This window comes from Rhizobium sp. NLR22b (genome assembly GCF_019685295.1).
Taxonomy (GTDB): domain Bacteria; phylum Pseudomonadota; class Alphaproteobacteria; order Rhizobiales; family Rhizobiaceae; genus Rhizobium.
This window is the reverse complement of sequence record NZ_JABDWM010000002.1, coordinates 1-230,686: the sequence shown is the minus strand read 5'-3', so window position 1 is coordinate 230,686 and position 230,686 is coordinate 1. Positions and strand designations below refer to the sequence as shown.

Genomic DNA, 230,686 nt, shown 5'->3' with positions numbered 1-230,686 from the left:
CTCGCCATTGTCCGAGCTGCTTTCATTCAAGAGCATTTCTCAAATCGCGCCAAGCCGGAACGCGGCATATCTGTCATGAACATGCACAAGGCGAAAGGAAAGCAGTTCGACGAGGTAATTATCTACGAAGGTTTCCCGCGCCGAATACGTGGTGGTGAGATTGTAAGCAACACTGACCGCATCGTCAGAAGCAATTCCCGTCAGCATGCAGGTGCTGAGGCGAGACAGAATTTCAGAGTGAGCATCACGCGGGCGAAGCGGATGACTACGATCTTAACGCCCGCCGACGACATCTGCGTGCTCTTGGTTCCTGAGGAAGAAGCTTAATCCGTACGCTTCGTCCTGATGGCCGCGATGGGCCGATTCAAAACCTTGGCAGTAAGAACCCTGATGTCCGCATTTCGTGTCGGCTGTCGAAGCAGCGGACGGTCGGCCATCGGCCCCAAATCGGTCGTTCCTTCACGCAAACCTGACGAAAGCGGATACTCGCCTAAAGGAAAGCCTATATTCGCATCGTCGGGGAAACGCCCGGCAGTCGCTCACTCATTCCCTGCGGAACCAGCGATAGAGTACGGATGCCCGCCTCGTCGGCAGCACGCAGAAGCACTTCGCGGAATTGTTCTGGGGCAATTTTGCCGGTGATGGCGTCGACGCAGGCTTTGACGGCAGCCATATATTCCTCGCCGTCGTCGCACGGCCAATCGTTCATCAGGAGGCGCGCCGCGTCGCCCAATGTCCACACGATCCTGCGAGATTTCGGACCTCGCAAAGCAAACCCGACAGGCGTGAATGCTGATGATGTATTCCAGCACATTATCCCCGACCCTCAACGCACGGATACTGCAGTCCCCAGTTCAATGTACGCGCGTATTTAGAAATTTGGAATTGAAATTTTTGGGCGGACGCTGCTTAAACGGGAGTGCTCCGAATGACGAAGAAAAAGGACGTTCAAACCTTTTCAGAGCGCCCTGCGTTGCGGTGCCAAGCGTTGCACTGTTGGACCAATTTCGGCTTTTCGCCAGCTGGCGGCACTGCCTCAGCCGCGCACGTTTCGCTTTGCGGTTCCGCCCCTTCGCCTCACCGCAACTCAGCGCTCACCCGAAAAATCCCGCCGGCCGAAGCATCCGAGCAGACGACGAAAGTGGAGCCCTCCTGGGCCATGAAGGCGACGTTGCCGCCGGCTTCGCAGGGGGTGGCGCTCCATTGCAGGATGATGTCGCCGTTGTCGGGCAGTTTTTCCGTCGTCAGCTTGACGGCGCTCGCCATCCATTCGGTCGCCGACGGCAGGTGGACGGGGGCGTTCAGCTGTTTCGACAGCCAGGCGGTATAGTTCTGTGCCTCGGCGAGCGGCACGTCGTCGGCCGGCTGCTCGGGATTGCCGGCATAGGCCTGGGCGGAGGCCGGGTCTGAGTTGGCGGTGTAATACTCGGCCATCTCGGCGCGGGTGACCGCCTTGGCCTGCATGCAGAAGGACTTTTCGACCTTCACGGCGCCATTGGCGACGCCGAGCATGCCGCCGAGCTCCTTCAGCGACGAGGTCATCAGCCGGACGTTGTCGAGCGGATAGCTGCCGGCAGGGATGGTCTCGAAGGCGACATTGGGTGCAACCGGGCAGAAGCCGCGCGCCGAGAGCGCTTGGAGATCGGCCAGGATCGGCTGATAGGCTGCGATGGCGAGCTTGTAGGCCTCGGCGGTGTAGCGGCCATCGGCCTCGGTGAGCTTCGGCGCCAGCGCGGCAAGTGTCGGATCAGTGGGGCCGGCGCGCGTCGTCAGCGAGGCGTGGAGATCGGTGACTTTCTGCCTCAGCGCCGTCGCCTCGTCCTTGGCCGCCATCACATCCGATATCAGTGCGGCGAAGAGCTTGGCGGCGTCGCCGTAGCCGGAGGTCGCGGCCGGCAGCTGCCATTGCTCGGCCTTGGCCTTGGCCTCGGTCATCAGGCCGCTCGCCTTGGCGACGTCGGGGCTGTCGCCGGCGCCGATGCGGGTGACGGTTTCGCGTTTTGCCGTGGCGTCCTTTTCGGCTGCCGACAGCGCGGTCAGCCCCTTGGCGAGATCGTCGTAAGCCGTTTTCGCTGCTTCATAGTTGTCGACCGCGCCATGCATCTGCTGGGCGGCGGCGCTGTCGGCGGCGGCCTTCATCTTGCTGTCGGCCTCGGCAAAACTCGGGGCCTTGTCGCCGCCGGCGGCGGCAGCGGCCGATTTGGCCTTTTCAGCGTTTTCTTTCGAGATTGAGATCAGCGATTTGCCAAGGCTGATGGCGGCCTTCTGGTAGCCCGGAAGCGCCTTCTTGTAGTCCTCATCCTTGAGGGCGGCATTAGCCTCGGTCAGTGCGGCGGCGCCGGCATCATAGGAGAGCTTCGCTTCGTCGCCGGAGGGGCGTTCCGGCGCCTTGGCGGCGACGGCTTTGTCCCTGCGGCTTTCGGCCTCCTTCTTCCAGGTGCCGACATCGGCGACGAGCTTGGGATCGGGGCGCAGCAGCTTCGGGATCGTGACGACGCCGACACCGATGCAGATCAGGAGCAGAGCACCGATCATCGAGAAATGCGCCAGCGTCCATTTCTTCCGCTTCGGCGCTTCCGGCTGTTGCGGCATGCCGCCGCGCGGGTCCCAGGCCATCGGCTGGATGCCCGTGGTGACGCGGCTGAATTCGCCGAGCGCATCGGCGCCCATGCGCGGTCGCTGGGCCGGATCGCGGCTCAGCATTCTCTCGATCAGGCTGGCCAGGCCCTCGGGAAATCCGGGGATCAGCACGTCGAGGCGCGGGAAGATGTTGGAGGGGTCGAGATGGATGTTCTTCCAGCTCTGCTCGCGCTGGTGCTCGTCCTCCCAGACCATGACGCTGTCGAAGACGCTGGCATAGGTCTGCCGCGGCAGGAAGAGCTTGTAGGCGATCATGCCCATCGCATAGATGTCGAGTGCGGCGGAGGCCGAGAATGTGCCGCTGGCATAGATCTCCGGCGCGCCGAATTCCGGCGCATAGGGCGGGATGATGTGCTCGCCGATCCTGGAGATCAGGTGCAGGTTGCCGATCCGGACCGAGAGGCCGGAATAATCCTCCGACACGTAGATGCACTGGTCGGTCAGGGCATTGTGGGCGTAACCGGCCCCGTGCAGCGTCGCCAGCCCTTCGAGGATATGGCGGCCGATCTCGATGGCGCGGTCATAGGCGACCATCTCGGTTTCCTCGAGATACTGGTGCAGCGTCTTCGACGGCCGCTTCTCGACGATATAGAAGTTGTCGTCTTCCGGCGATGGCGGGATCAGATCCTCGATCTCGACGAAGCGCCGCGCCGTCAGCGATTTGGCCTCGTTGACCGAGGTCCAGACCCGCTCGAAGCGGGCCTTGTCCAGTTTCAGCGCCACATCGGGCGCGACGATGAAGACCGAACGATCCATCCGCTTGTCCTGAGCCGGATAGACGATGAACTCGTTTTCATAGACCGGCTCGCCGATCGTGTAGCGGGCGATCAGATCACTTCTCATGCACGTGTCCCCCTGCCATTTTGTCTTCATCAAAGCGCATGTCATTCACCCGCCAGAAGCGGATCGCCGATCAGGCCGGCGGCGAGAAACAGGCCGGTCTTCGTATCGCGAAGCGCGAAGGCGAAACGGGCGTCGGCGCTCACCCGCACCAGTTTCGGATCGATGCTGCGCTCGGTGACCACGGCCGTTGCCGCCGCCGCTTCCGTGCCATTCTCATCGACCTTGATCATCGTCTTCTGCAGAACGCGCGACAAGCTGATGTTTTCCGTGGTGAACCTGGGAAAAGCCGCATCGCTCGCCTTATCAGGCGAAAGGCCCATGGCATGGAGTGTCGGCATCAAATCACGCCCGTCATTGAGGGAAAAGCGGGGCAGGAAGATTTCCCCCTTGGCGGCTTCGAATTTCTCGCCCTGGAGCCAGGAGGCAAGGGTTTTGAGATCGGAACCGCCGACACCCTTTTCCGAGCGCGCCGCGATCACCACCATGCGGTAGGTTTCACCAGAATAGGCGAGGTCGACGGCTGCGAAACGATCGTCGACGCGGAATTTCTGGCCGTCGCCGGCAAGATGCATCATCGGCACCGAGACCGTCGAGCCGTCCGGCCGCCGAAACGGGGCGGCCGGGCTCTGAGCCTCGAAGGCGGTTTTCCAGCGCGCCTTGAAGGAGAGCGCGCCGAGGCTGATGAAGCCGCCGCCGGGCGGCGTTTCCAGGATCGCCGGAATGGCGTCGCGCGTCGCCTGCCTGACCCAGCCGTTGATGTGCTCGACGGATTGGGGCTGATCGAGATCCTCGATCGACGGCTTGATACGGTGACCGGCCAGCATGGGGAGGGCATCGGGGAGGAGCGCCAGCTTGTCGTCGAAGACGATCGCAACACCTGAGGCCAGCGGCGCATCCGCCGCCGGCGGCGTCTTCGGGTTCATCTCGTCGAGCACCTTCTCCGGCCCCTTGACCGCATCGCCGAAACCCAGCCCCCGTGCGATGGCCGCCTTGCCCGCATCCGAGGCGCCGAGGCTCGCGAGACCCAGCGCGGCGGCAAGGCTTGCCGGCGACACCATGATGTTGGCCGCCCCCTCTTTCGCCAGCGTGCGGTCGATCAGGTCGACGGCAAGCCCGGCCTGGGCGGCAAGGACCGCCCTGGTGTCGGTGGCATCGCCCGCATGGGCGGGCGCCAGCGCCATCAGGGAAGCGGAAAGGCCCGCCAGCAGAATGGATCTCGACATCATTCGCCTCCCTTTCAGCGGATGCGATAGAATTTGGAATCGAACGACCATTTGCCCTGGACGCCGGTCTCGTCGTCGCCGACGATCCTGAGGCTGCGGGCGAGGTCGTAGACATAGTTGAAGGCGGCGCGCTGGCCGACGAGCGGTGTCGGCACGTCAGGCAGGTCGAGCACTTCGATCGGCTTGTCGCTGAGAATGGCGACGACCATGCCGACGCCGGCCGGCCCCTCCACCACATATTCGAAACCGATATAGGGATTGCGGGCATCCGGCACGACCACCGGCCGGGCCGGATCGAGCCGGTTGTCGCCGCCCTTCGCCGTCGGCTTCAGGCCCATCGAGCGCTTGTTGGGATAGAGCTGCGTCAGCTTGCCGGCGGCGTCGATATCGACGAGGATCAGGTAGCCTGATTTCTTGGTGGAGACGCGCATCGCCACCTTGTCGCCGATGCTGACCGAGGTGCCGGGCAGCACGTCGACGGCCACGCCCGCCTCATTGTCGGTCTTCAGCGTGTTTTCGACGGCGGCGACCGGGGTCTTCGCCTCCTCTCCGGTGACGACGTCGCGGCCAAGCGCATCCGGGAGGCCGTAGAATTGCGGCACCGGCGTGAAGCGGCAGTCCTCGGAATGGGCCCGGCAATATTCGTCCGATTTGCGCCTGACATAATCAAGCAGGGCGGCGTTGCTGACGTCAGGCTTGTCGGAAGCGCGCGCCACCCCTTCCTGCACGCCTTCGATGAAGCGGCGGGTGAAGACGCCGAGCGGCGGTTTGGCCTCGGTATCGACCAGCGCCCATTGCCCGGCATTGACCGCCGACCAGACCATCGCCGTTTCGCCGCCGAAGGAGAATTTCGCCTCCTTGCCGGAGCGGTTCGGCGGCTGCAGCGACGCCAGAGCGGGCCCGAGGCAGCGCACCGTGCCGCCGGCGGGCGCGGCCACCGCGCTGCGGCTGCCGGGGCCGACATGGCAGGCATCGATCAGCAGCGTGACGCGGCGGTCCCTGAGGCTGTTCAGCCGGGCGGCGATTTCGGTCTCGCGGATCTGATTGGTGACGGTCACCTTGGCCCCCTCGCGCACCAGCCTGGCATCGGCGGCGACCAGCGTCGGGCTCGTCGTCGCCTCGGCGCCCATTTCCTCGGAGCCCTGGCCGCTGAAATAGAGGAAGACGCGGCTGCCGGCCTCAGACTGACGCACCAGCCAGTCGTCGATTTCGGCAAGGATCGCAGCGCGGGTGGCCTTGCGATTGGTGAGCGTGTGGATCTGTTCCGGACGGTAGCCGACCGTCTTGACGAGGAAGAGCTGCATCGCCTTCACATCGTCGACCGAGCCGGTCAGCTTCGCCTCGCGCATCTCATAGTCGTCGATGCCGATCAGAAGCGCGCGGTCGCCGGGAGAACGCACAGCCATGGGCAGCTCGGCGGCCGGCGCCTGAACCTCGGGCTGGCTGCCTTCGGGCGAAGGCGATGCTGGAGTCTCCGTCGTTTCCGCAGGCGCGGTCGTGCTGCCGGGCGGCGTCGTAATTGCAAGGTTGGCCTCGAGCTGTGCAGCCGGCGTCTGCTTCTGCTTGGTGCCGGCCGTCGTCTCGCTTGCAGCAGGCCGGCGCTTGGTGTCGATTGCCGCCACCTGATCCTCGGCGGCAGCAGCCGAAGTGTCGGGCGCATTCGGCACGTCACCGTCCGTCCTGGCGGCGATCCAGTCGCGGAAGGCGGCGACGCGGGTATAGACCCCGTAATGTTCGGCCTCGGCGCAGCCGGCGCCCCAGCTGACGATGCCGAGCTGGATCCAGCGCTTGTCGGGGCGCTGCGCGACCAGCGGCCCGCCGCTGTCGCCCTGGCAGGCATCCTTGCCGCCCTCGGCATAACCGGCGCAGACATTGCGCTCGTCGATCGGGTTCATGCGCATCGAGCTCTCGCGATAGGCGGCGCGGCAATCCTCGCGCGAGACGAGCGGCAGCTCGACCTCCTGCAGTTCGGTCGGCAGGTATTTGTCATCCCAGCCGTGATCGGCCTTGGTGTAACCCCAGCCGGTGACGACGGCGGTGTGGCCGGGGCTTTCCACGGCCTCGTCGGCGGCGGAGGCGAGGATTGCCGGCTTCGAGACGGCAGGTTCGGCAAGCTTGATGAGGGCGATGTCGTTGGCGAAGACCTTGCGGTCGAAATCCTCGTGAATGATCACGTCCTCGACGGACAGCCCCGGCTTATCAGGGCCGTCAACCGAGATCACCTTGTCGATCTTCTGCTTTCCCTCGACGATCAGGAGGTCGCGGGCGAAGAGATCCTGCTTGCCGGAACGGCCGCTGGTGACGCAATGGGCGGCGGTCAGGATCCAGCGCGGCGAAATCAGCGAGCCGCCGCAATGGCCGCCGAAGCGGCCGCGCTGCTCGGGATCGGGCGCCAGGATCTTCACCTGCCAGGGCCATTCGCCCTTCTTCGCCGCCTGGCCGCCGATCACCCGCCCGCCATCCTCACCGGCAAAATCGGTATCCTGCTGCGCAAACGTCGGCGCGGCCAGCAGCAGAAGGACGGCCGCAATGTTGAAGACCTTGCTGATCGACGTGCTCATAGCCTGGCTCCGGCGGAGGTATAGAGGACCGTAAATCCGACGCGCGCGCCCTCGGGCAGAAGCTCGCCGAGCTGTCTGGCGATGTTGCCGGCGGTGCGGCGCCGGTCGTTCTGTTTCAGGAATTCCACCAAACCAGGCATCGCCTGATCGGAGGTGACCGCGACGAGCAGGTCCGTGCCGAAGGGAGCGACGACGGAAAGATCGAGATCGAAGGTCGCAGACATCTCGGCATCGGCTTCCCTGTCGCCGGGATAGAGAAACTGCACCGTGCCATCGCCGGTGACGTCGAACAGCACGAGCTTGCGCCCGGCAAGCTCGGACACCGTGACGCCGACGCGCTCGCCGTCGCGATGAACCTTGTCGGATGGTGTCACCCGCACGGTTTGCGGGTTGATCTCCGACAGCCGCTTCAGCGTGTCGAGCGCGGCCATCCGGTCGACGACGAAGGGCATGTCGCCGGCGCCGACTTCGGAGGCGACGACATCGCCGCCGGCGATCGCCTCGCGCTTTTGCGGATCGAAGACGAGTTCGGCATTGGCATCGTCCGTCAGCTTGAACGGCGTGACGGCGGGAGCGACAGCCTCCAGCACCGGCTCCGAACCGAGGGCGGCAAGGGTGATCGGGGCGGGTTCGGGCGGGGGGGGCGGCACATTCGATTTCTGCCCTTCCGCCGGGCCGGCTTTGTCATAGGCATAGACGACGGCGCGGTCGAGATCCGCCCCGGGCGGGCTTTGCGTGAAGATGTTCTGCCGCTGGTCGGTGAACTGATAGACCGACTGGCGCACATATTCGAACAGCTCGCGGCGGGTCACAGTGCCGTCGCCGTTGCGGTCGGCCGCCCCTTCGAAGGCGCGGGCGGTGGCATAACTCAGCGCCCCGCGCTTCTGAGCTATGCCGGGAATCGATATTTCCGGCGATTTGGTATGGTCGTCGACGGCGGCAAGAAAGGTCAACCGCTTGTAATCGAAGCCGGTGGAGAGGGCATCGGCCGTGGTCGAAATCGGCGCCAGGTCATCCTCCTCGATCGTATAGGACGGCGCCTGGCGCCAGGTGATCTCGGCGCCGCGCGGGTCGACATCGCGAGTGAGGCCGCCGGCATGGCAGGTGTCGGCGATAAACAGCACCTCGGCGCCTTTTTCCTCCAGCTTGTGGATCAGCACCTTGAATTCGTCGCCGAAGATGCGCTCGCGCGATCCCGGCAGCCTCGTATCGAAGCCGGCCAGCACATAGACCTCGTCGCGGCCGCTGGGTTTCGAGCCCTTGACGCGCTCCGGCTCGCTCGATCCGTGGCCGGCGATGCCGAGCACGACGAGATCGCCCTCGCCTGCCCTTTGCGTGACGGCGCCGATCGCATCGAAGATGCCCTGGCGGTCGGCCGCGCCGTTCTTCAAGAGCGTCATGTCCTCGACCCCGAGCGAGCGCAGCGACAGGGAAAGATCCTCGGCATCGGCGACGGCGCCGTGCAGCGGCGGGACATTGCGATAGAGATCGATGCCGATCAGAACGGCTCTGACCGTGCCGCGCTCGGGAGCTTCGATCGTCCTGGCGAGGCTGTTCGTGCCCGCCAGAACAAGAAGGGCGAGTGCGGCGGCCATGGGAGCGAATGTGGACATGGCCGGTTCCCCCTCGCCCCTCTATTCGCGGCGCCATTCGACGCGGCGGTTGAGCGCGTCGATATCGTCTTCGGTGAGGTTGGCGGTGGCGGTCACGTCAACCGGTTCGGAGGCGCCGCGGCCTTCCGCGTCGATCGTGGCGTCGATGCCGTTTTTCTTCAGGAAATCGGCAACGGCCTGGGCGCGGCGCTCGGAGAGCTTCTTATTGTAATCGTCGCCGCCTTTGCGATCGGTATGGCCGATCAGGATGACGCGGCCGGGCTTCTGCTCCTTCAGCGCTTGCAGCAATTCCTGGGCAGCCTCGGTGCCAATCGAGGTGAAGGTCGACTTGTCGAAATCGAAGGTGATCGGCACCGGGATGGAGACCGGCACGATGCCGCGCACATTTTCTGAATAGATGCCGCCGAGCACGCCGCTGCGGTGATCCTTCTCGGCCGGCACGAAACTGCCCTGCGGGTTGTCGCTGGTGGGATTGGCGGCCAGAATGCGGGCCTGGGCGGCGCGCTGGATGAGATCGGAGATGGTCTCGGCCGGCGGCGCCTTCGGCGTGCGGGTCTCGTTCTTGATGATCTCGATCGCCTGTTGGTAATCGGCGGCGGCATCGGCGAAGCGGCGGGCGGAGAAATAGATCTCGCCGAGCGTGGCGGAGGCCTGCCAGAGCACCTGCGGGCTGTCGGCGGCGACGAGCAGCGGTTCATACTCGGCGACCGGCTTGTCGGCGGCCATCATTTCCTGGGCGGCGGCGAGCCTCAGGGCTGCGACGCGGCGTTGGGCGTTGATCTGGAACTGTCCGCATTCGGCGCTGACGGCAATGGCATCAGCCTCGGAGGCGGCAGCCGTGATATCCTTGGCGGCAACGGCGGTGTTCAGCTTGTCGAGCAGGGCGTTGCAGGCCGGGCTATCGGCATTGGCGACCTCGATCTCCTCGCCGGACTGGCCGGGTTCGGCCGACCGGCCAAAGCTCATCGGCGGCATCTTGATGCTGAAACCGCCGGGAAGCTTGAATTGCGGCATCTTGATCTGCGGCATCGGCAGTTTCGGCATCTTGGTCTGGGCAGACTGGGACGGCTGCTGATATTGGCTCGGTTGTTTATATTGGCTGGGCCGGGTGGAGGCGGTGGTGTCGGCGGGGCCGATCAGCTGCAGCTCATCGGCGGCAAGCTGCTGGCCGGGCGCCAGGTTGGTGACGATCTTGTATTTCTTCGGCGGCTGCGTCACGGCCTGTTCGACCGGTTTGGGCGCGGGCTTCGGCTTTTCGATCGCCTCGGGCTTCTTGGCGACTTCAGGTTTGACAACCGGTTTCGGCTTCGGGGCAGCCGGCGGTTTCGGCGCAACCGGCGGCTTTGCCGCCTGCTCGACCGGCGCGGGTTTTGCGGCGGGAACGGCGGCGACGGGCGGAACGACGGAAGGCGGCAGGGCGGCCGTGCTGTCGACAGTGGTCAGCGTCAGCGTCTTGCTGCTGATCTTGGTGCCGAGGCTGCGGGCTTCTTCGAGGCTGCGGGAGACGGCCTCCATGCCGCCGTCGATGGAGCGGAACATGCCGCTGCCGCTGCCGCCGAGATCGGCGAAGATGGTCAGCGGCTTGGAGGAATAGAAGACCTTGATCTGCTCCTGCCCGACCGGGCCCGAAACCTGCAGCCTGGCGCCGCTCGCCGGATCCGGCACCTGCACGCGCTTGCCGGCGGCAACGAGGGCATCGGTCTGGTACTTGTTCGGGAAGAGCTTGGTGACGGAGCCGTTCGGCGAAACGTTCAGCACCGTGACATAGGCGTTCTCGCTCGACTGGATGAAGAGGCCGACGACTTCGCCGACGGCATATCTCGCCTCGGCGCGATCGAAGGTGATGCTGACAGGCCCGCTCTGAGCCGGCGCTTCCGTCAGCGTGCGTTCGTTCTGCGCCCCGACCTCGGGGATCGGCGAGAAAAGCGAAAGACATGTGGCTGCGGCCAGGATGGCTTTGCGGCTGAGCATCGGAACCTCCCCCTTCGAAACAATCTCACACTGTGCTGAAGATGAGAATAGCACCGACCGGTGAAATTGGGATGGCTTTGGCTGTCTTGCTTGAGGGAGGGTTACAAATTATTTGGAGCCGGAAAGATTGCGCGAAGGCAGAGGCGCGGCAAGACCCACGGCCGGCAATATCCGCCGTCCGTTTATAGTCGGACTGGATTGGAGAAAGACGGTTAGTTCTTCGGCTTCTGGCCGGCGGATTTCAGAATCGAGATCAGGTCGCTCATTCCCTCCGGCGAGGAATTGTAGAGCCAGAGAATATCCGGATTGTCCGATGTGAATTCCTTGCCGGAGCCCGAGCCCATGTCGCGGCCGGGCGAGGTCGTCTCCGGCAGCTTGCCCTGGCCCGGCGTCAGCCCCTCGGCGCGTTCATGGTCGGCGATAACAGCAACGGCGGCGGCAAAAGCCTTTTCATCGTGCCGGCGCAGCGCCGCAAGCGCGGGGTTTCGCGCCGCCAGCGCATCCTCGACCGATCCGGCATAGCCGATGCCGGCCATCCCAAGCGAAAGCAGCAGGCCGATCGACACGCTTATGAGCCGGGATTTCTTCATCGTCGTCACATCCGTCCAAGGGGCGCCATAACGCAACCGCTGCACACTTTTGCTGGAATTGCTCCAGAACGACAATAGGGAGAGCCCGAATGGAAGGCAACGGCGCTCGGCGCCAATCGATTGGGAGGGGTGAAATCGGCTGGAGAGAGGTCAGAGGATCTTCAGCTGCTGCAGGGCGAGGCGGAGATTGCGCAGCATTTCGCCGAAGATTTCCTCGATCCTGCCGGTCGACCAGACCACCATCGTGCCATAGGGCGAGCGCCTGCGCTGCATGAAGCCGGCTGTCTCGAAATCGATCAGCGTCTTGCGGCAGGTCTCGCTCGACATGACGGCGACCAGGAAACGGGCGAGATTGGACTGATCGATGGCGCCTGATTTTTCAGCCCAGTTCTGGATCAGCCGCGGCTTGGTGTCGGCGGTGAACATCGAAGCGAGCGCCCGCTCCTGCGAAAGCCCGAGGCGTTGCAGCTTCGCCGGATCGCGGGTGAGCGACACCACGTAATCATTGTGCAGATCGGCGAAGCGCTCGACATCTTCAGCCGTGTTGATGCCGAACACCTTCATCGAATAAAGAAACTCGGCCATCAGATAGGTCGGCTCGGAGCGCAACTGCGCCAGATGTTTTTCGTCCTTGCTGGCCGAGGCGGCGCAGACCCGATCGGAAAAGCCGATCCTTGCCGCGCGCACCTGCTCCAGCAGGCTGACGTCGAGCGCCACTTCGTCACCGTTCCAGTCCAGCATCGGCTTCCCTGCCAGTAAAACTCCAAGACGATGAAGTTGTACTATTGTCGACGCCGATCTCCAAATCGTTTGGAAAGCAACGCCTTGCTGACGAGCCGCTTCTATCCTAACATTTTAAGGACTTGGGGCATGATGCCGAAAGTTGTGAACGGTTTTCGGGCGACATCATTCTCTCACTCTTTAATTGTGAACAGGCTTCAGACCGAGGCCCCCAGGGCCAAGATGATCCTGTTCCGGGGTTCACGGCAATGCGCAGTTTCAGCTCGCATATTCTCATGGCCGCGGCGATCGCAATCGCCTGGCCTGTGCTCGCAAAAGATACGGTGATGATCGAGCTTCCGAGCGGCGACGGCGCCCGTTCGGTCGGCATCATCTCCGCCAATGAGGAGGTCGAGGCATCCGGACCGGCGGCGATCACCGTCGGCGACGACGGCACCGTCTACATCCTCGACCAGAACAATGGCCGCGTGCTCGCCGTCGACGGCGAACGCTCGCAGGCCGATCCGGAGATCCTGCCGCTGCCCGAAAATGCGGCGCCGGAGGATCTCGCCGTCGTTCATAACGAACTCTACCTCTGGTCTGACGGCATCGTGCCGCTCGAGCGCTCCCCCGGCGCCGATGGCCGCTCGCAGACCCTGCGCGCCATCGACGGCGGCGATGCCGACGACTACACCCGCTCGGTCTTCGCCTCGATGGGCTCGGTGCCGCCCGGTCCGCTGAACAGCATCATCGACGAGATCGGCCGCAGCACCAGCCGGCCGCAAGCCCGCCCGCCGGTTGTTCAATACGTGCCGAGCCGCGGCCTCGGCGATATCGTTGCAGAAGTTTCGGCGGCAAACGACAAGGCGGAAATCCTGCTGCGGCGCGCGAGCTCGGAGGAGAATTTCCTCTCGCTTCAGCTCACCGGGGAAAACCGGATCGGCACCGTCGAACTGCTCGACATCGACACGACGGGCAGGCCCTATGCGCTGGTCGAACTCGTGCCCGCCGACCGGCCGGAACGGACCGGCATGCTGGTGGTGCGCTTCACGCCGAACGGCGTGCTGGAGCGCGTCTACGACCTGCCGATCGAACCCGGCACGGTCTTCTCCAGGCGGTTCGTGGCGATCGGCCCGCGCGGCGACGTGCTTTTTCTGCGCTCCGGGGAGAGCCGGGCGCAGGTGCTGAAACTCGAGGGGCGCGAACCCGGCCGCAAGCTCGCCGTCGCCAGGCCGGCAAAGCCATCGATGGCGGCCAAGCCCGGAAAGGGGCCGAAGGTCGCCATCCTGCCGAAATCGCGCGGCGACGTCATCGAGCGGGCGATCGGCTTCGAGACGCTGAACTGGCTGGTGACGCCGGCGGCCTACGGCAAGGATCCGGGGCCGGCTTGCGACAACATGAACCGGCTGCGCCGGCCGTTCTACCTGTTCGGCAAACGCGGCCAGACGGTGAAGGGCGTGCCCTATTGCTGGGGCTGCAAGACGCCGCTCGAGGACTTCACCGAGGGTGTCGTCGACGGCCAGACGGCCGGCAATGTCTGCACCAAGAGCGCGCCGCAAACCAATATTCTCGGCGTCGACTGCTCCGGCTTCGTCAGCGAAGCCTGGGGTCTGAAGATGCATGTCTCGACCCGGGCGATCCCGAGCATTACCAGGCGGCTTGTCGATCCCTGGTCGCTGCAGCCGGGCGACGCGCTGAACCGCCCGGGTTCGCATGTGATGCTGTTCATGCGCTTCACCGACGACCGCAAGGTGGAGGTGATGGAGGCAACGCCCAATGCCTGCAAGGGCCGCGTCTGCCGCAACACCTATTCACTCGGAATCCTGCTGCTGCGCGGCTATCAGCCGGTGCGCTTCAAGGGGCTGGATGGCTGAACGCGGGAGCGTCACTGGCCGCACGTTATTGTTTGATGGGGCGGACTTCCTTCCTGACGCGGGTGTCCGCGCCGTGATTTGCCTCTTCCGTCACTCCGTTCTCCGTCATCCCAGACCTTGAGCCGAGCATCCATACCGGACCCACCGGCAGCCGTGGCATGGGTCCTCGGCTCAAGGCCCGGGATGACGGAGATTAGGGATGCGTTCCGGTCGAATTCGCCTGGTCAAAGTCTTTGCGCGATTTTCAAACACGCGGCGCGGTCGGCGCCAGACGCCGCTTCGCCATCGCCAGAAGACCGTGCGCTGCGACGCGCTCGGCATAGTCCCGATAGGCTGGATCCAGGCTCAGCATGCGTTCTTCGGCGCGGGCGCGCATGATGTAGATGAGAGTGACGATCGCCAGCATGCCGGCCCGGGCAAGTCCTTCCGCAAACCCGCTTGCGATAAAGCTCGGGGCCGCAAACAGCCACCAGGCGATGTTCTTTGAGACATAGGCCGGATGTTTGATGAAGCGGTAGGGGCCTGAGGTGATGATGCCGCGATGGGTGAGGTTGGAGAAACGCGGCCCGAAGGCGATGGTCGCCCAGACATAGATCAGGGCGCAGAACAGCATCGCGGCACTCCAGAGGATGAAGACTGTCGACCCCTCCCGGATGACGCTCTCCCAGCCCGGCCCGTCGCCATAAGGCACGAAGGCCTGCGAGATCGCAGGAAAGAACGGCTCGTAACAGATGAGGCAGACGAGCCAGCCGAGTGCCGTCGTCTCCGTCGCCCTGACATGCCAGCCGAAAAGCTTAAGGGTGGCGATGTAGCCGCCGGCTGCAAGGATGACATCGAGGAGAAAGACAAGCCGCGTCCAGCCTTCGAACCAGGCCGCTGACAGTGGAGGAAAGGCCCAGGCCGGCTTGTCGGCCAGATCGGAAAGAGCGGCCATGCCGCTTGAAAACATCAGCACGAGAAAGAAGCATTTGATCGCGAGCAGGCGCAATGCGAAGAGCACGTCCTCTTCGCGAAAATCCTGCATCAGCACCGCCCGTCCGGCCTGATGGAGATAATCATCGGGCTGCTTGGCGATCAGATCGGTGACCGCGACGTAGAGAATTGTGGCAATCGCCAGCACGATGGAAAGGGGAATGGTCGTATGGCTGGCTTCGACAACCCATTGGACCGCCGACGACTGCGTGAAAAACGGAAAGACCGCACAGGCAATGACGACCGCGCCGAGGAGCGCGGCGAGGCCGACGAGCTTGGTTCCGATGCGCCGCCAGAAGATGGCAGGAGCCTCGTTGCGTCTTTCCCGTGATGCCCAGGCTTGACGCGCGGCCGGTATGCCTTCGACAAGCATCCACGCCAGGAGAAGGCAGATGACGGCAAGCGCCATCGCCATGCCGGGCTCAAGCTGCAGATAGTCCGACAGCGCGATGCCGACGAGAACGCCGGCAAGGGTCGCAGCCTGACTGACGAGAGGGCTGCCGGCCACGATATCCCTGTCCTGCGATATCGGCACGCGCTCAGCTTTCTCGATCAGATTGCCGGCTGGACGGAGACCGGAGAGCCTATCCGTGCCGCCCGCGCCGCAAGCGCCATTGCTGCTGCAGCCGTCAGGGACGGCATATCCTCCGGCAGCGAGGTCATCGCAATATCGAGCTTGTCGTAGTCGACCATGTAGTAGCCCGACCTTGTCGCGATGACAGCTTCAGGCCGGATCGCCAATAGATCCTGCGCCATCGTGCCGACGAAGAGCGGGCCGCCCCAGATGTAGCGGAAGGCATAGATCGGGATGCCCTCAGCCGAGGTGCCGAGCCGACGGATATCGGTCTTCAGGCGGCGGTCGGACCAGGAAGGGCTACCGGAAGAGCTCGATGAACTGCTCGAGCTGGACGAACTGGAAGAGCTGCTGGAACTGGAGCCGCCGCCCATGCCGCCACCGCCAGAGCTGGAATTGCCGCCGGAACTATTCTCAGAGCGGGCGAAAGCCGATTGACTGGTATTTGCGACCACTCTTTTCTTAGCGGCGGGCGTGGTTTGCTTCGCAGGGGTGACGGCTCTCGCCGGCTCTTCACTGGCAAACAGCGTCTTGGCGCCAGGATCGAAGATACAGCTCTGCAGGATTGCGCCTGAACCGGCGAGGAAAGTCGAGCAAAGCAGAACACGAATGATGAGCTTTCTGGTCATGTGGGGCGCCCCCGGATCGCCGTTTTAGAAGAGATCGTACCTCGGATTTCGCTTGACCCATGTCGCCTTTGCGAGCTGAACGAGCCTGTCATCGAGCGACTTGGTTTTCGGAAGCGCCTTTTTCTCCTGAGCGGTCAGCTCGGCGGCAAGGGTCTCTTCCGCTTTCTTCTTTGCATCATTGGGCAAGGTCTTGAGTGCCGCCTTTGCCTGGTTCTTCGGATCGCCGCTGCCCGGCATGTTGATGGCTGTGGCCAGCGCGAAATAACGCGCCGCAGTTTCAAGGCTGTCGTCGGTACCGTCTTCCCTGGCCAGTATCGCGCGGTCGAGCGCGCCCCAATAGTCGCCGCGTTCGGCGCCCATCTCCAGCCACTTCACCGCTTCGGTCTTGTCCGCGGCAACGCCGACGCCGTCCCGGTACATGCGCCCGAGATTGGTCGGAGCATAGGGCTGGCCGCCCTCCGACGCCCGGGTGAAAAGCTCGAGCGCTTTCGGCAGATCTTCCGGGGCGCCTTTTCCGAAACGGTAGACCAGCGCAAGATTGTTCAGCGAATAGATGTCGTTGCGCTGGACACCGGCCTCGTAGAAGCGGATGCCGCGCTCCGGATCGGCCGGAACGTTGACGCCGTTCAGGAAGATATAGCCGAGTTCATTCATTGCATAGGTATGGCCGAGATCGGCGGCCTGCAGCATCAGGCGCAAGCCAAGCTGCTGATCGGCCTTGGTGCCGCGGCCGTAGTAGAGCGCCTTGCCGTAGCTGTGCAGGGCAAAGGGATCGCCCTTGGCCGCTCCGTCCTTGGCGATCTGGCTTGCCTTGGCGGCGTCGCGCGGAACGGAGGCACCGAACTCGTAAAGGCTCGACAGTTCGTAGATCGCCCGGATATGCCCGGCATCCATCGCCTTTTTGATCGTCCCGAAGGCCGTCTTGGTGTCGCGGTTGGCAAGCTGGGCGCGGCCGAGCTGGTAGACGAAGCGCGCCACCTGAGGATAGGTCTTTATTGCGTCCGTGCAGGCTGGCACCGCGATGGCTGGATCGATTTCATTCGGCAGCTTGCCGGCGGTGACGCCCTGCAGGTCGAGCGGTGCGGCGGCGGCGGTATCGCAGGCGTCAAGCGTCGGCTTGAAGGTGACGGTGGCGGGCGGCAGGTCGTCGTTGGCGGCTTGCAGCGTCAGGGCGAAAGGCTGGTTTTCGGTGCCGATCTGCGGCTCGTAGGATAGCGCCGGAATATCGGCTGCCTCAAGCACGTGGCCGGGCCCGATCACCCGGTCGCCGGCCCGCAGCGTGCCCTTGTCGGGGAGGGCGGCGACCTTGAAGGTCATGTCCGCGGCCGATACCGGTACTTCAGGCAGACGGGCTTCGATGGGACCGACGCCGATCGTCGCATCGACGTCGCGCGGCAGCGCCTTCAGATAGGCGCCGGCATCGGCAAGCCGCGCTTGCTTATCCTGTTCGAGCTGGGCGAGCTTGGCGCCGGCATCGGCCGAGACGGTGATGGCGACGACGCCCTGCGTCGCCTGGCCATAGGGATCGCTGACCGTATAGCCGATCAGGCCGATCGTTCCGGCGGCAACGCCCGATGAATCATAGCTCAGCGCCGTCAGCGCCGCGGCCGGCAGCTTGGCGCCCTGCTCCACCGGCTTGCCGTCGAAACTGAGCTTGCCGGTCTGGGGCAGCTGGTTGAGCGTGACGAGCAGCGCCGCGCCGGTTTCGTCATGCGGCGGAGCGATCGGCAGCTGGGTCGCGGAGGCGCCTTCCGGTACGCTCACCTGCTGCATCGGCTCGACGCTCGGCGGCGGTGGGGCGGGGATGAAATAGAAGCTGTCCATCAGCGAGGAGTTTTCCCATGGGACCTGCTTGCCATTGGTCATGGCGATCACATCGCGGCGCACATCGGTCAGGACCTGACGGATTTCCTTGTTCGGCTCGCTGGCGCGCTTGATGAAGGATTCGGAATAGGGGCTGAGCGCCCCCTCGCCATCGAGCGCCACCTGGCCCGGCTCGGTCGAGAAGGCGATCAGGCTGCCGAGATCGCTGTCGATGCGCGCCAGCCCGCGCGTCGCGCCGACCGGCTCCAGCTTTTCCGCCATCCAGAATTTCTGCGCATTGAACGGGTTGTTGCGGCAGGCATCGAGGAAGATCAGCTGCACGCGCGAATTCTGCTTGAGATGGTTCAGGATCAGGTCGAGCGGCATGGTCTGCGTCTCGACGTCATAGGGCGTTTCCAGCGTCGCATCGACCGGCACGAGGAAATTCTGTCCGCCGACCTGGATGCCGTGGCCGGAATAATAGATGAGACCGGCCTCGGCATTGTTCGCCGAGCGCAGGAAGCTGCGCACCGTATTCTCAAGTCCGATGCGGTCGACATTGATGCCGATCGTCACGTCGAAGCCGGCCCTGCGCAGCGTGTTTGCGACTTCCTGGACGTCGTTTGCAGGATTGGGCAATGAGGGCAGCGTCTTATAAACGGAGTTGCCGACGATCAAGGCAACCCGCCGGCCATCCTGTTCAGCGGATGCGGCGGCAGCGGGCTGGTCAAGCCCGAGAAAGACCAATGCCGTCAGGAAGATCAGCAATATAGCCGCAAGGCGGTTCTTTCCGTGAAACTCGGGCATAGCTCCACCGCACACAGTACTGGTTGGACGATTTATTGACCGACCAAATAAAAGTATTCCTGCGACTGTAAAAAAGCAAGTTTGGTTACTTCCAAGGCAATTGGAGGGCTTCCAAAAAATGTGTCGTCAAGGATCCATAGGTACGGTGCCGGCGCACCGGATGTGCCGGTCGATCGAAAGGACGAGGTCGATTGGATGGCTGCGCCGATCGCTGCTCAAAAATTTAGCAAATGCCGCAAAGTGTACACAGTAACAGGCAACCAAGGAACGGGCGCTAGAAAAATCAAAGATTTGTAAGCTGGCACACCTCTTGCAAAGAATGTGCTGAGTTGGTGGCTAGGGTTCCGGCACTTTTCTGAAGCGCGACTGGTCCGAGAGCCACCACCGGCGGAGGAGAAATCCCGCCGGGTGCACGGCGGGACAAAAGCCCGGGAGACCTCGTAAGCCAAGGGATTGGTGGCACGATGGTCTTTGCCGATCCCTTTTGAAGAAAAGCAGAAGGGGAATTTCAATGCAGACTTTTTCGAAGATTGTTTCCACCACAGCGCTGGCGCTATCGCTGATGCTTGGCCTTGCTTCCGTCGCAGAGGCGGAACAGAAGACGGAATTCAAGGTGGCCTGGTCCATCTATGTCGGCTGGATGCCCTGGGGCTACGCGGCCGACCACGGCATCGTCAAGAAATGGGCCGACAAATACGGCATCAAGATCGAGGTCACCCAATTCAACGACTATGTGGAATCGATGAACCAGTACACGGCCGGCGCCTTCGATGCAGTGACGCTGACCAATATGGATGGGCTGTCGATCCCGGCCGCCGGCGGCGTCGATACGACCGCCGTGATCGTCGGCGACTTTTCCAACGGCAATGACGCCGTGATCCTGAAGGACAAGGCGAGCCTTGCCGATATCAAGGGCCAGAACGTCAATCTCGTCGAATTCTCCGTATCGCACTATCTGCTCGCCCGCGCGCTCGAAAGCATCAAGCTGACGGAACGCGACGTGAAGGTCGTCAACACCTCCGACGCCGACATGGTCGCGGCCTATAAGACGCCTGACGTCACCGCCGTCGTCACCTGGAACCCGCTGGTCTCCACCATCCTCGAAGATCCCTCGGCCAAGAAGGTTTTCGACAGCTCGCAAGTGCCGGGCGAAATCATCGACCTGATGGTCGCCAATAGCGGCGTGCTGAAGGACAATCCGAACTTCGGCAAGGCGCTTGCCGGCATCTGGTACGAGACGGCCGTACTGCTGCGCGCCGACACCGCCGAGGGTAAGGCCGCCCGCGAGGCCATGGGCTCGGCTTCGGGCACCGATCTTTCCGGCTTCGAAGCCCAGCTTGCCGCCACCAAGCTCTTCGACAAGCCGGCTGATGCCGTTGCCTTCACCGCTTCGCCCAGCCTGCCGAAGACCATGGATCTGGTGCGCAACTTCCTCTTCGAGAAGGGTCTGCTCGGCAACGGCGCGCCGTCCGCCGACGTCATCGGCATCGAAATGCCTGACGGCAAGGTGCTGGGCGACGCCGGCAATGTGAAGCTGCGCTTCACCGATGCCTATATGAAGGCCGCCGCCGACGGTTCGCTCTGATCGCAATGGGGCGCGGTCTGCCCGCGCTCCCTCCCCTTCATCAGCGGAGCATTTCCCATGCGTTGGATCAACACGAGGCCGAGCCGGGGCGCCCAGTTCGCCTTGACGATGCTGCCCTTCGTGCTGCTCGCCCTTGCCTATGCCTTCGGCTCGGCCGCGCGACTGGCTGATAACGCCAACGACAAGCTTCTGCCGAGCCTTGCCGGCTTTGCCGATGCGATCAACCGTCTGGCCTTCGTCGCCGACCCGCGCACCGGCGAGTTTCTGCTCTGGTCGGACACGGGCGCGAGCCTCATCCGCCTGCTCTCCGGCCTCGGCATCTCGACGGCGACAGCGCTCATCATCGGCATGCTGATCGGCATGCTGCCCTATCTCAGAGCGCTGCTTTCCCCCTTCGTCGCCGTCATCTCCATGGTGCCACCACTGGCGCTGCTGCCGATCCTGTTCATCGTCATGGGTCTCGGAGAGACGTCAAAAATCGCCCTTATCGTCATCGGCGTCGCGCCGACGATGATCCGCGATCTGGCGCTGAAGGCGCTGGAATTGCCGCGCGAACAGATCGTCAAGGCCGAGACGCTCGGCGGCTCCTCCTGGCAGATCGGTCTGCGTGTCGTGCTGCCGCAAATCCTGCCGCGGTTGATCACTTGCCTCCGACTGCAGCTCGGCCCGGCCTGGCTGTTCCTGATCGCGGCCGAGGCGATCTCGTCGGACTCCGGTCTCGGCTACCGCATCTTCCTCGTCCGCCGCTATCTCTCGATGGATGTCATCTTTCCCTATGTCGTCTGGATCACCCTGCTTGCGGTGGTCATGAACGCCCTGCTCGATCGCTTGCGCATCGCCGTCTTCCCCTGGTCCGAACTGGAGAAGCAGGCATGAGCGAGTTGAAGATCGAAAGGGTCTGGAAGGAATATGGCGACCAGATCGTCCTCGAGGATGTGTCACTGACAGTCGCTTCGCGTGCCTTCGTTGCGCTTGTCGGCCCATCAGGCTGCGGCAAGACCACTTTCCTGCGCATGCTGCTCGGCCAGGAGCAACCGACGAAGGGCAAGATCCTGCTCGACGGCGAAGCTCTGCCGGCGGAGCCGGGACCGGATCGCGGGGTCGTCTTCCAGCGTTATTCCGTCTTTCCACACCTGACGGTGCTCGCCAACGTGCTGCTCGGCAGGGAATTTTCCGCCGCGCGCTACAAGGCCAGGCTCTTCGGCGCCGCACGCCGCAGCGCCATCGAGGAAGCACGCCAACTGATTGCCGAAGTCGGGCTCGCCGGTTCGGAGAACAAATATCCGGCCCAGCTTTCCGGCGGCATGCAGCAGCGACTGGCGCTCGCCCAGGCGCTCATCATGAAGCCGAAAGTGCTGCTGCTCGATGAACCCTTCGGCGCGCTCGATCCCGGCATCCGCGCCGAGATCCACACGCTGATGAAGCGGCTCTGGCATGAAACGCAGATGACCGTCGTCATGGTCACGCATGACATGCGCGAGGCTTTCACGCTGGCCAACCGCGTCGTCGCCTTCGAACGCCGCCGCGACCGGCCTGAGGAAAGGGAGCGCTACGGCGCCACCATCACCAAGGATATTGCCATCTGGCCGCCGCGCCTTGCCGGCCAGCCATCGATCTTCAGCCCTGACCGGGACGGCCCGGTCGCTTCCCTGGGGCATGGCCGGGACGACCTGGCATCATCAGGAGAGACGCTATGATGCATGTGAGACGCGCCCCCGAAGAAATTGCCTCCAATCGCGCGCGTTACGAGGAGCACCAGAAGAAGGGGCTGGAATTCGCGCCCAAGGTCCTGCCCGGCCCCAGCCCGCTGCCGGCGCCGGCAATCGATGCCGCCGCCGTCATCCACCAGGAGACCATTCCCGGCGGCTGGTACTGGTCGACGAAGCTCTTGCGCGGCGAGGCGATCCGCATTGATCAGGCAGAGGGAAATTCCACGGTGGCGCTCATTGCCTGGAATGCCGGCGATACGAGCGAGCGGATCAATCTCGTCGATACCGCCAAGGTCCAGTGGACGACGGCACTCGGCAAGGGGCGGGTGATTTTTTCCGATATGGGCCGCGTCATGTTCTCGATGATCGAGGATAGTTCCGGCGCCCATGACTGTCTGATGGGCGGCTCGACGGCCGCCTCGAATGCCGCGAAATATCCGAGTGAGAAGACGCGCAATACCCGTGACAATCTGATCCTCGTCGCCGTCAAGCTCGGCCTCGACAGGCGCGATATTCCCGGCACCCTCAATCTTTTCGCGCCCGTCCGCCTGGCCGAGAGTGGTGGGTTCGGCTGGCAAGGCAAACGCTCCAACAGCGGCGACTATGTCGAACTGCGTGCCGAGATGGACATGCTGGTCGGCTTTTCCACCTGCCCGCATCCGCTCGATCCTGATCCCACCTATCAGCCGAAGCCTGTCGTCATCACGCGCTACAAGGCGGCAATCCCTGCTGCTGACGATCTCTGCCGCACGGCGACGGCCGAAGCCGCGCGCGGTTTCGAAAACAACACCCTGATGCAGGCCTGAGGAGATGACGATGTCCGATTTCATTCAGACCTCCCCTGCCCGCACCCTGCAGAATGTCGCGCAGGATCATTTCATTCCGGCCGAAGCTCCGTGGTCCGGCCTTGTGCGCAAGGGCCAGACGATCCGCATCGAAGACAGTCTTGGCCAGCAGGCGATCGACACGCTCTTCTACCGTGCCGATGATTTCTCCGAGCGCTATTCCAATCAGGATACGATGCGCATGCAGCGTGCTGCCTATATCGGCATCGGCACCAAGATCATGTCGAACGAAGGCAATGTCATGCTGACCATGACGGCCGACAGCTGCGGCCGCCATGACACCTCCGCCGGCGCCTGCTCCTGCGAGAGCAATACGGTGCGCTTCGGTCATGGCACGAAATACCTGCATGCCTGCCGCGACAACTTTGTGCTCGAAGTTTCGAAACACGGCATGGGCAAACGCGACATCGTGCCGAACATCAATTTCTTCATGAACGTGCCGATCAAGCCGAATGGCGAGATGACGATCGTCGACGGCATTTCCGCACCCGGCGACTATGTCGAACTCGTCGCGGAGATGGACGTGCTCTGCGTCATCTCCAACTGCCCGCAGATCAACAATCCCTGCAATGGCTTCGATCCGACGCCGATCCGGGTGCTGATCTGGGACGGCGAGGACTGAGCATGTTCAAGAAAGTCCTGATCGCCAACCGGGGCGAAATCGCCATCCGGGTCATCAAGACGCTGCGACGGATGGGTATTGCCTCTGTCGCCGTCTATTCCGATGCCGACCGCTTCGCCAAGCCTGCGTTGATGGCGGATGAAGCGGTGCGCCTCGGGCCGGCGCCCGCCGGCGAAAGCTACCTCAATGTCGATGCCGTCATTGCCGCCTGCAAGGCGACGGGGGCCGAGGCCGTTCATCCCGGCTACGGCTTCCTGTCGGAAAACATCGGTTTTGCCGAGCGCCTCGCCGCCGAAGGCATCGCCTTCATCGGGCCACGGCCCGAGCACCTCTCTGCCTTCGGGCTGAAGCATACGGCGCGGGAACTCGCGAGGACGAGCGGCGTGCCGCTGCTGCCTGGCACCGGCCTGCTGTCGAGCGCCGATGAAGCGCTCGCTGCGGCAGAAACGATCGGCTATCCCGTCATGCTGAAAAGCACGGCCGGCGGCGGCGGCATCGGCATGCAGCTCTGCGCCGATGCCGAAAGCCTGAAGGCATCCTTCGAAAGCGTGCAGCGCACCGCACGGGCAAGCTTCGGCGATGCGCGCGTCTATATCGAGCGTTTCGTGGCAGAGGCACGGCACGTCGAAGTGCAGATCTTCGGCAACGGCCAAGGCAAGGTCATCGCGCTCGGCGAGCGCGACTGCTCGCTGCAGCGGCGAAACCAGAAGGTGGTCGAGGAGACCCCGGCCCCCGGACTTTCTGCCGCGACCCGCGCCCGCCTGCACAAGGCCGCCATCGACCTTGGTGCTGCCGTCTCCTATGAGTCCGCCGGCACCGTGGAATTCATCTACGATCCCCTGCGCGAGGAATTCTACTTCCTTGAGGTCAATACCCGCCTGCAGGTCGAACATCCCGTCACCGAAGCCGTCTTCGGGATAGATCTGGTCGAATGGATGATCCGTCAGGCGGCGGGCGAGGACGTGCTCTCGAGCGCCGAGGCCCTGCAGCCGAAGGGAGCGGCGATTGAAGTGCGCATCTATGCAGAAATGCCGCATGCCGATTTCCGCCCGAGCGCCGGCCTCCTGACGGAAGTGGCGTTCCCCAGGGACGCGCGCATCGACGGCTGGATCGAGACCGGCACGGAGGTCACACCCTTCTACGATCCGATGCTCGCCAAGGTGATTGTGTCAGCCGAGGATCGCCCGGCTGCGATCGAAAAGCTGAAGGCGGCACTTACGGAAACATCGATATCGGGCATCGAAACCAATCTCGACTATCTCAGGGCCATCGCCGGCTCCGAACTTCTGGCGAGCGGCAAGGTGGCGACGACGGCGCTGCGCGATTTTTCCTTCGTAGCCGATGTCATCGAGGTGATCGCGCCGGGCGCGCAATCGAGCATCCAGGAACTGCCGGGCCGGCTTGGTCTCTGGCATGTCGGCGTGCCGCCGAGCGGGCCGATGGACGAACGTTCCTTCCGCCATGCCAACCGCCTCGTCGGCAATGGCGACATGGTTGCGGCGCTGGAGCTGACGGTCTCCGGTCCGATGCTGAAATTCCATACCGATACGACAGTTGCCCTTGCCGGCGCCGGGATGGCGATGAGCGTCGACGGCGTGAAATTGCCGCATGGCGAGGCCGTCACCATCCGCGCCGGCCAGATCCTCGTCGTCGGCAGCATCGATGGACCGGGGCAGCGGGCTTACCTCGCCGTGGCGGGCGGTTTTGCCGCTCCGGTCGTGCTCGGCTCACGCGCCACCTTCGGGCTCGGGCAGTTCGGCGGCAACGCCACCGGGACGTTGAAGACCGGCCATGTGCTGCATCTTGCCCGTCAGGCGACCGCCGATGCCGCAAAGCCGGCGACCGAGCCTGCGGAACTGACGCGCGAGTGGGATGTCGGCGTTGTCTATGGTCCACATGGCGCGCCTGATTTCTTCCAGCACGGCGATATCGAGACGCTGTTCTCGACAAATTACGAGGTGCATTTCAACAGCGCCCGCACCGGCGTTCGTCTCATCGGCCCGGCACCGAAATGGGCGCGCAGCGATGGCGGCGAGGCTGGTCTCCATCCCTCGAACCTGCATGACAATGCCTATGCAATCGGCGCGATCGATTTCACCGGCGACATGCCGATCATTCTCGGGCCTGACGGCCCGAGCCTCGGCGGCTTCGTCTGCCCGGCGGTCATTGCGCGCGACGAACAGTGGAAAATGGGCCAGTTCAAGCCGGGCGATCGCATCCGCTTTCATCCCGTCACGCGATCGGATGATCCGATTGCCGGCCCGGTCGTGCATCGGGCGAAGGAAGAAATGGGCTCACCTGTGATCGGCAAGAGTGACGACGGGCCTGTCTCCGTCGTCTATCGCCGCCAGGGCGATGACAATCTGCTGGTTGAGTACGGACCGATGACGCTCGATATCGCTCTGCGGCTGAGAGTGCACCTGCTGATGCAGGCCGTTTCGCAGGCCCGTCTGCCCGGCATCGTCGATCTCACACCCGGCATCCGTTCGCTACAGATCCATTATGACGGCACGACGCTGACCCGCAAACGCCTGCTTGGCCTGCTGGCCGAAATCGAAGCAAGTCTGCCGGCGGCCCAGGACGTCACCGTGCCGAGCCGCATCGTGCATCTGCCGCTTTCCTGGAACGATCCGGATGCGGAACTTGCCATGCGCAAATATCAGGAACTCGTACGGCCGAATGCGCCCTGGTGCCCTGACAACATCGAGTTCATCCGCCGCATCAACGGGCTGGCCGACGAACAGGCCGTGCGCGACATCGTCTTCGACGCCAGCTATCTTGTGCTCGGTCTCGGCGACGTCTATCTCGGCGCGCCGGTGGCGACCCCCGTCGATCCGCGCCACCGGCTGGTGACGACGAAGTACAATCCGGCCCGTACATGGACGCCGGAAAATGCCGTCGGCATCGGCGGGGCCTATATGTGCATCTACGGCATGGAAGGTCCTGGCGGCTATCAGCTGTTCGGTCGCACAATCCAGGTGTGGAACACCTGGCGGCAGACGCCGGTCTTTGCCAGGGGCAAGCCGTGGCTGCTCGATTTCTTCGATCAGATCCGCTTCTTTCCGGCCAGCCATCAGGAATTGGCGGAGGCCCGCAGCGCCTTTCCGCATGGCGGTTATCCCGTCAAGATCGAGGAGACGGAATTTTCCTACGCCGCCTATGAGCAGGAATTGCAGGCAAATGCCGCCTCGATTGCGACCTTCAAGATGCGCCAGCAGGCCGCCTTCGACGCCGAACGCCAGCGCTGGAAGGCGGCGGGTCTCGACAGCTTCGTTACCGACGAAGGCGCCGGCGAAAGCCCGGATGGGGACATTCCCCAAGGCTGCTTCGGTGTCGCCAGCGCCGTGCCCGGCAATATCTGGAAACTGCTGGTCGAGCCGGGCGCACCGGTCGCGACCGGCGACACGCTTGCCATCATCGAATCCATGAAAATGGAAATCAACGTCACCGCACATGCGCCAGGCCGTGTCCGCGACCTGCGCGCCGGGCCCGGACGAAACGTCAAAGCGGGCGATATCATTGTTGTTCTGGAGGAGTGCTGACCCATGCTGCCGACCATTCTTGATCTGACCAGCCTTCGCGCAGCCTATGAGGCAGGCAAAAGCCCGCTCGATATTATCGAGATCGTCATTGCCCGTCGCAATGACGCGACGGATCCCGCTATCTTCATCACCCCGACGCCTGACGAAGCGCTGCGCGCCGAAGCACGCGCTCTGATGGAACGGGCGCCTGAGCCGAACAGCCTGCCGCTCTGGGGCATTCCCTTCGCGGTAAAGGACAATATCGACGTGACGGGCCTGCCGACGACAGCTGCCTGCCCTGCCTTTTCCTACCGGCCGGAGACGGACGCTACCGTCGTTGCGCGGCTGCGGGCCGCAGGCGCAATCGTCATCGGCAAGACCAATCTCGACCAGTTTGCCACCGGCCTCAACGGCACGCGTTCGCCCTATGGAGCGCCGCGCTCGGTCTTCGACGAGGACTATGTGTCGGGCGGCTCGAGCTCCGGCTCGGCGGTTGCCGTCGCCTCGGGCCTGGCGAGCTTCGCGCTCGGCACGGACACGGCCGGCTCCGGGCGTGTGCCCGCGGCCTTCAACAATCTGGTCGGCATCAAACCGACGCCGGGACTGGTGCCGAATGTCGGCGTCGTGCCTGCCTGCCGCAGCGTCGATGTCGTCACCGTCTTTGCTGCAACGGTCGGCGACGGCGTCGCGATCCGCAAGGTGATGGAGGGCTACGATGCCGCCGATCCGTTCTCGCGCAAGGCCGTTCCAGCCAGCTTGCCCACCTCCGGGTTGCGGATCGGTGTGCTCGACGGAGCCGAGCGGGAATTCTTCGGCAACAGCCACGTCGAGGCTCTCTATGACGCCGCAATCGAACGAGCACGCGCCCTCGGCGCCACCATCGTTGCCTTCGACTACGCGCCGTTCCGGCAGGCAGCCGAACTGCTCTATAACGGCCCCTGGGTCGCCGAACGGCTGGCGGCGGTGAAGGATTTTCTTGCCACCAATGCCGCCGACTTCGACCCGACGGTTCGCACCATCATCGAGGGCGCGAAAGCCTATGACGCGGTCGCCGCCTTCGAAGGCCGGTACAAGCTCGAAGCGCTGCGACAGAAGACCGGGAAGGAATGGGAAAAGGCTGATATCCTGATGCTGCCGACTTCGCCGACGACCTACACGGTCGAAGAAATGATGGCGGATCCGATTGTGAAAAACGGCCATTTCGGCCGTTACACCAATTTCGTCAATCTGCTCGATTGCGCGGCGATTGCCGTTCCAGCCGGCTTCGACGCCGACGGTCATCTCCCCGCCGGCGTGACTCTGATCGGCCCCGCCTTCACCGATGACGCAGTGGCCTCCTTCGCCGACGCCATGCACCGGGCGGCGAACGCGGGAATGGGCATGGACCGTCTGTCGGCGATTCCCGAGGCGAGCCGCGTGGCGCCGGCCGATGACGGCTTGGTGCCGATCGTCGTCGTCGGGGCACATTTGACCGGCATGCCTCTCAACCATGAACTGACGCGACCGGGCGGCAGGCGCATCAAATCCTGCCGTACTGCACCGGATTATCGCCTCTTCGTTCTGCCCGGTACCGTCCCGCCGAAGCCAGGCCTGGTCCGCGAACCCGGTTTCGACGGCAAGGGCCTCGAAGTCGAGGTTTGGAAGGTCACTCCGGAAACTTTCGGGCGCTTTGTGCAGAACATCCCGGCCCCGCTCGGAATCGGCAAGGTAGCGCTCGATGACGGTTCCCAAATTTCCGGTTTTCTCTGCGAGGCTCACGCCATCGAAGGCGCGCGCGAAATCACCGAATTGGGAGGCTGGCGCGCCTACGTCGCAGATCAAATGACAAGAGCATGAAGCATTGTCTCAAAAAAATCCTGCTGGCGATACTTGCTGGCCTTGAGGCACGAAGCGCCTCAAGGCGGCTCGGCCACCACAGGATTACCGGACGAGGTGAGACCGAGACGATATAGGACCTGTCATATTTGCGTCGACGCCTGAGGACGATCGTAAACAAGAAGTTCGCTGCGTTGCGGACAAAGGGCGGCTGCCGCAGTTGCGGCCGCCATGGCTTGAGCCTAGTCGCAGATGCCCCTGCAAGACTTCAGGTGCCGCGCGCGCTCGGCTCCTCGGTTGTTGCAAACACCGCGCTCGCATCGCTGACCATCTCCACATGGGAATAGGCTGCCTGTGCGGCAGCGATGCCGTCCGCTCGCATGACTGCCATCACGATCCGACCGTGTTCCTCGTAGGACTTTGCCAAGCGACCGGGCAGCCGAAACTGCGCCCGTCGAAATGGGGCGAGCCGTGCGCGTGTCTGCGTCACCATTTCAAAGATATGATCATTATGCGCCCCGCGGTAAAGGCGGGTGTGGAATTCCGTGTTATGCGCCGAATATTCCTCTTGCGCGCCGGCATGCACGAGCCTCATTGAGGCCTTATGCTCCAACTCCAGCGTGCGCCGCTCGTCGACTGTCATACGTTCGGCCGAGAGCCTGGCGCAGATCGCTTCGAGTTCCGCCATCGCCTCGAACATGGAATGAAGATAGGTTTCGGTCACCGTGGTGACGACGGCGCTGCGGTTCGGCTCGCGGTCGACAAGCCCCATCGCCCCGAGTTCACGGAGCGCCTCGCGCACCGGAGTGCGCGACACTTCAAAACGAGCAGCAAGCGAGACTTCATCAAGCTTCTCGCCCGGCAGCATCTGCCCGGTCACGATCATGTCGGCAATCGCCCGCACCATCTGCTCGACGGTCGTCCCTGCCCTGATGATTTCTCTGCGCCTGACTTGCTTCAAGGACCGATTCTGCATTGTTGAGGTTGCATACACATGCCCGCTCAAGCCGGCAAAGTCAAACAGCAGTATATATTATTGATGTAACTGGAAAAAATGCATTTTGCCCTGCCGGCTTAGTCAGCTCTTGAAGTCCAACGGTACGGACATCGGACGATTTTATAGGCCCTGCATATTTTTCATCCAATTTCGAGATGAAATTGCATGCACTTCTCCGACGTTAGTCGGCGAAAGAAGAATTTCGATCATAAAATCAATGCGATAAAATCTGGCATGACCATTGCATACACTTTTCTGTAACCAATTTTGAAAACGGCAGAACCGCCGTCAGGGGAGCATTCCGATGACCAGACTCCTTTCCATGAAACGCCGCCACTTCCTTCAGGCTTCCGCTGCCGCCACCCTCGTCGGCGCGGCGCCCGGTCTCCTCTCGTCGCGCGCATTTGCGCAGACGGCTCTCACCGTCGGCTTCGTCTATGTCGGTCCCAAGGATGACTATGGCTACAATCAGGCGCATGCCGAGGGTGCTGCGGCCGTCAAGGCGTTGCCTGGGATGACCGTCGTCGAAGAAGAGAACGTGCCCGAGACGGTCGACGTTCAGAAGACGATGGAATCGATGATCAATCTCGATGGCGCCACCCTGCTCTTCCCGACCTCCTTCGGCTATTTCGATCCGCATATGCTGGCGATGGCCGCCAAATATCCCGATATCCAGTTCCGCCATTGCGGCGGGTTATGGCAGGAGGGCAAGCACCCGGCCAATACCGGCTCCTATTTCGGTTATATTTTCCAGGGGCAGTATCTGAATGGCATCGCTGCCGGCCATGCGACGAAGAGCAAGAAGATCGGCTTCGTCGCGGCCAAGCCGATCCCACAGGTGCTGCAGAACATCAACGCCTTCCTGCTCGGCGCACGCGCAGTCGATCCGACCATCACCTGCCAGGTGATCTTCACCGGCGAATGGTCGCTTGCGGTCAAGGAGGCGGAAGCCACCAACGCTCTGGTCGATCAGGGCGCGGACGTCATCACCTGCCATGTCGACAGTCCGAAGGTGGTCGTCGAAACCGCCGCCGGCCGCGGCGCCTTCGTCTGCGGCTACCACGCCAATCAGAGCCCGCTTGCGCCCGAGAAATACCTCACGGGCGCTGAATGGGCCTGGGGCAATGTCTATAGCGATTTCGTCAAGAAGGCGCAGGCCGGCGAAAAGCTCGGCAACTTCGTGCGTGGTGGCCTGAAGGATGGTTTCGTCAAGATGAGCGCGCTCGGCCCCGGCGTTTCCGAGGCGGGCCGCAAGGCATTCGAGGCAACGCATGCCGACATGATGAAGGGCGGCTTCTCGGTCTTCAAGGGGCCGCTGAAGGATAACAAGGGCAACACCGTCGTGACGGCCGACAAGAGCTACGCGGAAGACGCGATCGAGCTCGAAAGCATGAACTATCTGGTCGAGGGTGTCGTCGGGTCCACCGCGTAGACCGCGTGAGGGAGAAGCGCCATGACCGTTCAGGCCAATGATCCCGCAATATCAGTCGCGTCCGGTGAACCAGCCGCGCTGCGTCCCCTGCTCGAATGGACCGCGCGCAGGGCCGAACCTGTGGTCATCGGCCTTGCGGCCATCCTGATCGGGCTCGGGCTCTTCTCCCTCTTCATCCTGGCGATCGGCAAATCGCCGGCCATGCTCTTCCAGCTCATGTATACCGGCGGCTTCGGCAGCTGGTTTTCGGTGCAGAACAGCTTAAGCCGTGCCGCACCCCTTCTCCTGACGGCACTCTGCGTCGCCCTGCCCGCCCGCCTCGGCCTCGTCATCATCGGCGGGGAAGGAGCGGTCGTGCTGGGCGGCGTTGCCGCCGCAGCCATGGCCATGCCGCTTGTCGGCGCGGCCCCCGTGTTTCCCGCTCTTGTTCTGATGGCGATTGCCGCCATGGTCGTCGGCGGCATCTGGATCGGCCTTGCCGGCTTCCTGCGCCATTACCGCGGCGTCAACGAGACCATTTCCTCCTTGCTGCTTTCCTATATCGCCATCGCCCTGATGAATCAGTTCGTCGAGGGGCCGCTCCGCGATCCGGCCAGTCTCAACAAGCCCTCGACCAAGCCGCTGCCGCCCGAATACATGCTCGGCAACATTCCTGGCATGGATGTGCATTGGGGCCTTGTGATCGGCGTCCTCGCCTGCATCCTCTCCTGGATCCTGATCGAGGTGACGAGCTTCGGTTTCGCCGCCCGCATCGCCGGCGGCAATGTGCGCGCCGCCCAGATCCAAGGTTTGCCGGTCGGAAGGCTGATCGCCGGCTTCACCGCGATCGCCGGCAGCTTCGCAGGTCTTGCCGGCATGATCGAGGTCGTGGCCGTCCAGGGTAGCGCCAATGCCTCGCTCGCCGCGGGCTATGGCTTTACCGGCATCCTCGTCGCCTTCCTCGCCCGCCACAATCCGCTGGCGATCATCCCTGTTGCGATCCTGCTCGGGGGCATCGATGCTTCCGGCGGCCTCATCCAGCGCCGCATGGGCCTGCCTGATGCCACGGTGCTGGTGCTGCAGGGCACACTCTTCATCGTCATCCTCTTCTGCGAGACCTTCTACGGGCGCTTCAAGATCTTCAATCCCGACCTCTGGAAAAGGAGCCCATGATGGAAGAGACAGGCATCGGCATCTGGGGCGTGCCGCTCGCGATCCTGGCGGGCGCCATCCGCGTATCAACCCCCTTCATCTTCGTCAGCCTCGGCGAGACGATTACCGAGCGCTCCGGCCGCATCAATCTCGGCCTGGAAGGTACGCTCGTCTTCGGTGCGATGACAGCCTACGCCGTCGCCGTCATGACCAATTCGCCCTGGCTCGGCGTGCTCGCGGCCATGGCGACCGGCGCCATCTTCGGTCTCGTTCACGGCTGGATCTGCAAGTGGCCGAAGGTGAACGACATCGCAATCGGCATCGCTATGATGCAGTTCGGCCTGGGCCTCGCCTTCTTCCTCGGCAAGTCCTTCATTCAGCCTGCAGCGCCGCATCTGCCGTCGATTCCCTTCGGTTTCTGGTCGAGCCTGCCGCAGATTCAGGCAGCGCTGAACATCAACGTGCTCTTCATCCTCGGCGCCTTGCTGGCCTTCACCCTCTGGTGGGCCTTCGGCAATACGCGGCTGGGCCTCATCCTGCGCGTCGTCGGCGACAGCACCGATGCGGCGCGCGCCATGGGCATCAAACCGGATCGGGTGCGCCTGCTGGCCACCGCCGTCGGCGGGTCGCTGGCGGCCATCGGCGGCGCCTATCTCTCGCTTTACTATCCGGGATCGTGGAACGAGGGCATTTCTTCAGGCCAAGGCCTGATGGCCGTCGCACTCGTCATCTTCGCCCGCTGGAACCCGATCGGGTGCTTCCTCGCCGCCCTGCTCTTCGGCGGCGCCGGCGCACTTGGGCCGGCGTTGCAATCGATCGGCGTGACCCAGGGCTACTACCTCTTCTACGCCGCGCCCTACGTGCTCACCCTCGTCATCATGATCGCGACCTCCTCACCGACACGCTCGCTTGCCGGTGCGCCGGGCGCGCTCTCGCTGACGAAGTGAGGAGGGAGCATCTGATGTCCAACCGCGGCATCAAAACATTCAAACTTGCGGGTGAATAGGAGAAGAAGACGATGGACGCCATGGTCGAGACCAAAGGACATTATATCGACGCTGATCCCTATCCCTGGCCCTATAACGGCGCCCTGCGCCCGGACAATACGGCCCTCATCATCATCGACATGCAGACCGATTTCTGCGGCAAGGGCGGCTATGTCGACCACATGGGTTACGACCTGTCGCTGGTTCAGGCGCCCATCGAGCCGATCAGACGGGTTTTGGCCGCCATGCGCGCCAAGGGCTATCACATCATCCACACCCGCGAGGGCCATCGCCCTGATCTCGCCGATCTGCCGGCCAACAAGCGCTGGCGCTCACAACGCATCGGCGCAGGCATCGGCGATCCAGGCCCGTGCGGGCGCATCCTCACACGCGGCGAACCCGGCTGGGACATCATCCCGGAACTCTACCCGATCGAAGGCGAGACGATCATCGACAAGCCCGGCAAGGGCTCGTTTTGCGCCACCGACCTGGAGCTGATCCTCAACCAGAAGCGCGTCGAGAACATCATCCTGACCGGGATCACGACCGACGTCTGCGTTTCCACGACGATGCGCGAGGCGAACGACCGCGGCTTCGAATGCCTGCTGCTGGAAGACTGCTGCGGGGCGACCGATTACGGCAATCATCTCGCCGCCATCAAGATGGTGAAGATGCAGGGCGGCGTCTTCGGCTCCGTCTCCAATTCCGAAACGTTCGTGAGCCAGCAGCCATGAGCACAATCCGCGACACGCCCCTTCCGCAGGCCGGCAAGGCCGTCGGCATCGACACCATGGATATGACGATGCGCTTCGGCAGCTTCACCGCGCTTGACCATGTCTCGATCAAGGTCCCCGCCGGCAGCTTCCATGCCCTGCTCGGCGAGAACGGCGCCGGCAAGTCGACGCTCGTCAAATGCATCATGGGTTTCTATCATGCAACATCGGGTTCGCTCTCCGTTGATGGTCGCGAAGTGGCGATTGCCTCGCCCAGGGATGCGGCGACCTATGGGCTCGGCATGGTCTATCAGCACTTCACGCTGGTCCCCTCGCTGACGGGTGCCGAAAACCTCGTCATCAGCCGCGCTGAAGTCCCTGCCATCCTCAACTGGGCGAAGGAGCGGGAGGATCTCGCCGCCTTCATGGAGCGCATGCCCTTCCAGATCCCGCTCGACCGGCCGGTGAGCGAACTGGCCGCCGGCGAGAAGCAGAAGCTCGAAATCGTCAAGCAGCTCTATCTCGGCCGCTCCTTTCTCGTCCTCGACGAGCCGACCTCGGTGCTGACGCCCGCGGAAGCCGACGAGATGCTCGGCCTCGTGCGCGGGATGACGGAGCGAGGCGAACTGACCGTGCTGATGATCTCCCACAAGTTCCACGAGGTGACGAAATTTGCCGATGCCGTCTCGATCCTGCGGCGCGGCAAGCTGGTCGGCACAGGCATGGTCGGCGAACTCTCCACGGCCGAGATGGCGACGATGATGATCGGCGACGTCAAGCTCGCCGAGCTCGACAGCCGCGTTCCCACCCCGCAGGGCGCCAAGCCGGTCCTCAAGCTCGAGCAGGTCAAGGCGGCCGACCGCTCGGGGCACAAGACCATCGAAATCGACGAACTCATGGTCCGCTCCGGCGAGATCGTCGGAATCGCCGGAATATCAGGCAATGGCCAAAAGGAATTGACCGAAATCCTCGCCGGCCAGCGCCCGACGGAGACCGGCCGCGTTATCGTCAACGGCGACGCCTACCGCGCGTCACGGCCGGAGACGCGCAAGAACAATGTCCGTTTTATTCCCGAGGAGCCGCTGCAGAACGCCTGCGCGCCGCGCATGACGGTCAGCGAAAATCTCGCCTTTCGGACCTTCGATCTCAAGACCGACGGCAAGGACGCGGTCTGGCTGAACAAGGGCAAGATGAGGAAGCGCGCCGCGGCGCTGATTTCCGACTTTAAGGTGAAGACAGCCTCGTCTGCCTCGCCGATCGCGGCACTTTCCGGCGGCAATGTGCAGCGCGCCGTGCTTGCCCGCGAACTCACAGGCAAGGTGGATCTGCTGATCGTCTCGAACCCGTGTTTCGGCCTCGATTTCTCCGCCGTCGCCGAAATCCGCGCCCGCATCATGAAGGCGCGAAATTCGGGCGCGGCCGTGTTGCTGCTCTCCGAGGACCTCGACGAGCTGCTCGAGATGTCCGATCGCATCATGGTGATTTCGGAAGGCAAGCTGGTCTACGAAACGCCGGCCCGCTCAGCCGATATCGGCATGATCGGCGCCCACATGGCGGGGCATCACTGATGGCTGAGATCAAGGCAGAACCCTTCGCCTTTCCGGTGAAGCACGACCAGCTCGCGCTTATTGTCATCGACATGCAGCGAGACTTCGCCGAGCCCGGCGGCTTCGGCGCAAGCCTCGGCAACGACGTCAGTCGCATCACCAGGATCGTGCCCGATGTCAAACGACTCATCCAGGGCTTTCGTTATGCCGGGCTGCCGGTCATTCACACGATGGAATGCCATAGGCCGGATCTTTCGGATCTGCCGCCGGCCAAACGCGACCGCGGCAATCCCACACTCAGGATCGGCGACGAAGGCCCCATGGGCCGCATTTTGATCTCCGGCGAGCCCGGCACAGCAATTCTGCCGGAGCTTGCTCCGATCAAAGGCGAGGTCGTCATCGAAAAACCGGGCAAGGGCGCCTTCTATGCGACCGAGCTCGACGAAGTGCTGCAGCAGAAGGGTATCAAACAGCTGGTTTTCGCAGGTGTGACGACCGAAGTCTGCGTGCAGACCACCATGCGCGAGGCGAACGACCGCGGCTATGAATGCCTGCTCGCCGAGCAGGCTACGGAAAGCTATTTTCCGGAGTTCAAGGCCGCAGCCATCGCCATGATCCGCGCCCAGGGTGCAATCGTCGGCTGGACGGCCCATGTCGACGCCATTTTGGAAAGCATCGCCCATGCCTGAAACCACCCGCGAATTGCTGACCTCGGGCGGTTGGAGGGATCTGGAGTTCGGACCCTTCCGCGATCAGGTGACGATCCACTGGATCCGACCCTTTGAGGACGATCAGCCAGGAGTAGCGCTCCTGAAATATGAAGCCGGCGCCGGCGTTCCCCGCCATCGGCATGAGGGGCTGGAAACCATTCTCGTGCTCGACGGAGTGCAATCGGATGAAGCAGGCGACTACGGCCGCGGCAGCTACATCGTCAACGCCCCCGGCACCGAGCATTCGGTCTGGAGCGAAACCGGCTGCGTCGTCCTCATCCAGTGGGACCGGCCCGTCAGAATACTGGAATAGAAAACAGTATGAGGCAACCGATACCGCCGCGACGTTGAGTCGATCGAACTGTCGTTAAACGGACATCTCGCATCATCAAAGCGTTAGGGCATTCCAAGCGACATAATACGGTTATCGGCGCCGGTTACGCCTATTTCTGCTCCGCCTTTCCCGACGGCTTCGTGGCGGCCTCTACAGCGCCGCCCTGCAAATCCGCCTCGTCCCCGACAATGGCGGCGGCTTCGTCGAGCAGGACGTCCTTCGCCTTCTTGCGGGCGTTTTCCATGGCGATATCGGCGCTCAGGCTGCGCTCGTCCGCCTGCAGGCCGTCGTCGCCGGCAAGATCTTCGCCATCACCGGCTTCGGCCCGCGCCTTGAACCGCGCCTCCCGGGCCGCCGCTTCCTTGCGGCGCTCGGCTTCGTTCAGGGAAACGACGCCCTTCTCGCGCTGCGCCTTCAGATCGGCGATGTCCTGCAGCAGACGCTGGAAATCCTGATCGCCCTTGACCCGCGCATCATGGCGGCTCTGCAAGGCCGGCAGCAATGCCGTAACATCGCCTTCCGGCGCATATTTCGCCGGCTTGATCTCCGCCCACGGCAGGGCATTGTCATAACTGGTCTCGCCGAAGCTCGCGGGATCGGACAATGCGGGCAGGCTGATATCGGGGGTGACACCGCGCAGCTGCGTCGTGCCGCCGTTGATCCGGAAAAACTGGGCGATCGTCACCTTCAGCTCTCCGAATTCGGGTTTGCTGTTGTGAACCACCTGGTCGAGATCGACGACCGTCTGAACCGTGCCCTTGCCGAAACTGGGCTCGCCGATGATCACGCCGCGGCCGTAATCCTGGATCGCCGCGGCAAAGATCTCCGAAGCCGAGGCCGAGCCGCGGTTGATCAGAACCCCCAAGGGACCTGTCCAGGCCGGCGTTGTCAGGTCGGCGCTCTTGACCTCGATCTTGCCGTTGCCGGCGCGCTGCTGAACGACCGGCCCCTTGCCGATGAAGAGGCCGGTGAGATCGATCGCCTCGTCAAGCGAACCGCCGCCATTGTTGCGCAGATCGATGAGAACGCCGTCGACCTTTTCCTGGTTCAGTTCCTCAAGAAGCTTGGCGACATCGCGACTGGCGCTCTTGTAGTCCTTGTCGCCCTTGTTCTTGGCTTCGAAATCCTCATAGAAGACCGGCAGGGTGATGATGCCGATCTTGCGCGTGGTCTCGCCCGCCTTCACCGACAGCACGGCTTTCCTGGCCGCCTGCTTGTCGAGGCTGATCTTGTCGCGCACCAGGTTGACGACACGATGCACGCCATCGGCGCCGGCATCGGCCGGCAGGATGTCGAGCCGCACCACCGAACCTTTCTTGCCGCGGATCATCTGCACGACTTCATCGAGGCGTGTACCCACCACTTCCTTGATCGGCCCGTCCTTGCCCTGGCCGACGCCGGTGATGCGGTCGCCGACGGCGAGCTTGCCGGAGAGTTGCGCCGGCCCGCCGGGCACGAGTTCGCGGATCGTCGTGTAATCGTCGCGCTCCTGCAGCACCGCGCCGATGCCGAACAGCGAAAGCTTCATCGAGACATTGAAGTCGGCGGAAGCCGCCGCGCCGAAATAATCCGTATGCGGGTCGATCGAGTTCGAATAGGCATCCATGAACGACTGGAAGACGTCGTCGCTCTTGAACTTGTAAGCGCGCTCGAGCGTGTTTTCATAGCGTTTGTCGAGGGTTTCGCGAATCGCCGCGTCGTCCTTGCCGCCGAGCTTCAGCCGCAGCCAGTCGTTCTTGACGCGCTTGCGCCAGAGATCGTTGCTCTCGGCTTCCGACTGCGGCCAGGGTGCCTTGTCGCGCAGCACCGCATAATCTTCCTTGCCGCTGAAATCGAAGCCCTGCTTGAGCAAGCTGCGCGCATAGGTCATGCGGTCGACGACGCGCTGTTGATAGGCGTTGAAGATCGCAAACGGGATCTTCAGGTCCTGTCGTTCGATGGCGTCGTCGATCTCGCTGCGGTCGGACATGAACTTGTCGACGTCGGCCTGCAGGAAGAGCATGCGGTCGGGATCAAGCGATTTGACGAACTGATCCATCACCCTGCCCGACAAGGCATCGTCGAGCGGAACCGGCTTGTAGCTGTATCGCGAGAGAAATTGCGCGCTGAGCTCAGCCGCCTGCGCCTGCCGCGTCAACGGCTTCAAAACCGGCGGCGCTGCGACCTCGGCATAGGCGGACGGGGCGAGTGCAAGAAATGCACCGAGAAAAACATAGGCTATGCGCATTCAGTCTTGATCCAATTCTTAATGCCGAGGGCGGATGTGTGAACTAAGTGAGGCAATTGTGGTTTTTTGGCAAGCACGTGGGAAAATTGGGAAGAGATGAAAAAGTATCCGGCGTGATCGACCCGGGACTTCGCGGCAGCAGACTGCTGCGGCGGCGGCGCCAGCGATCATCGATCTCGCGTATATTGTCAGTTACGGAGCTACGGCTGGCGCTTTAGTGCGCTAGCAGTTGCTCATACGTGTTTCGTAGGCGTTCAAAATAATCGTTGTCGGTCAGAAAACGCTCGCTAGGGCTACGGCTCGGACCCTGGGGATGCTCTGCCAGATTATTTCCGTCCGGCAGCATGGCCTGCGCCGTGAGCGTAGCTTCAATCCATTCGGCTATCATGATGTCGTCGTACATTTCTGTCACCCGTGAAATCTTGTTCCAGGCGGCAGAATCCGACAAAGCGTCCTGATGGTGAAGACGTTATCCAGGCAAGACATCATTTCGTTGCGCGATCGAAATGCAATGGCCGCGCCGCTGAACAAAGTTCTTAACGCACGCAGCACGCCTGGATCACACAACGCAAAGGGCTCCGAAGCTCGGGGGTCATAATCAATAGGAAGTCGTGGCCCTGCAGTTTACGTCAGGTCGCGTCGATCCCGCCGGCAGCTTTTCGGAATTATTGCGTCATCTGTAATTATGAACTGCGCAACGCGGCCGTTCTCATTGACGGCCGCCTATCGCACCTTCGGCATGCGGATCGGGAATGGACCCGGCCGGAAGAGTTCGCAGGAGCGCATCATGAAACTTTATCATCACCCTCTTTCGGGTCACTCGCATCGGGCACGTCTGTTCGTCTCGCTGCTTGGCCTGCCTCACGAGCTGGTCGAAGTCGACCTGAAGTCCGGCGCACACAAGAAGCCCGAATTTCTCAAGCTCAACCCGTTCGGCCAGGTGCCGGTGCTCGAGGATGGTGACGTCGTGATCGCCGACTCCAACGCCATCCTGGTCTACCTCGCAAAGAAAGCGACCCGCACGGACTGGCTTCCCGAAGACGCCAAAGGCTCCGCCGCCGTCCAGCGCTGGCTGTCGGTTGCCGCCGGTGAAGTGGCTTATGGTCCGGCAGCGGCACGGCTGATCACCGTCTTCGGCGCCAAGTATAATCCCGAAGAGGTTATCGCTCGCGCCCATGCCCTGCTCCGCAACCTCGAAAGCCAGCTTACCGATCACAACTGGCTCGTCGGCAATGGGCCGACGATCGCTGACGTGGCGATCTACAGCTATGTGGCCCGTGCACCGGAAGGCAACGTCGATCTCTCCACCTACCCCGCCGTCAACGCGTTCCTTCGTCGTATCGAAGCGCTGCCGGGCTTCGTCCCGTTCGTTCAAACACCGGTTGGCCTAGCCGCCTGACGCCAGCACACGGGCGTGCGGCTGCATGCGCCCGATCTTCATTTTCGAGGAGAGACGGACATGAATGAGACCTTGAAGACGCTGCCGGTCTGGCATGAAGGCGAGACCTATATTCAGCAGAAGGTGGGCGTCGCCGAACGCATGGCGGCCGTCGGCCAACGTGTCATTCGCGATTACATGCCGGACCAGCACCGCGACTTCTACGCTCAGCTGCCGTTCATCGTGCTCGGCAGCGTCGATAGCCGCGGCGACGTCTGGGCGACCTTCCTTGAAGGGCGTCCGGGCTTCATGTCCTCTCCATCGCCGACGACCCTGGATATTGCGGCCAGGAGAGATGCCAGAGACCCGGCAAGCGAGGGTTTGGCGGAGGGCCTGCCCATTGGCCTGCTTGGCATCGAGATGCACACAAGGCGGCGCAACCGCATGAACGGCTTCGTCTCCAATTTGCCCGATGGCTTCCGTGTCGATGTCGACCAAAGTTTTGGAAACTGCCCGCGCTACATTCAGCTCCGGGATTTCGAATTCGTTCGAAATCCCGGCGAAGATTTTGCCGGCACCGTTGAAGACCTGCCTGACCTCGATGATGCTGCGCGCGCCATGATCGCGGCAGCGGATGCATTCTTCGTCGCCTCTTATGCCGATCGCGAAGATCGCCGTCAGGTCGACGTGTCGCATCGCGGCGGCAAGGCCGGCTTCGTTCGCGTTGCCGACGACGGGTCAATGACGATCCCGGACTTCGACGGCAACCTCTTTTTCGCAACGCTCGGCAACATCCTGTTGAACGGCAAGGCCGGGCTTGTCTTCGTTGATTATACCAGCGGCGACATGCTGCAGATGACCGGCGACGCCGAGCTTATCCTCGATTCACCGGAGATAGCTGCCTTCCAGGGCGCCGAGCGACTGTGGACGTTCAAGGCACGCCGCATCGTCCGCCGGAGGAACGCGTTGGCCCTGCGCTGGTCCTTCCGCGACGAGGGCTGGTCCGCCAATTCGCTGATGACCGGCGATTGGGCGCAGGCGGCCGACCGGCTGCGCGCTGCCGAACTCGCCACCCGCTGGCGCCCGCTCACCGTGACCAGGATCGTGGAGGAAAGCGCTTCCATCCGTTCGTTTCACCTTCAGCCGAGCGATGGGGCAGGTTTGCTGCCCCATGTCGCCGGCCAGCATCTGCCGATCCGCATCAGCCTTCCCGGCGCGGACAAGCCTGTCATCAGAACCTACACCCTGTCGGTGGCACCCTCGGACGGCCTTTATCGTATCAGTGTCAAGCGCGATGGCGCAGTATCGGGCTATCTCCACGATCATATCAGCGTCGGCGACACGATCGAGGCGCGCGCGCCGGCCGGCGGCTTTACCGTTGACGTCCGCGTGACCCGTCCGGCGGTGCTGCTTGCCGGCGGCGTGGGGATCACGCCCCTGCTCGCCATGCTGCGCCACGTTGTCTACGAGGGGCTGCGCAAGCATCGCATTCGCCCGATCATTCTCTTTCACGCGGCGCGTTCCAGACAGGAGCGTCCCTTCGACCGGGAAATCGCCGAGCTTGTCGACGCCGCGCGAGGCGCCGTGAGGCTGATCCGGGTCTTGAGCGATGTCACAGGCGCCGAAGAAGGCGCCGACTACGACGCCACCGGGCGGATCGATATGTCACTCCTCACCCGCCATCTGCCATTCAACGATTATGACTTCTATCTCTGCGGCCCGCCGCAATTCACGCAGTCACTCTACGATGGCCTGCGCAACTACAATATTGCCGATGGGCGCATTCACGCGGAGGCTTTCGGCCCGTCATCCCTGAAGCGGACGCTGGACGTCGGGGTGGCCGCGCCAGCCCGTCGACCGCCATCCACACAGCCCGTACCGGTCGCCTTCATGGGATCGTTGAAGGAAGCCCGCTGGACACCCGAGGCTGGCACATTGCTGGAGCTGGCGGAAGCGCGCGGCCTCAGCCCGGAATTCAGTTGTCGGGAAGGCAATTGCGGCACATGCCGGACCAAGCTCATCAAGGGTGCGGTGACCTACATCAAGGAGCCGACGGCAGCGATTGGCGAAGGCGAAGTGCTGCTGTGCTGCTCGGTTCCTGCCGAACAGGAGAGTGATGAGGAAAACCAGATCCAGCTCGAACTCTGACGGCTCCCATTGATGCATCCGACGCAACAGCATCTTGCTCTTTTTCAACCTTCATCGTCCTTGCAACATGAATAACGGACGGTGGTCGCCGCGTGGCGACCACCGCCGCACTCTCCATTCCAGCCCATAAAGGAACCGACCATGTCTCGTCCGCCACTTCCCCCTTTCAATGAACAGAGCGCCATCGAAAAGGTCCGCCTTGCCGAAGATGGCTGGAACAGCCGCGATGCCGCCAAGGTGGCGCTCGCCTATACACTCGATACGCGCTGGCGCAACCGCGTCGAATTCGCGACCAATCGCGCCGAGGCCGAAGCTTTCCTCAGGCGCAAATGGAACCGCGAGCTCGATTACCGGTTGATCAAGGAGCTGTGGGCTTTCCAGGGCAACCGCATCGCCGTTCGCTATGCCTATGAGTATCACGATGACAGCGGTCAGTGGTTTCGTGCCTATGGCAACGAGAACTGGGAATTCGCCGAGGACGGCCTGATGCGGACGCGCCATGCCAGCATCAACGAGCACCCGATCTCCGAGGCCGAGCGCAAGTTCCGATGGCCACTCGGCCGCCGGCCGGACGATCACCCCGGCTTGAGTGACTTCGGCTTCTAACGCCAGGTCCAGATCAAGGAGGTCGCCACCATGGCAGGGTTCAAGCTCGATGCGCGCGCACGGCTGTCGATCGAGCTCGCGCTTACCGCCGGACGTGGCGATCCCGATATCGCTCATCAGCAGGAAAAAGACGCTAAGGCACTCGGCATGTCCGGGGCTGAAATCGATATGGCCCGCAAGGGCTCGAGCTTCGACTTCCAACTGTCCAAGGCGATAGCCGTGGCGCTCGCACCCGACGCCGAACACCGCGAGCGCGCCATGAAAGCCGGCATAGATGGGCAAACCTGTGCCGACATCGAAAAACTGGCGGCGTCCTATATCGACCCATCTCTGTTGCGATCGGCATAGCCACCGCCATCCTTTCGTGACGCTTCCAGTCATGTCATTGGTATCAGTCTCGAAATGGCCTTGCTCGATCTCTTTCTCGATTGATACATATCTGGCCGATGGTCACGTGAGAGCAACACAAGCAATCTTTGAGGGGCGAATGGATCGATGGCAGGCAATGCGGATTTTTGCCAGGGTTGCAGAAACCGGAAGTTTTGCAGATGCCGCGCGCCACATGCATATGAGTGCACCGGCTGTCACCCGCGCCGTCGCGGCGCTTGAAGATCTGATTGGCGCCCGCCTCTTCGTTCGCACGACACGCTCCGTCAAGATGACGGAGGCAGGCACACGATATTTCGAGGATTGCCGCCGCATATTGGCGGATATCGCCGAAGCAGAGGCTGCGGCGGGTGGCTCCTACGCCACTCCGACGGGGACGCTGGCGATCACGGCTTCAGCATTGTTCGGGCAGATGTATGTGCTGCCCATCGTGACCGAGTTCCTGAACACCTTCCCGACCATGCACGCACGGACCCTCTTCATCGATCGCCCGGTCAATATTGTCGAAGAAGGGGTCGACGTCGCCGTTCGTATCGGCCACCTGCGGGATTCAGGCTTCTCGGCGATAAAGGTCGGAACTGTTCGGCATGTGATCTGCGGCTCTCCAAGCTACCTCGAGACGCACGGCGTTCCCATCACGCCGGCCGACCTCAAGAACCATCGCATCGCGGCCTCCACAAGCGCCTGGGCATCGCCGGAATGGCGTTTTGCAAACGATCAGCGGGTGACGATCGACCCGCTTCTACAATGCAACACCAACGACGCCGTCATCACAGCCGCCCGCGCAGGTTGGGGACTGACCCGAGTCCTGCACTACCAGATCGGCCCGGCGCTGCTGGCGGGGGAGCTGCAGATCGTCCTCAGCGACTTTGAAGAGCCGCCAATGCCCATCCACATCCTTCATCCGGAAGGGCGGCACGCGCCTGCCAAGGTACGGGCCTTCGTGGATATGGCAACGGCCCGCCTGCGCGAAAACCGGTTGTTGAACTAGCGCCACCGCCGCAATCGCCAGCCGCCTTGAGCGCCAGATCTCAGCATTGCGGGCCGGAATGTTGGGACACAGCTCCTGAATCAAGCAGGGGCCGTACCTCCGATTATTACACACACCGTAATTATCAGTTCCGCATTGAGCGGATTATCGTTTTTTCGTGGAAGGCTATGTTGATCTCCAAGGCAGCCGCAGCTGCCGCCTCAAACCCGAAGGAGACCGCCATGAAACGCCTGATCATGACCCTGATGCTGGCAACCGTCAGCTTTGCCCCGATGTCTTTTGCGGCATCGCCCACGCCCGCCCAAGCCGCCATTGTCCAGCGGGCTGCCATCACGGTCAACTATCGGACCGCAACGGTCGATGGTGTGAACATCTTCTACCGCGAAGCAGGCCCAAAGGACGGCCCGGTCGTCGTTCTGCTGCATGGCTTCCCGACGTCTTCGCATATGTTCCGCAATCTGATGCCGCTTCTCGCCGATCGCTATCGGGTCATCGCACCGGACTATCCTGGCTTCGGGCAGAGTGACGCTCCGGACCACACCAAATTCGCCTACACCTTTGGTCATTATGCCGACCTTGTTGACGGTTTGCTCGATCAGCTTGGTGCAAGAAAATATGCGATGTACGTCATGGATTATGGTGCGCCGGTGGGTTATCGCCTCGCCTTGAAGCATCCGGATCGCGTGACGGCTCTCATCGTACAGAACGGCAACGCCTATGATGAGGGCCTTCGCGAATTCTGGGACCCAATCAAAAAATATTGGGCTGACGGCTCGAAGGAAAGCCGCGACGGGCTCTCTGGCCTGGTCACCCTCGAGACCACGAAATTCCAGTACACGGACGGCATGAGCGATCTGAGCCGCATCAGCCCCGACAACTGGGTTCATGACCAGGCGCTGCTCGATCGACCCGGCAACAAGGACATTCAGCTGGATCTCTTCTATGACTATCGCACCAATGTGCCGCTTTACCCGCAATTCCAGGCCTTCTTCCGCGATCACAAGCCGCCGACGCTGATCGTGTGGGGCAAGAACGACAAGATCTTCCCGGCCGAAGGCGCGCATCCCTATCTCCGTGATCTCCCGGATGCCGAACTGCATCTTCTCGATACCGGCCATTTCGCGCTGGAGGACAAGTTGGACGTAATGGCGCCGCTCATTCACGACTTTCTTGACCGAAAACTCGGCGAGAAGAACTGAGGACAGTGCCGCGCAGCTCCACGGGGCTGCGCGGCACATCGGATTCCTACGCTTCGGATGCATTCCCTCTGGCTTCGATAAAGAAGCGTCAACGCCGCTCAGGCGACGGGGATGCCCATCTCTTCGGCCGCCTCCAACGCTTGGGCTTCGGTCATCTCCGTCACGCAGCCGCGGTTGTCGATCAACGGGCGATGGTTTTCCCAAAGTTTGAGTTGACCGTTTTCGTTGGCGAAGCAACACTTGCACTGCAGCAAGGCAGGAGGAACATGATGGACGAGCAAGACCGCTGGCGCCAGATGGCAAGCGCACCGAGAGACGGCAGCCGCATCCTGGTGACGATCCGTGCGTCCGAACAGGGGCCGGCGGAAGTCGATCTCGCCTACTGGTCGCATGGCGATCAGTTCGGTGGAGAAGGCTGGCGCGCCTCGGATTCCTCGCCCGGGCACATCATCGAATATGCCGAGCCGGAGTTGAAGTGCTGGATGCCGATGCCCTCGGCCAATCGCACCTCGATGCCCTCGCCCTGGGAAGGCGAGGACGACGAGGAACTGGACGGGTCGGGCATTTAAGGACTGGCGCAAGCCCTGTTTCCTGGCGCCCGACAGGAGGCACGGCAGGTGGAGCAAGGTTCAGTCGAAAAAGCCCGCATCCTCTTCCCGGAGAAATCTCCTTGCCGCTTCAGCGTCGATATCGAGGCCCAGCCCCGGCGCTTCCAGTAGATCCACCATACTGTCCTTGACGATCTCAGGTGGCAAGCCGATGACCAGATCCTCCCACCAGGGGTCCGAAGCAGTCGGATATTCGAAGGCGACATAATTTGCCGGCAACGTGGCGCAGACATTGATCAGCGCGCCGAGACCGAGCAGCCCGTTGGCAGTGCCGTGCGGTGCCATCAGGATCGAGTGCATGTAGGCATGCTCGGCGACCCATTTGAGCTCGGCGATGCCGCCAATATCGGCTGGATCGGGGCCGATAACGCGGACTGCCTGCGTCTCGATCAGTTCCTTGAAATTGTGCCGGAGGTAGATCTGCTCACCAGTGTGGATCGGTGTCGAAGTGGAGGTTGTCAGTTCCCGGTAGGCCTGCGGATTGACCCACGGCACGTAGTCGCCGGTCAGCATGTCCTCGAGCCACATCAAATTGTACTTCTCGACCGCGCGAGCGAACCTGATCGCATCTGGCAGCATCCAGCCCGGGCCGCAGTCGAGCGCCAGGCTGACCTTATCGCCCAGCACTTCCTTCATCGCGATCACGCAGTCGAGCATGTGATTGAAACCCCGCTCACTGATTGCGCCCTGATCCATGGCACCGTGATAGCCGGCCTTCCTCTGCGTCACCCCGTAGTGGAAGCCCTCGATGGTGTCCTTCATGTTGGAGTGGAAGGAGATTCCTTGCTTGATCATGAAGAAGTTCTGCGGCTGCTCCATCATCCATTTGACGTCAGCGGCGTAATCCTCCGGCCGGTCGCCGGAGCGTTTCCGGCGGACCGAGCCGTTGTAGACCCGCACCTTGTCCCGCACCTTGCCGCCGAGCAGCTTATAGGCCGGCACGCCCGCGGCCTTGCCGGCAATATCCCACAGCGCATGCTCGATCGCGCTCACCGCCGCGCCGTATGGCTTGAAGGAGCCGCGCTGGCGGATCTTCAGCATCACTCTCTCGACGTCGGTCGGGTCCTCGCCGATCAGCGCCTCGCGGAAATGCAGCACCCAGGGCTTGAGATAGGCCTTGGTGAATTCGACTTCGCCCAAGCCATAGAGGCCCTCGTCCGTGACGATGCGGACGATCGGGTGTTTGCCGATAACGGCACAGCGCAGGTCGGTGATCTTCATAGGTCCGTCCGTTCAGCTCCAGGTGCGATCCCAGGAATACTCATCATCCCAATGATCCGTAGGCTGCCAGATGCCGGTGACCCCCGGCTGCAGATGCTGCGAGATCACCTCGTCGACGACGTCGTCGATCCCCAGGCCCGGCTTGTCCGGAACAGTGATAAAGCCGTCCTTCACCAGCGGCTTGGGAAGCCCGGTAACGATATCGTCCCACCAGTCGACATCGGCGGAGTGGTATTCGAGCGCCATGAAGTTTTCGGTTGCCGTCGCGACGTGCGCGGCGGCCATTGCGGCGATCGGACTTTCCGCCATGTGTATGGCCATGGGAACACCATGGTCCTGCGCCATATCGCCGATCTTCTTGGTCTCGAGGATGCCTCCAGTGGTGAGCAGATCCGGGTGAATCACGGAGACGCCGCCGCTCTTGAGCAGGGGCTCGAAGCCCTCCTTGAGGTATATGTCCTCGCCGGTGCAGATCGGCACCGTGGTGGAGTCCTGCAGCTGTCGATACTGCTCGGTATACTGCCACGGGATCACATCCTCGAGCCAGGCTGGCACGTATTTCTCAATTCGCCTGGCAAGGCGAATGCCGTTCTGCATCGAGATATGGCCGATATGGTCGATCGCAAGCGGAACCTGCATACCGATGACCTCACGCACCTCGGCGATGTACTGCTCGAGCAGGTCGAGGCCCTTGTCGGAAAAGTGGAGTCCGGTAAACGGATGCTGGACGTTATGCAAATCGTAGGCTGCATTGCGGACAAGCCGCTCTTCAATGGTCTTCAGCGGCCCGCGGCTGGGACGGTCGCGGTATCCTTCCAGTGAGCCGGCGGGAAAGACGACGGCACCGGGCACATCGGCGATCTGCATCAGCCCCAGGTCCATCTTCAGGAAGGTGAAGCCGAGCTCCATGCGCTGCTTGAGGCGCTTGCCGGTTGCGGTGCCGCTCGCCACAGCGGCGTCGGTATCGCAGTAGACGCGCACTTTCTCCCGAAATCGTCCGCCGAGCATCTGGTAGATGGGGACGCCATAGGCTTTTCCGGCAAGATCCCACAAGGCGATTTCAACCGCCGATACGCCGCCGCCTTGCCGTCCATGCCCGCCGAACTGCTTGACCCGGCGAAACAGTCGATCGATGTTGCAAGGGTTCTCACCCAGCAGCCGGCTCTTCAGCATCAGCGCGTAGGTGGCGCTGGCGCCGTCGCGGACCTCGCCAAGCCCGACAATGCCCTGGTTGGTATAAATCTTCAGCAGCACCGAGGTGAACGGCGCGTCGACAATTTCGGCTACCCGCATGTCGGTTATGCGAAGCTCGGAAGGCTTGGAATGCGTGTTGACCCGATTGAGCGCCTCGTCGGCTGCATATGCCTCTGGCATGATTTATCCTCGTTTCGGTCGGCGGGATCGTTGCCGCACACGGCGGCGGCGTAGAGCGTTGCTAGGCCAGATCTATCTCGTGGCTTTCAAGGTAGTCGCGGTTCATTTCAACGCCGAGACCGGGCCTCGGTGTAAGCTTTAGGCTGCCGTTCGAAACATCGAGCGGTGTGTCGATGAGGTGGTCGTATTTGCCGAGGTTCCACTCCGACGTTTCAAGCTTGTAGAAGTTGGGAACGGTCATCATCACCTGCGCTCCGGCAACTACGTTGATCGGTCCTGCGGCGTCATGCGGCGATACCGGGATGTAGTAGGCTTCGCATAGGGCTGATATTTTCTTGAGCTCGGTAATGCCGCCGGTCCAGGTGACATCAGGCATGATGTAGTCGGCGAGCTTGTTTTCGAGCACCGGCACGAAATCCCACTTCGTGTGGCCGCGTTCGCCCCACGAGATAGGGGCGCTGACCTTGTCGCGGACCTGTCTGAGAGCATTGAGGCTCTCCGGCGGACAGGGCTCCTCGAACCAGTCGATCTGGGCAGCTTCCTCGAGGCTCCGACAAAGGCGAATGGCGGTGGGAACGTCGAACCGGCCATGCGCATCGATGAGGATGTCGACATCAGAGCCCGCCGTTTCGCGGATCAGGGCGGTGAGCTCGGCGGCCTCACGCTCATCCTTGCGCGTCATGCTGCCATCGAGGTAGCCGTCCCGCTGTTCGCGAGCCTGTCCATCGGCGGTGCTGCCCTGGTAGGGGAAAGGATCGAACTTGAGCGCTGTGTGACCGGACTCGACGATGTCTCGAATTTCCCTGACCACCGCCTCTTTGCTGGTAAACTTGGCCTGGTTGGGATGGGTGTAGAGCGCGATTTCATCGCGCACCGGCCCGCCCAACAGCTCGTAAATCGGCTTGCCAAGGACTTTGCCCCGGATGTCCCAGAGGGCTATGTCGATGGCGCTCACGCATTCGACGGCGGCGCCGCGACTGCCCATGTAGGTGAAGCTGCGGAATATCTTGTGCCAAAGATACTCGATGCGCGCCGGGTCCTCGCCCATCAAAGCGGCGCCGATCTGCCGCAAGATCGTGCAGAGGGCGCGATTGGCGAGCCTTGTCGTGGTGGTGATCTCTCCCCAGCCGCTCACCCCCTCGTCGGTCGTCACTTCGACAAACAGAAACTCTCCCCAATAGGAAGAATCGGACTTGATTAGCCACGGCCGAACGCTGGTGATCTTCATCTCAATTGCCTTTACCTGAAGTGTTCCGGGTAACGATATTCATCCGGCGCGAGCGGCGTTACGCGCACGCATGTGTTCGAGGATGTGTCGGCCTGAGCCTTCGACGTGGCGTGCAATAAGTTCGGCTGCCTCGTTCGCCCTTCCGGCTTTGACATGCGCGATGAGCTCGCGATGCTCGCTCAGGATCGCCGCACGCCGGGCAAGCGTAAAATCGAAGCGGCGGCTCACGGCTCGAAGCACTTCGCGATGCTTCCACCAAAGCTCGGCGGCATGGCGGTTGTAGTGCTTCCGGTACATGACGGTATGAAAGGCGGTGTCCAGTTCGCTATGCCTTACCGTGTCGGCAAAGTTGTTCTCTTCAATGAGGCTTTGGATGCGTTCGAGTTCAGCAATGTCCTCCACCGTCGCCATATTCACGAACCAGCGCGTCAGTGACGGCTCGATCAAAACGCCGATCTCGTAGATATCCCGAACAAAGTCCTGATCGATGGGCCGGACGCGCGCTCCGCGGTTGGGAAAGAAAGTGACAAAGCCCTCCCCGCGCAACAGCTGCAAAGCCTCTCGCACGGGGTTGGTCGAGGTGCCGTGGCGCCGGGCGAGATCGGTGATGACGAGCCGCTCGTTGGCCGCGAGCCGCCCTTCGATGATGTCGTCCCTGATCAGTTGGTAAACAGACGCGCCCTCGCTCGAGGCCCCTGTAGCATCGATCCCCTCAGGGGGCTGTGCTTTAAATTCGCTTGTTTCAGTCAAGACTGTCCCCAATCCATACATACATTTTCGGGATATCATGCAAAAACTCCCAAAACAATGTACGATTTCTTCAGTTGACAGACAATCCTCGACATGAAAACGTATGATAAGGTCGAAGGGATACATTAAGTGGGAGAATCCCACGGCCTGGGAGCAAGACCGCTCGCCTCGATGCAGAGCGGCTTGGGAGAAAACCTGGGAGAATACCTATGACGAGTCTTTCGCTCGGCGGTGTCGTCGTACGCGGCACTGTATCCACTGCTTTGATGGTATCGTTGATGTCCGTGTCTGCGCTCAGTGCGCCGGTCGACTTGAGCCAGTGGTCACCGCAATATGTGCGCTCCATCGCCGGCACGCAGGAGTTCGACACGGCGGCCGATTGCGGCAAGGTTACCCCGCTCGACTATAAGGGCCGCCTGACATTCTGGTATCAGGGCGTATTCGAGGGCGACCCCGACCTCCTGCGCCAGTATTACAAGGACTTCTTCGAGACCTTCCGCAAGACCTACCCAAACATCCAGCTTGAGGAACAAGCCCTCACCTATAACGACCTGCTGGACAAGTTCCGGACCGCGCTTTTAGGCAATGCCGCGCCCATGGCGGTCCGCCTGCAAATCCTCGGCGGCACCGAGTTCGCCTCGAAGGGCTATTTGCAGCCGCTCAAGCCCGAGGATGTAGGCTATTCGACCGAGGATTTCTGGCCGGGCGCCATGAAGGCTGTGACCTGGGAGGGGGAAACCTACGGCATTCCAACCAACAACGAGACGATGGCGTTCATCTGGAACGCCGACATCTTCAAGCGTGCAGGCCTCGATCCGGACAAGGCTCCGGCAACCTGGGACGACGTCGTCAAATATTCCAAGCAGATCCACGACAAGCTCGGCATTGCCGGCTACGGCCTCGTGGCTCGCAAGAATGCCGGCAATACGCCGTACCGGTTCATGCCGCAGCTGTGGGCCTATGGCGGCGGCGTCTTCGACGAAGCGACCGCCAATCCGACCTATAAGGAGGTCCAGCTCAATAGCCCGCAGAGCAAGGCCGCATTGCAAGCCTCCTACGACATGTACGTTCGCGACAAGTCGGTTCCGGTCTCGGCGCTCACCAACCAGCAGGCCGACAACCAACCGCTCTTCCTCGCTGGCCAGCTCGGCATGATGATCTCGCACCCGTCCGACTACAACGTCATGCTCGACCTGCAAAAGAAGACGACGGGCAGCGATAAGGACAAAGCCCAGACCGTCATCGACAACATGCGCTACGGCCTCATTCCGACTGGCCCCGACGGCAAGCGTGCCGTCGTGTTCGGCGGCTCCAACATCCACATCCTGAAGCCGGAATATGTCGAGGGCGGCAAGGTAGACGAGCCGGCCGCAAAGGCCATCATCTGCATGTGGACGAGCCCCGAATGGTCGCTGAAGATGGCCTATGCCGGCTCGAACCCGGGCAACCTGAACGGCTTCAAGACCAAGTGGATGAAGGAACGTCTTGATAACATCAAGTTCCTTGATGTCACGACTTCGATGCTGCCCTACGGCATCCCGTTCCCGGCGCTGCCGCAGTCGCCTGAGATCATGAATATCATCGTCCCGGACATGCTGCAGAACGCCCTCACCGGGGCGATGACAGTCGACCAAGCAGCGGACGACGCAGCCAAGAAGGTAAAAGACCTGATGGACGGCGGACTCTAGTCAATCCTGACGATCTGACCGGCTGCACCTCGATTGCAGCCGGTTTGTTCCGAAGAATAAGGGCACCGCACCGTGACGATCTTGACTGGCAAGGCCGAGGCTCACCGAAGACTGCAACCGGATCGGTCCGGCGTGCTGCGAAACATCTTGGAGCATCGCGCTGACTATGCGTACGTGCTTCCCGCGATCGCCGTGATGCTCATCGTCATTGCCTACCCGATCTACTACACGATCGAACTGTCGTTTTTCAATACACCGCCTGGCCTGCAGCTCCGGGACAAGATCTTCGTCGGCTTCGACAACTACACCGCCATCCTCACAAGTCCGGTGTTCTGGAAGGTCACCTCGAACACTCTTATCTGGACACTGGGATCCACTCTCATTTCATTTGTCCTGGGATTTGCCTGCGCACTGGCGCTCCATCGCGACTTTCTCGGCCGCGGAATTCTGCGAGCCATCCTGATCATTCCCTGGGTCATCAGCGCGGTCGCCGCCTCCTACATCTGGAAGTGGATCTACCATTCCGACTTCGGGATCATCGGCGCGGTGCTGGTCGGCCTCGGATGGGCCGATCGGCCGCCGAATTTCATCGACAGCGTCAGCACAGTGCTGCCCTCGTTGATCGTCGTCAATATCTGGCGAGAGTTTCCCTTTGCCATGATCATGATGATGGCTGGCCTGCAGACCGTTCCCGACCAGTTGCTGCGCGCCGCAAAAGTCGACGGAGCCAACGCATGGCAGCGTTTCTGGCACGTCACCTTTCCACACTTGAGAAACGTCTCGACGGTGACGATCCTTCTGCTGGCAGTCGCCAACTTCAATTCTTTCATCATCCCCTGGATCATGACCGGCGGCGGGCCCTCGAACGCATCGCACATCTGGATCACCCACATTTATGAACTCGCCTTCGGCCGCCAGCGCTGGGGGGTGGCATCGGCCTATTCGGTGCTGCTGTTCTTGATCCTGATGTCGCTCGGCTACTTCTACGTCCGCGCGCTGAGCGGGAATGAGCAGAAGGATGGGAGCGCATGAGCGCGATCGCCGAGACTGCTCATCGAAGCCAGGCCCGTCGCCGTATCCGCATCGACGGATGGCGGTGGGGTGGACGCATCTTCCTTGTGTTCATGCTGCTTTACACTGCATTACCGATGATCTGGATGTTGATCACCTCTATCAAATCCGGCTTCGCGGCCATGCAGTTTCCGCCGCAATGGTGGCCGGACCAACCCACCCTCGCCAGCTACCAGAAATTGCTCGATCCGCAAAACAGCGTCGGCCAGGACTTCCTGCGCTTCTTCTGGAACAGCCTTTTCGTCTCCACCGCCACGACCATCCTTTCGGTGATCGTGGCCGTTCCTGCGGCCTACGCGTTTTCGCGCTTCACCTTCCCGGGCCGGAACTTTCTGTTCTTTGCCGTTTTGCTTCGCAACATGTTCCCGGCAGTGATCTTCCTCGTGCCGCTCTTCATCCTGATGCGCGCGATCGGGCTGGTGAACACGCACGGGTCGCTTGTCCTGACCTACCTCACATTCGGCCTGCCGCTGGCAATCTGGCTCCTCAAGGGCTTCTACGACAACATCCCGGTGCAACTCGAACAAGCGGCGCGCATCGACGGGGCAACACGGTTCCAGGCCTTTCTCCTGATCGTCATGCCGCTCTCGGCACCGGGAATCATCGCCACCGCGATCTATTCCTTCATCGGCGCATGGAATGAGTACATCTACGCCTACACCTTCCTCTCCAAGAACGAGCAGCTGACTCTGCCGGTCGGCATCCAGCGCTTCTTCTCGGAAAACACGACGGACTTTCCGGGTCTTATGGCGGCCAGCTTCATGATGAGCGTGCCGGTCGTCGTCCTGTTCCTTGTCCTTCAACGATACTTCGTACGCGCCCTCACCGAAGGCGCGGTCAAGCACTAGGGAGTTGCCGGTGGCCCACGTGGTCCTCAAAGATCTGGTCAAGACCTATGGCAGCTTCAAAGCTGTCAACGATGTTTCGCTGACGGTCAATGACGGCGAATTCGTTGCGCTCGTCGGTCCTTCAGGCTGCGGCAAGACAACCACGCTCAATCTTGTGGCGGGGCTCATCCCTATCACATCCGGCGACATCGTCATCGGCGAGCGGGTGGTCAACGACCTCGACCCCAAGGACCGGGACATCGCAATGGTGTTCCAGAACTACGCGCTCTACCCGCAGAAATCCGTGTACAAAAACCTGGCTTTCCCGCTGCAGATGCGCAAACTGCCACGCGACGAGATCGACAAGAAGGTCAGGGAAGCAGCGCGGGTGCTCGACATGACGCAGCTCCTCGAGCGCAAGCCGCGCGAACTTTCGGGCGGCCAACAGCAGCGCGTGGCGCTCGGCCGTGCGCTCGTTCGCGATCCGGCCGTATTCCTGATGGATGAACCGCTTTCCAACCTCGACGCAAAGCTGCGGGTGCAGATGCGGTCGGAGATCAAGCGTTTCCACCAGGATCTCAAGGCGACGATCATCTATGTGACCCACGATCAGCTCGAAGCGGTCACCATGGCCGACAGGATGGCGGTGATGAACGGCGGCTATCTGCAGCAATACGATACTCCGGCGCAGGTCTTTGCCAATCCGGTGAACATGTTCGTCGCCAGCTTCGTCGGCAGCCCGGCCATGAGCCTAGTCCCATTGGAGGCATCAACGGCAAGCGGCGACAATGTGTTGATCAGCGCGGAGGGATGGCGCCTCGAGCTTTCGCCAAAAAATGCCCAGAAAGTTGCAAGGTCATCCACCAAGAAAGTCGTGCTCGGCGCGCGCCACTCGACGATCAAGCTGCACAAGAGTGCGACGCCTGGGAGCGTCCCTGCCAAAGCCTACACGGTGGAGCCGACCGGTGATGTCACCTTCGTGCAGGCGTTCCTATCAGGCGCCATCGTCAATGTCAGCGTGCCGCCGACCATTGCGGTCACGCCCGACGAACAGATTTGGCTCGAGTTCGATCAGGAGCGAATGCATCTGTTTGACGGCGAAACGGAAATGGCCCTCAAGGCCAACTGAGAGCAGGCGGATGCGGGTGAAACGAGGGCGTGGATGACGAAGCTTAAAATCACGGCGATCAAGCCCTACCCAGTATGGGTAGGAACGCGCAACCAGATGCTGGTCAAGGTCGAGACCGACAGCGGCATCTTCGGCTGGGGCGAGAGCGGCTTGAGCGGTCGCGAAAAGGCCGTCGCCGGTGCGATCGAACACTATCGCGAATTTCTCATGGGCCGTGACGCGATGCAGACTGGTCGGATTTGGCAGGAAATTTATCGCAGCCAATATTTCGAAGGCGGGCGCGTTCTGCAGGCGGCGATTTCCGCGATCGACATCGCCCTTCACGACATCAAGGGCAAGGCGCTGGGGGTTCCAGCCTACGAACTGCTGGGCGGCAAGCAGCGCGACCGCATTCCGACCTTCGCCTCGACCGGCGACGAGGCCGAGGGCGAGGTTGCCATCGAACGAGCCCGCGAACTCCGCGCACAAGGGTGGCAGGCGATCCGCTTCTTCCCCATCGGGCAAAACAGCAAGGACATCTTTGAGCCGCGGGAGTCGATCGGCGTTACCGCAGCGATGCTGAACAAGGCGCGCGAGGCGCTGGGCGACGACGTCGTCCTCGGCATCGATTATCATCATCGGCTGTCGGTGGCCGAGGCGGCGAGCTTCTGTAACAAGCTCGACCGTGGCGTGCTTGATTTCCTCGAGGAGCCAATACGAGACGAGACACCAGAGGCCTACGAATCCCTGCGCACCATGACCGACATCCCCTTCGCCATCGGCGAGGAATTTGCCAGCAAGTGGCAATTCCTGCCCTATATCGAGCGTGGCATCCATCAGTTCAACCGGCTCGACATCTGCAATGTGGGCGGGCTCACCGAAGCGATGAAGGTCGCGGGCTGGAGCGAGGCGCACTATGTGGACCTGATGCCGCACAATCCCCTCGGCCCAGTCTGCACGGCCGCGACCATCCATCTCGCCGCCGCGGTGCCGAATTTCGCATGGCTCGAGACCAGGGCGCCCGAAGCGAAGCTCGGCTTCGACAATTCCGATTTCTTTCCCGTGCAACCACGGCTCGACGGCCCGGACTATCCGGTCAGCGATCTGCCGGGGCTCGGGGTCGAGGTCAACGAAGAAGCGATCAAGGCGGAGAGCTTTCGTTTCTGGGAAGCGCCTCACCTCAAGCGCCGCGACGGTTCTGTTACAAACTGGTAGTTTCATCCACCGGAGCCTAAGATGACGCATACGCCCGATATTCCGCGACCGCCCAGAGACATGATCGACGCACTGAAGGAGATCGGCGCCGCGACCATTGCCGGTACGCTCGGCCATATGGGCTTCCGCAATCCGCATATGGTCGGCCCGGTATCGCAGAGCCGCGGGAAGTCCATCGTCGGCCCGGCGCTGACGCTTCAATTCCTGCCGCAGCGGCCCGACCTTTTCACCGAGGGAGAATATGCAGATCCGGAGACGCAGTTGCACCGCCATGTGCTTTATCACGTGCAGGAGGGCGATGTGGTCGTGGTCGACGCGCGCGGTGACATGAGCTCGGGCGTCTTTGGCGATATGATGTCGACCTATTTCAAAGGCAGAGGCGGCGCCGGCATCGTGATCGATGGGTGCATGCGCGATCGGCCCAATGTCGAGAAGCTCGATCTCCCTTTGTGGCTGCGCGGCTGGACGCCCAACTATCATGTGCAGACTGGCATCTATCCCAACGCCGTCAACGTTCCGATTGCCTGCGGCGGTGTCACCGTGATCCCCGGAGACATCATCGTCGCCGACGATGACGGGGTGGTGGTGCTTCCAGTCGCAATGGCCCCGAAGGTAATCGAAGAATCGCAAATGCATCACGATTGGGAGGAGTTCTCGCGAGCGAAACTTATGGAGGGCGGCTCGTTGCAGCGCTACTATCCGCTGCATGACGATGCCCGGACAGAATACGAAGAATGGCGCAAAACACACCGCCTGGGAACAATCTAGACAATGCATTGCTCCAGAGGGCGGCGAACTTTGTGAGGCGTTGCCGGCGATCTGCGAGCCTACTTCGCAGTGAACGTCAGGTGTCGGAATCACCGCTCAGCCGCGGGCTCTTGGCTAGTGATTCTTGATTAATTGTGCCCCAACTTAAAACGCTCTATTTTTCTTGCGGGGTGCCTCGACGAGACGGAACGTTCTGCTTCACAGCGCCGTCGGACCACTTCGGTTACCGCACCAATCCCGGGTGCCGTTCGACGACACGATCTACGAGGAGACGAGCGATGGGCGCAACCACGCCAGACAACATCATGCGGCTTGGCATGGGGTTCTGGGCCTCCAAAGCCATGCTCAGCGCGGTCGAGCTCGGCGTCTTCACCGAGCTCGCGGCCGGCTCGGCCGACCTGCCCGAGCTGCAGGCCAGGCTGAAACTGCATCCCCGCTCAGCCCGCGACTTCCTCGACACCCTGGTGGCCCTGAAGCTGCTCGAACGCGAGGACGGCCGCTATCGCAATGCCACTGATACGGATCTCTTCCTCGACAAGGCCAAGCCATCCTATATCGGCGGCATCCTCGAAATGGCCAATGCACGGCTATACGGTTTCTGGGGTTCGCTTACCGAAGCCCTGCACACGGGAGAACCGCAGAACGAAGCCAAGCACAGCGAGGACTTCTTCGCGGCGATATATGCGGAGCCGGCACGACTGCGCGGGTTCCTCGAGGCGATGAGCGGGATCAGCGCCGGTGCGGCGCAGGCGATCGCCGCCAAGTTCGACTGGTCGAAATACACGACCTTCGCCGATGTGGGCGCGGCGCAAGGCATGGTGCCGGTGGTGATCGCCCGAGCTCATCCGCATCTCCAGGGTCTCGGCTTCGACCTGCCCGCCGTGCAGCCGATATTTGACGAGTTCGTCGCCCGGCACGGCCTTGCCGACCGCATCCGCTTCCAACAGGGCAATTTCTTCGACAGCCCGATGCCGAATGCGGATGTGATCATAATGGGGCATATCCTCCACGACTGGGATCTTGCCGAGAAGAGGATGCTGCTGGAAAAAGCCTTCGCCGCGCTGCCGAACGGCGGGGCCCTGATCGTCTACGACGCCGTCATCGACGATGAGCGCCGAAGCAACGCCTTCGGCCTGCTGATGAGCTTGAACATGCTGATCGAGACCCGCGGAGGGTTCGACTACACCGGCGCCGACTGCCAAGCCTGGATGCGCGACGCCGGTTTCGTGTCCACGCGCGTCGAGCCGTTGCTGGGGCCGGACTCGATGGTGATCGGATTCAAGCCCGGCTGAGCGGAAGCGGCGACCTCGGCCGTTGTTCAGCAAGATCGATCAATGGCACGATGTCGATCGCCTTTGCCCTGACCCGGACCAGGGAAGGCGGCGCTGCCCTCCCCCAAAGTTGATGCGCGGTGGGTTGAAATAGTCTTCTTCATATCCATCATTCTCTGCATGAAACGAATTGTCGTCATCGCGTGCACGTGCATGGCCTTTCTCGCCGCCTGCTCACGCACCGAACCTCTCGAAGTGTCTGCCGCGCCCTCCGTTTCACCCGGCGCCGCCCCAGTCAGCGATTAAGCTGTAATTGCAGAGGTGGTCGGCCGCGGAACTGTCGGAACGAAAGCTCTCGCGTGGGCAAATCCGTCGACCGGGAGCGCCGGAGTTATCGAACAGATCGACACCCACGACAGGGTTGATGGATGCCGTGGTTTCGTAACAAGTCGCCAGTCCCTAGAGGGTACTGCGCGCTTCGATGGCGTCGTTTGTCCTTCTGGGAATTCTTGGAAGTTAGCAGCAACGACCCACTAGCGTAACCACGGGCGGCGTTTTGCCAAAGACGGTCCTTTTCCCGGGGGCGGCGTTCACACCACACAGGTGGCATCGCGAAACGGCGCCCAGATAGAAATCTCCATCGCTTCCGACCCAAATCTCGCGAGCATCTCAGGGGATCTGAACAACCCGCTTTGTAGTGGGGCGGTCAGGACGGAGCGCTTTTTTGACATCAAGCAACGCCCGAATTTCAAAGTGCGGGGACTAAGGATGCGTTCGCCGTCGAGCTCACCTCCAGCACGTAGCATTTCGGCGAACCGCCAATAGTCGTCGATGGTTCCAACTAGCCCGCCTCCGCCGCAAAAAGTATCGACCTTACCTTGCCGCCAGGCCGAAACCTTGTTGTCGCGACCCCGTCGCAGCCAAAGCGTCGCTGCTAATTTGAGTTGCTTTCCGATTTCGAGGGCAACTCACCCTTATATGCTCGGCACGGTCAGCCCGCCGCCGGTCCACATCTGACGAGCTATTCCGACTCGTCTGGTGTTCGATACCGTAATATACGCCCTCCACGCCGCTGGTTGATGCATAATAGTCTGGTTCGATCTCCATCGGTTGATCGACATTCGAGGGAGGTAAGGCAGTGGTCGGATCAAGGCCTCTGTTTGTCACTTTGCTAGCCTCAATGTTCCTCGCAACGCTGCCGGATCTATCGTGGTCCACAGAGCAGGCACAACAGCGGCGCGCCGGACGAGACGTCAAGCAAGAGACGCGGCAGGGCGCGCGCAGTACAAAACAAGCATGTCGCGCCGCCGACGAGAAGAGCAACGCCGCCTGCCGACAAGACAAGCGCCAGACCAAGCAAACCGGTCGACAGGACGCGAGGGACATAAAATATTGAGCCGCGACTTAGAGTGGACAGTGACATGTCGGTCGGAGAACCTCGGCTTGGTGCTACGGCCGACGACCCCCTCTCGGGCACGGTGCGGAGGATCGTTTATTCGGTTGTATTGAGTGGATCGAAGATGGCTGGGACCGCCTTTGCTGAAGCGTTGCCTCAGGTCTTCGCTGGGACGAAGCGGCGACAGTTGTCAAAATGCAAGGCGAGAGACAAATTGTCGAATGGAGCAGCAGTCGTGACCCCCGAAACGAACATGACAATCGGCGGAGACAAAGGCGATGCCTCGCCCGTAGCGTTCCTTCGACTCGACATCGTGGCTGGCCTGACGGCCGCTGCAATTGTTCTGCCCAAAGCGATGGCTTATGCCACGGTTGCCGGCGTGCCAGTAAGCGTCGGCCTCTATACGGCATTCGTGCCAATGATTGTCTACGCATTACTCGGCACGTCACGCGTGTTGAGTGTCAGTTCAACGACGACTCTTGCCATCTTGGCGGGGACCGAGCTTGGCATCGCCGTTCCGGATGGCGATCCCGCTAAGCTGATCACTGCCCTCGCAACCCTCACGGCACTGACCGGCGCCCTCCTCATTGCAGCCTCCGTACTTCGCCTCGGATTCGTCGCGAATTTCATATCATCTCCCGTGCTAACCGGTTTCAAGGCGGGCATCGGGCTCGTGATCGTGGTCGATCAAATCCCGAAACTGCTCGAGATACACATTGAAAAGGCCGGCTTTTTCCGCGACGTCGTAAGCTTGGTGCGCTATGTGCCGGAAACGTCGCTGCTAACGCTGACGATCGCAGGCGCGGCGCTCATCGCCTTGGGACTGATGGAACGGCGTTGGCCTCATTCTCCCGCCCCCCTCGTGATTGTCGGTGCGGGCATCTTGATTTCCTGGGTCGTCGGCCTGAATGCATTGGGCATAGCGACAGTCGGTTTCATCCCGCGATCACTGCCGTCACTCACGCCTCCCAGTGCCGGTCTGGTCGAGCAACTCCTGCCCGGAGCACTCGGCATCGCTCTCATGAGCTTTACCGAAACGATTGCCGCGGGTCGGGCCTTCGCCAAGCCGGCCGAGCCGCCGATCAAGCCCAATCGCGAGCTTGTCGCGACCGGCGCCGCGAACCTGGCTGGCGCGTTCTTCGGCTCAATGCCCGCAGGCGGTGGCACTTCGCAGACGGCCGTGGTTCGCGCCGTGGGCGGGCAATCCCAGACAGCCTCCCTGGTCACCGCTGCGACTTCGGCGGCCACCATGCTGTTCCTTGCTCCCCTGCTTGGTTTGCTGCCGCAGGGCGTCCTCGCCGCGATTGTGATCATCTATTCGGTCGGACTCATTTCCCCGGCAGAGTTTGCATCCATCCGCAAGGTCCGCCGGATGGAGTTTCGCTGGGCGCTGGCGGCCTTTCTCGGCGTTCTGGTTTTCGGCACCCTCCAGGGTATCGTCGTTGCCATCGTCCTCTCGCTGATCGGTCTGGCCAGCCAATCGGCAAAACCGAAAGTTTACGTCCTTGGTCGCAAGCGCGACACCGACGTGCTCCGGCCGCTGTCTTCGGAGCATCCCGACGACGAAACTTTTAACGGCCTATTGATACTTCGCCCGGAGGGCCGGCTCTTTTTCGCAAACGTTCAACAGGTTGCGGATCAAATTCAGGCGTTCGTCGCAGAGTATAAACCGAAAGTACTCGCACTCGATATGAGCGGGGTCTTTGACATCGAGTATTCCGCGCTGCAGACAATGATCGAGAGCGAACGCCGCGTTTCCGACCAAGGGATAACGGTTTGGCTGGCAGGATTGAATCCGGATGTGCTTGATTATCTTCGAGCCTCCGGTTTCGCCGACGAACTCGGCCGCGAACGCCTCTTTTTTAGCATGCATGCCGCTCTGCAACGCTATTTGGAACGTCCTGGTAGCACCTAGAACCGGAGTCAGCCGCGCGTCTGCAGAGCTGCCCCATGACCGCTGTGCTTGAGAAGTCCAAATCTCTGCAAGGTGCAGGTTTTCACGCGTGAGCCGCGTGTGGCCCTCCAAGGAAGGCCTACCGCGCGCACTATAGGACAATCAATTCCCGCGCGTTTGCTTGAGCCGCGCGCGGTTTCTTACAAGGGTAATGGAGGAATCACCCATGCGATCTCAATCGGATAGCCTCTTCCAGAATGCCGGACGGCTTGCCGCCGTAGTGGTTATGGCGACGGTGACGTGCGCGACTTCCGTCCATGCGGACGAGAAGGAGGCGAAGAGCCTCTTAAAGGCGATGTCGGACTACATGGCTGCGCAAGAAACGATATCATTTGAGTACGACACGAATCTGGAGGTCGTTACCAAGCAGCAACAGAAGCTCGCACTAGCAAGCTCCGGAGCGGTAAAGATCAATCGGCCCGACAAGTTGCACGTCACACGCCAAGGCGGCTTTGCCAACGTCGAGATCGTTTTTGATGGGAAGACATTGTCGTTCCTCGGGAAAGACGCCAACCTTTACGCACAGGCCGAAGTGCCTGGAACGACTGACAACCTCATCGACACCTTGCGGGACAAATTCAATCGACCACTGCCGGCCGGAGACATGCTGATATCACACCCGTACGACGCACTCATGTCCGAGGTGGTTGACGTGAAGGATCTCGGCAGTGGCGTAATACGAGGGGAGGAATGCGACCATCTGGCGTTTCGCACCAAGGAGGGGGTTGATTGGCAGATCTGGATCGCCCAAGGCCAAAACCCCTACCCCTGTCGCTATGTTGTTACCAGCACCAAGGTAAAAGGCTTCCCGCAATATACGATTGACGTCAGGTCATGGAAGGCTGGAGCAGACGCGGCGGCCGGCGACTTCAACTTCAAGGCGCCCGATGGCGCCAAAAAGCGGGACTTGAAAGACCTTCCGGACGCTGACGAACTGCCGGAAATATTCTCCATGAAATGAGCGGAAGGAAAAGGGGATTGGGCATGCTCAGATGGATCGCTATCACATTGCTGGCAGTCGTTGCTGGCGCGTCAAGCATCGAATTTCGCGATGGTCCCGTAATCGGATTTAGCCTGGTGCCTAGCGCAGAGGCTAGAGTCGGGAGACCGCTGACACCAGTCAGCGTCGCCGGCGTTGCTCGCAGGAGCGCACGGCGATGCGCAGCCGGTGTCTACAACTGTTAGCCAGCGACGGGCGGCAGCCGCCTGTTTGGTCTCGCCGACGACGACAGCCGTTTCGACATTCAGGCAGTAACAGTATCGATCCACTCCTGGGTCCCCAAGTGGCCGGATCCCTGCGCAGGAGAATTGTCGACATGGCAATGGACTCCACCGAAGACCATTCGCGTGAAAACTCTGAATTGCTGGCAGAAGTGATCTATCGGTTCGCGTTTGATGCGGCACACCGGCCCCTGCCGCCGGATTCAGAGGCTGCCCGTCTGCGGCTGGAGGCTGGAAATCGGGCTTTTGCCGAACTCCTCGCCCAGTTCGGCTCATCCAATGGCACAACGTTGAGTATCGATATCGACCCACATGATGTCGGCCTCTTTCCGGGGCGTAGCGCCGCACCAGTTCAGCAGCCGTTCGCGGCTATTGTTGGTTGCGCCGACGCGCGTGTTCCGGTCGAGTTGATCTTTTCCGAGGGACCGAACGATTTGTTCGTCGTCAGGACCGCCGGCAACGGCATCGGCGACGACGTAATGGGAAGCCTGAGCTATGCGACCAGTCATCTCGGAGAGAGTCTAAGGACTATCGTGGTTCTCGGCCACAGCCGGTGCGGCGCCGTTTCTACCGCAGTCGATGTCTATCTGCAGCCGGCGAAATACATGAACATAGTGCCAATGAAGGACTTGCGGTGCATCGTGGACCGCACACTGGTCACCGTCCAGCTTGCAGCGACGTGGCTTGAGCGGGTGCACGGAATTGAGGTTATACGCCAACCGGGTTATCGAAGCGCGCTGATCGAAGTTGCGATCGTTTTGAACGCCGCTCTGACGGCCTACAGTATTCGGACGAACCTCGGGCTAACTGGCAACGAGACGGTAGACGTCGTATATGGCGTCTACCTTCTGGAGGAACGGCTCGTATGGTCACCACGCAGGGTTGATCCAAACTGGTTTGGGCTTTCGTCTGCCCCCTTCGACGCGAATGAATATGTCGTGTTGTGTGATCTGGTGGCGTCATGCCCGAGAGTACGAGCTTTACTCCTCGCTCAGGATGAAATCGACATTATCGGCAGGGAGGCGACGAAGTGAAACACGATGTTCGGCGGGTTCCGATGTAGGCACTTGAGAAGGATCTGCTCTTCAGGTCTCTCTCTCTCTTCATAGCCGTCGCCAATTTAGTGGACGGGCAGACGCATACTAGTCTAAAATCGGGATTGGCGGGGCAGGCGCCTCGCCCCTGGAGCTTTACCCTTCACGAGCGGTGCCCGCAGGTCGCAGCGACGCGGCTGATGATTTGAACCGTTCGCGTTGCTCACCCTTCAGGTTATGGTGAGCTTTGCGAACGACGAGTTACCATTGCCAGGGAAAGCGGAGCTTCTCCGCCAGCGATAACTGGTCTGGGTAAGATTAGGGAAGTTGGTTGCGGGGCAGGATTTGAACCTGCGGCCTTCAGGTTATGGCCACAGACAAATACCGATCTTCAGGTTCATAAACGTGGTGCGACTTTCACAGTAGCCTCATACCTCTCCTCCCACGCATGCCCGCAGCCAAATTCGTCACACTGCGCCGGTCCGTGGGATGCAAAGAGTTCGAGTTCCCCCTGATCGCAAAGCCTCATCTAACGCAAAAACCCCGCGGTTGTTGCACTACCGCGGGGCTCTTTGACGCCTGACCAGGGAGAGGAGGTCAGGCAGCCTTGACTTTACCCGATGTGCGGGCCCATTCGGGCAGCCAGTCGCCGTGGGCGGCGAGCAGGTCGTCGACCAGCGACCAGATCTGGTCGAGGTCGAGTTCGGCCGCCGTATGCGGGTCCATCATCGCGGCGTGGTAGATGTGCTCGCGATTTTCGGTCATCAGCGCCTGCACCGTCAGTTCCTGCACGTTGATATTGGTGCGCATCAGCGCCGTCAGTTGTGGCGGCAGCTCGCCGATGAAGGTCGGCTGGATGCCGGAGGCGTCGACGAGGCAGGGCACTTCGGCGGCGCAATTTTCCGGCAGCGAGGTGATGCAGCCATTGTTGCGCAGATTGCCGTAAATGACCGAGGGTTCGCCGGTCCAGACCGAGTTGATGATCGAGGAGGCATATTCCTTCGACGGCTTGACGTCGATCTTGTCGGCCGAGCGATAGGCCTCGGCCTGGCCCTTCCAGCGCTCGATCTGCTCGATGCAGCGCTTCGGATATTCATCGAGCGGAATGCCGAATTTCTCGATCAGGTCCTCACGGCCTTCCTTGATGAAATAGGGCGTGTATTCGGCGAAATGCTCCGAGCTTTCGGTGACGAAATAGCCGAGCCTGGTCAGCATCTCGTAGCGCACCTTGTTGGGGCAGCGCGGATTCCAGCCGGGCTTCGGCGCCCTGCCCTCGCGGTAGCCGCGCAAGAGATCGGGATAGAGGTTGCGGTAGGAGCCGTCGGGCTGGCGATGCTCGAATTTGAGATAGAAGGCCATGTGGTTGATGCCGGCGGCGCGGTAGCGGATTTCCTCGTAGGGAATGTCGAGATCGTGCGCCAGCTCCATCGCCGTGCCCTGCACCGAATGGCAGAGGCCGACCTGGCGGATGGTCGGATATTTCTCCGAGATCGCCCAGGTGTTGATCGCCATCGGGTTGACATATTGCAGCATGATCGCCTCGGGGCAGACGGCGAGCATGTCCTCGCAGACCTTCCAGAGATGCGGCACGGTGCGCAAGCCCCGCATGATGCCGCCGACGCCGAGCGTGTCGGCGATCGTCTGGCGCAGCCCGTATTTCTTCGGCACCTCGAAATCGGTGACGGTGCAGGGCTCATAGCCGCCGATCTGGAAGGCGACGACGACGAAATCGGCGCCTGAAAGCGCCTTGCGCTGGTCGGAGTAGGTCTCGGCCTTGGCCTTGACGCCGAGCGTCGAGATCAGCTTGTTGACGACGATGGCGCTTTCCTCAAGCCGCTGCGGGTTGAGATCCATCAGCGCGATCGTCGCACCCGAGAGTGCGGGACGCTGCAAAACGTCGCCGATGATGTTCTTCATGAAGACGGTGGAGCCTGCTCCGATGAAAGTGATTTTGGGATTTCCTGCCATTATAGCCTCCGGCATTCGATAATCATGCTACCTCGAAAGCGGCCTTGACGAGCCGTTCGGTGTAGGCGGTCTTGGGATTGGTGAGCACTTCGTCGACGGGCCCCTCTTCCATGATCTTGCCATGCTGCATGACGATGACGCGATGGCAGAGCGCCCGGACGACCTTGAGATCGTGGGAGATGAAGAGGTAACTCAAGCCGCGCTCGTCCTGCAGCTTGCGCAGCAGTTCGATGATCTGCGCCTGGACGGACAGGTCGAGTGCGGATGTCGGCTCGTCGAGCAGGATGAATTCCGGCTCCAGCGCGATGGCGCGTGCGATGGCGATGCGCTGGCGCTGGCCGCCGGAAAATTCATGCGGGAAACGCGACAGGATATTGCCGGGCATGCCGGCGGCAACAAGCGCCTCGCGCACCCGGTCCTGCCGTTCGGCCCTCGTAGCGCCCAGCCGGTTGACGACGAGCCCTTCCTCGATGATCTGGCCAATCGTCATGCGCGGATTGAGCGAGGAGAACGGGTCCTGGAACACCACCTGCATGCGGGCCCGCAGCGGCCGCATCTCGGCCCTGGAAAGGCCGTGGATCGGCTGACGGTCGAAATGGATCTCGCCGGCCTGCGGCGTGTTCAGCCGCAGGATCGCCTGGCCGAAGGTGGTCTTGCCGGAGCCTGATTCGCCGACGAGGCCGAGCGTCTCGTGACGACGGAGCGTCAGGCTGAGGCTATCGACGGCGACGAGCTCACGCATCTCGGGTTTCAGGAAGGTGCCGTGGCGCAGCATGAAGCCGACACGCACGCCCTTGGCGTCGAGGATGATCTCGGAGCCCTCCGGCAGCGGATTGGCTTGCCCGCGCGGCTCGGAGGCGAGCAGATGTCGGGTGTAAGGGTGCTGCGGATTGGCAAAGAGCGCCTCGGTGACGTTGTGTTCGCGGACCTCGCCATGCTGCATCACATAGACGTAATCGGAGAACTGCCGCACCACCGTCAGATCATGGGTGATGAGGATGACCGCCATTCCCAGCTCTTTCTGCAGGTTGCGGATCAGATTGAGGATCTGCGCCTGGACGGTGACGTCGAGCGCCGTCGTCGGCTCGTCGGCGATCAACACGTCGGGATCGTTGGCGAGCGCCATGGCGATCATCACGCGCTGGCGCTGGCCGCCGGAAAGCTGATGCGGATATTGCCGGAGCCTGGCAGCCGGGTCGGGGATCTGCACATGTTCGAGCAGCTCGAGGGCGCGCTTTTCCGCATCCCGCTTGCTGATCCGGCGATGGACGCGGATCGCCTCGACGATCTGGCTGCCGATCGTATAGATCGGGTTCAGCGAACTCATCGGCTCCTGGAAGATCATCGAGATGCGGTCGCCGCGCAGCTTGCGGCGCGCCCGCTCGGAGAATTTCAGGATGTTACTGCCGTCATAGGACACCGTCGATTTGGCGGAGACGACGGCGCGCTTCGACAGGAGCCCCATCACCGTGCGCGCCGTCACCGACTTGCCGGAGCCGGATTCGCCGACGATCGCGATGGTCTCGCCGCGATAGAGCTGGAAGGAGACGTCCTTGACAGCCTCGACCATGCCGTCCTCGACCTTGAAATTCACCGCCACGTTGCGGGCGTCGATGATCGGGGTTTCCGAGCGGCCGTCATGATCGTGGCGGACGGGCGGGGCGAAGGAATTGACCAGTGCAAGAGCCATATCAATCACCTCAATATGGATCGACCGCGTCGCGCAGTCCGTCGCCGAGCGCATTGAAGGCGAAGACGGTGACGAGCACGAAGCCGACGGGAGAAAGAATCCAGGGATAGGAGCCGATTACCGAATAGGTCGCCGTATCCTGCAGCATCAGCCCCCAGGAAATCAGCGGCGGCTTGACGGCAAAGCCGAGGAAACCGAGGAAGGATTCCAAGAGCACGACACTCGGTATGTGCAGCGTCACCGCGACGATGACGTGGCTCAGCACGTTCGGCAGGATATGCTGGATGATGATGCGCCGATCGGTGGCGCCGACCGCCATCGCCGCCCGGACATAATCGATGCGGGCAAGTGCCAGGGTCTTGCCGCGCACCTCGCGCGACATCTGCGCCCAGCCGAGCGCCGACATCACGACGATGACGAAGGCGAGGAAGACATTGGTCGGCGCCGTCACCGGGATCAGCGAGGTCAATGCGAGATAGAGCGGCAGCTGCGGGAAGGCGAGCACCAGTTCGACGAAGCGCTGCAGCCAGACATCGAAGGTGCCGCCGAAATAGCCGGAAACCATGCCGACCGTCGTGCCGATCAGCGTGACGATGAAGACCACTGTCAGCGCGATCATCAGCGAGATGCGCGAGCCGATGATGGCGCGCGACAGCACGTCGCGGCCAAACTTGTCGGTGCCGAGGAAATGAACCGGCTGGCCGTCAACCGAGCCGAAGAAGTGCCGGTCGGCCGGGATCAGGCCGAGCAACTTATATTCCGCACCCTTAACGAAGAAGCCGAGCAGCCGCGGATTGTCGTAGTCCATACCGACGATCGGCTGAAAGGTAACGGGATCGAGTTCCTCGGAATCCGACAGCGCATAGACACGCGGCTGGAAGACAAAATTTCCGTCCTTGGAATGGAAGCTCATCACCTGCGGCGGCGCGAAGCCGACGTCGGTCGCCTTCGGGTCCATCGGTGCGAAGAAATCGGCAAAGACCGCCATCAGAATCAAGAGCCCGACGAGCACCAGCCCGGCAACGCCGGTCCAGGAGCGCCGCAACCGGCGCCAGACGAGTGCCAGATAGCTTTCACTGCCATGCGAAGGCTTTTTGACTGCTGGTTCGGTTGTCGGAGGCGTGTCGGACGAATCGAAAGCAAGCATTTCAGGCTCCTCCGAACTGGCGTACGCGCGGATCGAGCAAGGCGAGCAGCATGTCGGCGATGATATTGCCGACGATCAGCGTCGCCGACAGCACCATCATGAAGGTGGCGGTGACATAGACGTCGCCGATCGCCATCGAGCCGACGATCGCCGGGCCGACGGTCGGCAGCGCGAAGATGATCGCGGTTTCGATCTCGCCGGTCAGCATGTAGGGCAGCACGACACCCTGATACATCACCAGCGGATGCAGCGCGTTCGGCACCGCATGGCGCATCACCACCGCGCCACCGGACAGGCCCTTCGCCTTTGCCGTCTCGACATACTGCGCATTCAGCGTATCGAGCAGATTACCGCGCATGACGCGCATGTTATAGGCGAGCCCGCCGAAGGTGGCGATCGCCACGACAGGCCAGACATGGCTGACGAGGTCGACGAATTTCGCCCAGGACCAGGGCGCTCCGCCATATTGCGGCGAGAAGAAGCTGCCGATCTCCGTTACGTTGAACTGGAAGACCAGGAGATAGACGATGATCAGCGCCATCAGGAAGCGCGGCACCGTCATACCGAGGAAGGAGACTGCCGAAAGCGTGCTGTCGATCCAGCTATATTGCCGCGTTGCCGCCCAGATGCCGAAGCCGATGCCGAGCACCGAAGCGAAGATGTGGCAGACGAGCGCCAACAGCAAGGTCCGCGGCAGGCGCTCGCCGACGACGTCGGCAACCGGCTTGTTGTAGAACATGCTGTAGCCGAAATCGCCGCGCGTTACGATGCCGCCGATCCAGTTGACGTATTGGACGACCATCGGCTTGTCGAGGCCGTGCTCGATGCGGTAGGCCTGCGCCTGCGCTTCGGCCTGGGCATAGGATGCGCCGCCCTGGTTGATCAGCTGGGATCTTATATAATCGGCGTAATCGCCGGGCGGTGCCTGGATGATCGCGAAAGTCACCACGCTCAGGATCAAGAGAACGGGGATCGCGGAGGCTATGCGCACGAGCAGGAATCGTAACATCTAACGGTTCGCTTCTCTCTGCCGCCAGTCGCTCCTTGTCAGCGCGGCCGGCTCGTTGGTCATATCAGGCCGCGCGCGGCACGCGCGGCCCGGAACTCACTTCAGCTGGGAGGGAACCCTCTAGCGCATCGCGTCAGGTGCGACGCGCTTCAGCTCTTCATCTCCGGGCCATGGGCCTCAGTTGATCGGGCCCTTGTCGCCGGGCTTGCCGGGCAGCTGCTCGGGGAACAGCTCATATTTGCCCTGCTTGTCGGCAGCCACCCACAGGCGTTCGCGGATCACCGAATCTTCGGCCCAGTTGAACATCATAATCGGCGTTCCCTGGGGCACGTTGGAGAAGCGCTTGTTGACGATCAGCGCGCCCGGATATTCCGTCAGGCCGACCGTATTGACGTGCTCCGTCGAGATCTTCTGATACTGCTTCATCAGATCGACGCGCTCGTCATTGTCCTGGCTCGTCCTGAACTTGTTGACGACGTCGACAAGCTGCGTTTCGAACGGCATCAGATCGAGCTGGTCATCCTTGCCGGCGCGGTGATGCCAGCTGGTGCGCGGACCGACAGGAGCAAGCTGCTCGGTATTCTGCACCACCGACGACAGCTCCGTCGTGTTGCGCTGGATCAGCCAGTCGAAGCGGCCGGCATAATGGGCATCGTCACGCTTGGCGCCGTCGAGCGCATTGATGACGATCTTCAGGCCGAGCTTCTCCATCTGGCCGACGACACCTTCGGCAAGACTCTTGTCGGTCGTGTACTGATTGTTGATCAGCATGACGATCTCGACATCCTTGCCGCCCGCCGTGCCGGCCGGGAAGTTCACGATGCCGTTGCCGTCAGTGTCCTTGAGGCCGGCTTTGGCGAGTTCCGCCTTGGCGCCCTTGAGATCGAAGGGATAATAGACGGTGGAGTTGCGATCGTAGAAGCTGGTGCCGGAGGAAAGTCCGCCCGGATAGATCGCCGTGAACGGCCCCTTGACCAGCGAGTCACCGATCGCCTTGCGATCCAGCGCCATGGTAACGGCCTTGCGGAAGTCCTCGTTGCGGTTGAGCTCGCGGATCGCCTGGCCGCGCTCGTCCGGGTTGCCCCAGCCATTGGCGGAGAAGTTCATCCGCAGGTTATAGCCGATCAGGCGCGGGCCAAAGGCAAGGCGGGCGGGCGCGGTCTTTTCCGCAGCGCGCTTCAGCGAGGCGACGAAGTTTTCCGGCTGCTCGAGGTTGGAGAAATCCGCGGATCCGGCCACCGCCTGAACGTCACGGTCGGCCCATGTCGAGAGCTTGTAGTGCAGCTCATTGAGATAGGGCAGCTGGTTGCCCTTTTCGTCGACCTTCCAGTAATAGGGATTGCGGCGCAGGACGATGATATCGTCAGGGCGATATTCCACCGGCACCCAGGCGCCCATCACAGGCATGTTCATGAACTCCGGCGGAAAGGCGTTCTTGAACTGGTCGTAGGTGTTCTTCGAATATTTCGGATGCTGCGGTTTGAGGATGTGCGACGGACCCGGGCAGAAGTTCGGGTAAGCCATCGTGTAGAGGTACTGCTTCGGGAAGGCTTCCTTGAAGGTCCATTCGACCGTGTAATCGTCGATCTTCTTCAGCGTCGTGCCGACACCGAAGGCCTCAGGCGAAGCGCCGCCGCCGAGCGGCGAGACGTTCGGGTCGATGACCTCGTCTTCCCAGTAGAACATGATGTCGTCGGCATTGAACGGCGCGCCGTCGGACCACTTCGCGCCTTCGATCAGGTGCATGGTCAGCTTATGGCCGTCCTCCGACCAGTCCCAGCTCTTGGCAAGGTTCGGCAGCGGCTCGGTATCCTGGGCCTTCACCTGGAAGAGCGGCGCGGTGCGCGTCAGGCATTCGGACAGGCCGATATCGATGCCGCCCCAGCCCTGCGTCTGGCCGGCGCCGTAATTCCAGCCTTCCGGCCGGCCACCGATGACATGGCGCATCGTATCGCCGTAGACGCCGATGCCGTCGGGCATATTGCCCGTCTTGAAGACCAGCGGCTCCTTCGGCAGCCGGTCCTTGACCGCCGGCAGCTTGCCGCTGGAGACGAAATTCTTGGTGACCCAGTCGGGCTCGTGATATTCGGGCAACGCCTTGAACTCCAGGATGGAGTCGCGCGCGACATAGTTGATCTTGCCTTCGGCCGGGAACTCCGGCGGCACCGGCGGGACGGTCGCCTCGGAGGCATAGGCATTCAGCGCCATGACTGAGACGCCGAGCGCCAGTCCGGCCAGAATGCTTGTTTTGCGGAAATTCATCATCGTTTCTCCCTCTGTTTCGGAGCGCGGTCACGCGGGCTCCTTTTCCTCGCACGATGTGAAAGCGGGTTTGATGTCATGGATTTCCCTCCCGGAAACCCATGACGACCCATCTTCCACGAAAAAGTCAGACGGCCTGTTTCAGCGCCGCCTTTTCCGCACGCAGTTCCTCGATCGAGCGGACGTTGCGGCGCGCAGCCCCCGCCCAGTCACGGGTCTGCACCTTGGATTTCGACAGCCGCTCCTTGGCGGTCGGCACGGCATCGGCATATTGCGGCAGCCAGCGCGCCTGGGCAACGACCATCTCGTCGACCATCTGCCAGACTTCCTCCGGCGTCGAGACGGCGCCAACCAGCGGATCGTGCAGCACGGCAAGCTTCAGGAGGTCGATATCGCCGGAGATGGCCGCGTGCACCGACATGCGCTGGACGTTGATCGAGGCGATGCAGGTGGCAGCACAGGCTTCCGGCAAGGTGACGCCGGAGACCATGTTGATGCCGAAGCGATCGACGAAGCCGGGCGATTCGATGATCGCATCGGATGGCAGGTTGGTGATGACGCCATTGTTCTTGACGTTGAAATGGCCGCGATAGACCCGGTTCGTTTCCAGTCCCTCCAGGATGTGGCTGGCATGTTCGTTCGAGCGCCTGGCCGGATCGATCGGCCTGGAGGCGGATTCGAGGAACTGCGGGAATTCCGTCTCGAACCAGTTGCGGGTTTCCGTCGAGTGCCGGAGGTAGCCGCCGGTCTCGCCATGGATCCAGTCGGACATGTCGATCCAGCGGGTGATTTCCTCCGGCCGCTTGCGGTACCAGGGCAGATATTCCGACAGGTGGCCGTTGCTTTCGGTGGAATAAACGCCGAACCGCTTCAGCACGTCGATGCGCAATTTCTCCTGCTGCGAATAGACGGGATGCGCCTCGAAGGCGGCGACCAGCTCGTCCTTGCCGATCCTGCGGCCGTTGAGGCGCAGGTCGATGAACCAGGTCTGATGGTTGATGCCGGAGCAGATGTAATCGAGCTCGCGCACCGACGTGGCGCCGAGCACCTCGGCGATCTGTTCGGCGCCGTGCTGCACGCCGTGGCAGAGGCCGACAGTGTCGACCTTGCCATATTCGATCGCCGCCCAGGTGTTCATCGCCATCGGATTGGCGTAGTTGAGGAACTTGGCGCCCGGCTCGGCGACTTCTCTTATATCCTTGCAGAAGTCGAGGATGACGGGAATGTTGCGCTGGCCATAAAGGATGCCGCCGGCGCAGATCGTATCGCCGACGCACTGGTCGATGCCGTATTTCAGCGGGATCCTGATATCGTCGGCATAGGCTTCGAGACCGCCGACCCGCACGCAGCTGATGATGTAACGCGCGCCTTCCAGCGCCTTGCGGCGGTCGGTCGTCGCCGTCACCTTGGTCGGCAGCTTGTTCGCCTCGACGACCCGGTCGAGGATCGCCTTGATCATCTCGAGGTTATGTTCGCTGATATCGGTGAGCGCGAATTCGATGTCGCGAAACTCAGGAACGCACAATATGTCGGTGAACAGCTTCTTGGTGAAACCGACGCTGCCCGCACCGATGATAGCGATTTTGAAACTCATGATCTTCACCTCGACCCAATCGAATGCTAGAGAAAAGATTGATATGGAGGAACAGACCGCATGCCGGCACATGTGGTTGAAAAAGCCGTAAAACTGCCTGTTTTCCTCCCGACCGATCGATCGGCCGTGCTCTCTTCCTTCTTGTCGAGCGGGATTATGCCCGAATTCGGCAGGCCGACCAGAGAAGGATTATGCTTTCAGGGGTAATTTTGTGCTGCAGGATTTAATCGCCAACGGACAGTCGATGAGGACGGTCTCGCTACCCCGCGGCCGTCAGCGGTTGCACGCGATGCCGACCAGCGCCGGTTACGAGGTGCGCGAGAACGAAACCTATGATTGGGACGGCCGCAGACGCGGCCAGACGCCGTTCACCGTGCTGCAGCACACGATCAGCGGCAGCGGCCGGCTGCGCTACCAGAACCGCAACTATCGCCTTCAGGGCGGCGACACGCTCCTCGTGCTCGTGCCGCACAATCACCGCTACTGGCTGGAGAAGGGCGACCGTTGGGAGTATTTCTGGATTTCGATGAACGGCGAGGAAACGCTGCGCATCCACAAGCTGGTACTTTCCACTGCCGGTCCGGTCTTGAAACTGCAGCCCTCGACCATCGATCATCTCGCCGATTGCAGCCTCCGTCTCGTCAAGGGCGCGACCTCGGCGGGAGCGGCCTCGGCGATCGCCTATGAAGCCGCGATGGCGCTCTATGACGACGTCTTCGGCTCGCCGGCCTTTGCCGCCGAGCTCAGCCTGATGCAGCCTGTCATCGATCATATCAACGCCAATCTCGACAAACCGCTGCCGGTCAGCGAACTCGCCGGCATCGTCGGCCTCAGCCGCGCGCATTTCTCCCGCAGCTTCGCCGAGAGCGAAGGCATGCCGCCGGCGGAATACGTGCTGCAGCAGCGGCTGCAGCGCGCCGTCAAGCTTTTGACCAAGGCAGACTTCCTGCCGGTCAAGGAAGTTGCCATCATGTGCGGCTTCGAGGACGCAAACTATTTCTCGAAGGTCTTCCGCCGCGTCTACGGCACCAATCCGACCGAATTCCGCACGACCGGCATGTATGCCAGCATCGGCAAGCTTCGCTGAGCGCCTGATCACCCGAAAGGCGCAACGCGAAATCCATGGCTAGGTGGCGGTTTGACATCGCTTGAACGAACGGCAATGTTGCTTTTCCGGACCTCCGGTCGCCTGCCCGGCGGACGTCGCGAGGAATGGAATTTTCTCAAGGACTATTCGATGACAGCGACGAAGGTTCTTCGACCGGTCATTGCCATAGCGGTTCTGGCCGCACTCAGCCTTCTCTCGCGAGTCGATTTCAATGCTTGACAATCCCACTTGGCCCGACGTGCTTTCCGATCCCATCGTCCAGGTCGGAATGCTGGCCGTGGTCGGCGCGATGGTTACCCGAATTGCCCTTCGCCGCTTCCCGAGCTGGAAGCTGGCCGGTCAGGTGTTCTTCTTCGCGGCGCTGACCATCCTGCTTCTCTATCACGATATCGTGCCCTATGAGGTCAGCCCGACATCGTCGTCCACCTTCGAACGTGTCTTCATCGGCCTTGCCAAGGTGGTCTGGTGGATCAATGCCGCCTGGGCCTTGATCGGCTTCGTTCGTGTCTTCTTGATCTTCGAACGTCAACCGCGGGAGGGGCGCCTCGTTCAGGATCTGGTTATCGGCCTGATCTATCTCGGCGCGATCCTTTCGGTGGTAGCCTATGTCTTCAGCTTTCCCGTCGGGACGCTGATCGCCACCTCGGGCGTCTTCGCCATCATCCTCGGCCTGGCGCTGCAGAGCACGCTGAACGACGTCTTTTCAGGCATCGCCCTCAATCTCGGCCGGCCTTACACAATCGGCGATTGGATCGTCCTCACCGACGGCGTCGAAGGGCGTGTCGTCGAAACCAACTGGCGTTCCACGCATCTCCTGAACGGCACGAACGACCTCGTCATCCTGCCCAACAGCTTCCTTGCCAAGGTGGGGCTGACCAACCTCAGCAGCCCCGACCGCAGCCACGGTGTCATGCTGACGGTCCGCGTCGTACCGACGGCGGGGCCATCGACGATCGTCGAGGTCATGCGCACCGTGCTTTTGAGCAGCGGCTCTATCCTGACGGAACCAATGCCCGGCGTACAGGTCAAATCGCTCAATGCCGATGCGGTGGAGGTTGAGCTTTCTTTTCGCGTCAGGGATATTGGCCACGCTGGGCCGGCGAAGAATGAGATATTCGATCTCGTCTATCGCCACATCAAGGCTGCCGGCCTCACCCTGACGCGGCCGATCGATGCCGCGGGCCCGCCGCCCGACCGGATGCAGCCGGAAGAAATGGCAGGGCCGCATCGTCCGACGCCGCTGAAGCTCCTCGATGCCATCCCCCTGTTTTCCTCGTTGACGGAGGACGAGAAGGAAACGCTGGCCGCCTCGATGACGCGGCGGACCTTCAAGAAGGATGCGATTCTGATTGAACAGGGGGATACGGTGGCTTCGCTGATGATCGTGCGCAGCGGCGCCGTCATCGCGACGCGGAAGGAGGGCCAAAAGGAAATCGAAGTCGGACGATTGGCACCGGGCGACTATTTCGGCGAGAGCGGACTGCTGATCGGCGCCGGCGAAGCGGCAAGGCTGCGCGCCCTTACCTTCGTGGTCATTTACGAAATTGCGCAGACCAGTCTGACACCGCTGCTGCACGACCGGCCCGGCATCGCCGAGGAGCTCGCCGCCACGCTGTCCCGCCGCATAGAGACCGGCCAGCATTCATTCGTGACCGAAGGCACAACGTTGAACGGCAGCTCGATGACCTCGTTGCTTATGCGAATCCGCCACCTGTTCCAGGTGCCGCAATAGCGGTCAATGCCAGCCGAGACGATTGTCGGTGCGGAAGCTTCGGCGACTTTCGGCTCGTCCATCATAATGACGCGCAACCGCAACCGGCATAGACTGACAGTGAGCCTCGCTTGCTTTCTTCTGCTGCGGTTACATCTTTGTATTGCTGACCCAGAGCAAGAATCGAATTTCGATGCAAGGTAGTGATTTGTATCTATCTCCAGCCCAGTGCCGCGCCGCGCGGGCACTCATCGCGTGGTCTGAGGACGACCTGTCTTCAGCTTCGAAGATCGACAAGGCGACGATTGCCGGTTTCGAGGCGGGAGCGCATCTCCCTGATGAGAAAACTCTCCAGGCCATGAGGCGCAGCCTGGAAGATGCAGGCGCGTTGTTTATCCCGGAAGATGGCGGCGGCGCCGGCGTTCGCTTGGCAAGATCGCCATCGGCTTCTATAGACACGGACGAGACTGAGACGGTCCAATATGAAGAGCATCTCAAAAACGACGCCCCTCCCGGCGCTGGCGGTTGAATGGCAAAGAAACAGAAGCTTGAGCACTCCGAATTGGCGGGGGAATTTACCGATGACGGGGTTACGGTGCTCGTCGATATCTTTCGAACCGCCGGCAGCAACGGAGACTGGACGATGGAAGTCGTCACCCAGGCGGAGGATCTGATCCAGTGGGACGAGCCGTTCGCGACCGACCGTGAAGCCTTCGACGAATTCCTGGCGGTCGTGGCGCGGGACGGCATTCGATCCTTCCTCGACGATGAAGAGCCTTCCGTGCATTGAGGGACAGTCCCGTGAAAAGCATCAATGATCTCGTCGCCTCGGCGAAAACCGTCTGCGAGCGATATCGGGCCGGACGGATGGAGCGCGAGACCGTGCGCGAGTGGGTTCTCCGGCTGGGCGCCTATCCCTCGCCGCACGGGGATCGCGTGCGCGAAGCGGCCGAATGGTTCCGACTGCACAATCGCGAACCTGTTTCCGAAGATATCGTGCTGGGGGACATCGACCGGCTCGAGGCGATTTCAGCGTCGTGATCCGGGCGTGCGAGCTCTATCGGGAATAATTTCAGCCTCGATCCGGGCTGACGCAATTACGCCGTTACTCGACGGCGTAGGACCAATGACGATTGTGAGCCTTATGCATAATGGCTTATCCAGCTTCGAGAGGGAGAGGTCTGGGGTTTTGCAGCTTCGGCAAATGTGACACGCTCACGAGGCTGACATGACTCCTGCATCTCACGCGAAGCGTAAGCCAAGCGCGGCTAGGTGGTTTTAATTCGTGCGGAAATAGAAGGAACAGCACGTGGCAGCATTTCCGGAAAAGGCAAAGGTCGTCATCATCGGGCTCGGCGGCATCGTCGGCGCCTCCATCGCTCATCATCTCGTCGAGCGCGGATGGGACGACATCGTCGGCATCGACAAGTCGGGCATACCGACCGACATCGGCTCGACAGCCCATGCCTCGGACTTCTGTTACACCACCAGCCACGACTATCTGTCGGTCTGGACCACGCAATATTCGATCGATTTCTATGAGAAAATGGGCCATTACGCCCGCATCGGCGGCCTCGAAGTGGCGCGTACCGGCGACCATGCCTGGATGGAGGAAATCAAGCGCAAGCTTTCCTCGGCCCGCGCCTTCGGCACACGCGCCCATTATGTCAGCCCTGCCGAGATCAAGAAGAAGTTCCCGCTGATCGAGGAAGATCAGGTGATGGGCGGCCTCTTCGATCCGGATGCCGGCCTCGTCATTCCGCGCTCGCAGACCGTTGCCGGCAAACTGGTCGACGCCGCCGAAAAGGCCGGCAAGCTGCAGGTCTTCGGCAATACCCCGGCGAAGTCGCTGATCGTCGAAGGCGGCCGCATCAAGGGCGTCGTCACCCATCGCGGCACCATCATGGCCGACCACGTCATCGTCTGCGCCGGCCTCTGGGGACGCCTGATCGCCGAGATGGTCGGCGAAGACCTGCCGGTCATGCCGGTCGATCACCCGCTGACCTTCTTCGGTCCCTATAACGAGTTCGAAGGCACCGGCAAGGAGATCGGCTTCCCGCTGCTGCGCGACCAGGGCAACTCCGCCTATATGCGCGATACCGGCGACCCGGCGACGACCGAAGGCGGCCAGATTGAGTGGGGCTATTACGAAGCCAACAATCCGCGCATGTGCCATCCGCGCGAGCTTCTCGAAAAACACGAAGCCCGCCTTTCGCCGTCGCAGCGCGATCTCGAGATGGAACAGATCATCGAGCCGCTCGAGCGCGCCATGGAACTGACGCCGATCCTCGGCGAACTCGGTTATAACGAAGGCCATTCCTTCAACGGTCTGCTGCAGGTTTCCGCCGCCGGCGGTCCATCCTGCGGCGAGAGCCAGAAGGTGCGCGGCCTCTGGTATTGCGTCGCCATCTGGGTCAAGGATGGCCCCGGCTATGGCAAGCTGATCGCCGACTGGATGACCGACGGTCGGACCGAAATCGACCACAACAGCATTGATTACGCCCGCTTCTATCCGCATCAGCTGACGGAAGAGTTCATTGAAGGCCGCTGCTTCGAAGCCGCCCAGAAGATCTATTTCCCGGCTGTCCACACCCGCGAACCCTATGCCTCCGGCCGCAACGTCAAGCGCTCGCCCTTCTACGAGCGCGAAAAGGAGCTGGGCGGCTACTTCATGGAGCTCGGCGGCTGGGAGCGTGCGCACGGCTACGCCGCCAACGAGCACCTTCTGGAAAAATACGGTGACCGCGTGCCGGTTCGCGAGAACGAATGGGACAGCCGCCATTTCTGGCGCGTCTCGAATGCCGAGCATCTGGCGATGAGCGAGGATTGCGGCATCGTCAATCTCAGCCACTTCCACATGGTCGATATCGAAGGACCCGACCATGTCGAACTGATGGAATGGCTGTGCGCTGCCAAGATCGGCGGCGATGCCAACATCGGCAAGGGCGTCTACACCCATTTCCTCGACGACGAAGGCATGGTGCGCGCCGACTTCACCGTCTTCCGCATGGCCGACCGCTGCCGTCTCGTCAACGGCGCCGATGCCGGCCCGCGCGACCTGCACTATATGAAGCGCGTCGCTCAAGACCGCGGCCTTGACGTGACCGTCACCGACGTCTCGGAAAAATTCGTGACGATCGGCATCTGGGGTCCGAACGCGCGCGAGACGCTGAAGAAGGTCGTGGCCGATCCGGCCGGGCTCGATCAGGAAAACTTCGCCTTTGCGGCGATCAAGCCGATCGAAATATCAGGCAAGACCGTCACCGCCTTCCGCATCTCCTATGTCGGCGAGCAGGGCTGGGAACTGCACATGAAGTACGAGGACGGCCTCGCCGTCTGGGATGCGCTGCGCTCGACCGGCGTGATGGCCTTCGGCGTCGAGACCTATGCGAATTCGCGCCGCATGGAGAAGAGCCTGCGCCTGCAGAACGCCGACCTGCTGACCCAGTACAATCTGATCGAAGCCGATCTCGCCCGACCTAAGGTCAAGGAAGCCGATTTCCGCGGCAAGGCAAAACATCTGGAATACAAGGCGCGCGAGCACCAGCCGGCCATGCTGTGCACGCTCGTGATGACCGAGAATACCGACAAGACAGGCGTGAAGCGTTATCCTCTCGGCAACCTGCCGGTTATCGATCCCGCCACTGGAGAGGTTCTGGTCGACGAACTCGGCCGCCGGTCCTACACGACCTCGATCGCCTACGGACCGACGGTCGGCAAGAACATTGCTTTGGCCTATCTGCCGTGGTCGCATTGCCAGGTCGGACGCAAGCTCAATATCGAGTATTTTGCCGAGAGCTACCCGGTGGAGGTTGTCGGCGTCGGATACAAGCCGATCTACGACCCGGAAAATCTGAAGCCGCGCACCTAAAGCGGTTCAGCTTTCAACGAAAGCGGCAGAACCTAAGCCCTCAAGCACCTGTGGCGCCGCCAGCACGGCGCCACATTCATGCGGTTGAGCCGCATTGAGCTATGTGTTGTCTCCATTTGCAGTCTCGACGCCATCGTCAGGCGCACGGCTCGGGACGAACCTCTTCGAGATCAGCCAGCAGCCGAGCGCCCACAGTGCCCCGGCACACCATCCAGCAAAAACATCCGTGGGGTAATGGACGCCGAGATAGATCCGGCTGAACCCGATGATGACGGCGAGGAAGACGCCGACGCCCATGACGAAGATCCGCGTCGAGCGGTACCGCTGGGTGCGCGCCACCAGCGCCCCGAGCGTCAGATAGGTCACCGCCGAGACCATGGCGTGCCCGGAGGGAAAGCTGAGATCGCTGACCTCGATCAGATGCGGCACGACATCCGGACGCGGCCGCGCGACGAGGATCTTCAACAGCGTGCTCGCCAGCCAGCCCGATAGCACAGACGAAAAGACGAAGATCGCGATCGGCCAGCGCCGATCGAGCAAGAGATAGACGGTGATGAGAACCGTCAGCAGCGCCAGGACGGTGATGCCGCCGAGGCTGGTGATGTCGTCGACAGCGTGGGTCAGCCAGGCCGGACCGATCGGCACGGCAAGATCATCCGCCCGCCGCAGCGCCAGCAGAATCGCCTGGTCGAAACCAAAGGTCTCGCCCTCGAGTACCTCGCTCGTCAGCCGCTGCAGCACGAACAGCCCGCCGGCGACCGATGCCAGCATGATCAGGGTCAGTGGCTCATAGGCGTTGAGCCTCGCCAGGAAACCGCTTCGTCGAACCTCCGTCATGCCTGCCGTCGAGCTCCCTTCGCATCATGTCCTCACCTGCCAAATCGGCAAGGCGAGGCGAAAATTCAAGACCTTGCGGCCGTCGAGGAGCCGCTCGCCGCCTGGTTTCCAAACCGTCGGTAGCAAAAGCTCAACCTTCTTTTGCTATGGCTGAAGCCGATTGGCCTGGAGGTTTCGGCGATGAAAATTCTGACCGCGATGGTTCTGCTGGCATCCGCCCTGCAGCCGGCTTCCGCCTCCGGCGAGACCGAATGGATGGGCGGCGCAAGACAATGGTCGGTGGGCTATGCCAACGAACAGCCTGCCTACTGCCGCCTGCGCTGGGACAGCGAGATCGGCAAGACCATGGAATTCCGCCAGAGCGCGAGCGAGACCTTCTGGCTCGTTGCCAAGACTACATGGGACATTCCAGCCGATACCAAAACCGAGGTGACGCTCACCGATCGCCAAGTGACGAAGGTGGTCGCGGCCGAGTTTTTCGACAAGAATACGCTTCGCCTCTGGCCAGTGGGCAGCAAGGGAAGCGCTGGACTGAAGAAGATCATCAAGAATTCGTTTGCCGGAACCCCTGATGTGCAGCTGACCTTTGCCGGCGACGAGGGCGACTGGACGCTGCCACTCTCGCGGGTAGACCAGCTCTACCCCACCTTCGCCCAATGCCTCAAACGCCTCGAGGCTGGCGGAAAGCTGAAGCAGGATTCCGACACCAGCAAGCCGTTCTGACGGTCAGCCCGATTCAATTCATCGGTGGCGGCGCAGTCTCGCGGACCAGGCTGCGCACCGCCTCGATATCGCCGTTGAGCGGCCGCTCGTCGCCATAATGGGAGATATGCTCCCGCGCGGCCTGATAGACCAGATCCGTCCCGGCCGCCCGGGGCGCTGTCGCCGCCAGAAAATCATGCGCCTGGGCGGCGGTCATCAGCTCGATCGCCAGGATATATTCGGCATTGTCGATGACCGCGAGCAGCTTGCCGGCGGCGGCTGTGGGATGGGCGAGGAAATCCTCCTGCAGGCCGGAGGTCAGGCCGCCGTCCATCGCCGCGGGCGCGGCAAGGCGGCGGTTTTCATTGCTCAGCGCGGCGGCGGTATATTGCGCGATCATGAAGCCGGAATGGCTGCCGGCGTCGCTCGCGAGAAACGGCGGCAGGCCGCTCACCAGCGGATTGACCAGCCGGTCCATGCGCCTTTCGCTGATCGCGCCGATCTGCGCCAGTGCAATGGCGAGACTGTCAGCCGCCTGCCCGAGCGCCGGGGCAACGGCATGGGCCTCGGAGGAGACGATCGGCTGCTCCGGCGTGCCCGAGACGGCCGGATTGTCCGTCACTGAAGCAAGCTCCTGGTTGACGATGCGAGCCGAATTGTCGAAGACGTCGCGGGCGGCGCCATGCGCATGCGGCACCGAACGGAGGCTGAGCGCATCCTGGGTGCGCCGGCCGAAGGCGGCGGCGACAAGGCCGCTGCCGCGAAGGCGGGCACGAAGGGACGCTCCCACCTTTTCAATTCCCGCCGATGGGCGCAGCGCCAGCACCGCCTCGTCGAAGGCGGCGATCTGGCAACCCGCCGCTTCCAGCGTCAGCGCGGCGATGGCATCGGCCCAGTCGAGCAGCCGTTCGGCGCGCATAAGTGCCGTGGCGGCCAGGCCGGTGGCGCAGGCCGTGCCGTTGACGAGGCTCAACCCCTCCTTGGCGCCGAGCACCAGCGGTTCGAGGCCGATCGCCGCAAGTGCCTGGCGGCCGCTCATGCGTTCTCCGCCCAGCATGGCGCTGCCTTCGCCGATCAGGACGAGCGCCGCATGGGCATTGTGGGTGAGGTAACCCGCCGAGCCTTTCGACGGCACGTCGGGAATGCAATCATGCGCCAGCAGGGCGGTGAGATGCTCGACGATCTCGCGCCGCACGCCGGAATGGCCATGGGCGAAATTGGCAATCTGAGCGGCAATGATGGCGCGCACGGCGCGGGCATCAAGCAACGGCCCGACACCGCAGGCGTGGCTGAGCACGATGCTGCGCGACAGCAGGCTCTGCGAGGCGCGATCGACCACGGTATCGGCCAGCGCCCCGACGCCGGTGTTGACGCCATAGGCGCGTACGCCGGTTTCGACGATGCTGGCGACGATGCGGCTTGCCTGCTCGACGCGCGCCCAGGCGGCCGGCGACAGCGCAAGAGCTTCCCCTGCCCCGACGCGCGCGACATCGCGCCAGGTCAGCACTCTATCGATGATGATCGTCATTGACCTGTCCCGAAATGGCCGATGAACTGGCGGAAGGCGGGGGTCGCGCCTGTTGTGAACATCTCGTCCGGCTTGCCGCTGCTTTCGATCAGCCCCTCGCGCATGAAGACGACGCGGTTCGAGACGTTGCGGGCAAAGCTCATCTCATGGGTGACGACGAGCATGGTCATGCCTTCCTCGGCAAGTGCCCGCATGACGCGCAGGACCTCACCGACGAGTTCCGGATCGAGCGCCGAGGTCGGCTCGTCGAACAGCATGACCTTCGGCTTCATCGCCAGCGCGCGGGCGATTGCGGCGCGCTGCTGCTGGCCGCCGGAGAGATGGGCGGGATAGGCATGGCGCTTGTCTGCGATGCCGACCTTTTCAAGCAGCGCTTCGGCCTCGGCGATGCAGTCGGCGCGCGGCCGCTTCAACACATGGATCGGCCCTTCGATGACGTTCTGCAGGATCGTCATATGGGACCAGAGATTGAAGGACTGGAACACCATGCCGAGTTCGGAGCGGATGTGGTCGACCTGCTTCTGGCTGGCCGGTCTTGTCTTGCCGTTCTTGTGAACCATCTCGATGTGCTCGCCATCGACCCAGATCTCACCGTCGCTGGCGGTTTCGAGCAGGTTGATGCAGCGCAGAAAGGTCGATTTGCCGGAGCCGGAGGCGCCGAGCAGCGAGATCACATCGCCGTCCTCAGCATCGAGGGAAATGCCGCGCAGCACCTCGTGCGTGCCGAAGCTCTTGCGGATATTGCGGACCGAAAGTCGGGTTACGCCTGGCATGGTTGCTCCAATCGATTCAGGTTCCGCCTAGGCCTTCAGCGCCTGCGGGATCGCACGGCGGTGTCGGGACAGCGAATATTCGAGCAGAGCCATGCCCTGCAGGATGATGAAGTTCAAAACGAGATAGATGATCGCCGCGCAGAGGAAGACTTCCATCGTGCGGTAGGTCTGCGAGATCAGCCGCTGGGCCACACCGGTGACCTCCCAGACGGTGACGAGGCTGGCGAGCGCCGTCGATTTCATCATCAGCACGATCTCGGTCGAATAGGCCGGCAGCGCATGGCGGAAGGCGATCGGCGCCAGGATGCGGCGCACCATCAGGAAACCGGACATGCCGATCGAACGGGCCGCCTCGATCTCCTTCGGCGAAACCGCGCGGATGCCGCCGCGGAAGATCTCCGCCGTGTAGCCGGCGGTGCAGAGCGCCAGCGACAGCACGGCGCAGACCATCGGCTCGCGCAGGAACGGCCAGAGGAAGGAATAGCGGATGACGCCGAACTGGCCGAGGCCGTAGAACACCAGGAACATCTGGATCAACAGCGGCGAGCCGCGAAAGACGAAGATATAACCCTTGGCGAAACCCGACAGATAGCGGTTGCCGCTGACCCGCATCGTGACGATGACGAGCGCCAGCAGGCCACCGAAGAAGATCGACAGCGAAAACAGGATCAGCGTCGTCGGCACAGCCTTGAGCAGCGTCACCATGGTCGAGGCGAGAAAGGTGAAATCCATCGTCGTCCCCTTACGCCTGGCCCATGGCGGAGGCCGGCATGCTGCGATTGGCGCGGCGTTCCGCCCCGTTGAAGATGCGGTCGGAAAGGCTGGTCAGGATCAGGTAGAGGCAGCCGCCGGCGATGAAGAACAGGAAATATTGCCGGGTCGAACCCGCCGCCACCTGGCTGGTGCGCATCAGCTCGGCAAGGCCAGTGACCGAGATCAGCGCCGAATCCTTGAGGCTGAGCTGCCAGACATTGCCGAGGCCGGGAATGGCGAAGCGAAGCACCTGCGGGATGATGATGCGGCGGAAGCGCATGCCGCGATTCATGCCGATCGCCGAAGCGGCTTCGAGCTCACCCTTGGCGATCGCCAGATAGGCGCCGCGGAACACCTCCGCCTGATAGGAGCCGGAGATGATGCCGACGGCAAGCGCACCGGCGGCGAAGGAAGGCAGGCCGAGGAAACCCTCGTAGCCCATCGCCTTGCCGATCGAAGTGACGGCGGAGGAACCGCCGAAATAGATGAGATAGATGATCAGCAGTTCCGGCACGCCGCGAAAGACGGTCGTATAGACATTGCCGAAGGCGATGAGGAGAGGATTGCCGGAGAGCTTCGCACCCGCGACGATGGCGCCGAGCACCGCGCCGATCGCAAGCGCCGTCGCGGTGACGGCCAGCGTCATCAAGGCGGCGAGAATGAGCAGCGCGCCCCATCCCGTCGAGCCGAAGCCAAGCAGTTCCAAGGTTGCCATAGCGTCCGTTCCCCGTCCGTGGCAGTGTTTTGTCGATCGAGAATAACACGCGGTCTCCGGCGATAAAGCCGGAGACCGCGCCTGCGGCCAAACGGCCGAAGCGATTACTGCTGCGGGCTGACGTCGACCTTGAACCACTTCATCGAAAGGTTCTTGACCGTGCCATCGGCCAGCGCCGACTTGATCGCCACGTTGAACTTGTCGCGCAGATCGGTGTCGGCCTTGCGGACGCCGAGGCCTTCGCCCTCGCCCCAGATCGAGCCGACGATCTCGGGACCGGTGAAGTCGAGCGCGCCGTTGGCGGCCTGGAAGGCATTGGCGAAATAGACGGCGTCATCGAAGCCGAGGTCGATGCGGCCGTTCTGCAGGTCGAGATCGCGGTCGGCGCCGGTCTTGTATTCGCGGATCTCGGCAATGTCGCCGAAATTGTCATAGACGAACTTGGCATAGACGGTCGCCGCCTGGATACCGATCGTCTTGCCCTTGAAGGCCTCCTTCAGCGCGTCGATCTCCTTCACGCCGGTCTGGCCGGGCGTCATCTTAATCGTGGCGCCGGTGCCGGCGGCTTTCGCCAGCGGGCTGTCCTTGGCGGTGGCGAAGGCGGCGGGTGTCGCGGCATAGGGAACGGTGAAGTCGATGACCTGCTTGCGCTCCTCGGTGATCGACAGCGCGTCCATGATGACGTCGAACTTGCCGGCGTTGAGCGCCGGGATCATGCCGTCCCAGTCGGAAGCGACGAGCGTGCATTCGATCTTGGCGCGTTCGCAGAGCACCTTGGCAAGCTCCGGCTCGAAGCCGCCGAGCGTGCCGTCGGCATTGGTGAGGTTCCACGGCGCATAGGCGCCTTCAAGCGTAATGGTCGCCTTCGTCCAGTCCTTGGCAAAGGCGGGGGCAGCAAAGGCGGAAAGAGCGGCGACGCCGCAAAACAGGATTGTGCTGAATTTCATTGATGAATTCTCCTCTGGAGTTGAAACAGACCTTGCGGCGCCACGCCGATCTTCGCCGGCTTGCCCTTTCCGTCCTATTTTTGTGTCCAGGACCGATTGGGAGGTTGTATATGGTACCATATGAGATATTTTGTGATATGCAAGAGGAAAGTCGATTATGTGGCAAATTGCATCCGTGCAAAAGGAATAGGCAATGAAGCGGTCCGGCGAAATGAAGCGCGACCTGGCGGGAAATGACAGCACGCCGCTCTACGCCGGCGTCAAGCAGGTGATCCTCGACCGCATCCACAGCGGAGAATGGCCGCCGAAATACCGCGTGCCGTCGGAAAACGAGTTGGTCGTCGAACTCGGCGTCAGCAAGATGACCGCCAACCGGGCACTGCGCGAACTTGCCAACGAAGGCGAACTCGTCCGCATCCAGGGCGTCGGCTCATTCGTCGCCGAGCGCAAGGGATATTCGGCGCTGTTCGAGGTGCGCAACATCGCCGAGGAGATCGCCGAACGCGGCCATATCCACGAGGCCACTGTCGTCGTTCTGGCCCGGGAAACCGCCTCTCCCGAGATTGCCGACGCCTTGGAGTTGGCAATCGGCGCGGCCGTTTTCCACTCGCTGATCGTGCACAGCGAAAACGGCGTTCCGGTGCAGATCGAGGACCGGTTCGTCCATCCGGAGGCCGCTCCCGAATATCTCGAGCAGGATTTCACGACGCTGACGCCGAACGCCTATCTGACGGCCGCCGCCCCGCTCAGCGGCTCCGAGCACGTCGTCGAGGCGGCGATGCCGCAGGCCTGGGAATGCAAGCTGCTCACCATTCTCAAGACCGAGCCGTGCCTGACGATCCGCCGGCGCACATGGTCGGCAAAACAGGTGGTCTCGACCGCCCGCCTCGTCTATCCCGGCTATCGCTATCGGCTCGAAGCACGCAGCGGCAAGATGTTCGAAGAGTGAAAACACTCGCCATCTTGTATATGGAACCTACTGCGAGGCCGGCGTGAATCGCGCCACCAGCGCGTGGCGATCGCCCGGATAGGTGAAACGGACGTGGGTCACCGGACCGGCGCCGCTCCAGGTGCGGCGTTCGACTACCAGGCAGGCAGTGTTGCGCGGAATGTCGAGCGCCGCGGCCACCTCGGCACTGGCGGAGACCGCGTGGATCCGGTGTTCGGCCGTGCTCCACGGTACCTGGCCGAGCAGCCACGGCCCCGGCGCCACCGTCAGAAAATCGGCATCGGCGGCCTCAGGCACGGTTTCAAGGCTGATCAGCCTCTCCTCAAGGCAGAAGGGCCGCGCCCCGGCATTGTGGACGCAGACCACCTCGATGACCGAAGACGCCACGGGCAGTTCCAGCCGGCTTCTGTCTTCCGCTTTCGCCTTGCGGCTCGCCTTCTTCGAAAGCGCATAGGAATAAGGCAGGTTCAGCGACTGCACCTCAGCCTTGATGTCGTGGATTTCGAGCACGGCCGATTGCGCCTGCGGCTGGGTGACGAAGCTGCCGGATTTCTTGCGGCGCTCGATCAGGCCCGCCTTGGCGAGCTGAGTCAGCACCTTGTTCACCGTCATACGCGAGCAGTCATACTGCGTGGCGAGGTCGACCTCGAAGGGAATACGATGCCCCGGTGGCCATTCGCCCGAGACGATACGCCCCTCGATCTCGCCCAGGATGCGCTGGTGCAAGGTCAGATCCCTGCTTTGGTTCATCGCCACGTTCCGATTGGTTCTCCGGTCTAGATCGAATGCCTTGAAAGGAAAAGTGCCTTTTCAGGCCGCCAGCAACTCGCCCATTGTGGCAAGGAACCGCCGGTCGATTGCGTCGCGCTCGCGATGGCGGCCGCCTTCCACCTGCTTAAAGCCGCGCGCCCACACGCAATCGACGGAAACGCCGCCGGCAAACAGCCAGTGATCGAGGATCTGATCGCCCGAGAGGTAGGGAACGGCTGACGTATCGAGCGAAACGAGATCGGCGTGATGACCCTCGACGAGGCCGGCCGGGGCTCTCAGCGCGCCGGCGCCGCCAGCAAGTGCGTGGGTGAATAGCGAAAGCGCCGTCGATCCGCCAGGTGCCGCGACGACATTGCGGGCGCGCAACGCCAGGCGCTGCGAATATTCGAGTTGGCGCAATTCCTCCGGCAGGGAAATCCGCACGTTTGAATCCGAACCGATACCGTAACGGCCGCCCTCTTCGAGGAAGAGCGGCGCGGCAAAGGCGCCGTCGCCGAGATTGGCTTCGGTGATCGGGCAGAGGCCGGCAATCGCCCCGCTCTTCGCCATCCGCCGCGTCTCGTCCTCGGTCATATGCGTTGCATGGATGAAGCACCAGCGCTGATCGACCGGCGCATGATCGAGCAGCCATTCCACCGGCCGCGCGCCGGACCAGGCAATGCAGTCCTCGACCTCCTTCACCTGTTCGGCGACATGGATGTGGATCGGCCCGTCGCCCGCCATCGGCACAAGCTTCGCCAACTCCTCGGGAGTGGCGGCCCGCAAGCTGTGCGGCGCCAGCCCGAGTTCGGCGCCGTCGAGCCGGCCGGTCACCACACGGCACCCATCCATCAGCCTTTCGAAGCTTTCCAGCGAATTGATGAAGCGTCGCTGGCCTTCAATCGGCGCGGCACCACCGAAGCCGGAATGGGCATAAAAGACCGGCAGAAGCGTCAGGCCGATGCCGGTCTCTTCGCTCGCAGCACCGATGCGTTCGGCAAGCTCGGCGATATTGGCATAAGCGCCGCCATCCTTGTCATGGTGGAGATAGTGGAACTCGCCGACACGAGAAAAGCCCGCCTCCAGCATCTCGGCATAGAGCTTGGCGGCGACCGCCTCGACATGATCGGGCGTCATCGCCAGGGCGAACTTGTACATGGCCGTGCGCCAGCTCCAGAAGCTGTCACTGGCAGGCCCACGCACTTCGGCAAGACCGGCCATCGCCCGCTGGAAGGCATGGCTGTGCAGGTTGCCCATGGCGGGAACGATCAGGGCATGGCGCTCATCGCCGGGTGCTGCGGCAACGCCTGACACGACCCGGGCAATGCGCCCGGCTTCGAGCGTCAGCCGTACATTCTTCTGCCAGCCTTGCGGGGTGAGCGCCGTCGCTGCGTGAAGTATGGTCATGGCCTTCTTCTCCTCCTGCCGCGCAGCCGATCTTTCTTTTCCAGAAGAGCGCGCAAAATTTCTCTTGTCACCTGTCGATTATGTATATACATGTTTTGGCATAAGGAAAGGCGCAAAGCTGATGACCGGGAACAATTTTTCAGAAGGAAGCCCATCCGCCGACATCCGTCCGACGCTTTGGCGCAATGCGCGGCTCGCCACGCTTGCTCCTGACAAAGCGGGGCTCGGCATCGTCGAAAAGGGCGCCGTGCTGATCGAAAACGGCCGCATCGCCTTTGCCGGCGCCGAAAGCGAGCTGCCGGCATCGGCGATCGAACGCTCGGACATCATCGATCTCGAAGGCCGCTGGGTGACACCGGGTCTCGTCGACTGCCACACCCATATCGTTCACGGCGGCAATCGCGCCCGCGAATTCGAGATGCGGCTCGAAGGCGCGACCTATGAGGAGATTGCGCGGGCCGGCGGCGGCATCGTCTCCTCCGTTCAGGCAACCAATGCCCTGTCGGTCGAGGAGCTTGTCGCCACGGCGCTGCCGCGGCTCGATACGCTGCTGGCCGAAGGCGTGACGACGATCGAGATCAAATCCGGCTATGGTCTCAACCGAACCGGCGAAGTGAAGATGCTGCAGAGCGCCCGCCTGCTCGGCCATGTCAGGCCGGTCCGCGTCGCCACCAGCTATCTCGGCGCGCATGCGACGCCGGTGGAATACAAAGGCCGCAACGGCGACTATCTCGACGATGTCGTGCTGCCCGGCCTCGACGACATGTATAATCTCGGCCTCGCCGATGCCGTCGACGGGTTCTGCGAGGGCATCGCCTTTTCCACGACCGAGATCGCCCGGGTCTTCGACAAGGCGAAGGCGCTCGGCCTGCCGGTCAAGCTGCATGCCGAACAGCTCTCCAATCTCGGCGGCGCCAAGCTTGCTGCGTCATACGGCGCGCTTTCAGCCGATCATCTCGAATATCTCGACGAAGATGGCGTTGCCGCGATGGCAGCTGCCGGCACTGTCGCCGTGCTCCTGCCCGGCGCCTTCTACGCCATCCATGAGAAGCAGAAGCCGCCGGTCGAGGCGCTGCGCCGGGCCGGCGTGCCGATCGCGATCGCCACAGACTGCAATCCCGGCACCTCGCCGCTGACCTCGATGCTGCTGACCATGAACATGTCGGCGACACTGTTCGGGCTCACCGTCGAGGAATGCATCGCCGGCGCCACCCGCGAAGGCGCCCGCGCTCTCGGCCTCATCGCCGAGACCGGAACGATCGAGCCCGGCAAGTCAGCCGATCTCGCCGTCTGGAATGTCGAAACCCTCGCCGAGCTCGTCTACCGCATCGGCTTCAACCCACTTCATGCGCGTATCTTCAAGGGCGAAAGGAACGGTCGATGACCATCACCCTCCACCCGGGCACCGTCTCGCTCAACGACCTCGAGACTATTTACTGGACGGGCGAGCCGGCAAGACTCGATCCCGCCTTCGATGCCGGCATAAACAAGGCCGCCGCCCGCATTGCCGAGATCGCCGCCGGCAACGCGCCGGTCTATGGCATCAATACCGGCTTCGGCAAACTTGCCTCGATCAAGATCGACAGCGCCGATGTCGCCACGCTGCAGCGCAATCTCATCCTGTCTCATTGTTGCGGCGTCGGGGCGCCGCTGCCGGAGAATATCGTGCGCCTGATCATGGCGCTGAAGCTCGTCTCGCTCGGGCGCGGCGCCTCCGGCGTGCGGCTGGAACTGGTGCGGCTGATCGAAGGCATGCTGGATAAGGGCGTCATCCCGCTGATCCCGGAAAAGGGTTCGGTCGGCGCTTCCGGCGATCTTGCGCCGCTCGCCCATATGGCGGCCGTGATGATGGGCGAGGCCGAAGCCTTTTTCGACGGCGAACGCCTTTCCGGCGCTGAAGCCCTCGAACGCGCCGGGCTGAAACCGGTCGTGCTCGCCGCCAAGGAGGGCCTGGCGCTGATCAACGGCACCCAAGCCTCGACGGCGCTGGCGCTCGCCGGCCTGTTCCGCGCCCATCGCGCCGCCCAATCCGCCTTGATCACGGGCGCCATGTCCACGGATGCGGCCATGGGCTCCTCGGCGCCCTTCCATCCGGATATTCACACGCTGCGCGGCCATAAGGGGCAGATCGACACGGCAGCAGCCCTGCGCGGCCTGCTCGAAAACTCCATCATCCGCCAGAGCCATATCGAGGGCGACGAGCGGGTGCAGGACCCCTATTGCATCCGCTGCCAGCCGCAGGTCGACGGCGCCTGCCTCGACCTCTTGCGCTCGGTCGCCCGCACGCTGGAGATCGAAGCCAATGCGGTCACCGACAATCCGCTGGTGCTCTCGGATAATTCCGTCGTCTCTGGCGGCAATTTCCACGCCGAACCCGTCGCCTTCGCCGCCGACCAGATCGCGCTCGCCATCTGCGAGATCGGCGCGATCTCGCAGCGCCGCATTGCGTTGCTCGTCGACCCCACCCTCTCCTATGGCCTGCCGGCCTTCCTTGCCAGGAAGCCGGGCCTGAACTCCGGCCTGATGATCGCCGAGGTCACCTCGGCGGCGCTGATGTCGGAGAACAAACAGATGTCGCACCCGGCCTCGGTCGATTCGACACCGACCTCTGCCAACCAGGAAGACCACGTCTCGATGGCCTGCCACGGCGCCCGCCGCCTCCTGCAGATGACCGAAAACCTGTTCGGCATTATCGGCATCGAAGCGCTGACCGCCGCCCAGGGCGTCGAACTGCGCGCGCCGCTCGCAACGAGCCCGGAGCTTTTGAAGGCGATCGCGGCAATCCGCAGGCAGGTGCCGAGCCTGGACGTCGACCGCTACATGGCAAACGACCTCGCCGCCGCCACCGAACTGGTGGCGACGGGCGCGCTGAACGCCTCGGTTTCGTCAGGCATCTTGCCGGTTTTGGAGGGCTGATCGTGATGTGTCTGCACTTGGTACCCCGAGACGCCGGAGCTCTTTGCCTATGACCGAACCATATGAAATCCATCGAGGCACCTCCCCCGTCATCCTCGCCTTCCCCCATACCGGCACCGACGTGCCGCCGACGATTTACGATCGCCTCAACGACAATGGCCGGATCCTCGCCGATACCGACTGGCACATCCACGAGCTCTATGATGGCCTGCTGTCCGACGCGACGACCGTGCGCGCCACCTTCCACCGCTATGTGATCGACGCCAACCGCGATCCCCAGGGCATCAGCCTTTATCCTGGCCAGAACACCACAGGCCTCGTCCCGGAAACCGACTTCGACGGCAAGGCGATTTGGAAGGATGGGCAGGCGCCTGACGAGGCCGATATCGCGGCGCGGCTGACGGACTTTCATGCGCCCTATCATGCCGCCCTTGCCGCCGAAATCGAGCGCGTCAGAACGATGCATGGCGTGGCGATCCTCTATGATTGCCACTCGATCCGTTCGCACATTCCCTTCCTCTTCGAAGGCAAGCTGCCGGATTTCAATATCGGCACCGATATGGGCAGGACATGCGACGGCGCCATCGAGCAGGCGACGCTGACCGGCGTCGAAGCCGCAGAAGGCTATGACAGCGTGCTTAACGGCCGCTTCAAGGGCGGCTGGACGACCCGCCATTATGGCCGGCCCGAGACCGGCGTGCATGCGATCCAGATGGAGCTCGCGCAATCGACCCATCTGCAGAGCGAGGCGCCGCCATTTGCCTACGACACTACGAAAGCGGACAGGCTTCGCGTCCATCTCAAAGACATTCTGGTGCGCATCGAGCAGATCGCGCCAGGCCTGAAACGATAACGATCACTCGACAGGGGAACCGCCATGAGCAATCCACGCCACAATATCCGCGAAATCCGTGCGCCCCGCGGCAACGAGCTCAATGCCAAGAGCTGGATGACCGAAGCGCCGTTGCGCATGCTGATGAACAATCTCGACCCCGACGTCGCCGAAAATCCCAACGAACTCGTCGTCTATGGCGGCATCGGCCGGGCCGCGCGCACCTGGGAGGATTTCGACCGGATCGTCGCGACGCTGAAGACGCTGACAGAAGAAGAGACCCTGCTCGTCCAATCCGGCAAGCCGGTCGGCGTCTTCCGCACCCACAAGGATGCGCCGCGGGTGCTGATCGCCAACTCCAACCTCGTGCCGCACTGGGCGACCTGGGATCATTTCAACGAGCTGGATAAGAAGGGCCTTGCCATGTACGGCCAGATGACAGCCGGCTCGTGGATCTATATCGGCACGCAGGGCATCGTCCAGGGCACCTACGAGACCTTCGTCGAGGCCGGCCGCCAGCACTACGACGGCAATCTCAAGGGCAAATGGATCCTGACCGGCGGCCTCGGCGGCATGGGTGGCGCCCAGCCGCTCGCCGCCGTCATGGCCGGCGCCTGCTGCCTCGCCGTCGAATGTAACCCCGACTCGATCGATTTCCGCCTGCGCACCCGCTATCTCGACGCCAAGGCCGAGACGCTCGACGAAGCGCTCGAGATGATCAACCGCTGGACCAAGGCCGGCGAAGCCAAATCCGTCGGCCTGCTTGGCAATGCCGCCGAAATCCTGCCGGAAATGGTCCGCCGCGGTATCCGCCCCGACATCGTCACCGACCAGACCTCGGCCCACGACCCGATCAACGGCTATCTGCCGAAGGGCTGGACGATGGCTGAGTGGAAGGCCAAGCGCGAAAGCGATCCGAAGGCGGTGGAAAAGGCCGCGCGCGCTTCGATGCGCGAACATGTCGAGGCGATGATCGCTTTCTGGAACGCCGGCATCCCGACCCTCGACTACGGCAACAACATCCGCCAGGTCGCCAAGGAAGAAGGCCTGGAAAACGCCTTCGCCTTCCCCGGTTTCGTGCCGGCCTATATAAGACCGCTGTTCTGCCGCGGTATCGGCCCCTTCCGATGGGCCGCCTTGTCCGGCGATCCGGAGGATATCTACAAGACCGATGCCAAGGTGCGGGAGCTGACCCCCGGCAATACCCACCTGCACAACTGGCTCGACATGGCCAAGGAGCGCATCGCCTTCCAGGGCCTGCCAGCGCGCATCTGCTGGGTCGGCCTCGGCGACCGCCACCGCCTGGCGCTGGCCTTCAACGAAATGGTCAAAAACGGCGAACTTTCCGCGCCGATCGTCATCGGCCGCGACCACCTCGATTCGGGTTCGGTCGCCTCGCCGAACCGCGAAACCGAGGCGATGAAGGACGGCTCCGACGCCGTCTCCGACTGGCCGCTGCTGAACGCGCTGCTCAACACCGCCTCGGGCGCCACCTGGGTGTCGCTGCACCATGGCGGCGGCGTCGGCATGGGCTTCTCCCAGCATTCCGGCGTCGTCATCTGCGCCGATGGCACCGACGATGCGGCAAAGCGTCTCGAGCGTGTGCTCTGGAACGACCCGGCGACCGGCGTCATGCGCCACGCCGATGCCGGCTACGATATCGCCCTCGACTGCGCCCGCGACAAGGGTCTGCGCCTGCCCGGCATTCTCGGGAACTGAGCCTCGTGAAGATCCTGCGCGCCGGCGATTACAAACGCATGCCGTGGAAGAACGGCAAGGGGGTGACGGTGGAGATCGCCGTCTCCCCGCCTGGCGCCTCGATCGACGATTTCGACTGGCGCATCAGTATGGCGGCGGTCGCGGAAAACGGGGCGTTCTCGATTTTCCCGGGCATCGACCGGACGCTGGCGATCCTCGACGGCAATGGCATGGTGCTCGAGATCGACGGCCGCGCCCCGACGCTGCTGACGACGCAAAGCGCCCCCCTTGTCTTCCCGGCTGACATCCCCGTCATCGCCAGGCTCGAAGACGGCGCGATCACCGACCTCAACGTCATGACGCGCCGGGGCGGTCTCACCCATAGCCTCACCCGAATCGAGATCGACGCCGCGGTGCGCGTGCCGTTGCCATCGCGGACATGCCTGTTCCTCTGCCATCGCGGCAGCGTGTCATTCCGCCGGTCCGGCGAGACCGGGACGCTTTCGGCCGGCGACGCGCTGCTGATCGAGGATATGACGGCAATCGCGCTTGATATCGACGGCGAGGCCGGATGTTATCTTATCTCGATCGCCACCCACTGATTTTACGTTAATGGTTTGAGAACTCAATCGATTTCGGAACAAATCGGGGCGCTCGCAGCGCCGGTCGCGATATCAGGCCATGGACGCCATTCCTGCTTTCGGTCTAAACTTTGCCCTTCTGATGCAGAAGAAGACCTAGACTGCCCGTGACATCCAGGGCGGCAAGGGAGCAGGTGTGACGGATCCATACGATATTCTCGGCGTTGAACGCGATGCGGACGAGGCGAAGCTGAAGGCTGCCTATCGGCGCCTTGCCAAAGTCGCCCATCCTGATTCGGGCGGCGATACGGAAGCCTTCGACAATCTGCAGAAGGCCTATGCGCTGCTGCTCGATCCGGTCCGCCGTAAGGTCTATGACGACACCGGCTATGACGTCGAGTTCGCCGATGCGGCCGAGCTGCAGGCGCTTGTGATGATCGAGAAGCTCGTGACCGACGCCGTGCTCGACGAGCGGGCGCCGGGAAGTTTCGATCCGGTCGCCGTCATGCAGGAAAGCCTCTCCGAGGAACTACGCAAGGCGCGGTTCAGCAAGAGCGAGCTGGAACGCCACGCCTCACGCGTGGGCCTGCATCTGGAGCGGTTGGAAAAGCAGTCCGGCCGCGATGTGCTCGCCCATATGTTCCGCGCCCGCATCGAAGCGATCTCCAAGGCGGTCGCGGAAACCGAGGCGAAGATCAAGGCGGCCGAACGGGCCGCCGACATGCTGAGCGGCTATGTCTACGATCTCGATCCATCGCTGCTGCCGGAGGCTTCGGTCACCAATCTCGAATGGATCGAGACCTCCAGAAACCGCTCCACCGGCTGACGCAGCACGCGCTAAAACCGTCAGTAGGACAGCTTCGGATACCAGTCCGGCGCCCGGCCTTCCGGCGTCGTGTCGATCAGTGTCCAGAGCGGCATCAGGTCGGGTGCGCCGCGCGGGTCCTCGCCGGGATCGGAGGTGACGTCGCCCATTTCCTGGCTCCAGAAGTGGCGGATGGTGCCGTCGCGCCGCGTGAAGACGTTGTAGGCAGGGTCATCATCGCCGCCTTTGCCGATGGCGTGGTAGTCGCGGCTGTAATCGCCGGTCGTGTCGGAATAGAGCGGCAGGTGATGCCAGCCGCGTTCCTTCTTGAAGGCAAGCAGCTTTCCGATCGGCGAGCGTGCAACGACCGCAAGGGCGGCGCGCTGCTGGATGTCGGGCACCTCGCCATCCCAGGCCGACAGCAGCGAGGTGCACATCGGGCATGGACGCTCGCGTTCAGGGCCGAACATGTAGCTGTAGACGATCAGCGTGTCCTTGCCGGCGAAGAGTTCGCTGAAGGATATCGGCCCGCCGGCGCCTTCGAAGCGATAATCCTTCTTCACCTCGCCGCCCGGCGGCAGCGCCCGGCGCTGTCTCGCCACGCGCTCGATATGGCGGCGCAATTCGATCTCCTCGGCCAGCAGCGCGTCGCGGGCGATACGATATTGCTCGCTTTCATTCGGGAAACGAACGCCATTCTTGGCCGCGAGTACGGCGGCGGGTACCAGCTGCTGATCATCCATCACATATCCTCCTTCTGTCGTCGCGCGTCTCGGGCGCTCAAAGGATGTGCCGCGATCGCAACGGATTTCCAGCACATCGTTAGGAAGACGATCCTCAGATGCGAAAATCGACAGGACCGGCGGGAAAAATCCGCCTTTGAGGAGGAATGGAACAGAAAACCACCTAAGCGACCGAAACGACCGGCATGAAGAACGTCATGCCGGTGCAACCGTTCGCGTGATGCGGTGCCGCTTGTCTGCTTTTCAGTGTTTGAGAACGACCTTCCCGGGAGCACCTGCCGCAACCGCGTTCTGGGCAAGGCCGATCTGCTCCAGGGTGAAGGTATGGGAAATCGGGATCACCAAGTCACCGCTGGCGGCGGACGCCAGAACAGCGTCAAGCATGGCCGCGTCGGTGCGATGGTAGAGTTCGCGGATGATAACGCGGTTTCCGGCGTTGGCGCCTTCCGGCACCGGAACGATGCTCGCAACTGTGCCACCGTCGCGGACATGACCGATGAGGTTGCCGACCACCGGGCCGGCGGTGCTGATCGCATAATCGAAACTCGGGCTTGCGGCGGGAACCGTGATGTCGAGCGCTTCGCCCGCCAGCTCCTGGCCTTCGTTCAGCCGCTCGGGCCGGACGCCGGCAACCGGCCTGGCGCCGATCTGTTTGAGATATTGGATGGCGGACCGTCCGACCGTGCCGAGGCCGCCGGAAACGAGAACCCGGTCGCCGCCCTTGACGCCGAGCGCTTCGACGGTCTGCCTGCCGGTAAGACCTGCCTTGACCAGCGAGGCGCCCTGCTCGAAGCCGAGTGCGGCCGGCAGCCTTGCGATGGATGTCGAGGGAACGACACCAAATTCCGCATGCGCGCCTCTGCCGTTTGCGGCACAATCGGCGACCACCCGGTCGCCGACCGCAAAACCGGTCACACCTTCGCCGAGTGCCGAGATGGTGCCGGCGGCGTCACCTCCGAGCACGGCCGGCAGTGGAAGCGGGATGTACTGCGCCATGAAGCCCTGGCGGAGAATGAGATCGAAGGGGTTGACGGCGGATGCCTCGATCTTGATCAGGACTTCGCCCGGTCCGGGCTTCGGCGCCGGAAGATCCGCGATTTCGAACTGATCGACATCACCATAGGATTTCAGAAGTGCCGCTTTCATTGCGCCTCCAGATTTTCTAGCGTTTCGTTTGCGCCTATGCCCGGCTGCCGGGCACAGGCGGTTCCCGGATGATGCCGTCTCAGGCCGTGGCGGGGGGACGCGCGTTGTCGAGCGTCCAGGCTCCGCCGCCGGCAAAGGCGATGTAGAGGAAGATGAAGCAGAACAGAATGGCACCTTCGCCCATGTTCAGCGCCGGCCAGAAGCCATACGGCGTGTGGCCCATGAAGTAGGCGGCAGCCATTTCGCCCGACGCGATGAATGCGGCGATGCGCGTTTGAAATCCGACGAGCATCAGAGCAGAGGTGATCACCTCGATTGCGCCTGCAACCAGCAGGAGGGCGGGCAGCGGATAGGGTACGCCTTGAATCGGACCCGGAAACTGCAGAAACTTCATTGTGGCATGTTCGAGGAAGAGTAAGGCCGCCATGATGCGCAGAAGTGCGAGAATGTATGGCGTCCATTTGCCGGTATTGATCATCGAGTTTCTCCAATGAGGTTGATGGGAGGTCAGGCGGCGGAGGCCGCCTTCTGAGTTCCTGGTTTCTTTCCAGAGCCTTATCGACATGGCGAAGACGGCTTGAAGATTTCGCCGGTCATTGCGCATCTCCATGTGATCGGGGGGTTGAGGGGGCGCGGCCGAAACGGAAGCTCGATGCGGTGAGCCCGCCGGCAAAATCCTTCTGGTGATAGGTGGTGGCGCCGGCTTCGTTCTCGGCGGCGCCGACGACCACCATCAGCGGGATGAGGTGGTCTTCGCGCGGATGCGCCGCCCGGGCGGCCGGCGCCTGCTGCCATTCGATCAGCCGCTCGGTGCGCTTGTCGCAGGCTGCGTGAACCAGTGTTTCCTGAAGCCAGGCGTCGAAGCGGCGGGACGGCTCATATCCGCCGGTGCCGCGCATGGCCGAAAGATTGTGATAGCTGAGACCGCTGCCGATGATCAGGACGCCCTCGTCACGCAAGGGCGCCAGCGCCCGGCCGGCGCTGATGTGCAGCGCCGGATCATAACCCGTATCCAGCGAAAGCTGCACGACAGGGATGTTCTCTTCCGGATAGAGCGGCTTCATGATGCTGAACGTGCCGTGATCGTAACCACGCGTCGGATCAAGCGCCGCTTCGATGCCGCTCGCCCGCAGCAGATGCTGCACGCGGTCTGCGAGATCAGGCGAACCGGGGGCATTGTAGGTGATGTGATAGAGGTGTTCGGGAAAGCCGTGATAGTCGTAGACCATGCCCGGCTTGACGCCCGACGATATGACAAAACCTTCCTCTTCCCAGTGCCCCGAGATCACGAGGATCGCCTTCGGCGCATCGCCGAGTTCAGCGCGCATGTCGACCAGCGACCGTTCGAGCACGTCGAAGTTGCGACGGAATTCTCCTGTCATGTAGGGCCAGGGACCACCGCCATGGCTGACGAAATAAGTCGGGAGTCTGGAATTTGTCACCGGAATTGTCCTTGGGCATCATTGTCGCGAGCATTGGGCAGCGCTTCGATAGGAAGATTTTGATTTTTTCTCCATTATTGATCAACGTGGCAGATATTGAAGAACCATTTCCTGGGTGTTGATGATCAGTGGATACGTTGACGAGCCTGCGGGTGTTTTGCACCGTCGCCGAACTGAAAAGCTTCACCGCTGCTGCCGATCGCCTGGGCGTTTCACCGGCAATGGCGAGCAAGCATGTGATGCAGCTCGAGAACCGGCTGGGCACGCGGCTGCTCAACCGAACCAGCCGGCACGTCAGCCTGACGGAGACAGGGCAGCTTTACTTCAACCAGACCAGGGAGATGCTCGAACGGCTGGACGAGGTGGAAGACGCCATCGGGAATGTGACGGTCGCTCCCCGCGGCATGCTGAAACTGAGTGCGCCGGTTTGGGCGGCAACCAACTATTTTACCGACATGCTGACAGCGTATAACCGGCGCTACCCCGATGTCTGCCTGGACTTGGATCTCAGCGGCCGGCTGGTCAACCTGGTTGACGAAGGTTTCGATCTGGCGCTGCGGGCAACGTCGCAGGACCGGCTCGATCCGGGCCTCGTCGCCCGCCCGCTGACGAACGTGCAGTTCCGTCTCATGGCCTCGCCGGATTACCTCGAGCGAACCGGGCGGCCCCGAAACGTCGGCGAGCTCAACGGCCACGCACTGCTTCGCTACTCCGGTGTCAATTTTGGGGAAAGCATGTCGCTGGAAGGTCCGGACGGACCACACAAGATCACCTTCCGCACGGTGATGCAGAGCGACAACGAGACAATTATGCACCTGGCGGCCCTGCGCGGCATGGGCCTCGCCTTCCTGCCGACATGGATGGCTGAGCAGGATATCGAGGCAGGCCGCCTGGAGATCGTGCTGCCGGCCATTATGCTCGGTTTCAACAGCACGCTTTACGCCGTCTATCCGAGCCGCAAATATCTCTCGGCCAAGGTCCGTACCTTCATCGATTTTCTGACGGCGAGCACGCGGGAGATGGGATAATCCTCGCTCGGCGAGAACACCGGCGCGAAAAAAATCCCACTTCGGACTCCCGAAATCCGCCCGCTTCGGGATTCCGAAATTCGACGCCTTTTCAGCCATGTGCCCGTGGAATAAAATTGAACGATTTCAACGACGCAGCCAATTTCGGGATTCCGAAATGCTCTATAGATTATGGTGGGAGTTGCTCGCTATCGCCACCAATGCAAACCCAAGCCGTGATTCCACGCGACGTCGGAAAAGCAAAAAGGGCGCTCGACCCTTGCGGGGAGCGCCCTTATCCTGTCGGACAGCGAACAGCTCGACGACGTCGATACCGGGCGCATCCATTTTTCAGGCAGAGCCGCTATATGGACGCTTGCATTCGCCGTTTCAAGGGGTTTTTGCATCATCTTTAGCGAGCGGCCGCTAAAGGGCGGCGCCGGTCACCGGATTGACCACCGGCCGCTCGCTTTTATCGCCCTCCCCAGCCGGTTGCACGGCCGGCGGCGCCATCGATTCGGCGTCGGCGGGTTCCGGCTCGCCGGGTACGGCATTGACGTCCTTGGGACGGCGCTGCTCGGGCTTTACGTTTTCATCATTCGTCGACATTGTCTGTCTCCTTTCCAGGGAAGAAGCCCGGGCTGCCGACATGGTTCCGGCGGCGGATGGAGGATTGCCGATGCTTGAAAGGTTTTTGCTGCAGGGGCCGCAGGATGCGCGCTTCACCATCCTTCTTGCCCATGGCGCCGGCGCGCCGATGGATTCGGCTTCGATGACAGCGGCGGCCGACGCGCTTGCCGGCGTCGGCTTTCGCGTCGCCAGGTTCGAATTCGCCTATATGGCCGCCCGCCGCACTGCGGAAGGGCGCAAGCCGCCGCCGCGCGCCGAAACCCTTAACCCCGAATATGAGGCGGCGATTGCCGCGCTCGACGCTGGCGGTCCTCTCATCATCGCCGGCAGGTCGATGGGCGGACGGGTTGCGAGCATGGTCGCCGACGGTCTCTATGACAGGGGAAGGATCGCCGGCCTGCTCTGCCTCGGCTATCCCTTCCATCCACCCGGCCAGCCGGACAAGCTGCGCACCAGCCATCTCTTGGGCCTGAAGACGCCCACACTGATCTGCCAGGGAACACGCGACGAGTTCGGCACGAAGGACGAAGTGCCGGGCTACGACCTCTCCGACAGGATCGAGGTCCTCTGGCTCGAGGACGGGGATCACGACCTGAAGCCGCGCAAGAAAATTTCCGGTTTCTCCGCTGCCGATCACCTCGCGACGATGGCAAAGACGGCAAAGGCATGGGCCGAGCGCCTGCCGGTTTAACGTCTACCTTGCGGCAGTCGGTCGCCGCCGGACTGCCAGCTTCCTGACATCGATGCGCCGGTCGGCGGCGAAAACGGTGATTTCGAAATGATCTGCCTGCAGCACATCGCGGATATTCCTCGGCCGGTGCGCCGCGACGTTCACCCCGCCCCTCAGCCGCACACTGTCATAGAGGATGCCGGCACCGCCGCTCGAGCGCACGTCTTCGCCGAGCACCTGCGACGCCGCATAGCTCGTGCCGTCATAGACATCCGGTCGCAGCGCCTGTTCGCCGCGAATGTCGAGATAGTCGCCGATCAGGGTGGCGGCGTAGCTGCGATAGGTGCGCGCCATCGTCGCCACCCCGCGCGCCACAGCCTCGCGCCGGAGATGATGGCCGACTTCAGCCGCGGCTGTCTTCAGATTGTCGGCGGCATACCAGGCGCCGAGATCGGGCCCGTTGAAGCGCATGCCGCCGGGTGCGACATGGAGGAACGCCGCCATCACGATACTGGCGTTCGGACTGCCGTAGACCCACTCGTTTTCGGGAAGCCGCCGAAGGCGGTCGGCCACGAGCCGATCATTGGTCCATCCCACAAGTTCCATCACGGCTTCGAGATCCGCCGCCCTCGTCACCGTATCGAACAGACCGATCGGCGGAAATTGCGACGGGATCAGCCGATGGGACGGATGCGGCGCCTCGGCAAAACGATCGCTCACCGGAAGACGATGTCCGCGTCTTCGTAAGGCGTGAAGGCCTCGTCGAGCCTATTGGGCGGCATGTAGAGCCCGCCGCGCGCGCCGTCCAGAAACCGGCGCACGGTCATCAGCCCGTCCTGAGTTCCGCTTGTGACGATATCGAGCGGCGGATGGCCGCCGAAAACCGGCGCCTGATGCGGCGTGCGCAGCCAGGCGATACCGGCGCGTTCGTCGGCAAACAGCACGCCAAGCGCCTGATGGATGCCGAACACGGCGGAGATCCTGGTCAGCGCATCGACGTCGAGGGTAAAAGCGCCGTGCTCACGCGCCTGCTTTGCCCAGCTGTGATAGGTCGAGCGGGAGGGATAGCCGAGCACGAGCAAACGCTGCTCTTCGGTGAGCCCCCAGAGATCGGCGATCGCCAAAAAGGTTCGCAACGCCGGCGGGCTCAGCCGCCTTCGATTGGCAGGTGCAAACCGCTCCGTGTCCAGCCGCTCCGGCTCTTGCTCTCTGCGTCTTGCCTGCTGCATAGGAATCTCCCGTCTTGAACTAGATTTAATCCAGATCTGGGCAAATAGCAAGCGTTGGAGGGGGGCTTCAGGAAACCTCCCGCGCCGCCTCGCGGATTGTCTGCATCAGGATCGATTGCGGCGCCGACGGCACGGCATCGGCGCGCGTCGTCAGCCCGACCGGCCCCCTGGTTTCGCCGGTGTCGATCGGCAGCAGCGCCAGCCGTCCATCGGCGACATCGCCTGCTACCACACCGTTCGAAATGATCCAGATCGCGTCGCTTGACCTGAGGAAGGCGCGGCCGAAGGAATCCGACACCGTCTCGATCTGGTCCGGCAGGCTGGAGACGCCATTGGCGATCAGGAAATTTTCGACAACCGGCCGGATGATCGAACCGCGTGTCGGCATCAGCACCGTATAGTCGGCGAAACCTGCAAACAGCGATTGCCGGCCGTTCAGCAGCGGATGGCCGCGGCGGACGGCAAACACCACCTGTTCTGAATAAAGATGCTCGAAGGAGAAGCCCGCCATCTTTTCAGCGCCGGCGAGGCGCCCGACGACCAGGTCGAGATCGCCGACACGAAGCTCTTCCAGCAGCGCGGCGTTCTCGCCGGTGACGATCTTCACCCGGCTCCAGGTTTTCTCCTTGAGGAAGAGTTCCATCGCCCGCGGCATGATGCGCGATGAGACCGTCGGCAGGGCGCCGATGCGGATCGGTGGCGCGTCAGCGAACTGCTCCTGCGAGACGGAATCGAGACCCTGGCGCAGCGCCGTCAGCGCCGCGCCGGCGTGCCGCAGGAAAACCTCGCCATAACGAGTGATCTTGATGCCGCGGCCGTCGCGCTCGAAGACGTCGACGCCGAGCACCTGTTCCAACTCGCGGATCGTCTTCGTCACCGCCGGTTGGCTGACATGCAGCAACTCCGCCGCCTTCATGACGCTCTTCTGCCGCGCCACCTCGACAAAGGTCTGCAGATGGCGAAACTTGACGCGGCTGTCGACCATCGATCACTTAACTCCAAGGTTATCGAAATGCCTTAAAATATCATTTTACTTAACCGGATCAACCATTCAGTCTTGACGCCAAGAGGTGTGGCGAGTTTGACGGGAAAGCCAAGCCCACACTCCGTCATCCTCGGCCTTGAGCCGAGGATGACGGAGGTGGGGTGCTCGGACTTGAACAAGGAGGACGTAACGTGCAATTCGCCCGCATAAACGACGTGACGATCCACTATCAGCTTATCGGCGCGCCCGCCGACCGGCCGGTGATCGTCTTCATCAATTCGCTCGGGACGGATTTCCGCATCTGGCGCGACGTCGTCGTACGACTGGCCGGCGATCACGCCATCGTGCTTTACGATAAACGCGGCCACGGCCTTTCCGACGTCGGCCAGCTCCCCTCGTCGATCGAGGACCATGCGACCGATCTTGCCGGCCTGCTCGACCTGCTGTCAGTGAAAAATGCGGTCATCTGCGGCCTGTCGGTCGGCGGCCTCATCGCCCAGTCGCTGACGCAGCGCCGGCCGGATCTCGTCGGCGCCCTTATTCTTTGCGACACCGCCCACAAGATCGGCACGGCTGAGAGCTGGAACGCCCGCATTGCCGCCGTCAAGAAAGATGGCATCGGCAGCATCGTCGACGCCGTCATGGAGCGCTGGTTCACGCCCTCCTTCCGCCGGCCCGAGAACACCGCCTATTCCGGCTATTGCAACATGCTGACACGCCAGCCGGTCGAGGGTTACCTCGCCGCCTGCGAAGCGATCCGCGACGCAGATTTCACCGAAGCGGCCAAGTCGATTGCTGTGCCGACAATCTGCATCGTCGGCGACCAGGACGGCTCGACCCCGCCCGATCTGGTGCTCTCCACGGCGCGGCTTATCCCCGGCGCCCGCTACGAGGTGATCGCCGACTGCGCCCATATTCCCTGCGTCGAGCAGCCGGAAGCGCTGACGGCGATCATCCGCGCCTTCCTCACATCCATCCCCCCTGGCATCCCACCTGGAGACACCAACCGATGAACGAGACCGCCTCCTCCGAGCGTTACCGACAGGGCATGGCGACCCGTCGCGCCGTGCTCGGCGACGCCCATGTCGAACGCGCCGCAGCGGCAACGACCGAGTTCGACCGTCCCTTCCAGGAGCTGATCACCGAAGCCGCCTGGGGCCATGTCTGGTCGCGCCCGGCGCTGACCAAGCGCGAGCGCTCGATCATCACCATCGCACTGCTCGCCGCACTCGGCCAGGATGACGAGGTCGCCATGCATGTGCGCGCTACTGCCAATACGGGAGCAAGCCGCGAGGATATCTGCGAGGCGCTCTTGCATGTGGCGATCTATGCCGGCGTCCCCGCCGCCAACCACGCGATCAAGATTGCCAAGCAGGCCTTTGCAGAGATGGACGCCGAGAAGGCGGCCTGAGGGAGAGAGATGTCCGAACGACCCAACCAAAAGCCGGAGACCGGCGCCTTCTTCGCCCGCGACCGCGCCTGGCATGCGCCGGCCCTGACCCCCGGCTACAAAACCTCGGTGCTGCGCGCGCCCCAACGGGCACTGCTGTCGCTCGACGGCACGATCTCCGAGACGACCGGGCCGGTCTTCGGCCATTCGCTGATCGGCGAACTCGACAACGACCTGATCCTGAACTATGCGCGGCCCGGCGAAAGCGCCATCGGCGAGCGCATCATCGTCCACGGCCGCGTGCTCGACGAACGCGCCAAGCCAGTGGCCGGCGCGCTGGTCGAATTCTGGCAGGCCAATGCCGGCGGCCGCTACCGCCACAAGAAGGAAACCTATCTGGCGGCAATCGACCCGAATTTTGGCGGCTGCGGCCGTGCCATCACCGACGAGGAAGGCCGCTACCATTTCCGCACCGTGCGGCCGGGCGCCTATCCCTGGCCGAACGGCGTCAACGACTGGCGCCCCGCCCATATCCACTTCTCGATCTTCGGCCACGGCTTCGCACAGCGCCTGATCACCCAGATGTATTTCGAGGGCGATCCGATGATCTGGAAATGTCCGATCGTCGGCACGATCCCGGACAAGGCGGCGATCGAGCAGCTGATCGCGCCGCTCGACTGGGGCAATACGATTCCGATGGATTCACGCGCCTATAAATTCGACATCGTGCTGCGGGGCCGCCGCTCGACGATGTTCGAAAACAGGCTGGAGGGCAACTGACCATGCAGCAGCTCGGCTATCTCAAGGAAACCCCGTCGCAGACCGCCGGCCCCTATGTCCATATCGGCCTGACGCCGAATTTTTGCGACATCACAGGCGTCTACGACAGCGATCTCGGCGCCGCGATGCTCAATGACGAAACGCTCGGCGAACGCATCACCGTCACCGGGCGCATCTTCGACGGGGCGGGCGCGCTGGTGCGCGATGCCGTCGTCGAGATCTGGCAGGCCGACAGCGCCGGCCTCTACAACAGCCCCTCGGAAATGCGCGGCGCCGCCGACCCGAACTTCGCCGGCTGGGGCCGCTGCCCGACCAGCGCCGACGATGGCGTCTACAGCTTCGAGACGATCAAGCCCGGCCGCGTTCCCTTCAAGGACGGCCGCAGACAGGCGCCGCACATCACCTTCTGGATCGTCGCCCGCGGCATCAATATCGGCCTGCATACGCGGATGTATTTTCCGGAGGAGACGGAGGCCAACGCCAGCGACCCGCTGCTTGCCCGTATCGAACATCGCGAACGCGTCGCCACCATGGTCGCCGGCCGCGACGGCGCGATCTGCCGTTTTGACATCCACCTGCAGGGGCCGAAGGAGACCGTGTTTCTGGATATTTGAAGGTCGACGGCTATTTGTAAGGAGAGCTCTTAGCAAGCAGCCCCCTCACCCTGCCCTCTCTCCGGGGGGTTCGAAGGATGGGTCGGGTCGGCGCCCACCCCTGCACTTTGTCTGAAATGCTCGAATAGAGACCCCCATGACCGCATCGCCCTTCGACCATCCCTTCCTCTCCGGCCTTCTCGGCGATATCGAAATCGCGCCCTATTTTTCCGCCGAAGCCGATATCCGCGCCATGCTCTCCTTCGAAGCCGCGCTCGCCAGGGCGGAGGCCGCGCACGGTGTCATTCCCGGCGAAGCCGCAAGGAAGATCGCCGAAGCCTGCGCAGGTTTTTCTCCGGACCTCACCAGCCTTCGCGCGGCAACGGCGAAGGACGGCGTCATCGTCCCCGACCTCGTCAAGCAGCTGCGCGCCAAGGTCGGCGAGGAAGCCGGCAAAAACCTGCATCTCGGCGCCACCAGCCAGGACGTCATCGACACCAGCCTGATGATCCGACTGAAGGCGGTGGTCTTCCTGTTTGCCGGCCGGCTTTCCTCGATCCTCGCAGCGCTCGACGGGCTCGACCGGCGGTTCGGCCGCAACCGCCTGATGGGGCATACCCGCATGCAGGCGGCGATCGCCATCAGCGTCCGCGACCGTCTCGATGCCTGGCGCCCGCCGCTCGCGACCTATCGCGACCGCCTGACCGAGCAGAGTTTTCCCGTCCAGTTCGGCGGTGCTGCCGGCACGCTCGACAAGCTCGGGCCACAGGCCACCGCAATCCGCGCTTCGCTCGCCCAGGAGCTCGGCCTCACCGATATCAGGCAATGGCAAAGCGCGCGCCTGCCGATCGCCGATATCGCCGGCCTGTTCGCTTCGATTTCGGGCAGCCTCGGCAAGATGGGACAGGATATCGCGCTGCTTGCCGAGATGGGCGGCGAGATCGAAATCTCAGGCGGCGGCGCCTCGTCGGCCATGGCGCACAAGCAGAATCCGGTTGCCGCCGAAGTCCTGGTCTCGCTCGCCCGCTTCAACGCCACGGCGCTCTCCGGCATCCATCAGTCGCTTGTCCATGAACAGGAACGCTCCGGAGCGGCCTGGACGCTGGAATGGCTGCTGCTGCCGCAGATGACCATGGCAACCGCCGCCAGCCTGCGGCTTGCCGGAGAGCTGATCGGAAATATCAAGCGGCTTGGGACGGCCTGAGATCGCAGCCGCGGCCAGCGCTGTGGTAAGCCCGTTCGTCAGGGGCTCCAGCGCGAGCGCGGCGATTTGCATTTTCGATCGCGCGCAACCATCTAATAGGCATGACTTGCGGAAAACGCCCCGCCCGAGCAGCCCATTTACCGAAAACCAACCATACCGGGTTGCTTTCCGAAGCGAAAGCCGATTGCTTAGGAGAATATACTTCTTCTTCCGCTAGCGGTTAGGAGAACGAAAGGGGGCGCAGGCAAACTCGTGGAATTCTGCTGCTTCGCATCGGGATAAACTATGATTACGATGGCGATGCGGGAAGGCCGGTTTGAAAAACGATGACGACAGAACTGTTTCAGATAAAATTTTGGGGCGTCCGCGGCAGTATTCCCGTATCGGGCCCCGAGTTCGATCGCTACGGCGGTAACACTTCCTGCATCGAGATTCGTTGCGGAAAACATCGGTTGCTTTTCGACGCAGGTTCGGGCCTGCGCGAGGCGGGACTGTCGCTGCTCGCCGACGGCGTCAGCGACGTGGATCTGTTCTTCAGCCACTGCCATTACGACCACATCATCGGCCTGCCCTTCTTCAAGGCGATCTATTATCCCTCGATCAACGTCAACATCTGGTCCGGCCATCTCGACGGCAAGATGAGCACGCGGGAAATGGTCGAGCAGTTCATCAGCCCGCCCTGGTTTCCGGTCAAGACAGATATCTGTCAGGCGACGATGAACTTCCGCGATTTCCATCCCGGCCAGGTTCTGACCCCGCACGAGGGCATCGAGATCAGGACTTTCACGCTGAACCATCCAGGCGGCGCCATCGGCTACCGCATCGAATGGCAAGGCCGTTCCATCGCTCTCATCTACGATATCGAGCATATTCCAGGCAGCTATGATCCGGTCTCGCTGGAGATGATGCAGGGCGCCGATCTCGTCGTCTACGATTGCACCTACAATGAAGATGAGATGCAGCGCTTCAAGGGCTTCGGTCATTCGACCTGGCAGCACGGCACCGAGCTCGCCAAAATGGCCGGCGCCAAGCGCTTCGCCCTGTTCCACCATGCGCCCTCCCGCACGGACGAACAGCTGGCCGAGATGGAAGCGCAGGCTGAGGCCGCCTTCCCCGGCGCCTTCGCCGCGCGCGACAACCAGACCGTGGTGATCTAGGACACCGAGTCTCCTGCGGGCGCGCAAGACGACGTCCGTTCGCGCCTTGCTGACGGAACAGATGTCGGGTCCGACCGTTTCCCCGGCAGCGCAAGATCGATGAAACGGGGTATCAGCCATGACCGTGCTCTCCGGACAATGCCTTTGCGGGCAGGTGCAGCTTTCTGTGCGAGGCGAACCGCTGCGTGTCGGCATCTGTCATTGCACCGACTGCCGAAAGGAAAGCGGTTCGGCCTTTACTTTTTATGGAATCTGGCCCGCCGGGCGGTTCGAACATTCCGGAGAAACGGGCGAATTTCACGGCCGGCGCTTCTGCACCGGCTGCGGTTCGCGGCTGTTTTCCGCCGATGACCAGGAGGCGGAGATCAAGCTCGGCATCCTCTCGCAGGCGCCGACGCCGCTGGTGCCGCGCTATGAACTGTGGATCAAACGCCGCGAAACGTGGCTGCGACCCGTGGAGGGCGCCGAGCAGTATGAGGAGGACCGAACGTGAGCCTCGCCACGCTCGTCCGGCATAGGTTCGTTACGATCTCAGGCATCGAGACCTTTTACCGCGAGGCCGGCCCGCCGGACGCACCGGTCCTGTTTCTGCCACACGGCTATCCCTGCTCTTCTTACGAATTTCGCAATCTCATGCCGCGCCTTGCCGACCGCTGGCGCCTGATAGCCCCGGATTTCCCCGGCGCGGGCTATAGCGACACGCCCGACGATTTCGACTACAGCTTCGACGGCTATGCCGCCTGGCTGGAGGCTTTCATCGACGCGCTCGGTGTCGACCGCTTCGCCCTCTATCTCCACGATTTCGGCTCGCCGATCGGAGCGCGGCTGGCCATCAGAAACCCTGGCCGCATCGTGGCGCTGATGATCCAGAATGGCGATATTCCCTATGAGGATGCGCTTGGCCCGAAATATGCGGATATCGAGGCGACCTGGGCGCTACCGCGCGCGGAGATGAGGAAGGCGCTGGCGGAAGCAATCAGCGAGGAGATGTTCCGGGAGGAATTCCTCAACGACCTGCCGCCGCCTCTGGCCGAAACGATCCCGCCGGATCTCTGGAGGCTGCACTGGTCGCTGGTCACGCCGCGGCGCACGGAAATCGCCATCGACCTGATCGCCGGATTGAAGGAGAACCGCGCCTGGTTTCCCGAGCACCGGAAATATCTCCGGCAAAACCGGCCGCCGACCCTGATCGTCTGGGGGCCGAACGACCACTATATGCCGGAAGAGTCGGCACGCGCCTACCTCCGCGACCTGCCGGATGCCGAACTGCATCTGCTCGATGGCGGGCATTGGCTGCTCGAGACGCATCTCGAAGAGGTCGCAGCCCTGATGCGGGACTTCCTCGGGCGCGTTCACGCCGGCTGATCGCTCCTTCGCGCTAAGCTTTGAGAAGTGCGCCCGGCGACGACCAGGAGACGGCAGGATGATCGGCCGTCAGCGCAAACAAGGCCGACAGGAAATCCCAGGCGGCCGCATCATGGACGAGATGGTGGGTGAGCACGCCGATCGGCTCGTCGCTGCCGGCAAACCGGTCGCGGAGTTCGGCGACGAGTTCGGCCACCAGCTCCTCCTCGTCGCGGCCGCCGCGCGTGCCGTGCCAGTCGATAATGTCGACATGGGTGTTGAGAAGCGGGATCGGCCCGCCCTCTCTTGCCCGCCCGTAAACCGAAAGCGCCGCAAAGGCGAGGTCGGGCAATGCCGGGATGAGCGCGGCGTCGATCCGGTTCCACGGCGGCACCAGCACCGGCAGGAAGCGAGCCGGATGGAGCCGCTTCAGGCGCTGTAGTCCCTCACGCAACTCGCCGAGCACCACCTCGGGCGGGCGTTCGCCGCCGAGTTCCTGCTTCTTGCGCTCAGGTCCGGCGTGGTTCGTATGCCACCAGCCATGCACAGCGACAGCGACGCTCGCCTCTGCCGCCAGCCGCGCCGCCAATGCTTCGCCGGTCCGGCCGGGAATGACGGCAAGCGTCAGCGGAATTCCGTTCGCGCCGGTCAGTGACAGCAGCCGCTCCAGATCCGGCGTCGGCTCGACGGCATCGTCGTCGCGCAGCCAGAACCGCGCCACGCGGCCGGCGGCGCGCCAGCGGTCGAGCTCCCGGCGCAGCGGTTCCCAGCTCATCCCTCGGCTCATCATCTCACTCCTGTTCCTGCGCCTTGCGCAAAATCCCGTCCAGGGCGCCGGCAGCCATCGCGAGCGAGCGCTCCCCGAGCACGAAGCGCCGCGCTGCCTGCCCCATCGCGTCGCGTTTCCGCCCGTCGCCGAGCAGGGCCGCGACAGCCGCGGCATAGGCGGCGACATCGCCCTCCGGCGTCAGCAGGCCGGTGACGCCGGCCTCGACCACGGCGGGCACGCCCGCCGTCTGCTGCGCCACGACAGGCAGGCCGGCGGCCTGGGCTTCGAGATAGGCAAGGCCATAGGCCTCGCCGCAGCCGGGCCAGACATAGATGCCGCCACGCGCGAGCAGGCCGGCGATCTCAGCCTCACCTTGCTCGCCCAGCCATTCGATGCGGCCGGAAAGGCCGGCGAACAGCGCCTCCACCTCCTGGCGCATCGGCCCATCGCCGATGACCGAAAGCGTCCATGGCCGGTCTCCGATCAGCCGCAATGCTTTCGCGAGCATCGCGAAGCTTTCCATCTTGTCGCCGGCCCGCATCATCGCGACCGTCATCAGCCGGCTGCGATCGGGCGCCGGGCGCACCGCCTCGAACAGCGCCGGATCGATGAACGGCTTGAGAGCCGCAAGCCGCGCCTGCGGAAAGGCGGAGCGGAGCCCGGCCCGGTCGCGCTCGGTGAAGCCGATATTGACCGCCGCCTGCATGACCGCCTCGCCCACGCGCTTCTGCCGGGCCGCCCAATCGGTCTTATCGCGTTTTGCCGCATAAGAAGCTTCGGCGGTGACATAGGGAATGGCGAATTCGGCCGAAATCGCCGGCCCGAAGGGATCGGGGGATTTGTAGTAGGGGTGGTAGCAGAACCAGAGATCCGGCCGAGGCTCTTCTTGCCATTTCGCCCGCAGCCGCGCCAATTCGGCTGAGATCGCGGGTTCGAGCGCTGCCGCCGCCTCGGGCGTCGCAGCATGGGTACGGAATTCGGAGACGACCTCGACCTGATGCCCGGCAAGCTGCAATGCCCGGATCAGCAGCCGCGCCATCAGCCGGTCGCCCGAGGGCACCGGGTGGTTCGGTGATTTTATCGGCGCATAGAAGGCGACCCGCATGCGATCCCTCACATAGACACACTGTTTCCAATCGGTATTCACAGGCATCATAGATCATTCGAGTTCATAACCAGATCAGGCACATGCAGCATGCGGTCGCCTTGAACCTTCCCATGGTGCGCGGCATCGTGCCCGGAGGCGAAAAAATCCCTTATTGCTGCCTTCCCGAAAACTTGCGCATAAGCATATGCAATGTGATCGCAATGGAAGCAATTCCGCCTCCTTCCCCATCTCTATGGGCCTGCGATTGCATCGACAAGAACGGGAATGAATGACGACGGCCTCGGTCACAGGGATTTTTTCGGAACGCTCGATCAGAAGGGCAAGGCTCGGTTCCGGGCTGGTTATCTTTGTCTTCGTTCTCTTGCATTTGTCGAACCATGCGCTCGGACTCGTCTCGATCGCCGCAGCCGATAAGGCCCGCCATCTTTTCCTGGCTGTCTGGCGCAATCCCGTCGGCACCGTTCTGTTCTATGGATCCGTCTTCGTCCATATGGCCCTGGTGCTGCGCGCCATCTACATCAGGCGCAGCCTGGTCATGCCCAAGGGAGAAGCAGCTCAGATGGTGCTCGGCTTGCTGATCCCGCTGCTTCTCATCGATCACGTCATCGGCACCCGCATCGCGCATGAACTCTACGGCTATATCGACAATTACGAGACGATCGTCGGCATGTTGTGGCTGCGGACGCCGGCGACGGGGGTGCGCCAGGCATTCGGCCTTCTCGCGGTGTGGATCCATGGCTGCATCGGCATCCATTACTGGCTGCGTTACCGCCCTTGGTACGGCGATTTCGCACCGCTGCTGCTGGCGCTGGCGATCCTTGTGCCGGTGCTGTCGCTGCTCGGTTTTGTCGAAATGGGCCGCACCCTCGCCGACCCCGCCTACCAACTGACCGCGATCGAGCCTTACGCGACGACCGTGAACTCTCACTATGTCTCCGATCCTGAGATTCGCAGTCAGATCGCCATGGTTCGCGCCGGGCTCTATGGCGCCTTCTCGGCCTCGCTGATCATCGTCGTTGCCGCCCGCACCCAGCGCAGGCTGAAGGAGCGTCTCGATCAGGTCGCGGTGCATTATCCGGGTGGCGAAGTGATCCGCGTGCCGCGGGGCTTCACCGTGCTGGAGGCGAGCCGCCTCGGCGGCCTGCCGCATTATTCGGTGTGCGGCGGCAAGGGCCAGTGCTCAACCTGCCGGGTGCAGATCCTCGGCGATTACCAGAAGCTGCCGCCGCCCGACAAGCTGGAGCAGACGACACTGAAACGCATCAATGCCGGCCCTGACGTGCGGCTGGCCTGCCAGCTTCGACCGAATGCCGAGATCGCGGTCGCGCCTCTCCTGGTTCCGGCGGAGGAGGCGGCTCTGCCTGCCAACAGCCAGGAGACGAGCCCCGGCCGTGAGCGTGAGATCGTCGTGCTCTTCGTCGATATCCGTCATTTCACCACGCTGACGGAAACGCGCCTGCCCTTCGACGTCGTCTTCCTGCTGAACCGCTATTTCGCCATCATCGGCAAGGCGGTGGAACAGGCCGGCGGCCGGCTCGACAAGTTCATCGGCGACGGTGCCATGGCGCTCTTCGGCCTCAACGCCGCGCCGGAAGAAGCATGCCGCCAGGCGCTCGACGCCGCCGCGGCGATCGTCGCGGGGATCGAGAAACTCGCCGCCGAACTGGCCGAAGAGCTGACGCTGCCGCTGCGGATCGCCATCGGCATCCACGCCGGGCCGGCCGTCGTCGGCACGATGGGCTATGGCCGGGTGCGCAGCATGACGGCGATCGGCGATACGGTGAATGTCGCGAGCCGGCTGGAAAGCGCGGCCAAGGAATTCGACGCGGCGATCGTCTTCTCCGAGCCGGTGGCGCGGCTTGCCGGCGCCGACCTTGCCGACGTCGAAAGCCGTGAAATCAGCGTGCGCGGCCGCGCCCTGCCCTTGAAAGTTTATGTCATTCCGAGAGAGAAAGCGGCAGAACCGCTCGAAGGAAATGTCTGATGCCCGGCAAGCCCTGGCTCACCGCCAAATATTGGAGCCGCCGGCTACGCAAGGCGCGCAATAGAACCGCCTCGCGGTTCTTCGACACTCGCCTCGGCCGTCGCTTGCTGATCGAGAATATCGGCCCGCGCGTCGTCTCGATGACGGTCGATGCCGGTGATCATCTGATGACCTTCTCGCCCGCCGACTATATCGGCCGCAAGGTCTTCCGCAAGGGCCATTTCGAGCGCGACGCCGTCGACCGGCTGATCGTCATCCTGCGCGAGCGCGGCCTGCTCAGAAAGGATGCGACGCTGCTCGAGATCGGCGGCAATATCGGCACCCAGACCGTCTATTTCGCCTTGAGCGGCACCTACGCCAACATCGTCAGTGTCGAGCCCGATCCGCGCAATTTCCCGCTGCTTGAACTCAACATTCGCCAGAACCGGCTGGAGGAGAAGGTTCGGCTCGTCAACTGCGCCGCCGGCGAGCACGCAGGCGAGATCGACTTTTTTCTCAACCTCAACAATCACGGCAAGAGCAGCGCCATCCGCCAGAGCCCGATCGACCGGAAGATCAGCGTGCCGGTGAAGCCGGTCTCCGAAATCCTCGCCGGCCTCTCGATCGATCCGGCCGCAATCGGCCTTGTGTGGATGGATATCGAAGGCTACGAGCCGGTCGCCTGCCGCTCGATGCAGCCGCTGCTTTCCCGCCGCGTGCCGCTTCATATGGAATTCACGCCGCTGTTCTACGGGCGCGAGGGAACGAAGGCCTTCATAGCGATGCTGTCAGGGTTCTACGAGGATTGTCTCGTGCTCTTCGAGGACCGCGAGGAAGAGATGAAGGTGCGGGACCTGCCTGAAGAGTTCGATCAGTACAACGTGCTGTTTCTGCCTTAGGCTTACTTCTCAAAAACATACTGACGCCCGGAGCCGGGCGCGCGGGACCGGCTTGTGCAAGCCCGAAAAAAGCAGTTAGCTACCGTCGTTGGGGACGCTCTTCATGCACAGTTAGACGACCCGTGGGCGATAGGTGTGCTGAGACGTTTCCGCATTCGAGGGAAGTCTCGTGCGCTGGTCCAAACCGCTCAGAGTACATCTCGGGGTCCTGATCGTTGCATCGCTGCTTTGCACGTCGATGCCGATTATCTGGATGGCGTTCAGGCAGGGAAGCAATGCTGCCGTGAGTGCCGGCGCGCAGCAGATGCGCGAGATGAGCCTGCGGCTGATCGAGGGATACCGCAACACGCTGGAAGGAGGCTACGAGGCGGTCGCGCTGGCAGCGACCCTGCCGCAGCTCGCTTCGCCGCCGCCTCAGGATATCGAGGCAAAACAGGAACTCTTTCTCGAAGTTCTGCGAAACGTCCCCGAGGCAACGAGCATCTATACCGGTTATCCCGACGGCTCGTACCTGCAGGTCATCAAAGCTGCAAGGAGGGATGTCCGCCAGACCCTCTCGGCGCCTGACAATGCGGCTTTCGCGATCAGAACGATCGCCGAGCGACAAAGCGCGAGCGTCATATCGACGCTTCGCTTTCTCGACAGCAAGGCGAGACCCATCGGCGAGCGGAAGATCGAAAATGCATCTTTCGATCCGCGGCAACGCCCCTGGTATCAAGCGGTGGTCCAGGATGGAGTTCCGGTCTCGGTCGGACCCTATGTGACCGGAACGCTCCAGGTTCCGACCCTGACGATCGCGGCACCGACGAGGGACGATGGGCGGGTGGTCGTCGGCATCAACGTTCACCTGCAGACCATCGGTCGCCTGTTGGATGCGCAGGGAATTTCGCCGCATGCCCGAGCCTATGTCATCGACGGGAGCGACAATCTCATTGCTCACTCCGACCCTGACATCATGAGCAGGATCATCTCGATCTGGTCGAGGACCTCAGGCTCTTTCGCCATGACGGCGAACGCTTTCGATACCAGTCTGGAAACGGTTGCGAGGCTGCGGCGAGATCCCGCCTTCGCAGGCGGCGGATTGGCGCGGTTCGATCTTGATGGTGAAGGCTATCTCGTGCAGATCGCTCCCGTCAGCATATCCGGTCTGTTCCAGGGAAGCAGCGCTGCGATCGTCGTGCCGTTGGAAGACCTCGTGGCCGATGCCCACCGGCTGCTCGTGCGCAATCTGCTGATTGCCGGCGCCTTAGTGCTCGCGGGTGTCGCGGCATCGGTCATTCTCTCGCGGATGGTCAGCCGCTCTCTCTACCGACTCGCCGACGAGGCGCGCAGGATCGGTGATCTCGATGTCGGTGAGAAAGCCTCGTCGCACTCCTGGATAACCGAAATCAACACATTGGCGAGCGCGCTCTCGGCAAGCCGTCACGCCATCGGCCAGTTTGCCCTCTATGTACCGCGCGAAGTGGTTCGCCGTATCGTCAGCCCTGACGGGCGAACGGTGGTCAAGGCGAAGCGGCAGGACGTGACCGTGCTTTTCACCGATATCAGGGACTTCACGACCATATCGGAGCAGAATTCACCCGAGGACGTGGTCGATACGCTGTCGGCCTATTTCGAGCTGCTGAACACCATCGCCGAGCGTCATGAGGGCACGGTCGTGCAATATCTCGGCGACTCCATTTTCGTCATGTGGAATGCCCCTGTTCAAGATGGCGGGCATGTCGAACACGGCTGTCGCTGCGCGCTTTCGATGAAAGCCGCGATCGACGACCTCAATCGGGAAAACAGAGTTCATGGCCGCCCCGAACTCTTCACGCGGTTCGGGCTCCACACAGGTCCCGCCGTCGTCGGCAGTTTCGGAGCAATCTCGCGCCAGCAATACACGGCCATGGGCGATACGATCAACGTCGCCTCACGGCTGGAAGGATTGAACAAGGATTACGGCACCTCGATCCTGGTGAGCGCCGCAGTCCACAATGCCGTCGGCGACCGCTTCCAGTTTCGGCCGTTGGGGCTGGTGCAGGTGAAGGGGCGGGCTGAGAAGGTTGATCTATGGGAACTGGTTGGGGAGCGTGGCTGACGGGCAGCTTTGGCTGGCGTTACCCGCGGAGGCGCAAGGCGGGCGGTCCATTTTTCTGCTGACACGCTCGCGCTTTGTTGGAACGACGACAGATCCTCAACGCCCTTGCCGCGGGCACCGCCGCCAAACACTAGCTGGCAGGCGGCATCACCAGCGACTGATGGCAATGCACGCCGGCGAGAACACCCGAGGCGGAGGCGAGCGTGCCGCTGTGCATGGAGCTCGCCGCATCGCCGGCGGCGAAGACGCCCTTGACGCTGGTCTCCTTGTTTTCGCCGGTGCGGATCACCGGCCCGAAAGCGCCGTCGTCGAAGGCGCAGCCCAGCTGTTCGGCGATCGGGCTCGCCATCGCGGTCTTCGGCGCGACGAAGACGGCGTCGAGCGGCACGATGCGGTCATCGGCGAGACGTACCGCCTGGAGTTTCGGACTGTCGCCGAGCAATTCCACGATCGGGCTGCGTTCGATGCGTACACCGCGGTTCGTCAGCCGCGCCAGCTGCTCTTCATCGGGCTCGAACAGTGCCTGGGTGAAGAAGGTGGTCGCGCCCCAGTCCGGGATCATCATGGCGGAATGGGCCGAATGCGGGTGGTTTGCAAGGACGCCGAGTTCGCCGCCGCTCACCTCGTAGCCGTGGCAATAGGGGCAGTGCAGCACGGAGCGGCCCCAGCGCTCCCCAAGGCCGGGGATGTCGGGCAGCGTATCGCTGACGCCGGTCGCGAGAATGAGGCGGGCAGCGCGTTCTTCACCGCCGCCTTCGATGGTGATGACGAATTCCTCACCCTCCTTCCGGGCGCGGGTAACCTTGCCGTCGCGAAATGTTATGTTCGGATAAAGCGAAAGCTGCCTCTTCCCCTCACCCATGATCGCCGCCGGCGCCTGGCCGTCCTGGCCGAGAAAACCGTGCGAAGCTTGCGAAAACCGGTTTCGCGGCGCGCCGGCATCGACGAGCAGAACCCGCCGCCGCGCCCGGGTGAGCTGCATGGCTGCCGACAGGCCGGCAAAATTGCCGCCGATGACGATGACTTCGTAGGACATGCGCTGACTCCTTCGATATTGGTTCATGAATCATCATAAGTTACATGAAACCAGGCGGTCAAGACTCATGTCACTTGTCTTGTTACAAACTGGCTGCGATAATCGCGCGCTCGCTCGACAGGACAGAACCATGCGCAACGACAGCCGCCTTTCCCGCATGCTGCACGTGCTGATCCACATGGATCGGCATCAGCATGCGGCGACCTCCGAAATGATTGCAAAGATGCTGAACACCAATCCCGTCGTCGTTCGCCGCACGATGGCCGGGCTTCGCCAGCAGGGCTATGTGCGTTCGGAAAAGGGCCATGGCGGCGGCTGGACGCTGGTGCGACCCTTGTCCGAGATCACCCTGCTCGACGTCTATAACGCGCTTGGCGAACCGCACGTCTTTGCCATCGGCCTCGCCGACGATCAGCCCAAATGTCTGGTCGAGCAGGCGGTGAATAACGCGCTGGCCGATGCGATGAAGGAGGCGGAGGCGCTGCTTTTGAGGCGGCTGGGCAGCGTGACGCTGGAGGAAATCGCGGCTGAATTCGAGGCAAAACTGACGGCGCGCTCGGCAGCGGCTTATTCCTGTGCCTCGTGAGCGGAAGCTCCTAGAATTCAGCCGTCACGCCCCCTCACCGTCCAGGAGGTTGTATCGCGATCGGGGTGCTGATTGCTGCTCTCCTTGATCGCCGCCGCCCAGTCGGCGCCGTTATTTTCGGTTGCACCGGTATTTTCTATGTCGGTGATCGTGTCGAACCATGTCACCATGTTCTCGGTGCAGGTATTGGCATGCGGCGAGAAAGGGTGCGGATTGTCGAGCGAACCGATCATCAGGTTGGTGCGACCGTTTTCCAGGTGGTGGAAGAACAATGGGGTGCCGCAATTGGCGCAGAAGCCGCGCTCGACAAGCTCCGAACTCTTCCAGACGCTCGGCTTGCCGCGTGTCCAGCTGAGCGCATCATCGGGAGCGGCGACCAGCGCGGCAAAGATGTTGCCCGAGGCCTTCTGGCACATGCGGCAATGACAGAGATGCGAATTGTCGAACATGGCGGTGGCGTGGTAGCGCACGGCACCGCACTGGCAGCCGCCGCTCACTTCCATCTCGATGCGTTTCATTTTCTCCTCCTTCAACAGGCGGGTGGGGCCGGGGCCTACTCTCCCCCTCACACCCGCCGATACAGAAAGTAACGCCCTTCCTTGATTCCCTCCGGCAGCGGCATCGCCGCAAGCTCCGAATGCTCCAGCGGCAAGCCGCTGACCGCAATGCCGTTCGGGGCGAGCACGCCGGCCATCAGCTGCGGCAGCCAGGTCAGCGTCACCGCGTCGATCTCGTCATGGCCGGTGCCGATATCGGCGTGGGCAAGGGCCGCGCCGATCCCGAGGAAGGCCTGACCGGAATCGCGGATGTTGCCGGTCACCATATCTTGCGGCTCCGGGGTCGAGGCCGAATAGGAACGGACCTCCCAGTCGAAGGCGATGATGCGGCGGTCGGGGAATTTTTCGCGCAGGTGGTCATAGGTGCGGCCGTTGCCGAGGCCGAACTCCAGCACCGGGCCTTCGATGTCCTCGACCAGATCGGTGATTGCGTTCAGAATGTCGCGCTGGGCCGTCAAGCGGCGAATGAAGCTGTCGAGGCGGCTCATCGAAATCCGTATCCGTGATGAAAATCGTGAGCGCGTGCTAACACATGAAACCTTGCCAAGTCGATTGCCGTAAATGGGAATTGGCGTTGCAGCAGCGATATGGGTCTGTGCTAAGGTCGATGCCATGACAATCGTGAATGACGAAGAATTCTTTGCGAACGTGCCGCGCTTCAGCGCCTTCGAGGGCGTGACCGATGCCGGCAATTACCGGCCGCTGCCGGAGGGATGGGTGCTGGCGCTTGCCGATATCGTCGGTTCGACGCAGGCGATCGCCGGCGGCCGCTACAAGGACGTCAACATGGCCGGCGCCAGCGTCATTTCGGCGGTGCTGAATGCGGTCGGCAAGGGCGACTATCCCTTCGTCTTCGGTGGTGACGGCGCCCTGATTGCGCTTCCGGGTTCGCTGGAGAAGGCGGCGCGGGATGCGCTGGCCGCCGTGCAGGTCTGGGTCGAGGAGGATCTCGGCCTGATGTTGCGCATCGCCATCGTACCGGTCGCCGATACCCGCGCAGAGGGCCTCGACGTCCGTGTCGCCCGCTATTCCGCAAGCCCGCATGTCACTTACGCAATGTTCTGGGGCGGCGGCACGAGCTGGGCGGAACGACAGATGAAGCTTGGCCACTATGGCGTCGGCCGCGCCGCCCCCGGAACGCGGCCGGATCTCACCGGCCTTTCCTGCCGATGGAGCCCGATCGAGGCCGAGAATGGCGAGATCGTCTCGATCATCGCCGTGCCCGGCGAAGGCCGGCCGGGCGAAGAGTTCCGCGATCTCGTCAACGGCATCGTCGCCATCACCGCCGAGCAGAGCCGCGGCAGCCATCCGGTGCCGGCCGACGGCCCGAAATTCGCCTTCTCGCTGAAAGGTATCAATCGCGAGGCCAAGGCCACCGCGCCGGCCGGCAAACGTCTGCGGCAGAAGCTGATCATCTTCCTGCAGCTCGCGATCACCGTTCTCTGCTACAAACTCGGCATTCCGCTCGGCCGCTTCGATGCCCGCCGCTACAAGGGCGACGTCGCCGGCAATTCCGATTTCCGCAAGTTCGACGACGGGCTGAAGATGACAGTCGATGTCGACGCCGCGCGCTTGAAACGGATCGAGACGCTGCTGGAAGACGCGCGGGCGAGAGGCATCGCCCGCTACGGCCTGCATCGCCAGTCCTCGGCGCTGATGACCTGCTTTGTGCCGACGCCGATCTCGCGCGACCACATGCATTTCATCGATGGCGCCGCCGGCGGTTATGCGGTGGCCGCCAGCCGGATGACCGGCAAGTCGCTTTCGGCCGTTTCCGTTACGCCTTGACGACGTGATCGGCGGAAAGGCCGAGCCGGTCGAAGACGTTGCGCGTGTCGATGATCAACGCCGCACTTTCGGCGAGCGCCGCATAATCCACCCCGTCATGATCGGTCGCGACCAGCACGACATCATAGCCGGCAACGGCCTGCGCCGTCAGTGCCACCGATTGGCGCCCCTTCAGCGCTTGATGTTCGCGCGTCGGCGGGATCTCGGCGACGAAGGGATCGTGGTAATCGGCGCTGCCGCCGCGCTCCTCGATGATCTCGATCAGCCGCAGCGACGGGCTCTCTCTTATATCGGCGACGTTCTTCTTGTAGGCGAGCCCCAGCACCAGCACGCGGCTGCGGCTCAGCGCCTTGCCGGCGCGGATGTCGAGCGCTTCGGCCAGTTTGCCGACGACATAGCGCGGCATCGCCGAATTGATCTCGCCGGCAAGCTCGATGAAGCGGGTCGGAAGCTCATATTCACGCGATTTCCAGGTGAGGTAGAAGGGATCGATCGGGATGCAATGGCCGCCGAGGCCGGGGCCAGGATAGAAGGGCATGTAGCCGAACGGCTTGGTCTTGGCCGCGTCGATCACTTCCCAGACGTCGATGCCCATCGCCGCATAGACCGTCTTCAGCTCGTTGACTAGGGCGATGTTGACCGAACGGAAGATGTTTTCGGTGAGCTTGACGGCCTCGGCCGTCGCATTCGAGGAAACCGGAACGACGGTCGACACCGCCGCGCCATAGAAGGCCTTCATCAGAGCCAGCGCCTCCGGCCCGTCGCCGGCGACAACCTTCGGGATAGTCGCGGTGTGGTAATGCTGGTTGCCGGGGTCCTCGCGCTCCGGCGAGAAGCCGACGAAGAAATCCGCGCCGGACTTCAAGCCGGTGCCTTCGAGGATGACCTTGACGATATCGTCGGTCGTGCCGGGATAGGTGGTGGATTCCAGCGCGACGAGCTGGCCGGGGCGCAAATGCTCAGCGATCGAGCGCGAGGTCGCCTCGACGAAGGAAAGATCGGGGTCGCGATGCTTGGTGAGCGGCGTCGGCACGCAGATGATGATGACATCACATTCACCAAGGCCGGCGAAATCCGTCGTCGCCTGGAATCGGTTCGCATCGATCTCGGCGGCAAGCGCCTCGTTGCTGACGGCGTCGATATAGGAGCGGCGGGCATCGAGCGCCACCATCTTTGAGGGATCGATGTCGAAGCCGGTGACCGCAAAACCGCTGCGCGCGACGGCGATCGCCAGCGGCAGGCCGACATAACCGAGCCCGATAATGCCGGCACGCGCCGCGCGGCTTTCGATCTTCTGCAGGAGCGTGTCGAAGGTGGAGGTGGCCAAGGCGGGATCTTTCGAATGGGAATTTAGAAAGCTGATCTAATGCATCATGGCGGGGAATTAAACCCGGAGCTTCTTCTCGCCACGGTGCCACCCCTGTTTACGCCGTGCCCTCAGAGCGCACGAGGGCTGGTCTCGCCGATATCCCAGAGCACCACCTCTCCGGGGTGTGGCCGAAATGCCCCGGCGGCGGCCTTTGCCGCAACCTGAGCGCACAAAAGAATCCGGGTCCCATTGTTTCGCATCTGCAGCACCCCTATGTGAGTTTGATATTGAACCATCGAGAAAGGACTTCCCCTCCGATCCGCGTTCCGGGGAACTGAGGGCGCTGCTGCCGGGCTTTCGGCAGATCGTTGACAAATATTACCGCTCGTACATCCTGATTTCCTTGTGACCTGCGCATGAAAATGCGTCGGCCGGGGGACTTTTGGCTCTTGGGGATGGCGTGCCTTATGAGGATCATACCGAGAATGAGCACGATCGAATCCAGCGTGTCCTCCATCCTGTTGGACCGGGTCGCCGAATGGCTGACACATTCCTCGCTGGCAGGTGACGACCTCGAAAACATCGTGCGCGGCTTCTGCGAAAGACTTGCTTCCGCCGGCCTTCCGATCGCCCGCGTGCACCTGACCTTTTCGATGCTGCATCCGCTCTACGATGCCTTGAGCTTCACCTGGCGGCGGGCCAGCGGCGTCACTATCGAGGGCCTCCGCATGCCGGCCGGGCAGAAGCCGGACCGCTTCCTGCAGAGCCCCTATTATTACCTGCTCGACAACAACCTGCAGCATATTCGGCGGCGGTTGATGCAGGAAGGCCCGGCCGAATTCCCGATCTTCGAGGATCTGCGCAAGGACAGGATGACCGATTACCTCGCCTTCGTGCAGCCCTTCGGCGACGATTCGGTGCAGGGCATGATGGGCTCCTGGTCGACTGACCATCATAACGGTTTTACCGACGACATGATCGACGCGCTGCTCCGGATGCAGAACCATCTGGCGGTGGCCGCCAAGATGGCGGTGCTCGGCAAGCTCGCCAACAACATGCTGACCACCTATCTCGGCGGCGACGCCGGCAAACGGGTGCTGAATGGCCAGATTCGCCGCGGCGACGGCGAAACGATCCGGGCGGCGCTGGTCATGGGCGACATGCGCGAATCCACCATGTATGCCGAAAAGGAAGGCCGCCAGGCCTATATCGATACGCTGAACCAGTTCTTCGACGCGATCGCCGCTCCCTTCAACCGCAATGGCGGCGAGATTCTGAGCTTCCTCGGCGACGGCTTTCTCGCCGTCTATCCCTGCGGGCGTCACAAGGACCCATCGAAAATCGCCTGCGAGGCAGCACTTTCGGCCGTCCACCAGGCGCAGGCGCGGGTAGCCGAGCTCAATCGGGAGCGCGAGGAGAAGGGTCTATCCAGGATCGGCTACGGCATCGGCATGCATGTCGGCAACGTCATGTTCGGCAATGTCGGCCTCAAGGACCGGCTGACCTTCTCCGCCTTCGGATCGGCGGTCAACGAGGTGCAGCGTTTGCAGATCCTGACCAAAAAATACGGCCGGGAGGTCGTCGCCAGCCAGGCCTTCGCCGGTTATTGCGGCGGCGAATGGACAACCCTCGGCGAGGAGAAGCTGCGCGGCATCCGCCAGAAGGTGACGGTACTGCAGCCACGCGCCCCGGCCCCGGATATCCATGTCGACGAACATTTCCGCGAGGCCGTGCAGAACGGACTTTCCGAAGCCGAACAGGTCATTCTCCTGCACCGCGACGCCAAGAAACAGGTCAAGCGCACAAGCATGGAGAAGTTCATTCAGTAAAACGCCAGGTTGCGGCCGCCAGAACTGCGCGTTACAGAGATGGTGAACCGCGGCAATTTCCCCTTGCTTGTCATCAGCTAGACACCCCGTTTGCGGTACGATAGTGTTGCATTAACGGGAACATAGAAGACTGGGGAATTTCATTGGTATGGCGTCCGCTGCCGATCTGTTGCGTATCGAGAATCTCGACGTCTCCTTCTCCGTTTTCGGCGACCGCCTGCGTGTCGTAAAGGAAGCCAATCTCCGCATTCTTCCGGGTAAGGTTACCGCCCTCGTCGGTGAGTCCGGTTCCGGTAAATCGGTGATCAGCCAGTCGGTGATGGGCATCCTGCCCAACCCGGCCAATGCGTCAGGCAGTATCCTCTTCACCGATCCGCTCGACGGCAGCACGACCGATATCCTGTCGCTGCCGCGCGACAGTGAAGAGATGCGTGATCTGCGCGGCAAGCGCATGGCGACGATTTTCCAGGAGCCGATGACCTCGCTGTCGCCGCTGCATACCGTCGGCAACCAGATCAGCGAAGTGCTGTTAATCCATACCGACGTCGACAAGCAGGAAGCACGCCAAAGGACCGAGGAAATGCTCGGCCTCGTCGGCTTCTCCAATCCGCACCGCACCTACGACATGTATCCATTCGAACTGTCGGGCGGCATGCGCCAGCGCGCGATGATCGCCATGGCGCTGATCTGCAAGCCGGCTCTCCTGATCGCCGACGAGCCGACGACGGCGCTCGACGTGACGATCCAGGCGCAGATCCTCGAACTGCTGCGCGACCTGCAGGCCAAGCTCGGCATGGCGATGCTGCTGATCACCCACGATCTCGGCATCGTCGCCAACATGGCCGACGAGGTGGTCGTCATCTATCACGGCGAGATCATGGAAGCGGGACCGGTCGAGGCGATCTTCCGCAATCCGCAGCATCCCTATCTCAAGGCGCTGATGGCGGCCGTTCCGCATTTCGACATGAAACCCGGCGAACGGCTGAAGGCGCTGCGCGACGTGCCGGTCAATCTCGAGACGCTGGTCGGCAAGAAGAAGCCGCTGCAGGCTGAAACGCCGGGCACGCTGCTTTCCGTCGCCAATCTGTCGAAGACCTACAGGACGCGCAGGCGCAGCCTGTTCGGCAAGCACGAAGCCGCCGTCGTGCATGCGGTCGACGACGTCAGCTTCGACATCCGCCGCGGCGAATGTCTCGGCCTGGTGGGCGAATCCGGTTGCGGCAAGACGACACTCAGCAAGATCCTCATGCGCGCCGTCACCCCTGATGGCGGCTCGGTGGTGTTCAACGACGGCAAAGAGGTCATCGACGTGCTGGCCGTCAAGGGCGCCCAGCTGCAGGAGCTGCGCACCAAGATCCAAATGGTGTTCCAGGACCCGGTCTCCTCGCTCTCGCCGCGCATGACGGTGCGCAACATCCTGAGCGAGCCGCTCGAGATCCACGACCGCGGCGACAGCGCCGAGCGCAAGCGCAAGGTCGAGGGACTGATGGGCGCGATCGGCCTCGACAAGCGTTACCTCAGCCGTTACCCGCACAGCTTCTCCGGCGGCCAGCGCCAGCGCATCGGCATTGCCCGCGCCCTGGCGCTCGGGCCGAAGCTCGTCATCCTCGACGAGCCGGTGTCGGCCCTCGACGTCTCGGTGCAGGCGCAGATCCTCAACCTCTTGAAGGATCTGCAGAAGGAGCTGGGCCTGACCTATCTCTTCATCTCGCACAATCTCGCCGTCGTCGATTACATGGCCGACCGTATCGCTGTCATGTGCAAGGGCCGCATCGTCGAGATCGCTCCGCGCGAGATCATTCTGCGCGATCCGGTGCACCCCTATACGAAATCACTGCTCGCCGCCGTCCCCTTCCCCGATCTCGACCGGCCGCTCGATTTCAAGGCGCTTCGGGAAAACGGCGCCGCCGACAAGCAGAACTGGGGCAAGACCTTCACCGCCGAGCATGACGACGCCTCCGAGCTTGCCTATGCCGATCTCGGCGACGGCCATCTGGTGCGCGCCCGCAAGGGCGCTGATATCCGGGAGTTGCGCTGATGGTGACGCGTCGCACCTTTCTCGGCGGCCTCGTCGGTGCTGCGATCGCGCCGGCGGTGCTGCGGGCCGAACAGGTCGGCGAGCCGGAATTCCTGAAGGAGCGGCTGGCATCAGGCAGCCTGCCTGGTATGGCCGAACGCATTCCCGCCCGCCCGCGCATCGTCAACTTGAAGGAGATGGGGCTCGAACCCGGCGCCTATGGCGGCACGGTGCGCACTATCATCGGCAGCCAGCGCGATATCCGCTTCATGACGATCTACGGCTATGCCCGCCTGATCGGCTACGACAAGCACCTGCAGTTCCGGCCCGACATTCTGGCCGATTTCCGTTCCGAGGAAGACACGGTCTTCACCTTCACGCTGCGCGAGGGCCATAAATGGTCGGACGGGGCGCCGTTCACCGCCGATGATTTCCGCTACTGGTGGGAAGACGTCATCCTCAATGACAAGCTGACGCCGGGCGGCGGCGCACTCGAGCTTCGCCCACACGGCAGCCTGCCGCGCTTCGAGATGCTCGATCCGCTGACCGTTCGCTATACTTGGGATAAACCCAACCCGATGTTCCTGCCGAGCTTGGCCGGCCCGCAGCCGCTCGTCATCTTCGGGCCGGCGCATTACCTGAAGCAGTTCCACAAGAAGTTCCAGCCGGACCAGGCGAAGATGGAACAGATGATGCAGACCTTCCGCGTCAAGAAATGGCAGGACCTGCACATCAAGATGGCGCGCTCCTATCGTCCGGAAAATCCCAACCTGCCGACGCTCGATCCCTGGCGCAACACGACGGCGCTGCCGGCCGAGCAGTTCGTCTTCGAGCGCAACCCGTTCTTCCATCGCGTCGACGAAAACGGCAGGCAGCTTCCCTATCTCGATCGTTATATCCTCAACGTCTCTTCCTCGTCGATCATCGCCGCCAAGGCCGGCGCGGGCGAGGCCGACCTGCAGGCAACCGGCATCGACTTCAACGACTACACCTTCCTGAAGGAGGCGGAGAAGCGCTTTCCGGTGAAGGTCAATCTCTGGAAGGTCGCGCGCGGCTCGCGCATCACGCTCTTGCCGAATCTCAACTGCGCCGACGAGGTGTGGCGCGGCCTTTTCCGCGACGTGCGCCTGCGCCGGGCGCTGTCGCTGGCGATCAACCGGCACGAGATCAATATGGTCGCCTTCTATGGATTGGGCACGCCGAGCGCCGATACCGTGCTGCCCGACAGTCCGCTCTTCAAGCAGGAATATGCCGACGCCTTCGTCAAGTTCGATCCCGACGAGGCCAACCGCCTGCTCGACGAGCTCGGCCTGACCCGCCGCGGCGACGACGGCATCCGGCTGCTGCCGGACGGGCGACGCGCCGAGATCACCGTCGAGACCGCCGGCGAAAGCAATCTCGACACCGACGTGCTGGAACTGGTGCACGATCACTGGGCCGATATCGGCCTTGCGCTTTATACCCGCACCTCGCAGCGGGACGTCTTCCGCAACCGCGCCATGAGCGGCACGATCATGATGTCGATCTGGTACGGCCTCGACAATGGCGTGCCGACGGCCGACATGTCGCCGTCCGGTCTTGCGCCGACGCTCGATGATCAGCTGCAATGGCCGCTCTGGGGCATGCATTATCTCTCCGCCGGCCAGGAAGGTGTCGCTCCCGACCTGCCGGAGGCGGCAGAGCTGGTGGACCTGCTCGGCCAATGGGGCTCGACGGCAAAATTCGAGGAGCGCCAGGCGATCTGGCACAGAATGCTGTCGCTCTATACGCAGCAGGTCTTCTCAATCGGCCTCATCAACAGCACGCTGCAGCCGATCCTGCGCGCCGCCAAGCTGCAGAACCTGCCGGAGAAAGCGCTCTACGGCTTCGATCCCACCTCCTATCTCGGCGTCTACATGCCGGATGTTTTCTGGTACAAGGAGGCCTGAGGCGTGCTCAGATACATTCTCTGGCGCATCGCCGCCATGGTGCCGACGCTCTTCGTCATTTCGGCGCTTGTTTTCACCATCATCGAGCTGCCGCCCGGCGACTTCTTCGAGAGCCAGATCGCCGAGCTGCGCGCCTCCGGCGAGGCCGCCAACCTCCAGGAAATCGAGGAGATGCGCCAGCAATACGGCTTCGACAAGCCGGAGATCGTGCGCTATTTCTACTGGGTCGGCGGCATGCTGCACGGCGATTTCGGCTATTCCTTCGAATACCAGCTGCCGGTCTCGGACGTGGTCGGCGAACGGTTGTGGCTGACGATCCTCGTCTCCTTCACGACGATCCTGCTCACCTGGCTGATCGCCTTTCCGATCGGCATCTATTCGGCGACGCATCAGTATAGCTGGGGCGATTACGGGCTGACCTTTCTCGGCCTGCTCGGCATCGCCATTCCGAACTTCATGCTGGCGCTGATCCTGATGTATTTCGCCAATGTCTGGTTCGGGCTGTCGATCGGCCATCTGATGGACCAGCAATATCTCAACGCACCGATGAGCTGGGAAAAGGCGAAGTCGATCCTGGCCCATCTCTGGATCCCCGTCATCATCGTTGGCACGGCCGGCACGGCCGGCATGATCCGGCGGCTGCGCGCCAATCTTCTCGACGAGATGCAGAAGCAATATGTGACGACGGCCCGCGCCAAGGGCCTGCATCCGATGCGGGCGCTGGTCAAATATCCGCTGCGCATGGCGCTCAATTTCTTCATCGCCGATATCGGCTCGATCCTGCCGTCGATCATCTCGGGCGCCGAGATCGTCGCCATCGTGCTGTCGCTGGAGACGACCGGGCCGATGCTGATCAAGGCGCTGCAGAGCCAGGACATGTATCTCGCCGGCTCCTTCCTGATGTTCCTCGCCTTCCTCAACGTCATCGGCGTGCTGATCTCCGATATCGCCCTCGGTTTCCTCGATCCCCGCATCCGTCTGCAAGGCAGGAGCACCAAATAATGTCGCCCCTTCCCGCACCCGGCGCGCCGCTGCCGCACTACGTCTCCACCGCTCCCTTCGATCCGCATGCGACCGAGAGCATGACGGCGGCGCAATCGCGCATCCATCTCGCCTCGCAGAAGCAACTGATGTGGTGGAAGTTCAAGCAGCACAGGCTCGCTTTGATCTCCGGCATCTTTCTCGCCGCCGTCTACCTGATGATCCTTATCGTCGAGTTCCTGGCGCCTTACGGCCTGCACACGCGCAACGTCGACTTCATCCATGCACCACCTCAGCGCGTCCATTTCTTCGACAAGGGCGAGTTCGTCGGTCCCTTCGTCTACGGCCGCAGCATGACGCTCGATCTCGACACGCTGCACCGCGTCTATACCGACAGGCCGAACGACGTGCAGCCGATCCGCTTCTTCTGCCGCGGCGATTCCTATAGATTCTGGGGTCTCGTCGCCTCGAACTACCATCTCATCTGCCCGGCGATCGGTGGCCAGATGTTCCTGCTCGGCACCGACCGGCTCGGCCGCGACGTGCTGTCGCGCATCCTCTACGGCGCGCGTATATCGCTGACGATCGGCCTGATCGGCATTTCGATCAGCTTCGTGCTCGGCATCGTCATCGGCGGCCTTGCCGGATACTGGGGCGGCGTCTTCGACCTCATCGTCCAGCGCCTGATCGAGGTGCTGCAATCGCTGCCAAGCCTGCCGCTGTGGATGGCGCTCGCCGCCATCATGCCGGTGACCTGGAGCCCGATCGTCATATATTTCGGCATCACCGTCATCCTCGGAATCATCGACTGGACCGGGCTGGCGCGGGCCGTGCGCTCCAAGCTCCTGGCATTGCGCGAGGAGGATTACGTCCAGGCCGCGCAGCTGATGGGGGCCAGCACGCCGCGCATCATTGGCCGCCATCTGGTGCCGGGCTTCATGTCACATCTCATCGCTTCGGCGACGATTTCGATCCCCGGCATGATCCTCGGCGAGACCGCGCTCTCCTTCCTCGGCCTCGGCCTTCGACCGCCGATCACCAGCTGGGGCATTCTGCTGACCGAGGCAAAAAGCGTCAGCGTCATCGCCTTCTATCCTTGGCTGCTCTTTCCGATCATTCCTGTTGTTCTTGTCATTTTGGCGTTCAACTTTCTGGGAGACGGCTTGCGCGATGCGGCAGATCCCTACAAATAGCGGCAAGCTCGGCGGCGCCGTCCGGCATCGCGCCCGCCTCTTGGCCTCCGGATGGTGGGGGTGCTAACTATGATGTTCACCCCGGAGGGAACACCCATGGCCAGACGTCTCGAAGATGCTCGCATCCTCATGTACAGCCACGACACGTTCGGCCTCGGCCATCTCAGGCGCTGTCGCGCCATCGCCCATGCGCTGGTCGAAGACTATCGCGGCCTCAACATCCTGATCATTTCAGGGGCGACGATCGCCGGCGCCTTCGATTACCGCGCCCGCGTCGACTTCGTGAAGATCCCGAGCGTGATCAAGCTGCGCAACGGCGAATATACGTCGCTTGCCAGCCACATCGATCTGCACGAAACGCTGAAGATGCGCGAATCGAGCATCCGCCACACGGCCGAGACCTTCCAGCCCGACATTTTCATCGTCGACAAGGAGCCGATGGGATTGAAGGGCGAGGTCGAGGATACGCTCGCTTATCTCAAGGCCCGTGGCACCGTGCTGGTGCTAGGGCTGCGGGAGATCATGGACGCGCCGCATCTGCTCGAGGCCGAGTGGAAGAAGAACAGCGTCATGCAGAAGATCGACCAATATTACGACAGCGTCTGGGTCTACGGCCCCCCGGATTTCTACGATCCGCTTGTTGGTCTCGACGTGCCGGCCAGCCTGCGCCGGAAGATGGATTTTGTCGGCTTCCTGCAGCGCAGCGTCTCCAAAGGCAAGAGCTCGATCAACGCCCGCAAGGACAATTATCTGCTCGTCACCACAGGCGGCGGCGGCGACGGCTCCGATCTCGTCCATGACGTCATGAATGCCTATGAGGCCGATCCGACGCTGACGCAGAAGGCGCTGGTCGTGCTCGGGCCCTATATGCCGGCCGCCGAGCGCGCCAAGCTGGTGCAGAAGGGCGAAGCCATTCCCTATATCGAGGTGATCGAATTCGACAATCACATGGAAGAGCTGATCGCCGGCGCCACCGGCGTCGTCGCCATGGGCGGATATAACACCTATTGCGAGATCCTCTCCTTCGATAAGCCGGCCCTCATCGTGCCCCGCGTCAAGCCGCGCGAGGAGCAGCTGCTGCGCGCGAAGCGGGCCAGCGAACTCGGCCTCGTCGAGATGCTGCTGCCGGAGCAATCGGTTGATCCCGCCATCATGGCCGCGGCGCTGAAGCGCTTGCCCTCTCGCCTGCCGCCGTCGAAAAGCGGCAGCAATATGCATCTCGAAGGGCTGGACCATATCTCGCAGACCGTCGGCCGATGGCTCGACGGCCGGGCCACCCACCTAGCCGTTGTCGGCGCAGAATAGGGCACAGCCTTGCCGCCACGCCGCAAGATACTCGTCGTGCTGAAAGGCTATCCCCGCCTTTCGGAAACCTTCATCGCCCAGGAATTGCTCGGCCTCGAAAGGGCCGGCTTCGACCTGACGCTGATTTCCATGCGCCGGCCGACCGACAAGAAGCGCCATCCGGTGCATGACGAGATCAAGGCGAGTGTCGTCTATCTGCCGGAATATCTGCACGAGGAACCGATTCGCGTGCTGAAAGGCCTCGTCGCCGGCTTCGGTAAAACCGGCTTCAAGGCGCTGATCAAACGCTTCTTCGCCGACCTCAAGCGCGACCTCTCCCGCAACCGCTTCCGCCGTCTCGGCCAGGCGCTGGTGCTGGCGCGCGAATGGCCTGATGGAGGCGAGTGGCTGCATGCTCATTTCATCCATACGCCGGCCTCGGTGACGGAATATACCAGCATCCTGACGGGCACGCCCTGGACCTGTTCGGCCCATGCCAAGGACATATGGACCTCGCCCGACTGGGAACTGAAGGAGAAGCTGAAGCGCGCCCGCTGGACCGTCACCTGCACTCGGTCTGGCTACGAACACATGCGCGTGCTGACATCGCGCAAGGAGGCGGTACATTTGAGCTATCACGGCCTCGATCTCGCCCGCTTCGGCCATTTTTCCGGCGCGCATTCGCAGAGGACCGGCAACAACCCGGCTGATCCGGCCTTCATCCTCAGCGTCGGCCGCGCCGTCGAGAAGAAGGGCTACGACGTCTTGCTTCGGGCGCTGGCGCTGCTGCCGGCGGACCTCCATTGGCGCATGGAGCATATCGGCGGCGGTGACGAGCTTGCCAGGCTGAAGGCGCTCGCCGCCGAGCTCGGCCTCTCCGGCCGCATCATCTGGAAGGGCGCCATGGCGCAGGAAGACGTGCTCGACCACTACCGCCGCGCCGACGTCTTTGCGCTCGCCTGCCGCATCGCCGCCAACGGCGACCGCGACGGCCTGCCGAACGTGTTGGTCGAGGCCGCGAGCCAGCGTCTCATCTGCGTCTCCACGACAGTATCCGGCGTGCCGGAACTGCTGACGGATGGCGAGAACGGCCTCGTCGTGCCGCCGGAGGATCCGGCGCTGCTCGCCCGGGCGCTCGAGGCGGCGATCCGCGATCCGGCGCTGCGCCAGCGCCTCGGCGACGCCGCCGAAAGGCGGGTGCGCGAGGACTTCGACTATCACTCCAGCATCAGACAGCTCGCCGGCCTGTTCGAGGCCGAATGGCAGAAGGCGTCATGACGGCACCGCGTATCTTCTTCTATGTCCAGCATCTGCTCGGCATCGGCCACATCGCCCGCGCCAGCCGCATCGCCAATGCGCTGGTCAGGCACGGTTTCGACGTCACCGTCGTCACCGGCGGCCTGCCGGTACCGGGCTTTCCCGGCGAGGGTGTGAAGACCGTTGCCCTGCCGGCGGTCGTCGCCAGCAATGCCGGTTTCTCCGGCCTCGCCGATGCCGATGGCCAGCCGGCCGGGGAAGAATTCCTGGCCGCCCGCCGGCAATTGCTGCTCGATGCCTTCCATGCCACAAGGCCCGATGTCGTCATCATCGAGGCCTTCCCCTTCGGCCGGCGGCAGATGCGCTTCGAACTCCTGCCCTTGCTCGCTGCGATCGAGAAGACCGAACCGCGGCCGAAACTCCTAAGCTCGGTTCGCGACATCCTGCAGGAAAACCGCAAGGCCGGCCGCGACGCGGAGACCGCCGCCCTGGTCAACCATCACTTCGACGCTGTGCTCGTCCATGGCGATCCCGGCTTCGTCAGGCTCGAAGATACTTTCCCGCTGACGCCAGAAATCGCCGACAGGCTGCGTTATACCGGCCTCGTTACGCCGCCGCCGGCGCCCGAACCGACGGAAACCTTCGACATTATCGCATCGGCCGGCGGCGGCGCGGTCGGCGCCGAGCTGATCGGCGCGGCGAAGGAGGCGGCGGCGCTGCTGCCGGGCGATCTTCGCTGGCTGCTGATCTCAGGTCCCAACCTGCCGGAGGCCGATTTCGCCAGACTGTCGCGGGACGCAGCCCCGAATGTGACTCTGGTTCGCTTTCGCAAGGATTTTCCCTCGCTCTTGCGCGGCGCCAGGGTATCGATCTCGCAGGCCGGCTACAACACGGTCGGCGACCTCTTGCGTACCGAGTGCCGGCCGATCCTCATCCCCTTCGTCGCCGGCGGCGAGACCGAACAGACAGTGCGCGCCGAACGGCTGCAGGCGCTGGGTCTTGCCGACATCCTGCCGGAACGGGGGCTGACCTCCACACATGTGAAAGAGGCTGTCGAAAAGGCGCTGACAGCGCCTCGGCAGGAGCCGGTTTCGCTCGATCTCGACGGGGCGGAGAAGACGGCCGCCATCATTCGCTCGATGATTGCCGAATCGCTCGCCTAATTTAAAAATCCTGTGATATAAGCAGAGTTCCGGCGAGAATCGGCCTTTCTGCAGCCGGTCCCTTCGCCTTGTTTTCATTGCGATATCGGCGGTCCGGCTGCATGGTCCTGTTCTCGACAATTCCTCCCGTCCCGCGCCAGGATCGCGCCTTCGAAATTTCCCAGCACGCTGACGGTTAGCCAATGGAAAAGAGCCTCGCCCGCTATATCTGGAAGAACACGCGGCTGCAGCAGCTGTGGATCCTGGCTGTCGTCGCGGCCTCGATGATCCCTTATTTCCTGTCCTTCGACCTGCCGAAGCAGATCGTCAACGGACCGATCCAGGGCGACGGCTTTGAAGGCCCCGGCGCAACCCAGACCTTCATGCACATCGCCTATGACATTCCGCTGATCGGCCATGTCGAATTCTTCAAGGGCGTGCAGCTCGACCGCTTCCAGATGCTGATGGCCCTGAGCCTCGTGTTCCTGGCGCTGGTGGTGCTAAACGGGCTCTTCAAGTTCTACATCAACACCTATAAGGGCCGGCTCGGCGAACGCATGCTGCGCCGCATCCGCTTCGAACTGATCGACCGGGTGCTGCGGTTTCCGCCGGCTCATTTCAAGCGGGTGAAATCGGCCGAGATCGCCACCATGATCAAGGACGAAGTGGAGCCGATGGGCGGTTTCACCGGCGACGCCTTCGTCTCGCCCGCCCTGCTCGGCGGCCAGGCGATCACCGCGCTCGCCTTCATCATCGTGCAGAATTTCTGGCTCGGCATGATCGCCGCCGCCATCGTCGGCGTCCAGGCCGTCGTCATTCCCCGCATGCGCAAGCGCCTGCTGGATCTCGGCCGCCAGCGGCAGCTGACGGCGCGCGAACTTTCCGGCCGCGTCGGCGAAATCGTAGACGGCATCGGCACGATCCACGGCAACGACACGTCCAACCTCGAACGCGCCGACATCGCCTGGCGGCTCGGCCGCATCTTCTCGATCCGCTACGACCTTTACCAGTGGAAGTTCCTGGTGAAGTTCATCAACAACTTCCTCGCCCAGGTCACGCCCTTCCTGTTCTACGCGATCGGCGGTTATCTGGCGCTGCAGGGCCGGCTCGACATCGGCCAGCTCGTCGCAGTCATCTCGGCCTACAAGGACCTGCCCGGGCCGCTGAAGGAACTGATCGACTGGGACCAGATGCGTCAGGACGTGCAGGTGAAATACCAGCAGGTCTACGAGCAGTTCAACGTCGAGCCCTTGATCGAGAGCCACATCCAGGAATTGGCGACCGCACCCGTGGGCGCACTGACCAGCGCGCTGGTCGTCACCAACCTCACGCTCTCCGATGACAGCGGCGCCCGCCTCGTCGACCACGTCTCGGTCGAAATCAAGCCGAACGAGACGGTTGCGATCGTCGGTCCGAACGGCAGTGGCGCCGAAGCCTTCGCCGAAGCGCTCGGCCGGATGGTCTGGCCCGACTCCGGCCGCATCACCATCGACGGACGCGACCTGCTCGAGCTGCCGGAATCGATCACCGGTCGCCGCATCTCCTATGCCTCGGCCGACACCTTCTTCTTCCATGGCACGCTCGCCAGCAATCTGCTCTACGGCCTCAAGCACGCGCCGATGATCGACGCCGTCTACGACGAGAAAGAAGCGCAGGAGTATAAATGGCATTCCATCGAGGCGGTGAAGGCCGGCAACCCGACGCTCGACCTCAACAGCGATTGGGTGGATTATCAGGCGGCCGGCGCCAATGGACCGGATGATCTCCTCAAAGCGATCCGGCCGGTGCTCGACGCCGTGCTGATCTCGCAGGACATCCTCGACCTGGCGCTGCGCTCGAACGTCAATACCGACGTGCATGTGGCGGTCAGCGACCATGTCGTGGCGCTGCGCGCGTCGCTGCGCGACCGGCTGCGCGACGAAGGTCTCGACGGCATCGTCGTGCCTTTCGATTTCGACGCCTACAACGCCCAGGCGACGGTCGGTGAGAACCTGCTCTTCGGCACCATGAAGCGGCCGTTGATGACCAACCGCCGGCTCGCCGCCCATCCCTATTTCCAGCAGCTCTTCCGCGAGACGGGCCTCAGCACCGATCTCTACGCCATGGGCCTCGAGATTGCCGAAAACGCCGTCGAACTCTTCCACGACCTGCCGCCGGATCATCCTTTCTTCCAGCAGCTGACCTTCATGACGGCGGACGACATTCCGACCTATCAGGCGCTCCTGCAGAAGCTGCAAAGCCGCCGCTTCGAGGACGCCACGCCTGAGGAGCGCTCCGCCATCATCCGGCTGAGCTTCGCCTATATCGAGCCGCGCCACCGCTTCGGCCTTTTGACCAACGAGCTGATGGACAAGATCGTCAGCGCCCGCAAGCAGTTCCACGCGCATATTCCGGCCGATCTCGCCGAGCTGATCGAGCGCTACGACGCCGAGCGTTTCACGCCGTCGGCCAGCCTGATGGACAATGTGCTCTTCGGCCGCATCGCCTATCAGCAGGCCGACGCCTCCGACCGCATCCGCGCCATCATGGGCGAGCTCTTCGACGCACTCGACCTTTATGACGATGTCCTGTCGATCGGCCTCGAATTCGACGTCGGCTCCGGCGGCAAGCGGTTGACCATGGTGCAGCGCCAGAAGCTGAACCTGGCCCGCGCGCTTCTGAAGCGCTCGGATTATTTCGTCTTCAATCGGCCGTTGTCGGCACTCGATCAGCGCGTTCAGGATCAGATCACCCGCAACATCATCGAAGACCTGCATAAGGAAGGTGAGCGCCCGGCGATCATCTGGGTTCTTTCGAATGCGCGGATGGCCGAAATGTTCGACCGAATCCTGCTCTTCGACCGCGGCGGGCTGGCGGAAGCCGGAAACTATCCGGAACTTTCCGAGAAAAACGGTATGTTCAAGGAACTGTTATCGTAATATTCTATTGGGGCGGCGATGGTAGGCGTTCCCGGGGGAACGCCCCGAATTGAGGCGCCTGGTTCCAAGAACCCTGCGTCAGGGGATTGAAACGCTCATGCTATTGAGAGACGAAGTCGAAATGCTGCGCCGGGTGCCGATCTTTTCGAGGATTGCGCCAGCGAAACTCAAGCTTTTGGCCTTCACCTCCGACCGCATGACCTACAAGGCCGGTCAGGATCTCTTCCATCAGGGCGATGTCGGCGACGCCGCCTATGTCATCCTCTCCGGCAGCGCCGATATCATCGTCTCCTCGCCGGCCGGCGAGATCAAGGTCGCCGACGTCGAGCTCAATTCCATCGTCGGCGAAATCGCCATTCTCTGCGATGTCTCGCGCACGGCAACGGTGCGCGCCACCTCGCCGCTCGAAGTATTGCGCATCAGCAAGGAGCACTTTTTAAAGCTGCTCAGCGATTTCCCGGAGATGGCCGTGGAAATCATGCGCGTGCTTGCCGACCGCCTGAACCACACGACCGCCGAACTGACGGCAGCGCGGGCTGCCAAGCAGCCGCAGATGGCGCAGTAAGAATATTCAGCGTTTCGGTGGCCATTGTTGAGCGCCGTGCAGAAGGCGCAAAATCTCCACCCGTCTGATTTTCTGACGAACACGATAGATCACAATAAAGGACGTGCGCGAAATGACGAGTTCGCGCGTTCCGTCAATTCGTCCGGGCCGGCCGATCTCGGGCTGATCGATGAGCAAATCCGTTTGGCGCTCGATCTCGTCAAGGTGGCTTATCGCGGCGCTGAGATTCTGATCGGCGATAAACTGTATTGCTCGCTTGCGATCTGACGCAGCTTTCGCACGCCAGATGAGCTTCACTTGGCTTTACCCTTAAGGCGCGCCACCAACTCTGCTCGTTCGCGCGCCATCTCTTTTTTGACCGTCTCGTGCGGAATCCCGACCGTGTCAGGATCATCGGCCTCCCGGATCGCCTCCTCGACCTGTTCGCGAAACCACTTGTCGTATTCTGCTGCCTCATGGGTGCGGCGCAGGGCTGCCGCACGATCCGGCCGAGAGACAGTCTCGGGAGCGTAATCGGCCGCATCGACATCGAACTGGGAGATGCCGACATCCTTGAGATAGGAAACCAGGGTATCCATGCGCTTGAACAGGCGCACCTTGCGGCTGCGCTGGGCGGCAAGCGGGCGTTCGGCCTTGCCGTAGCGGATGACGACGGACCAGCCGCCGGTTTTGCCGACGACGTGAGCAGCATCGACCGCCCCTGCCTCGACAAGACGGGAAAGCGTCGAATGATCGATGGTTTCTGCGGTCATGTCAAATCCTCGCTGATCCCGAAGATTGGCGCATTTAATTATAGATTGCAATGCATTCAATAATTGACATTGTATTTGCAATGGTCCAGCAGATGTCAGGCGCAAGGCCACGGCTGCTGCAGCCTTTGTGCCGCGTGGCTGCCCCTCACCCTAACCCTCTCCCGGTAAACGGGGCGAGGGGACGTGACCTGCGAGAGGCTGGCGGGGAACGGAGGGAATATGCACATGAACAGACTCTTTCGCGGGCGTTCGCGACCACCCTGGATGCGGTGTCTGCCATGATATCTTCCACGATCGTCGTTACAGGGTGCAACGCCGGCAAGGGAAAGTCAGGCCGAAGCGGCCAAGCGACACAGAATACATCCTATTCAAACGGGACTCTGCCTTCGACAAAGGCCGCAATATCCGACCTCAACGGAGATTGAGCGGTATGCGCATCGAGCCGATAAAAATCATGCTGCTTGCCGGCGTAGATTTTCCAGCACTGGGGAACAGCGTTGTTCCAGCTTTCAGTTGGCCGGTATGGATCGAGTTCTCCCCAGAAAACCATGGTGGGTATAGCGAGGGGAGACGTTTCGAAGCGCAATCTGGTTGATGACACGCAGATCAGCGCCTGGATTTCCAGACCCTCTTTGACCGCATTCCACAGGACCGTTCCACCGGCGCTAAAACCGATCCCCAAGCACCCGCGTCCGTCGATCTCACGAAGTGCCCGGACCGCATGCCGCATGCCGTCACGGTTGAAAAGATGGTCGTGAAGCGCGTCTCCACGCAGATCGGGACGCCCGCTCAGATCGGCCAGTTGCAAATCTTGTCGCTGAAAGCTGCCAGCATCCAGCAGCTCGACAAAGGTTTCGGGAAAGCCGTGGATATCGCCAACGACCAGATGTTGCATTTCGACGATGCCGCTCTTCGCTTCGATAGATGATAACGGCCGCCGGTTTCCCGGCGGACTGTCTCGATCTTATTCCCGCTGCTCCAGCGCCTTGCTGAAGGCGAGTGCTGCGAGCGTACAGATGGCGCCGGAGAGCAGGTAGTAACCGACGAAGGTCAGGCCGAAGCGGCTGGAGAGGCTGAGGGCCACCAGCGGCGCAAAGCCGGCGCCGATCAGCCAGGCAAGGTCGGAGGTGAAGGCGGCGCCGGTATACCGATAGCCGCGACCGAAGCGCGACGAGATCGAACCGGTCGCCTGGCCGAAGGACAGCCCGAGCACGCCGAAGCCGATGATGACGAAGGCGTCGTGGCCGTTATTGCCCGAGGCGATCAGGATCGGTCCGATAAAGCTGAAGATGGCGATGATGACGGCGCAGATGGCGAGCTGGGCACGCCGGCCGATGCGATCGGCGATCAGCCCCGAGGCGACGATGGCGACGACGCCGACCAGGGCGCCGATCACCTGCACCACCATGAAGGCGCCGATCGGCTGATTGCCGTAAAGGCTCATCCAGCCGAGCGGGAAGATGGTGACCAGGTGGAACATGGCGAAACTGGCGAGCGGCACGAAGGCGCCGATCAGGATGTCGCGGCCGTGAACGCGCAGCACCTGGAGGATCGGTGCGGCCTCCAGTTCATGCTGCTCCAGGAGCGTACCGAATTCCTTGGTCATGACCAGCCGCAGACGCGCAAACAGCGCCACGACGTTGATCGCGAAGGCGACGAAGAAGGGATAGCGCCAGCCCCAGGAGAGGAAATCCTCGCTGGACAGGTTGGCGACGAAATAACCGAAGAGCGTGCTTGCCAGCGCAAAGCCGATCGGCGCGCCGAGCTGCGGGATCATCGCGTACCAGCCGCGGTGATTGGGCGGCGCGTTGAGCGCGAGCAGCGAGGCAAGACCGTCCCAGGCGCCGCCGAGCGCAAAACCCTGGCCGAGACGGAAAAGCGCCAGCAGGGCGATCGACCAGACGCCGATCTCCGCGTAACCCGGAAGGAAGGCGATCGAGGCCGTGGAGCCGCCGAGCAGGAAGAGCGCGATGGTGAGCTTTGTGCCGCGCCCGTACATCCGGTCGATCGTCATGAAGACGACGGAGCCGACCGGACGGGCGAGGAAAGCGAGCGAGAAGATGGCGAAGGAATAGAGCGTCGCTGTCAGCCGGTCCGGTGCGAAGGGAAAGACGAGCTGCGGAAAGACCAGGACCGAGGCGAGGCCATAGACGAAGAAATCGAAGAATTCCGACATGCGGCCGATCACCACGCCGATGGCGATGCTGCCCGGCGAAACCGGCTTGTCGTCGTGAATGCGCCGCGCGTCGCGTTCCAGCGACGACGATGACGGTCCGTAATGCGATGCTGTGGCCATGAAACGCCTCCCTCGTTGAGGCGCTTTCGGCACGGCGCCTCAACCTGATCTTGATCAAACCCGCAGGCTTATCAAGTCCGTAAGATGCAAATAGTTCATCATCGCGGCTTAAATTGAGCCGGGCCGGGAAAAATTGCGTGATCCCGGCGGTGATTTTTCCCCTGCTAAAGCTGGCCGGCCCGGCTCTTGCGGATATATTGAGTGGACATGCGCGCGCAAAAAATCCTTCTTAATTTCATCAGGATTTCAAGGCGGTAGCGCAACACGATTCTGCCGCACTGCGACATCTTTGCTGCACTGCGACTTTCCGCCTCATGTCGCTATCGGGTTCAGTGCTTTAGTCGCGGTCAAAACGAAACAACAAGAGCTTAGAGACGTGCAAAAACTCATGAAGTTTTCCCGCCTTCTATCCGTCTTGCCGCTGCTTTTCCTGGCAGGATGCAACATGGTGGTCATGGCGCCCTCGGGCGACATCGCCGTGCAACAGCGCGATCTGATCGTCATCGCGACGGTGCTGATGCTTTTGATCATCGTCCCGGTGATCTTCCTGACGCTGCTCTTCGCCTGGCGCTACCGCCGCTCCAACACGGCCGCCGCTTACGCGCCGGAATGGCATCATTCGACCCGCCTCGAAATCGTCATCTGGGCGGCACCCCTGGCGATCATCATTGCGCTCGGCGCCGTCACCTGGATTTCCACGCACAAGCTCGATCCCTACCGCCCGCTCGACCGGCTCGATGCCGAGCGCGCCATCCCGGCCGATACAAAGCCGCTGACCGTCGAGGTCGTGGCGCTCGACTGGAAATGGCTGTTCTTCTATCCCGAACTCGGCATTGCCACCGTCAACGAGCTCGCCGCCCCCGTCGACATGCCGGTCAATTTCAAGATCACCGCATCCTCAGTGATGAACTCCTTCTACATCCCCGCCCTTGCCGGCCAGATCTACGCCATGCCCGGCATGGAGACGAAGCTGCACGCCGTCATCAACCGGGAGGGCGAATATGAAGGCTTCTCCGCCAATTACAGCGGCGCCGGTTTCTCGCACATGCGCTTCAAGTTCCATGGCCTCACCCGCGAAGGCTTCGACGCCTGGGTGGCCAAGGTCAAGCAGCAGGGCACGATGCTCAATCGCGACGCCTATCTCAAGCTCGAGAAGCCGAGCGAGAAGGAGCCGGTGCGCTATTATGCCGGCGCCGACGCCGATCTCTACGACGCCATCCTCAACATGTGCGCCACCCCGGGCAAGATGTGCATGAACGAAATGATGCATATCGACATGACGGGCGGCGGCGGCAAGGAAAGCGCCGAAAACCGCGAGAAGCTGCAATACGACAACCGCCATGCCGCCGAAGACGTCGTCGAGCCTGGAGCTACTGTGCCGGCAACGGGCGTTCCGGCACAGGTCGAGCCGCCCAAGAGCAGCGATGGCAACGGCATGCAGCACGACATGCCCGGCATGCACAGCACGCCCGGAATGGACATGCAGCATGACGGCCATTCCATGCCCGACACGGGCAACGGCGCCGATCCGGCGCCGGCGCAGCTCAACAACAACAATTAACCTGGCGCTTTGCGTCGCAAGACATAATGAACGGGTTGTTCCATGTTTTCCAATCCTGACCTCCTGAAGTTGATCTTCGGCCGGTTGACCCTCGACGCCATTCCCTACCACGAGCCAATTCTGGTCGTGACCTTCATCGGCGTCGTCATCGGCGGTCTCGCCGTGTTTGGCGCCATCACCTATTTCAAGTTCTGGGGTCCGCTCTGGCACGACTGGATCTGCAGCGTCGATCACAAGAAGATCGGCATCATGTATGTGATCCTGGCCGTCATCATGCTGCTGCGCGGCTTTTCCGACGCGATCCTGATGCGCGTCCAGCAGGCGATCGCCTTCAACGGCTCGGAGGGCTACCTGCCGCCGCACCATTACGACCAGATCTTCACCGCCCACGGTGTCATCATGATCTTCTTCGTGGCGATGCCCTTCGTCACCGGTCTGATGAACTTCGTGGTGCCGCTGCAGATCGGGGCGCGCGACGTGTCCTTCCCCTTCCTCAACAACTTTTCCTTCTGGATGACCACAGCCGGCGCGATCATCATCATGCTGTCGCTGTTCATCGGTGAATTCGCCCAGACCGGCTGGCTCGCTTATCCGCCGCTGTCGGGCGCCGCCTACAGTCCGGGCGTCGGCGTCGACTATTATATCTGGGGCCTGCAGGTGGCCGGTGTGGGAACGACGCTGTCCGGCATCAACCTGATCGCCACCATCGTCAAGATGCGCGCGCCCGGCATGACCTTCATGAAGATGCCCGTCTTCACCTGGACGGCGCTCTGCACCAACGTGCTGATCGTCGCCTCCTTTCCGATCCTGACGGCAACGCTCGCGCTGCTATCTCTCGACCGCTATGCCGGCACGAATTTCTTCACCAACGACCTCGGCGGCAATCCGATGATGTATATCAACCTCATCTGGATCTGGGGCCATCCGGAGGTCTACATCCTGGTGCTGCCGGCCTTCGGCATCTTCTCGGAAGTCGTCGCCACGTTCTCGGGAAAACGCCTGTTCGGCTACGCCTCGATGGTCTACGCCACCTGCGTGATCATGATCCTGTCCTACATCGTCTGGCTGCACCACTTCTTCACGATGGGCTCGGGCGCTTCCGTCAATTCCTTCTTCGGCATCACCACGATGATCATCTCGATCCCGACGGGAGCGAAGATCTTCAACTGGCTCTTCACCATGTATCGCGGCCGCATCCGCTACGAGGTGCCGATGCTGTGGACGGTCGGCTTCATGGTGACCTTCGTCATCGGCGGCATGACCGGCGTCATGCTGGCGGTGCCGCCGGCCGACTTCGTGCTGCACAATTCGCTGTTCCTCATCGCCCATTTCCACAACGTCATCATCGGCGGCGTTCTCTTCGGCATGTTCGCCGGCGTGAACTACTGGTTCCCGAAGGCCTTCGGCTTCAAGCTGGATCCCTTCTGGGGCAAGATGAGCTTCTGGTTCTGGCAGATCGGCTTCTGGTTCGCCTTCATGCCGCTCTACGTGCTCGGCCTGATGGGCGTCACCCGGCGCATGAGCCAGTTCGAGGACCCGTCGCTGCGGATCTGGTTCATCATCGCTGCCTTCGGCGTCGGCCTGATCGCGCTCGGCATCGCCGCCTTCCTGATCCAGATCGTCGTCAGCTTCATGAAACGCGAGGAATTGCGCGACGACAGCGGCGATCCCTGGGATGCCCGGACGCTGGAATGGTCGACCTCCTCGCCGCCGCCGGACTACAACTTCGCCTTCACGCCCGTGGTCCACGACCATGACAGCTGGTACGACATGAAAAGGCGCGGCTACGAGCGCCCGCTCGGCGGCTTCAAGCCGATCCACATGCCGAAGAATACCGGCACCGGCGCCATCCTGTCGGCCATCAGCGTCGCGCTTGCCTTCGGCCTGATCTGGTACATGTGGTGGCTGGTGATCCTTTCAGCCGTCGCGCTGCTGGTGGTGGCGATCGGCCATACCTTCAACTACAAGCGCGACTTCTACATTCCCGCCGGCAAGGTGACCGAAACGGAAGGCAAGCGCACGGCGCTGCTTGCCGAGCAGGTGTAATGACCATGAGCGATCAAACCATCGACACGGCCGAAAAGCCTGAATTCTATCTGACCGAAGACCATCATCCGGAAGGGAGCACCAATCTCGGCTTCTGGCTCTACCTGATGAGCGACTGCCTGATCTTCGCGGTGCTGTTTGCCACGCACGGCGTGCTCGGCCGCAACTATGCCGCCGGGCCGTCGCCAGCCGATCTCTTCGATCTGCCGATCGTCGCTCTCAACACCTCGATGCTGCTCTTCTCCTCGATTACCTACGGCTTCGCCATGCTGCAGATGGAGCGGAACGCCAAGGCGGAAACACTGTTCTGGCTTGCCGTCACCGGCCTGTTCGGCGCAGCCTTCATCGGGCTCGAACTCTACGAGTTCATCCACCTGATCCACGAGGGCGCCGGACCGACCCGCAGCGCCTTCCTTTCCTCCTTCTTCACGCTCGTCGGCACACACGGGCTGCACGTCACCTTCGGCATCATCTGGCTGATCACGCTGATGGTGCAGGTGTCGATGCACGGGCTGGTCGAGGCCAACCGCCGCCGCCTGATGTGCCTTTCGATGTTCTGGCACTTCCTCGACGTCGTCTGGATCGGCGTCTTTTCCTTCGTCTATCTGCTCGGAGTTCTCGGATGAGTTCGCAAGCACCCACCCATGAGGATGCCCACGAGGCGCATCACGGCCACAGCCATGGTCACCAGGCCGGCCACGGTACGTTCAAAAGCTACATGACGGGCTTCGCACTTTCCGTCATCCTGACCGCCATTCCCTTCTGGGCGGTCATGTCCGGCGTCGTCGCCAGCCCGGCACTGACAGCGGTGCTGGTGATGGGCCTCGGCGCCATCCAGATCGTCGTCCATATGGTCTTCTTCCTGCACATGAACCCCAGGAGCGAAGGCGGCTGGACGATGATGGCGCTGATCTTCACCCTCATCATCGTCGCCATCGCGCTCTCCGGTTCGCTCTGGGTCATGCATCATCTCAATTCCAATATGATGCCGATGAGCCCCGAGATGATGAAGAACATGCCGTGACAGCAATGAGGGGCGGCGGCAGCGCCGCCCTAAGTCGATGAGCGAAGCCCCCACGCAAAAATCGGAAAGACAGCATTTCCGGGCAAAACGTGCGCTTTTCGCCGTCTGCCTGACGCTGCTTGCCGCCATCCTCTTTGGCCTCGGCACCTGGCAGGTTCAACGCCTGGGCTGGAAGCGCGACCTCATCGCCCGCGTGGACCAGCGCGTGCACGACGCCGCCGTGCCGGCCCCGGCGCGCGCCGACTGGGGGAAGGTCAATGCCGGCAGCGACGAATATCGCCGGGTGACCGTCGAGGGAATGCTGGCAAACGGCAAGGAGACGCTGGTCTACGCCTCGACCGTGCTCGGCCCGGGTTATTGGGTGATGACGCCGCTGATGCTCGCCGACGGCACCGCCATCCTCGTCAATCGCGGCTTCGTGCCGACGGACAGGCGCGACCCCGCGTCGCGCCGCGACGGTCAGATATCGGGCCTGATCGAGATCACCGGACTGATGCGGATGACCGAGCCGAAGGGATCGCTGCTCCAATCCAACGACGTCGCCGCCGACCGTTGGTATTCACGCGATGTCGCAGCGATCGCCCAAAAACGCGGCCTCGGCGCGGTCGCGCCCTATTTCATCGATGCCGACGCCGCTGCAAATCCCGGGGGCCTGCCCGTCGGCGGCCTCACCGTCATCCGTTTTCCCAACAACCATCTCGTCTATGCGATCACCTGGTACGGACTGGCGGTGATGGTGCTGGCATTGCTGGTGTTTGTTGTTCGCGGCGAGATCGGAAGAGGCCGAGCGTAGGCCGGCCTCGCTGTCGCTTTGCAAGGGCGCGAGCGCTCCGGCAAGCAACAGTTGCACGCCGGCAGTTTGCGCGCGCCGGCTTAATCTCTTGTAAAGCGGTGTGCGATACTGCTTGCCTCAACAGAACATTTCAAAGTTGCACATGAGCCGGCCGGATTACATCCCCAGTCTCGATGGTCTGCGCGGTGTCGCCGCGCTTCTGGTCGTGCAGGCGCATATCGGGCTCATCTTTCCGAATACAGCCTTGCGTAACATGACGATGGGCAGCGAAGCCGTTGGCCTGTTCTTCGCCCTCAGCGGCTTTCTGATGGCCCATCTCTATGGCGCGCGGCCGGTGACCAGAGAAAATGTCCTGGATTTTCTGGTGAGCCGCTTTGCCCGTATCTATCCGGTCTATCTGGTTGCCGTCCTGCTCGTGGCAATGCTGTCGAGCACGCAAGATCTCAATTTCGTTCAGCCGATCACCGGCGGCACGGAATTTCTCCGCCACGTCTTTCTTCTAGGCTCAAGCGGCGTTTTCTGGTCAATTCCACCCGAAATTCAATTCTATCTGTTCTTCCCGATCCTTTGGCTCTGCTTGACCTGCCCGCAGCGCTATAGCGGTGGGATCGCAGGTTTGGCGGTGCTGGTCGTGGTGGATGGTCTGCTTGAGCTGCCGGGACCAGGCATACTGCTTCTTTCCAAGCTCCCCTATTTTCTGTTCGGCGCCCTTGCCGGGGCGATGCATCCCCACTGGGATAGGTGGACGCCATCCCCCCTCACGGGCGCTTTCACCCTGTTCCTTCTGGCGGTGTTCTTCACCTACAGGCATGTCTTGCCTGATTTCTCCCCTGAATTCTGGAGCCTGCAAAGCGCGGCCGCCGCAGCCATAATCGTGGCGCTGGTCGCTCGACAGCCTCCCATCGCAGCCCATGTCCTGGCAGCGCCACCCGTGCGGTTCTTCGGCGCGATCAGCTTTTCGCTCTATCTTTTCCACGTCCCCATCATGTTCCTTGTAGGCCGGGCTTTCGAGGCTCTGATGCCGGAACCGGCGCTCATCCTGGTGGCGCTTTTTGTTGCGGCGGCAGGAGCATGGTTCATTCATGAGACGATAGAAGTTCCGAGCCGACGCCTGCTCGTCGGCTTGTGGCAGCATCATCGGTGGCGCGCAGCCGCGCGGGAAACTCCGGCTGAGACGATCGAACAGGCGATCGTCGACCTGCAAGAGACCGAAAAGCGCCTGCTGGACGGCGCAACTCCGGGCGCGACGGGTAAACAGCAAGTTCCGACGACCTCTGAACTCGGAGCCGGCCGCACTGCCCTTCAGGATAATGGTGACGAGAAGCTTCGCGCCTAGAGCGGTCAACAAGCGATCCGGCTGATCGCTTCGGCAAGCTGCGCCTGCGAGAAGGGCTTGCCCAGGCGGGGCAGATTGGCGGCGCCGTCGCCGTCGGGCAGATCGGCGTAACCGGTGGCGAGAATGATCGGCATCTCAGGCCACTCGCTGCGGATCGCCTCGGCGAGTTGCGCTCCCGTCATCCGCGGCATGGCATGATCGCAGATGACCAGATCGACCTGCTCTTTGCGCAGAATGTCGAGCGCCTCTGGACCGGCCATGGCCTCGAAAACGGTGTGGCCGAGATCCTCCAGCATCAGCGTCGTATTCATCAGGACCAGCCCGTCATCATCGACGGCGACGATGCGCAGCCCCTGCGGCGGGTTATCCGGTTTTTGCGGCGTGTCGGCCGGTGCTTCGGCAGTCTGCTCGGCAATGACGACAGGAAACCATAGCTCGGCCGTCGTGCCTTCGCCCAGCGTGCTCTTGAGGAGGAGCCGGCCGCCGGACTGGCTTGCGAGACCCTGCACCATGGAAAGGCCGAGGCCGGTGCCCTTACCGACACCCTTGGTGGTGAAGAACGGTGTGACCGCCTGCTCCAGCGTCTTCGCATCCATGCCCTCGCCTTCATCGATCACTGCTATTCTTATATAGCGGCCGGCCGACAGTGGCCCCTTGCCTGCGGTTATCGTTTCCTCGGACGCGCGAAGCACGATGCGGCCGCCGGAAGGCATGGCGTCGCGCGCGTTGACAACGAGATTGAGGATCGCCATCTCCAGCTGGTTGGGGTCGGTGAGGATTGTCGGCAGCCTGATCGGGAAGGAAGTCTCGATCGTGGTGAGGGGGCCGAGCGACCGGCTCAGAATGTCCATCATGCCGCGCACCAGGCCCGAGACGTCGATCGGCTCTATGTGCAGCTCCTGCCGGCGGGAAAAGGCAAGCATGCGCTGCGTCAAGGCAGCACCCCGCTGGGCGCCCTGCATGGCATTGTCGACCAGCGAAGTCAGCGAGCGGTCCTGTGGCATGCGCTTCTTCAGGAGTTCGAGACTGCCGAGCACGGCCATCAGCAGATTGTTGAAATCATGGGCGATGCCGCCGGTCAATTGGCCGATCGCCTCCATCTTCTGCGATTGGAAAAGCTCTTCGCGCGCCTGCTCCAACGCCCGCTGCGTTTCCATCTTTTCGGTGATGTCGCGGGTGATCTTGGCGAAACCGAGCACTTCGCCATCTTCGTCGCGGATAGCGTCGACGACGACGCTGCCCCAGAAACGGCTGCCATCCTTGCGGACACGCCAGCCTTCCCTTTCGAACCGGCCTTCGGCGCGCGCGACGCGGAGCGCCTTCTCCGGCAGGCCGGCCGCGCGATCCTCGGGCGTATAGAAGGTCGAGAAATGCCGGCCGATGATTTCATCAGGCCGATAACCCTTGATGCGCTCGGCGCCGAAATTCCAGCTGCTGACATTGCCGTCGGGATCGAGCATGTAGATCGCATAGTCCGAAACGCCCTGAACCAGACGGCGAAACTGCTCCTCGCTCTGGCGGATCGCGTGTTCGGCGGCCCTGCGTTCGGTCAGATCGCGGGTGATCTTGGCAAAGCCGACCAGTTCGCCGGAGGGGTGGCGGATCGGATCGATGACCACATGCGCCCAGAAGCGGCTGCCGTCCTTGCGCCGGCGCCAGCCCTCCCCCTCATACCGGCCCTCTTCCATCGCCGTGGCGAGCGCGCGCTCGGGGATACCCGCGGCGCGATCCTCATCCACATAGAAACGGGAAAAATGCTCGCCGAGAATCTCCGAAGGTTTGTAGCCTTTGAAACGTTGAGCGCCGGTATTCCAGCTGGTGACGATGCCTTCCGGGCTCAGCATGTAGATGGCGTAGTCGGTGATGGCATCGACCAGAAGACGAAAGCGCCCCTCTTCGTCAAGAGACGTATCATGTCGATCCAGCACTTCCATCTGCCCCTCTCGGTTACCAGCGCTCATAACGCGGCATCAGGCAGAAGGTTCCAAAATATCACACTTTTTCACACCGCCCTGACCTGCGGATGGAACCGCTCACCGATACGCTCGGCGGCTGCATAAGCCTGCGAGACGATCTCCGGCACGAGATCGATATCGGGCAGGCTGCCGAGGCCGAGCGGGCCGACGGCAAAAAGTCCGGCGACCGTCGAGCCGTCCTCCAGGAAAGGCTCGCCGCGCGCATTGACTGCCAGTCCGAGCGAAAGTTCGTCCGGCATGGCGAGGCCGGCGGAAAACAGGCTCTGCATCAGCGGCGCGGAAAGATCCGGCGCCCGGCAGCGGCAGTCGATGATGCGCTCGGCATGGATGACCTCCTCGACAGAGGAGCCGGCCGGCGTGAAGAACAGACCGCTCAGGCCCCGGCGGCCGGCCCGGCCGCGGCGCAGCACCGTGCGGCCTTCGGCAAGCTCGCGTTTCAGGCGCAGGTGCATGGCCTCCGGCAGGCGATTGCGGTGACTGTCGTAGATTGCCCGCAAATGGCGGTTGAACTGATGTTTGTCGCGGGCCGGCAGCGATCTCCACAGGGAGCGGGCATGTTTCCTCAGCCCGTTCATCACCGATTGCCAGCTTCGCCCCTCCTCTTCCGCCTCGCGACAGGCCTGGCGGATGAAGCGCACGATGTCGGGCAGGCTCTCCGGCAGCGCTTCGGCCGGAAACACCGGATCGGCGGAATTCGGCGTATGGCTCTGGGGCAGGAAGCCGCGCCGCGAAATGATCGTCACCTGGCCGGCAAAACCGGAATCGCGCAGCTGCAGCAACTGATCGACGACGCGAATGCCGCTGCCGAGCAACACGGCATGCGGCCGCGCGACAAGGCGCTGAGCCCTGACCGGCGAAGGATCCGGCTCGCCGGCGTCCGGTTCACCCAGGCCGTAGCCGGTGGCGAGAATCACGGTATCGAACAGCGGATTGGCCGGATTGGCGCTTTCGAGCAGGAAGCGGTTGCCATGGCTCCGGCGGATCGCCACCACAGGATCGTTGCAGACCTGGACGGTGATGTCCCGGCGTGCGGCGAGCGCTTCCGAAAAGCGCTGATAGACGTAATCGCTGAAGATCTCCTTCGGCACGAAGATCTGCCGGAAACCGGGAATGGCGGCCGGTACGGCAGCGCGGAAAGCGGCGTTGCTACAGAGCCAGTCGTTGAAATCGTCGCTGTCGCCGACCGAAACCGAGAGATCACGCACGCGGGTGTTGAGGATCGTCGAGGCGCGGGCGGCGGCCAGCGCCTGGCCGCCACTGACCGACGAATTCGGATCGAACAACTGCAGATGGAAAGGTGCGCGCAGCGTCTTCATCAGCGCAATGGCCGTCATCATTCCGGAGAAGCCGCGCCCGACGATCGCAATGCGCGGCACGGCTGAGATCTGCGCCGCCGCCTTGGCCCTTCCGGAAAAAAGTCCCTGAACCGTCATCGCAACTCCTTTGCGCTTCATTCGCAGCCTGGGCTCGATCGAGGTTTCAACGCATAAACAGCGGCTTACGCGTTGATGAGGGTTACGCGGCCATTCGCGCCGCAGCTCGGGCCTCACCGGGGCCCCCCAAGAAAACGAGGGCATGATCCCTCGCCATAGTCTATTAAACTAGTCGTGTATGAAAGCGCCAAAAACCGGAAGTGGCAAGAGGTTTGTTAGACACGCGATTAAGTCATTGATACCGCAGAAGATTTTTGATTTCTCCCGAAGTGGCCATGCCGCTGCCTTCGCCGCGGTCGTGCTTGCCAAGTCTGATCGGCCTGCTCGGACGGTCCTGAAGGCACCGTTCAATCAGGCTCCCCATACGCCTATCAACATCTTGAGAAACCGCTCCGCCGCAGGCGACAACGTGCCGCCGCGGCGGCGAACCACACCGATCGTTCGAGATATCTCGGGGTTGCGAATAGGGCGGGTGATCAGGAACGGATGATCTTCTCGCGGGGTTGCCATTCGAGGCAGCACCGAAATCCCAAGGCCCGCCTCCACCAGCCCAAGGGAGGTAGACAGATGAGTTACCTCATAGAACCAGCGCAGCTTAATGTTCGATTTTGCCAGTGCCGCGTCGAGCAGCGTTCTGTTGCCGCTCGACCGATGAACGGTGATCACGTGATAAGGCTCTAACTCCGCCCACTCGACCCATTGTTTTGCTGCAAGAGGATGATCCTTGCGCGCTGCAAGTACGAATGGGTCTTCCGCAAGCCGCTCGAAGGTAAGGTCCGGGTCGGAGGTGCCCATGATATTGATTCCGAATTCCACTTCCCCGCTTGCCACGGCTTGAAGCCCGTCGGTGGCAGGCAGATCGAGGATACGAAAGCGGATGTTCGGATATTCTTCATTGAACTGGCGAATGACCGTAGGCAGGAAGTAGAATGCCGCGGTTGGAAGACATGCGATAGTCACCAACCCCCCTCGATTGGCTCCAACGTCACGCACAGCAAAGAGGGAGCCATCGAACTCCTCCAGCATGCGTCGGACGAGGGGCACCAGTTCCGTCCCGAGGGCCGTCGCTGACACATGCCTGGTTGTGCGTTCCAGAAGCGGTGCCCCGATGGCCTGCTCCAGTTTTTGAATGCGGCGGCTCAACGCAGGCTGCGACATATGCAGGGCATCGGCCGCGCGATTGAAGCTCTCCAGTTCTACGACGCTCAGGAAGGCTCTTAGGTCGAGGATCTCACAATTAATGCTCATTTCGCATCAATCCTTCAAATCTTAGCATTTTACAAATAAAAAATTCTTCCAATAATCGGATCAAACAACGCCGATTGATACGGTGATGGCATAATTCCGGCGAAAGCACAACCGATGAACGATCTGATGGCTATTCCCTGCGTTCTGATGAGAGGAGGCACCTCGAAAGGCCCTTTCTTCCTCGCCAGGGATCTTCCCGCGGACACCGACCAGCGTGACAAGATTCTGCTGTCGATCATGGGCTCGGGTCATCCGTTGCAAATCGACGGAATTGGCGGGGGCAACCCGGTTACCAGCAAGGTCGCCATCATCGGACCTGCCAGCGTTCCCAGCGCAGACGTGGATTATCTCTTTGCCCAGGTGCGAGTCGACCAACAGATCGTCGATACCTCGCCGAACTGCGGCAACATGCTCGCCGCAGTTGGCCCGTTTGCCATCGAGGCTGGACTGGTTCCGGTGCGTGGAGAGACGACGCTCGTTCGGATCCATAACGTCAACACCAGCAAGCTGATCGAGGCCGAAGTTCCCACTCCGAATGGCAGCGTCTCCTATCTCGGTGAAGCTGCAATCGACGGAGTGCCCGGGCGCGCCGCGCCAATTGCGCTTACTTTCATGGACGCAGCCGGAGCTCGTACCGGACGGCTCTTTCCCACCGGCAAAGCCATCGACCTGATCGGCGGCGTGGCTGTCACCTGCATCGACTGCGCCATGCCGATGATCCTGATCGAGGCAGTTTCGATCGGCGCAACCGGGCTGGAATCGGCAGCCGAACTCAATGCTGACAGGGAATTGCTGGAACGGCTGGAAGAGCTGCGGATTGCGGCTGGCGAACGAATGGGCCTTGGAAACGTGCGCAACCAGGTAACGCCAAAGCCGGTGCTCATATCGCGGCCAAAGGCCGGAGGCGACCTCAGCGTACGTTATTTCATGCCGCATCAATGTCATCCGTCGCTGGCAACCACGGGCGCCGTCGGAATTGCCACAGCCTGCATCACCAAGGATACGGTCGCTTCGCTTCTGATCGGCCGGAGGGCCCCTCCGCTTGTTCTTTCCATCGAGCACCCCAGCGGCCACCTGGACGTCAAGCTGTATGAACGGGACGGCAAGACCGTCGCCGGAATCCTTCGCACCGCCCGCCGGCTGTTCGAGGGACATGTGCTAGCAAAACCTGTCACGCAACTGGGTTGCGCGGCATAATAGCTCTGGCCGCCAGGAGGGCGCCAACAACAGGAGGAGAATATCATCATGCGCAAGCTTATGCTCGCCCTCGCGGCAACCGTCGCGCTCGCCGGCTCCGCACTTGCGGATCCGGTCCGTATCAGCGTCGGCTCTTACAACCTCAATAATCTTCCGTTTCCCGTCGCCCAGGGGCTTGGCCTTTATGAAAAGGAAGGGCTGGAGGTGACCGTAGAAAATTTTGCGTCGGGCGGTTCTAAGACGCTTCAGGCGCTTGTTGCCGGCTCAACCGACATCGCCGTCGGCTTCTACGATCATACGATCCAGATGCAATCGCAGAAGAAGGCCGTCGTCGCCTTCGTACAGCTCGCCCGCAATTCAGGGCTCGTATTGGCTGGCGGCAAGGGCAGCAAATTCGATCCGGCAAAGCCGGAAACGATCAAAGGCGCAAAAATCGGTATCACCTCGCCGGGTTCGTCCTCCGATTTCTTTGTTCGCTATTACCTGCAGCGCAACGGCTTGTCCGCAAGCGACGTGTCGCTGATCGGTGTTGGCTCCGGCTCTTCCGCCGTCGCAGCGCTCGAACAGCAGAAGGTCGACCTGCTCGTCAACTACGATCCGGCTGCGACGTTCATCGAAGCCAAGGGCGTCGGCAAGATCCTGATCGATGGGCGCAGCGACGACGGTGCCAGAGCGATCTATGGCGGGATTTACCCGACCTCCGTCCTCTATGCCACGCAAAGTTATATCGAGGAAAATCCCGAGACGATCCAGAAGGTCACCAATGCGACGGTCAAAGCGCTCGAATGGATGAACAGCCACTCCGCGGAAGAAATCGTGGAGAAGCTCCCGAAGGAGTTCATTTCCGGCGATCGTGACACCTACGTCAAGGCGGTCGAGAACGCCAAGGCGATCTTCTCGAAGGACGGGCGCATTAACGAGGAGGACATCAAGATCCCGCTCGCCGTCCTGAAGAGCTTTAACGACAAAGTCGCCGCGGGTGAAATCGACCTAGCGAAAACCTACACGAACGAGTTCGTCGGCAAGGTCCCGAACGCCGCTGCCAACTGATAGGAGGAGGTCATGGAATTGGCCGTCGTGAAAACTGCACCCCCGACCAACCGTCCGGATCATTCGAAGCCGATGGTTTCCATCGACGCAATCACCATGTCCTTCGGTGCTTATGTGGCGGTGCAGGAGGTTAATCTAAGCGTCTCCGATGGCGAATTCCTGGCCATCGTCGGACCGACTGGATGCGGCAAAAGCACCATACTTAACGCAATTGCCGGTCTTCTGAAGCCTGCCAGCGGCACTGTTTCCATCGACGGTCAGCCGGTCCGCGGGGTCCAGACCGATATAGGTTACCTGTTCCAACAGGACGCACTGCTTCCGTAGAAGACCGCAATCGAGAACGTGGAACTCGGTCCCATGTTCAAGGGTGTCGGAGCTGCCGAACGTCGGGAGCACTCGATGAGATGGCTGGCGAAGGTCGGATTGAAGGGGTTCGAGCATCGATATCCGCATCAACTTTCCGGCGGCCAGCGCAAGCGTGTGCAGATGGCACAGGCATTGATCACCGGCCCCAAGGTGATCCTGATGGACGAGCCTTTCTCCGCGCTCGATATCCATACCCGCCACCTGATGCAGAACGAGCTGCTGCGGCTTTGGCAGGAGGAACGGCGCGCAGTGGTGATGATAACGCACGACCTCGAGGAGGCGATCGCCCTTGGCGATCGGGTCGTCGTGCTTGCCGCCGGACCGCGCTCGCGCGTCATCGACAGCTTCCCCGTCAACCTCGAACGCCCGCGTGATGTCGCCGAAATCAAGCTCGATCCGCGCTTCCTGGATCTCTATCGCAACATCTGGTCATCGCTGCGCGGTGAAGTGGAGAAAAGCTATGAACGTCATGACTGAACGCCTCATTCAAATCGTGCTGCTCGTGGCAATTGTCGGCGGCTGGCAGCTCGGTGTCGCGGCAGGCGTCATAGACGTCTTCTTTTTCCCGGCTCCTCTCGACATCTTCGACCAGGTCTTATCCTGGGTGGCCGACGTCGACTTCTACAGCCACGTCGCCATCACGCTGACAGAAACCGTGCTCGGCTACCTCGTCGGAACGGCACTCGGCGTCGCCGCAGGCGTGTGGCTTGGTCTCAGCCGTTCGGCTGCGCGCATTCTCGACCCCTTCATCAAGGGGCTGAACGCAATACCGCGCGTCGTGCTCGCGCCGATCTTCGTGCTCTGGCTCGGCCTTGGGCTGTGGTCCAAGGTGGCGCTCGCCGTGACGTTGGTATTCTTCGTGACGTTCTTCAACGCGATGCAAGGCGTGCGCGAAGTCAACCCGGTGGTGCTGTCGAACGCCCGCATTTTGGGCGGCAATCGGAGGGACCTGCTTCGCCATGTCTATTTCCCGGCAGCGGCGAGCTGGATTCTGTCGTCGTTGCGTACTTCGGTGGGCTTCGCCGTTGTGGGGGCCATCATCGGCGAGTATCTCGGCTCTTCCGCCGGGCTCGGTTATCTGATCGCTCAGGCCGAAGGCAATTTTGATGCGGTCGGCGTCTTCGCGGGCATCCTGATCCTCGCGATCTTTGTCTTGATCATCGACAGCATTCTGGACATCGCCGAGAAGCATCTCATCAAGTGGCGAACAAGTGCTTCTGAACGGCCGGCGTGACGATCGTCGCGGCAACCGAAAGAACTACCGGCACGCGTTCTCCCTTACACAAGAAAGGGAGAACGCAAGCGTTCTGAGCGAGAGGACTTCGAACGAAACGTAATATTCGCCGTTGCCTTGTCGACGAGATAGATCATCCGATCGGTCGGACACACAAAAAGTCCCTGAACCGTCATCGCAACTCCTTTGCGGCTTCATCCGCACCTGGGGTTGATCGAAGTTTCAACGCATAAACGGCCGGTCACGCGTCGATGAAGGTAGGTCATGCGGCAATTCTCCCTGGCAAGAGCTTTATTGCCGAATCGATCTAACGCGTTAAACTGAATGCATATTTGAAGCGCTGCCCGCGATTGGCCTCAGCCGCCCTCGCCCGGATATGGCTTCGCCTTCAACAGACCTGCCAAATGCGCCGTGTTGCGGGCCAACATGTTGACGGCCTTGGTCACGACCTTCGGCACCTTGTCGAGATCGACGAAATTGGTTGAACCCATCGCTACTCCGACCCAGTAGGCGACGGCATTGGCCGGAATGGTGAAACCGACATCATTGAGCGCCTGGTAGAGTTCGGCCGAGATATGATGGGCGCCGTCCTCGTTGCCGACGACGGCAACGGCTGCCACCCTGCCGTAAGACACCATACGGCCCTGATCGTCTGTCTCGTCGAGGAAGGCGTCCATGCGCTCGAGCGCCCGCTTGCAGACGCTGGACGGCTGGCCGAGCCAGATCGGCGTCGCCATCAGCAGGATATCGGCGTCGAGCAGCTTTGCGCGAATATCCGGCCAGTCGTCGCCGGCGCCCTCGTCCGAGCTCACGCCCGGCTTGACGTTGAAATCGGCAAGGCGGAGCACTTCGGTCACGACGCCGTATTCGGACATCGCCTTGTCGATGAGAGCGATCATCCGGTCGGTCGATGACGGATCCTTGGCGTCGCTGGTCTTCAGCGTCGCGTTGAGAGCAAGGGCTTTCAGCGGCATGGGTCTCTCCGTAACGGGCGCCTCTCGGGCCTTGCTGCTGCAACCCACCCGCGCGCCGATAGTTCCCGAGAGGGATGCGTGAGGGCCTCACGCAAAAATAACCAGTTGGTGAATTCTTTACTTGAACGCCCAGTTGGAATCGGCAAAAATGACGGTGCTATCAATCCCTTCATGGATTTGCCGTCTTTTCGGGCCAGCGTCCGAGCACCACATCTATTGGAAAAATACCGTGAGCAGCGATGCGTCAACACGCGCGACGAAGCCTTCGGCTTCGATGGCGCTTGCAACTGCGGCAGGCTGGGGCCGAGGCCTCTATACACTGGTGCGCATCACCGTGATGGCCTTCCGCCATCCCTGGCAGGCCGGCTTGGCGATTGGCGCCACCCTCATCGCCTCCACCTTCCAGCTGATGATCCCCCGCCTTCTTGGCCGGGCGGTCGACCACACGCAGATGGCGATGGGCGGCGGTGCGGCCGGCCAGGCGGCGCAAGACGCGCTTCTGACCACGGCGTTGCTATTGCTCGGCGCCAGCGTGCTGCGCGGTCTCTTCACCATGGTGCAGAACTATTTCAGCGAATCCGTCGGTCACCACATGGGCTACGAGCTGCGCCTGGCCTGCTACGAGAAAATCCAGCGCCTCTCCTTCAGCTTTCACGATACGGTCCATTCCGGCGACCTGATCACCGTCGGCCTGCTCGATCTCGAGGGCGTGCGCATGTATTTTTCCACCGCGCTGGTCCGCATGGTCCTGCTGTCGATCCTGATCGGCATCGGCGCCTATATGCTGCTGTCGACAGATGTCGTGCTCGGGCTGCTGGCGCTCTCCTTCGTGCCCTTCGTCGGTTGGCGCTCCTCGGTGACGCAGCTCAGGCTGCGGGCCACCTGGCTCGACCTCCAGGAGCGGCTGTCGGTGCTGACCCGGATCATGGAGGAGAATCTCGGCGGCATTCGCGTCGTGCGGGCCTTTGCCGCCCAGGAACACGAACTGTCGAAGTTCGAGGCCGCCTCGAAGAACGCGCTGGCGCTTGCGCATCAGCGGGTCGGCATCCGCGTCGTCAACACCAGCGCCATGACCTTCTCCTTCTTCGCCGCCATGGGCCTCGTGCTCTGGGTCGGCGGCGGCAAGGTCATGTCGGGCGAGATCACCGTCGGCACGCTCGCCTCGTTCCTGACCTTCATGACCATCCTGCAGATGCCGGTGCGCCAGCTCGGCCTGATGGTCAATGCCTTTGCCCGCGCCTCCACCTGCGGCTCGCGGCTCTTTGCTCTGCTCGACCTCGACATCGCGATCAAGGATGCGCCGGACGCGACGGATTTGGCGGTGACGGAGGGCGTGCTGCGCTTCGAGAATGTCAGCTTCGCCTATCCCGGCTCGGAAAAGCGCACCGTGCTCCATGATGTCTCCCTTGAAGCCAGGCGCGGCCAGACGATCGGCATCGTCGGCCCTCCCGGCAGCGGCAAGTCGACCATCGCCCATCTGATCCCGCGCTTCTACGATGTCAGCGGCGGCAGGATTACCATCGACGGCCAGGACATCCGCAAGGCGACACTGCAGTCGCTGCGCCGGGCTGTCGCCGTCGTGCAGCAGGATTCCTTCCTGTTCACGACGACGATCGAGAACAACATCGCCTATGGCGACCCCTGGGCCAAGGAAAGCCGCATCGAACGCGCCAGCGAAAGCGCTCAACTGCACAATTACGTGCTCGGCCTTCCCACCGGTTACGGCACCGTCGTCGGCGAGCGCGGCGTGTCGCTCTCCGGCGGACAGCGCCAACGTCTTTCGATCGCCCGCGCCCTGATGCTGAAGCCGGCGGTGATGGTGTTCGACGATTCGACGGCGGCAATCGACGCGGCCACCGAGCAGCGCATCCGCAGCGCCATGCGCCGCTACGCCGCCGACCGGGTGACCATCATCGTTGCCCATCGCCTGAGCTCGCTTATGCATGCCGACCTGATCCTGTTCGTCGAAGACGGACGGATCGTCGAGCGCGGCACGCATCAGGCGCTGCTTTCGCTCGGCGGGCGCTACAAGGCGCTCTACGATCTGCAGGTGCGGCCGGGCGACGAGGTGTTGAGCGCGTGATGAGATGCCTCTCTTCTCCCCACTGGGGAGAAGTGCCGAGCAAAGCGAGGCGAAGAGGGCGAGGAGCGACAGCGACGAGTGCCCTGAGCGGAAGCGAAGGGCAAAGAGGGCGTGCCGTGCGGCCCCCCCCTCCGCCCTTCGGGCACCGTCCTTCGGACCCCCCGCTGGGGAGAAGGGGACACGCAATGAACGTGCTGGCCACCTGACATGATGGCCGCAGGAGGAAAGACATGGCCGAGGAACTGGAAACAGAGCGTCCCGACGTTCGCGAGGATGGGCGCCGTCCGCCGCGGGCGGTGGTCGGTTCGCATCGCGTCGAGGAGGAAATGTTCGGCAAGGCCTTCGACGGCAACATCATCAAGCGCATCTGGGCTTTCGTTCGCCCCTACCGCACCCAGGTTCTCTGGGCTGTTGTCGCCGTGCTGACCTTCACGACGATGCAATTGCTGATCCCGCTGATCATCCGTTACGCCATCGATCACGGCATGTCGCCGGGCGGCAATCATGCGGCGCTGATCTGGGCTGTTGCCGCCTTCACCATCGCCATCCTTATCAATTATGCGGCAAGCTACGCGCAGGAGACGCTGGTCGGCAATGTCGCGGAAGAGGTGCTCTTCGACATCCGCAAGGCGATGTTTTCGCATCTCCAGCGCGTCTCGCTCTCCTTCATGGACAAGACCGAAGTGGGGCGGCTGATGTCGCGCCTGCAGGGCGACGTCAACTCGATGCAGGAATTCCTCGAAACCTCGGTGCTGTCCGTCGGCGACATCGTGCTGCTCTTCGGCATCGTCTTCGTGATGCTCTATCTCGATTTCAAGCTGGGGCTGCTGACGCTTTCGGTGCTGCCGGTGCTGTTCGTCGTCCGGCTGTTCTGGCTGCCGCTCGCCCGCAAGTCCTTCATGGCCGCGCACGAGACCAATTCGGTCGCCAACGGCGCGCTTGCCGAAGCGATCCACGGCGTGCGCGCCGTCCAGAGCATGGACCGGCAGGGCGTCAACTTCACGCTCTACGACGACAAGGCGCATGCCAATCTCAAAACGCATCTGACGGCCGCGCGTTATGCCCAGGTGATGGTGCCGATCGTCGACAGCCTGACCGGCGTGGCGATGGCGCTCGTCATCGTCGTCGGCGGCGCCCGCGTTCTCAACCAGGCGCTCGATGTCGGCGTGCTCGTCGCGTTCCTCTTCTATATCCAGCGCTTCTTCGACCCGATCCGCTCGCTGACCCTGCAATATTCGGTGATGCAGCGCGCCATGGCTTCGGGCCAGCGGCTGACCGAAGTGCTCGACGTCCCCGTCGACATCAAGGACGCGCCTGACGCCAAGACCCTGTCGCGCGACATGGACGGCTCGGTGGAATTCAAGGATGTCGTCTTCGGCTACAATCCGAAGCATCCGGTGCTGAAACATGTGAGCTTCAAGGTCAATCCCGGTGAGACGGTGGCGCTGGTCGGGCCGACGGGCTCCGGCAAATCGAGCTGCATGTCGCTAATCCATCGCTTCTACGACGTGCAGCAAGGCCAGGTGCTGGTCGGCGGCCACGACGTGCGTGACCTGACCCAGGATTCGCTCGGAGCGCAGATCGCCATGGTGCTGCAGGAACCCTTCCTCTTCACCGGCACCGTCTTCGAAAACATCCGCTACCATAAGCTGGAAGCGACGCGCGAACAGGTGATCGAGGCGGCCAGGGCCGTCGGCGCGCATGATTTCGTCATGCGCCTGCCCGATGGCTATGACAGCATTCTCGGCGAGCGCGGCGGCAATCTCTCGCTCGGCCAGCGCCAGCTTTTGAGCTTTGCCCGCGCCCTTGTGGCGGATGCGAAGATCCTCGTGCTCGACGAGGCAACCGCCAATATCGACAGCTATACCGAGATGCTGATCCAGAAGGCGCTGGTGAAGCTGCTCGAAAACCGCACCGGCCTCGTCATCGCCCATCGCCTGGCGACGATCCGCGAAGCCGACCGCATCATCGTGCTGCAGAACGGCGAAATCATCGAAAGCGGCGACCACCGCCAGCTGATGAAGAACGGCAAGCTCTATTCCAGACTCTACAATCTCAACTACGCCTCGTTCGACGATATTCCCGAGGACGTGCTGGAAGAGACGACGGCGGCGGGGCCGGCAACTTGATGGGGATGACTTGCGTTAACGCGTGTCGTAAAGATTGAACGAACAAACGCGTTCCTGCCGCATTTCCCTCTTATCCGGGGCAAGTGCCACTGAGGAGAATGTCATGAAGAGAATTATTAGCAGCCTGTTGATCGCGACGGCCCTTGTTGGATCGGCTATTCAGCCTGCTGCGGCGCGTGACCACCATCATCACGACAATACCGGCCGGATCATCGCCGGCGGCGTCGCGGCAGGTGTCGTCGGCGGCCTGATCGGCGGCGCACTCGCCAATGGCGGCCCTCGCTACGTCGATGAAGGCCCTCGTTATGTCGAGCCGGCGCCGAGGTGCTGGTATGAGGACCGCGACGTCCGCAACCGCTATGACGGCTATTACCATACCGAAACCGTGCGGGTCTGCGAATAGCCCCTGAATTCTTGCAGCGGCATTGGTTTTAATCGCCGCCGGTTTGCCTCCAGCCGAGGCTGCGTCCCGCAGCCTCGGTTTTTTGTGCGACATCCCGGCCGCTCGTCCGGGCCTAAGACCCCCTCCATGCCGCACCGTTTCACGTAAAAGTCCAACAAGATCTCTTCTTTGATCGCCGCCGAGACCGTGGCTTAGCCCCTCCCCCTTGTGGGGAGCGGTCTTAGCGTGAGCCGGCACGCCAACGAACAGCACGCAAAAGATCCCGCCCATCCCGCCGCCTGTCATCCGGCTGTCAGAGACGCGCAATAGTTGAGAGCCGATGGATGATGGTCCCGTGAACGGCGGCAAGGTGCTGAGAAAAGAGCGCATGCGTTTCGTCAGCGCCGAACAGGTGGCGCAAATGGCGGGCGTTTCGCGCTCGGCTGTCTCGCGCACCTTTACGCCAGGCGCGAGCGTTGCGCCTGCAACGCGCGAGAAAGTGCTGCGGGCCGCCGAAGAGCTCGGCTATCACGTCAATGATCTGGCGCGCGGCGTGCTTGCCAATCAAAGCCGCCTCGTCGGCATGGTCGCCACACGGCCGGAGGTGGGTTTTCGCGCGCATCTGGCCGCCGCCCTTGCCAAAGCCCTGATCCGGCGCGGCAGCATTCCGATTCTGATCAACACCGGCCAGACGGAAGACGAACTGCTCGCCGCCCAGAAGATGCTGATCGGCCACCGCGCCGAGGCGATCATCATCCTGTCCGGCTCGCCGCCGGCGAGTTTCCTCGAACTCGCCCAGCGCAACGGCCAGCCGCTCGTCGTCATCGGCCGCTCGGAGCCCGACGCCGACCATGTGCGCGCCGGCAATTCCGAAGCCTCGCGCAAGGCGGCGACGGCCTTTTATGAAAGCGGCAGGCGTCAGCTGGCAGTGATCGGCTCCAACTCGGGAACGCCTGCTATCATGGAGCGCGAAAGCGCCTTCGTTTCGGCAGCCAAGTCGCTCGGTGCATCGGTCGTCGTCGCACGCGGCGACGATTCGGATTATCAGGGCGGCGTCACCGCCGGCCGCGCCCTCTTATCCAAAAGAATGAAGCCGGACGCCATCTTCTGCGCCAACGACCTGATCGCCTTCGGATTGATGGATGTCGCGCGCCTGGAAGCGCGGCTGCGCATTCCGGAGGATATCGCCGTCATCGGTTTCGACGACGTGCCGGAATCCTCCTGGCTGAGCTACCAGCTGACCACCTTCCGCCAGGACCCGGTGGTCATGGCGCAGCGCGCCGTCGATCTGATGGAGCGGCGGCTCGAAAACCCGGACTCGCCCCCGGCTTACGAACGCGTCATTCCGGAACTCATCATCCGCCAGAGCTTCAAGCCCTGACATCTCTCCCTGGCTTTTCGCGGGCGCAATCCTGTGGCAAGAAGGACCGGACACTGGGATCGAGGCGTTACGTTCTTTGCGCATTTGGGCGGCGTCGTCAGGGAGGAAGATCGCTGCAGATGAAAGGAATTCGCCAGCTCGCCGAGCACCTCGACATTTCGATCGGGACGGTGTCCCGGGCGTTGAACGGCAAGCCGGATGTCAATGAAGACACGCGCCGGCGCGTGCTGGCCGCCGCCGAAGAACTCGGTTATGTCGCCAACCAGTCGGGCCGCAGCCTGCGCCAGGGCATGACCAACGTCATCGGGCTGATGCTCGAGGTCAGCCGCGAGACGGTCGAGAACAGCGACGACTTCTTCCTCGGCGTCACCGACGGGCTGCAGAGCGTCTTTTCCCGCCACAAGCTCGATCTGGTCATGCTGCCCTGCCCCGATGACGAGGACCCGCATGAATATCTGAAGCGCATGGTGGCGCGCCGGCTCGTCGATGCGCTGATCATCTCGGCGACGCGGCGCACCGACCGGCGCATCGAGTTTCTGGAAAAGGCCCGCATCCCCTTCGTGGCGCTCGGCCGCAGTGCGTCCGGCGGCAGCTATACCTGGATGGATCTCGATTTCGAGGGCGTGGCGGCGCGCGGCGTCGACCGACTCGTCGCCAAAGGCCACCGGCGGATTGCGGTGGCGGCCCCCTCCTCCGACATCAATCTCGGCTACATCTTCCTCGACAGTTACCGTCAGGCGCTGAAACGGCACGGCATTCCCTTCGACCCCGCCCTCGTCATCCGTGTGAAGTCGAGTGAACAGGGCGGCTATCAGGCCGGCCACGAATTGCTGATGATCGAAGAGAGGCCGACCGCAATCATCCTGATCCACGAACTGATGGCGATCGGACTGTACCGGCGGCTTGCGGAAGCCGGCATCGTGCCCGGGCGCGACCTTGCCGTCGTCGGTTTCCGCGAAGAATCGCGCACACATTTCCTGCAGCCGACGCTGACCTCCTTCCGCATGTCGCTGCGCGATCTCGGCGCCCAACTCGGCGAAACCCTGCTCGCCACCATGCCGGCCTATGCCGACCATTATCCGCAGGGCGCGCGCAACAGGATCTGGCCGATGGAACTCGTTCCAGGCGAAAGCGACGCCTTCACACTGGCGGGCTGAACCCCGTCTATAGGCAAAGATTCAGCAGGGCCGGCTTGAGGCTGCCTGATGCTCTCGATCGGCTCGCCGACAATGGGCATTGCAGAAAGATGGCATGGCCGCACTCGTTGCCGGGTGCGGCCTGTTTCCGGCTATTCGGCGGCGGCGGCGGCGGCGACGCGGCGACCGATCGTCGCCTGGGTCAGCACGAAGGCCGAGAAGGCACAAAGCGCGATGCCCGCGGCCATTGGAACGGCGGTGCCATCGAAGAACAGGCTCGATACAACCATGGCGACGGCGGCAATCACGAAATGCAGCGTGCCCATCAGCGACGAGGCGGTGCCGGCGATCGCGCCGTGATCTTCAAGGGCAAGCACCGCGCTCGTTGGAATGACGAGGCCGAGGAAGCCGTAGCCGATGAACAGGAAGGTCGCCATAACAGGCAGCTGGTTGAAGCCTGAAGCCATCACCACCGCCATGACGATCATGGCCAGCGCAAAGGCGCTGACGGCAATCCGCATGACGCGCACCAGACCGAACCGCTCCCCGAGCCAGCCCGTCGCCTGCGATACCGCGAAGAAGGATACGGCATTGATCGAGAAGGCGAAGCTGTATTCGGTCGGCGTGAGCCCGTAATGCTGGATCAGCACGAAAGGAGAGTTGGCGAGATAGACGAGGAAGCTCGAAATGCCGAGGCCGCCGATGAAAGTCAGCGTCAGGAAATTGCGGTCGGCGAGCAGCAGACGATAGGCCTTCATGGCGCTGCCGAGGCCGCTGCCGTTGCGCTCCTCGGCCGGGCGGGTTTCCTCGAGCTGGGTGGAAAGCAGGACAAGGCCGATCACCGCGGCGCCGGTCACGGCCCAGAATACGCCGCGCCAGCCGGAGAGCTCGATGACGGCGCTGCCCGTCAGCGGCGCCAGGATCGGCGAGATCGAGAAGACCAGCATCAGCAGCGACATCAGCCGCGCGGCCTGGACACCGGTATGCATGTCGCGGACGATGGCCCGGGGAATGACCATGCCGGCGGCACCGCCGATGCCCTGGACGAAACGGAAGGCGATCAGCGTTTCGATATCGGTCGCAAATGCGCAACCGATCGACGCGACGGCGAAGAGGCCGATACCGAGATAGAGCGGCAGCTTGCGGCCCCACATGTCCGACAGCGGCCCGTAGACGAGCTGCGCAAGCGCAAAGGAGATAAAGAAAGCGAGCAGGGTCAGTTGGGTGACGCTGTTGTCGGCATGCAGGTCCTGGCCGATGGAGGGCAGCGCAGGCAGATACATGTCGATGGCAAAGGGACCGATGGCCGACAACAGGCCGAGAATGAGGGCAATGCGAAAGAAGGAAGCCGTCATAATGGTGATCTTTCGTAAAAGCGCAGCGGAGGCGCCGGATCGTCGCTCCGCACTCTTTGGAATCGACGCATCGTGCTCTCCGAAAATCAGTCCGATTTTCGCGCCGATGCGCTGGGTTCAATGATGATCGTTCGCGCGAAGACGAAGTTGGGAGCTCATATCTCCAGCGGCGGAACCAAGAGTGTCAATAAATTTGGACACGCCTGTAAAATTAGACGCCATTGTCTAAACCGTCAAGACATCTTATCTTCGCTCCATGAAAGACAGCATGACACCGGCAGACCGGATGGCGGGGCACACGCAGCGTGGACAATGCGCCAAGCGTATGTCGATCCTCGACGCCGCCGCCGATGTCTTCTGCCGCCAGGGTTTTTCAGCCGCCAGCATCGACGAGATCGCCGCCGTCGCCTGTGTCTCCCGCCAGACGATCTACAATCATTATCGTGAAAAGGAGACACTGTTCGTCGCCGTCGTCGAGGACGTCATGAACCGCGCCAATGCCATGCTCTTCTCCGTGCTGTCGACCTTTCCTGACAGCGCCGACAATCTGGAGGACGGTCTGACGGCATTTGCCGTGCGCCTCAATAAAAACTGCATCTGCAATCATGATGGAAAATTCCTGCGCAAACTGGTGCAGACGGAGGGCGAGCGATATCCGCACCTCTTCGAAAGCTGGCGCCAGCAGGGGCCGGGCAAACTAACCACCGCGCTTTCCGCGCTTCTCGCCCGCCTTGCCCACAGTCAAGCGCTTGCTATCGATGATTACGACGTCGCCGCCCGGCAGTTCGTGGCGCTCGCCAATGCCGACCTGCAGATGATGACGCTGTTCGGCGGCACACCCACCAATGAAGACCTGGAAAAGGCGGCGCGCAATGCCGTGCGCACCTTTCTGAAGGCCTATGGCTGCCCGAAGGCCGAAAAGGCCGGCGGAGAGCCGCAGCTTGCGGCCATGTCCGGCTGATCACCCCTTGCGATCATGTAAAAACAGTCATCTGCGCCGGCACGACCGCAAACATGCCCACGCGGCGCGCGGCAAGATATGTCACCAGCTGTTCGACAAGCGAAGGCACGACCGGCTTCTGGACGACGCCGACCGCTCCCTTGACGCCGCCGGCGACGATCTCGGGATTGCCGGTCATGAAGACGACGGCGATCCCATGCTCTTCCGCCAGCCGCCTGCCGAGCTCAGGCCCGGTCGGGCCATCGGCGAGATTGACGTCGACGAAGGCGATATCGGCGGACGGCGCCAGCCGCAGCGCCTGTTCGCGGTCATTCGCAAGGCCCGCGACCTGCATGCCAATGCCTTCCACGGTCGCGCCGAGATCAAGCGCGATGAGGAATTCATCTTCGACGATCAATACTCTCTGCTTCATGAGATCATCTCGTTGGCAGCGCCGCACGACGTTGGTGGCCATGATTCGTCCTCTTGTTACGCACATACTTCGAAAGAAGGAGCCGCTCGGCAGTCTTCCCTGCCCGAAACTCATTGTCGTAACGGGAAACCTGACGATATGTTCCGGGGTGAAACGCGATTTTTGCCGCTTAACGCATTGTTAACGTTGACAAATCCTTAACACGACGCCGGCAAGGCAAAAACCTGCCGCTCAATCACCTTGAATCAACCGCCTACTTCTGGATGAGAGCGGGCAATGATACGATCGGATTATTCCATCGGGCTCGGCGATTGAGGATCACGTTGCGAACTAAATTTGTTGTCCTGGTCATCGTGGCCGTCAGCCTGTTTGCCTATACCAAAGTGATGGCCAGGATCGGCTCGGGCCTGCCGCCCGCGGATGCACCGCCGGAGCAACGCGCCGACCTCATTCGCGTTTACAAGTCCGAACGCCGCATGGTCCTTTTCAGAGGCGACGCTGCGATCTCGACCTATCAGATTTCACTTGGAAGTGCTGCCGATGCAGGCCCCAAGCAGCGCGAAGGCGACGAGAAAACACCGGAAGGGCGTTATGAAATAGACTGGCGCAATCCAAAATCCGTGGCCCATCTCAGCCTGCACATTTCCTATCCGAATCCGAAAGAGCAACATGAGGCTGAAGTGATAGGCTATCGGCCCGGCGGCAGCATCATGATCCACGGGCTGCCGAATGGCTGGGGCCTGCTCGGAGGGATGCATCGCCTGTGGGATTGGACGGATGGCTGTATAGCGGTCACCGATAGGGAGATGCGGGAAATTTGGGCCCGCGTTCCCGATCATACGCCCATCGACATCATGCCTTGAGCGACTGCGATCCGTACCGGGATCAACCGCCGAAACTGAGCAGGCTCAATTCAGCCCTTGGTCTTCCCGACGAGCACCGGCTGGCTGCGGTAGTCGGCGGGAAACAGCGCCTTCAAATTCTCGATCTTCGGCAGGTCGTTGTAGACGATATAGGGGTAGGTCGGATTGCGCGTCAGGAAATCCTGGTGATAGGCCTCGGCGGGATAGAAGCCGGCGGCATCGGACACCTTGGTGACGATCGGCTTCGGGAAGACATGGGCCTTGTCGAGCTGATCGATGTAGCGCTCGGCCACCTCTCGCTGCCCGGTGGCGGTGACGAACAGCACCGAGCGGTACTGGGTGCCGCGGTCCGGTCCCTGAAAATTCAGCTGCGTCGGGTTGTGCGCCACGGAGAAGAAGATCTGCAGCAACCTGCCGTAGGTCACCTTTTTCGGGTCGAACCTGACCTCGACGGCTTCGGCGTGGCCGGTCGAGCCGGTGCTGACCGTTTCGTATTGCGCCGTTTCAGCCTCGCCGCCGGCATAACCGGAGACGGCGCTCTCGATCCCATTCACATGCTGGAAGACACCCTGAACGCCCCAGAAACAGCCGCCGGCAAAAATGGCGGTCTCGGTGCTCGACCTGACGGCTTCGTCCATGGCCGGCGGCGGAATGACGACCGCTTTCTCGGCGGCGCCTGCTATGCCCGTGTCGAGCAAGACAGCAGTGGCGGCAAGGAGCACGGCAAGGCTCCAGCGGTTGGAAGACATGGACATGTGCGCTACCTCCTGGCGGTCGCTCAAATCCTTGCTCATCCTTGCCAAAGCGGCAAATCACAAGCCGTTCACTCACGCCGATGTGACAACTAAATGAAAGCGTGTGCTTGAAGGCGAAACAGCGCCCAAGTTGAGTTGACAATCTCATGAGGAGTGAGGAGAGTGCCGCCGGTCTGAGCCAGCATTCCGGGGGGAACCTATGTCCGTGCGCTCGTTCTTTGCTTTCGCCACCATCGCATTTTTTTCCGCGATCGCCATCGGCCTTCCAGCCGCCGCTGCGGAGACCAAGCGTGACATCCAGACGATCAAGGATGCCGATTTCTTCGGCTTCGATCTTCGCACCGAGCAGAACGTCTCGCTCGACCAGTGCAAGACCTCCTGCATCGGCGATAAGAGCTGCAAGGCCTTCACCTACAATCCCAAGGTGAAATGGTGCTTCCTGAAATCCGATTTCAAGACGATGAACGCCTTCCCCGGCGCCATCGCCGGCAAGATCGTCGAGACGGCAGCCCAGAAGGAACCGGATATCGGCGCCGCGCCGCGCCCGACCTTCCTAACCAACGACCTCATTCAGCAGGCCCACGACTTCAAGGACAATCTTGCCCTGACAGACGGCCAGCAGGGCCAGGGCGCCGACAGCCTGACGGCCAATGCCCGTCTCGACATGACGGCCAACAACCTGACCGACGCGCTGATCGCGTTCCACGGCGCGCTGTCGCTCACGCCCGATGATGCCGATCTCTGGCTCGAAACTGCCCGCGCCGCAATTTCCTTCGGCAGCACGGAAAGCAGCGTCACCGGTCAGGCCGTGGTCGACGCGCTGAACGGCTACGAGCTGACCCGGACCAAGGCCAAGCGCGCCGAGGCGCTCGCCGTGCTGGCCACCGCTCTCGAACGAAACGCCAATTACCGCCCGGCGCTCGACGCCTACAAGGCGAGCTTGGCGCTGGTTGCCTCCGACGAGGTGCAGACCGCCTACCTGCAGCTCAAATCGACGCAGGGCTTCCGCATCACCGAACACACGGTCGACGCCGACAGCGCCACGCCGCGGGCCTGTGCCACCTTCTCGGAGGCGCTGATCAAGACCACCGACTATACGCCCTTCGTGACGCTGAACGGCGAGGCGCCAAAGGCGGTCGAGACCAAGGATAAACAGATCTGCGTCGAGGGCCTGACGCACGGCCAGACCTACAAGATCGCCTTCCGCACCGGCCTGCCGTCATCGGTCGACGAGACGCTCGACGCGCCTGTTTCCATCGACGTCTATATCAAGGACCGCAGCCAGATGGTGCGCTTCACCGGCGACAGCTTCGTGTTGCCCTCGACAGCGCGCCGCGGCATCCCGATCGTTTCGGTCAACCTGACCTCGGCCAACCTCAAACTCTACCGCATCGGCGACCGCGCCATCGCGCCGCTCTTGACCAACTCGCAGTTCCTGACCCAGCTCGACGGCTACAGCGCCCAGAACATCGAGGAACAGAGCGGCGAGCTGGTCTGGCAGGGGTCGATCGACATCGCCAACGAGCTCAACAAGGACATCATCACCAGCTTCCCCGTCGACGAGGCGCTGCCCGAACGCAAGCCCGGCATCTACGTGATGACGGCGACGGCGCCGAATGCGCCGGCGCAGGAGTGGGATTCACAGGCGACGCAATGGTTCCTCGTCTCCGACATCGGCGTCAGCACCTATGCCGGCGCCGACGGGCTCAACGTCTTCACCCGTTCGCTTGCCTCGGCAAAGCCGATATCAGGCGTCGAATTGCAGCTGCTTGCCAAGAACAACGAGGTGCTCGGCACGGCGACGACCGACGAAAACGGCCGCGCCACCTTCACCGCCGGCCTGATCCGCGGAACGGCGGCGCTGACGCCCGCCGTCATCGCCGCCAGGAACGGCACGGCGGACTATGTGTTCCTCGACATGACGCGGGCCGGCTTCGATCTCTCCGACCGCGGTGTTACCGGCCGCGCCTCACCCGGCGCGATCGACGTGCTGACCTTTACCGAACGCGGCATCTACCGCGCCGGCGAAACCGTCCATGCTCAGGCGCTTGCCCGCGACACCGACGGCAATGCCATCGAGAATCTGCCGCTGACTTTCATCTTCAGCCGGCCGGATGGCGTCGAAGACCGCCGGATCGTCAGCCAGACCAGCAATCTCGGCGGTTATTCCGTCGATTTCGCCACCCAGGCAAACGCCATGCGTGGCACCTGGACGATGAACATCTTCACCGACCCGAAGGGCAGCGCGATCGCCAGCAAGAGTTTCCTCGTCGACGATTTCGTGCCCGATCGCACCGACATGGAGATCAAGACCGAGGCCACGGAGATCGGCCCGGATACGCCGGCGAACATCACCATCTCAGGCAAATATCTCTATGGCGCCCCGGCCGTCGGCCTGACGCTCGAGGGCGATGTTGTCGTCAAGCCGACGCGTGAGAGCGCCGCCTATAAGGGCTTCCTCTTCGGGCTTGCCGACGAGGAGGCGAACGAGGATTCGCGTCTGCCGATCGAGGGGCTGCCCGAACTCGACGAAAACGGCGAAGCTTCGACGGACCTCACCGTCGGCGACCTGCCGGCAACGACGCAGCTGCTCAACGCCACCATTTATATGCGCATGCAGGAAGCGGGCGGTCGCGCCATCGAGCGCTCGCTTGTCCTTCCCGTGAAGAACGATCGCGCTTCGATCGGCATCAAGCCGGAATTTTCCGACGAGCTGCCCGAGAATTCCATCGCCAACTTCACGGTGATCGGCGTCAATGCCGAGGGGCAGAAGCAGGAGGCGAAGGGCCTGCGCTGGAAATTCTACAGCCTCAACCGCGAGTACCAATGGTATCGCGAGGGGACTGCCTGGAAATACGAGCCGGTCTATACCGCCGAGCAGATTTCCAACGGCAGCGTCGACGCGACGATGGATGGCGGCAAGATTTCCGTGCCGGTGACCTGGGGCCGCTACCGCCTCGAAGTGGAAAGCCCTGATGCCGACGGCCCGACCTCCAGCGTCGAATTCGACGCCGGCTGGTTCGTCGCCTCGACGTCGACCGAAACGCCGGACGGCCTGGAAATCGCCCTCGACAAGGACAGCTACAAGGTCGGCGAAACCGCCAAGCTGAAAATCACGTCGCGCTACGGCGGCGAACTGATGGTGACGGCCGGAACCGAAAAGCTCGTCGGCGTGGAGAACGCCACGATCGGCGAGACCGGCGGCGAGATCGACATCCCGGTCACCGCGGACCTGGGCGCCGGCGCCTATGTCACGGCAACGCTCTTCCGCCCCGGCGCCGCGCAGGACAGCCACATGCCGATGCGATCGATCGGCATCAAGTGGCTGAAGGTCGATCCCGAGCAGCGCGCGCTGCAGGTCAAGCTCGACACACCAGAAAAGATGCTGCCGCGCGGACCGCTTGAGATCGGCCTGCAGGTGACCGGCGCCGGCGCCAACGAGGATGCCTACGTGACGGTTGCCGCCGTCGATGTCGGTATTCTCAACCTGACGCGCTATGAACCGCCGAATCCGGAAGACTGGTATTTCGGCCAGCGTCAGCTCGGTCTCGAGATCCGCGACCTCTACGGCCGGCTGATCGACGGCTCCCTGGGCGCGACCGGTAAGCTCAGGACCGGCGGCGACGGCGGCGCCATTGCGCTGCAGGCAAGCCCGCCGACGCAGAAGCTCGTCGCTTTCTTCTCCGGTCCGGTCAAGCTCGATGCCGAGGGCAAGGCGAAGGTCTCCTTCGACATTCCGCAGTTCAACGGCACGGCGCGCGTCATGGCGGTCGCTTGGTCGAAGACGGGTGTCGGCCACGGCGTCAAGGACGTCATCATCCGCGATCCCGTCGTCGTGACGGCGAGCCTGCCGAAATTCCTCGCACCCGGCGACAAGGCCAATCTGCGCCTCGACATCGCCAATACCGATGCGCCGGCCGGTGACTACAAGCTGCAGCTGACCGGCAATGATGCGGTCGGCATCGAGCAGGCTTCAGCCTCGCAAACAATCCGCCTCGAAGCGGGCGCGAAATCCGAACTGACGCTTTCGCTCATCGGCAAACAGCCGGGCGCCGGCAGCGTCTCGATCAACCTGTCCGACGCCTCCGGCATCTCGCTCGACCAGGTCGTCGATGTGCCGGTCCGTCCGGTATCCTTGCCGATCACCCAACGCAGGGTGCTGGCGCTGAAGCCGGGGGCCAAGCTGACGGTGGACAAGAACCTGTTGTCCGACAGCGTGCTGCCCGGCGCCTCAATCAGCGTCAACGTCACCCGTTCGGCGGCCTTCGACATTCCGGCGCTGCTGATGACCCTCGACCGCTACCCCTTCGGATGCGCCGAGCAGACGACCAGCCGGGCGCTGCCGCTGCTCTATTTCGCCGAAGTGGCGAAGCAGGCCGGCATCGAAAACGACGAGGACGTGCACAAGCGCGTGCAGGACGCGATCTATCGCGTGCTTTCCTACCAGGCCTCGGCCGGCAGCTTCGGCCTCTGGGGACCGGATTCCGGTGATGTCTGGCTCGATTCCTACGTCACCGATTTCCTGACGCGGGCCCGCGAAATGAAATATGACGTGCCGGAAAAGGCCTTCGTGCAGGCGCTCGAAAATCTGCAGAACACGCTGTCCTATACCACCGACATCAACGGCCAGGGCGACCAGATCGCCTATGCCATCTATGTTCTTGCCCGCAACAAGAAGGCCGCGATCAGCGATCTGCGCTATTATGCCGATACGATGATCAACCAGTTCCCGACGCCGCTCGCCAAGGCGCATATCGCCGCCGCTCTGGCGCTCTATGGTGACGCCCAGCGTTCGAAGAACATTTTCATCGACGCGCTGCAGATGTCGCAGCAATCGATGGTGTCGCGCGTCAATCTCTCGCGCACCGACTACGGCACTATACTGCGCGATGGTGCGGCGATCCTGGCGCTCGCCGCCGAAAGCCGGCCGGTGCCGCCTGTCATCCCAGATCTCGCCAAGTCCGTCGCCAAGGAATGGGGCCGCAGCAAATACAAGAGCACTCAGGAAGAAGCCTGGATGCTGCTTGCCGCGCGCGCCCTCCAGGGCGGTGACGACGGTCTGAAGATCGATGTCAATGGCGCGGCGCATAGCGGCGCCTATATGGCGCGCATGACCGGCGATGCGCTCGCCGGTCACCCGCTGACGCTGACCAACCAGACGAACGACTCCGTCTCGGCTGTCGTCACCACCGTTGCCGCTCCCACCGTGCCGCTGCCAGCCGGTGGCGACGGCTTCCTCATCGAGCGCAGCTATTACACGCTCGACGGCGAGCAGGCCAATGTCAGCGAGGCGAAGCAGAACGAGCGCTATGTGGTCGTCATCCATGTGCGCGAGACCAATGACTGGTCGTCGCGCATCGTCATTACCGACCTTCTGCCGGCCGGCTTCGAGATCGACAATCCGAACCTCGTCGACAGCGCCCAGATGACGAATTTCGATTGGATCGGCGAAATATCAGCCGCCCATACGGAATTCCGTTACGACCGCTTTGTCGCCGCCTTCAACCGCGCGCCCGGCGAGGAGCGTGAATTCAACGTCGCCTATGTCGTACGCGCCGTCACCCCCGGCACGTACGACCATCCGGCCGCAAGCGTCGAGGACATGTACCGGCCGGAGCTTTCGGCCCGCACGGCGACCGGCAAGATGGAGGTCATAGCAGCACAATAATGAGGCTGTGGCACAAGTTCGCGATCGGCTCCGCCGCCGGCATCCTTCTTGCCGGCGCGGCTCTCGTCGCGCTCGACGCGGCCGACCGGGCCTTTCCGCCGCCGCTCGACAACGCAGCGGTGGTTTCACCCGAGGTGCTGGATGCCGATGGGCAGCTGTTGCGCGCCTTTGCGACGCCGGAGGGCCGTTGGCGGCTGAAGACTTTGGTCGCCGACGTCGATCCGCAATTCCTGCGCATGCTTGTTGCCTACGAGGATCAGCGTTTCTACGATCACGCCGGCATCGACGTCTGGGCGCTCGGGCGCGCCAGCCTGCAGTTCGTCCGCAACGGCCGCATCGTCTCCGGCGCCTCGACGCTTTCGATGCAGGTGGCCCGGCTGATCGAGCCGCGCGCGGAACGCTCGTTTTCGGCAAAACTTCTGCAGCTTGCACGCGCCGTGCAGATCGAACGGCGGCTGTCGAAGGAAGAGATCCTCGACCTTTATCTCACACATGCCCCCTATGGCGGCAACCTGGAAGGTGTACGCGCCGCAAGCCTTGCCTATTTCGGCAAGGAGCCGCGCCGCCTGACGGTGGCCGAGGCGGCGCTGCTGGTCGCCCTGCCGCAATTGCCGGAACGGCGGCGGCCGGACCGCAATCTCCAGGCCGCACAGGAGGCGCGCAAGCGCGTGCTCGACCGCGTCGCAGTGGCCGAGGCCGTCGGCGACGGTGAGGCGGAACGGGCCGAAGCTGTCGCCATTCCACCGCGACGCCTGCAATTGCCTGCCTTTGCCGCCCATCTCGGCGAAGCCGCATTGCGCAAGGAGCCTCTGGTCCTCAAGCACCAGACGACGTTGAAGAAGCAGGTGCAGCAGGGGCTGGAATCCGTTGCTCGCGCCGCGGCGATGAAACTCGGGCCGAAGCTTTCGCTCGCCATGGTAATGGCGGACGCGCAGACCGGCGCGATCGTCGGCGAGGTCGGCTCGGCCGATTATTTCGACGCCAGCCGCTCCGGCTGGATCGACATGACCCGCGTCAACCGCTCGCCCGGTTCGACGCTGAAGCCTTTCATCTACGGGCTCGCCTTTGAGCTGGGCCTCGTTTCCCAGGAGACGATCATCGAAGACCGGCCGGCAGATTTCTTCGGCTACCGGCCGCGCAATTTCGACATGAGCTATCAGGGCGACGTCACCGTGCGCGAGGCCTTGCAGCTCTCCTTGAACGTGCCGGCCGTCAAGCTGCTCGACGCCGTCGGGCCGTCGCGGCTCATGGTGCGCTTCCGCCGCGCCGGGGTGCGCCCGGTCCTGCCGCCGAACGAGACGCCGGGACTGGCGATCGGTCTCGGCGGCGTTGGCCTCACGCTGAAGGATCTGGTGCAGCTTTATACGGCGCTCGCCAATCGCGGCCAACCGGCAAGGCTTGGCGACGGCATCACCGGCACGCCGGGCAAAATCGACGGCGAACCGTTGCTGGAGCCGGTCGCCGTCTGGAACGTTGCCAATATTCTCTCCGGTGTCATTCCACCGGCCGGCGCGCCGCAGCGCGGCATCGCCTATAAGACCGGCACCAGCTACGGCTATCGCGACGCCTGGTCGGTCGGCTATGACGGCCGGTATGTGCTCGGCGTCTGGGCCGGACGGCCTGATAACAGCGCCGTGCCCGGTCTGACCGGCTATGGCACCGCCGCGCCGATCCTGTTCGAGGCCTTCGCCAAATCCGGCATCGCCACGACGCCCCTGCCCCGCCCGCCGGCAGGCGCCGTGCGCATCGCCCAGTCCGAATTGCCGATCAGCCAGCGGCGTTTTGCACTGAATGCCAGCGGCCTGCTCGTCGCCTCCGGCCGCGAGCCCGCGCCGCAGATCGTCTATCCGCCCGAGGGCGCCCATATCGATCTCGGCGCTGGAGCTGGCGATCTATCGCCGCTGATGCTGAAGCTGCAGGGCGGCCGCGCGCCCTTCCGCTGGCTCGCCAACGGCAAGCCCTTACCCGATCTCTCGCGCCGGCGCACCCAGCAATGGCTACCCGACGGCGGCGGCTATTCGAAACTGACCGTCATCGATTCAGCCGGACGCGCCGCAAGTGTGGGCGTTTTCATCGACTGAGGGAACCAAAGACCGGGCACAACCGTTGGAAAAGGTCTCCCTCCAACGTCAGACGGCCTCATGACTCTTCCGACAGCGACCTACCGGATACAGTTCCGCAACGGCATGACTTTCGATCGTGCCTGCGACCTCGTTCCCTACCTCAAGACGCTCGGCATCAGCCACCTCTACGCCTCGCCGATTTTCACCGCCGTCAACGGCTCGACTCACGGCTATGACGTCACCGACGCCAATGAGATCGATCCGGCGCTTGGGGGTCGCGCCGGGTTCGACCGGCTGACGGAAAGCCTCGCCTCGGCGGGCATGGGACTGGTTCTCGACATCGTTCCGAACCATATGGCCGCTTCGCCTGACAACGCCTGGTGGCGGGACGTGCTGGCCTTCGGCCCGCAGAGCGCCTATGCCAGCCATTTCGACATCGACTGGAGCGAACCGCTGACCCTGCCGCAGCTCGGCCAGGATTTCGAAGAGGCGCTGGCATCAGGCGAACTGCGCCTCGTGCTCGACGAGACGCACGGCAATTTCGCCTTGGCCTATTTTCAGACGCTGTTGCCGGTGAACCCGAGCAGCTACGGCGCGATCGCCAACCGGCTTGACGATCCGGTCGCAATGCGAATGGCCGAGGCCGCGGCCGCGACCTCAGGCGAGGACTTCGCCCGCGCGCTGCGCGACATCCTCTTCGAGGGAGGCGATCGGGCGGTCCTTCAGGAAAAACTCGAGGACGTCTCGTCCGATCGCGAATTCCTGAGGAGCCTGCATGACGAGCAGTATTGGCGGCTGATCCATTGGAAGGAAGCGGCGCGGCATCTGAGTTACCGCCGCTTTTTCGAGGTGACCGGACTGGTCGGCACCCGCGTCGAGGATCCCCATGTGTTCGACGACATGCACCGGCTGGTGCTCGAACTCGTGCGCCATGGCAAGGTGCAGGGCCTGCGCATCGACCATGTCGACGGGCTCGCCGAACCCAAGGCCTATCTCGACAGGCTGAGGGCAGCAGTCGGGACAGACACCTATATCGTCGTCGAAAAGATCCTCGGGGCGGGCGAGGTCCTGCCGGTGAGCTGGCCGGTCGCCGGCACCACCGGATATGAATTCATCGCCGCCCTCGGCGAGCTCTTCATCGACGCCGGCGGCCTGCGGATATTGGACGATGCCTATCGCAGCCTCGCCGGCGAAGCGGGCGATCTCGATGAGGGCCGCCGGCAGGCCAAGCGACAGATGGTCGAGCGCAATTTCGCCGGTGAGACCGGCAGGCTGGTAGCGATGGCGGCCGGCATCTTTCCCGAGATAAGCCGGGAAGAGATTGCCACCGCCATACGCGAGCTGCTGATCGCATTCCCCGTCTACCGCACCTATGGCGACGGTGGTCAGCTGAGCTGGCAGGATTCGGCCGTTCTTGCCGCAACCGCATCGCAAGTGATGGCGCGGCTCGACGACCGGCGCGCGCTCGACTACGTGCTGAAGCTTCTCGAAGGCAAGATCGAAGGCGATGCGGCACACGAATTCCGAATCCGCTTTCAACAGCTGAGCGGGCCGGTCATGGCGAAGGCGATGGAGGATACGCTGTTCTACCGCTATAACAGGCTGCTTGCCGCAAACGAGGTCGGCGGCGAACCGGGCAAGGCGCCCGAGGGCCCGGATGGCTTCCATCGTCGCATGGCCGAGCGGGCGCGGCTGCAGCCGCATGGGCTTTCGGCAAGCTCCACGCACGATACCAAACGTGGCGAGGATGCGCGCGCGCGGCTCTATGTCCTGAGCGAGGGTGCGGATGTGTTTGCCCAGGCGGTAGCGCGTTGGCGTGATATGAACCGGCCCTGGCTGAAGGATCTGCCAGATGGGGCGGCGCCGGAGCCAAATACCGAATGGATGCTGTATCAGGCGCTCGCCGGCGTCTGGCCGGAGGAATTCGACAGAGCACAGATGGAAAACCTTCGCGCCCGCTTTACCGATTACGCGGTCAAGGCGGTGCGCGAGGCGAAATTGCGCAGCGCCTGGACGGACCAGGAGGGCGCCTACGAGGAGGCGATCACAGTCTATGCGGCGGCGCTGGTGTCGCCGGACAATGACGCCTTCCTGGAAGATTTCGAAAGTGTGCTGCAGCCCTTTATTGCGGCCGGCTACGTCAACAGCCTGTCGCAGACATTGCTCAAGCTGACGGCGCCTGGCATTCCCGACATTTACCAGGGCGCGGAAGGTTTCGACTTCAGCCTTGTCGATCCGGACAATCGCCGGCCTGTCGATCACGCCAGCCTGACGGCCTGGCTGGATGAAGCCGGACCCATCGCCAAGCTCCAGGCGGCGGCCTTGAAGCAGCGCATCATCGCAATCGGCCTGCAGCTGCGCCAGCGGCATCCGGTTCTCTTTGCCGGGGGTGACTATCTGCCGTTGAAGACGACGGGCAGCCGCCGTGATCATGTGCTTGCTTTCGCCCGCGTGCACAACAGCGAATTCGCAATCACCGCCGCCCCGCGGCTGATGTTCGGCTGGCTCGATCCCGGCGTGCTTTTTGCCGGTCCGGAATTCTGGGAAGACACGGCGATCGCGGTCCCCTCCCCTCTCCATGGCTTGAAGGCGGATCTCGTGACGGGAAAAACGATCGAGCCGGGAGGCAGCATTTCGGTCGCCGCACTGCTCGGGAGCCAGCCGCTCGGGCTGATCAGTCCGATCTGAGCCTCGGGCGCGATTTGAGGATCGGGCGACGATCGCCGTCGCGCTGCGCAACGCGGCGGTTTCGAAAAAATCGATGTCGTCAAGATTAGCACTTGACCTTCCAGTTGCTGGAAGGTGGATAAGCCTCTCCAACTGCCCTTTGGGGCACAGGAGATAGCCATGGATACCAAGCACGAACACGACGACCATCATCATCACAGCCACGGCGACGGTCACTGCCATTGCGGCCATGATCATCAGGAGAAGGCTGCCGAAGCGGTGATCCGTGATCCTGTCTGCGGCATGACGGTCGATCCGCGAGCCGGCAAACCCTCGTTCGACCACATGGGCCGCCTCTATCATTTCTGCTCCGAGAGCTGCCGCACGAAGTTTGCGGCGCAGCCGCAGGATTATCTGACGGCGAAGGATCCGGTCTGCGGCATGGCCGTTGATCGTTCGACGGCGAAATACTTCGCCAAATTCGAAGGCGAGAAATTCTACTTCTGCTCGGCCGCCTGCCAAACCAAATTCGAGGTTGACCCCTCGGCCTATCGCAACGGCGCCCGTCCGGCGGCAAAACCGGCGGCGAAGGGTACGCTCTATACCTGCCCAATGCATCCGAAAGTCGTCAGCGACCGGCCCGGCGACTGCCCGAAATGCGGCATGGCGCTGGAGCCGATGGGCATTCCTCCGGCCGACGAAGGACCGAATCCGGAACTTGTCGATTTCGTCAGGCGGCTTTGGGTCAGCGCCATCCTTGCCCTGCCGCTGCTGGCGCTCGGGATGGGACCGATGCTCGGCCTGCCGCTCCGGGAAGCGATCGGCGAACCGCTGGCGATCTATATTGAGCTAGCGCTGGCAACACCGGTCGTGCTGTGGGCCGCCCTGCCGTTCTTCCGCCGCGCCTGGGCCTCTCTCGTCAACCGCAGCCCGAACATGTGGACGCTGATCGGCATCGGTGTCGGCACCGCTTATGTCTACAGCGTCGTCGCCACGCTTGCGCCCGGTCTTTTCCCGATGAGCTTTCGCGGCCATGGCGCCTCGGTGCCTGTTTATTTCGAGGCGGCCGCCGTCATCGTCGCCCTGGTCTTCGTCGGCCAGGTGCTGGAATTGAAGGCACGCGAGCGGACCGGCTCGGCAATCCGCGCTCTGCTCGACCTCGCGCCGAAGATGGCGCGGCGTCTCGATGCCGATGGCAACGAGAGGGACGTGCCGGTGGAGGAGATCCAGACCGGCGACCGGCTGCGCGTGCGCCCGGGCGAGCGCGTACCGGTGGATGGCTCCGTGCTGGAGGGCCAGTCGACCGTTGACGAATCGATGATATCGGGCGAGCCCCTGCCCGTCGAGAAGACGACGGGCGACGGGCTGACCGGCGGCACGATCAACAAGAACGGCTCCCTCGTCATGTCGGCCGAGAAGGTCGGCGCAGACACGGTGCTGTCGCGCATCGTCGACATGGTCGCCAAGGCGCAGCGTTCGCGGGCGCCGATTCAGGGCGCCGTCGATCGGGTGTCGGCCTTCTTCGTGCCCGCCGTCGTCGCCGTCGCCATCCTTGCCTTCGTCATCTGGGCGGCCATCGGACCGGAGCCGAGCCTGGCAAACGCGCTGCTTGCCGCGGTCGCCGTTCTGATCATCGCCTGCCCCTGTGCGCTCGGTCTTGCAACGCCGATGTCGATCATGATCGCGACCGGGCGCGGCGCTGGCGAAGGTGTGCTGATCAAGGACGCCGAAGCGCTGGAGCGCTTTTCCAAGGTCGACACGCTGATCGTCGACAAAACCGGCACGCTGACCGAAGGCAAGCCTGTGCTCACCGACATCGTCGCCGTCGGCGGCGTCGAGGAGAACCGGCTGCTGTCGCTGGCCGCGAGCCTCGAACGCGGCTCCGAGCATCCGCTGGCCGAAGCGATCGTTGCCGGCGCCGAAGAGCGCGGGGCCGCCTTCGTGGAGGTGACCGGTTTCGAGGCGAAAACCGGCAAGGGGGTCCAGGGCATAGCCGACGGTGCAAAGGTGGCGCTCGGCAATGCGGCGCTGCTCGCCGATCTCGGCGTCGATCGGTCGGCGCTGTCGGAGAAGACCGAAGCCCTGCGCGGCGACGGCAAGACGGTGATGTTCGTGACGCTCGACGGCAAGCTTGCCGGTCTCGTCGCCGTCGCCGACCGAATCAAGCCGACGACATCAGCCGCGATCAAGGCGCTGCACGACAGCGGGCTGAAGATCATCATGGCAACCGGCGACAACGAGCGCACGGCGCGGGCGGTGGCGAAAAGCCTCGGCATCGACGAGGTCCGTGCCGACGTGCTGCCGGAAGGCAAGAAGGCGCTGATCGAGGAACTGCGCGCCAAAGGTGGGGTGATCGCCATGGCCGGCGACGGGGTCAACGACGCCCCGGCACTTGCGACCGCCGATGTCGGCATCGCCATGGGCACCGGCGCCGATGTTGCGATGGAAAGCGCCGGCATTACCTTGGTTAAAGGCGATCTCAACGGGATCGTCAGGGCGCGGCGGCTGGCGGAGGCGACGATGCGCAATATCCGCCAGAATCTCGGCTTCGCCTTCGGCTACAACGCGCTCGGCGTGCCGGTCGCCGCCGGCATCCTCTATCCGGTTTTCGGCTTGCTGCTCTCGCCGATGATCGCGGCGGCGGCGATGAGCCTCTCGTCCGTATCGGTGATATCAAATGCGCTGAGACTGCGCTTTGCAAAATTATAGGAGACGGCCATGAATATCGGCGAAGCATCCGAGCGGTCCGGCTTGCCTTCGAAGACAATCCGCTACTACGAGGATATCGGCCTGATCCGCACCGAAAGGGGCGCAAACGGCTATCGCGACTATGCTGCGGCCGATGTTCACAAGCTGCGCTTCCTGCAGCGTTCACGCGGCCTCGGCTTTTCCGTCGAGGAATGCCGGCAATTGCTGGCGCTTTATGAGGACAAAGCCCGGGCGAGTGCCGATGTCAGGGACATTGCCGAGACGAAACTCGGGGAGATCGACCGCAAGATCCGCGAACTGACGGAACTTCGCCACGCTCTCGAGCATCTCGTGCATGCCTGCCATGGCAACGACCGGCCGGACTGTCCAATCCTCGAGGAGCTCTCGGACGGTCGCTGACATTCTGGGAAAGCCGGGAGGGTCTAGCTGACCGTCTGGAACGGCGCTGGCTCGGCGGGCTCGTCCTCGTCGCCGTCCTCAAACACGCCCTCATCGAGGCGATGCTTGATCGCAAGCGCGTAAATCACGTCGAGAATATTGCGGTCCTTGAGATGAGGATCGGTCAGAGCGAGAAGCGAAGCCCTGACGATCTTCTTGCTGGTGGCCTTCGGGCATCGCGCCTTGACGAATTCATAGAGCGCCTCACCCGTCAGCCCTTCCATGGCGCCGTCCACGAGAGCTTCGTAGACCCGCTTCTTTTCCTTCATCCTTTACCTTCCCCTCCAAATCAGCGGCGTGATGATCCGTCATGTAATTGTCATAAACAATCGCCGATTTAAGGCACACATGCGTTTGCTGATGCTATTTCCCCGGTTCGGCGGCGGCGATTTCCGGCTGGCATGATTTTTTTATGCCGCCGGGAATAAAACCAGCCGCGCTTGCGTATACTCAAGCATGGAACGCAAAGACCGCCCCTTCGATGTCATCGGACAGCTTGCAGCGCTAAGGCGCTATGCTCGCGCGCTGGTGCGCAACTCGGATGAGGCGGAGGATCTGGTGCACGATGCTCTGGTGCGCGCCTTCGAGAAGCGAAAGAGCTTCCGAAGCGGTGGCAACCTGCGTACCTGGCTGCTTTCCATCCTGCACAATGCCCACATCGATCGTCTTCGCCAGAACTGGTCGCTGGCGCGTCGCCATGACGAAGCGGCTGTCGACGCCGAGCAGTCGCTGCCGGCCGGCCAGGAACATGCGGTGCGCCTGCAGCAGGTGCGCGACGCCTTCTTCGACCTGCCGGAGGAGCAGCGCGAAGCGCTGCATCTCGTTGCCATCGAAGACCTTTCCTATCAGGAAGCCGCCAATGCGCTCGGTATTCCGATCGGCACGCTGATGTCGCGCATTTCCCGCGCCCGGGCGCAGCTGCGCGAATTCGAGGAGAGGTCGCCGCGCGTTTCGCATCTCAAATTAATCGGAGGGAGCGGCAATGAAAGCAGTTGATCCGATCATCGATGCCGATCTCGACGCCTACGTGGATGGCGAGCTCGATGTCGCCCGCCGCATTCAGGTCGAGTCCTATCTCTCGGAGAATCCGGCGATTGCCGCCAAGGTCATGGCCGATCTGAGCATGAAGGGTGAGCTGCGCCTGGCGCTTGCCGGCGAAAATGCCTTCGGCCGTCCCGAGACCCGCGATGCCGCCCGCCGGCTGGAACGTGGCCTTTCCTATGGCCGCATCTTCCATTCCATGCAGCGCATCGCCGCCGTCGGCATTCTGGTCACCGCCGGCTGGGTGGCGCATAATTCGTTCGGCGCCTTTTCGGCGACCGAGGTATCGGCGTCGGTGCCCGCACCCGCCTATGTGGAGGATGCCGTCCGCGCCTATCAGACCGCGGCACTGCGCCAATCAATGCCGCCGCAGACGCCGGCCACCTACAGCGCGGACGATATTCGCGCCGCCACCGCCATCGTCATGCCCGAACTGCCTGGGGATTGGAAAGTCGCCGACGTGCAGATCTTCCCGTCCGAATTCGGCCCCAGCGTCGAAATGGCGATCGAGCAGTCGGATGGAAAGCGGCTGTCGCTTTTCGCGGTCCGTCCCGGGGCCTTCGAGGTCAAGCCGGTCAGTCATCTCACGCTGGAAAAAGCAGAAGCCGCCTATTGGCAGATCGGCGAGGTCGCCTATGCGCTGATCGCCGACGACAGCGGTCTCAATCTCGACCAGGCGGCCGAACGGCTCGCCCGCTCGCTCTATTAATTCAAACCGAGGAGATCAGCATGAACCCGATCAATTCCCGCTACGGTGCCGCGGCCGGCACCCAGGCCCTGTTCGACGAGGGCCTGCGCCAGCATATGCTGCGCGTCTACAATTATATGGCTCTCGGCCTCGTCATCACAGGCATCGTCGCCTTCGTCGTCGGCTCGACGCCGGCCCTCTACGTCCCGATCTTCGGCTCGCCGCTGAAGTGGGTCGTGATGCTGGCGCCGCTCGCCTTCGTCTTCTTCTTCTCGTTCAAAATCCAGACGATGTCGGCCAGCACCGCCCAGGTCACCTTCTGGGCCTTCTGCGCCGTGATGGGCCTGTCGCTCGCCTCCGTCTTCCTGGTCTTCACCAAGACGAGCATCGCACAGACCTTCTTCATCACTGCCGCGATGTTCGGTTCCATCAGCCTCTACGGCTACACGACGAAGCGTGACCTGTCGAAGATGGGCTCGTTCCTGATGATGGGTCTGTTCGGCATCATCATCGCCGGCATCGTCAACATCTTCCTGGGTTCGAGCGCGCTGCAGTTCGCGATCTCGGTGATCGGCATCGTCGTCTTCGTCGGCCTCACCGCCTACGACACGCAGAACATCAAGGAACAGTATTCGGAAAACTACGATCAGGAATCGAACCAGAAGCTCGCCGTCTTCGGTGCGCTCTCGCTCTACCTGAACTTCGTCAACATCTTCCAGCTTCTGCTCAACTTCACGGGCGAGCGGGAATAGAACTGCGCTTCTGGGGGCAATGGAAGCGCAAGAGCGTCCGGTCTGCAATCTGTGACAGGATGGCAGACCGGGCGCTCACTCGCAAAGACCCGGCCGGACGTCGACCCGGCCGGTTTTTTCTGTTTCAGATGATGCCCCAGGCGCGGTAGCGGCCGCGGCCGGTGATTTCACGAATGCCGATCTCGTTGACGAGGTTCAGCGCGCCACGCGGCGTGATGCGCAGCTGACGGGCGATCATCGCTGCCGACACCATCGGCCGCGACAGGATGAAGTCGGCAAGTTCCGGCAGGCTGCTGTTCGAGCGGCGGCCGCGAAAGCGCAACTCCATTTGCGTGCGAGCCAGCGACAACCGGTCGATTTCCTTGAGGCCGGCCGCCGCAGCCAACTGCATCGCCTCAAGAAAGGCTTGCAGCCGCGTCGCCCGGTCACGGGCCCGACGCCGCTCGTGGCGCACCAATTTCAGCCCGCCGTAAAAGGAAAAGAGATGGGAAGCGACCTTGCCGCGGGCGCGCAGGTAGCTTTCGACGAGAAGTCCGCCGAGCCAATGCTGACGCCGCAACGGCTCGATCCTGTCCCAGGTTTCGAACAGGATGACGGCGCCGAGAACCGGCGGCAGGCTGTCGGCCAGGGGCAGCACGCCTCGCCACTCCGCAAGCCGCTGCTCCTCATCCCATTCCTCGTCGCCCAGCAGGCCGAGGGGGTCATCGTTGCGCTTGGCCGGAGATATTGCCGCCGCCTCGCCGGACGGCGCTTTGCCCGTATGGATGTCGATGAGCTTCTGCGAGCGGGCAAGAATGGCATCGATCTCGGCCATCTCGGCGGCGAGCGGCGCGTCTCCATCCTCGCCCTCATCGTCGGCCTCGACCGCAGCGGCCGGGCTCTTGGCCTCCTGAGTGAGGCCCTCCCCTTCCCCCGTGGTCGCCGTCAGCGTTGCCAGCCCCGAGGCGCCGAGCGCCCAGGACGGCTCGCCGGTCCAGATGCGCCGACGCGTCCGCAGCACCGAATGGGCGATCGTCAATTCATGGCTCGGAGCGCGGCTATCCATATGCGCGTCGTGCAGAACGAGATCCTCGACATGAACGAGCTCGCCGGCAACCCATAATGCGCCGGCGGCATCGAAGAAATGGCTGCGTTCGGCAAACCCCTCACCCACCGGCGAGCGCAACACCCGCTCGTCCAGTCGCGCCAACGCATCCTCCGCCGCAGCGAGCAATGGAAGTAGGGTCTGAAGCATCGTACCGTCGATATCATAGCGCATTGTTAAGCTTTGCGGTTTTTCACAAATGGAAGCAAAACAGCTATTTTCTTCCGCCATCTATGACATGGTTAACGGTTTGTTTCAACAAAAGCGCGGAGAAGCAAGCAAAGAAGATGGCGATTGCCGATCCACAATCCCTTTAAACCGCTGCGACTGGCGCGAAGCTTTTGGGCCCTTCATCCCGTTTTTCTCGCCATCGGACCATTGGCCCGCATCAATGCCATCAGCATCGGACCGAGCGAGAACTCGCCGCGCTCCGCCCGCCGCGTCAGATCACGCAAATAGCCGCCGGCCGAATTGATATGGCCGCCGCGTTCCAGAATGCAGGCGATCACGGTGGCAGCATTTTCCGGCCCCATGACGTTGCAGGCTTGCTGATAGGCACTGGGGCTGACGCCGAGGGTGGAACGAACGACGACCGCGGCGGCCATCAAATCCCGCCAGCTGCCGATCCCGCCGCCCGGCCCATAGGCAACAATCTCGGGGCAGGCCTGCAGCACCATGGCAAGGGGGAAGGATTTCGGCGGCTCCCGCCACGGCCGCGGCTCTTCCTCCGACTTTGCGCCCTGCTTCGTTTCGAAGCTTGGTTCAAGTTCAGATGTGGGGTGTGGGTTTGAATTATGTATGTGCCAACCGTTTCGGCTGTCATTGGCGTCCGTTTTTTCTGTTTTCGTCTTCGATTCCAGCGTCTTGACGATCAATTGGCGGAAAGCTTCGAGATCGGTCAGCAGGCTTTGAATCTCCGCTGCCGACGGACGGCGCGGCAGGCTTGCCGACAGGCGATTGAAATGCTGCTGCATCTCGATCCATTCGCCGGCGATTTCCTCTTCCAACGCGATCTCGATGAGCTTGGCGATGTCACGCCGGCAAAGGCTCAGCCGCTCTCTCAGGCGCTTCCATTCGAGCTTGTCGGCCTGCACCTGGGCGGCCTGTGCCTCGATCTCGCGAGCGCGCACGAGGAGTGGCGCCAGGCTGAAGCCGAAGGCCTCCCCAAGCCCGCCCTCGCCGTTACGGCGGGCGAAACGTTTCCCGTTCGGACTGTCGCGCCGGATGATCAGGCCAGACTCCACCAGCATCGCCAGGTTTCGCCGCAGCGTGGTGCCGGCCATGCCATGCGTGCGCAGCGACAGCTGTTCGTTCGAAGGAAAGACGACGAAACCGTTGGCCTCGGCAATCTCGTTCTTCGGATAGAAGGTCAACAGCGCGTTGAGAACGGCAAGCGCACGATCGGATACGCCGACCATCTCCTTTGCTTCGCAGAGCGCGCGAAAGATCTTCCATTTGTCGACCGATGCATCCGGATCGACCTTGCTGGCATTTTCCTGATTTGCCAGCATGCCAAGCGTCATCGATCGCCGCCCAAAAGGCGTCGATACATATTGAGGCTCCATGTCCCTCACCTTTTTTCAAGGCAAAAGAAATCTACCACCCAAAAGGATGCCGAAGATGCTTGACACTGATTCGAGGAAGTGCGATTCTCAGATTGTCCAGATATGAGAAAGGCTTCCGCGGCGGCAACGTTCGGAGGCTTTTTTCTTTTGCGGTCTACTCTCCTGCTTGCAACTTGCCGGCCTGATAGGCTTCGTAAAGCTCATCGAGACGGCGTGAAATGTAAGCGCCGAAATCCGGCGCATCGCCTGTTTTCAACGCGATCGTGAAGGAATTGCCGGCGCTCCTGATTCGGCCGGCAATCTTGCCGCCGCTCTTCGGCATCCAGTCATATTCGGTTGGCACGGGCTTGGCCTCTTTCCTGGCAAGCTCGGCGACCAGAAGCTCGAATCGGCGGTCGCTCTCCTGCGCCCTGAACCCTTCCGAGTCGATTAGCTTTGCAAGCCGCGCCGCCGTCGTCCCATTCCAGTCCTGGGCAAGCGCCATCCACTTGCGCCGTCCGATACCAGGCGCGTCCCCCACCAACCTGATGATTTCGGCCGGAATGGCCTTGGCGACCGACAACAGCTTCGATAGCTCCGTCTTGTCAGTGGACAGCGCCTTCATGATGACGGGACGCTCAAAGCCCTTGAGCTCGAGATTGAGAGCGAAGACGGCGCGTTCGATATAGGAAAGGTTCCGGCGCGCCGAATTCTCAATGCCCTGTGCAATGACGACATCGGTATCGTCGAGCTGACGGACGATCGCCTGCACTTTGCGGCCGAGCAGTTTGACGGCCTGCAGGCGGCGATGGCCGTAGGCAATTTGGTAACGCTCGCCGTCTTCAGGATGGCGCCGAACAAGGATCGGCACTTCCTGGCCATTATCGGCAATCGACTGCACCAGCTCGTCCTCGAAATCGAGCGGCTGGTCGGCAAGGCGGTCGCGGACGAAGGAAGAATCGATCAGATCGGGATCGAGTTCGACGATGCGCTCGCCGGAGAGCAAAGCCTCCTGCATCGCCCTGCTCTCTTCCTCCATGCGGCCAAGGGTCAGCGCCATTGTCCGAACCGGACCGGCCGATCCGCGCGAAGAAGGCTCCTCGTAGTTGGCCGCGGCCAACTCCTGCGCCGTATCGTCGAAAAGACCTTTCAGGCGGTCGCGTCTGCTCATGTGCGGCCCCAGGCTTTGTGAATGCCGGCAAGAACCTCGCCATTGGCAGCATTGACCGATTCCAGCGCCCGGTCATACGTTGAGCGGCGCACCTGCCCCTTCTCGATTTCGTAAAGCGTCTGCTTTGTCAGCCCGGCATCGGCGATTGCCGTCGATTTGAGGATGGTTGCCGTCAGCACGTCGTCGCCGAACAGGCTGCGCAGCAGCGCAACGATCTGCGACTGCGGCGCATCGAAGGGTTCGTGGCGGGTGACGACATATTTGATGAAGTCGTGCTGCAGGTCGCCGCCGGCCCTGCGAACCACAGAGAGAAGATCCGAGGTCATCAACAGGAACTGCGACATGGAGGCGACATCGACCATCTGCGGGTGGATGGTGATGAGCAGCGACGTGGCGGCGCAAACGGCGCCGAGGGTGAGGTAGCCGAGCTGCGGCGGGCAGTCGATCACCACCACGTCATAATCGGCCTCGACCTCGGCAATAGCGACGCCAACGCGACGGAAAAACAGCTCGGCCGGCTTCTGGCGATCATTGAGCGCCCGCGGCGTCTCATGCTCGAACTCCATCAGCTCGAGATTGCCGGGCACCAGATCGAGTCCGTCGAAATAGGTCTTGCGGACGATCTCCTTCAGCGGCTTGCGAGCCGCATCGTAGCGGATGGCGCCGTAAAGCGTATCGCCGTCGGAAAGATCGAATTCCGGCTGAACGCCCAGCATGGAGGAGAGCGAGGCTTGCGGGTCGAGATCGATTGCCAGCACCCGGTAACCCTCCAGCGCCAGATATTGCGCCAGATAAAGCGTCGTCGTCGTCTTGGCCGAACCGCCCTTGAAATTGGTGACTGCGACCGTCTGCAGCTTTTCGCCGGGGCGACGCCACGGGAGGTAGCTCAGCGCGTCCTTCGGCTTGAGGTTCGCCATATAATGGCGCAATTCATTGATCTGACCGAGCGTATAGGAGCGTCGACCATTCGAGGAAAGTTCCGGCTGCGGCCCCTTGCCGTCCAGCGAAAGCTGACGAAGATAACCGTCGGAAACACCGATCATCTGCGCGGCTTCGCCGGAAGAGAACGTGCGCAGCGTCTTCTGCGCAAGCGGCGGAAACAGCTTGTCGCGGAGGAGCTTCAGTTGCCGCGAAAGCTGGCTCGCATGCCGCTCGATCCGCACGTCTGTGGTCGATACGCTAATGTTGTCCAAAACACCCAATCCTTTTCGATGCGCTTTTCTGTCAACATAGCGTCAAAAAGCGTATCGAAAGTGACACGATTCGGGATTTACGGCAACAATAGGGGTCTAGCCGTCGTGGCGGGCCGAGTTGGCCGCGGCCAACTCCCTGCCCTGCCCTTGCGACCGGCCCAGTTTTTCGGCAAGACCGCCTGACTCACGGGGAACATCCGCTTGAAACATATCACTATCATCGGAATCGGCACGGGCAATCCGGAGCACGTCACCATACAGGCGGTCAAGGCGATGAACGCCGCCGAGGTGATCTTCCTGCCGCTCAAGGGCACCGGCAAGGAGGAGCTCGCCGAGATCCGGCGGGAGATCTGCGAGCGCTATGTCACCCGGCCGGATATCCGGATCGCGGAATTCGAGGTGCCGCAAAGGCAGACCGCAGACAGGACCTACAAACAAAGTGTCGATGCCTGGCACGGCGAGATCGCCAATATCTATGGAGAGTTGATCTCTGGCCTGCCGGACAGCGCCACCGGCGCCTTTCTCGTCTGGGGTGATCCCAGCCTTTACGACAGCACCATCCGCATCATTGAACGCGTGCGCCAAACAAACAGCATTGATTTCGACTTCAGCGTCGTTCCCGGCATCACCAGCATCCAGGCCTTAGCGGCCAGCCACAAAATTCCGCTCAACCTCATCGGCCAGCCGGTCGAGATTACCACCGGGCGGCGGCTGGCGCGGGATGGACTTCGGGGCGGCAGCACGGTCGTCATGCTCGATGGCGAACAGACTTTCGCGAAGATCGACGATGCCGACGCCGAGATCTTCTGGGGCGCCTATCTCGGGACAGGGGACGAGATTATCCGATCGGGACGGCTCGCAGACATCGCGGCCGATATTCAGGCGCTGCGGACAGAGGCAAGACAGCGGCACGGCTGGATCATGGACATATATCTGCTGCGCAAGGGACGCGAGTTCGAGGAATAGCCGTCGCCGTCAGGTTTTGCCGCACCGGCCGCGATCATGTAAGAGATGATCAGAGGATTGAGAATGGGCACGAAGGCCGCCAAGACAATCGACAGGACAGGCGAGGCGGATCTCGATGATCGACCGCCGGCGAAGCCACGCCCACGCGGCGCCTGCCCGGCCCTTGCCGCACCCATGCCGACCGGCGATGGTTTGCTCGTACGGCTGCGTCCTGCCGGCGGCGCCTTGACGCTATCGCAATTCTCAGCCCTTGCCCGCTCGGCCGCGGAGCATGGAAACGGCATCGTGGAAATCACCGCGCGCGGCAACCTGCAGATCCGCGGATTGCGGGCTGAGACCGTGAAGCGTCTCGCCGCCGATATCGATGCCGCCGGGATCGCCGTGCCGGACGGTCCGGCAATCGAAGTATCGCCGCTGCACGGCATCGATCCCGAGGAAACGGGCGATCCGGCAGCGCTGGAAAGGACATTGCGCAGCAAGCTCGTAGGACTACTCGCCTCGCCGCGGCTCGCGCCGAAACTCTCGCTCATCATCGACGGCGGCGGAGCGTTCGGTTTATCGGCGCTCTCGGCCGATATCCGTATCGTCGCACAGCCCGCCGCACAATGGCTCGTGGCGATCAACGGCGACGGCGAGACGGCAACACCCGTCGCAATGGGGCCCGCGGAGGCGGCGATATCAGCCGTTGGCGAGATTCTCGATCTTCTGGCGGTCGGGCAGAGCAAGCGGGCAAGGGATATCGATCCGGCCCTTCTGCGGGCGCGCTTTCCCGCTATGGACGCCATCCGATTTCATCCGTCCCACCAAGAACAGACGCCGCTTTCCGGCTTGCACCGGCTGAAGAACGGAAAACACGTGCTTGGCGTGCGGTCGGAATTCGGCCAGATGAGCGCGTCCGATCTGACCGCCCTGCTCGACGACGCCAAAGCTGACGGCGCAACAGCCATCAGACTTGCGCCCGGCCGCGGCTTCTTTTTCATCGGCTTTCCGGCAGATGCGGCGCCGGCTCTGCTGATCACCGCGAGCAACCATGGCTTTACCGTGCAACCCGGCGAGAAAAGCGAATATGTCGCTGCCTGCGCCGGCGCCGGCGCCTGCGGCTCCGCTTTTTACGAGACGAGAGCCCTGGCGCGCCGCCTTATGGCCGCAGCACCCGTTCTCTTCGACGGATCTCTGACGATCCATCTCTCCGGCTGTTCGAAAGGCTGCGCCCGCGCCGGGCCGGCGCTGACACTGACCGGATCGGCGGATGGTTTCGGCCTCATCCTCAACGGCCTTGCTTCAGATCTGCCGGATGAACGGATCGCTGGCGGTCGGATCGATTTCGCTATAGAGAGGCTCGCCCGGTCCATCGAAGACAACAGGGGCGCTGGCGAATCGGCCGCCGCCTGCCTTACACGGCTTGGCGCAACCAGCGTTTCGAAGGCGCCGCGACAGGAATAGGAATGCCAGACTACGATTATATCCGCAGTGGCGACGCGATCTACGAGCGTTCGTTTGCGATCATCCGCGCCGAGGCCGATCTTTCGCGTTTCACCGAAGACGAGGCTGAAATCGCCGTTCGCATGATCCATGCCTGCGGGCTCGTGGAAGCGGCGAAGCATTTCGTCTTTTCCACAGATTTCGTCAGCACCGCGCGCGACGCACTCAGGACCGGCGCACCGATCTTCTGCGATGCGGAAATGGTATCGCACGGCGTCACGCGAGCACGGCTGCCGGCGCTGAACGAGGTGGTCTGCACACTGCGCGATCCCGCAACGCCGGAGCTCGCACGCGAGATCGGCAATACACGCTCGGCCGCCGCCATGCATCTCTGGCTCGAAAGGCTCGGCGGGAGCATTGTCGCCATTGGCAATGCCCCGACGGCGCTTTTCCATCTTCTCGAACTCCTACGCGACGGCGCGCCGAAACCGGCTGCGATCCTCGGCATGCCGGTCGGCTTTGTCGGCGCGGCGGAATCGAAGGATGCGCTGGCGGAAAATTCCTATGGCGTCCCCTTCGCCATCGTGCGCGGCCGGCTCGGCGGCAGCGCCATGACGGCTGCCGCCATTAATGCGCTGGCGAGGCCGGGCCTATGACGACACCCCGTCTCATCGGCGTCGGCACGGGTCCCGGCGACCCGGAGCTTCTGACCCTCAAGGCCGTGCGCGCCATCGAACGCGCTGAAGTCATCGCTTACTTTGCCAAGCAGGGCAGGGGCGGTAACGGCAAGGCGATCGTCGAGCCGCTGCTGAAACCTTGGGTCACTCTGCTGCCACTCTACTATCCCGTCACCACTGAGATCGACAAAGGTGACGAACGCTACCAAAGCCTGATCACCGAGTTTTACGACCGGTCTGCAAGAGACATCGCCGGGCACCTCGAGGCCGGGCGGACCGTCGCTGTTCTCAGCGAAGGCGACCCGCTCTTCTACGGCTCCTACATGCACTTGCATGTCAGGCTCTCCAAGCACTACCCCACCGAAGTGATCCCCGGCATCAGCGCCATGTCGGGCTGCTGGTCGCTGGCCGGCATGGCGATCGTCCAGGGGGACGACGTGCTGTCCGTACTGCCCGGTACAATGGCCGAGGCAGAGCTGACGCGCCGGCTCGCCGATACGCAAGCCGCCGTCATCATGAAGGTCGGTCGCAATCTGCCGAAAATACGCCGGGCGCTTTCGGCAGCCGGACGGCTTGCGGACGCCCTCTATGTCGAGCGCGGCACCATGTCGAATGCGGCGATGGAAAAGCTTGCCGACAGGAACGACGGCGATGCGCCCTACTTCTCGCTCGTGCTGGTGCCGGGCTGGGAGGGCAGCCGATGAGTGGCAGGCTTTTCGTCATCGGCACCGGTCCCGGCAATCCCGAGCAGATGACGCCGGAAGCGCTGGCGGTCGTCGAGGCGGCGACGGATTTCTTCGGCTACGGACCTTATCTCGACCGGCTGCAGCTCCGCTCCGATCAGCTGCGGCATGCGTCGGACAATCGCGAGGAACTCGACAGGGCAGGGGCGGCGCTTTCCATGGCAGCGGATGGCGCCAACGTCTGCATTGTCTCCGGCGGCGATCCCGGTGTCTTCGCCATGGCCGCTGCCGTCTGCGAGGCGATCGAGAATGGGCCGGCGGCGTGGCGCGCCGTCGATCTCACCGTTCTGCCCGGCGTCACGGCGATGCTGGCGGTGGCCGCAAGAGCCGGGGCGCCGCTGGGTCACGACTTCTGCGCAATATCGTTATCAGATAACCTAAAGCCTTGGAATGTCATAGAAAACAGGCTTGCATTGGCGGCAAAGGCAGGCTTCGTCATCGCGCTCTATAATCCGATCAGCCGGTCGCGGCCGTGGCAACTCGGTGAGGCTTTCAAGCTGCTGCGCCACCATCTGCCGGCAACAACCCCCGTGATTTTCGGGCGCGCGGCCGGGCGGGCAAACGAGCGCATTGCGGTGCAGCCGCTATCGCAAGCGGATGCATCGATCGCCGATATGGCGACCTGCATCATCATCGGCTCCGCCGAAACGCGGATCGTCACGCGCGCCGGCAAGCCGGACCTGGTCTACACGCCACGTTTCATGGCGGGGGGGAAGAGGTGATCGATCGCCGCAAGCGCCGCCTCGACGGTTTCGACCGATGCGACCATCGGCGACGGCGCGCGCGCCACCATCATCACCTCGATGCCGAGCAGCCGCGCCGACTCGATCTTTGCATAGGTGGCCGTGCCGCCGCTGTTCTTGGCAATGATGACATCGATATGATGCTGCCTCAGCAAAGTGCATTCGCTTTCCAGCGTGAACGGGCCGCGATCGAGGATATATTCGGCATTCGCAAGCCTAAGCGGCCGTTCGACGGGGTCGACGCTGCGGATGAGATAGTGATGTTGCGGCGCCGCTTCTGCGTGGTGAGCACCCTGCCGGCCCGTCGCCAGGAAGACATGGCGGGGGGATTGGCCGAGCGCCTCGATGGCCGCCGGGATGCTCTGTACTTCCCGCCAGCGATCGCCCGCCAAGCGCTGCCATTCGGGGCGGCGCAGAGCGATTGCAGCGACAGCGGCGGTCTCGGCCGCGACCGCGGCATTTTTGGAAATTCGCTCGGCGAAAGGGTGCGTGGCGTCGATCAGCAGCCCGTAGCTGCCGGCTTTCAGAAAATCAGCCAGTGCCATGGCGCCGCCGAAACCACCGATACGGACCTGAACAGGCTGAACGGCCGGTTTCTCGGTACGTCCGGCGAGCGACAGCAGAACATCGCAATCATCACGCGCCGCGAGCGCTTCGGCGAGCAGGCGCGCCTCGCCGGTGCCACCGAGGATCAGGATGCGAAGTCTTCCCATGTCTGATGTCTTTTCCACTTGCAACAAGCGCTGGCTGACTATTATCGGCATCGGCGAAGATGGTCCAGCCGCCCTGGGCGAGGAGGCCAAGAGGCTGATCGCCACTGCACCCGCCGTGTTTGGCGGAACGCGGCACCATGCGCTTGCCGCATCCCTGATATCCGGCGAAATGCTTGCCTGGCAGAGCCCCTTCGAGCGCTCGGTCGACGCCGTCCTTGAAAGGCGCGGCACGCCTGTCGTCGTGCTCGCCTCCGGCGATCCGTTTCTCTATGGCGTCGGCGCAACCCTCTGCCGCCGTGTCGCGGCCGAAGAGATGCGTGTCATTCCCGCGCCTTCGGCCTTCAGCCTTGCCGCCTCCCGGCTCGGCTGGCCGCAGCAGGACGTGACGACAATCTCGTTGCACGGACGGCCGCTCGACCTGGTCCGACCGCATTTGCACCCCGGGCGGCGCATCATTGCTCTGACCTCTGATGAGAAAGGACCCTGCGAGCTCGCTGCCCTGCTTGTCACCATCGGCTTCGGGCAGTCGAGACTTACCGTGCTCGAAGCCTTGGGCGGTGCGCGGGAACGACAGAGATGCGTCGTGGCGGCGGATTTCGATCTCGCTGACATCGATCCCCTGAACGTCTGCGCGCTCGAGATTGCGGCAGGGGAGCGGGCTCGCATCCTGCCTTTTGCCGCAGGTCTCGAGGATGATCTGTTCGAGCACGACGGCCAGATCACCAAACGGGAGATCCGGGCGATGACGCTTTCGGCGCTTGCGCCACGTCATGGCGAACTGCTCTGGGATGTCGGCGCCGGCTCGGGATCGATCGGCATCGAATGGATGCTGGCCGATCCCAGCCTGAAGACGATCGCCGTCGAGCAATCGCCGGAGCGGGCGGCGCGGATTGCCCGCAACGCATCCGCCTTCGGCGTGCCGCATCTCGCCGTCGTCGAGGGTTCAGCGCCCGATGCGCTGCGAGGCCTGCCAGAACCGGATGCGATCTTCCTCGGCGGCGGCGGCAGCGAAGCCGATGTCATCGACATTGCCGCCGCCGCGCTGAAGCGGGGAGGGCGGCTTGTCGCCAATGCCGTGACGCTTGACATGGAAGCGTTATTGATCTCCCAACATGGCAAACGCGGCGGCTCCCTCACGCGGATCGAAATATCGCGCGCTGCGCCGCTCGGCAGCATGAGCGGCTGGCGGCCGGCGATGCCGGTAACGCAATGGCGCTGGACGAAAGGATAACGGGATGACGGTGCATTTCATTGGCGCGGGGCCGGGCGCTGCGGATCTGATCACGGTGCGTGGCCGCGATCTCATCGCCCGCTGCCCGGTCTGCCTCTATGCCGGCTCCATCGTCTCGCCGGGACTGCTGCAATATTGCCCGCCTGGCGCGCGCATCGTCGATACTGCCCCGATGTCGCTCGATGAGATCGAGGCGGAATATCTCCGTGCCGCTGCCGCCAGCCAGGACGTCGCCCGGCTGCACTCCGGCGACCTCTCCGTCTGGAGTGCCGTGGCCGAGCAGGCGCGCCGGCTGCAGAAGCACGGCATCGCCTATACGATGACCCCCGGCATTCCGGCCTTTGCGGCCGCGGCCGCAGCACTGGGGCGCGAACTAACGATCCCTGGCGTCGCCCAAAGCCTGGTGCTGACCCGCGTTTCCGGTCGCGCTTCACCGATGCCGAACGAAGAGAGGCTCGCAAAATTCGGCGCGACGGGTGCTACGCTGGCGATCCATCTGGCGATCCATGCTCTGAAGCAGGTGGTCGACGAGTTGACGCCACTTTACGGCGCAGACTGCCCGATCGTCATCGTCGTCAAAGCCTCCTGGGCGGACGAGCGCATCCTCTCCGGCACTCTCGCTGATATCGAGGCAAGAGTTGCGGCCGAACCGATCGAACGCACCGCGATCATCTTCGTCGGACCGTCGCTCGCGGCGGAGGATTTTCGCGAGAGCTCGCTCTATGATCCGGCCTATCAGCGCCGGTTCAGGGGGCGGGAATAGTGTCTCACGATCGGCCGCTCGCCGGCGGCCGATCGTGAAGAGAAGCGTGCATCGGGTCTCAGACCCGCGCCGTCAGGTAATCCATGCTGGCGCGCAGCGCAGCGGCCGGATCCTTGACCGCATGAACTTCCGCAGCAAAAGGTTCGAAGGAGAACGGGCCCCTATAGCCCGCCTGCAGCAGCGCCTTGATCTGCCCGGCATTGTCGAGCCGGTCGTCGCCGTCCACGAGCACGCGATGGGAGTCACGCATATCGGCAACGGACACGGAGGGATCGCTCACGCCGGAAATGTGCACGAGGCCGGCCAATTCCGGGAAGGTCGCTGCTTCGCCGGCAAGGTGATGGTGGAAGGTGTCGTGAACGAGCTTGAAGGTCGATTGCGCGCCGAGCTCCTTGATCGCCTCGGCCGCCTCGGTCTTCGAACGCAGCGAGCAGATCTCGAAGCCGAGCGGCTCGACGAGGCCGATGATGCCGGCCTTATCGAGCATCGGCTTCAGCGCGGACAGAGCCTCGCGCAGATTGGCCTGGCGTTCGCCGTCGGCGCAGCCGGTGCCGTCATTCTTCGGAACGAGGACAAGCGCCTTGGCGCCCGATGCGCTGGCATAATCGATCAATTCCCTAGCTTCCCGGGCGCGTGCTTCATTCCATTCGTTGAAGCGCTGCAGCGCGTTGATCGAAATGATCGTCAGCCCGTGGCGGGCGGCTGCTTCTCTGATCGCTTCAGGCTTGGTGCCGTCGAGAATGGCATTGCCGGAAAGGTCGTTGCGGATCTCAACGGAATCAATGCCGAGCGACTTTGCCAGCGCGAAGAAATCGTCGACGGCAAGCGATGGCGCGGCCATATGGTTGAGGGCAAAGCGGATCGAAGTCATGACGGTTATATCCTCCTCGTCTCCGCGACACGAGCGGAGCGGTACTCGTGAATGGGCGAGCGAATCTCTATCCGAATTTACCGGGCAATCCATCCGTCATTGCCGGCGCCAGCCTTCATTGCTGAAAGAATTTCAGGCGCGATGATAGAACTCCATCATTGCTCAGATATTCTCGGAAATATAGATATCGAAAGGCAGGAAGGATTGGCCGGGAACGGTGGCCTCACCGTGCTCTATCGCGCCGAGCATCAGCGATAAAAGCTCCTTGCAGAGAGCGGGCAGGGGAGTGGCGACCACCATGGTGACGATATCGTCGGCGAGACCCGCCTTGCTCTCTGGCGTCAACTCGTTGACGACAAGCACGATCCGGCCGCCGACATCCTCTTCACGGAACGCCGAAATCGCCCCCTCCATGCCGCCGCCGCAGACATAAAGCCCAACGAGGTCGGGATGTTTCTGCAGCAGCGTCAGCGTTGCCTCATGGGTGATTTCGGCGGTCTCCAGGTTGATCAATGTTTCGACGACATCGAATTCAGGCGCATTCTCGCGAAAATAGGAGCGGAAACCGATCTCCCGCAGTTCATGGCCGTGGAAGCGGTGGCTGCCGACGAAACAGGCGACCTTGCCGGGCCTGTGCGCCGTACGCGCAATCATCCACGCGGCAGTGCGTCCCACCTTGCGGTTGTTGACGCCGACATAGGCGTCACGCACGCCGGTGGCGAGGTCCGAGAGCAGCGAGAAGACGGGGATGCCGCGCTCCTTCAATTCCTCGACCGCCGTTGTAACCGCGGGGTAGTCGGGGCCGACAACGGCAACGGCCTGGTTGCGGGCGCCGAGCGACTTGATCTTCTCATTGATGGCGGCAGGAGTCGTCGCAGACGGGTATTCGATCTGGATCTGGAGACGGGCGGTGGTGACGGCGCGTGCCGCTGCTTCGATTTCCCGGGCGAAGCTCTGATAGAAGGCCTGCGTCGGCTTCTGCAGCAGGAAGGCGAGCTTGTATTGCGGCAAATCTTCGAAGACGCGCTGCCGGATGAGGCCGACGGCATGATAGCCGATCTCCTGCGCTGCATCATAGACCCGCCGCGCCGTTTCCTCCCGCACACGATGACGAGCGTTGAGAACGCGGTCGACGGTGGCGACACTGACGCCGGAGGCGCGGGCGAGATCGGAAATGGTGGGGCGGCGCATGGTGATGTATTCGCTCATGGATGCGAGCCATTCATGATGGCTTTTGATAGATTACATCAAGCCTGCATTGAGCGTCGCCCAAAGTCAACCTATTCTTCCGACAACGGCATAGGGAGGCGGATAATGGCGACCCAGACAAAGAAACGTGACTACGACCTGCTCGGGGAAAGCGGCCGCATCGCGGTGGAGACGGGACTGGCGGCTGCCGAATGGTATCACACCGAGATTTCGCGCAAGGAGATGAAGGCGCTGATGCAGCGCTCCGATGCGCCAGCGATCCGTGACACGGTCATCTGGCTCGGCAGCATGATGGTCTTTGCCGGTCTCGGCATCTATTTCTGGGGCTCCTGGATCGCGCTGCCCTTCTTTCTCGCCTATGGCGTGCTCTACGGCTCGGCCTCCGACAGCCGCTGGCACGAATGCGGCCATGGCACCGCCTTCAAGACGCGCTGGATGAACGATGTCGTCTACCAGATCGCCTGCTTCATGATCATGCGCAATCCGGTCACCTGGCGCTGGAGCCATACGCGCCACCACACCGATACGGTCATCGTCGGCCGCGATCCGGAGATCGCCGTCATGCGGCCGCCGGACCTCTTCCGGCTGGTCCTCAATTTCTTCGGCATCCTCGACGTCTGGCATGCCGTCGTCGACATGCTGCGCAACGCCTTCGGCGTCATCAGCGCGACGGAAAAAACCTTTATTCCGGAGATGGAGCAGCCGAAGGCGATCCGCTTCGCCCGTATCTGGCTGGCGATCTATCTCGCGACAATCGCCGTCGCGGTCGCCACCGGCTCGATCCTGCCGCTGATGCTGATCGGCCTGCCTCGCCTCTACGGCGCCTGGCACCACGTGCTGACGGGGCTTTTGCAACATGGCGGCCTTGCCGATAACGTCATCGATCACCGGCTGAACAGCCGTACGGTCTATATGAACCGGATCAGCCGTTTCATTTATTGGAACATGAATTACCACGTCGAACATCACATGTTCCCGATGGTGCCCTATCACGCGCTGCCCCGGCTGCACGCAATGATCAAGCACGATCTGCCGGCACCGAACCCGTCGATCTGGTCGGGCTACCGCGAGATGATCCCGGCTTTCCTGCGCCAGCTGCGCAACGAGGATTATTTCCTGAAGCGGGAACTGCCGGACACCGCGCGGCCCTATCGCGAAGAATTCCACAAAGAACTCGCCCCGGCGGCGCAATAATCACAATCGAGGGAGGTTAGAGATGAGCGGAAACTGGATCGAAGTCTGCGGCAAGGACGAGATCGATGAAGAGGATGTCATCCGCTTCGATCATGGCGGGCGCACCTTCGCGGTCTACCGCAGTCCCGACGACGAATTCTTCGCCACCGACGGGCTCTGCACGCATGAACAGATCCATCTCGCCGACGGGCTTGTCATGGATGAAATCATCGAATGCCCGAAACATAACGGCCGCTTCAACTACAAGACAGGCGAAGCCAAGGGTGCGCCGGTCTGCGTCAATCTCAAGACCTATCCGGTCAAGGTCGAAGGCGGCTCCGTCTTCATCTCGGTCTGACGGAGGTCGATGTGGCACATTTCGTTATTCTCGGTGCGGGCGAATGTGGTGCCCGCGCCGCTTTCGCTCTGCGGGAAAAAGGTTTTGCCGGCGAGATAACGCTTGTCGGCGCCGAACCCCTTCACCCTTATGAACGGCCGCCGCTTTCCAAGGCTGCCTCCGCCGATGCCGGCGATCCGAAATTCATCGCCGCTGCGGAAAAATACGCCGAAAGCGACATCCGGCTGCTGACCGGTCTTGAAGCCAGGGATTTCGATCCTGCCTCGCGGAGGGTCATGCTTTCGGATGGCACCGCGCTTTCCTACGACAAGCTTCTGCTGGCGACGGGCGCGGCCGCGCGATCATTCCCCGGCGCTCCGGAAGGCAATCCGCATATCCGTTCGCTTCGGACCCATCACGATGCGGCCGCTCTGCGCAAGGCGATGAAGCCGGGACGCCATATCGCCATTATCGGCGGCGGCTTCATCGGGCTGGAACTTGCCGCGACGGCGCGCCTGCTTGGCGCCGACGTCACCGTTATCGAGGGGCTGGAGCGGGTGCTGAAACGCGGCGTGCCGGAGGAGATCGCCCATCTGCTCACCGAACGCCACCGCGCCGAAGGTGTCGATATCCGCTGCGGCGTCTCGATCGAGACATTGACCGAGGAAGGCGGGAAGGCCGTGATCAAACTGTCGACGGGCGAGATGGTAGAGGCCGACCTCGCCCTCGTCGGCATCGGCGCGCGGCCGAATGTCGACATCGCCGAAAGGGCGGGGCTTACAATCGAAAACGGTATTGCCGTCGACACCTATCTCCGGACCTCGGCGCCGGATGTCTTTGCCGCCGGCGATTGCTGCTCCTTCCCATTGCCGATCTATGGCGGCCGGCGTGTAAGGCTCGAATCGTGGCGCAATGCCCAGGAGCAGGGCACGTTGGCCGCAGCCAACATGCTCGGCCTCGACGAAGCCGTTTCATCGGTGCCGTGGTTCTGGTCGGATCAATACGACGTGACGCTGCAGATTGCAGGCCTCGCCGAAGGGGCGGTCCTGCATCTGCGCCGCGACCTCGGCCCAGGCGCCTTCATTCTCTTCCACCTCGACGCCCATGGCCGGTTGATTGCGGCGAGCGGCATCGGACCGGGCAATGCCGTGGCGCGTGATATCAGGCTTGCGGAAATGCTGATCGCGGCTGGTGCCCATCCGGACCCTGTCGCGCTGACATCAAGCAACATCAAGCTGAAATCCCTTCTGGCCGCCTGAATCCCATATTTTCAAAGGAATTGATGATGAAAAAACATAAGCGTGCAACCGTTGCCGACCTGCTTGCGGAAAAGGGCAGGCGCCAGCTGACCATGCTGCGCGTCACCTCGCTCGAGGAGGCCGAAGCCGCCGAAAAGGCCGGGATCGACATGGTCTCTGTACCACCGTCGCTGCTCGGCCCGGTCTTCCGCGAGATCGCCCCCACGCCCTTTGCCATTCCGGGTCTCGAATATGGCGACCATGTCTCGGCTGAAGACTATCTGCGCGCCGCCTTCGCCGCGCTCAAGGCCGGCGGCGACGCCGTCTATTGCGCCGCCAGCCTGCAGACGATTCGGCGCCTGCGTGACGAGGGCATCCCGGTCTGCGGCCATCTCGGGCTGATCCCCTCGAAAGCCACCTGGACGGGCGGCTTCCGCGCCGTCGGCAAGACGGCGGCGAGTGCGGCCGAGATCTGGCGACAGACCAAGGCGCTGGAAGAGGCCGGCGCCTTTGCCGCCGAAATCGAAGTCGTGCCGGGGGATGTCGCCGCCGCCATCAGCGACAACACCTCGATGCTGATGATCTCGATGGGCGCGGGCAGCGGCTGCGACGCCCAATATCTCTTCGCCGACGACGTGCTCGGAGCCAATCGCGACCATTACCCGCGCCATGCCAAGGTCTACCGCAACTTCGCCGCCGAACATGACAGGCTGCAGCGCGAACGCATCGCCGCCTTCACCGAATTCGCAGAGGACGTCAGGACCGGCGCCTATCCGGAAAAGCGTCATTGCGTCGGTATCGACGACGCCGAACTGAAGATTTTCCTCGACCGGCTGACTAACGAGACGGGCAAGCGCTGACGCTTGCCCCGGGGCTCCCCCTCTGCCAGGAGGAGAGGGGGAAAGTTCCATTGGCTTCCGTCGCCGCCTGTGGCAGGAATGATACGTTCGATTCATTCGGAACGGAGTATTCGGCCCCTGTGACGATCGGCTTTGCGCATGCGGAACTGATTGCGGTGCTCGTCGCGGTGACGGGGGATGAGCCACGCGTCATGACTATCCGATCCGGCAACGCGCTGCCGTCGGGTCCGTTCGAAATGGGCCATCGAACCCTGCAATCGGGCCTGCGCGAATGGGTGCAGGAGCAGACCGAACACCCGGTCGGTTACCTCGAACAGCTCTATACTTTCGCCGACCGCGACCGGAACAACGAGATTCTTGGCGGACGGACGATCTCGATCAGCTATCTCGGCCTCGTCAACGAGCAGGCGGGCTCCGGCCGGCCGGGGTGGCACGGCTGGTACGACTATTTTCCCTGGGAAGACCACCGGCAGGGCCGGCCGGCCGTGCTGGACGAGATCGTCGCGCCGCTCAGACGCTGGGCGGATGCCGATCCGGCCCGGCGGCACCATCGCCACCGCCGCGCCGACTTCACCTTCGGCCTCGACGGCGGCGGCTGGAATGAGGATCTCGCCCTGCAACGCTATGAACTGCTTTATGAAGCCGGCCTCGTGGCCGAAGCCGGATGCCGGGTGGAGGCCAATCTCGGCCGGGCGATGTTTGCCGATCACCGCCGCATTCTGGCGACCGGGATTGCCCGGCTGCGCGCCAAAATCAAATACCGCCCCGTCGTCTTCGAACTGATGCCGGAGAGTTTTACGCTTCTGCGGCTGCAGCGCACGATCGAGGCCCTGGCGGGGCTGACACTGCACAAACAGAATTTCCGCCGCCTCATCGAACAGCAGGACCTGGTCGAGGAGACCGGCGGAACGGAAAGCGAAACCGGCGGCCGGCCGGCCAAGCTCTTCCGCTTCCGCCATACAGTGCTCGAAGAACGGGCGCTTGCAGGAACGAAATTACCGCTCTCCCGCAATTGACATATGCTCACAGCGAGAATATGTCTTTGCCTATGATATGCTCAAGTAGAGCATAATTAGGAGCCGGCCATGAACCACCCAGTTTCCGCATCCTCGCTCTATAACCGCGTCAGCCGCGTCATTCCCAAAGCCGAATGGATGTCGTTCGAGGATGACGTCAACGCCATTCTCGAGCTCAAGCGCCGCCGCAACGCCGTCATTCTCGCCCACAATTATCAGACGCCTGAGATTTTTCACGGCGTGGCCGATATTGTCGGCGACAGCCTGGCGCTCGCCCGCAAGGCGGTTGAGGTCGATGCCGATGTCATCGTGCTGGCCGGCGTGCATTTCATGGCCGAGACTGCCAAGCTTCTCAATCCCGAAAAAACCGTGCTGATCCCCGATCTCGGCGCCGGCTGCTCGCTGGCGGAATCGATCACGCCGGAGGATATTGCGCTGCTGCGCCAGGCCCATCCCGGCGTCCCCGTCATCACCTATGTCAATACCTCGGCCGCGGTGAAGGCCGCCTCCGACATCTGCTGCACCTCGGGCAACGCCAAACAGGTGGTGGAGTCGCTCGGCGTGCCGAAGGTGCTGATGATCCCCGATGAATATCTCGCCCGCAACGTCGCCCGCGAGACCGATGTCGAGATCATCGCCTGGCATGGGCATTGCGAAGTGCATGAACTGTTCACCGCTGACGATGTCCGCCAGCTGCGTGAAAACCATCCCGGCGTGACGGTGCTTGCCCATCCGGAATGCCCGCCCGACGTGGTGGCGGAGGCCGATTTTGCCGGCTCCACCGCTGTCATGTCCGATTATGTCGTCAGGCAGAAGCCGGCACGGGTGGTGCTGCTCACCGAGTGCTCGATGAGCGACAATGTCGCCGTCCACCACCCTGACGTCGAATTCATCCGCCCCTGCAATCTGTGCCCGCATATGAAGCGGATCACGCTCGCCAATATCCGCGCCGCACTCGAGGAAAACCGCCACGAGGTGACGGTCGATCCGGCAATCGCTGTGGCCGCGCGCCGCGCCGTCGAGAGGATGCTTTCGATATGACCGAGATCCTTGAGCAGTTGACTGGCCGCACCGTCATCGTCGGCAGCGGCCTTGCCGGGCTGATGACGGCGCTGACGCTGGCGCCGGAACCTTCGGTCATCGTCACTCGCGCCGGCCTCGGCGCCGAGACTTCCAGCGCGTGGGCGCAGGGTGGCATTGCCGCCAGTATCGGCGCCGACGACAGCGCCGCACTGCATCTTGCCGATACGCTTGCCGCCGGCGACGGGCTCTGCGACCGAAGGGTCGCCGCCGGCATCATTGCGGAGGCGCCGGCGGCCATTGCAGCACTGGAGCAAGCCGGGGTCCGCTTCGACCGCAATGACTCCGGGGAACTCTCGCTCGGATTGGAGGCTGCCCATAGCCGCCGCCGCATCGTCCATGCCGAAGGCGACGGCTCAGGTGCGGCGATCATCGCAGCGCTGGTGCGGGCCGTGGCGCGGACGCCGGCCATCACCGTGCTCGAAGGCCTCGAGGCGCGACGGATTTTGATGGACGGCGAGCGCGTCGCCGGGCTGCTCTGCGCGACCGCAAGCGGCGCGGCCGCCGTCCTTTCGACGACAAGGCTGGTGCTCGCCACCGGCGGGATCGGCGGACTTTATGATGCGACGACCAATCCGATGGGCAATTTTGGTCAGGGGATTGCGCTCGCGGCAAGGGCGGGTGCCGAGCTTGCCGATATGGAATTCGTGCAGTTTCATCCGACGGCGCTCGATTCACGCCGCAGGCCCCTGGCGCTTGTCAGCGAGGCGGTGCGCGGCGAGGGGGCCTTGCTTGTCAACGAACGCGGCGAACGGTTCATGGCCGGCATAGCGGGCGCCGAACTTGCGCCGCGCGACGTGGTGGCGCGCGCCATCAGTGCCGAGATCGCCCGCGGCGGCCGCGTCTTCCTCGATGCTCGCAAGGCGCTCGGCAGTCGCTTTGCCGCGCGCTTCCCCGTCATCGCTGCCCTTGGCGGCGAGGCCGGCATCGATCCGGCCAAAGACCTCGTCCCGGTGCGTCCGGCCGTGCACTACCAAATGGGTGGCGTCGCGACGGATGCGAATGGCCGCAGCTCGGTCGCCGGCCTCTGGGTCGCCGGCGAGGCCGCCTCGACCGGTCTGCACGGCGCGAACCGGCTTGCCAGCAATTCGCTGCTCGAGGCGGCTGTCATGGGCATGCGGGCGGCGCGCGACATATCGGCCATGCCGGCGGGCGGCGCCGGTGCCATCTTCGCAGAACAGCTTCCGGAGCCGGCCGACGCATCCTCCATCCGCACGATCGTCTCGCGCCATCTCGGCGTGCTGCGCAATGCGGATGCCCTCCAAGGCGCAATCGCCGCATTGCTGCCACTTGCCGAGGGCGACGGCCCCGGCTCCGATCCGGCCATTGTTGCATTGCTGATCGCCGTCTTTGCCAGCCTACGGGTGGAATCGCGCGGCGCCCACGCCCGCACCGATTTTCCCCTGCAGCTCGCCGATGCGCAACGCCGCCGGATGCGCCTTTCCCAAGCGCTGGAGATTGCCCGCGCCACACCACCCTATTCGCTGGCCAGGAGCGCCTGACATGAGCCTCGTTCCGCTTCCGCGTCTGATTATCGAACCCTTGGTGCGGGCAGCCCTGCTCGAAGATCTCGGCCTTGCCGGCGACATCACCTCGGCGTCGGTCATTCCCTCAGATCACCGCTCCACGGTGGTGATGGCCGCTCGCCAACCGGGCGTGATCGCCGGCCTCGATGCGGCCGACCTCGCTTTCACGCTCGTCGATCCTCAGATCGTCATGCGCCGCCATCTCAACGACGGTGATGCAGTCAAATCAGGTGACGTCATCGCCACGATCGAAGGCCCGTCGCGCGGGCTCTTGACCGGTGAGCGCACCGCGCTGAATTTCCTCGGCCATCTCTCGGGCGTCGCCACCGTCACGGCCGGGATTGCCGCAGCCATCAGCGGCACCAAGGCCTCGGTCGCCTGCACGCGCAAGACGACGCCCGGGCTGCGGGCTCTGGAGAAATATGCAGTGCGGGCCGGCGGCGGCATGAACCACCGTTTCGCGCTTTATGACGCAGTGCTGATCAAGGACAACCACGTGGCCATATCAGGGGGTGTTGCCCAGGCGATCCGCCGGGCGCGGGCCGGCGTCGGTCATCTGGTCAAGATCGAGGTCGAAGTGGACAGGCTCGATCAGTTGCAGGAAGCGATGGCCGTCGGTGTCGATGCCGTTCTGCTCGACAATATGACGCCGGACCAGCTGCGCGAGGCCGTCGCAATCGTTGCCGGGCGGGCAATCACCGAGGCATCCGGCCGGGTGACGCCGGCAACGGCCGCCGCAATCGCCGCTTCCGGCGTCGACCTTATTTCGGTCGGTTGGCTAACGCACAGCGCACCAGTGCTGGATATCGGCCTCGATTTCGTCGAGGCCGCCGGCGCGACGCAAACCAGCACCAAATAGATCGCGCAGATGCTGTGATCGATCAGGCTCGCTTGCTGTTGGTTGCGGCTGTAGAGGCCGCAGCGGCTGGAATAATCGATCCAAATCACGTCGGGGGCAAAGTGTTGGCAAGCATTTCCGGCCGCTCATGTGAGAAAATGCAAATATTCGGTGTAAAAACTTCTTTTTGCGCTATGCGCGGGCTTATTATCGCTCTAACATGTTCCTGAGTGGCCGGCGCGCATGCGCGTCTGGTCTTCAGGGGTGAGAAGCGGGATGCAACGGACATCCGGACAGATGTCGACGAACAGGCTCTGCCTGCTCGGAAGACCGCGATTGCTGGCAGCGGGGAGGGAACTCCCCTTGCCGGAGAAGTCTTATTTTCTCTTCGCCATGCTCGCCGCCGAAGCCAATCTCGAACTCGACCGCGAAACCGTCAGGCGGCAGCTCTGGCAATCGGAAGCCCCGGAAAAACGCGCGGGCAGTCTGCGCCAGCTGCTGGCGCGTATCGAGCAAAGCATTCCCGCCGACCTGCCGCCGCTGCTGAAAGCGACCCGAACCCATATCGGCCTTGCCGACGGCTGGGAAGTCGACGTCCATATAATGAAACAGAAGGGGCCCATCGCAGCCGAAGACGGCGACATTCTGAACGGCGAATTGCTTGAAGGCGCCAAGTCGCCGACGCAGGGCGCCGAAGACTGGCTGACATACGAGCGCCAGCGCGTCGACGAATTGCGCGCCGCCCATCTGACGCGGCTGGTGGAAACCGCTGACGACAGATCGGATGAAGAGCAGGTGGCCTTTGCCCGTCGCCTGCTGGAGCTCGATCCCGCCAGCGAGACGGCCTATCGCGCCCTGATGCGCACTTATGTCAGGATGAACGATCCGGCCGCGGCCCGCCAATCCTATCTGAAGTGCAAGAGCCAGCTGAAGGACGAATTCGACACCGAGCCGGAGGAAAGCACCACCGCGCTCGCCCGCGAACTCGGCCTGATCCCGGCAGCTCAACCCGCGGCGGCCGAACGTCCGTCGGCAGCGCCCGGCGGCTTCGCCGATCTGCTCGGCCAGCCGCGGATCATCATCCTGCCGCCGGAAAGCATTTTCACCGATCCGCTGATGGAGCGCGTCGGCAGGGCCCTTCTTGAAGATGTCACCATCGGCCTCAGCCAGCAGCGCGGCTTCAAGGTGATCGCAGCCCATACGAGCCTTGAAATCCTCAGCCGTTCGGTCGATCCGGCTCGCGCTGTGCCACGTGCGCTCGACCTCAGCTTCGACTATGCGGTCTACGTCACCATCCAGGGCCGCGACGAGGATGTCTATGCGACCTGCCGTCTGACGCGGACGGCGACCTCAGAGGTGATCTGGGCTCTGGAACTGCCGCTGGTCATGCAGAAGATCAGTGAATCCTTCGCGCATCTGACACGGCGCATCGTCTCCTCGCTCGCCGACACCGTCGAACGCTGCGAGCTGGCGATGCCGATCGGCGAGGCGCCGCCATCGGCTTACCGTCTTTATCTCGAAGGCAAGCGCCTGATCGCCCAAACAGACCTGCAGCATCTGCGCCAGGCGCGCAAGTGGTTCAGATCCTCGCTCAATCGCTACGAGAATTTCTCGGCCGCCCATGCCGGCGTGTCGCGCGCGCTCGGCATGGAATGGCTGATCCGGGGCATGCAGGACACCGAACTGCTCGACGAGGCGAATGGCGCCGCCCGACTGGCGCAGCAATCCGACCCGAACAGCGGCCGGGCCTACCGCGAACTCGGTTTCGTGGCGCTGTATCGCCGCCGTTTCGACGAAAGCCTGGACTATTTCCAGCAGGCTCAGGATCTCAATCCCAACGACGCCGACATCCTTGCCGATTATGCCGACGCGCTCTGCCACTACGGCGACTTTGACAAGGCGCTGGATCTGAACAACGCGGCTTTCAAGCTCAATCCGCTGCCGCCGGACTATTACTACTGGAATCGTGGCGGCATCCACTTCGATCGCGGCGAATATAACCAGGCGATCGAGGCGCTTGAGCCGGTGCAGTCGAAACAGGCGACCGCGCGACTGCTGGCGGCTGCCCATGCCATGGCGGGCGATATGAAAAAAGCCGGCAAATACGCCAACGTCGTTCTGGAAAATTTCCCGGATTTCCGCAGCGAGGACATCCGCCATTTCGTTCCCGACCGCGATCCCCGCTACACGGAAACGCTGATTCATGGCCTCCAACTGGCCGGACTTCCCTGATTGCATGGCCTTTTAACGAAGCCTGTAACGGTTAAATGACGCAGACAGTGTTCCTCTGCAATGGTTAACGGCAGCCGGCTGCCTATCCCATTGGAGATGGACAATGAAAACCACTGTTGAAACCCATGCAGCAATGCCCTCTCAGCCGCGCTTCTCGGCCGCAGCCAAGGCTGCGATGAAGCAGGACGAACTCAACGTCACGGCAAATGCTCTCGAAAACCTGACCCATGCGCTGAAGTTCCGCTAAGAGCGAGATCGGTATGTCCGCCTTCGCCGATCTTGAAATGCTAGCCGATGATCTCAAGCGATCATCGGCCGGCGTCAGCGACTATCACGACCGTGCAGTCACGCCGGCACAGACACTTGCAGCCATCAGGCCGCATCTGCGCGAATTCGGTATTACGCGCGTCGGTCTGCTGACCGCTCTCGACGTGCTGAACATCCCCGTCGCCTTCGCAACGAGGCCGAACAGCCACACGCTTTCGGTCTTCCAGGGCAAAGGCATCGATAATGATGCCGCCATGGCCTCGGCCGCCATGGAGGCGATCGAGACGCGGATCGCGGAAAATGCGCCTGCCGACCTGACGCAGGCGACGGTGGAGAGCATGCGGGCGGAACGCGCCGCCATGATCGATCTCGATAATGTCGCACGCTGTGCGCCCGATGAAATCGGCGGCGACCCCATCCCATGGTGCTCCGGCCTCGACATTCTGTCCGGCAGCAGCGTCTTCGTCCCCTGGTGGCTTGTCGGCCTCGACCATCGCGGCGAGCGGCCGCCGGGCTTCGAGCAGTCGAGCGATGGGCTTGCCTCCGGCAATACGCCGGCCGAAGCCGTCCTGCACGGACTTTGCGAGCTGGTGGAGCGTGATGCCTGGGCTTTGACCCAGTTGAAATCGCCGCAGCGCCTCAAGGAGAGCCGCATCGACCCCGCCTCCTTCGGCGATGCGGTCATCGACGTCATGACCGACCGGATCACGCGCGCTGGCATGCGGCTGCTGCTGCTCGACATGACAACGGATATCGGCGTTCCGGCTTTTCTGGCCGTCATCATGCCGGGCAATCTCTCCGACCGCGTCGACGCGCGCTGGTCGCATGTCTGCGGCGGCTGCGGCTGCCATCCCGATCCTGTGCGCGCCGCGCTGCGCGCCATTACCGAAGCGGCCCAGAGCCGACTGACCGCGATCGCCGGCAGCCGCGACGATTTCTCGCCGCGCATCTATCAGCGGCTCGATCGGAGTGCGGCGATGCAGCAGCTGGTCGAACTCTGCGAGAGCGACGGCCGGATGCGCGCCTTCCAGAGCCGCCATCGCCGTGCCGCGACGATCCAGAAGACCATCCGCCACATAGCCGACCGGCTGGTGGCGAGCGGGATCGAGCAGATCGTCGCCGTGCCCTTTGCCCATCCGGCTTTGCCGGTCTCGGTCGTCAGGGTGATCGTGCCGGGCCTGGAGGTCGATATATCAGGACAGTACGTCCAACTCGGCCTGCGCGCCGTCAACACCATGAGAGGAGCGCAGTCATGAAGGTTCTGTTCGTCGGTCCGAGCCTTGGTGGCGGCCTTGCCGCAGCGAGAAACATGTCTCCCTGCATCGATTTCCGCCCGCCCGCCGCCCGCGGCGACATCCTGAAGGCGGTGGAGGATGGCGCCACCGCGATCGGCCTCGTCGACGGCTATTTCGGCGATCTGCCTTCGGTCTGGCACAAGGAAATTCTCTACGCGCTCGAACGTGATGTCGCCGTAGCCGGCGGCGCCAGCATGGGCGCGTTGCGGGCCGCGGAATGCGCACCGTTCGGCATGGTCGGCCTCGGCTCGATCTTCGAGGATTACGAGTCCGGGCGGCTGCTCGACGACGAGGCCGTCGCGCTGGTACATGCGCCGCAGGCGCTTGGCTGGCTGCCGCTTTCCGTACCCTGGGTCGATTTCGAGCCGACGATCGATGCGCTTTATGCCTGCGGCGAGATTTCGACGGCTGAGCGCAAGAAACTGCTGCTCTCCGGCCGCTTCCTGCATTTCTCCGAACGCACCTATGCGCACGTGCTCGACGAGTGCCATTTCCGCAAGCCGCGCCGCGACCACCTCCTCGCCGCTCTGCGCAAGAACCGCGTCGAACGCAAACGCGACGACGCGCGGCTGGTGCTGGAGTGGCTGCACCGCGACGAATTCGCCCCCGTCAACCGTGACTGGCGCTTTGCCGCAACCTCGCATTGGGAGCTTTTGCACGCCGAAGTCACACGCAATGTGACTCCTGTAACGCTAGAATAACGGTCTCGGCGAAATGATGCAGTGGTGATGGAATCTGAGGCTTCACGGCCAAAGGGGCGGGAACAATGTTTGAACAACATAATGAAGGTACAGGCAGTGAATACGCAAGGATCTTCCGGCTGCTGTCGGCAGCCAAGGAGGAGGCTGAAAAGCTTCAGCTGCGTAATCTGATGCACCTGACGAACATGGCACTGCTGCAGGTCGTAATCGATTGGGACGGCATAGATCCGGACAGGGAGCTTGACGTCAACCTCGAGAAACTGCTCGGCAGCAAGGCCAAGATCGCAATGAAGGACGCTAGCGAGAATCTGATCCTGATCGATCGCCATTGACCTTCATGCCGCCGTTAGGATCGCGTGAAGGAGATCCGGCTATTCGGCCGCTTCACCGTCGGCCTGTTCGGTGTGGGCGATTGCCTGAACAAGCTTCAGGATCTTCTTGCGAAGCGCTTCGTTTTTGATCGAGAAGAACGCCGCGTTCAAAAGGACACCCTCGCGCGAAATAACGAATTCCTCGCTGGGAGCGGGGTTGTCGTTAGCCGTTTCAGGGGTCGACAGGTCGTCGAAGAACGTCCTGACGTCGACATTCAGCGCACCGGCGATTTCTACCAGCATGCTGGCGGAAACGCGGTTGGAGCCTTTTTCGTATTTCTGGATCTGCTGAAACGTTACGCCAACACGGTCGCCCAATTCCGTCTGCGAAACTTTGCGCAGCAGACGCTGTATGCGGATCGTCTTTCCGACATGAACATCCACTGCGTGCGGTTCTTCTTTCATTTTGTTTTCCCTCCTGAGGACACGGACATGAGGTTATTCGCCATATCCGTGTCTGACAACTTGTACCTGAGACACACAAAGCTAGCAATTGTTTGGCTGTAAGTCGTCCCAAACCGAAACATTGCATCGCTTCATATTAGCAGCAGCAAAAAACATGCCAAAGTAGCACTTTTGGGGGGTACATCATCCGATTTCAGGGTGTCGAGCATGGTGGTTTGCTGCGGCCCTTCCAGCCAAAGGATCGGGACGGCCTAAACAAAATGTTACAATGACCAGAGGCGCTGGGCATTGTCGAAGAGCAGCTTGGAGCGTTCCGCTTCGCTGCTGCTGGCGAGCACCGCATGCGTGGCGGCAACCCAGGTGGAAAGGCCGCCGCCGAGCGTGCAGACCGGCCAGTCGCTGCCCCACACGACACGATCCCAGCCGAATTTTGCGATCACATGTTCGATATAGGGCGTCAGCGTCTGGGCTGTCCATGTCTGCGCATCCGCATAAGCGACGACGCCTGATATCTTGCAGATCACGTTCGGCCGGCGGGCGATCTCCGATATCCCGGCTTTCCATGGCTCGAAAGCATTGGAGCGGATATCCGGCACGCCGCAATGATCGAGGATGAACTGCACGTCGGGCGCGAGATCGATGAGAGCGGTGACGTGACCGGCCTGATGCGGCAGTGTGCAGAGGTCGAAGGTCAGGCCGCTGCCACCGATGCGCCGGATGTTGTCTCGAAACAGGACACTTTCCGAGACGGTGTCGGGGACGACATGCAGCACGCGGCGGAAGCCTTTGACGAAGGGATCGGCCTTCTGCCGCTCGAGATAGGCGGCAAAGCCTTCCTCCTCGGGACGGCAGGAGACAATCGCCCCAGCAATCAGGTTGCCTTGCCTTTTGGCGAGAGAGGCAATGTGGTCGGTCTCGGCCTGCATGACGGCCGGATCGACATCGACCTCCATATGCAGCGCCGTCGTAATGCCGCAGCGCCGCGCCTCGGCCGCATAGGTCTCATAGAGAAAGTCATGATCGAGAGCCGGCACGCCGGAGAGCCAGGGATAGGGAAGCGCCGACCGGTCGATAATGTGCAGGTGCGTGTCGATGAGCACGTTTTCCTCCTCCAGAACTGGCTTTGCCGCACCCTATTTCTCGTGAATGGATTATTCAAATAGAAATTCCCGAGATCCTCCCACCTTTTCAGCCGGAATTGAAGACATCCGCCCCGGCCAGCAGCGAAAGCTGAGTGGCGGTCTTCTGCACCAGCGTGATCGTCTGGGTGATGTCGGGGGCGGACGGCGCGTTGACAAGGGCGATGAAGGGGCAGGTCAGGGCGGCGATGCAACGCCGATCCGGCCCGAGAACGGGCGCCGACAGATTATAGACGCCCGATGTCTGGGCGCTTGCCATCATCTCGTAGCCGCGCTCGCGGATCTGGTCGAGACGATCGTAGAATTCGGCACCGAGGTCGATCTCGGCGCGGTTGCGCGCATGTTCCGATATCATCATCTCCCGCTCCTCGTCGCTGCGGAAGGCGAGCAGCACATGCCCCGAGCCGGTGTCGAACAGGCTGATATGGGCGCCGATGCGGATCGAGAAGCCCCAATAGTCCGGTGCTTCCTGCTGGGCGATGACAACCGCGGCGCCACGATCGAACACGGCGAGATGATTGGCCTGGCGGGTGCGCTGGGCAAGGTCGCGCATCAGCGGCGTGGCATAGGAGGCGAGCCGGCGCACAGGCGCATGCAATTGCGCAAGGCCGAAGAGCTTCAGCGTCAGCGAATAGCGATCGCCATCCAGCCGGGTGACGTAACCGCGACGCACCAGCCGGTCGAGCATGCGATAGAATTCGTTGGGGCTGCGGTCGAGCCGCTTGGCGATCTCCGCCTGGGTCAGGCCGCTGTCGACGCCGGCGAGCAGCTCCAGGATATCGAGACCCTTGTCGAGGGCAGGAGCGCGGTAGCGGTCTGACTCGTCGGTCTCCATTCTTTCCTCCTGTGAATATTATTCTGCATATACGCAGAACCAAGGCCGGAAAAGGAAAACTTCACGCTTGACCCTTGGCCCATCGTCTGTTTGTCTATAAACAGACAAATCATAACTGAAGACAACCGATCAGCGGAAACGACGAGAGGCGAGGCTTCATGCCCACGCTAGGCCGGCCGAAACGCGTAAAGAGAGAAAGTGGCAGGCCTTGACGGACGAGCTATTCCATCACCGCTCGGCCTTCGGCAAGATAACCGCATGCATCGTCTCATGTAGACAATCCAGAAGAGGCCCGTGACATGACAAACAGACTTTCCGGCAAGACCGTTCTCATCACCGCGGCCGGCCAGGGCATTGGCCGGGCGACGGCGGCAGCCTTTGCCGCGGCCGGCGCCAAGGTCCATGCAACCGACATTAATACCGATGCGCTGGCGACCCTTGCCGCGGAAACCGGCGTCTTCACGCATAAGCTCAACGTGCTCGATGGGAATGCGGTCGCGGCGCTCGTCGCCGAAATCGGCACTGTGGACGTTCTGTTCAACTGCGCCGGCTTCGTCCATGCCGGCTCGATCCTGGAAATGCCGGATTCCGATCTCGAATTCGCTTTCGATCTAAACGTCAAGGCGATGATCCGCACCATCCGGGCGGTGCTGCCCGGCATGCTCGAACGCAAGGACGGGTCGATCATCAACATGGCCTCCGTCGCCTCCAGCATCAAGGGCGTGCCGAATCGCTTCGCCTATGGTGTCACCAAGGCGGCGGTCATCGGCCTTACCAAATCGGTCGCCGCCGACTATGTTGCTCAAGGCATTCGCTGCAATGCCATCTGCCCCGGCACGGTGGAAAGTCCATCCTTGCAGGACCGCATGCGAGCCCAGGGCGATTACGATGCGGCGCGCGCCGCCTTCATCGCCCGCCAGCCCATGGGCCGGCTCGGCTCGCCGGAAGAGATCGCCGATCTCGCCGTCTATCTCGCCGGCGCCACCTACACATCCGGTCAGGCGATCGCCATCGACGGCGGCTGGACGATCTGACGTCAGCCGGTCGATCGGCAGATAACCGGCCGATCCGGCTATCGCAAGTGGCCCCATAAATCGGGAGGAACAACAATGACCCGCATCACCGACCTTCGCGTCTTCGATCTCCGCTTTCCCACCTCGCAAAGCCTGGATGGATCCGATGCGATGAATCCCGATCCCGACTATTCGGCCGCCTATGTCATCCTCGACACGGATGTCCCAGGCCTTGCCGGCCATGGCTTGACCTTCACCATCGGCCGCGGCAACGACATTTGCTGCATGGCGATCGAAGCGATGCGCCACCTCGTCGTCGGCGCCGACCTCGGCGAGGTGCTTGCCCATCCCGGCAAATTCTGGCGGCATCTGACCAGCGACAGCCAGTTGCGCTGGATCGGCCCGGAAAAGGGCGCCATTCACCTTGCAACCGGCGCGATCGTCAACGCCGTCTGGGATCTGCTCGCCAAACAGGCCGGCAAGCCGGTCTGGCGGCTGGTCGCCGAGATGTCGCCGGAAGAGATCGCCGATATCGTCGACTACCGCTACCTCACCGACGTGCTGACGCGTGACGAAGCGGTCGCTATCCTCAAGAAGGCGGAAGCCGGCAAGGCGGAACGGGTCGCCACCCTCGAAAAGGAGGGCTACGCCTGCTACACGACCTCGGCCGGCTGGCTGGGTTACGAGGACGAGAAATTACGCCGGCTCTGCCAGGAAGCGATCGATGCCGGCTTCAACCATATCAAGATGAAGGTCGGCCGCGATCTCGAAGACGATATCCGCCGTCTGAGGATAGCCCGCGAAGTGATCGGTCCCGATCGTTACCTGATGATCGACGCCAACCAAGTCTGGGATGTCGACCAGGCGATCGACTGGGTCAAGGCGCTTGCTTTCGCCAAGCCCTTCTTCATTGAGGAACCCACAAGCCCCGACGATGTCGCCGGCCACCGCAAGATCCGCCAGGCAATCAGCCCGGTGAAGGTCGCGACCGGCGAGATGTGCCAGAACCGCATCATGTTCAAGCAGTTCATTGCCGAGGGCGCGATCGACATCGTCCAGATCGATTCCTGCCGTATGGGAGGGCTGAACGAGGTCCTATCCGTCCTGCTGATCGCCGCCAAGTTCGGCCTGCCGGTCTGGCCGCATGCCGGCGGCGTCGGCCTCTGCGAATATGTGCAGCATCTGTCGATGATCGATTACATCGCGGTATCCGGCACCAAGGATGGCCGCGTGATCGAATATGTCGATCATCTCCATGAACACTTCCTCGACCCCTGCCGGATCGACAACGCCGCCTATATGCCGCCCACCCTGCCGGGCTTCTCCATCGAGATGAAACCGGCCTCGATCAGCGGCTACACATTTCGAGGCTGAGGAACCAGCGCCGGTGGCGCGCTCGTCCCGCCAGAACCCGGAGAAGGAATTCGCGGCTCTCAAACCAGCATCGACTGCTGGGCGAAGATACCCGCCATCGCGCCTTGCCATGATGCCGTGGTGACCGAGGGCATTCCGGGATTGGCGAGGTCGCCGGCGGCGTAGATGCCAGGCATGCTGGTCTCGCGGCGCTCATCGACCTTGAGGGCGATGCCGCTGGGCGTATCGACTGTGGCGAGGCCCAGTGATTCATGCAGACTGGCGGACGGTTTGTTGCGCGGATGGGCGAACAGGATGTCGACCGCGACATCGGGGCCGGTATCGAGTTTGACGGCGGCGCTGTGGCCCCCGTGATGGACGATCCCGGTGATCCGGCCCTCGACGACAGGTATGTTGCGAGGTGCGAGATCGGCCCGGATATCGGGCGGAATGTCATGACCATCGGCGAACAGCGTCAACCTGTCGGTCCAATCGTGGAAAAGCCTGGCCTGATTGTGCGACTACCGGCCGGACCAGACGAGGCCCCAATGCTGGCCGGCGACTTCAAAGCCGTCGCAATAGGGGCAGGGCACGATGGAGGTGCCCCAGCTTTCGGCAAAGCCCGGAACATCAGGCATCTGGTCCACGATGCCATAGCTCAGGATCACGCGGCGCGCCGTGAGGCTTTCGCCATCGCCAGTGAGGACGGAGAAGTTGTCGATGCCGCCGGAGACACTTTCGGCCCGGGCACTGACGAGCTTGATCGTGGGATAACGCGCCAGCTGCCGCCGCGCCTCGGCCAGGATGTCCAGCGGCGGCTTTTAGATTCAGGTTAGAAAAGCCTCCCATCATTTCTCGCCCCTCGACATATCCGTAAATTCAACCTGCCCGCGAGCACCGAACGCCACTGAGAGAGCAAGGGGGGCCGCCGAAAGCGGTTTCTTAACCTCGCACCCAATAAAGAAGCTCACATCTGGAAGCTGATCGGTTTCTGATTTTTCGATTCTGAAGCAATTCGCAAACTGTAGTCGATCAGCCTCTCCGGATTCGACAAGGTATTTCTTTAATATATCTATTGTCTGTCCTTCCTGGCTCTTATGTGACTGGAGAGATCCGCCGTATATATAAATAACCACAATACAAAATACGAAGGATACTACTATCCTGCGATATAGAGTCTTACCAGACTGAAGGTTCATACTGTGCCTGTAGATGCGACTGATTTACGATGGCCCTACCTTCCCTAGCTCCGGTGTAAACCTCAAGTCAACTTGCTTAGATCTGCAAAGTAACACACGAGCTCGTTGGCTAGCGGCTATGTTCACACATCTAACATCTTCCGCCCCGAACGGACCTTTACCGAAACAGCAGATTTTTTGCCGGCGACCCCGTGAACTCGATCTCCACGGCCTAACAATTTCGCCGCCATCCTCTCCACTGTAGCGAATTCTCGTGTGGGCTCGATGGTCAACGGCTGCGTGCCATCGCACCGAAAAGTTGAACCTTCCAGCTAATTTGGGTTAATAATCGATCTTTGTGCCGGTACGGCCCTATGCGCCACCGTCCTTTTCAGCGCTCGCCGCCATATGATTAAGCTCGTCCCAGAGGCTTTCGGCGAAGCTGCGCAGAACGGTGAGTTCGAAGCTGTCATCGCCGGTGCGGGCGATCTGTACGGAGATGTGACCCATCATGGTCATCGCCGAACTGCCTTCCGCAAAGACGGCGGGATCGAGATCGACTGCGGTGCCCTTTGAAAGAAGCACGCGCGAAGACCCTCCGGAAATGCCGATGCGGACGCGACCGTGGCTCTGGTCCATGACGAAGGCCTTTCCAGCAAGGGCCGCCGCAAGCGCGTCCAGACCGGCAGGCGAGAGCGGCTCGTCGCCGGCGACGAACCATTGGCGGAAGCCGGCCTTGCGGATCGAACTTTTCGCAAGGCCTATCTTCGCCAGTTCGGCGGCAAGTGCGGTCGGCTCGATTGCGCCGAGCACGTGCAGGAGATGGCCCTCCGGCAAAGCTTCCAGCCGGAGGCCGGGTCCTGCCATGCCGCTATATCTGGCTCCTGCGAGAACCGGTCTGTGCTGGGGAAGTTCAGGCATGGAGCTTCTCGTTTTCGGGATCGATGAAGACGGGATGGCAGAGCACCGCATCGGTGATTTCGTTGCGCAGGCCGTTCCAGACCGTCACCTTTTCGCCGATGCGCTCCGGCCCGCGCCGGACGAGCGCCAGGCCGATCGTATGGCCGAGGCTCGGCGAGAAGGCGCTCGAGGTGACATAACCCTGGTCGTTTTCGAGCGTCGCCGCTGCGCCCTCGGCAAGGATATGCGAGCCGGTGCGAAAGCCGCTTGCCGGATTGAGCGGCTTGACACCGACGAGGCGCGGGCGCTCGGGATCCTGCAGGCCTTCGCGGGCGAGCATCGCCTTGCCGATGAAATCCGGCTTGGTCGATGAAACCATGCGGCCGAAGCCGAGATCGCCTGGGGTGACCGTGCCGTTGATCTCGGCATGGGTGACGTGGCCCTTTTCGATGCGCATGACACCGAGCGCTTCCGCGCCATAGGCTGAGATGCCGTGCTTCTCGCCTGACGCCATGATGGCATCGGCAACGCTTTCGCCGTAGCCGGCCGGCACCGCCAGCTCGTAAGCCAGTTCGCCCGAGAAGGAGATCCGGAAGAGCCGGCCTTCGAGGCGGCCTGCAAATAGCGACACCTTGCGGGCGCTCATGAAGGGGAAGGCCGCATCGGAAAGATCCTCGTCGACGATTTCCGAGAGGATCGCGCGCGACTTCGGCCCGGCGACGGCCATCTGCGCCCATTGATCGGTCGAGGAGGCGAAGTAGACGTCGAGTTCCGGCCACAGCGTCTGGGCGCAGAATTCGAGATGGGTCAGCACGCCGGCGGCCAGCGCCGTCGTCGTCGTCATGAAGAAGTGGTCGTCGCTGAAGCGGCTGGTGGTGCCGTCGTCATAGATGAAGCCGTCCTCGCGCAGCATGATGCCGTAGCGCGCCTTGCCGACCGCCAGCTTGGCAAAACCGTTGCAATAGACGCGATCGAGGAAGGTCGCTGCATCCTTGCCGAAGATTTCGATCTTGCCGAGAGTCGAGACGTCGCAGAGGCCGGCATTTTTGCGGATGTTCAGCACCTCGCGGTCGACGCTTTGACGCCAGGTCGTTTCGCCGGCGCGCGGGAACCAGGAGGAGCGGTACCAGAGGCCGGTTTCGACGAAGACCGCGCCGTTCTTTTTCGCCCAGCCATGCAACGGCGATTTGCGCGCCGGCTGGAAATCCTTGCCGCGCGATGCCCCCGTCAAAGCGCCGAAGGAGACAGGTGTGTAGAAGGGACGGAAGGTCGTCGTGCCCACCTCGGCAGGCGAGACGCCGCGCGCCTCGGCAAGAATGCCGATGGCGTTGATGTTGGAAAGCTTGCCCTGATCGGTCGCCATGCCTGATGTGGTGTAACGCTTGGCAAGTTCGACATGGCCGTAACCTTCGCGGACGGCGAGGCCGAGATCTTTGAGATGCACGTCGTTTTGGTAATCGACGAAAGCCTTGCCCTTCGAACCTTTGACGGACCAGAGCGACTTCGTGCGCTGAGCCGTGTCGGTGGCTGAGGCAAAGGCCGGTTCAGCTGCGAAACCGATCGCGTTCAGGGCAGCGGCCGCCTTTGCCGCTCCATCACCGAGGCAGGCTGCAGTCTGCGCAAGGCCGGCAGCCGCGCCGGCAACGGCAAGACCATCCTGCGCAGCCGGCGCCAGAAACGCCGCAATCTCGTTCGACCATTGCGGTTTGCCGCCGCGATGGCAGGCAAGATGGATGACCGGGCTCCAGCCCCCCGACATGGCAAGTGCATCGGCTTCAATCCGGCGAATGCCGTCTTCGGCTTTAACGCTGACGCCGCGCAGACGCCGGCCGCCATGGGCATCGATAATCCGCGCGCCCCTCAGCACCTCGGCGCGGCCCGGCCAGTTCTTGCCGCCGTCGGGGCGGCTGTCGGCGATCGCCGCAACTCGAAGGCCGGCGGATTCGAGGTCAGCGGCGGTGTCATATCCGCTATCGTTGGTGGTGAAGATCACCGTGCCTCGGCCCGGCGCGACCGCCTGCCGGTTGAGATAGCTGCGCATGGCGCCTGACATCATCACGCCGGGAATATCGTTGCCGCCGAAGACCAGCGGCCGCTCCTCGGCCCCTGTCGCCAGGATCGCCTGGCAGGCGACGATGCGCCACAATCGTTCGACGGGCCCCTCGGGATCGGGCAGCGCCACATGCTTCTGCACACGTTCGACGGCGCCGAAGACATTGTCGTCGTACCAGCCGAACACGGTCATGCGCGGCAGGCGGCGCACATTCGAAAGCCCTTCGAGTTCGGCCAGCAACTCGCCGAGAAGGGCGTCCGCCGGCTTGCCATCGACGGCGCCATTGTCCGAGAGCAGGCTGCCGCCGAGTTCGGGTCCTTCGTCGGCGAGGATGACGCGCGCGCCGGCGCGCCCGGCCGTCAGCGCCGCGGCGAGGCCGGCAGGGCCGGCGCCGATCACCAGCAGGTCGCAATGCGCCCAGCATTTCTCATAGGCATCGGGATCGGCTTCGTAGGAGGCGCGGCCGAGGCCCGCCGCCTTGCGGATCACCGGCTCGTAGAGCTTTTCCCAGAGGGCTGCCGGCCACATGAAGGTCTTGTAGTAGAAACCGGCGCTGAGGAAAGGCGAGAGCAGGCCGTTGACCGCACCGACATCGAAACCGAGCGAGGGCCAGCGGTTCTGGCTCTTGGCCGTCAGCCCCTCATAAAGCTCGATCATCGTCGCGCGTGTGTTCGGTTCGGTGCGCCCGCCGCTGCCTGTCGTCACCAGCGCGTTCGGTTCGGCGGCCCCCGCCGTCAGAATGCCGCGCGGGCGGTGATATTTGAAGCTGCGGCCGACGAGCTGGATACCGTTGGCCAGCAGCGCCGAGGCGAGCGTGTCGCCCGAATGGCCTTGCAGCGCCTTGCCGTCGAAGGTGAAGCCGATTGTCCTGGCCCGGTCGATGCGGCCGCCGGAGGAAAGACGAAAGCTCGTCATGCCGGTTCTCCGCCGAGCTTGGCAAGGGCGGCATCCCTGACGCCGTGGACCTTATGGGTGACGGTATCGCGCTCGACGATCAGCCAGCGACGGCATCCGGAGGAATGGTGCCAATATTCGCTGTGCCGGCCCTTCGGATTGTCACGCAGATAGACATAGTCGTACCAGACATCTGCGCCGGCATCCGGCGCCGGCCGGACAAGGTTCGCATCGCCGCGGATCGAGAATTCCTCCTTGGGCCGGACGCCGCAATGAGGACATGAAATCAGGCTTGCCATCGTCTAAATGTCCTCAATGCAGGTTGGGCTGGGCGCCGACGCCCTTTTCGTCGATAGGGTAGCCGCGCGCGAAGCGGTCGAGCCGGAAGGCGCGCGCCGTCTGGTGCGGCGTGTTGCGGGCAATCAGATGGGCGTAACAGAAGCCGGAGGCGGGCGTGGCCTTGAAGCCGCCGTAACACCAGCCGGCGTTGAGATAGAGATTATCGATATGGGTACGGTCGATGATCGGCGAGCCGTCCATGCTCATGTCCATCACCCCGCCCCAGGAGCGCAGGTAGCGCAGGCGCGACAGCGACGGGATCATCGCGATCCCGGCTTCGGCCACATGCTCGACGGTCGCGAGATTGCCGCGCTGCGCATAGGAATTGTAGCCGTCGATATCGCCGCCGAAGACCAACCCGCCCTTGTCGGACTGGGACACATAGAAATGCCCGGCGCCGAAGGTGACGACATGGTCGATGAAAGGTTTCAGCCCTTCGGAGACGAAGGCCTGCAGCACATGGCTTTCGATCGGCAGGCGAAAGCCGGCCATATCGGCGACGACGGTGGAATTGCCGGCCGCCGCCAGCGCCAGCTTGCCGCAGCCGATGAAGCCCCTGCTGGTCTCGACACCGGTCACCTTCCCGTTTTCGGTGCGGATGCCGGTGACTTCGCACTGGGTGATGATGTCGACGCCGCGGTTGTCTGCGCCGCGGGCATAACCCCAGGCGACCGCGTCGTGGCGCACCGTGCCGCCGCGCGGCTGGTATAGACCACCCATGACGGGGAAACGGGCATTGTCGAAATCGAGGAACGGAAGCTTCTTGCGCACCGCCTGCCGGTCGAGCAGCTCGGCATCGACGCCGTGCAGCCGCATGGCGTTGCCGCGGCGCGTATAGGCGTCGCGCTGCGCGTCGGAATGGAAGAGGTTCAGTACGCCGCGCTGCGAGACCATGGCGTTGAAGTTGAAGTCCTGCTCCAGTCCTTCCCAGAGCTTCATCGACAGTTCGTAGAAGGGATTGTTGCCCGGCAACAGGTAGTTCGACCGGATGATCGTGGTGTTCCTGCCGATATTGCCGGAGCCGAGATAGCCCTTTTCGAGCACGGCGACATTGGTGATGCCGAACTCCTTGGCGAGATAATAGGCGGTGGCAAGGCCGTGACCGCCGCCGCCGACGATGACGACGTCGTAATGCGGCTTCGGCGCCGTATCGCGCCAGGCGGGCGCCCAGCCTTTGTTGCCGCGAAGGCCGTTCAAAAAAATCGAAAGAGCGGAATAGCGCATGGGTCACCCGGAAAGAACGGAAGCATGATGCCAGAAAGAAGCGGGCAGACTTGCACAATAGGGACATGAATCGCTAAGAAAGGGACATGTCCTCACTTGATAGCAGAAATGTTCAGACGATCGGCTTCATCCTGGTTCCTGGATTTGCGCTGATGTCCTATGCCTCGGCAACGGAGCCGTTGCGGGCGGCAAATTTGCTGGCGGGCCGCGAGATCTATCGGCTACAGATCTTCTCGCCGGATGGCGCATCGGCACTCTCTTCCTCCGGCATCAGCGTACCCGCCGAACCTCTGCCCGTCAGAGGCTCGGGGCTCGGAACGGCCTTCGTCTGCGCCGGCGGTTCGCCGCGCGACTGGCGATATCCCGGCGTGCTTGCCTGTTTGCGGCAGCTGTCGCGCGAAGGTGTGAGGATCGGCGGCATCTCGGGCGGTCCCTATCTGATGGCCGCCGCCGGACTGCTCGGCGGCCGCGACTTCACCATCCATTGGGAGCATGCGGCAGCCCTTCTCGAAGCCTTTCCGGATCTCACGCCGCGCCAGGCACGCTTCGTGATCGACGGCAACAGGATTACCTGCGGCGGCGGCATCGCTCCACTTGACATGATGCATGTGCTGATCGCCGAGCGCATGGGGCCGGATTTCGCCCGTCGCGTCAGCGACTGGTATCTTCACACGGAGGTCAACGAGCCGGCAGCACCACAGCGTGCGTCGCTTGCCGAGCGCTACGGTGTCCACCACCCCGGCTTGCTCAGCGTTCTCGAACGAATGGAGGAGACGATCGAGATGCCGCTCGAGCGTGCCGCCATGGCGCGGATCGCCGGCGTCACCACCCGCCATCTCGACCGGCTGTTTGCGGCCCACCTCGGCACCAGCTTCCTCGATCAATACCACAGGATCAGGCTGCAGCATGCCCATCGCCTGCTGAAGCAGAGCCCGCTTTCCGTCTCGGAGATCGCGGTTGCCACCGGCTTTTCCAGCCTCAGCCATTTTTCCCGGATGTTCCGTAGCGCCTACGGCGTCACTCCGCGTGAGGCGCGGCGGGAATAGTTTTCTTCACGGTTGAGGAAATTTCACTATGACGATAGGATTGCATCCGAACAAAAGCGCAGGCGGCAGGGGAAAATCCATGAAATCCAAGCGAGAAGCGGCGGAGCAGCCGGAACAGCCGCATGGCGGCCGTGCTGCCTTTTCCCAGGACCCGCACGCCGTTCGGGAACCGAAGGAAAACAACCTCGAAATGGCAATCGGCCATGAGGTGCGCGCCTACCGCAAGAAACTCGGCATCACCGTCACCGATCTCGCGGCCGCGACCGGCATTTCGCTCGGCATGCTGTCGAAGATCGAGAACGGCAATATCTCGCCGTCGCTGACGACGCTGCAATCGTTGTCGCGGGCGCTCGGCGTGCCGCTGACCGCCTTCTTCCGCCGCTTCGAGGAGCCGCGCAATGCCGTCTTCGTCAAGGCGGGGCAGGGCGTCGAACTCGAACGGCGCGGCACCCGCGCCGGCCACCAATATAATCTGCTCGGCCATATCGACAACAATACCAGCGGGGTCATCGTCGAGCCCTATCTGATCACGCTGACGGCCGATTCCGACATCTTCCCGACCTTCCAGCACGAGGGCATGGAGTTTCTCTATATGCTCGAAGGCGAGGTGGTCTACCGCCACGGCGACCAGCTTTTCCAGATGCAGCCGGGCGACAGCCTGTTCTTCGACGCCGATGCGCCGCATGGGCCGGAACAGTTGGTGAAACTGCCGAGCAAATACCTGTCGATCATCAGTTATCCCCAGCAGAGCTCGCGGAGCTGAATTGCCTTAGAGGAAAACTTTATTCTTCCCAGTTGATGTCCCGATAGAGACCTGCTACTCCTTTCTCAACATGAACGGAGGCACGCGCCATGTGCGGCATTGTAGGACTGTTCCTCAAGGACAAGAGCCTTGAACCCCAGCTCGGGAATCTGCTCTCGGATATGCTGATCACCATGACCGATCGCGGCCCGGACTCGGCCGGAATCGCGATCTATGGCGGCTCCGCAGCGGGCAAGGCAAAGATCACCGTCCAGTCCAGCAATCCAGGGGCGGACTTCGAAGGCCTCGCCGGCGACCTGGAGAAAGCCGGCATCAAGGCCCATGTGTGGATCAAAAGCACGCATGCGGTCATCGAGCTCGATGCTTCCAAGCTTGCAGAGGTGCGCGAGGCGCTCGAACGGATCCGCCCGGCAGTCCGCCTCATGGGCTCGGGCGAAAGCGTCGAGATCTATAAGGAAATCGGCCTTCCCAAGGACGTCGTGGCGCGCTTCGGCGTCCGCGCGATGAGCGGAACCCACGGCATCGGCCATACCCGCATGGCGACCGAATCCGCCGTCACCACGCTCGGCGCCCACCCGTTCTCGACCGGCGCCGACCAGTGCCTGGTGCACAACGGTTCGCTGTCCAACCACAACAATCTGCGCCGCGAACTGGTGCGCGAAGGCATGACCTTCGAGACGCAGAACGATTCCGAAGTCGCCGCCGCCTATCTGACGGCCGAAATGGCCAAGGGCAAGGATCTCGGCCAGGCGCTGACCGGCGCGCTTGACGATCTCGATGGCTTCTTCACCTTCGTCGTCGGCACCAAGTCCGGCTTCGGCGTGGTGCGCGACCCCATCGCCTGCAAGCCCGCCGTCATGGCCGAGACCGACCAGTACGTCGCCTTCGGTTCGGAATACCGCGCGCTGGTCAATCTTCCCGGCATCGAGAATGCCCGTGTCTGGGAGCCGGAGCCGGCAACTGTCTACTTCTGGGATCACGACAAGGCCGCCTGAGGGGCGCCTGAAAGCCAAGAGGCGGCGCAGACCGCCTCCCGGACAAACGAGGCTTCCAACGAGGAATCAATGCCCACATTCGATCTTTCCAGCACCCCTCTTCGCGAACTGAACAGCGCGCTGCACGCTCTTTCCAAAGGCGCCAACGACACTGAGTTCGAGGTCATCAACCCGCGCGGCAGCCATGCCGTCGCCGTCGGCATCGACAGCCCAGTGACGGTCGCTGTCAGGGGATCGGTCGGCTATTACTGCGCCGGCATGAATGACGGCGGCAAGGTGACGGTTCATGGCTCGGCCGGTCCGGGTGTTGCCGAAAACATGATGTCCGGCACCGTCGTCATCGAGGGCGACGCCAGCCAATATGCTGGCGCGACCGGCCGGGGTGGCCTGCTGGTCATCAAGGGCAATGCCGCGTCGCGCTGCGGCATTTCGATGAAGGGCATCGACATCGTCGTTCATGGCAGCATCGGCCACATGTCGGCCTTCATGGGCCAGTCCGGCCATCTCGTCGTGCTAGGCGACGCCGGCGATGCGCTCGGTGATTCGCTCTACGAAGCCAAGCTGTTCGTCCGCGGCGAGGTCAAGAGCCTCGGCTCCGACTGTATCGAGAAAGAGATGCGGCCGGAGCATCTGGAGAAGCTTGCCGAACTCCTCGACAAGGCGGGGGTGACGGACGTCAGACCCGAAGAGTTCAAGCGCTACGGATCGGCCCGCAAGCTCTACAATTTCAACATCGACAACGCCGACGCATACTGAGGCGAGGGACACTCATGAGCTATCACAACCCCTATACCCCGCCACGCAAGTCCGCGACTTTCGACGACTACACACTTGCCGAAATCCGCCGCGCGGCGGCGACCGGCATCTATGACATCCGCGGCGCCGGCACCAAGCGCAAGGTTCCGCATTTCGACGACCTGCTGTTTCTCGGCGCCTCAATCTCGCGCTACCCGCTCGAGGGTTACCGCGAGAAGTGCGACACGACTGTGGTGCTCGGCTCGCGTTTCGCCAAGAACCCGATCACGCTGAAGACGCCGATCACCATCGCCGGCATGAGCTTCGGTGCGCTGTCCGGCAACGCCAAGGAGGCGCTCGGTCGGGGTGCGACGATCGCGGGCACGTCGACCACGACGGGCGACGGCGGCATGACCGATGAAGAGCGCGGCCATTCGCAGACGCTGGTCTACCAATATCTGCCCTCGCGCTACGGTATGAACCCGAAGGACCTGCGCCGTGCCGACGCGATCGAAGTCGTGGTCGGCCAGGGCGCCAAACCCGGCGGCGGCGGCATGCTGCTCGGCCAGAAGATCTCCGACCGCGTCGCCAATATGCGCAACCTGCCGAAGGGCATCGATCAGCGCTCGGCCTGCCGCCATCCGGACTGGACCGGCCCCGATGATCTGGAAATCAAGATCATGGAGCTGCGTGAGATCACCGATTGGGAAAAGCCGATCTACGTCAAGGTCGGCGGCGCGCGTCCCTATTACGACACCGCTCTTGCCGTGAAGGCCGGCGCCGATGTCGTCGTGCTCGACGGCATGCAGGGCGGCACGGCGGCGACGCAGGACGTCTTCATCGAGAATGTCGGCATGCCGACGCTCGCCTGCATTCGCCCGGCCGTGCAGGCGCTGCAGGATCTCGGCATGCACCGAAAGGTGCAGCTCATCATATCAGGCGGCATCCGCTCGGGCGCCGACGTGGCGAAGGCGCTGGCGCTCGGCGCCGATGCGGTCGCGATCGGCACGGCGGCGCTCGTCGCCATCGGCGACAATGATCCGCGCTGGGAAGAGGAATATCAGAAGCTCGGCACCACGGCCGGAGCCTATGACGATTGGCACGAAGGCAAGGATCCGGCCGGCATCACCACCCAGGACCCGGAGCTCGCAAAACGCCTGGACCCGGTTGCGGCCGGCCGCCGTCTCGCCAACTACCTCAAGGTCATGACGCTCGAGGCCCAGACGATCGCGCGCGCCTGCGGCAAGAACCACCTGCACAATCTCGAGCCGGAAGACCTCGTCGCGCTGACGATCGAGGCATCGGCCATGGCGCAGGTGCCGCTCGCCGGCACCAACTGGATTCCCGGCAAGGGAGGCTTCTGATTTCTACCGGCCGGGCCAAAGTCCCGGCCGTCTCATCTCCATAACCAAAGTGTCTCGAAGAAATCCAAAGGGGAACGAGAATGACACTGGACCTTGCTGCTTTTGCGAGAGACAAAGGCATCAAATATTTCATGATCAGCTACACCGACCTGTTCGGCGGCCAACGCGCCAAGCTGGTCCCGGCGGAAGCCATTGCCGACATGCAGAAGGATGGCGCCGGTTTCGCGGGCTTTGCGACCTGGCTCGATCTGACGCCGGCCCATCCGGACCTGTTTGCGGTTCCCGATGCCTCCTCCGTCATCCAATTGCCCTGGAAGAGAGACGTCGCATGGGTCGCCGCCGACTGCGTCATGGACGATCAGCCTGTCGAACAGGCGCCGCGTGTCGTGCTGAAAAGACTGGTGGCTGAAGCTGCGAAGGAGGGGCTCCGGGTAAAGACCGGCGTGGAGCCCGAATTCTTTCTCATCTCTGCTGATGGTTCGGTGATTTCAGACGAGTTCGATACCGCCGAGAAGCCTTGCTACGACCAGCAGGCCGTGATGCGTCGGTACGATGTCATCGCCGAGATCTGCGACTATATGCTGGAACTCGGCTGGAAGCCCTATCAGAACGACCACGAGGATGCGAACGGCCAGTTCGAGATGAACTGGGAATATGACGATGTCCTGAAGACGGCGGACAAGCACTCCTTCTTCAAGTTCATGGTCAAGTCGGTCGCCGAAAAACACGGTCTTCGCGCCACCTTCATGCCGAAGCCCTTCAAGGGCCTGACCGGAAACGGCTGCCATGCCCACATCTCGGTCTGGGACATCGACGGCAGGGTCAACGCCTTCGCCGACAAGGAAATGGCCTTCGGCCTCTCCGCGCAGGGGAAAACCTTCCTCGGCGGCATCATGAAGCACGCTTCGGCGCTTGCTGCCATCACCAATCCGACGGTCAATTCCTACAAGCGCATCAATGCGCCGCGCACGACCTCAGGCGCGACATGGTCGCCGAACACCGTGACGTGGACGGGCAACAACCGCACTCACATGGTGCGCGTGCCGGGGCCTGGGCGCTTCGAGCTGCGCCTGCCGGACGGTGCGGTCAATCCATATCTCTTACAGGCGATCATCATCGCGGCCGGCCTCGACGGCATCCGCAGCCAGGCAGACCCCGGCCAGCACTATGATATCGATATGTATGCCGAGGGACACCTGGTGAAGGACGCGCCGCGCCTGCCGCTCAACCTGCTCGATGCGCTGCGCGCCTTTGATGCCGACGAAGGCCTGAAGGCGGCAATCGGGGCTGAGTTTTCCTCCGCCTATCTCAAGCTCAAGCACCGGGAATGGAATGCCTACTGCTCGCATTTCACCCAGTGGGAACGCGACAGCACGCTCGATATCTGAGCAGCCGGACCGACGTCTTCGCCATGCCGGGTTGGACAGCTCGGCATGACCGGACTCTCTATACCTGAAAGGGTGAAGGAAGAGACAGCATGAAGAGCTTCGTACTCACCGTATCCTGCAAATCGACGCGCGGCATCGTTGCGGCGATTTCCAGCTATCTGGCCGAGAAGGGCTGCAACATCATCGACTCCAGCCAGTTCGACGATCTCGATACCGGCAAGTTTTTCATGCGTGTCAGCTTCATTTCGGAAGAAGGCCTGTCGGGCTCCGCCATCAGCGCCGATTTTGCCGCCGTCGCGGCGCCCTTCGAGATGGATTACGACTTCCACGACAGCGAGAGCCGCATGAAGGTGCTGCTGATGGTGTCGCGTTTCGGCCATTGTCTCAACGACCTGCTCTACCGCTGGAAGATCGGGGCGCTGCCGATCGACATCGTCGGCGTCGTCTCCAACCATTTCGATTACCAGAAGGTCGTCGTCAACCACGACATCCCCTTCCACCACATCAAGG

The 230,686-nt window shown here is 62.5% G+C and carries 199 protein-coding genes, 3 pseudogenes and 1 riboswitch (1 of these 203 cut by a window edge); of the genes and pseudogenes, 128 read left to right on the top strand and 74 right to left on the bottom strand.

From position 1 onward, the window contains the following. Window positions 1-327, top strand: the 3' portion of a protein-coding gene (locus tag HJC00_RS04745) for an ATP-dependent helicase (RefSeq protein WP_311043566.1). It extends 1,533 nt beyond the left edge of the window; only the last 327 of its 1,860 coding nucleotides appear in the window; the start codon falls outside the window, past its left edge; it ends in the stop codon at window positions 325-327. Between the two features lie 175 nt (window positions 328-502). On the opposite strand, the gene HJC00_RS04740 is transcribed toward HJC00_RS04745, so the two are convergent. From HJC00_RS04740 to HJC00_RS04705, 8 genes are all read right to left on the bottom strand, one after another. Beyond that, window positions 503-814, bottom strand: a complete 312-nt coding sequence (locus HJC00_RS04740; RefSeq protein WP_221123119.1) for a DUF982 domain-containing protein — start codon at window positions 812-814, stop codon at window positions 503-505. A gap of 263 nt (window positions 815-1,077) precedes the next feature. After that, complete coding sequence (locus HJC00_RS04735; RefSeq protein WP_221163694.1) at window positions 1,078-3,483, bottom strand: protein kinase domain-containing protein; 2,406 nt, start codon at window positions 3,481-3,483, stop codon at window positions 1,078-1,080. Window positions 3,484-3,524: 41 nt separating this feature from the next. Continuing rightward, on the bottom strand, window positions 3,525-4,706 hold the full coding sequence (locus tag HJC00_RS04730) for a serpin family protein (protein ID WP_210632614.1): 1,182 nt from the start codon (window positions 4,704-4,706) through the stop codon (window positions 3,525-3,527). Between the two features lie 14 nt (window positions 4,707-4,720). Further along, complete coding sequence (locus HJC00_RS04725) at window positions 4,721-7,267, bottom strand: trypsin-like serine protease (protein ID WP_221163693.1); 2,547 nt, start codon at window positions 7,265-7,267, stop codon at window positions 4,721-4,723. Next, window positions 7,264-8,880 carry a caspase family protein gene (locus HJC00_RS04720; protein ID WP_210632612.1) on the bottom strand — a complete coding sequence of 539 codons (1,617 nt, stop codon included), beginning with the start codon at window positions 8,878-8,880 and terminating at the stop codon, window positions 7,264-7,266. The genes HJC00_RS04725 and HJC00_RS04720 overlap by 4 nt, the downstream gene beginning before the upstream one ends. A 21-nt stretch (window positions 8,881-8,901) precedes the next feature. Continuing rightward, the gene (locus HJC00_RS04715; RefSeq protein WP_221123116.1) at window positions 8,902-10,851 is read right to left on the bottom strand and encodes a DUF4384 domain-containing protein; all 1,950 of its coding nucleotides are present in this window, start codon (window positions 10,849-10,851) and stop codon (window positions 8,902-8,904) included. 212 nt (window positions 10,852-11,063) lie between these two features. After that, complete coding sequence (locus HJC00_RS04710) at window positions 11,064-11,441, bottom strand: hypothetical protein (protein ID WP_210632610.1); 378 nt, start codon at window positions 11,439-11,441, stop codon at window positions 11,064-11,066. Between the two features lie 150 nt (window positions 11,442-11,591). Further along, the gene (locus HJC00_RS04705; protein ID WP_210632609.1) at window positions 11,592-12,182 is read right to left on the bottom strand and encodes a hypothetical protein; all 591 of its coding nucleotides are present in this window, start codon (window positions 12,180-12,182) and stop codon (window positions 11,592-11,594) included. 248 nt (window positions 12,183-12,430) lie between these two features. Between HJC00_RS04705 and HJC00_RS04700 the strand changes: the two genes are divergently transcribed. Then, complete coding sequence (locus HJC00_RS04700) at window positions 12,431-14,035, top strand: hypothetical protein (protein ID WP_221163692.1); 1,605 nt, start codon at window positions 12,431-12,433, stop codon at window positions 14,033-14,035. Window positions 14,036-14,279: 244 nt separating this feature from the next. Here HJC00_RS04700 and HJC00_RS04695 read toward each other — a convergent pair whose 3' ends face one another. The 3 genes from HJC00_RS04695 to HJC00_RS04685 are packed head-to-tail and all read right to left on the bottom strand — an operon-like array spanning window position 14,280 to window position 18,820. Then, window positions 14,280-15,542 (bottom strand): isoprenylcysteine carboxylmethyltransferase family protein, encoded by a 1,263-nt coding sequence (locus tag HJC00_RS04695; RefSeq protein ID WP_221124009.1) that lies wholly within the window; start codon window positions 15,540-15,542, stop codon window positions 14,280-14,282. Between the two features lie 17 nt (window positions 15,543-15,559). Beyond that, window positions 15,560-16,210, bottom strand: a complete 651-nt coding sequence (locus HJC00_RS04690) for a tail fiber domain-containing protein (protein ID WP_221163691.1) — start codon at window positions 16,208-16,210, stop codon at window positions 15,560-15,562. 24 nt (window positions 16,211-16,234) lie between these two features. Beyond that, window positions 16,235-18,820: a caspase family protein gene (locus HJC00_RS04685; RefSeq protein ID WP_221163690.1), complete on the bottom strand. Its 2,586-nt coding sequence runs from the start codon at window positions 18,818-18,820 to the stop codon at window positions 16,235-16,237. A 325-nt stretch (window positions 18,821-19,145) separates the two neighbouring features. Then, a riboswitch (guanidine-I (ykkC/yxkD leader) is annotated at window positions 19,146-19,257 on the top strand. A gap of 74 nt (window positions 19,258-19,331) precedes the next feature. Here HJC00_RS04685 and HJC00_RS04680 point away from each other — a divergent pair. The 7 genes from HJC00_RS04680 to atzF are packed head-to-tail and all read left to right on the top strand — an operon-like array spanning window position 19,332 to window position 28,938. Further along, window positions 19,332-20,405, top strand: a complete 1,074-nt coding sequence (locus HJC00_RS04680; RefSeq protein WP_221163689.1) for a putative urea ABC transporter substrate-binding protein — start codon at window positions 19,332-19,334, stop codon at window positions 20,403-20,405. A gap of 57 nt (window positions 20,406-20,462) precedes the next feature. Then, complete coding sequence (locus HJC00_RS04675) at window positions 20,463-21,281, top strand: ABC transporter permease (protein ID WP_221153305.1); 819 nt, start codon at window positions 20,463-20,465, stop codon at window positions 21,279-21,281. Beyond that, complete coding sequence (locus HJC00_RS04670) at window positions 21,278-22,102, top strand: ABC transporter ATP-binding protein (protein ID WP_221163688.1); 825 nt, start codon at window positions 21,278-21,280, stop codon at window positions 22,100-22,102. Before HJC00_RS04675 ends, HJC00_RS04670 begins: the two co-directional genes overlap by 4 nt. Then, entirely contained in the window at window positions 22,099-22,920 is an 822-nt protein-coding gene (locus HJC00_RS04665; RefSeq protein ID WP_221163687.1) for an urea amidolyase associated protein UAAP1, read from the top strand. Before HJC00_RS04670 ends, HJC00_RS04665 begins: the two co-directional genes overlap by 4 nt. 10 nt (window positions 22,921-22,930) lie before the next feature. Beyond that, a complete protein-coding gene (locus HJC00_RS04660; RefSeq protein WP_221163686.1) occupies window positions 22,931-23,581 on the top strand; it encodes an urea amidolyase associated protein UAAP2 in 651 nt (216 codons plus the stop codon). A gap of 2 nt (window positions 23,582-23,583) precedes the next feature. Further along, window positions 23,584-27,123 carry an urea carboxylase gene (gene uca / locus HJC00_RS04655; RefSeq protein ID WP_221163685.1) on the top strand — a complete coding sequence of 1,180 codons (3,540 nt, stop codon included), beginning with the start codon at window positions 23,584-23,586 and terminating at the stop codon, window positions 27,121-27,123. Between the two features lie 3 nt (window positions 27,124-27,126). Continuing rightward, the gene (atzF, locus tag HJC00_RS04650; RefSeq protein WP_221157945.1) at window positions 27,127-28,938 is read left to right on the top strand and encodes an allophanate hydrolase; all 1,812 of its coding nucleotides are present in this window, start codon (window positions 27,127-27,129) and stop codon (window positions 28,936-28,938) included. A 247-nt stretch (window positions 28,939-29,185) separates the two neighbouring features. Here the strand turns inward: atzF and HJC00_RS04645 are convergent, their stop codons facing one another. Further along, window positions 29,186-29,878: a GntR family transcriptional regulator gene (locus HJC00_RS04645; RefSeq protein WP_210632598.1), complete on the bottom strand. Its 693-nt coding sequence runs from the start codon at window positions 29,876-29,878 to the stop codon at window positions 29,186-29,188. A gap of 340 nt (window positions 29,879-30,218) precedes the next feature. Between HJC00_RS04645 and HJC00_RS04640 the strand changes: the two genes are divergently transcribed. The 7 genes from HJC00_RS04640 (at window position 30,219) to HJC00_RS04610 (ending at window position 36,746) form a co-directional block, all read left to right on the top strand. Beyond that, entirely contained in the window at window positions 30,219-31,346 is a 1,128-nt protein-coding gene (locus HJC00_RS04640; protein ID WP_210632597.1) for a BMP family ABC transporter substrate-binding protein, read from the top strand. Window positions 31,347-31,367: 21 nt separating this feature from the next. After that, the gene (locus tag HJC00_RS04635) at window positions 31,368-32,498 is read left to right on the top strand and encodes an ABC transporter permease (protein WP_210632596.1); all 1,131 of its coding nucleotides are present in this window, start codon (window positions 31,368-31,370) and stop codon (window positions 32,496-32,498) included. Beyond that, window positions 32,498-33,424: an ABC transporter permease gene (locus HJC00_RS04630; protein ID WP_221145209.1), complete on the top strand. Its 927-nt coding sequence runs from the start codon at window positions 32,498-32,500 to the stop codon at window positions 33,422-33,424. Before HJC00_RS04635 ends, HJC00_RS04630 begins: the two co-directional genes overlap by 1 nt. Before the next feature lie 71 nt (window positions 33,425-33,495). Continuing rightward, entirely contained in the window at window positions 33,496-34,197 is a 702-nt protein-coding gene (locus tag HJC00_RS04625; RefSeq protein ID WP_210632594.1) for a cysteine hydrolase family protein, read from the top strand. Continuing rightward, window positions 34,194-35,744, top strand: coding sequence for an ABC transporter ATP-binding protein (locus tag HJC00_RS04620; protein WP_221144920.1), 1,551 nt, complete (start codon window positions 34,194-34,196; stop codon window positions 35,742-35,744). Before HJC00_RS04625 ends, HJC00_RS04620 begins: the two co-directional genes overlap by 4 nt. Then, a complete protein-coding gene (locus tag HJC00_RS04615) occupies window positions 35,744-36,412 on the top strand; it encodes a cysteine hydrolase family protein (RefSeq protein ID WP_210632592.1) in 669 nt (222 codons plus the stop codon). The genes HJC00_RS04620 and HJC00_RS04615 overlap by 1 nt, the downstream gene beginning before the upstream one ends. Continuing rightward, entirely contained in the window at window positions 36,405-36,746 is a 342-nt protein-coding gene (locus HJC00_RS04610) for a cupin domain-containing protein (RefSeq protein ID WP_210632591.1), read from the top strand. Before HJC00_RS04615 ends, HJC00_RS04610 begins: the two co-directional genes overlap by 8 nt. Before the next feature lie 130 nt (window positions 36,747-36,876). Here the strand turns inward: HJC00_RS04610 and HJC00_RS04605 are convergent, their stop codons facing one another. After that, window positions 36,877-38,994 carry a carboxy terminal-processing peptidase gene (locus HJC00_RS04605; protein ID WP_221153298.1) on the bottom strand — a complete coding sequence of 706 codons (2,118 nt, stop codon included), beginning with the start codon at window positions 38,992-38,994 and terminating at the stop codon, window positions 36,877-36,879. A gap of 214 nt (window positions 38,995-39,208) precedes the next feature. Beyond that, window positions 39,209-39,397, bottom strand: coding sequence for a hypothetical protein (locus HJC00_RS04600; protein WP_221163684.1), 189 nt, complete (start codon window positions 39,395-39,397; stop codon window positions 39,209-39,211). Window positions 39,398-39,781: 384 nt separating this feature from the next. Here HJC00_RS04600 and HJC00_RS04595 point away from each other — a divergent pair, with 384 nt between their 5' ends. From HJC00_RS04595 to HJC00_RS04565, 7 genes are all read left to right on the top strand, one after another. Beyond that, the gene (locus HJC00_RS04595) at window positions 39,782-40,393 is read left to right on the top strand and encodes a glutathione S-transferase family protein (protein WP_210632588.1); all 612 of its coding nucleotides are present in this window, start codon (window positions 39,782-39,784) and stop codon (window positions 40,391-40,393) included. 60 nt (window positions 40,394-40,453) lie between these two features. Continuing rightward, window positions 40,454-42,520, top strand: coding sequence for a pyridoxamine 5'-phosphate oxidase family protein (locus HJC00_RS04590; RefSeq protein WP_221163683.1), 2,067 nt, complete (start codon window positions 40,454-40,456; stop codon window positions 42,518-42,520). A 141-nt stretch (window positions 42,521-42,661) separates the two neighbouring features. Further along, window positions 42,662-43,126, top strand: a complete 465-nt coding sequence (locus HJC00_RS04585) for a DUF1348 family protein (protein ID WP_221157944.1) — start codon at window positions 42,662-42,664, stop codon at window positions 43,124-43,126. Window positions 43,127-43,156: 30 nt separating this feature from the next. Further along, window positions 43,157-43,474, top strand: coding sequence for a hypothetical protein (locus tag HJC00_RS04580; RefSeq protein WP_247241788.1), 318 nt, complete (start codon window positions 43,157-43,159; stop codon window positions 43,472-43,474). Between the two features lie 139 nt (window positions 43,475-43,613). After that, window positions 43,614-44,504: a LysR family transcriptional regulator gene (locus HJC00_RS04575; RefSeq protein WP_210632650.1), complete on the top strand. Its 891-nt coding sequence runs from the start codon at window positions 43,614-43,616 to the stop codon at window positions 44,502-44,504. Window positions 44,505-44,725: 221 nt separating this feature from the next. After that, window positions 44,726-45,703: an alpha/beta fold hydrolase gene (locus tag HJC00_RS04570; protein WP_221163682.1), complete on the top strand. Its 978-nt coding sequence runs from the start codon at window positions 44,726-44,728 to the stop codon at window positions 45,701-45,703. Window positions 45,704-45,972: 269 nt separating this feature from the next. Next, window positions 45,973-46,272 (top strand): hypothetical protein, encoded by a 300-nt coding sequence (locus HJC00_RS04565; RefSeq protein ID WP_210632584.1) that lies wholly within the window; start codon window positions 45,973-45,975, stop codon window positions 46,270-46,272. A gap of 60 nt (window positions 46,273-46,332) precedes the next feature. Here HJC00_RS04565 and HJC00_RS04560 read toward each other — a convergent pair whose 3' ends face one another. The 4 genes from HJC00_RS04560 to HJC00_RS04545 all read right to left on the bottom strand — a co-directional run bounded on the left by HJC00_RS04560 (window position 46,333) and on the right by HJC00_RS04545 (window position 50,884). Further along, window positions 46,333-47,532, bottom strand: a complete 1,200-nt coding sequence (locus tag HJC00_RS04560) for a mandelate racemase/muconate lactonizing enzyme family protein (protein WP_210632583.1) — start codon at window positions 47,530-47,532, stop codon at window positions 46,333-46,335. Between the two features lie 12 nt (window positions 47,533-47,544). Further along, entirely contained in the window at window positions 47,545-48,906 is a 1,362-nt protein-coding gene (locus tag HJC00_RS04555) for a mandelate racemase/muconate lactonizing enzyme family protein (protein WP_210632582.1), read from the bottom strand. 61 nt (window positions 48,907-48,967) lie between these two features. Beyond that, complete coding sequence (locus HJC00_RS04550; protein WP_221163681.1) at window positions 48,968-50,134, bottom strand: mandelate racemase/muconate lactonizing enzyme family protein; 1,167 nt, start codon at window positions 50,132-50,134, stop codon at window positions 48,968-48,970. A gap of 39 nt (window positions 50,135-50,173) precedes the next feature. Further along, window positions 50,174-50,884 (bottom strand): GntR family transcriptional regulator, encoded by a 711-nt coding sequence (locus tag HJC00_RS04545; RefSeq protein ID WP_210632580.1) that lies wholly within the window; start codon window positions 50,882-50,884, stop codon window positions 50,174-50,176. A gap of 209 nt (window positions 50,885-51,093) precedes the next feature. On the opposite strand from HJC00_RS04545, the gene HJC00_RS04540 reads away from it, so the two are divergent. The 8 genes from HJC00_RS04540 (at window position 51,094) to HJC00_RS32320 (ending at window position 59,369) form a co-directional block, all read left to right on the top strand. Then, entirely contained in the window at window positions 51,094-52,572 is a 1,479-nt protein-coding gene (locus tag HJC00_RS04540; protein WP_210632579.1) for a sugar ABC transporter substrate-binding protein, read from the top strand. 72 nt (window positions 52,573-52,644) lie between these two features. Further along, window positions 52,645-53,604 carry a carbohydrate ABC transporter permease gene (locus HJC00_RS04535; RefSeq protein WP_210632578.1) on the top strand — a complete coding sequence of 320 codons (960 nt, stop codon included), beginning with the start codon at window positions 52,645-52,647 and terminating at the stop codon, window positions 53,602-53,604. After that, entirely contained in the window at window positions 53,601-54,491 is an 891-nt protein-coding gene (locus HJC00_RS04530) for a carbohydrate ABC transporter permease (protein WP_210632577.1), read from the top strand. The genes HJC00_RS04535 and HJC00_RS04530 overlap by 4 nt, the downstream gene beginning before the upstream one ends. Before the next feature lie 10 nt (window positions 54,492-54,501). Further along, on the top strand, window positions 54,502-55,599 hold the full coding sequence (locus HJC00_RS04525) for an ABC transporter ATP-binding protein (RefSeq protein ID WP_210632576.1): 1,098 nt from the start codon (window positions 54,502-54,504) through the stop codon (window positions 55,597-55,599). Between the two features lie 33 nt (window positions 55,600-55,632). Continuing rightward, entirely contained in the window at window positions 55,633-56,793 is a 1,161-nt protein-coding gene (locus tag HJC00_RS04520; RefSeq protein ID WP_210632575.1) for a mandelate racemase/muconate lactonizing enzyme family protein, read from the top strand. 21 nt (window positions 56,794-56,814) lie between these two features. Beyond that, window positions 56,815-57,561, top strand: a complete 747-nt coding sequence (locus HJC00_RS04515; RefSeq protein WP_210632574.1) for a ribonuclease activity regulator RraA — start codon at window positions 56,815-56,817, stop codon at window positions 57,559-57,561. Between the two features lie 278 nt (window positions 57,562-57,839). Further along, on the top strand, window positions 57,840-58,853 hold the full coding sequence (locus HJC00_RS04510; RefSeq protein ID WP_221163680.1) for a methyltransferase: 1,014 nt from the start codon (window positions 57,840-57,842) through the stop codon (window positions 58,851-58,853). A gap of 300 nt (window positions 58,854-59,153) precedes the next feature. Then, entirely contained in the window at window positions 59,154-59,369 is a 216-nt protein-coding gene (locus HJC00_RS32320) for an RT0821/Lpp0805 family surface protein (protein ID WP_311044161.1), read from the top strand. Between the two features lie 197 nt (window positions 59,370-59,566). On the opposite strand, the pseudogene HJC00_RS33115 reads toward HJC00_RS32320, so the two are convergent. Beyond that, window positions 59,567-59,731 (bottom strand): annotated as a pseudogene (locus HJC00_RS33115) (serine hydrolase); the annotation flags it as partial. A 750-nt stretch (window positions 59,732-60,481) separates the two neighbouring features. On the opposite strand from HJC00_RS33115, the gene HJC00_RS04500 reads away from it, so the two are divergent. From HJC00_RS04500 to HJC00_RS04490, 4 genes are all read left to right on the top strand, one after another. After that, window positions 60,482-62,143 (top strand): SulP family inorganic anion transporter, encoded by a 1,662-nt coding sequence (locus HJC00_RS04500; protein ID WP_221163766.1) that lies wholly within the window; start codon window positions 60,482-60,484, stop codon window positions 62,141-62,143. Between the two features lie 205 nt (window positions 62,144-62,348). Next, window positions 62,349-63,143 carry a DUF2092 domain-containing protein gene (locus HJC00_RS04495; protein ID WP_221163679.1) on the top strand — a complete coding sequence of 265 codons (795 nt, stop codon included), beginning with the start codon at window positions 62,349-62,351 and terminating at the stop codon, window positions 63,141-63,143. A 23-nt stretch (window positions 63,144-63,166) separates the two neighbouring features. Beyond that, a complete protein-coding gene (locus HJC00_RS32315; protein WP_405047654.1) occupies window positions 63,167-63,367 on the top strand; it encodes a hypothetical protein in 201 nt (66 codons plus the stop codon). A gap of 131 nt (window positions 63,368-63,498) precedes the next feature. Next, window positions 63,499-64,437: a carbonic anhydrase gene (locus HJC00_RS04490; RefSeq protein WP_259672190.1), complete on the top strand. Its 939-nt coding sequence runs from the start codon at window positions 63,499-63,501 to the stop codon at window positions 64,435-64,437. Window positions 64,438-65,034: 597 nt separating this feature from the next. Here HJC00_RS04490 and HJC00_RS04485 read toward each other — a convergent pair. From HJC00_RS04485 to HJC00_RS04460, 6 genes are all read right to left on the bottom strand, one after another. Next, complete coding sequence (locus HJC00_RS04485) at window positions 65,035-66,405, bottom strand: alpha-glucosidase/alpha-galactosidase (RefSeq protein ID WP_221163678.1); 1,371 nt, start codon at window positions 66,403-66,405, stop codon at window positions 65,035-65,037. 22 nt (window positions 66,406-66,427) lie between these two features. Beyond that, window positions 66,428-68,095: an ABC transporter ATP-binding protein gene (locus HJC00_RS04480; RefSeq protein WP_221163677.1), complete on the bottom strand. Its 1,668-nt coding sequence runs from the start codon at window positions 68,093-68,095 to the stop codon at window positions 66,428-66,430. 10 nt (window positions 68,096-68,105) lie between these two features. Beyond that, window positions 68,106-69,242: an ABC transporter permease gene (locus HJC00_RS04475; RefSeq protein ID WP_221163676.1), complete on the bottom strand. Its 1,137-nt coding sequence runs from the start codon at window positions 69,240-69,242 to the stop codon at window positions 68,106-68,108. Between the two features lies 1 nt (window position 69,243). After that, window positions 69,244-70,251, bottom strand: coding sequence for an ABC transporter permease (locus HJC00_RS04470; protein WP_168296502.1), 1,008 nt, complete (start codon window positions 70,249-70,251; stop codon window positions 69,244-69,246). A gap of 177 nt (window positions 70,252-70,428) precedes the next feature. After that, window positions 70,429-72,516, bottom strand: coding sequence for an ABC transporter substrate-binding protein (locus HJC00_RS04465; protein ID WP_210632566.1), 2,088 nt, complete (start codon window positions 72,514-72,516; stop codon window positions 70,429-70,431). Window positions 72,517-72,640: 124 nt separating this feature from the next. Then, a complete protein-coding gene (locus HJC00_RS04460) occupies window positions 72,641-74,107 on the bottom strand; it encodes an alpha-glucosidase/alpha-galactosidase (RefSeq protein WP_210632565.1) in 1,467 nt (488 codons plus the stop codon). Between the two features lie 244 nt (window positions 74,108-74,351). Here HJC00_RS04460 and HJC00_RS04455 point away from each other — a divergent pair, with 244 nt between their 5' ends. The 6 genes from HJC00_RS04455 to HJC00_RS04425 all read left to right on the top strand — a co-directional run bounded on the left by HJC00_RS04455 (window position 74,352) and on the right by HJC00_RS04425 (window position 80,797). Further along, entirely contained in the window at window positions 74,352-75,194 is an 843-nt protein-coding gene (locus HJC00_RS04455) for an AraC family transcriptional regulator (RefSeq protein WP_210632648.1), read from the top strand. A 232-nt stretch (window positions 75,195-75,426) separates the two neighbouring features. After that, window positions 75,427-76,947 (top strand): mechanosensitive ion channel family protein, encoded by a 1,521-nt coding sequence (locus HJC00_RS04450; RefSeq protein WP_221144897.1) that lies wholly within the window; start codon window positions 75,427-75,429, stop codon window positions 76,945-76,947. Window positions 76,948-77,134: 187 nt separating this feature from the next. Further along, window positions 77,135-77,455, top strand: coding sequence for an XRE family transcriptional regulator (locus HJC00_RS04445; protein WP_221163764.1), 321 nt, complete (start codon window positions 77,135-77,137; stop codon window positions 77,453-77,455). After that, on the top strand, window positions 77,456-77,716 hold the full coding sequence (locus HJC00_RS04440) for a hypothetical protein (RefSeq protein ID WP_210632563.1): 261 nt from the start codon (window positions 77,456-77,458) through the stop codon (window positions 77,714-77,716). A gap of 11 nt (window positions 77,717-77,727) precedes the next feature. Continuing rightward, complete coding sequence (locus tag HJC00_RS04435) at window positions 77,728-77,967, top strand: hypothetical protein (RefSeq protein WP_210632561.1); 240 nt, start codon at window positions 77,728-77,730, stop codon at window positions 77,965-77,967. 268 nt (window positions 77,968-78,235) lie between these two features. Further along, on the top strand, window positions 78,236-80,797 hold the full coding sequence (locus tag HJC00_RS04425; RefSeq protein WP_221163675.1) for an FAD-dependent oxidoreductase: 2,562 nt from the start codon (window positions 78,236-78,238) through the stop codon (window positions 80,795-80,797). Window positions 80,798-80,896: 99 nt separating this feature from the next. On the opposite strand, the gene HJC00_RS04420 is transcribed toward HJC00_RS04425, so the two are convergent. Beyond that, window positions 80,897-81,634, bottom strand: a complete 738-nt coding sequence (locus tag HJC00_RS04420) for a phosphatase PAP2 family protein (RefSeq protein ID WP_210632558.1) — start codon at window positions 81,632-81,634, stop codon at window positions 80,897-80,899. Window positions 81,635-81,814: 180 nt separating this feature from the next. On the opposite strand from HJC00_RS04420, the gene HJC00_RS04415 reads away from it, so the two are divergent. Further along, on the top strand, window positions 81,815-82,357 hold the full coding sequence (locus HJC00_RS04415) for a hypothetical protein (RefSeq protein WP_221144893.1): 543 nt from the start codon (window positions 81,815-81,817) through the stop codon (window positions 82,355-82,357). Window positions 82,358-82,370: 13 nt separating this feature from the next. Here the strand turns inward: HJC00_RS04415 and hutH (HJC00_RS04410) are convergent, their stop codons facing one another. The 5 genes from hutH (HJC00_RS04410) to HJC00_RS04390 all read right to left on the bottom strand — a co-directional run bounded on the left by hutH (HJC00_RS04410) (window position 82,371) and on the right by HJC00_RS04390 (window position 87,052). Then, window positions 82,371-83,864: a histidine ammonia-lyase gene (gene hutH / locus HJC00_RS04410; protein WP_221124001.1), complete on the bottom strand. Its 1,494-nt coding sequence runs from the start codon at window positions 83,862-83,864 to the stop codon at window positions 82,371-82,373. Continuing rightward, the gene (locus tag HJC00_RS04405; RefSeq protein ID WP_040111353.1) at window positions 83,861-84,637 is read right to left on the bottom strand and encodes an ABC transporter ATP-binding protein; all 777 of its coding nucleotides are present in this window, start codon (window positions 84,635-84,637) and stop codon (window positions 83,861-83,863) included. The genes hutH (HJC00_RS04410) and HJC00_RS04405 overlap by 4 nt, the downstream gene beginning before the upstream one ends. 27 nt (window positions 84,638-84,664) lie before the next feature. Further along, window positions 84,665-85,369: an ABC transporter permease gene (locus tag HJC00_RS04400; protein WP_168296488.1), complete on the bottom strand. Its 705-nt coding sequence runs from the start codon at window positions 85,367-85,369 to the stop codon at window positions 84,665-84,667. Window positions 85,370-85,379: 10 nt separating this feature from the next. Beyond that, the gene (locus tag HJC00_RS04395; protein ID WP_221163674.1) at window positions 85,380-86,105 is read right to left on the bottom strand and encodes an ABC transporter permease; all 726 of its coding nucleotides are present in this window, start codon (window positions 86,103-86,105) and stop codon (window positions 85,380-85,382) included. 104 nt (window positions 86,106-86,209) lie between these two features. Beyond that, window positions 86,210-87,052 carry a transporter substrate-binding domain-containing protein gene (locus HJC00_RS04390; RefSeq protein WP_221144891.1) on the bottom strand — a complete coding sequence of 281 codons (843 nt, stop codon included), beginning with the start codon at window positions 87,050-87,052 and terminating at the stop codon, window positions 86,210-86,212. A gap of 193 nt (window positions 87,053-87,245) precedes the next feature. Here HJC00_RS04390 and hutC (HJC00_RS04385) point away from each other — a divergent pair, with 193 nt between their 5' ends. After that, window positions 87,246-88,001, top strand: a complete 756-nt coding sequence (hutC, locus tag HJC00_RS04385) for a histidine utilization repressor (RefSeq protein WP_221163673.1) — start codon at window positions 87,246-87,248, stop codon at window positions 87,999-88,001. 27 nt (window positions 88,002-88,028) lie between these two features. Here hutC (HJC00_RS04385) and hutC (HJC00_RS04380) read toward each other — a convergent pair whose 3' ends face one another. Both hutC (HJC00_RS04380) and HJC00_RS04375 read right to left on the bottom strand, forming a co-directional pair. Then, complete coding sequence (gene hutC / locus HJC00_RS04380) at window positions 88,029-88,751, bottom strand: histidine utilization repressor (RefSeq protein ID WP_097598836.1); 723 nt, start codon at window positions 88,749-88,751, stop codon at window positions 88,029-88,031. Between the two features lie 60 nt (window positions 88,752-88,811). Next, entirely contained in the window at window positions 88,812-90,158 is a 1,347-nt protein-coding gene (locus HJC00_RS04375) for a formimidoylglutamate deiminase (RefSeq protein ID WP_221163672.1), read from the bottom strand. A gap of 121 nt (window positions 90,159-90,279) precedes the next feature. Here HJC00_RS04375 and hutI point away from each other — a divergent pair, with 121 nt between their 5' ends. The 6 genes from hutI (at window position 90,280) to HJC00_RS04345 (ending at window position 97,011) form a co-directional block, all read left to right on the top strand. Continuing rightward, the gene (hutI, locus tag HJC00_RS04370) at window positions 90,280-91,542 is read left to right on the top strand and encodes an imidazolonepropionase (protein ID WP_221163671.1); all 1,263 of its coding nucleotides are present in this window, start codon (window positions 90,280-90,282) and stop codon (window positions 91,540-91,542) included. Further along, entirely contained in the window at window positions 91,539-93,074 is a 1,536-nt protein-coding gene (gene hutH / locus HJC00_RS04365; RefSeq protein WP_221163670.1) for a histidine ammonia-lyase, read from the top strand. The genes hutI and hutH (HJC00_RS04365) overlap by 4 nt, the downstream gene beginning before the upstream one ends. A 49-nt stretch (window positions 93,075-93,123) precedes the next feature. Further along, on the top strand, window positions 93,124-93,927 hold the full coding sequence (hutG, locus tag HJC00_RS04360; protein WP_221163669.1) for an N-formylglutamate deformylase: 804 nt from the start codon (window positions 93,124-93,126) through the stop codon (window positions 93,925-93,927). Window positions 93,928-93,951: 24 nt separating this feature from the next. Then, window positions 93,952-95,625, top strand: a complete 1,674-nt coding sequence (gene hutU / locus HJC00_RS04355) for a urocanate hydratase (RefSeq protein WP_210632547.1) — start codon at window positions 93,952-93,954, stop codon at window positions 95,623-95,625. A 5-nt stretch (window positions 95,626-95,630) separates the two neighbouring features. Beyond that, window positions 95,631-96,206 carry a HutD family protein gene (locus HJC00_RS04350; RefSeq protein ID WP_221163668.1) on the top strand — a complete coding sequence of 192 codons (576 nt, stop codon included), beginning with the start codon at window positions 95,631-95,633 and terminating at the stop codon, window positions 96,204-96,206. 175 nt (window positions 96,207-96,381) lie between these two features. Further along, window positions 96,382-97,011: a J domain-containing protein gene (locus HJC00_RS04345; RefSeq protein ID WP_011427926.1), complete on the top strand. Its 630-nt coding sequence runs from the start codon at window positions 96,382-96,384 to the stop codon at window positions 97,009-97,011. Between the two features lie 20 nt (window positions 97,012-97,031). Here the strand turns inward: HJC00_RS04345 and HJC00_RS04340 are convergent, their stop codons facing one another. The 4 genes from HJC00_RS04340 to HJC00_RS04325 form a co-directional block, all read right to left on the bottom strand. Then, on the bottom strand, window positions 97,032-97,733 hold the full coding sequence (locus HJC00_RS04340) for a DUF899 family protein (RefSeq protein ID WP_221163667.1): 702 nt from the start codon (window positions 97,731-97,733) through the stop codon (window positions 97,032-97,034). A gap of 243 nt (window positions 97,734-97,976) precedes the next feature. After that, the gene (locus HJC00_RS04335; protein WP_221163666.1) at window positions 97,977-98,879 is read right to left on the bottom strand and encodes an NADP-dependent oxidoreductase; all 903 of its coding nucleotides are present in this window, start codon (window positions 98,877-98,879) and stop codon (window positions 97,977-97,979) included. 79 nt (window positions 98,880-98,958) lie between these two features. Beyond that, window positions 98,959-99,357 carry a DoxX family protein gene (locus HJC00_RS04330; RefSeq protein WP_086083302.1) on the bottom strand — a complete coding sequence of 133 codons (399 nt, stop codon included), beginning with the start codon at window positions 99,355-99,357 and terminating at the stop codon, window positions 98,959-98,961. 115 nt (window positions 99,358-99,472) lie between these two features. Then, window positions 99,473-100,321 carry a class III extradiol ring-cleavage dioxygenase gene (locus HJC00_RS04325; protein WP_221163665.1) on the bottom strand — a complete coding sequence of 283 codons (849 nt, stop codon included), beginning with the start codon at window positions 100,319-100,321 and terminating at the stop codon, window positions 99,473-99,475. A gap of 128 nt (window positions 100,322-100,449) precedes the next feature. Between HJC00_RS04325 and HJC00_RS04320 the strand changes: the two genes are divergently transcribed. Then, entirely contained in the window at window positions 100,450-101,349 is a 900-nt protein-coding gene (locus HJC00_RS04320) for a LysR family transcriptional regulator (RefSeq protein ID WP_221163664.1), read from the top strand. Window positions 101,350-101,754: 405 nt separating this feature from the next. Here HJC00_RS04320 and HJC00_RS04315 read toward each other — a convergent pair whose 3' ends face one another. Beyond that, complete coding sequence (locus HJC00_RS04315) at window positions 101,755-101,937, bottom strand: hypothetical protein (RefSeq protein WP_221163663.1); 183 nt, start codon at window positions 101,935-101,937, stop codon at window positions 101,755-101,757. A 70-nt stretch (window positions 101,938-102,007) separates the two neighbouring features. Here HJC00_RS04315 and HJC00_RS04310 point away from each other — a divergent pair, with 70 nt between their 5' ends. Beyond that, window positions 102,008-102,649 carry an alpha/beta fold hydrolase gene (locus tag HJC00_RS04310; protein ID WP_210632539.1) on the top strand — a complete coding sequence of 214 codons (642 nt, stop codon included), beginning with the start codon at window positions 102,008-102,010 and terminating at the stop codon, window positions 102,647-102,649. A gap of 3 nt (window positions 102,650-102,652) precedes the next feature. Here HJC00_RS04310 and HJC00_RS04305 read toward each other — a convergent pair whose 3' ends face one another. The 3 genes from HJC00_RS04305 to pcaQ all read right to left on the bottom strand — a co-directional run bounded on the left by HJC00_RS04305 (window position 102,653) and on the right by pcaQ (window position 104,842). Continuing rightward, the gene (locus HJC00_RS04305) at window positions 102,653-103,348 is read right to left on the bottom strand and encodes an RES family NAD+ phosphorylase (protein WP_221153283.1); all 696 of its coding nucleotides are present in this window, start codon (window positions 103,346-103,348) and stop codon (window positions 102,653-102,655) included. Next, on the bottom strand, window positions 103,345-103,857 hold the full coding sequence (locus HJC00_RS04300; protein WP_210632531.1) for an MbcA/ParS/Xre antitoxin family protein: 513 nt from the start codon (window positions 103,855-103,857) through the stop codon (window positions 103,345-103,347). The genes HJC00_RS04305 and HJC00_RS04300 overlap by 4 nt, the downstream gene beginning before the upstream one ends. 67 nt (window positions 103,858-103,924) lie before the next feature. After that, a complete protein-coding gene (gene pcaQ / locus HJC00_RS04295) occupies window positions 103,925-104,842 on the bottom strand; it encodes a pca operon transcription factor PcaQ (protein ID WP_210632530.1) in 918 nt (305 codons plus the stop codon). Between the two features lie 191 nt (window positions 104,843-105,033). Between pcaQ and pcaD the strand changes: the two genes are divergently transcribed. The 8 genes from pcaD (at window position 105,034) to HJC00_RS04255 (ending at window position 111,331) form a co-directional block, all read left to right on the top strand. Continuing rightward, window positions 105,034-105,855 (top strand): 3-oxoadipate enol-lactonase, encoded by an 822-nt coding sequence (pcaD, locus tag HJC00_RS04290; RefSeq protein WP_210632529.1) that lies wholly within the window; start codon window positions 105,034-105,036, stop codon window positions 105,853-105,855. Beyond that, the gene (gene pcaC / locus HJC00_RS04285) at window positions 105,852-106,253 is read left to right on the top strand and encodes a 4-carboxymuconolactone decarboxylase (RefSeq protein WP_210632527.1); all 402 of its coding nucleotides are present in this window, start codon (window positions 105,852-105,854) and stop codon (window positions 106,251-106,253) included. Before pcaD ends, pcaC begins: the two co-directional genes overlap by 4 nt. Before the next feature lie 9 nt (window positions 106,254-106,262). Continuing rightward, the gene (pcaH, locus tag HJC00_RS04280) at window positions 106,263-107,012 is read left to right on the top strand and encodes a protocatechuate 3,4-dioxygenase subunit beta (RefSeq protein WP_210632526.1); all 750 of its coding nucleotides are present in this window, start codon (window positions 106,263-106,265) and stop codon (window positions 107,010-107,012) included. A 2-nt stretch (window positions 107,013-107,014) separates the two neighbouring features. Next, a complete protein-coding gene (gene pcaG, locus HJC00_RS04275; RefSeq protein WP_221144872.1) occupies window positions 107,015-107,626 on the top strand; it encodes a protocatechuate 3,4-dioxygenase subunit alpha in 612 nt (203 codons plus the stop codon). 136 nt (window positions 107,627-107,762) lie between these two features. Then, window positions 107,763-108,809, top strand: a complete 1,047-nt coding sequence (locus HJC00_RS04270) for a 3-carboxy-cis,cis-muconate cycloisomerase (protein ID WP_210632522.1) — start codon at window positions 107,763-107,765, stop codon at window positions 108,807-108,809. A gap of 326 nt (window positions 108,810-109,135) precedes the next feature. Continuing rightward, window positions 109,136-109,966 (top strand): MBL fold metallo-hydrolase, encoded by an 831-nt coding sequence (locus HJC00_RS04265; RefSeq protein WP_210632521.1) that lies wholly within the window; start codon window positions 109,136-109,138, stop codon window positions 109,964-109,966. Between the two features lie 118 nt (window positions 109,967-110,084). Continuing rightward, window positions 110,085-110,459, top strand: a complete 375-nt coding sequence (locus HJC00_RS04260) for a GFA family protein (RefSeq protein WP_210632520.1) — start codon at window positions 110,085-110,087, stop codon at window positions 110,457-110,459. Continuing rightward, on the top strand, window positions 110,456-111,331 hold the full coding sequence (locus HJC00_RS04255; RefSeq protein WP_221123102.1) for an alpha/beta fold hydrolase: 876 nt from the start codon (window positions 110,456-110,458) through the stop codon (window positions 111,329-111,331). Before HJC00_RS04260 ends, HJC00_RS04255 begins: the two co-directional genes overlap by 4 nt. A gap of 13 nt (window positions 111,332-111,344) precedes the next feature. Here HJC00_RS04255 and HJC00_RS04250 read toward each other — a convergent pair whose 3' ends face one another. Together HJC00_RS04250 and HJC00_RS04245 are read right to left on the bottom strand one after the other, a co-directional pair. Continuing rightward, window positions 111,345-112,097 carry a polysaccharide deacetylase family protein gene (locus tag HJC00_RS04250; protein ID WP_221123101.1) on the bottom strand — a complete coding sequence of 251 codons (753 nt, stop codon included), beginning with the start codon at window positions 112,095-112,097 and terminating at the stop codon, window positions 111,345-111,347. 4 nt (window positions 112,098-112,101) lie between these two features. Next, window positions 112,102-113,184: a glycosyltransferase family 4 protein gene (locus HJC00_RS04245; RefSeq protein WP_210632517.1), complete on the bottom strand. Its 1,083-nt coding sequence runs from the start codon at window positions 113,182-113,184 to the stop codon at window positions 112,102-112,104. 271 nt (window positions 113,185-113,455) lie between these two features. Between HJC00_RS04245 and HJC00_RS04240 the strand changes: the two genes are divergently transcribed. The 3 genes from HJC00_RS04240 to HJC00_RS04230 all read left to right on the top strand — a co-directional run bounded on the left by HJC00_RS04240 (window position 113,456) and on the right by HJC00_RS04230 (window position 118,129). After that, window positions 113,456-115,171, top strand: a complete 1,716-nt coding sequence (locus HJC00_RS04240; RefSeq protein WP_221163662.1) for an adenylate/guanylate cyclase domain-containing protein — start codon at window positions 113,456-113,458, stop codon at window positions 115,169-115,171. Next, window positions 115,171-116,049 carry an FkbM family methyltransferase gene (locus tag HJC00_RS04235; protein ID WP_210632515.1) on the top strand — a complete coding sequence of 293 codons (879 nt, stop codon included), beginning with the start codon at window positions 115,171-115,173 and terminating at the stop codon, window positions 116,047-116,049. Before HJC00_RS04240 ends, HJC00_RS04235 begins: the two co-directional genes overlap by 1 nt. 169 nt (window positions 116,050-116,218) lie before the next feature. After that, on the top strand, window positions 116,219-118,129 hold the full coding sequence (locus tag HJC00_RS04230; protein ID WP_221123100.1) for an adenylate/guanylate cyclase domain-containing protein: 1,911 nt from the start codon (window positions 116,219-116,221) through the stop codon (window positions 118,127-118,129). 130 nt (window positions 118,130-118,259) lie between these two features. Here the strand turns inward: HJC00_RS04230 and HJC00_RS04225 are convergent, their stop codons facing one another. Further along, window positions 118,260-119,165, bottom strand: a complete 906-nt coding sequence (locus HJC00_RS04225) for an NAD(P)/FAD-dependent oxidoreductase (RefSeq protein WP_221123099.1) — start codon at window positions 119,163-119,165, stop codon at window positions 118,260-118,262. 130 nt (window positions 119,166-119,295) lie between these two features. Here HJC00_RS04225 and HJC00_RS04220 point away from each other — a divergent pair, with 130 nt between their 5' ends. Further along, window positions 119,296-119,751 carry an Rrf2 family transcriptional regulator gene (locus HJC00_RS04220; RefSeq protein ID WP_221163661.1) on the top strand — a complete coding sequence of 152 codons (456 nt, stop codon included), beginning with the start codon at window positions 119,296-119,298 and terminating at the stop codon, window positions 119,749-119,751. Window positions 119,752-119,768: 17 nt separating this feature from the next. Here HJC00_RS04220 and HJC00_RS04215 read toward each other — a convergent pair whose 3' ends face one another. Next, entirely contained in the window at window positions 119,769-120,269 is a 501-nt protein-coding gene (locus tag HJC00_RS04215) for a GFA family protein (protein ID WP_221153280.1), read from the bottom strand. A 47-nt stretch (window positions 120,270-120,316) separates the two neighbouring features. Continuing rightward, window positions 120,317-120,796 (bottom strand): class I SAM-dependent methyltransferase, encoded by a 480-nt coding sequence (locus tag HJC00_RS04210; RefSeq protein ID WP_221153279.1) that lies wholly within the window; start codon window positions 120,794-120,796, stop codon window positions 120,317-120,319. Window positions 120,797-120,920: 124 nt separating this feature from the next. Between HJC00_RS04210 and HJC00_RS04205 the strand changes: the two genes are divergently transcribed. Next, a complete protein-coding gene (locus HJC00_RS04205) occupies window positions 120,921-122,096 on the top strand; it encodes a DUF3095 domain-containing protein (protein WP_247241785.1) in 1,176 nt (391 codons plus the stop codon). Here the strand turns inward: HJC00_RS04205 and HJC00_RS04200 are convergent. Next, entirely contained in the window at window positions 122,086-123,423 is a 1,338-nt protein-coding gene (locus HJC00_RS04200; protein WP_221123097.1) for a nucleotide sugar dehydrogenase, read from the bottom strand. The two genes, HJC00_RS04205 and HJC00_RS04200, sit on opposite strands and share 11 nt — an antisense overlap. A gap of 467 nt (window positions 123,424-123,890) precedes the next feature. On the opposite strand from HJC00_RS04200, the gene HJC00_RS04195 reads away from it, so the two are divergent. The 10 genes from HJC00_RS04195 (at window position 123,891) to HJC00_RS04150 (ending at window position 138,519) form a co-directional block, all read left to right on the top strand. Further along, window positions 123,891-125,234, top strand: a complete 1,344-nt coding sequence (locus HJC00_RS04195) for an adenylate/guanylate cyclase domain-containing protein (RefSeq protein ID WP_210632507.1) — start codon at window positions 123,891-123,893, stop codon at window positions 125,232-125,234. Window positions 125,235-125,382: 148 nt separating this feature from the next. Then, complete coding sequence (locus HJC00_RS04190) at window positions 125,383-127,272, top strand: ABC transporter ATP-binding protein (protein ID WP_221163660.1); 1,890 nt, start codon at window positions 125,383-125,385, stop codon at window positions 127,270-127,272. After that, window positions 127,272-129,179, top strand: coding sequence for an ABC transporter substrate-binding protein (locus HJC00_RS04185; RefSeq protein WP_221153278.1), 1,908 nt, complete (start codon window positions 127,272-127,274; stop codon window positions 129,177-129,179). Before HJC00_RS04190 ends, HJC00_RS04185 begins: the two co-directional genes overlap by 1 nt. A gap of 3 nt (window positions 129,180-129,182) precedes the next feature. Continuing rightward, the gene (locus HJC00_RS04180) at window positions 129,183-130,181 is read left to right on the top strand and encodes an ABC transporter permease (protein ID WP_210632504.1); all 999 of its coding nucleotides are present in this window, start codon (window positions 129,183-129,185) and stop codon (window positions 130,179-130,181) included. Beyond that, the gene (locus HJC00_RS04175; RefSeq protein ID WP_210632503.1) at window positions 130,181-131,353 is read left to right on the top strand and encodes an ABC transporter permease; all 1,173 of its coding nucleotides are present in this window, start codon (window positions 130,181-130,183) and stop codon (window positions 131,351-131,353) included. The genes HJC00_RS04180 and HJC00_RS04175 overlap by 1 nt, the downstream gene beginning before the upstream one ends. 96 nt (window positions 131,354-131,449) lie before the next feature. Continuing rightward, on the top strand, window positions 131,450-132,658 hold the full coding sequence (locus tag HJC00_RS04170) for a glycosyltransferase family protein (protein WP_210632502.1): 1,209 nt from the start codon (window positions 131,450-131,452) through the stop codon (window positions 132,656-132,658). Between the two features lie 9 nt (window positions 132,659-132,667). Further along, the gene (locus HJC00_RS04165) at window positions 132,668-133,915 is read left to right on the top strand and encodes a glycosyltransferase (RefSeq protein ID WP_221163659.1); all 1,248 of its coding nucleotides are present in this window, start codon (window positions 132,668-132,670) and stop codon (window positions 133,913-133,915) included. Further along, a complete protein-coding gene (locus HJC00_RS04160) occupies window positions 133,912-135,057 on the top strand; it encodes a glycosyltransferase family protein (protein ID WP_221153276.1) in 1,146 nt (381 codons plus the stop codon). Before HJC00_RS04165 ends, HJC00_RS04160 begins: the two co-directional genes overlap by 4 nt. A 182-nt stretch (window positions 135,058-135,239) precedes the next feature. After that, on the top strand, window positions 135,240-137,954 hold the full coding sequence (locus tag HJC00_RS04155; protein WP_210632499.1) for an ABC transporter ATP-binding protein: 2,715 nt from the start codon (window positions 135,240-135,242) through the stop codon (window positions 137,952-137,954). Between the two features lie 97 nt (window positions 137,955-138,051). Further along, window positions 138,052-138,519, top strand: a complete 468-nt coding sequence (locus tag HJC00_RS04150; protein WP_004679746.1) for a cyclic nucleotide-binding domain-containing protein — start codon at window positions 138,052-138,054, stop codon at window positions 138,517-138,519. A gap of 6 nt (window positions 138,520-138,525) precedes the next feature. On the opposite strand, the gene HJC00_RS04145 is transcribed toward HJC00_RS04150, so the two are convergent. From HJC00_RS04145 to HJC00_RS04130, 4 genes are all read right to left on the bottom strand, one after another. Then, on the bottom strand, window positions 138,526-138,816 hold the full coding sequence (locus HJC00_RS04145) for a type II toxin-antitoxin system RelE/ParE family toxin (RefSeq protein WP_221144848.1): 291 nt from the start codon (window positions 138,814-138,816) through the stop codon (window positions 138,526-138,528). Next, complete coding sequence (locus HJC00_RS04140; protein WP_210632497.1) at window positions 138,813-139,271, bottom strand: hypothetical protein; 459 nt, start codon at window positions 139,269-139,271, stop codon at window positions 138,813-138,815. The genes HJC00_RS04145 and HJC00_RS04140 overlap by 4 nt, the downstream gene beginning before the upstream one ends. 364 nt (window positions 139,272-139,635) lie before the next feature. Beyond that, window positions 139,636-140,166: an alpha/beta hydrolase gene (locus HJC00_RS04135; protein WP_210632496.1), complete on the bottom strand. Its 531-nt coding sequence runs from the start codon at window positions 140,164-140,166 to the stop codon at window positions 139,636-139,638. Window positions 140,167-140,235: 69 nt separating this feature from the next. Beyond that, window positions 140,236-141,567: an MFS transporter gene (locus HJC00_RS04130; RefSeq protein WP_210632495.1), complete on the bottom strand. Its 1,332-nt coding sequence runs from the start codon at window positions 141,565-141,567 to the stop codon at window positions 140,236-140,238. A 376-nt stretch (window positions 141,568-141,943) separates the two neighbouring features. Here HJC00_RS04130 and cyoA point away from each other — a divergent pair, with 376 nt between their 5' ends. From cyoA to HJC00_RS04100, 6 genes are all read left to right on the top strand, one after another. Further along, window positions 141,944-143,128: a ubiquinol oxidase subunit II gene (gene cyoA, locus HJC00_RS04125; RefSeq protein ID WP_221163658.1), complete on the top strand. Its 1,185-nt coding sequence runs from the start codon at window positions 141,944-141,946 to the stop codon at window positions 143,126-143,128. A 42-nt stretch (window positions 143,129-143,170) separates the two neighbouring features. Next, window positions 143,171-145,174, top strand: coding sequence for a cytochrome o ubiquinol oxidase subunit I (gene cyoB / locus HJC00_RS04120; RefSeq protein WP_210632493.1), 2,004 nt, complete (start codon window positions 143,171-143,173; stop codon window positions 145,172-145,174). Between the two features lie 5 nt (window positions 145,175-145,179). Next, a complete protein-coding gene (gene cyoC / locus HJC00_RS04115) occupies window positions 145,180-145,800 on the top strand; it encodes a cytochrome o ubiquinol oxidase subunit III (RefSeq protein ID WP_064812310.1) in 621 nt (206 codons plus the stop codon). Then, window positions 145,797-146,198, top strand: a complete 402-nt coding sequence (cyoD, locus tag HJC00_RS04110; protein ID WP_210632492.1) for a cytochrome o ubiquinol oxidase subunit IV — start codon at window positions 145,797-145,799, stop codon at window positions 146,196-146,198. The genes cyoC and cyoD overlap by 4 nt, the downstream gene beginning before the upstream one ends. Window positions 146,199-146,235: 37 nt before the next feature. Then, window positions 146,236-146,991 (top strand): SURF1 family protein, encoded by a 756-nt coding sequence (locus HJC00_RS04105; RefSeq protein ID WP_210632491.1) that lies wholly within the window; start codon window positions 146,236-146,238, stop codon window positions 146,989-146,991. A gap of 142 nt (window positions 146,992-147,133) precedes the next feature. Continuing rightward, window positions 147,134-148,327, top strand: a complete 1,194-nt coding sequence (locus tag HJC00_RS04100; RefSeq protein ID WP_210632490.1) for an acyltransferase — start codon at window positions 147,134-147,136, stop codon at window positions 148,325-148,327. 5 nt (window positions 148,328-148,332) lie between these two features. On the opposite strand, the gene HJC00_RS04095 is transcribed toward HJC00_RS04100, so the two are convergent. From HJC00_RS04095 to HJC00_RS04085, 3 genes are all read right to left on the bottom strand, one after another. Continuing rightward, window positions 148,333-150,261 carry a PAS domain-containing sensor histidine kinase gene (locus HJC00_RS04095; RefSeq protein ID WP_221123085.1) on the bottom strand — a complete coding sequence of 643 codons (1,929 nt, stop codon included), beginning with the start codon at window positions 150,259-150,261 and terminating at the stop codon, window positions 148,333-148,335. Between the two features lie 68 nt (window positions 150,262-150,329). Further along, on the bottom strand, window positions 150,330-151,736 hold the full coding sequence (locus HJC00_RS04090) for an FAD/NAD(P)-binding protein (protein WP_221153273.1): 1,407 nt from the start codon (window positions 151,734-151,736) through the stop codon (window positions 150,330-150,332). Window positions 151,737-152,087: 351 nt separating this feature from the next. Next, window positions 152,088-152,984 (bottom strand): LysR family transcriptional regulator, encoded by an 897-nt coding sequence (locus tag HJC00_RS04085; protein ID WP_221144816.1) that lies wholly within the window; start codon window positions 152,982-152,984, stop codon window positions 152,088-152,090. 114 nt (window positions 152,985-153,098) lie between these two features. Here HJC00_RS04085 and HJC00_RS04080 point away from each other — a divergent pair, with 114 nt between their 5' ends. From HJC00_RS04080 to HJC00_RS04065, 4 genes and pseudogenes are all read left to right on the top strand, one after another. Next, entirely contained in the window at window positions 153,099-154,181 is a 1,083-nt protein-coding gene (locus HJC00_RS04080) for a 4-oxalomesaconate tautomerase (protein WP_210632487.1), read from the top strand. Window positions 154,182-154,229: 48 nt separating this feature from the next. Further along, complete coding sequence (locus HJC00_RS04075) at window positions 154,230-155,231, top strand: ABC transporter substrate-binding protein (protein WP_210632486.1); 1,002 nt, start codon at window positions 154,230-154,232, stop codon at window positions 155,229-155,231. A gap of 12 nt (window positions 155,232-155,243) precedes the next feature. After that, a pseudogene (locus HJC00_RS04070) lies at window positions 155,244-156,074 on the top strand (ABC transporter ATP-binding protein). Then, the gene (locus tag HJC00_RS04065; RefSeq protein WP_210632645.1) at window positions 156,058-156,831 is read left to right on the top strand and encodes an ABC transporter permease; all 774 of its coding nucleotides are present in this window, start codon (window positions 156,058-156,060) and stop codon (window positions 156,829-156,831) included. The pseudogene HJC00_RS04070 and the gene HJC00_RS04065 overlap by 17 nt, the downstream one beginning before the upstream one ends. A 356-nt stretch (window positions 156,832-157,187) precedes the next feature. Here the strand turns inward: HJC00_RS04065 and HJC00_RS04060 are convergent, their stop codons facing one another. Further along, window positions 157,188-157,805: a flavodoxin family protein gene (locus HJC00_RS04060; RefSeq protein ID WP_210632484.1), complete on the bottom strand. Its 618-nt coding sequence runs from the start codon at window positions 157,803-157,805 to the stop codon at window positions 157,188-157,190. A 274-nt stretch (window positions 157,806-158,079) separates the two neighbouring features. On the opposite strand from HJC00_RS04060, the gene HJC00_RS04055 reads away from it, so the two are divergent. The 5 genes from HJC00_RS04055 (at window position 158,080) to HJC00_RS04035 (ending at window position 164,937) form a co-directional block, all read left to right on the top strand. Next, window positions 158,080-159,888: an ABC transporter ATP-binding protein gene (locus HJC00_RS04055; RefSeq protein ID WP_210632644.1), complete on the top strand. Its 1,809-nt coding sequence runs from the start codon at window positions 158,080-158,082 to the stop codon at window positions 159,886-159,888. 230 nt (window positions 159,889-160,118) lie between these two features. Then, window positions 160,119-162,017, top strand: coding sequence for an ABC transporter ATP-binding protein (locus HJC00_RS04050; protein ID WP_210632483.1), 1,899 nt, complete (start codon window positions 160,119-160,121; stop codon window positions 162,015-162,017). A 103-nt stretch (window positions 162,018-162,120) separates the two neighbouring features. After that, entirely contained in the window at window positions 162,121-162,420 is a 300-nt protein-coding gene (locus tag HJC00_RS04045; protein WP_210632482.1) for a hypothetical protein, read from the top strand. A gap of 319 nt (window positions 162,421-162,739) precedes the next feature. Further along, complete coding sequence (locus tag HJC00_RS04040; protein ID WP_221144812.1) at window positions 162,740-163,780, top strand: LacI family DNA-binding transcriptional regulator; 1,041 nt, start codon at window positions 162,740-162,742, stop codon at window positions 163,778-163,780. A 119-nt stretch (window positions 163,781-163,899) separates the two neighbouring features. Then, on the top strand, window positions 163,900-164,937 hold the full coding sequence (locus HJC00_RS04035; protein WP_210632480.1) for a LacI family DNA-binding transcriptional regulator: 1,038 nt from the start codon (window positions 163,900-163,902) through the stop codon (window positions 164,935-164,937). A 131-nt stretch (window positions 164,938-165,068) separates the two neighbouring features. Here the strand turns inward: HJC00_RS04035 and HJC00_RS04030 are convergent, their stop codons facing one another. After that, window positions 165,069-166,271, bottom strand: coding sequence for a multidrug effflux MFS transporter (locus HJC00_RS04030; RefSeq protein WP_210632479.1), 1,203 nt, complete (start codon window positions 166,269-166,271; stop codon window positions 165,069-165,071). A gap of 256 nt (window positions 166,272-166,527) precedes the next feature. Here HJC00_RS04030 and HJC00_RS04025 point away from each other — a divergent pair, with 256 nt between their 5' ends. After that, window positions 166,528-167,232 (top strand): TetR/AcrR family transcriptional regulator, encoded by a 705-nt coding sequence (locus tag HJC00_RS04025; RefSeq protein ID WP_210632478.1) that lies wholly within the window; start codon window positions 166,528-166,530, stop codon window positions 167,230-167,232. A 13-nt stretch (window positions 167,233-167,245) separates the two neighbouring features. On the opposite strand, the gene HJC00_RS04020 is transcribed toward HJC00_RS04025, so the two are convergent. Then, on the bottom strand, window positions 167,246-167,686 hold the full coding sequence (locus HJC00_RS04020; RefSeq protein ID WP_210632477.1) for a response regulator: 441 nt from the start codon (window positions 167,684-167,686) through the stop codon (window positions 167,246-167,248). 281 nt (window positions 167,687-167,967) lie between these two features. On the opposite strand from HJC00_RS04020, the gene HJC00_RS04015 reads away from it, so the two are divergent. Further along, a complete protein-coding gene (locus tag HJC00_RS04015; protein ID WP_221163763.1) occupies window positions 167,968-168,507 on the top strand; it encodes a murein L,D-transpeptidase family protein in 540 nt (179 codons plus the stop codon). 50 nt (window positions 168,508-168,557) lie between these two features. On the opposite strand, the gene msrA is transcribed toward HJC00_RS04015, so the two are convergent. Further along, window positions 168,558-169,262 (bottom strand): peptide-methionine (S)-S-oxide reductase MsrA, encoded by a 705-nt coding sequence (gene msrA, locus HJC00_RS04010; RefSeq protein ID WP_221144809.1) that lies wholly within the window; start codon window positions 169,260-169,262, stop codon window positions 168,558-168,560. A gap of 199 nt (window positions 169,263-169,461) precedes the next feature. Here msrA and HJC00_RS04005 point away from each other — a divergent pair, with 199 nt between their 5' ends. The 5 genes from HJC00_RS04005 to cueR all read left to right on the top strand — a co-directional run bounded on the left by HJC00_RS04005 (window position 169,462) and on the right by cueR (window position 182,768). Continuing rightward, the gene (locus HJC00_RS04005; protein ID WP_221163657.1) at window positions 169,462-174,930 is read left to right on the top strand and encodes an alpha-2-macroglobulin family protein; all 5,469 of its coding nucleotides are present in this window, start codon (window positions 169,462-169,464) and stop codon (window positions 174,928-174,930) included. Next, the gene (gene pbpC / locus HJC00_RS04000) at window positions 174,930-177,011 is read left to right on the top strand and encodes a penicillin-binding protein 1C (RefSeq protein ID WP_221163656.1); all 2,082 of its coding nucleotides are present in this window, start codon (window positions 174,930-174,932) and stop codon (window positions 177,009-177,011) included. Before HJC00_RS04005 ends, pbpC begins: the two co-directional genes overlap by 1 nt. Window positions 177,012-177,071: 60 nt before the next feature. Beyond that, window positions 177,072-179,681: a malto-oligosyltrehalose synthase gene (gene treY / locus HJC00_RS03995; RefSeq protein WP_221163655.1), complete on the top strand. Its 2,610-nt coding sequence runs from the start codon at window positions 177,072-177,074 to the stop codon at window positions 179,679-179,681. A gap of 159 nt (window positions 179,682-179,840) precedes the next feature. Then, a complete protein-coding gene (locus HJC00_RS03990) occupies window positions 179,841-182,369 on the top strand; it encodes a heavy metal translocating P-type ATPase (protein ID WP_221163654.1) in 2,529 nt (842 codons plus the stop codon). Window positions 182,370-182,378: 9 nt separating this feature from the next. Beyond that, window positions 182,379-182,768: a Cu(I)-responsive transcriptional regulator gene (gene cueR / locus HJC00_RS03985; RefSeq protein WP_221163653.1), complete on the top strand. Its 390-nt coding sequence runs from the start codon at window positions 182,379-182,381 to the stop codon at window positions 182,766-182,768. 23 nt (window positions 182,769-182,791) lie between these two features. Here the strand turns inward: cueR and HJC00_RS03980 are convergent, their stop codons facing one another. Next, a complete protein-coding gene (locus tag HJC00_RS03980) occupies window positions 182,792-183,076 on the bottom strand; it encodes a hypothetical protein (protein ID WP_210632470.1) in 285 nt (94 codons plus the stop codon). Between the two features lie 187 nt (window positions 183,077-183,263). Here HJC00_RS03980 and HJC00_RS03975 point away from each other — a divergent pair, with 187 nt between their 5' ends. The 3 genes from HJC00_RS03975 to HJC00_RS03965 are packed head-to-tail and all read left to right on the top strand — an operon-like array spanning window position 183,264 to window position 185,288. Then, the gene (locus tag HJC00_RS03975) at window positions 183,264-183,803 is read left to right on the top strand and encodes a sigma-70 family RNA polymerase sigma factor (RefSeq protein ID WP_221163652.1); all 540 of its coding nucleotides are present in this window, start codon (window positions 183,264-183,266) and stop codon (window positions 183,801-183,803) included. Then, on the top strand, window positions 183,790-184,557 hold the full coding sequence (locus HJC00_RS03970) for an anti-sigma factor (RefSeq protein ID WP_210632468.1): 768 nt from the start codon (window positions 183,790-183,792) through the stop codon (window positions 184,555-184,557). Before HJC00_RS03975 ends, HJC00_RS03970 begins: the two co-directional genes overlap by 14 nt. Before the next feature lie 20 nt (window positions 184,558-184,577). Beyond that, a complete protein-coding gene (locus tag HJC00_RS03965; protein WP_184473408.1) occupies window positions 184,578-185,288 on the top strand; it encodes a Bax inhibitor-1/YccA family protein in 711 nt (236 codons plus the stop codon). A gap of 124 nt (window positions 185,289-185,412) precedes the next feature. Here HJC00_RS03965 and HJC00_RS03960 read toward each other — a convergent pair whose 3' ends face one another. The 4 genes from HJC00_RS03960 to repA form a co-directional block, all read right to left on the bottom strand. After that, a complete protein-coding gene (locus HJC00_RS03960) occupies window positions 185,413-186,546 on the bottom strand; it encodes an RHE_PE00001 family protein (protein ID WP_221123084.1) in 1,134 nt (377 codons plus the stop codon). Window positions 186,547-186,722: 176 nt separating this feature from the next. Then, the gene (gene repC, locus HJC00_RS03955; RefSeq protein ID WP_221123083.1) at window positions 186,723-187,937 is read right to left on the bottom strand and encodes a plasmid replication protein RepC; all 1,215 of its coding nucleotides are present in this window, start codon (window positions 187,935-187,937) and stop codon (window positions 186,723-186,725) included. 154 nt (window positions 187,938-188,091) lie between these two features. Continuing rightward, window positions 188,092-189,087 (bottom strand): plasmid partitioning protein RepB, encoded by a 996-nt coding sequence (repB, locus tag HJC00_RS03950; RefSeq protein WP_210632465.1) that lies wholly within the window; start codon window positions 189,085-189,087, stop codon window positions 188,092-188,094. Continuing rightward, entirely contained in the window at window positions 189,084-190,280 is a 1,197-nt protein-coding gene (gene repA, locus HJC00_RS03945) for a plasmid partitioning protein RepA (RefSeq protein ID WP_210632464.1), read from the bottom strand. The genes repB and repA overlap by 4 nt, the downstream gene beginning before the upstream one ends. A gap of 201 nt (window positions 190,281-190,481) precedes the next feature. Here repA and cobF point away from each other — a divergent pair, with 201 nt between their 5' ends. From cobF to HJC00_RS03920, 5 genes are all read left to right on the top strand, one after another. Further along, window positions 190,482-191,246, top strand: coding sequence for a precorrin-6A synthase (deacetylating) (cobF, locus tag HJC00_RS03940; protein WP_221153265.1), 765 nt, complete (start codon window positions 190,482-190,484; stop codon window positions 191,244-191,246). Window positions 191,247-191,309: 63 nt separating this feature from the next. Further along, window positions 191,310-192,689 (top strand): precorrin-3B synthase, encoded by a 1,380-nt coding sequence (cobG, locus tag HJC00_RS03935; protein ID WP_221153264.1) that lies wholly within the window; start codon window positions 191,310-191,312, stop codon window positions 192,687-192,689. A 2-nt stretch (window positions 192,690-192,691) separates the two neighbouring features. Further along, the gene (locus HJC00_RS03930) at window positions 192,692-193,324 is read left to right on the top strand and encodes a precorrin-8X methylmutase (RefSeq protein ID WP_210632461.1); all 633 of its coding nucleotides are present in this window, start codon (window positions 192,692-192,694) and stop codon (window positions 193,322-193,324) included. After that, window positions 193,321-194,049, top strand: a complete 729-nt coding sequence (locus HJC00_RS03925; protein ID WP_221163651.1) for a precorrin-2 C(20)-methyltransferase — start codon at window positions 193,321-193,323, stop codon at window positions 194,047-194,049. Before HJC00_RS03930 ends, HJC00_RS03925 begins: the two co-directional genes overlap by 4 nt. Beyond that, complete coding sequence (locus HJC00_RS03920; protein ID WP_221153263.1) at window positions 194,046-194,810, top strand: precorrin-3B C(17)-methyltransferase; 765 nt, start codon at window positions 194,046-194,048, stop codon at window positions 194,808-194,810. Before HJC00_RS03925 ends, HJC00_RS03920 begins: the two co-directional genes overlap by 4 nt. Here HJC00_RS03920 and HJC00_RS03915 read toward each other — a convergent pair. Then, window positions 194,774-195,544, bottom strand: coding sequence for a cobalt-precorrin-6A reductase (locus HJC00_RS03915; protein ID WP_221153262.1), 771 nt, complete (start codon window positions 195,542-195,544; stop codon window positions 194,774-194,776). The two genes, HJC00_RS03920 and HJC00_RS03915, sit on opposite strands and share 37 nt — an antisense overlap. Between HJC00_RS03915 and cbiE the strand changes: the two genes are divergently transcribed. Both cbiE and cobM read left to right on the top strand, forming a co-directional pair. Beyond that, a complete protein-coding gene (cbiE, locus tag HJC00_RS03910) occupies window positions 195,543-196,775 on the top strand; it encodes a precorrin-6y C5,15-methyltransferase (decarboxylating) subunit CbiE (RefSeq protein ID WP_221163650.1) in 1,233 nt (410 codons plus the stop codon). The genes HJC00_RS03915 and cbiE overlap by 2 nt on opposite strands. 4 nt (window positions 196,776-196,779) lie before the next feature. Then, complete coding sequence (gene cobM / locus HJC00_RS03905; RefSeq protein WP_221153260.1) at window positions 196,780-197,538, top strand: precorrin-4 C(11)-methyltransferase; 759 nt, start codon at window positions 196,780-196,782, stop codon at window positions 197,536-197,538. 58 nt (window positions 197,539-197,596) lie between these two features. Here the strand turns inward: cobM and HJC00_RS03900 are convergent, their stop codons facing one another. Then, window positions 197,597-198,409: a TIM barrel protein gene (locus HJC00_RS03900; protein ID WP_221144775.1), complete on the bottom strand. Its 813-nt coding sequence runs from the start codon at window positions 198,407-198,409 to the stop codon at window positions 197,597-197,599. Between the two features lie 162 nt (window positions 198,410-198,571). Then, window positions 198,572-199,600 carry a LacI family DNA-binding transcriptional regulator gene (locus HJC00_RS03895; protein WP_221153397.1) on the bottom strand — a complete coding sequence of 343 codons (1,029 nt, stop codon included), beginning with the start codon at window positions 199,598-199,600 and terminating at the stop codon, window positions 198,572-198,574. Window positions 199,601-199,723: 123 nt separating this feature from the next. On the opposite strand from HJC00_RS03895, the gene HJC00_RS03890 reads away from it, so the two are divergent. From HJC00_RS03890 to HJC00_RS03830, 13 genes are all read left to right on the top strand, one after another. Beyond that, window positions 199,724-200,812 (top strand): fatty acid desaturase family protein, encoded by a 1,089-nt coding sequence (locus HJC00_RS03890; RefSeq protein ID WP_221163649.1) that lies wholly within the window; start codon window positions 199,724-199,726, stop codon window positions 200,810-200,812. Between the two features lie 22 nt (window positions 200,813-200,834). Further along, window positions 200,835-201,149: a MocE family 2Fe-2S type ferredoxin gene (locus HJC00_RS03885; protein ID WP_210632453.1), complete on the top strand. Its 315-nt coding sequence runs from the start codon at window positions 200,835-200,837 to the stop codon at window positions 201,147-201,149. Window positions 201,150-201,160: 11 nt separating this feature from the next. After that, complete coding sequence (locus HJC00_RS03880; RefSeq protein ID WP_221163648.1) at window positions 201,161-202,387, top strand: FAD-dependent oxidoreductase; 1,227 nt, start codon at window positions 201,161-201,163, stop codon at window positions 202,385-202,387. A gap of 23 nt (window positions 202,388-202,410) precedes the next feature. Next, window positions 202,411-203,226 carry a 3-methyl-2-oxobutanoate hydroxymethyltransferase gene (locus HJC00_RS03875; RefSeq protein ID WP_221163647.1) on the top strand — a complete coding sequence of 272 codons (816 nt, stop codon included), beginning with the start codon at window positions 202,411-202,413 and terminating at the stop codon, window positions 203,224-203,226. A gap of 119 nt (window positions 203,227-203,345) precedes the next feature. Then, a complete protein-coding gene (locus HJC00_RS03870; protein ID WP_221163762.1) occupies window positions 203,346-204,242 on the top strand; it encodes an NrtR DNA-binding winged helix domain-containing protein in 897 nt (298 codons plus the stop codon). 69 nt (window positions 204,243-204,311) lie between these two features. Beyond that, window positions 204,312-205,283, top strand: coding sequence for a quinolinate synthase NadA (gene nadA, locus HJC00_RS03865; RefSeq protein WP_221163646.1), 972 nt, complete (start codon window positions 204,312-204,314; stop codon window positions 205,281-205,283). Beyond that, window positions 205,280-206,824 (top strand): L-aspartate oxidase, encoded by a 1,545-nt coding sequence (locus HJC00_RS03860; protein WP_210632448.1) that lies wholly within the window; start codon window positions 205,280-205,282, stop codon window positions 206,822-206,824. Before nadA ends, HJC00_RS03860 begins: the two co-directional genes overlap by 4 nt. A 1-nt stretch (window position 206,825) precedes the next feature. Further along, entirely contained in the window at window positions 206,826-207,707 is an 882-nt protein-coding gene (gene nadC / locus HJC00_RS03855; RefSeq protein ID WP_210632447.1) for a carboxylating nicotinate-nucleotide diphosphorylase, read from the top strand. A 255-nt stretch (window positions 207,708-207,962) separates the two neighbouring features. Beyond that, entirely contained in the window at window positions 207,963-209,918 is a 1,956-nt protein-coding gene (locus tag HJC00_RS03850) for a BTAD domain-containing putative transcriptional regulator (protein WP_221144767.1), read from the top strand. Window positions 209,919-210,021: 103 nt separating this feature from the next. Continuing rightward, a complete protein-coding gene (locus tag HJC00_RS03845; RefSeq protein WP_176536271.1) occupies window positions 210,022-210,165 on the top strand; it encodes a hypothetical protein in 144 nt (47 codons plus the stop codon). 13 nt (window positions 210,166-210,178) lie between these two features. Continuing rightward, complete coding sequence (locus HJC00_RS03840) at window positions 210,179-211,441, top strand: YcaO-like family protein (protein WP_210632445.1); 1,263 nt, start codon at window positions 210,179-210,181, stop codon at window positions 211,439-211,441. Beyond that, window positions 211,438-212,181, top strand: a complete 744-nt coding sequence (locus HJC00_RS03835) for a TfuA-like protein (protein ID WP_210632444.1) — start codon at window positions 211,438-211,440, stop codon at window positions 212,179-212,181. The genes HJC00_RS03840 and HJC00_RS03835 overlap by 4 nt, the downstream gene beginning before the upstream one ends. Window positions 212,182-212,246: 65 nt before the next feature. Further along, the gene (locus HJC00_RS03830) at window positions 212,247-212,513 is read left to right on the top strand and encodes a hypothetical protein (protein WP_004668299.1); all 267 of its coding nucleotides are present in this window, start codon (window positions 212,247-212,249) and stop codon (window positions 212,511-212,513) included. 39 nt (window positions 212,514-212,552) lie between these two features. Here HJC00_RS03830 and HJC00_RS03825 read toward each other — a convergent pair whose 3' ends face one another. The 3 genes from HJC00_RS03825 to HJC00_RS03815 all read right to left on the bottom strand — a co-directional run bounded on the left by HJC00_RS03825 (window position 212,553) and on the right by HJC00_RS03815 (window position 214,931). Further along, a complete protein-coding gene (locus HJC00_RS03825) occupies window positions 212,553-212,957 on the bottom strand; it encodes a helix-turn-helix domain-containing protein (protein ID WP_184458547.1) in 405 nt (134 codons plus the stop codon). A gap of 263 nt (window positions 212,958-213,220) precedes the next feature. After that, entirely contained in the window at window positions 213,221-214,057 is an 837-nt protein-coding gene (locus HJC00_RS03820; protein WP_210632443.1) for an amidohydrolase, read from the bottom strand. Window positions 214,058-214,145: 88 nt separating this feature from the next. Beyond that, window positions 214,146-214,931, bottom strand: a complete 786-nt coding sequence (locus HJC00_RS03815; RefSeq protein ID WP_210632442.1) for an IclR family transcriptional regulator — start codon at window positions 214,929-214,931, stop codon at window positions 214,146-214,148. A gap of 299 nt (window positions 214,932-215,230) precedes the next feature. On the opposite strand from HJC00_RS03815, the gene HJC00_RS03810 reads away from it, so the two are divergent. Both HJC00_RS03810 and HJC00_RS03805 read left to right on the top strand, forming a co-directional pair. Then, on the top strand, window positions 215,231-215,965 hold the full coding sequence (locus HJC00_RS03810; protein ID WP_221123081.1) for an SDR family oxidoreductase: 735 nt from the start codon (window positions 215,231-215,233) through the stop codon (window positions 215,963-215,965). 75 nt (window positions 215,966-216,040) lie between these two features. Then, complete coding sequence (locus tag HJC00_RS03805) at window positions 216,041-217,318, top strand: L-fuconate dehydratase (RefSeq protein ID WP_210632440.1); 1,278 nt, start codon at window positions 216,041-216,043, stop codon at window positions 217,316-217,318. A gap of 59 nt (window positions 217,319-217,377) precedes the next feature. Here the strand turns inward: HJC00_RS03805 and HJC00_RS03800 are convergent. The 5 genes and pseudogenes from HJC00_RS03800 to HJC00_RS03780 all read right to left on the bottom strand — a co-directional run. Further along, window positions 217,378-218,118 (bottom strand): annotated as a pseudogene (locus HJC00_RS03800) (NAD(P)/FAD-dependent oxidoreductase); the annotation flags it as partial. 729 nt (window positions 218,119-218,847) lie between these two features. Continuing rightward, the gene (locus HJC00_RS03795; protein WP_210632439.1) at window positions 218,848-219,396 is read right to left on the bottom strand and encodes a sarcosine oxidase subunit gamma family protein; all 549 of its coding nucleotides are present in this window, start codon (window positions 219,394-219,396) and stop codon (window positions 218,848-218,850) included. Continuing rightward, a complete protein-coding gene (locus HJC00_RS03790) occupies window positions 219,389-222,343 on the bottom strand; it encodes a sarcosine oxidase subunit alpha family protein (RefSeq protein WP_221163645.1) in 2,955 nt (984 codons plus the stop codon). Before HJC00_RS03790 ends, HJC00_RS03795 begins: the two co-directional genes overlap by 8 nt. After that, window positions 222,340-222,621 (bottom strand): sarcosine oxidase subunit delta, encoded by a 282-nt coding sequence (locus tag HJC00_RS03785; RefSeq protein ID WP_210632437.1) that lies wholly within the window; start codon window positions 222,619-222,621, stop codon window positions 222,340-222,342. Before HJC00_RS03785 ends, HJC00_RS03790 begins: the two co-directional genes overlap by 4 nt. Before the next feature lie 13 nt (window positions 222,622-222,634). Then, window positions 222,635-223,885, bottom strand: a complete 1,251-nt coding sequence (locus tag HJC00_RS03780) for a sarcosine oxidase subunit beta family protein (protein ID WP_221163644.1) — start codon at window positions 223,883-223,885, stop codon at window positions 222,635-222,637. A gap of 86 nt (window positions 223,886-223,971) precedes the next feature. Here HJC00_RS03780 and HJC00_RS03775 point away from each other — a divergent pair, with 86 nt between their 5' ends. The 7 genes from HJC00_RS03775 to HJC00_RS03745 all read left to right on the top strand — a co-directional run. Beyond that, a complete protein-coding gene (locus tag HJC00_RS03775) occupies window positions 223,972-224,931 on the top strand; it encodes a GlxA family transcriptional regulator (RefSeq protein WP_210632435.1) in 960 nt (319 codons plus the stop codon). 79 nt (window positions 224,932-225,010) lie between these two features. Beyond that, window positions 225,011-225,694, top strand: a complete 684-nt coding sequence (locus HJC00_RS03770; RefSeq protein ID WP_210632434.1) for a helix-turn-helix domain-containing protein — start codon at window positions 225,011-225,013, stop codon at window positions 225,692-225,694. Window positions 225,695-225,783: 89 nt separating this feature from the next. Continuing rightward, a complete protein-coding gene (locus HJC00_RS03765; protein ID WP_210632433.1) occupies window positions 225,784-226,689 on the top strand; it encodes a glutamine amidotransferase family protein in 906 nt (301 codons plus the stop codon). A 69-nt stretch (window positions 226,690-226,758) separates the two neighbouring features. Next, a complete protein-coding gene (locus HJC00_RS03760) occupies window positions 226,759-227,445 on the top strand; it encodes a GXGXG domain-containing protein (protein WP_210632432.1) in 687 nt (228 codons plus the stop codon). 14 nt (window positions 227,446-227,459) lie between these two features. Then, window positions 227,460-228,788, top strand: a complete 1,329-nt coding sequence (locus tag HJC00_RS03755) for an FMN-binding glutamate synthase family protein (protein WP_210632431.1) — start codon at window positions 227,460-227,462, stop codon at window positions 228,786-228,788. A gap of 80 nt (window positions 228,789-228,868) precedes the next feature. Beyond that, window positions 228,869-230,176: a type III glutamate--ammonia ligase gene (glnT, locus tag HJC00_RS03750; RefSeq protein WP_221144761.1), complete on the top strand. Its 1,308-nt coding sequence runs from the start codon at window positions 228,869-228,871 to the stop codon at window positions 230,174-230,176. Window positions 230,177-230,265: 89 nt separating this feature from the next. Beyond that, the coding region (locus HJC00_RS03745; RefSeq protein ID WP_405048781.1) for an ACT domain-containing protein at window positions 230,266-230,686 on the top strand (421 nt) is incomplete at its 3' end.

What these genes read in the sequence shown, in the direction of transcription:
- HJC00_RS04740 (WP_221123119.1), bottom strand. Translation starts at nt 814, where the DNA reads ATGTGCTGGAATACATCATCAGCATTCACGCCTGTCGGGTTTGCTTTG.
- HJC00_RS04735 (WP_221163694.1), bottom strand. Translation starts at nt 3,483, where the DNA reads ATGAGAAGTGATCTGATCGCCCGCTACACGATCGGCGAGCCGGTCTAT.
- HJC00_RS04730 (WP_210632614.1), bottom strand. Translation starts at nt 4,706, where the DNA reads ATGTCGAGATCCATTCTGCTGGCGGGCCTTTCCGCTTCCCTGATGGCG.
- HJC00_RS04725 (WP_221163693.1), bottom strand. Translation starts at nt 7,267, where the DNA reads ATGAGCACGTCGATCAGCAAGGTCTTCAACATTGCGGCCGTCCTTCTG.
- HJC00_RS04720 (WP_210632612.1), bottom strand. Translation starts at nt 8,880, where the DNA reads ATGTCCACATTCGCTCCCATGGCCGCCGCACTCGCCCTTCTTGTTCTG.
- HJC00_RS04715 (WP_221123116.1), bottom strand. Translation starts at nt 10,851, where the DNA reads ATGCTCAGCCGCAAAGCCATCCTGGCCGCAGCCACATGTCTTTCGCTT.
- HJC00_RS04710 (WP_210632610.1), bottom strand. Translation starts at nt 11,441, where the DNA reads ATGAAGAAATCCCGGCTCATAAGCGTGTCGATCGGCCTGCTGCTTTCG.
- HJC00_RS04705 (WP_210632609.1), bottom strand. Translation starts at nt 12,182, where the DNA reads ATGCTGGACTGGAACGGTGACGAAGTGGCGCTCGACGTCAGCCTGCTG.
- HJC00_RS04700 (WP_221163692.1), top strand. Translation starts at nt 12,431, where the DNA reads ATGCGCAGTTTCAGCTCGCATATTCTCATGGCCGCGGCGATCGCAATC.
- HJC00_RS04690 (WP_221163691.1), bottom strand. Translation starts at nt 16,210, where the DNA reads ATGACCAGAAAGCTCATCATTCGTGTTCTGCTTTGCTCGACTTTCCTC.
- HJC00_RS04685 (WP_221163690.1), bottom strand. Translation starts at nt 18,820, where the DNA reads ATGCCCGAGTTTCACGGAAAGAACCGCCTTGCGGCTATATTGCTGATC.
- HJC00_RS04680 (WP_221163689.1), top strand. Translation starts at nt 19,332, where the DNA reads ATGCAGACTTTTTCGAAGATTGTTTCCACCACAGCGCTGGCGCTATCG.
- HJC00_RS04675 (WP_221153305.1), top strand. Translation starts at nt 20,463, where the DNA reads ATGCGTTGGATCAACACGAGGCCGAGCCGGGGCGCCCAGTTCGCCTTG.
- HJC00_RS04670 (WP_221163688.1), top strand. Translation starts at nt 21,278, where the DNA reads ATGAGCGAGTTGAAGATCGAAAGGGTCTGGAAGGAATATGGCGACCAG.
- HJC00_RS04665 (WP_221163687.1), top strand. Translation starts at nt 22,099, where the DNA reads ATGATGCATGTGAGACGCGCCCCCGAAGAAATTGCCTCCAATCGCGCG.
- HJC00_RS04660 (WP_221163686.1), top strand. Translation starts at nt 22,931, where the DNA reads ATGTCCGATTTCATTCAGACCTCCCCTGCCCGCACCCTGCAGAATGTC.
- uca (WP_221163685.1), top strand. Translation starts at nt 23,584, where the DNA reads ATGTTCAAGAAAGTCCTGATCGCCAACCGGGGCGAAATCGCCATCCGG.
- atzF (WP_221157945.1), top strand. Translation starts at nt 27,127, where the DNA reads ATGCTGCCGACCATTCTTGATCTGACCAGCCTTCGCGCAGCCTATGAG.
- HJC00_RS04640 (WP_210632597.1), top strand. Translation starts at nt 30,219, where the DNA reads ATGACCAGACTCCTTTCCATGAAACGCCGCCACTTCCTTCAGGCTTCC.
- HJC00_RS04635 (WP_210632596.1), top strand. Translation starts at nt 31,368, where the DNA reads ATGACCGTTCAGGCCAATGATCCCGCAATATCAGTCGCGTCCGGTGAA.
- HJC00_RS04630 (WP_221145209.1), top strand. Translation starts at nt 32,498, where the DNA reads ATGGAAGAGACAGGCATCGGCATCTGGGGCGTGCCGCTCGCGATCCTG.
- HJC00_RS04625 (WP_210632594.1), top strand. Translation starts at nt 33,496, where the DNA reads ATGGACGCCATGGTCGAGACCAAAGGACATTATATCGACGCTGATCCC.
- HJC00_RS04620 (WP_221144920.1), top strand. Translation starts at nt 34,194, where the DNA reads ATGAGCACAATCCGCGACACGCCCCTTCCGCAGGCCGGCAAGGCCGTC.
- HJC00_RS04615 (WP_210632592.1), top strand. Translation starts at nt 35,744, where the DNA reads ATGGCTGAGATCAAGGCAGAACCCTTCGCCTTTCCGGTGAAGCACGAC.
- HJC00_RS04610 (WP_210632591.1), top strand. Translation starts at nt 36,405, where the DNA reads ATGCCTGAAACCACCCGCGAATTGCTGACCTCGGGCGGTTGGAGGGAT.
- HJC00_RS04605 (WP_221153298.1), bottom strand. Translation starts at nt 38,994, where the DNA reads ATGCGCATAGCCTATGTTTTTCTCGGTGCATTTCTTGCACTCGCCCCG.
- HJC00_RS04600 (WP_221163684.1), bottom strand. Translation starts at nt 39,397, where the DNA reads ATGTACGACGACATCATGATAGCCGAATGGATTGAAGCTACGCTCACG.
- HJC00_RS04595 (WP_210632588.1), top strand. Translation starts at nt 39,782, where the DNA reads ATGAAACTTTATCATCACCCTCTTTCGGGTCACTCGCATCGGGCACGT.
- HJC00_RS04590 (WP_221163683.1), top strand. Translation starts at nt 40,454, where the DNA reads ATGAATGAGACCTTGAAGACGCTGCCGGTCTGGCATGAAGGCGAGACC.
- HJC00_RS04585 (WP_221157944.1), top strand. Translation starts at nt 42,662, where the DNA reads ATGTCTCGTCCGCCACTTCCCCCTTTCAATGAACAGAGCGCCATCGAA.
- HJC00_RS04580 (WP_247241788.1), top strand. Translation starts at nt 43,157, where the DNA reads ATGGCAGGGTTCAAGCTCGATGCGCGCGCACGGCTGTCGATCGAGCTC.
- HJC00_RS04575 (WP_210632650.1), top strand. Translation starts at nt 43,614, where the DNA reads ATGGATCGATGGCAGGCAATGCGGATTTTTGCCAGGGTTGCAGAAACC.
- HJC00_RS04570 (WP_221163682.1), top strand. Translation starts at nt 44,726, where the DNA reads ATGAAACGCCTGATCATGACCCTGATGCTGGCAACCGTCAGCTTTGCC.
- HJC00_RS04565 (WP_210632584.1), top strand. Translation starts at nt 45,973, where the DNA reads ATGGACGAGCAAGACCGCTGGCGCCAGATGGCAAGCGCACCGAGAGAC.
- HJC00_RS04560 (WP_210632583.1), bottom strand. Translation starts at nt 47,532, where the DNA reads ATGAAGATCACCGACCTGCGCTGTGCCGTTATCGGCAAACACCCGATC.
- HJC00_RS04555 (WP_210632582.1), bottom strand. Translation starts at nt 48,906, where the DNA reads ATGCCAGAGGCATATGCAGCCGACGAGGCGCTCAATCGGGTCAACACG.
- HJC00_RS04550 (WP_221163681.1), bottom strand. Translation starts at nt 50,134, where the DNA reads ATGAAGATCACCAGCGTTCGGCCGTGGCTAATCAAGTCCGATTCTTCC.
- HJC00_RS04540 (WP_210632579.1), top strand. Translation starts at nt 51,094, where the DNA reads ATGACGAGTCTTTCGCTCGGCGGTGTCGTCGTACGCGGCACTGTATCC.
- HJC00_RS04530 (WP_210632577.1), top strand. Translation starts at nt 53,601, where the DNA reads ATGAGCGCGATCGCCGAGACTGCTCATCGAAGCCAGGCCCGTCGCCGT.
- HJC00_RS04520 (WP_210632575.1), top strand. Translation starts at nt 55,633, where the DNA reads ATGACGAAGCTTAAAATCACGGCGATCAAGCCCTACCCAGTATGGGTA.
- HJC00_RS04515 (WP_210632574.1), top strand. Translation starts at nt 56,815, where the DNA reads ATGACGCATACGCCCGATATTCCGCGACCGCCCAGAGACATGATCGAC.
- HJC00_RS04510 (WP_221163680.1), top strand. Translation starts at nt 57,840, where the DNA reads ATGGGCGCAACCACGCCAGACAACATCATGCGGCTTGGCATGGGGTTC.
- HJC00_RS04500 (WP_221163766.1), top strand. Translation starts at nt 60,482, where the DNA reads ATGACAATCGGCGGAGACAAAGGCGATGCCTCGCCCGTAGCGTTCCTT.
- HJC00_RS04495 (WP_221163679.1), top strand. Translation starts at nt 62,349, where the DNA reads ATGCGATCTCAATCGGATAGCCTCTTCCAGAATGCCGGACGGCTTGCC.
- HJC00_RS32315 (WP_405047654.1), top strand. Translation starts at nt 63,167, where the DNA reads ATGCTCAGATGGATCGCTATCACATTGCTGGCAGTCGTTGCTGGCGCG.
- HJC00_RS04490 (WP_259672190.1), top strand. Translation starts at nt 63,499, where the DNA reads ATGGCAATGGACTCCACCGAAGACCATTCGCGTGAAAACTCTGAATTG.
- HJC00_RS04485 (WP_221163678.1), bottom strand. Translation starts at nt 66,405, where the DNA reads ATGGCAGGAAATCCCAAAATCACTTTCATCGGAGCAGGCTCCACCGTC.
- HJC00_RS04480 (WP_221163677.1), bottom strand. Translation starts at nt 68,095, where the DNA reads ATGGCTCTTGCACTGGTCAATTCCTTCGCCCCGCCCGTCCGCCACGAT.
- HJC00_RS04475 (WP_221163676.1), bottom strand. Translation starts at nt 69,242, where the DNA reads ATGCTTGCTTTCGATTCGTCCGACACGCCTCCGACAACCGAACCAGCA.
- HJC00_RS04470 (WP_168296502.1), bottom strand. Translation starts at nt 70,251, where the DNA reads ATGTTACGATTCCTGCTCGTGCGCATAGCCTCCGCGATCCCCGTTCTC.
- HJC00_RS04465 (WP_210632566.1), bottom strand. Translation starts at nt 72,516, where the DNA reads ATGATGAATTTCCGCAAAACAAGCATTCTGGCCGGACTGGCGCTCGGC.
- HJC00_RS04460 (WP_210632565.1), bottom strand. Translation starts at nt 74,107, where the DNA reads ATGAGTTTCAAAATCGCTATCATCGGTGCGGGCAGCGTCGGTTTCACC.
- HJC00_RS04455 (WP_210632648.1), top strand. Translation starts at nt 74,352, where the DNA reads ATGAGGACGGTCTCGCTACCCCGCGGCCGTCAGCGGTTGCACGCGATG.
- HJC00_RS04450 (WP_221144897.1), top strand. Translation starts at nt 75,427, where the DNA reads ATGCTTGACAATCCCACTTGGCCCGACGTGCTTTCCGATCCCATCGTC.
- HJC00_RS04440 (WP_210632563.1), top strand. Translation starts at nt 77,456, where the DNA reads ATGGCAAAGAAACAGAAGCTTGAGCACTCCGAATTGGCGGGGGAATTT.
- HJC00_RS04420 (WP_210632558.1), bottom strand. Translation starts at nt 81,634, where the DNA reads ATGACGGAGGTTCGACGAAGCGGTTTCCTGGCGAGGCTCAACGCCTAT.
- HJC00_RS04415 (WP_221144893.1), top strand. Translation starts at nt 81,815, where the DNA reads ATGAAAATTCTGACCGCGATGGTTCTGCTGGCATCCGCCCTGCAGCCG.
- hutH (WP_221124001.1), bottom strand. Translation starts at nt 83,864, where the DNA reads ATGACGATCATCATCGATAGAGTGCTGACCTGGCGCGATGTCGCGCGC.
- HJC00_RS04405 (WP_040111353.1), bottom strand. Translation starts at nt 84,637, where the DNA reads ATGCCAGGCGTAACCCGACTTTCGGTCCGCAATATCCGCAAGAGCTTC.
- HJC00_RS04400 (WP_168296488.1), bottom strand. Translation starts at nt 85,369, where the DNA reads ATGGATTTCACCTTTCTCGCCTCGACCATGGTGACGCTGCTCAAGGCT.
- HJC00_RS04395 (WP_221163674.1), bottom strand. Translation starts at nt 86,105, where the DNA reads ATGGCAACCTTGGAACTGCTTGGCTTCGGCTCGACGGGATGGGGCGCG.
- HJC00_RS04390 (WP_221144891.1), bottom strand. Translation starts at nt 87,052, where the DNA reads ATGAAATTCAGCACAATCCTGTTTTGCGGCGTCGCCGCTCTTTCCGCC.
- hutC (WP_221163673.1), top strand. Translation starts at nt 87,246, where the DNA reads ATGAAGCGGTCCGGCGAAATGAAGCGCGACCTGGCGGGAAATGACAGC.
- hutC (WP_097598836.1), bottom strand. Translation starts at nt 88,751, where the DNA reads ATGAACCAAAGCAGGGATCTGACCTTGCACCAGCGCATCCTGGGCGAG.
- HJC00_RS04375 (WP_221163672.1), bottom strand. Translation starts at nt 90,158, where the DNA reads ATGACCATACTTCACGCAGCGACGGCGCTCACCCCGCAAGGCTGGCAG.
- hutI (WP_221163671.1), top strand. Translation starts at nt 90,280, where the DNA reads ATGACCGGGAACAATTTTTCAGAAGGAAGCCCATCCGCCGACATCCGT.
- hutH (WP_221163670.1), top strand. Translation starts at nt 91,539, where the DNA reads ATGACCATCACCCTCCACCCGGGCACCGTCTCGCTCAACGACCTCGAG.
- hutG (WP_221163669.1), top strand. Translation starts at nt 93,124, where the DNA reads ATGACCGAACCATATGAAATCCATCGAGGCACCTCCCCCGTCATCCTC.
- hutU (WP_210632547.1), top strand. Translation starts at nt 93,952, where the DNA reads ATGAGCAATCCACGCCACAATATCCGCGAAATCCGTGCGCCCCGCGGC.
- HJC00_RS04340 (WP_221163667.1), bottom strand. Translation starts at nt 97,733, where the DNA reads ATGGATGATCAGCAGCTGGTACCCGCCGCCGTACTCGCGGCCAAGAAT.
- HJC00_RS04335 (WP_221163666.1), bottom strand. Translation starts at nt 98,879, where the DNA reads ATGAAAGCGGCACTTCTGAAATCCTATGGTGATGTCGATCAGTTCGAA.
- HJC00_RS04330 (WP_086083302.1), bottom strand. Translation starts at nt 99,357, where the DNA reads ATGATCAATACCGGCAAATGGACGCCATACATTCTCGCACTTCTGCGC.
- HJC00_RS04315 (WP_221163663.1), bottom strand. Translation starts at nt 101,937, where the DNA reads ATGTCGACGAATGATGAAAACGTAAAGCCCGAGCAGCGCCGTCCCAAG.
- HJC00_RS04310 (WP_210632539.1), top strand. Translation starts at nt 102,008, where the DNA reads ATGCTTGAAAGGTTTTTGCTGCAGGGGCCGCAGGATGCGCGCTTCACC.
- HJC00_RS04300 (WP_210632531.1), bottom strand. Translation starts at nt 103,857, where the DNA reads ATGCAGCAGGCAAGACGCAGAGAGCAAGAGCCGGAGCGGCTGGACACG.
- pcaQ (WP_210632530.1), bottom strand. Translation starts at nt 104,842, where the DNA reads ATGGTCGACAGCCGCGTCAAGTTTCGCCATCTGCAGACCTTTGTCGAG.
- pcaC (WP_210632527.1), top strand. Translation starts at nt 105,852, where the DNA reads ATGAACGAGACCGCCTCCTCCGAGCGTTACCGACAGGGCATGGCGACC.
- pcaH (WP_210632526.1), top strand. Translation starts at nt 106,263, where the DNA reads ATGTCCGAACGACCCAACCAAAAGCCGGAGACCGGCGCCTTCTTCGCC.
- pcaG (WP_221144872.1), top strand. Translation starts at nt 107,015, where the DNA reads ATGCAGCAGCTCGGCTATCTCAAGGAAACCCCGTCGCAGACCGCCGGC.
- HJC00_RS04270 (WP_210632522.1), top strand. Translation starts at nt 107,763, where the DNA reads ATGACCGCATCGCCCTTCGACCATCCCTTCCTCTCCGGCCTTCTCGGC.
- HJC00_RS04265 (WP_210632521.1), top strand. Translation starts at nt 109,136, where the DNA reads ATGACGACAGAACTGTTTCAGATAAAATTTTGGGGCGTCCGCGGCAGT.
- HJC00_RS04260 (WP_210632520.1), top strand. Translation starts at nt 110,085, where the DNA reads ATGACCGTGCTCTCCGGACAATGCCTTTGCGGGCAGGTGCAGCTTTCT.
- HJC00_RS04250 (WP_221123101.1), bottom strand. Translation starts at nt 112,097, where the DNA reads ATGAGCCGAGGGATGAGCTGGGAACCGCTGCGCCGGGAGCTCGACCGC.
- HJC00_RS04245 (WP_210632517.1), bottom strand. Translation starts at nt 113,184, where the DNA reads ATGCGGGTCGCCTTCTATGCGCCGATAAAATCACCGAACCACCCGGTG.
- HJC00_RS04240 (WP_221163662.1), top strand. Translation starts at nt 113,456, where the DNA reads ATGACGACGGCCTCGGTCACAGGGATTTTTTCGGAACGCTCGATCAGA.
- HJC00_RS04235 (WP_210632515.1), top strand. Translation starts at nt 115,171, where the DNA reads ATGCCCGGCAAGCCCTGGCTCACCGCCAAATATTGGAGCCGCCGGCTA.
- HJC00_RS04225 (WP_221123099.1), bottom strand. Translation starts at nt 119,165, where the DNA reads ATGTCCTACGAAGTCATCGTCATCGGCGGCAATTTTGCCGGCCTGTCG.
- HJC00_RS04220 (WP_221163661.1), top strand. Translation starts at nt 119,296, where the DNA reads ATGCGCAACGACAGCCGCCTTTCCCGCATGCTGCACGTGCTGATCCAC.
- HJC00_RS04215 (WP_221153280.1), bottom strand. Translation starts at nt 120,269, where the DNA reads ATGAAACGCATCGAGATGGAAGTGAGCGGCGGCTGCCAGTGCGGTGCC.
- HJC00_RS04210 (WP_221153279.1), bottom strand. Translation starts at nt 120,796, where the DNA reads ATGAGCCGCCTCGACAGCTTCATTCGCCGCTTGACGGCCCAGCGCGAC.
- HJC00_RS04205 (WP_247241785.1), top strand. Translation starts at nt 120,921, where the DNA reads ATGACAATCGTGAATGACGAAGAATTCTTTGCGAACGTGCCGCGCTTC.
- HJC00_RS04195 (WP_210632507.1), top strand. Translation starts at nt 123,891, where the DNA reads ATGAGCACGATCGAATCCAGCGTGTCCTCCATCCTGTTGGACCGGGTC.
- HJC00_RS04190 (WP_221163660.1), top strand. Translation starts at nt 125,383, where the DNA reads ATGGCGTCCGCTGCCGATCTGTTGCGTATCGAGAATCTCGACGTCTCC.
- HJC00_RS04185 (WP_221153278.1), top strand. Translation starts at nt 127,272, where the DNA reads ATGGTGACGCGTCGCACCTTTCTCGGCGGCCTCGTCGGTGCTGCGATC.
- HJC00_RS04175 (WP_210632503.1), top strand. Translation starts at nt 130,181, where the DNA reads ATGTCGCCCCTTCCCGCACCCGGCGCGCCGCTGCCGCACTACGTCTCC.
- HJC00_RS04170 (WP_210632502.1), top strand. Translation starts at nt 131,450, where the DNA reads ATGGCCAGACGTCTCGAAGATGCTCGCATCCTCATGTACAGCCACGAC.
- HJC00_RS04160 (WP_221153276.1), top strand. Translation starts at nt 133,912, where the DNA reads ATGACGGCACCGCGTATCTTCTTCTATGTCCAGCATCTGCTCGGCATC.
- HJC00_RS04155 (WP_210632499.1), top strand. Translation starts at nt 135,240, where the DNA reads ATGGAAAAGAGCCTCGCCCGCTATATCTGGAAGAACACGCGGCTGCAG.
- HJC00_RS04150 (WP_004679746.1), top strand. Translation starts at nt 138,052, where the DNA reads ATGCTATTGAGAGACGAAGTCGAAATGCTGCGCCGGGTGCCGATCTTT.
- HJC00_RS04140 (WP_210632497.1), bottom strand. Translation starts at nt 139,271, where the DNA reads ATGACCGCAGAAACCATCGATCATTCGACGCTTTCCCGTCTTGTCGAG.
- HJC00_RS04135 (WP_210632496.1), bottom strand. Translation starts at nt 140,166, where the DNA reads ATGCAACATCTGGTCGTTGGCGATATCCACGGCTTTCCCGAAACCTTT.
- HJC00_RS04130 (WP_210632495.1), bottom strand. Translation starts at nt 141,567, where the DNA reads ATGGCCACAGCATCGCATTACGGACCGTCATCGTCGTCGCTGGAACGC.
- cyoB (WP_210632493.1), top strand. Translation starts at nt 143,171, where the DNA reads ATGTTTTCCAATCCTGACCTCCTGAAGTTGATCTTCGGCCGGTTGACC.
- cyoC (WP_064812310.1), top strand. Translation starts at nt 145,180, where the DNA reads ATGAGCGATCAAACCATCGACACGGCCGAAAAGCCTGAATTCTATCTG.
- cyoD (WP_210632492.1), top strand. Translation starts at nt 145,797, where the DNA reads ATGAGTTCGCAAGCACCCACCCATGAGGATGCCCACGAGGCGCATCAC.
- HJC00_RS04105 (WP_210632491.1), top strand. Translation starts at nt 146,236, where the DNA reads ATGAGCGAAGCCCCCACGCAAAAATCGGAAAGACAGCATTTCCGGGCA.
- HJC00_RS04100 (WP_210632490.1), top strand. Translation starts at nt 147,134, where the DNA reads ATGAGCCGGCCGGATTACATCCCCAGTCTCGATGGTCTGCGCGGTGTC.
- HJC00_RS04095 (WP_221123085.1), bottom strand. Translation starts at nt 150,261, where the DNA reads ATGGAAGTGCTGGATCGACATGATACGTCTCTTGACGAAGAGGGGCGC.
- HJC00_RS04090 (WP_221153273.1), bottom strand. Translation starts at nt 151,736, where the DNA reads ATGACGGTTCAGGGACTTTTTTCCGGAAGGGCCAAGGCGGCGGCGCAG.
- HJC00_RS04085 (WP_221144816.1), bottom strand. Translation starts at nt 152,984, where the DNA reads ATGAGCATTAATTGTGAGATCCTCGACCTAAGAGCCTTCCTGAGCGTC.
- HJC00_RS04080 (WP_210632487.1), top strand. Translation starts at nt 153,099, where the DNA reads ATGAACGATCTGATGGCTATTCCCTGCGTTCTGATGAGAGGAGGCACC.
- HJC00_RS04075 (WP_210632486.1), top strand. Translation starts at nt 154,230, where the DNA reads ATGCGCAAGCTTATGCTCGCCCTCGCGGCAACCGTCGCGCTCGCCGGC.
- HJC00_RS04065 (WP_210632645.1), top strand. Translation starts at nt 156,058, where the DNA reads ATGAACGTCATGACTGAACGCCTCATTCAAATCGTGCTGCTCGTGGCA.
- HJC00_RS04060 (WP_210632484.1), bottom strand. Translation starts at nt 157,805, where the DNA reads ATGCCGCTGAAAGCCCTTGCTCTCAACGCGACGCTGAAGACCAGCGAC.
- HJC00_RS04055 (WP_210632644.1), top strand. Translation starts at nt 158,080, where the DNA reads ATGGCGCTTGCAACTGCGGCAGGCTGGGGCCGAGGCCTCTATACACTG.
- HJC00_RS04050 (WP_210632483.1), top strand. Translation starts at nt 160,119, where the DNA reads ATGGCCGAGGAACTGGAAACAGAGCGTCCCGACGTTCGCGAGGATGGG.
- HJC00_RS04045 (WP_210632482.1), top strand. Translation starts at nt 162,121, where the DNA reads ATGAAGAGAATTATTAGCAGCCTGTTGATCGCGACGGCCCTTGTTGGA.
- HJC00_RS04040 (WP_221144812.1), top strand. Translation starts at nt 162,740, where the DNA reads ATGGATGATGGTCCCGTGAACGGCGGCAAGGTGCTGAGAAAAGAGCGC.
- HJC00_RS04035 (WP_210632480.1), top strand. Translation starts at nt 163,900, where the DNA reads ATGAAAGGAATTCGCCAGCTCGCCGAGCACCTCGACATTTCGATCGGG.
- HJC00_RS04030 (WP_210632479.1), bottom strand. Translation starts at nt 166,271, where the DNA reads ATGACGGCTTCCTTCTTTCGCATTGCCCTCATTCTCGGCCTGTTGTCG.
- HJC00_RS04025 (WP_210632478.1), top strand. Translation starts at nt 166,528, where the DNA reads ATGAAAGACAGCATGACACCGGCAGACCGGATGGCGGGGCACACGCAG.
- HJC00_RS04020 (WP_210632477.1), bottom strand. Translation starts at nt 167,686, where the DNA reads ATGGCCACCAACGTCGTGCGGCGCTGCCAACGAGATGATCTCATGAAG.
- msrA (WP_221144809.1), bottom strand. Translation starts at nt 169,262, where the DNA reads ATGTCCATGTCTTCCAACCGCTGGAGCCTTGCCGTGCTCCTTGCCGCC.
- HJC00_RS04005 (WP_221163657.1), top strand. Translation starts at nt 169,462, where the DNA reads ATGTCCGTGCGCTCGTTCTTTGCTTTCGCCACCATCGCATTTTTTTCC.
- pbpC (WP_221163656.1), top strand. Translation starts at nt 174,930, where the DNA reads ATGAGGCTGTGGCACAAGTTCGCGATCGGCTCCGCCGCCGGCATCCTT.
- treY (WP_221163655.1), top strand. Translation starts at nt 177,072, where the DNA reads ATGACTCTTCCGACAGCGACCTACCGGATACAGTTCCGCAACGGCATG.
- HJC00_RS03990 (WP_221163654.1), top strand. Translation starts at nt 179,841, where the DNA reads ATGGATACCAAGCACGAACACGACGACCATCATCATCACAGCCACGGC.
- cueR (WP_221163653.1), top strand. Translation starts at nt 182,379, where the DNA reads ATGAATATCGGCGAAGCATCCGAGCGGTCCGGCTTGCCTTCGAAGACA.
- HJC00_RS03980 (WP_210632470.1), bottom strand. Translation starts at nt 183,076, where the DNA reads ATGAAGGAAAAGAAGCGGGTCTACGAAGCTCTCGTGGACGGCGCCATG.
- HJC00_RS03975 (WP_221163652.1), top strand. Translation starts at nt 183,264, where the DNA reads ATGGAACGCAAAGACCGCCCCTTCGATGTCATCGGACAGCTTGCAGCG.
- HJC00_RS03970 (WP_210632468.1), top strand. Translation starts at nt 183,790, where the DNA reads ATGAAAGCAGTTGATCCGATCATCGATGCCGATCTCGACGCCTACGTG.
- HJC00_RS03965 (WP_184473408.1), top strand. Translation starts at nt 184,578, where the DNA reads ATGAACCCGATCAATTCCCGCTACGGTGCCGCGGCCGGCACCCAGGCC.
- HJC00_RS03960 (WP_221123084.1), bottom strand. Translation starts at nt 186,546, where the DNA reads ATGCGCTATGATATCGACGGTACGATGCTTCAGACCCTACTTCCATTG.
- repC (WP_221123083.1), bottom strand. Translation starts at nt 187,937, where the DNA reads ATGGAGCCTCAATATGTATCGACGCCTTTTGGGCGGCGATCGATGACG.
- repB (WP_210632465.1), bottom strand. Translation starts at nt 189,087, where the DNA reads ATGAGCAGACGCGACCGCCTGAAAGGTCTTTTCGACGATACGGCGCAG.
- cobG (WP_221153264.1), top strand. Translation starts at nt 191,310, where the DNA reads ATGGGCACGAAGGCCGCCAAGACAATCGACAGGACAGGCGAGGCGGAT.
- HJC00_RS03930 (WP_210632461.1), top strand. Translation starts at nt 192,692, where the DNA reads ATGCCAGACTACGATTATATCCGCAGTGGCGACGCGATCTACGAGCGT.
- HJC00_RS03925 (WP_221163651.1), top strand. Translation starts at nt 193,321, where the DNA reads ATGACGACACCCCGTCTCATCGGCGTCGGCACGGGTCCCGGCGACCCG.
- HJC00_RS03920 (WP_221153263.1), top strand. Translation starts at nt 194,046, where the DNA reads ATGAGTGGCAGGCTTTTCGTCATCGGCACCGGTCCCGGCAATCCCGAG.
- cbiE (WP_221163650.1), top strand. Translation starts at nt 195,543, where the DNA reads ATGTCTGATGTCTTTTCCACTTGCAACAAGCGCTGGCTGACTATTATC.
- HJC00_RS03915 (WP_221153262.1), bottom strand. Translation starts at nt 195,544, where the DNA reads ATGGGAAGACTTCGCATCCTGATCCTCGGTGGCACCGGCGAGGCGCGC.
- cobM (WP_221153260.1), top strand. Translation starts at nt 196,780, where the DNA reads ATGACGGTGCATTTCATTGGCGCGGGGCCGGGCGCTGCGGATCTGATC.
- HJC00_RS03900 (WP_221144775.1), bottom strand. Translation starts at nt 198,409, where the DNA reads ATGACTTCGATCCGCTTTGCCCTCAACCATATGGCCGCGCCATCGCTT.
- HJC00_RS03895 (WP_221153397.1), bottom strand. Translation starts at nt 199,600, where the DNA reads ATGCGCCGCCCCACCATTTCCGATCTCGCCCGCGCCTCCGGCGTCAGT.
- HJC00_RS03890 (WP_221163649.1), top strand. Translation starts at nt 199,724, where the DNA reads ATGGCGACCCAGACAAAGAAACGTGACTACGACCTGCTCGGGGAAAGC.
- HJC00_RS03885 (WP_210632453.1), top strand. Translation starts at nt 200,835, where the DNA reads ATGAGCGGAAACTGGATCGAAGTCTGCGGCAAGGACGAGATCGATGAA.
- HJC00_RS03875 (WP_221163647.1), top strand. Translation starts at nt 202,411, where the DNA reads ATGATGAAAAAACATAAGCGTGCAACCGTTGCCGACCTGCTTGCGGAA.
- nadA (WP_221163646.1), top strand. Translation starts at nt 204,312, where the DNA reads ATGAACCACCCAGTTTCCGCATCCTCGCTCTATAACCGCGTCAGCCGC.
- HJC00_RS03860 (WP_210632448.1), top strand. Translation starts at nt 205,280, where the DNA reads ATGACCGAGATCCTTGAGCAGTTGACTGGCCGCACCGTCATCGTCGGC.
- nadC (WP_210632447.1), top strand. Translation starts at nt 206,826, where the DNA reads ATGAGCCTCGTTCCGCTTCCGCGTCTGATTATCGAACCCTTGGTGCGG.
- HJC00_RS03850 (WP_221144767.1), top strand. Translation starts at nt 207,963, where the DNA reads ATGCAACGGACATCCGGACAGATGTCGACGAACAGGCTCTGCCTGCTC.
- HJC00_RS03845 (WP_176536271.1), top strand. Translation starts at nt 210,022, where the DNA reads ATGAAAACCACTGTTGAAACCCATGCAGCAATGCCCTCTCAGCCGCGC.
- HJC00_RS03840 (WP_210632445.1), top strand. Translation starts at nt 210,179, where the DNA reads ATGTCCGCCTTCGCCGATCTTGAAATGCTAGCCGATGATCTCAAGCGA.
- HJC00_RS03835 (WP_210632444.1), top strand. Translation starts at nt 211,438, where the DNA reads ATGAAGGTTCTGTTCGTCGGTCCGAGCCTTGGTGGCGGCCTTGCCGCA.
- HJC00_RS03830 (WP_004668299.1), top strand. Translation starts at nt 212,247, where the DNA reads ATGTTTGAACAACATAATGAAGGTACAGGCAGTGAATACGCAAGGATC.
- HJC00_RS03825 (WP_184458547.1), bottom strand. Translation starts at nt 212,957, where the DNA reads ATGAAAGAAGAACCGCACGCAGTGGATGTTCATGTCGGAAAGACGATC.
- HJC00_RS03815 (WP_210632442.1), bottom strand. Translation starts at nt 214,931, where the DNA reads ATGGAGACCGACGAGTCAGACCGCTACCGCGCTCCTGCCCTCGACAAG.
- HJC00_RS03810 (WP_221123081.1), top strand. Translation starts at nt 215,231, where the DNA reads ATGACAAACAGACTTTCCGGCAAGACCGTTCTCATCACCGCGGCCGGC.
- HJC00_RS03805 (WP_210632440.1), top strand. Translation starts at nt 216,041, where the DNA reads ATGACCCGCATCACCGACCTTCGCGTCTTCGATCTCCGCTTTCCCACC.
- HJC00_RS03795 (WP_210632439.1), bottom strand. Translation starts at nt 219,396, where the DNA reads ATGCCTGAACTTCCCCAGCACAGACCGGTTCTCGCAGGAGCCAGATAT.
- HJC00_RS03790 (WP_221163645.1), bottom strand. Translation starts at nt 222,343, where the DNA reads ATGACGAGCTTTCGTCTTTCCTCCGGCGGCCGCATCGACCGGGCCAGG.
- HJC00_RS03785 (WP_210632437.1), bottom strand. Translation starts at nt 222,621, where the DNA reads ATGGCAAGCCTGATTTCATGTCCTCATTGCGGCGTCCGGCCCAAGGAG.
- HJC00_RS03780 (WP_221163644.1), bottom strand. Translation starts at nt 223,885, where the DNA reads ATGCGCTATTCCGCTCTTTCGATTTTTTTGAACGGCCTTCGCGGCAAC.
- HJC00_RS03775 (WP_210632435.1), top strand. Translation starts at nt 223,972, where the DNA reads ATGTCCTCACTTGATAGCAGAAATGTTCAGACGATCGGCTTCATCCTG.
- HJC00_RS03770 (WP_210632434.1), top strand. Translation starts at nt 225,011, where the DNA reads ATGAAATCCAAGCGAGAAGCGGCGGAGCAGCCGGAACAGCCGCATGGC.
- HJC00_RS03765 (WP_210632433.1), top strand. Translation starts at nt 225,784, where the DNA reads ATGTGCGGCATTGTAGGACTGTTCCTCAAGGACAAGAGCCTTGAACCC.
- HJC00_RS03760 (WP_210632432.1), top strand. Translation starts at nt 226,759, where the DNA reads ATGCCCACATTCGATCTTTCCAGCACCCCTCTTCGCGAACTGAACAGC.
- HJC00_RS03755 (WP_210632431.1), top strand. Translation starts at nt 227,460, where the DNA reads ATGAGCTATCACAACCCCTATACCCCGCCACGCAAGTCCGCGACTTTC.
- glnT (WP_221144761.1), top strand. Translation starts at nt 228,869, where the DNA reads ATGACACTGGACCTTGCTGCTTTTGCGAGAGACAAAGGCATCAAATAT.